Below are 226,141 nucleotides of genomic sequence, written 5' to 3' on the forward strand. Positions count from 1 at the left end.
CGTCGGCATCGTCGTGATCGCCGCCCTGCTCGTCGGCGCCATCGTCGCCGCCATCAACCCCGGCGAGATCACCGGCAAGATCCAGGAGAAGATCTCCGAGATCCTCAACGCCGGCTGACACCAGCCCATCGGGACGGGGAGAGCGCGGCAGCTGCCGGCTCTCCCCTCCTGACGTCCCTCTCGCCACGACCACGACCCTGCGGGGTCGCCCTCTTCCTAGGAGCCACCATGCGACCGATGATCGTCCTCGGCACTGCCTTGACGGCCGGTGTCCTGACCATGGTCGCCGCGGTCATCGCAGGTGTGGTCGCCGTCGACCAGGCCTCGGTCACCAGCGGCGTCATCACGCGCAGCTTCCTCGTCATCGCCGCGCTCGCCGTGACAGCCTTCATCTGGTGGACCCGCATGCGCCCCGACGACGCCCCCGAAGGTCTGTTCCTGGGCCTCGTCATCGGCTGGGTCTTCAACTTCTCCAGCTGGGCTGGGGCGTCGTTCGCCGGGCAGCTCGTCAGCGACCTCCCTCTGGCGGCCGCGCTCGTCGACCTCGTCCTGTGGGCCGGTGTCGCCTTCCTCCTCGTGCTCGCGCTGAGCCGCACCAGCGGCAACGCGGTGCGATGAGACGATGAGTCCCATGAACCTCCGACTCGCTGCCGCACTCGTCGCGACCGCCTTCGCCCTGAGCGCCTGCTCGGGCTCCGACTCCGACTCCGAGGGAACCGCCACCGTGCCCGACGACCAGGTCATCCAGCCCGCCGACGGCACGCCGTCCGGTTTCACCGAGACGGACCTGGGCGCCGTCAGCATCGCCGTTCCCTCGGACTGGGACAAGCAGCCCGAGGCCCAGCCCGCCGACAACATCACGTCCACCGTCTGGCGCGGCCAGGTCCAGGACGGCATCGCCACCGGCGGCGTCGACGTCCGGGTCATCACCGACCCGCAGCAGCCGGCCGACAAGGCGGCCCAGGCCCTCGCCATCTCGGCCATGGCCACGCTCGGCGGACGCAACATCGAGCCGCAGGAGATCGTCTGGCCGAAGGCCTCGAGCGCCTACTTCCTCGAGTACGAGGCTCAGGCGCCGATCCCCACCGCCTCTCCGTCGGCCTCCGCCTCGCCCGCCGTGACGCCCGAGCTGGCCACACGCACGCTGGTCCTCGACCTGGCGGACGGCACCCAGGTGCAGGTCACCGCGTTGTCCGCGGACTCCGAGGACGTACCCGCCGAGGTCCTGTCGACCGTCGTCGTCAAGGCCGAGGCCTCCAAGGGCTGACCCGTGTCCGATGCCGCGCTCGCGCCCGTCCTCGCCGCAGGGATCCCGGCACTGCTCGGGACCGTGTTCCTGACGATCGGCATCGTCCGCACCCGGATGATGCGCGGGTGGACACGGACGACGGGGGTGGTCGTCGATCGGCGGACGGGCCGCGCCGACCGCGGCACGACCTCCATCTACCCCACCTTCCAGTGGCAGGACCAGCACGGCGAGGTGCACCAGCACACCTCATCGGTCAAGCAGCCACTCGGGCCCTCGCCCGGGACGGCCGTGCCCGTCCTCTACGACCCCCAGCGACCCTCGCGGGGCGCCATCGACACGTTCGTCCAGGGTGGCCGGATCTTCGTCTACATCGGAGCCGGGCTGCTGGTCGTCGCCCTCGTCGCACTGGTCCTCGTCTCCAGCATCGTCATCTCCCTCTGATCCCCACGGACAGGTCTCACCCATGTTGCTCTCGCCCCGACGCCCCGACCGCGGTCAAGGCTCCCTCGAGATGGTCGGCGTCATCATCCTCGCGTCGATCCTCGTCCTCGCCACCACGGGCGCGATCGTGCAGACCAGCCCACAGCTCAAGTCGGAGGTCTCGTACCGGATCTGCCAGATCCTGAACTTCGCCGGCGGCGGCAGCTGCGAGGCGCCCGGGGAGGCCGAGGTGCCCAGCCCGGAGGACCGGCTGCCCGACGACCCGTGCCTGGCCGGCTCGACGAGCACGGAGGCGAGCGTGGGCGGCTCGTTCACGTTCTTCACCGGCAACGCGGGCAAGAAGTACATGGTCGAGGAGATGTCGGACGGCTCGTTCAAGGTGACCGAGGTCGACTCCGGGGGCCTGGGGGTGACGGCGGGCGTCGGCGCCGAGAACACGGTGACGATCGACGGCGTCGACTACGGCTACGGTGCGTCCGCCGACGCCTCGGCCCTCCTGGCCGGCGAGAAGGGCAACACCTGGTACGCCAAGGACCAGGACGAGCTCGACGACCTGATGAGCACCATGACCAAGGGCAAGGTCGTCGACGCGGTCGCGCCCAAGAAGATCCTCGGGCTCGTGCCCAACCCGATCAACAGCGTCGCGAAGGACCTCGTCGGCGGCGACCTGCCCGATCCGGACGAGCAGTTCATCGAGGGCGGCATCGAGGGCGAGGCCGGGGCCTCCGCCACCGCGATCGTGGCGGGCGCCGGGGCGGACGTCTCGCTGGGCGGCTACCTCGGAGGCAAGAAGACGCCTGACGGCTACACCGCCTACTACCGGACCGAGCTCGAGGGCAGTGCGTTCGGCACCCTCCTCGTCGCCGAGGGCCAGCTCAACGGCAAGGTCGACGGCCTCATCGAGATCAACACGGACTCGAGCGGCAAGCCCACGTCGGTCAAGGTCACCTCCGGCATCGCCGGCAAGGCGGACATCCAGTACACGACCGAGGGCGACGCGGACCAGTACACCGAGGTCACCGTCGAGATCCCGCTCACCGGTGACGTCACGGAGGACGCTCGCGTCCTCGCGATGCTCGGCAACCCGCTGACCGCGGACGACTTCGTCCGGGAGGCGCAGGAACGCGGCACGGTCACGCGCAGCGTCTTCGAGGACGACTCAAACACCTACGGCTACAGCGGCGAGGCCGGTCTGGGCCCCAAGATCGGCATCGACATCTCCGGCGACCTGACCACGCGCGACCTCCAGGAGGCGCAGTACTGGGACGGCACCCGCATGGCCGACCGCCCGGACTGCTGACGGGTGGGTCGCGGGCGCCGATCTGGGTCCACCTAGGGCCCGTACCGGGCCCACGGGCCCGGGTGTGACAGGGCAGGAGGTCCCTATCCTGGCGTTGCTCCTCTCCCCCCAACACCACTCGACAGGTCGTCACCATGTTCCTCAAGCGGCGCTCCGAGCGCGGTCAGGGCTCACTCGAGCTGGTCGGCGTGATCGTCCTGGCCTCGATCCTCGTGCTGGCCACCACCGGCACGATCGTCCAGACCAGCCCTCAGCTCAAGGCCGAGGTGTCCTACCGGATCTGCCAGATCCTCAACATCGCCGGCGGCGGCGACTGCGAGGCCCCGGACGCCCCCCGGTCCCCCGAGGACCGACTGCCGGACGAGCCGTGCGTCGTGGGATCCCAGCAGGGCAGCGTCGAGGTGACGGGTGCGTTCGTCGTCTCCGTGACGGCGGGCAAGCAGCTGCTCATCGAGGAGCTCTCCGACGGGACGTTCCGCGTGACCGAGGTCGACCTCGGCAAGGTGGGCATCGGTGTCGGGCCGGGACTCGACGTGAGCGTGACTCTCGACGGCAAGAAGTACGGCGCCGTGGCCATCGCCACGGCCGACGCGATCCTCGCCGGCCAGACCGGACGCACGTGGAACGCCGACGACCAGGGAGAGGTCGACGACATCCTCAACGGCCTCATCGCCGAGGAGGTGCTCGACACGGTCGCTCCCGACCTGCCCGGCCCGAAGGACATCCCGATCGTCGGCGGTCTTCCCGGCATCCGCGACATCGGCGGTCCGCCGAACCCCACCCGCGCGATCCTCGAGCAGATCATCGGCGACCTGCCCGAGCCCGACGAGGAGTTCGTCGAGGGCGGGCTCGAGGGCAACGCCGGAGCCTCGATCTCGGGCATCACCGCCGGCGCGGGCGGCGAGGTCAACCTCGGCGTGTACCTCGGTGCCAAGAAGACGAAGGACGGCTACACGGCCTACTACAAGGGCAAGGTCGGCGGCAGCGTCTTCGCCACCGCGGGTCTCGACGACGCGTCGGCAGGAGCCTCGGGCGAGGCGCTGTTCGCGGTCAACCTCGACAAGGACGGCAAGCCCGAGAGCGTCACGCTCACCACGGGCTACACGCTGGCCGCCGAGACGGGCGACCTCGGCTCCAACACCGACGACCAGAAGTACGTCGAGACCCAGATGAACGTCCCCCTGACGGGCAACGCGCTCGAGGACGCCCAGATCCTGGCCGAGATGACCAACCCGGCCATGCTGCAGAGCTTCATCGACCGGGCCAAGGAGGACGGCACGATCACCCGGAACACCTACTCCCAGGATCCGAACACCTATGGGCTCACGATCGGAGGGTCCCTCATCGGCGACTACGGCGGATCGGTGAAGGGCGACTTCACGACCCGCGAGCTCGAGGACTCCCAGTACTGGGACGGCAACGCGCTCGTGGACCGCCCCGACTGCTGAGCCTCGAAGCACGGCACCCGCGACGGCGGCGTCCTTCCCGCAGAGGGAGGGGCGCCGTCGTCGCGCCGCGCGGGGCCCTCGTGGGCTGGGCCCTCGATGGGACCCGGCGGGGTCCCAGGGCCCGGGCGCCCGAGTCGCCGGGCTTCCTACGCTCGCGGCACCCCCCCGGATCTCACCTGACAGGCCCTCGACATGTTCCTTCGCACCCGCCGCTCCGAGCGCGGCCAAGGCTCCCTCGAGCTCGTCGGCGTCATCGTGCTCGCCTCGATCCTCGTGCTCGCGACCACGGGCACGATCGTCCAGACCAGCCCGCAGCTCAAGGCCGAGGTGTCCTACCGGATCTGCCAGATCCTGAACATCGCCGGCGGCGGTGACTGCGAGCCGCCGCGCGAGACCCCCACACCCGAGGAGCGCATCCCCGACGCCCCGTGCGTGGTGGGCTCGGACAAGGGCAGCGTCAAGGTCACCGGGTCCTTCATCGTGACCGTCGCCGTCGGCAAGGAGCTGCTCGTCGAGGAGCTGTCCGACGGGACGTACCGCGTCTCCGAGGTCGACCTCGGCAAGGTCGGGATCGGCGTGGGGCCCGGCATCGACGTCAGCGTGACCCTCGACGGCAAGAAGTACGGCGCCGTCGCCTCGGCCACCGCCGAGGCCCTCCTCGCCGGGCGGACCGGTCGGACCTGGTACGCCGACGACGAGGCGGGGGTCGACGACATCCTCAACGGGCTCCTGGCCGACCAGATCAAGGACTCCGTCGCCCCCGAGATCCCCGGTCCGGCCGACGTCCCGGGCATCAACAAGATCCCCATCCTGGGCGACATCGAGGGCCCGCCCAACCCGCTGAACAGCCTGCTCGACCAGTTCGTCGACGGCGTGCCCGACGCCGACGAGGAGTTCGTGGAGGGTGGCATCGAGGGCAACGCGTCGGCCTCGGCGTCGAACATCGTCGTCGGCGCCGGGGTGCGGGTCGAGGCCGGCGCCTACCTCGGCGCGAAGACCACCCCCGACGGCTACGTGGCCTACTACCGCAGCTCCGTCAAGGGTGACGCCTTCGGCACCTTCACCGGGGTCGACGCCTCGGCCACGGCATCGGGCGACGGTCTCTACGCACTCAACATGGACGAGGACGGCAAGCCCGAGAGCGTCACGCTCACCATGGGCGTGTCCTACGGCGCCGACGCCGGCGACATCGCCTCCAACTCCGACGACCAGACCTACAAGGAGTACCAGGCCACCGTGCCGCTGACGGGCGACCCGCTCCAGGACGCCCCGATCCTGGCGGCTCTGACGGGCAACCCGCTGGCGACGAGCAACTTCATCAACGCCGCCCGCGACTTCGGCACGATGACGGAGAACACCTACTCCCAGGACCCGAACACCTACGGCATCAACATCAGCGGCGAGCTGCTGGGCGAGATCGGCGGCTCCGCGGAGGTGGACTTCACCAACCGCGAGCTCACGGACTCGAAGTACTGGGACGGCTCTCAGTTCGTCGACCGCCCGGACTGCTGACCCGGACCGGACCGGTCACCCGCCGACGGGCCGTCCTCCCCGAGACCCGGGAGGACGGCCCCCGGTCAGCCCCAGGCCGTCTCGAGCTCGGCGAGCGACGTCTCGAGGTGGGTGAGCAGACGCTGCAGGTGCGGCACGCTTCGTCGGCACCCGATGATGCCGAAGTCCAGGTAGCGGTCCCGGCTGCACAGCGTCACGTTGATGGCCTGCCCGTCCAGCACGATCGAGACCGGGTACATGCCGTCGAGCTTGGCGCCGTTGTAGTACATCGGGCTCGTCGGCCCGGGCACGTTGGAGATCACGACGTTGAACGGCGGGTGCGTGTACCGGACGAAGCCGGGCACGGGCGTGAGGGCCAACGGCGCCATCTGCAGGGCGGAGAAGGCGAGGATCTGCGTCGGGGACAGGCCACCGAGGATCTTCTTGGCCCGCTTGGACGAGTAGGCGATCTCCTCCAGGCGGGTCGCACCGTTCTCGACGTCGGTGGCCAGGTTCACCACGATCACGCCGACCGAGTTGCCGGTCGCCTCCTCGGTCGACCCGGCCGACTCGGCCCGCAGCGCCAGGGAGACGGGAACCATGGCGGTCATCGGGTCGTCGGGCAGGGCGTTCTGCTCGAGCAGGTACTCCCTGAGCGCACCGGCCACCATCGCCAGCACGACGTCGTTGAGCGTGGTGGCGGAGGACTTGGCGACCCGTTTGATCCGTTCGATCTCCCACGACTGGGCCGCGAACCGACGTGCACCACCCACCGGACCGTTGAGGATGGTCTTGGGCGCTCGCGGCAGGGTGACGTCGCCCTCGCGGACGATCTGGTTGACGATCCGCATCGAGGCCGGCAGGAGCCCGGCCACGTCCTCGGCCACCGCCAGACCGCCCCGGAGCACGCCGAGGGGGTCGGGCAGCCGTCGGGACACCTCCGTGGTCGGCCGCTGCCGGGACGGGAGGGCCCACGGCGGCACGCAGTCGCGCCGCTCCGGGTCCTCGCTGAGGGAGCGCTGCATGAGCCGCAGCGCCGAGACGCCGTCGACCATCGAGTGGTGGACCTTGCTGTACACGGCGAACCGGCCGTCCTGCAGGCCCTCGACCACGTGCGTCTCCCACAGCGGGCGGTGCCGGTCCAGGAGCGACCCGTGCCAGCGTGACGTGAGCTGGAGCAGCTCGCGGATCCGCCCCGGCGGCGGGACCGCCGAGTGACGGACGTGGTACTCCAGGTCGATGACGTCGTCCTGCGCCCACCACGTCTGGCCCACGAGGCCGACGGGCTCGGCAGGCCTCTTGCGGAACGTCGGCGAGATGTGGTCGACCGAGCGGAACCCCTCGACGAGGTCGCGCACGAACTCCGGGCCGGCGCCCTCCGGGGGCTGGAACAGCTGCAGCCCACCGACGTGCATGGGGTGCTCACGGGACTCCGCCAGCAGGAACATCGAGTCCGTGGGGGGCATGAAGGGCATGCGATCAATCTCCTGCGGCAGAGGAAGGGCTGCCGCTAAGGTAACGACCTCGTGTGGCGCAGGTCACCGGGTGTGACATATTCGTGAACACTGCATGACGACGGGAGAGTCACATGGGGAGCACCACGGATCGCCGATCCGCTCGAGCCGGGGCCGTGGGCCACCTGTCGTTGGCGGCCGAGGCTCGGTTCGTCGAGGGCGCGAGCCTGCAGTCCCAGGTCCTCGGTCTGGGCCTGCGGCACACGGTCCGCCCGCTCCTCGACCTGTGGACGCGCCTGCCGTTCGACCTCTTCCCGCCCAACCTGCTGGAGCACGCCGCTCGGCTCCTGCCGGTGCAGGAGGGGACGAGCTGGCGCACGGTCGACCTCGCGCGCTGCGGCAGCGAGCTGGTGCTCGCGCGGGACGTGCGCGACATCCACGGCGGCAACCCCAAGGTGATCCTGTACTTCCACGGCGGCGCGTTCCTCACCTGCGGGCTGAACACGCACCGCCGACTCGTCTCGCGCATCTCAGACGCGTCCGGCCAGCCGGTGCTCAACGTCGGCTACCGCCAGATGCCCTACGAGCCGATCGCCGAGTCGGTCGCCGACGGCGTCGACGCGTTCCGCTGGCTGCTCGACCAGGGCTACCGTGCCGAGGACGTCACCATCACCGGCGACTCCGCCGGCGGCTACCTGGCCTTCAGCGTGGCTCGCGCCGTGCTCGACGCCGGTCTGGGCCGCCCCGCGGGCGTGGTGGCCATCTCGCCCCTGCTCGACGTCGACGCCACCCGCAAGCGCCAGCACCGCAACGCCGACCGCTGCCAGACCTTCCCGCTGCGTGCCCTCGAGAAGTTCACCGAGGTCTCGCTGCGCATGGACACGCGCCGCGGCATCCACGGACAGCGGACCTGCCCGGTCGACATGCCCCTCGAGGACATGCCACCGGCCCTCATCCAGATCGGGTCCCGCGAGATCCTGCTCGCCGACGCCGAGCACATGGCCGCACGGCTGGTGCAGGCCGGCGTTCCCGTCGACCTGCAGGTCTGGGACCGCCAGGTGCACGTCTTCCAGGCTGCCGCGTCGTGGGTGCCGGAGGCACGGGCGGCGATCGAGGAGATCGGCGACTTCGTCACCGGCCTCAGCGCGCAGCAGGCTCAGGCCCCGGAGCAGGACACCGTCGCCGCGCCTCGGCGACGCAGCAGCCGGCGCACCGGCGTCGCCGCCGTCTGAGCGGCGCCCTCCCCACACGCGAGGCGGCTCCGACCCCGAGCGGGTACGGTCGAAGGTGACCGCCGCCACGCATCGGGAGGACCACCGTGAGCACTTCTTCGTCCACGCCGCACGCACCCGGAGCAGGTGACGCGCAGGTCGTCGCGGGCTTCGGCGTCCAGGACGAGAGCGGCCTGGAGGTCCACGCCCCCAAGGACGCCGCCGCCGGCGTCACGGCCGTCCGGGTCTCGATGGAGCGCGCCCTGTCCCACATGGGGCCGAAGCGCACCGGGCAGACCCTGCTCAAGCTCAACCAGGCCGACGGCTTCGACTGCATGTCGTGCGCCTGGCCCGACCCCGACCCCGACGAGCGCCACGCCGCGGAGTTCTGCGAGAACGGCGCCAAGGCCGTCGCCGAGGAGGCCACCCGGGCCCGGGCCACGCCGGAGTTCTTCGCCCGGCACTCCATCGCCGACCTCGACGCCCACGACGAGTACTGGCTCGGCCAGCAGGGCCGGATCACCCACCCCATGGTCAAGCGACCGGGCGGCACGCACTACGAGCAGATCGGGTGGGACGACGCGTTCGCGCTCGTCGCGCAGCACCTGACGGGACTCGACTCCCCCGACGAGGCGATCTTCTACACGTCCGGTCGCGCGTCGAACGAGTCCGCCTTCGTGTACCAGCTGTTCATCCGTGCCTTCGGCACGAACAACCTGCCCGACTGCTCGAACATGTGCCACGAGTCGACCAGCGTGGCGCTCGCCGAGTCCATCGGCATCGGCAAGGGCAGCGTCAGCCTGCGCGACATCTACGACGCCGAGCTCATCGTCATCGCCGGCCAGAACCCGGGCACGAACCACCCGCGCATGCTGTCGGCGCTGGAGATCGCCAAGCGACGTGGCGCCAAGATCATCTCGATCAACCCGCTCCGCGAGGCCGGCCTGGTCAACTTCCGCAACCCGCAGAAGCCGCGCGGCGTCGTGGGTCGCGGCACGCCGATCGCCGACCTGCACCTGCCGATCCGCATCAACGGCGACCTCGCCCTCTTCCAGGCCATCGGCCACCTGCTCGAGCAGTGGGGGGCGGTCGACAGCGCCTTCGTCGAGCAGTACACCGCCGGCTACGACGCCTGGGCCGAGCACGTCCGCGCGCTGGACTGGGACGTCGTCGCCGCCGCGACCGGTCTGTCGCGGGAGCAGATCGAGGAGGCGGCGCGCATGATCGCCGACTCCGACGCCACCATCTACTGCTGGGCCATGGGTCTCACGCAGCACCGCAACGCCGTGGCGACCATCAAGGAGGTCGTCAACCTCGCGCTGGTGCGCGGCGACATCGGCAAGCGAGGTGCGGGCGTCTGCCCCGTGCGAGGTCACTCCAACGTGCAGGGCGACCGCACGATGGGCATCTGGGAGAAGGCACCCGACCACTTCCTCGACGCGCTCCAGGCCGAGTTCGGCTTCGACCCGCCCCGCGAGCACGGCTACGACACCGTCGACGCCGTCCGCGCGCTGCGTGACGGCAAGGCGAGGGTGTTCATGGGCCTCGGGGGCAACTTCGTCCACGCGGTCTCCGACACCGACGTCGCCGCCGAGGCGCTGCGCAAGGCCGAGCTGACCGTGCACGTGTCGACGAAGATCAACCGGTCCCACCTCACGCACGGCGAGACCGCCCTCATCCTGCCGACCCTGGGGCGCACGGAGATCGACGTGCGTGCGTCGGGTCCTCAGTTCGTGACCGTCGAGGACTCCATGTCGTCGGTGCACGCCTCGCGCGGCCCCCTCGAGCCGGCGAGCCCCGAGCTGCGCTCGGAGACCGCGATCGTCTGCGGCATCGCCCGGGCCACGCTGCGCCAGGACGACGGGAGCGACGTGCACGGCATCGACTGGGACGCGATGGCCGAGGACTACGGCATCATCCGCGGACACATCTCACGCGTCGTGCCGGGCTGCGAGGACTACGAGCGCAAGGTGGACCGGCCGGGCGGCTTCGTGCTCCCCCACCCGCCCCGGGACTCGCGCACGTTCCGCACCACGAGCGGCAAGGGCGAGATCGCGGTGTCGCCGATCGAGGTGCTCCACGTGCCCGACGGCCACCTGCTGCTGCAGACCCTGCGCAGCCACGACCAGTTCAACACCACGATCTACGGGCTCAGCGACCGTTACCGCGGCATCGAGGACGCGCGCCGCGTGGTCATGGTGCACCCCGACGACGTGGCCGCGCTCGGGTGGAACGAGGGCGACGTCGTCGACCTCGTCACTCACTGGGAGGACGACGACGTCGACCGCGTGGCGCCCGGGTTCCGCATCGTCTCCTACGACACCCCGCGCGGCACGGCGGCGGCCTACTACCCGGAGACCAACCCGTTGGTGCCGCTCGACTCGGTGGCCGAGCACAGCAACACCCCGACCTCGAAGTCCGTGGTCATCCGGCTCGTCCCTCCCTCGGCGACACGTGACGGCGAGGGCGCGGACGGCACGCAGGACGCGACCGAGAGCGACACCGAGCACCGGTCCCGTCCCAACCCGGAGCCCTTGCACCTCTCGTGACGGGCGCACCGAGGTCCGCCGTCGGGGCGGTCGTGCTGGCCGGTGGCACCAGTCGGCGGTGGGACGGGACCGATAAGACGCGCGCCGTGGTCGACGGACGGGCCCTGCTGGACCACGCGCTCGCCGCCCTGCCGACGGAGGCGGCCGTGGTGGTCGTCGGCCCGGAGCGGCCCACGCCGCGACCCGTGCGGTGGACCCGCGAGGAGCCGGCCGGCGCCGGTCCTGCGGCCGGCCTCCAGGCCGGGCTGCGGGCTCTTCCCGACGACCTCCCCGTGGTGGTGCTGGCGGCCGACCTGCCCCGCGCGGCCGCGCTCGTCGACACCTTGCTCTCTGCCCCGCTCGGCGGGGGCGCGCGTGTCCTCGCCGACGAGAGCGGCCGGGCGCACTGGACGTCGGCCCTGCTCTCCCCCGACGCCGCACGCACCGTGAGGGACCTTCCTGACCTCGCGGACGCGTCGCTGCACAGCGTGTTCGCACACCTCGACGTGACCCTTGCGCCCGCACCGGCGGGAGCGACCCACGACCTCGACACCCCCGACGACCTCAGGACCCTCCAGGAGGACCGACCGTGAGCGACCGCGACGAGACGATGCAGACCTGGTGGCACGCCCTGTGCGCCGAGCTGGGCGTGGACGACCCCGGGACCGACGTGACGCAGGTGCTGGACCTGGCGGCTGTCGCCGCGCACGCCGTCGTGCGTCCCGCCGCGCCCCTGACGACCTTCCTCGTCGGGTACGCCGCTGGCCTGGCCGGTGGTGGCACCGACGCGGTGCAGCGTGCGACGGATCGGGCCGCGGCCCTCGCGGAGGTCTCGGCGACGACCGAGGACCCGGCATGACCAAGCCCGTGCAGCGCCGCCGGATCCTGCGGGTGGAGGTGGGCGTGGGCGCCACGCCCCGCCACGACTCCCTCGCGGCCGAGGAGCCGCTCGAGATCCGCGTGGGTGGCACGTCGTTCGCCGTCACCATGCGCACGCCCGGCCACGACTTCGACCTCGTCGCCGGCTTCCTCGTCTCCGAGGGTGTCGTCACGAGCCCGGCCGACCTGCGCACGATGATCTACTGCGCGCCGGACCTCGACGAGAACACCTACAACGTCATCGATGTGGGCGTCACCGGTGCCGGCGGGGTCGTGGCGGCCAGCCGCGAGCGGAACGTCTACACGTCCAGCTCGTGCGGGGTGTGCGGGCTCGCCTCCATCGACGCCGTGGCCACGACCTCCGCCTTCGACGTGTCGGCCGACGCCGTGCGGGTCGAGGCGAAGGTGCTCGGCGCCCTTCCCGACCTGCTGCGCGACCAGCAGGCGGTGTTCGAGCGCACGGGTGGGCTGCACGCGGCCGGACTCTTCTCGTCCACCGGCGAGGCCCTCGCGGTGCGCGAGGACGTGGGGCGCCACAACGCCGTCGACAAGGTGGTCGGCCAGGCGCTCCGCGAGGATCGCCTGCCCCTGACCGGCTCGGTGCTGCAGGTGTCGGGCCGGGCGTCGTTCGAGCTCGTGCAGAAGGCCGCGATGGCCGGCGTCCCCGTGCTGGCCGCGGTGAGTGCACCCTCCTCGCTCGCCGTCGACCTCGCGGACCGGCTCGGCGTGACCCTCGTCGGCTTCTCCCGTGGCACGACGTTCAACGTGTACACCCACCCCGAGCGCGTCGTCGTCGACTGACACGCTCGGTGCGGGTGCACCGGGTCAGAACAGCGCCGCTGCCTTGACCACCGTCTCGTACACGCCGTAGGCCAGCGGCACCCCGACCACGAGCCAGGCCACGACGGCCAGCGGCGTGACGCCCTCGGCCGTCGTGTCGTCAGCGGCCGGGGCCGTCGCCACGGCCGGGTCGGTCGGCTCCGTGCGGCTGCCCTCGTCCTTGGGCTCGTGGAACCGCGAGGCGACCGGGCGCACGAGCAGGTTGGCCACGAAGCCCACCACCAGCACGCCGACCATGGTGAGCAGCGCCGGGCGGTAGTCGGCCGCAGTCAAGGCGCCCGGCTCGCCCCGCGCGTCGAGGAACCCGTTGATGATGAGCGGGCCTGCCACGCCGGCCGCCGACCACGCGGTGAGCAGGCGCCCATGGATGGCACCCACCTGGAACGTGCCGAAGAGGTCGCGCAGGTAGGCCGGGATCGTGGCGAACCCGCCGCCGTAGAAGCTGAGGATGCCGCCGGCCAGGACGACGAACAGCACCGTCGAGGTCGACCCACCGAGTGCCAGCGTCGCGTAGAGCACGATGCCTAGACCGAGGTAGAGCATGTAGATGTTCTTGCGCCCCACGATGTCGGACGTGGACGACCAGATGAACCGACCGGCCATGTTGCACAGCGAGAGGAAGCCGACGAAGCCCGCGGCCGCAGCAGCAGCCACGCTCGACTCCTCGCCCTCGCGGAAGAAGTCCTGGATCATCGGCGCGGCCTGCTCGAGGATGCCGATGCCCGCGGTGACGTTGCAGAACAGGACGATCCACAGCAGCCAGAACTGCGGCGTGCGGACCGCGTTGTTCGCCGACACGCTCTCGGTGGTGACGAGGGCCTTCTTCTTCACGGTGGACGGGTCGAAGCCCCGCGGGACCCACCCGTCGGCCGGGACCTTCACCAGCCAGGCCCCGAAGAGCATGACGACCAGGTAGCCCAGGCCGAGCGTCACGAACAGCAGGGCCACCGCCCGCCCCGACGCGATGCCGGACGCGGTGTCGTAGGCCGAGTCGTACCAGCCGAGGAGCGTGCTGGACACAGGGCTCGCGATCATCGCGCCGCCACCGAAGCCCATGATCGCCATTCCGGTGGCCAGGCCCGGGCGGTCCGGGAACCACTTGATGAGCGTGGAGACCGGCGAGATGTAGCCGATGCCCAGGCCGATGCCGCCGAGCACGCCGTACCCGAGGTAGAGCAGCCACAGCTGGCTGGTCGCGATGCCGAGCGCCCCCACCAGGAATCCCGCCGACCAGCAGGTCGCGGCGGCGACCATGGCGCGACGGGGACCGCCGGAGTCGACCCAGGTGCCGAACACGGCCGCCGAGACACCGAGCATGACGATCGCGATCGAGAAGACGATGCCGATCGCGGTGAGGCTGGTGTCGAAGTGCTGCACGAGCGAGGCCTTGTAGACGCTCGTCGCGTAGACCTGCCCGATGCACAGGTGCACCGCCAGGGCAGCCGGTGGGATCAGCCACCGGTTGAATCCGGGTCCGGCGACGGTGCGCTCGCGGTCGAGGAAGTGCGTGGACATGGTCCCCCTAGGTCGATCTCACGGGCGCGGCGGCGACCCGTGTGACGTGCGTCTCGCAGGATACGAGACACGGCGACGTCGCGCGCGCCCACCGCCCCACGGGGCCCGACCGTTCCCCGGCTCGCACTAGGCTGGGCGGGTGAGCTCCAGCCCCGGTCGCATCTTCCTGTCCCGCATCGTCGGGCAGGAGGTCTTCGACCCCGCGGGCGACCAGGTCGGCAAGCTGCGCGACGTCGTGGTGGCCGTGCGCTCCGCCCGCCAGCGACCCCGTGTGGTGGGCCTGGTCGTGGAGGTCCTGGGGCGGCGTCGGGTCTTCCTGCCGATCGGGCGGGTCACGTCGCTCGACTCGGGACAGATCATCACGACCGGCGTGCTCAACGTCCGCCGCTTCGAGAAGCGCAGCAGCGAGACCCTCGCCATCCACGAGCTCCTCGACCGCACGGTGTCCCTGCCCGACCAGCGCGGCGGCACGGTCTACGACCTGGCCATGGAGCAGGACACCCGGCGCGACTGGTTCATCGGCACCGTCGCCGTGCAGGAGACGGGCAAGCGCTTCGGTCGGCGCGGTGCCACCCACGTGGTCGACTGGGACGAGGTCACCGGGCTGGTGGGCGAGGAGGCCTCCCAGGGCGCGACCCACCTGCTCGCGACGATGGACGAGATGCGGCCGGCCGACCTCGCGAACGCCCTGCTCGACCTTCCTGCCAAGCGGCGCACCGAGATCGTGGGCGAGCTGGTGGACGAGCGGCTCGCCGACGTCCTCGAGGAGCTTCCCGACACCGTCCAGGTGGAGATCCTGGGGGTGCTCGATCCCGAGCGCGCCGCCGACGTGCTCGAGGAGATGGACCCCGACGACGCCGCCGACCTGCTCGGCGAGCTGCCGACGGCCACGTCGGAGCAGCTGCTGGCCCTCATGGAGCCCGAGGACGCCGACGACGTCCGCCGACTGCTGGTCTACGAGGACCGGACGGCCGGCGGCATGATGACCACCGAACCGGTCATCCTTCCGCCCGACGCCACGATCGCCGAGGCGCTCGCCCGGGTCCGTGAGCCCGAGATCGGTCCGGCCCTGGCCTCGATGGTCTACGTGTGCCGGCCCCCCGTCGAGACGCCCACCGGCCGCTTCCTCGGGATCGTGCACGTGCAGGCGCTGCTGCGCGAACCGCCGTCGACCCTCGTCGGCGGGCTCGCCGACAACGACATCGACTGGCCCCGACCCGACGCGACGCTCGAGCAGGTCGCCAGCCTGCTGGCCTCCTACGACATGCTCGCGCTGCCCGTGGTCGACGAGAACAACCACCTCATCGGGGCCGTCACCATCGACGACGTGCTCGACCACCTGCTTCCCGAGGGCTGGCGCGAGCGTGATCCGAGCCCACGTCCGGCGGAGGTGACCACCCGTGGCTGAGCGCTCCGACGGCCGACGCCGACGCCCCGAGATCGGGCGCTCCCGCGGCGACCGCGACCAGGCCCGCCAGGAGCGGGCGCGGCTCGACCAGCCCCGCGACCGTCGTCGCTCCCTGCGCCCGAGGTCGGGCGACACCGACCGGTTCGGCCGCTTCGCGGAGACCTTCGCCCGGTTCATGGGCACGGCCAAGTTCCTCATCTGGATGACGCTGCTCATCATCATCTGGGTGGTCTGGAACGTCCCGTGGGGTCCGGACCGTCCACGCTGGGACGAGTACCCGTTCATCTTCCTGACCCTCATGCTGTCGCTGCAGGCGTCCTACGCCGCGCCGCTGATCCTGCTGGCGCAGAACCGCCAGGAGGCCCGCGACCGCGTGCAGCAGGAGCAGGACCGGCACGCCACCGCGCAGTCCCACGCCGACATGGAGTTCCTGGCCCGCGAGGTCGCGAGCCTGCGTCTCGGCCTCGGTGAGGTCGCCACCCGCGACTTCCTGCGATCGGAGCTGCGCGACCTCCTGGAGTCGCTGCAGACCCCGCCCGACGACGAGGACGGCGAGCCGACCGAGCAGTGAGGCTCGCCTGCGGGACCGGGACGCAGGTCCCGCCCGTACGATGGGGCCCATGGCATCCGTCACCGACGAGTCCGTCACCGAGGAGCGGGTCCGCGAGGCCCTCGGCAGCGTGATCGACCCCGAGATCAAGCGTCCCGTCACCGAGCTCGGCATGGTCGACACGATCACGATCGACGACACGTCGATCACCGTGCGCATCCTGCTGACCGTCTCGGGCTGCCCCCTCAAGGAGACGCTCACCCGTGACACCACGGAGGCCGTCCAGAAGGTGGCCCCCCAGCACACCGTGCACGTGGACCTCGGCGTCATGACCGACGAGCAGCGCAAGAGCATGCGCGAGATGCTGCGCGGCGGCCAGGCCGAGCGCGAGATCCCCTTCGCCCAGGCCGGCTCGCTCACCAAGGTCTACGCGATCGCGTCGGGCAAGGGCGGCGTCGGCAAGTCCTCCGTCACCGTCAACCTGGCCGTGGCGATGGCGCAGCGCGGACTGAAGGTCGGCATCGTCGACGCCGACATCTACGGCCACTCGATCCCCGACATGATGGGCGTCGGCGACCGTCGCCCCACCCAGGTCGACGACATGATCCTCCCGGTGCCGGTCGCGGTCCCCGGCTCCCCGGACGCGCCCGACGTCAAGGTCATGAGCATCGGCATGCTCAAGCCCAAGCGTGACCAGGTGGTCGCGTGGCGCGGACCCATGCTCGACCGTGCGCTCGTGCAGATGCTGAGCGACGTGTTCTGGGGCGACCTCGACGCCCTGCTGCTCGACCTGCCCCCGGGCACCGGTGACATGGCCATCAGCCTCGGCCAGCACCTCTCCAACGCCGAGGTCGTCGTGGTCACCACGCCGCAGCAGGCGGCCGCCCAGGTCGCTGAGCGGGCCGGGACGATGGCCTCGATGATGCACCAGCGCGTGGTCGGCGTCATCGAGAACATGTCGTACCTGCTCACGCCCGCGGGCGAGCGGCTCGAGGTCTTCGGCAGCGGCGGCGCCGAGACCGTCGCACGCACCCTCGGCCAGCGGCTCGGCCACGACGTGCCCGTGCTCGGCAAGGTGCCGCTCGAGGAGCAGCTGCGCATCGGCGGCGACGACGGCCTGCCGATCGTCGCCACCCACCCCGACAGCGAGTCCGCGAAGATCCTGCTGCAGGTGGCCGACTCCCTCACCGGCCGTTCGCGCGGCCTGGCCGGGATGCAGCTCGGTCTCGCGCCCGTCGGTCGACTCTGAGGAACCGGCCGTGTTCGGGATGGGCTGGCCGGAGATCGGCCTGATCCTCGTGGTCGGCCTGCTGCTGTTCGGACCCGACAAGCTCCCGGGCATGGCCAAGCAGGCGGCTCAGATGGTGCGCACCGTGCGGCGGATGGCCGACAACGCCAAGAACGACCTCGGGCGCGAGCTGGGCCAGGACTTCTCCGACGTCGACCTGCGCAGCCTCGACCCCCGCGACGTGGTGCGGCGCCACCTCCTCGAGGAGTCCGAGACGCCCACCCGCGACCGGATCCTGCGTCCCGGCGAGCGGCCGCCGCACGACGACGAGGCGACCTGAGGGCCCTCACCGGTCGTCGTGGGAGCCGTCAGGCGGAGATCCAGGTCGTGACGCGGCTGAGGCCGTCGCCCAGGCGCTGACGCAGCCCGGGCTCGCCGAGCGGAGCGGGCAGGTCGCGCAGGGCCGGCGCCAGCCGGTCGTCACCCACGTCGGTCACGATCGTGTAGACCACGCCGTCCGCGTCCCACGTGACGATGCGCTCGCGGGGCGTCTCCCGCACCCACACCGGCCGGTCGGCGAGCCGACGAGGCTCGAAGCCCTGCAGGCCGTCGGTGTCGAGCGCGCCGTTCTGCTCGTGCAGGACCAGGCGGTGCAGGCCGTCGGTGTAGGTCAGCGAGACCGCTCCCTCGTCCTGCAGACGTCCCTCGACGCGCTCGAGGTCGTCACCCAGCTGACCGTGGCACGGCCAGCCGTTGGCGGTCAGGTCCTCCATGACCGCGGCGGTCATGACGTCGTTCCCGGCCATCGGGTCCGCACCGTGGAAGTCGGCTGCGTAGGTCTCGACGGGCGGCACCACCTCGTCGCCGATGCCACGGGCGCTCCCACCGGCGAGGTAGGCCGCCAGCGCCACGGCGAGGGAGGCGCCCACGAGCACGCCCGCCGCCCCGAGGGTGCTCGACCGCACGATCCGGGCCCAGGCGCTGGGCGCCGGAGGAGGCGGGGACGCCGGCACGGAGCTGAGCGAGGCGAGCAGCGACGCCGGAGGTCGCACGTCGGCGGACACCTGCATGCGTCGCTTGAGCTGGCGCTGCTGCGCCACCGCCTCGCGGCACCGCTCGCAGGACTGGACGTGACGCGCCGCGACCTCCGTGGCATCGGGCGAGAGCTGCCCGTCCACGAAGGCGGCGACGTCGGCGTCCAGATGGGCCATCAGGCTCCCACGGCTCCGAGGAAGCGGGTCCGGCCGGCGGTCGGGGCGCGGTGGGCGAGGGCGTGCCGCAGCTGCGTACGACCCCGGTGGATGCGCGAGCGGACCGTGCCGATCTTGACGCCCAGCACGTCGGCGATCTCCTCGTAGGACAGTCCCTCCACGTCGCACAGCACCACGGCGACGCGGAACTCCTCGGTGAGCGACGAGAGCGCGGCCTCGATGTCGGGGTCGAAGGCGGCGTCGTGCACGACCGACTCGGGTCGCTGCTCGCGCCCCTCCAGCCGCTCCTCGGCACCCTCGCTGAAGCCGTCCATGCGCAGCTTGCTCGTCCGACGCACCCGGTCGAGGAACAGGTTGGTCGTGATGCGGTGGATCCAGCCGTTGAAGTTGCCCGGCTCGTACCGGTCCAGCGAGCGGAACACACGGATGAAGACGTCCTGGGTGAGGTCCTCGGCGTCGTGGCGGTTGCCGGTGAGTCGGTACGCCAGGCGGTACACGCGGGCGGAGTGCTCCTCGACGATGGTCTCCCACGCGGTGTCGGCGTCCGTCGAGCCCTCGCCCGTCCGGGCGTCGCGCTCAGCGGTCATGACCTGCGTGCTCACGTCTTCTTCCTTCATGCATCGATCGTCGTGCCGTCTCCTGAGAGAACGCCCAGAGGACGCTGACGGTTCCCTCTCGATCATGGCGCATCCTGGGCCCCGGCACGACACGGCGAGCCCCGGGGCACGCAACGCCGCCAACCGTGACGACCTCACTATGCTGGCCCCACAGCCGCCGGACCCCCGGCACGCGCCACCGAGGAGTCATCATCACCAGCGAAGCCAGCCTCAGCTACGTCGAGGGCTACCTGAGCGAGGACGACCACCTCGCCGACGCGCGCCGCCGAGCCGACGAGGTGGGCGTGAGCCCGATCGGGGCGGCCGGTGGGGCGACGCTGCGCTTCCTGGCGTCCGTGCTGGATGCGCGTGCCGTGGCCGAGGTCGGCACGGGCACCGGCGTGTCCGGACTCTGGCTCCTGCGCGGCATGGCCGACGACGGTGTGCTCACCTCGGTGGACCTCGAGGCGGAGCACCAGCGTCACGCCCGGCAGGTCTTCACCCAGGCCGGCGTCGCGCCGCAGCGCTTCCGGCTGATCGCCGGGTCGGCGCTCGACGTCATGCCCCGCCTCACCGACGAGGGCTACGACCTGGTCTTCGTCGACGGCGACAAGGTCGAGTACGGCGAGTACCTGGAGCAGTCACTGCGCCTCGTGCGCGTGGGCGGCGTCGTGGTCTTCGACAACGCGCTCTGGCACGACCGCGTGGCCGACCCCGAGCGCCGCGACGCCGAGACCGTCGCGATCCGCGAGCTGCTCACGCAGGCCGCGGTCGACGAGCGACTCGTGCCGGCCCTGCTCCCGGTGGGCGACGGCCTGCTGGCCGTGCGCCGCGTGGCCTGAGCGCCCGGCTCAGCGCTCGAAGGCCGGGGCCGAACGGAAGCCGGCGGGCCCCCGCACCACCGCGACGATCTCGCACGCCTCGATGAGCTCGGGCGGGCTGCCGATGATGCGGCTGCCCGGGAGGTCGGCGGCACCGGACTCCATGTCGGCCTGGAACGCGGCACGTGCCTCGGCGTTCACGAATACGTACGTGCCCTCGAACCACTCGCCCTCGCGGGCGCGCCAGGACTTGAACCGCAGGCCGTCGAGCCCCGCGAAGCGGGCGAAGCTGACGTCCTCGATGTACGCGCGCAGCTGCGCGAGGGTGTCCTCGGGTGCGCCGGTCAAGGACCAGCGCATCGTCAGACCGAACAAGCTCAGACGGCCTTGAGCGCGTCGCCGAGCGTCTCGGCTTCCTCGTTGTTCAGCTCGACCACGAGACGTCCACCGCCCTCGAGCGGGACCCGCATGACGATGCAGCGGCCCTCCTTGGTGACTTCCATCGGTCCGTCACCAGTACGAGGCTTCATGGCCGCCATGGGTTCCCCTTCCATTCGGTGACCGCCTTCCGGTCGCCTCAGGTTCCTATTATCTCTCATGCCCCCTCATCACTTCCAACCGGTGCGAAGGACGACGTGAGCACTCCAGGTCAGGACCACGACAGCACGGCGCAGCACCCCTCCGCTCCGGGCGTGACGAGGGTCGACCTGCGCACCCGGTCCGCCCCGGAGGCGGGCGCGATCGGGTCCGGATCGGCCGCTCGACGTGTACGTGACGCGCTCACCACGCCCGGTGTCCGCTGCCTGCTGCTCGTGCTCGACGAGTCCTCCGGCGGGCTGGACGACGACGCGGTCCTGGCCGTGGCCGATGCCTCGGTGCCGGTGGTGGCGGCCCTCCTGGGGACGATCGACGGGCACGCGTCGGCCCTGGCGCTGGCCGCCGACCTGCGCGTGGCCGCGGCCGACGCCACCATGCGGGTGGAGCCACTCGTGGGCGGCACGAGCGTCACCCTCCCGGGCGCCGTGGGCGACGCGACGGCACGCCTGCTCCTGCTCGCACCGCGAGCCGTCACCGCGGTCGACGCTCGACGGATCGGCTTGGTGCACGAGGTCCACGAGCGCGACCGGGTGCCGGCTGCGGCCGCGACGCTGGCCGCGGCAGTGGCCGACCGCGCGGGCCGCGGCGCTGCGGTGCTGCGGGCCTTGTCGCCCGAGGGAGCGGGCGCGCGCGTGGCACGGGCCGTCGAGAACGAGGCTCGCCTGCGTGGCGTGGTGGCCCTTCACCCTCAGGACTGAGCCGAACGGGCCCGACCAGTCGAACCGGGGCCGGCTGCTGCCGCCGCGGGGCCGGTCTGGGAACCGAGGGGTCAGGCGAGCCTGCGCTGCTCCTCGGCCTGCTGCTGCCAGGCCAGCAGCTCGGTGCGGGCCTCGAGCTCCGCGCTTTGGCTCGCCGCCAGCTCGTCGCGCAGGCGGCGCACCTCGGCGCGGGTGCCGAGCAGCGAGTCGCGCGTCTGCTGGAGCTCACCGTCGAGCGCGTCGGCGCGCCGTGCGGCGGCGACGTGCTCGGCCTCGGCCCGGGCGAGGGCCGCCTCTGCCTCGGCGATCTGCGCGGCCAGGTCCTCGATGCGGGTGTCGCGCACCTGCACCTTCTCGGCCATGGTGTCGGCGAAGGAGACCTGCTCGCGCTTGCGACGGGCGGCCTCGCGGCTCTGCTCGTGGGCGGTGACCGCGCGGTCACGGGCCCAGTCGCGACGCACCTGCGCGGTCTCGTTGGTCAGGAGCCGGGCGGCGACGGAGCAGACCGTCACGGCATAGGCGACCGCGACCGCGAGAGCGGCGACGGTCGCGACCACGATCGCCGCCGTGCCGGCGACGAGGGCGGACACGATGAGGACGACGGCAGCGAGGGTGCGCACGGAACGGCGACTGCGTCGAGCGGCGGAGCGGGGGGTGGTCATGGCGAAAGGCTAGATCTCCCAGCCCCGTCGGTGCGGGAGCCACACCGTGACGCAGGAGACGGATGTGACAGGAGTGGTAAGCGTCAGGACCGTCGTGCGACGCACCCGACGAGGTGGTCGTCGACCATGCCGGTGGCCTGCATGAGGGCGTAGGCGGTGGTGGGGCCGACGAACTTGAAGCCGCGCTGCTTCAGCGCCTTCGCGAGGGCGGTGGACTCCGCCGAGGTGGCGGGCACGTCGTCGACCGTCCGGGGTGCCGGGTGGGAGTCCGGGGCGAAGGACCACACCAGGTCGCTGAGGCTCTCGCCCAGCTCGAGCGTCGCCCGGGCGTTGGAGATGGTCGACTCGATCTTGGCGCGGTTGCGGACGATGCCGGCGTCGGTCATGAGCCGTTCGACGTCGGACTCGTCGAACCGCGACACGAGCGCGGGCACGAACCCGACGAACGCGGCACGGAACGCCTCGCGCTTGCGCAGGATGAGCGACCACGACAACCCGGACTGGAACGCCTCGAGGCTGAGCCGCTCGAACATGGCCCGGTCGCCGCGCAGCTCGCGGCCCCACTCCTCGTCGTGGTAGCGCGCCAGGCCCGGGTCGCTGCCCCAGGGACAGCGCTCGAGCCCGTCGTGACCGGTGACCGTCATGGCCCGATCCTGCCAGGGACCGGGGACCTCCCGGCTACGCTGGCGCCGGCACCGCCCGACTTCCTCGACGTCCTCGCCCCGCCTTCACCTGCCGGAGACCGCCCGTGACCCCCGCCCGCGCCCGCGTGCTCACCCTCGTCGAGTCGTCCCGCTTCCAGTGGTTCATCATCGCCGTCATCGTCGTGAACGCGGCGGTGCTCGGCCTCGAGACGTCGCCGCAGCTGCTGCGCGACGCCGGTTGGCTCGTGCCGCTGGGGTGGACGACCGTGGGGATCTTCGTCGTGGAGATCGCGCTGCGGATCTACGCGCACGGCGGAGCGTTCTTCCGCGACGGCTGGAGCCTGTTCGACCTGTTCGTCGTCGCGGTGGCCCTGATCCCGGCCTCCGGCGCGCTCGGGGTCCTGCGGGTGCTGCGGGTGCTGCGCGTCCTGCGACTACTCTCGGCCGTGCGGTCGATGCGTCGGGTGGTCTCGGCCCTCGCCGCCACGATCCCGGGCATGGTCTCGATCGGTGCGCTGCTCCTCATGCTGGTCTACGTGTCCGGCGTGGTGTCGACGCAGCTGTTCAGCGGCACCGACCCCGAGCACTTCGGCGACCTGCCGACGTCGCTGCTGAGCCTGTTCCAGGTGATGACGGGCGACGACTGGGCGAACGTGATCCGTCCCGTCACGGACGCCCACCCTGCCTCGTGGGTCTTCTTCATCGCCTACATCCTCATCTCGACCTACATCGTGCTGAACCTGTTCATCGCCGTGGCCGTGGAGGCGCTGGAGATGCAGAACGAGGACGACAAGCGCGAGATCGTGGACGAGGTCGAGGAGAGCGAGCGCCTGGTGCTGGACGCGGTCACCGAGCTGCGCGCCGAGGTGGCCGCTCTCCGCGAGGAGCTCGGCCGCAGTAGGTGAGAGCACTGCTCTTGATCTTCGGGTCCCCGTGCTGCACGATGGGCCGAGAGAGCACTGCTCACAGTTCGTGACGTGGAGGACCCATGCGCACCCCGACCGACCCACTCGACGACCGTCGTCTCCGTGCGGCTGCCCTGCTCGTGGCGGGCGCCGCTCTACTGGTCTATCCCCTGCTCCGTGGCCACGCGGTCGAGGACGGCCGGGCCGCGGCCGAGCTCTACGCACGTCCGGCCTGGCTCTGGGCCCACGTGCTCGCCATGGTCGGCTTCGTGCTCGTCGCCTGGGCCCTCGCGGCGGTCGACCGCACGGCTCACCGGGCCGCGGTGGCCGGCACGACGCTACTGCTCCCCTACTACGGGGCCGAGGCGTACGGCCTGCACGCGGTGGGCCGGCGCGTGCTCGAGACCGGCGACGAGACCGTTCTCTCGGCCACGACGGGCGCGGCCGACCTGTTCCGCTACGAGCCGGTGGCGATGACGCTGTTCGCTCTGGGCTGGGGCGCGCTGCTCGTCGCGGCCGTGCGGCTCGGGATCCTCGCGACCCGCGCGAGCGGGCTCACCCGTGCGGGCCTCGCCCTCGCGGCCGTCGCGCTCGCCACCTACCTCCCCCAGTTCTTCCTCCCGGGTGGTGGCCGCGTCGCGCACGGCACCGTCGCCGCGGCGGGGCTCGTCCTCCTCGCCGTGTCGCTCACGCGCGACGGCGGGGACGTGGGCTCGGCGGACGGCGGCGGACGACCGACGTCAGCGTCGCCGACGCTGGCGTGAGGCCTCGTAGAGCACGACGGAGGTGGCGTTGGCGGCGTTGAGCGACGAGGCGGTCCCGGTCATCGGGATGTGCACGACCAGGTCGCACGCCTCCCGCCACGCACTCGACAGGCCGCGGGTCTCGTTGCCCGTCACGACCACGGTCGGGCCGGTCAGGTCGGCGTCGGCCAGCTCGACCTCACCGTGCTCGTCGGTGCCCACGACCGCGACGTGGCCCAGGTCGCGACGCGCCGCCTCGACCCACGCGAGCACCTCGCGGGGGGACCCGAGGCGCACCGTCGGAACCGTCAACGCCGACCCGGTGGACGCCCGCACCGCTCTCGGCTCGTACGGGTCGCACGCATGACCACACACCACGAGACCGGTGCCGCCGAACGCGTCGACCGACCGGGCGATGCTGCCGACGTTGCCCGGGCTCGACGGTCGGTCGAGCACCACCGTGAGCAGGTCCGCCGGGACCGGGAGCCGCGCGACGTCGTCGGCGGGCTGGACGACCACCAGCACGACCTCGGGTCGGTCCTGCTCCTGCTCGGCGAGCTCGGCCAGCAGCTCCGCCGACAGCTCGTAGGCCGTGGCGCCGGACGCGACGGCGCGGGAGACCACGTCCTGGGCCCACTGCGACGGGCTCGGCCGGTCGTCGTGGAGCACGGCGTCGACGACCAGGCCACGGCGGTCCACCGCGTCCAGCGCCACCGTCACCGGGCGCACGCCCTGCACGAGCATCCGACCGAGCTGGTGACGCTTGCGCCGGTTGCCCAGCAGCGCCTCCCACTGCTGGAAGGCCGCGTTGCGCGAGGTGACCCTCACGTCGCCGCTACTCGGAGGCGACGGCGTCGAAGTGGGCGACCGCCTCGTCGACGTCGTCGGTGAGCAGCACGAGGTCGAGGTCGGCCTCGTTGATCTTGCCGTCGGGCAGCATCGTGTCGCGGAGCCAGTCGATCAGGCCCTGCCAGTACGCGGTGCCGAAGAGCACGATCGGGAACGTCGTGATCTTGCCCGTCTGCGAGAGCGTCAGCGCCTCGAACAGCTCGTCGAGCGTGCCGAACCCGCCTGGCATGACGATGTAGCCCTGGGCGTACTTGACGAACATCGTCTTGCGCACGAAGAAGTAGCGGAAGTTGATGCCCAGGTCGACCCACTCGTTGAGACCCTGCTCGTGCGGGAGCTCGATGCCGAGGCCCACAGACACGCCGCCGCAGTCGCTGGCCCCGCGGTTGGCGGCCTCCATGGCGCCGGGTCCACCACCGGTGATGACGGCGTAGCCGCGACTGCAGAGCTTCTCGGCGACCTCGCGGGCCTTCTCGTACATCGGGTCGTCGGGCTTGGTGCGGGCCGAGCCGAACACGGCGACGGCCGGACCCAGCTCGGAGAGGGCGCCGAAGCCCTCCACGAACTCGGCCTGGATGCGCAGCACGCGCCACGGATCGGTGTGCACCCAGTCCGTGGGTCCGCGCGAGTCGAGCAGACGCTGGTCGGTGGTGCTGGTGGGGATGCGGTCGCGGCGCAGACGCACCGGACCCTTCTGGTAGCTCATGCGGTCAGCCATCTCGTGAGGGCGTCCTCGACGGTGCGCAGGTGCGCGACGGGGACGTGTTCGTCCTGCTTGTGGGCGTAGATCGGGTCGCCGGGGCCGAAGTTGACCGCGGGGATCCCGAGCTGCGTGAACTGGGCGACGTCGGTCCAGCCGAACTTGGGACGGGGCTCCGCGCCGACCGCCGCGACGAACGCGGCTGCCGCCGGGTGGTCGAGCCCGGGCATCGCGCCGGGGGCGGAGTCGGTGACCGTGAGCTCGAAGCCCTCGAACACCTCCGCGAGGTGGGCCAGCGCGTCGGCCTCGCTGCGGTCGGGGGCGAAGCGGTAGTTGACCGTGACGGTGGCCAGGTCGGGCACCACGTTGCCGGAGACGCCCCCACTGATCGCCACGGCGTTGAGGCCCTCGCGGTACTCGAGCCCGTCGATGACCACGCGGCGGGGCTCGTAGTCGCGCAGCCGGACGAGCAGCTCGGCGGCGTCGTGGATGGCGTTGTGCCCCATCCAGGAGCGCGCCGAGTGGGAGCGCTCGCCGCGGGTGACGACGTCGACGCGGATCGTGCCCTGGCAGCCGGCCTCGACCGAGGCGACCGACGGCTCCATGAGGATCGCGAAGTCACCCTCGAGCAGCTCGGGGCGCTCCCGGGCGACGCGGCCGAGACCGTTGTACTTCGCGGCGATCTCCTCGGCGTCGTAGAACACGTAGGTCACGTCGCGGTTCGGGTCGGGCAACCCGGCGGCGAGCCGCAGCGCGACCGCCACGCCGCCCTTCATGTCGCAGGTGCCGAGACCCCAGAGGGTGTCGCCGTCGAGCCGGGTCGGGAAGTTGCCGTTCGCCGGCACGGTGTCGAGGTGCCCCGCGATGACGACCCGCTCGTCCCGGCCGAGGTCGGTGCGCGCCACGAGCGTGTGGCCGTCGCGCACGACGGTGAGGTGCGAGGCCGCGTCGAGCACGGCGGCGACGGCGTCGGCGATCTCCGCCTCCTGGAGGCTCTCCGAGGCGATGTCGCAGAGGTCGGCCGTCAGCTGGACGACGTCGCGCGAGGGGTCGAGGACGGCCATGTCGACCACTCTAGGTCTCACTCCCCCGGGTGCCCGTCACCCGGCCCGGGCGATGCGAATGTGTCGTCAGGTGCGGCGGGCGTGGCCGATCTCGTGGGTGCTGCTGCGTCGCTGCGGTGGGGCTTCGCGTGGTGCTGCGTCGCTGCGGTGGGGCTTCGCGTGTGCTGCGTCGCTCGGCTGGACGTTCGCTCGCTGCTGCGTCGCTGTGGCTACGAGTGGGCGTGGTCTCCGAAAGGCCTCGACCGGAGCAGGGGGTCTCGGGTCGGCTGGGTCTGCGGGGCGCGGCCACGATTCTCCCTCTGCGCGGGATCCACGCACGATTCTTCCTTCCCGTGGACCGTGCCACGCGAAGGAAGCACCGTGGCGACAAAAAAGACCCCCGTACGGGCAGTGATTCTCCCGTCTCGTGGACCGTCCCACGCAAAGGAAGAACCCCTGCCCACCCGACGCACGAGAGGCCCCCGGCGGACGCGGGATTCTGCCTTCGCGCACAACAACCCGAACGATGCTGCGTTTGCTACGGGATCCCGTGGCAAACGCTGCATCCTTCGACCCCTCACGCACGAACGCAGAATCCTGCGTCACCCCCTGCCACGCTCCGGGAGCCCGACCGACCCCGGACCCGCCCGCCGGTCGAGGCCCTTTCGGGGAGCAGGTCGACTCGCAGCCACAGCAACGCAGCCGCACGAGAAGACCCCGCCGGAGCAGCGCAGCCGCAGGACAAGACTCAGCCGCAGTGGCGCAGCAGCAAGAACAGACCCAGCCACCTGAAGCACCACGACTCACGTTGCGGCTCCCCCGGGCGTGGGTAGCGTCCCGAGCATGGAGCTCACCGACGTCCGTGCCCTCGTCGTCGGTGCCACCGGCGCCCTCGGCGGCGGCATCGCCCGCGCCCTGCACGAGGCCGGCGCCTCCCTGGCGGTCACGGGGCGTGACGCCGACCGGCTCGCGGCGATCGGCGAGGAGCTCGACGCTCCCACGTTCGTGCTCGACGTCGTCGACGTCGAGCGCGCGGCGACGACGGTGCGGCAGGCCGTCGACGCACTCGGCGGGCTCGACGTCCTGGTCGTGGCCACCGGCGTCCCGGCGTTCGGTCCGGCAGTGGATGCCGACCCCGTCGTGGTCGAGGAGCTGTTCGCCGTGAACACGCTCGGCGCCACCGGCGTCGTGCGCGCCGCGCTCCCCCACCTCGACGGTGGCGTCGCCGTCGTGCTGTCCGCGATCCTGGCCGACGCCCCCACCGCGGGCATGGCCGACTACTCGGCGGCCAAGGCGGCGTTGTCGGCCTGGCTCACCGTCGCGCGCCGCGAGCACCGGCGGAGCACGCGCATCGTCGACGTCCGTCCGCCGCACCTCGACACCGACCTCGCGTCCCACGCACTCGCCGGGGAGCCGCCGCGCCTGCCGGAGCCACTGCCGGCCACCGACGTGGTCGACGCCGTGCTGCGGGCGATCGGCGACGACAAGGCCACCGAGGTCGCGTGGGACCGGCGCGACGGGCTGGTCGTGCGCTGACGCAGTAGCGTCGTGGACATGAGCCTCGACCCCGTCACGACCGACCTCCTGGACGACGCCTTCGGACGCGTCCGCGAGCTCGTGGAGCAGCAGTGCTCCGACCTCGACGAGTCCACGGCGACGTTCCAGGTCGACGACGGCGCCAACACGCCCGTCTGGCTGCTCTGGCACCTCGCCCGCGTGCAGGACGACCACGTGGCCGCCCTGGCCGACGTGCCGCAGGCGTGGGACACGTGGGCCGAGCGGTTCGCTCCCCACCTCGGCGACGGCATCGAGCACGGGGACATCGGGTACGGCCACGACCTCGACCAGGTGCTCTCGGTCCGACCTCCCGCCGAGCTGGTCGACGCGTACCACGCGGACGTCCACGCGCTCACGCGTCGCTACCTCCGGACGCTGGACGCCACCGAGCTGGCGCGCGTGGTCGACGAGCGCTGGGACCCGCCCGTCACCGCGTCGGCGCGCCTCGTGAGCGTGCTGGGCGACACCCTGCAGCACCTGGGCCAGGTCGCGTTCGTGGTCGGCGTGGCGCAACGACGCTCCAGCTGACCGGTCTCCCCCGATCGTGGACCTAGGCTGACGGCATGCCCTGCGCCCTGGTGACCGGAGCAGCCCGACCGAACAGCCTCGCCGCCGCGATCGTGCCGCGACTGCGCGACGACGGCTGGGACGTGGCCACCTCCGACCTGACCGGCACCGACTTCGACGTGGACCTGTCCACGCCGCACGGGCCGACCGACCTGCTGGACGCCGTCACCCGTGACCGAGGCCCGGTCGGCGCCCTGGTGCTGAGCCACGCCCATGACGTCGAGACCGGGGTCCTCGACACGACCGCCGAGAGCTTCGACACCCACGTGGCCGTGAACGCGCGCGCCAGCCTGCTCCTCATCGCCGGCTTCGCCCGTCAGGTGCCCGACGGCGGGGGCGCGGTGGTCGCTCTGACGAGCGACGCCACCACCGGGAACCTCCCCTACGGCGCGTCCAAGGGGGCGCTCGACCGCATCGTGATCTCCGCGGCACGCGAGCTGGGCCCGCTCGGGATCAGCGCCAACGTGCTGAACCCCGGCCCCGTCGACACCGGGTGGATGGACGACCAGCTCAGGGAGGGGCTGCTGCCGCACCAGCCCCTCGGTCGTCTCGGGGAGCCACGCGACGTCGCCGGAGTGGTCGCCTTCCTCCTGTCGCCCGAAGGACGCTGGATCTCCGGACAGCTGCTGCACGCCGACGGCGGGTTCTCGGCCCGCTACTGAGCCCGACGGTCCGGACCTGGGCTCAGACGTCGTGCGGCGTGAAGCGGTGGAACAGCACGTGGTCCTGCCACTGCCCGCCGATCTTGAGGTAGCGCGGCGCGCGTCCGAACGACTCGAACCCGGCACGCCGGAGCACGGCCTGGGAGCGCTCGTTGTGGGCCAGCGTGGCGGCCTGCAGCCGGTGCAGCCGCAGGACGTCGAACGCGTGGGTGGTGATCTCCTCGACGGCGCGGGTCATCAGCCCGCGCCCTTGCACGTCGGCGGCCAGCCAGTAGCCGACGTGAGCGTTCTGGAAGGCCCCGCGCACCAGGTCGTTGAGGTTGATCTCACCGACCACCCGGTCGTCGTCGAGCACGACGAAGTAGGCACCCCGGCCCTGGACCATGGCCTCGAGACGCCGCTCGAGCAGGTCGAGCTGCCCCTCGACGGTGTAGAAGTCGGCATTGCGCTCGGGGCTCCAGGGGTCGAGGTGCTCGCGGTTGGTCGCCCACAGGTCGGCGAGGACCTCGGCGTCCGCGGGGTCGGGGACCCGCAGCACGCTCACCACGTGGTCCCCCGCTCGGCGAGCGCAGCGGCCAGGGCCGCCACCGCGCGTGGGCCGATGCCGTGCAGCGCGGCCACCTCGTCGCGATCGCGGGCAGCCAGCTCGTCGAGCGAGCCGATGCCGGCACCGTGGAGCGCGCGCCGCGCCGGGGCACCGATCGCACCGAGGTCGTCGTCGCCCTCGGCGGCAGCCCTCGCCGCGTGCGCGGACGCTTCGACGACACCGGCCGGTGCGCAGTGCCGCCACGCCTCGTGGACCCAGTGGTTGAGCGCCATCCCGTCGATCACGTCGAGGTCGACCAGGACGCCCGACGACGTGGTCTGCACGCCGGGCAGCTCGCCGGCCATGCGGCTGCGCGGCTCGATCCCGAGCGAGAGCGCCGCGCGCCCGTCGTCGGTGAGGGCGGCGAACACCGTGCCCGCGACCGCCCAGCCTCGCGTGGGTCCGACCTCGACCTGCTCGGCGCCCTCCTGTGCGAGGGCCGCCCTGCGCAGCTGCGCCCGCGACGTCACGCGGCGTCCTCGTCGAACACGCAGAACTCGTTGCCGTCGGGGTCGGCCATGACCGTCCAGACCACCTCGTCGTCGGGTCGGCGCAGCACGGTGGCGCCGAGGGCCTCGAGATCGGCGACGCCGGATCCGGCGGTGAGCGCGACGTCCCAGTGGAGCCGGTTCTTGACCGTCTTGGGCTCCGGCACGTCGCAGAACACGATGCCCTCGAACGGCATGCCGGGGACGTCCTCCAGCCAGCTGAACCGCTGCTCCTCCTCGCTGCCGATCGTGCCACCCCACACGCCCTGCCACCAGGCCGCCGCGGCGCGGTGGTCGGCGACGTCGACGCACAGCTCGTAGAGCCGGTAGTCGGGAACGTCGTCGCGCACGAAAGTGCAGATCTCGTCGCCCTCCGGGCCGGCCACGACCGTCCACCGGAACTCGCCCTCAGCGCTGAGACGTGTGGTCCCGGGCAGCACCGACGCTGCGGCGTGGACGTCGAGGTGGACCCGGTCCTTGACCGACTTGGGCTCCGGCACGACGCAGGGCCACACGGTGTACCGAGGGGTGGGTCCCTCGAGGTGCACCTCACCCTGCTCCCCCGCCACACCCTCGTCGGGCACCACGCGAAGACCCAGCGTCTCGGCCCAGAAGGCCGCGGACGCGTGCAGGTCGTTCACGTCGATGCAGAGGTCCTTGTAGGTCACCAGCGCCATGCGGTCCACGCTAGGTCCACTCACCGACGGGCGCCATCGACGGATCGGTAGGTTGAGGGCCATGAGCGAGCAGAGCGCGTACGGCTACGGCCTGGCCACCCTCACCGAGGACGCCGACGTCCTCGACGTCTGGTTCCCCGAGCCCCGGCTCGGCACCCCCGGGCACGACCCGGAGCCCGAGGAGCTCACGGCACTCACCGGCGAGGACGCGGTGCGCCAGGTCCGCAAGGCCGTGGTGCACGTCGTCGCGCCGGACCTCTCGGCACCGCCCGCCGACGTCTACGACGTGTGGCTGCGGCTGCACCTGCTCTCGCACCGTCTCGTCCAGCCGCACGGGGTCAACCTCGACGGCCAGTTCGGGCTGCTCACGAACGTCGTCTGGACGACGATCGGTCCGTGCGCGGTCGCCGGGTTCGAGCACACCCGCGCCCGCGCCCGCGCCGCCGGCCTCACGGTCAACGTGACCAGCATCGACAAGTTCCCCCGGATGACCGACTACGTGATCCCGTCCGGCGTGCGCATCGGCGACGCCGACCGCGTGCGCCTCGGCGCGCACCTGGCCGAGGGCACCACCGTCATGCACGAGGGCTTCGTGAACTTCAACGCCGGCACGCTGGGCCACGCCATGGTCGAGGGCCGCATCTCGGCCGGTGTCGTCGTGGGCGACGGCACCGACATCGGAGGCGGCGCGAGCATCATGGGCACGCTCTCGGGCGGTGGTACCGAGGTGATCTCGATCGGTCGCAACAGCCTGCTCGGCGCCAACTCCGGCATCGGGATCTCGCTCGGCGACGACTGCGTGGTCGCCGCCGGCTGCTACGTCACCGCGGGCACCAAGGTGCGCACGCCGGACGGCTCCGTGGTGAAGGCGGCGGAGCTGAGCGGGCAGGACAGCCTGCTGTTCCTCACCAACAGCGAGACCGGCCAGATCGAGGCGCGCCCTCGCGGCGAACGGCGCGGCATCGAGCTGAACTCCGACCTGCACGCCAACTGACCCCGGCCCGGACCCGGCACCAGGTGCCCGGCCGGATTGACGTCGTCTGCCTAGGCTGACCGGGTGAAGCTGCGCTGGGTCCTGCTGGGCGCCGTCCTCGTGGCCGGCGTCCTGGTGGCGGTCGTGGTGACCGACCGCACGCCGCTGCGCACCGAGTACTGCGTGGCCCGGGTGGGCGAGACGCGTGCGCAGGTGGACGTGGAGCAGGCGCGCTGGTCGGCCCTCATGGCCGCGACGGCGCAGAACCGCGGACTTCCCCCGCGCGCCACCACGATCGCGATCGCGACCGCCTTCCAGGAGTCCAAGGTCCGCAACATCGACTTCGGTGACCGGGACTCCGTGGGTCTGTTCCAGCAACGTCCGTCGCAGGGCTGGGGCACGGTCGAGGAGATCCTGGACCCGCACTACGCGATCGGGAAGTTCTACGACGGCCTCGAGAAGGTCGACGACTACACGTCGCTCGAGATCACGGTCGCGGCGCAGGAGGTGCAGCGCTCGGCGTTCCCTGGCGCCTATGCCCAGCACGAGGACTACGCCCGCGCGCTGGCCTCCGCCCTCCGGGGCTACAGCCCCGCCGCGTTCACCTGCCAGATCAACCCGGTCGGTGGCGGTTCGGTGCGGACCGTGGCGGCCGACGTCGACAAGGCCTTCGGGGAGATCCCCCGCAGCACCGACGACGCCGAGGACGCGCTCACGTACCGCCTCGACGGCGCGGCCGCCGACGTGCGGGCGCGCGGGTGGGCCCTGGCGCACTACCTGGTGGCCAACGCGGCCGACCTGCAGGTCGCGTCGGTCAGCTTCGACGGCCTGCGCTGGACGGCGGAGTCCTCGCCGGACGGCTGGGTCGCCGACGAGGCCGCCCGCGACGACCGTGTGGTCATGTCCGTCCGCTGACCCGGCGGGGGTGCCGGGCCCCGGGCGGCGAACGACAACGGCGGGGGTGCCGGGCCCCGGGCGGCGAACGACACCGGCGGGGGTGCCGGGCCCCGGGCGGCTGGACGCACTGTGAGACCCGCCCTACTCACGGGTCACGAGTCCCGGCCATACTGTCGGGCAGTCCCGACGTCTGCAGGAAGAGACCCGCGTGCGCAACCCCCGTGCATTCCTCCGTCCGCTCGCCGTCGGAGCTCCCGCTCCGCTCGCCGAGGTGCCGTTCCGTCCGAGCCGGATGATCCACTTCTTCGACCCGAGCAACGAGAAGATGGCGGCGAAGGTCCCCGACATCGCCTCGAAGGTCGACATCATCCTCGGCAACCTCGAGGACGCGATCAAGACCGAGAAGAAGGAGGCCGCGCGCCAGGGTCTCGTCGACATCGCGAAGGCCACCGACTTCGGCGACACGCAGCTGTGGGTGCGCGTCAACAGCCTGGACTCCCCCTGGGTCCTCGACGACCTGACGACGCTGGTCACCGAGATCGGCGACAAGCTCGACGTCATCATGGTGCCCAAGGTCGAGGGCGCCCAGGACATCCACTACGTCGACCGTCTGCTCGCCCAGCTCGAGGCCAAGGGGAAGGTGCATAAGCCGCTGCTCGTGCACGCGATCCTCGAGACCGCGCTCGGCGTGACGAACGTCGAGGAGATCGCCGCCGCCAGCCCGCGCATGCAGGGCATCAGCCTCGGCCCGGCCGACCTCGCGGCGAGCCGCCGCATGAAGACCACGCGCGTCGGCGGCGGCCACCCGGGCTACCTGGTGCGCCAGGACCCGACGGGCGAGGACCTCACCGAGGGCCGCACGACGTACCAGCAGGACCTGTGGCACTACACGATCGCGCGCATGGTCGACGCCTGCGCGGCGAACGACATCCTCCCGTTCTACGGGCCGTTCGGTGACATCAAGGACGTCGTGGCCTGCGAGGACCAGTTCCGCAACGCGTTCCTGCTGGGCTGCGTCGGCGCGTGGAGCCTGCACCCGGTGCAGATCGACATCGCCAAGTCGGTCTTCTCGCCCAGCGCCGAGGACGTGGCGCACGCCAAGCAGGTCGTCGAGGCCATGGGCGACGGCTCGGGCGCGGTGATGATCAACGGCAAGATGGAGGACGACGCGTCCTGCAAGCAGTGCCTGGTGATGCTCGACCTCGCCCGCGAGCTGGCCGAGCGCGATCCCGAGCTGAAGGAGCTGTACGACCTGTGAGCACTCCCGTCATCCGCCCCCGCCGCTCCGTGCTGTACATGCCGGGTGCGAACGAGCGCGCCCTGGAGAAGGCCAAGACGATCGACGCCGACGCGCTGATCCTCGACCTCGAGGACTCCGTCGCCCCCGATGCCAAGGCGCAGGGCCGCGAGAACGTGTGCGCGGCCGTCCGGTCCGGCGCGTACGGTCACCGTGAGCTGGCGATCCGGGTCAACTCCATCGGTACCGAGTGGCACGACGACGACGTGCGCGCCGCCGCGGCCGCCGGTCCCGACGCGATCCTCGTCCCGAAGGTGGAGTCGGCCGAGCAGGTGCGTGCCCTCGTGGCCGCCCTCGAGCAGCACGGCGCCCCGGAGCACACCCAGCTGTGGGCCATGATCGAGACCCCGCGGGCCCTCCTGCACGCCGAGGAGATCGCGGCCGCCCACGAGCGCCTCACCGTCGTCGTCATGGGCACGAACGACATCGTCAACGAGACCTACGGCCTGCACGTGCCGGGCCGCAACGCCACCGTGCTCACGTCGCTGTCGTGGACCCTCCTGGCGGTGCGCGCCGCCGGCAAGGTGATCATCGACGGCGTCTACAACGCGGTCAAGGATCCCGAGGGCTTCGAGGCCGAGGCCCGCCAGGGGCGCGAGATGGGCTTCGACGGCAAGACCCTCATCCACCCCTCGCAGGTGGACCCCGCCAACACGATCTTCGCGCCGTCGGACGACGACGTCGAGCGGGCGACCGGCCTCATCGAGACGTTCGAGGAGGCCAAGGCCGCGGGCCAGGGCGTCGTGACGTTCAACGGGAAGATGGTCGAGGAGCTGCACGTGCGCGACGCGCGACGCATCCTCGCCTTCCACGAGGCGCTCGCGGGTCGCTGACCCACCGAGACCTCCGCCGGACGGACCCCGGACATCAGCCTCGCGGCCGATGTGCCGGGGTCCTGTCGTCGACCAGGGTGGGGGCATGAGCTTCGAGGAGACCGTCCGTGACGACGCCCTGCACCGCTGGGCCGCCGACGCTCTCGGCGGCGGCTCCTGGGCCGTGGCCACCATCGAGCCGGGAGCCACCCGCGTGGCGGTCCAGGGCATCGACCCCGGGGACGACCTGGAGATCGGCTCGATCTCCAAGGGTCTGACCGCGTTGCTCCTGGCGGACGCCGTCGAGCGCGGCGAGATGCTGCTGACCGACCGGCTCGACACCTTCCTGCCGCTCGACGGGTCACCGGCCGGCCTGGTGACGCTGAATGCGTTGTCACGGCATCGTTCGGGGCTGCCGAGCCTGCCGGCGCAGGCGCACATGGGCCGCCGGACGGCGTCCTGGCTGCTGCTCGCCACCAATCCGTACGGCGACACCCTCGCGGAGCTGCTGGAGCAGACCCGGGCGACGAAGGTCGGCCGACCCCGCCCCGTGTACTCCAACCTCGGCTTCCAGCTGCTGGGCCACGCCGTCGCGGCCGCAGCGGGTCGTCCGTATCGCGACCTGCTGGCCGAGCGGCTGCTCGGTCCGCTCGGTCTGACCAGCGCCTCGGTACCGGCCACCCCCGACGAGCTGGGTCAGCGCGCCGTGGTCGGCCACACACGATGGGGCCGCCGAGCCGAGCCGTGGACGGGCGAGGCGCTCGGTCCCGCGGGCGGGGTGCGGATGTCGGTGCGCGACGCGGCGACGCTGGCACGAGCCCTGCTCGAGGGCAGCGCGCCGGGCACCGCGGCGCTCGAGCCGGTCGACGACTTCGTGCCCGGCGCCCGGATCGGCGCCGCGTGGATCACGTCGGTGCACGACGGCGTCGACGTCACGTGGCACAACGGCGGCACGGGCGGCTTCCGCACCTGGCTCGGCCTCGACCGGGCGGCCGGCACGGCCGCCGTCGTGCTGAACGCACGGGTCCGTTCGGTCGACGCCATCGGTCGACGCCTGCTCGCGACCCTGCGCACCTGATCCCCGGCGGGAGCCGAGCCGGACTCAGGTGAGCAGCGCCGCGACGACCGCGACCGCGGGGACCGAGAGCACCGTGGTGGCGAACACGGCGTCGCGGGCGAGGACGGTCGAACGGTCGTAGCGCACCGCGATGACGAAGATGTTCTGCGCCGCCGGCAGCGCGGCCAGGACGGTCACGGCCAGGAGCGGGTCCCCGTCCATCCCCAGCGCGAACCGTCCCACGGTGTAGGCGGCGACCGGCTGGACGACGAGCTTCAGCACCACGATGAGCGCCAGCACGGGCGCGCTGCCGCCACTGCCCGGACGCGGGCCGAGTCGCAGCGAGACGCCATAGGCGATGAGCATGGCCGGGACCGCCATGGCCCCGACCAGGCCGAGTGGCTCGTCGACGAGGCGAGGGATCCGGGCATCGGTGATCGACAGCGCGAGGCCCAGCAGCGACGCCACGGTCAGGGGCGTACGGAGCGGACGCGTGAGGAAGCGGTGCCACGGCACCCGCTCCTGCGCCACCGCGGCGTCGAGCACGGCGAGGGCGAGTGGCTGCAGCACCAGCATCTGCAGCAGCAGCGTGGGAGCGACGAGTGCGGCGTCGCCGAGGACGTAGGCCGCGATGGGCAGCCCCAGGTTCCCGGCGTTGACGTAGGCCGAGGAGAGCGCGCCGACGACGGTGTCGGCGAGGTCCTGGCGCAGCACGAGCCGCGCGACGAGCAGGTAGAGCGCGACGACGACCGCGACCGCGGCCGACGTGGCGGCGAGGTTCCGCGACAGGACGGCCGAGACGTCGGCGTCCTGCAGGACGGTGATCATCAGGGCGGGACTGGCCACGTAGAAGGCGAGGCGCGAGAGCACGACCTGGGCGTTCAGGTCGAAGATCCGCAGGTGTGCCAGGAGGGCACCGAGGGCGATGAGCGCACCGATGGTGCTGAAACCCTCCAGGACCCCGGTCATCACCCCGATCGTCCCAGACCCTCGACCGCCTCCCTCAGCCGGTCCGTTCCGCTGGTCGCGGCGCGCAGGTCCGCAGACGCACGTGGCCCCCGGTCGAGGACCGGGGGCCACGCGGTGGGGCGTCGTTCAGCGGTAGGACCGCTGGCTCAGCACCTGCAGCTGGTGCGCGTCCTTCATGGCCTGCGCCTCGCGGCGCTGCCGGACGGTCTCCAGCAGGACCTGTCGGTCGGTCTCCGACATCTCGTCCCAGGCGCGCTTGCGGCGAGCACCGGAGCGAAGGGGGTTCCGTGCCATCGCGTTCACCCCCTCTCCCCTTGTCCAGGTGGTGCGGTGTCCGTCGCGGTCGGTCCTGGTCTGGGCCGTGGCGATCTGGTCGGTCGTCGGGGTGTCTGCGGGCAAGGTGTCGGTGTTCTGGTGCTGGTTCATTGCGCGCCTCCTTTCTGCGAGGTGGTCGGGTGTGGTCGAAGGGATGGGATCGTGGGTGGGCAGACGAGAAGAGCCGCCCTGGACGTGGTGTCCTGAGCGGCTCGAAGCCAGGGTGTCGGTCAGCGGTGCTGACGTGACGGATCTGGCTAGACGGAGACTGCGCCGAGGACGGGGGAGCCGGCGAACGCGGCACCACGGGACGTGTGATCGAAGGCGATCGGTGTCGTGGTCTGGTTCATTGCGGCTCACCTCCTCAGGCGGTCTGGTGTCGTCACCGTAGCGCACCCGGGCCGCCGCGCGCCACCGTCCGTGGGTGCGTGTCCCGCCGACCTCGGCGGGGCGTCACTCGAAGTCGAGTGCGGCGTCGATCTCGTCGCGGCTCGCGCCGCAGACGAACATCAGGTCGGCGGCGATGGACCGCACCTGTGCCGTGATGGCCGCCGTGTTCAGCGTCATCGTGTCCGGCAGCGCCGCGACGGCGATGCGGGCGGCCTCGACGAGCTGGTCGCGGGCGCCGGCGAAGTCGTCGAGCGAGGACAGGTCGTCGGCGATGACGTCGACGGCCTCGGCCAGGGCCTCCACGGACTGCTCGAGGGCGTCCGGTCCCACCTCGTCGTGGCGCAGCATCGCGCTGACCCGCCGTGCGAGCACCCGGGAGTCACGGATGGCGTTGTCGAAGTCGCGGACGGCTCCCACGTAGAGCGCCAGGTGCTCGCGCTGCCGCCAGCGCATGGGCGACATGCGGGCGATCTCGCTGACGTTGCGCGCCGTCGCGTCGAGGGAGTCGATGCTGCCCTGCATGCCGCGGGCCCGCTCGAGCGCCTCGTCGGCCACGCCGGGGTCACGCTCACGCAGGGACCGTGCGGTTCCCCTCAGCACCGACGCCAGCTGGCGCAGCAGACGCTGCACCTCCGCGTCGATGTCGCGCACCGGGTTGCGGGGCAGCAGCAGGACCATGGCCATGCCGCACAGGCCACCGATCAGCGCGTCCAGGAAGCGGGTCAGGGCCGGGTTGCCCGCCCCGGCCGCGGGCACCACGGCCGCCAGCAGCACGGCGGAGTTGGCGGCCTGGGTCAGGGCCAGGCCCCGGATGCCGGTGAGCGTGGCTGCGACGACCGTGAGCAGGACGACGAGCGCCATCTGCGCCGGCCCGCGTCCGATCGTCAGGATGATGAGCTCGCCCACGAGCACCCCGAGCGCCACACCGACGACGACCTCGACGAGCGTGCGACCACGGAGGCCACCGCCCGCGGTGATCACGACGACCGCGGCGATGGGGGCGAAGAACGCCTGCTGGTGCCCGAACACCTGGGTGGCGATGAGGAACGCGGCCGCGGTCGCGATCCCCAGGCGGAGCATCAGGCGCCAGCGACGGCGCAGGAGCAGGAGGCGGTCGAGGAAGGTCTCCTCGCTGCGGCGCAGACGGATGCGGCGCAGGGGGACGTCACGACCCGTGCCGCTCATCGCTCCTCCGCTCCCCCACGTCCGGCCCCACCTACGACACCGCTCGTCCCCACCGTGCCCGCGCCGATCACAGGTACAGGCCGGTCTGGCCCTCCTCGATGCGCTCCGACGCGACCGCGTGCAGGTCGCGCTCGCGCAGCAGCACGAAGCTCTCGCCCCGCACCTCGACCTCGGCGCGCTCCTCGGGATCGAAGAGCACGCGGTCGCCGACCTCGACGGCCCGCACGTGCGCGCCGACCGCCTCGACCTTGGCCCAGGCCAGCCGCTTGCCCATCGCCGCGGTGGCCGGGATCAGGATGCCGCCCCCCGAGCGCCGCTCCCCCGCCTCCTCGTCGATCGACACGAGCAGGCGGTCGTGCAGCATCCGGATGGCGAGCTTTCCGCCGTCGTCCCGTGCTCCCTCGGTACCGGGCATGGTCAGCCGAGCACCCGGCGCAGCACGACGATCGCTGCCACGGAGCCGACGACGCCGAGCACCACGGGCACCACGGTCTCGTAGCGGACCGATCCGTCCGGGCCGACGAACTTCGCCTTCACGTCGGCCAGGCTGCGCCGCGCGATGTTCTTGGGGTTCGTGCGGTCGACCAGGGCGTCGACGGTGTCGGCGAGCCGCTCGCGGATCTGCTCGATCTCGTCGACCAGCTCATCGGTCTGTGACGTGCCCACGTGGCGCCTCTCGTCGGTGCGGACTGGTCTTGCAAGGATAGGACCCATGACGACGCGACTGCAGCCCGGTGACACCGCACCCGACTTCACCCTCCCCGACGACACCGGCCAGGAGGTCACGCTGTCGAGCCTGCGGGGCGGCAAGGTGATCGTGTACTTCTACCCCGCGGCCATGACGCCGGGGTGCACGAAGCAGGCCACGGACTTCTCCGGGGCGCTCGACGACCTGCAGGCCGAGGGCTACACCGTCGTCGGCATCAGTCCGGACAAGCCCGAGAAGCTGGCGAAGTTCCGCGAGCGCGACGGGCTCACCATCACGCTGCTCTCCGACGTCGACCGCTCGGTGATGACCGCATGGGGCGCCTTCGGCGAGAAGAAGCTCTACGGCAAGGTCGTCGAGGGCGTCATCCGCTCGACGGTCGTGATCGGCGAGGACGGCACCGTCGAGGTGGCGCAGTACAACGTGAAGGCCACCGGACACGTGGCCAAGCTGCGCCGCGACCTCGGGCTCGACGCCGCCTGACCCGGATCCCCCTGGCCTAGGCTGGGGGCGCACCCGCCGGTGTGGTGGAACTGGTAGACACGCGGCACTTAGGATGCCGTGCCCCAGGGCGTGCAGGTTCGAGTCCTGTCACCGGCACCCGGTCCCCACGGCCACGCCGTGCGGCGGACCCGGGTCACGGCAGACTGTGGCCATGGTCCTGGTCATCGGTGAAGCCCTCGTCGACATCGTCGAACGACCCGACGGGTCGCGCACCGAGCATCCTGGTGGCAGCCCCGCCAACGTGGCCGTCGGCCTCGGACGCCTCGGCGTCACCCCGGTGCTCGCCACGAGCCTGGCCACCGACGACCTGGGGGCGCTCGTGCGCATGCACCTCGCGGAGTCGGGCGTGCGCCTCATGCCCGGGCTCAAGGAGCTGGAGCGCACCTCCACCGCCGTGGCCACCCTGGCCGAGGACGGCAGCGCGAGCTACGACTTCGACATCTGCTGGGACCCGGGCCGCATCTGGGCCGAGGAGATCCCCGACATCGTCCACACCGGGTCGATCGCGGCGTTCCTGGAGCCGGGCGCCGACGACGTCGAGGACGCCCTGCGCCGGCTCGCCCCCATGTGCACGGTCACCTTCGACCCCAACGTCCGTCCGTCGCTCCTGCCGAGCCGCGCGGAGGCGCTGGACCGGATGGAGTCCCTGCTGCCGCTGTGCGACGTGGTCAAGGTCAGCGACGAGGACCTGGCCTGGCTCGAGCCGCACAGCGACCCCGCCGACACCGCCCGCAGCTGGCTGGCGGCCGGGCCGGCGGCCGTCGTCATGACGATGGGCGCCCGCGGTGCGCGCACGTACACGCACCGCGGCTCCATCGCCTCGAGGGCGCAGGCGTCCCACGTGGTCGACACCGTCGGCGCCGGCGACGCGTTCATGTCGGGACTCATCGCGGGCCTCAAGGACGACGGGCTCGACGGTGCGGCCGGCAGCACGCGGCTGCACGCCTCCGACCTCACGCTGTGGCGCAGCGTCACCGACCTCGCGTCACGCTGCTCCGCGTTCGTGGTCGGCCGCGCCGGCGCCCAGCCGCCGTGGGAGCACGAGCTCTGAGGTCGGCGCCGAGGCTCAGGGGACGAGCTTCGGCAGGTTCGCGTTGATCTTCTGGGTCAGCACCTTCGCGACGGCGGTGGCCACGCCGGGCACCGGGGCGTCGAAGTGGATCGTGTAGTCCAGGTGGGTGCCGCCGTCGGCGGTGGGCGTCAGCACCTGGATGCCGCGGTGGCCCTTCAGCGGGCTGCCCTGGGTGATCTCGTACTCGATGCGCTCGTCGGGCTCGGAGACCACGACGGTCTCGACGAAGCCGGGCAGGGGGCCGAGCTTGAGCGTGCGGGCCGAGCCCACGCCGTTGCGCGACGTGTGGCCGTCCCGCAGGCGCGTGATGCTCGCCCCGAACAGCGGACCGAGGTTCTCGTGCTCGCCGAGCGCGGCGAACACGTCGGCGGGGGCGGAGCGGAAGGTGTGGGTCACGTGGACACGGGGCTGGCCGAGGGAGGAGGGCTGTCCGGGGGCGGGGGTGTCAGGCATGGCCGACATCCTAGGGTGAGTCCGTCATGTTCCGTGTCCTGTTCCACGAGCCGCGCATCCCGGGCAACACCGGGAACACGATCCGGCTCGCCGCCGCCACCGGGGCGGAGCTGCACCTGGTGGAGCCGCTCGGCTTCGACCTGTCCGAGCCGAAGCTGAAGCGCGCCGGGCTGGACTACCACGACCTGGCGACCCTCCACGTGCACGCCGACCTCGACACGGCGCTGGCCGCACTCGGCGACGCGCGGGTGTTCGCGTTCACGACCGGGGCCACTCGCTCCTACGCCGACGTGTCGTACGAGCCGGGCGACGTGCTGCTGTTCGGCGCCGAGCCGTCAGGTCTGCCCGACGAGGTGCTCGCACACCCTCGCGTGACCGACCGGCTGCGGCTGCCCATGCTGCCGGCGCGGCGGTCCATGAACCTCGCCAACTGCGCGGCGATCGTGGTCTACGAGGCCTGGCGCCAGCACGGCTTCGCCGGCGGTTCCTGACACCGACCCCGTGCCGATGACGTTTCGGTGACTTCTCCGCATCCATCGGTTCCTGGCCGTCCGCGGACGTAGGCTGGTGCTCTTCTCGGGGAGGACAGCAGGGGACCATGGCACGACACGGACACGGACGACGCGTGCTGGTCACCGTCGCCCTGGCCCTGCTCATCAGCCTCGGCGTCACCGCAGGGCGGCAGGGTGCCATCGGCACCGAGCCCGGCACCGGACCCTTCCCCCAGGGCGTGGTCGTGGTGGGCGACTCCATCACCGCGCGCTACGACGACGACCCCGGCAGCCCCGAGCAGGGCTGGTGGAGCTTCGTCGGACGTCACTTCGACACCGAGGTGCGCACCTTCGCGCAGTCCGGCTCGGGCTACCAGCGCCCCGGCCACCGGTGCGGAGGGAACCGGTTCATCGACCGGCCCGAGGCCTTCGAGGGACCCGCACCGTCGGTCTTCATCGTCGAGGGCGGGCGCAACGACTGGGCCACCTGCCGCCAGGGCGGCCTGGTCGAGTCCACCGACGCCGCCGTCCAGCAGGCCGTCGACCGCTACTTCGACGTGGTCGAGCGGAGCCTGCCGCGCACGACCCGCATCGTGGTGCTCGGCCCACCGTGGGGCCCGCTGGACCCGTGGCAGCAGCGCCGGATCACGTCCATCGTGCACACCGCCGCGAAGCGTCACGGTCTCGAGTACGTGGCCACCAAGGGAAGCCTGGACCGGCCGGGCCGCACCGTCGACGGCGTGCACCCCACGCTCGCGGGCAGCAGGGCGCTGGGCGACGTCGTGATCGACGCCCTCTCGAACCGCCCGCCGCGCTGAGGCCCGTCAGGCCGAGAGCACCGCGGCGACCAGCGGCGCGACCTGCGCGAGCGCCCGTCCGCGGTGGCTGATCGCATCCTTGTCGGACGGGCTCAGCTCGGCGGTCGACACGTCGAACCCGTCGGCGGCGAAGAGCGGGTCGTAGCCGAATCCGCCCTCGCCCTGCTCCCCCGCCAGGATGCGGCCGGGCATCTCGCCCCGGACGACGTGCTCCTGCCCGTCGGGCGCGCAGAACGCGACGGCGGCGACGAAGGTGGCGCTGCGTCGCTCGGGCGGGACGTCGGAGATCTGCGACAGCAGGAGCCGGTTGTTCGCCGCGTCGCCCCCCTGGTCCTTCGGCACGCCCGACCAGCGCGCGGAGAGCACGCCCGGCATCCCGTTGAGCGCGTCGACGCAGAGGCCCGAGTCGTCGGCGAGCGACGGCAGCCCCGTGGCCTCGAGGCACGCCCGCGCCTTGATCAGGGCGTTGCCCTCGAACGTCGGCTCGGTCTCGGCCGGCTCCGGGTAGTCCGCGACGTCGGCGAGCCCGAGCACCTCGACCCCCGGCACGAGGGGCGCGAGGATGCGCTGCAGCTCCGCCAGCTTCTTCGCGTTGTTCGAGGCGAGCACGACGGTGCTGGTCTGCCGCCCACGGCCCGGCACCCCCGCCGTGTCGTCGGTCATCGGGCGAGCGCCTCCTGCTGGAGGCGGGTGAGGTCGGTGCAGCCCTTCTCGGCCAGGGCCAGGAGGGCGTCGAGCTCGGAGCGGACGAAGGGCGCGCCCTCGGCGGTGCCCTGCACCTCGATGAACGCGCCGCTGCCCGTCATGACCACGTTCATGTCCGTCTCGGCGCGCACGTCCTCGACGTAGGGCAGGTCCAGCATGGGGGTGCCGTCGATGATGCCGACGCTGACCGCGGCCACCGACTGCACCAGGGGCTCCCCCGCCAGCGCACCCTTGTCGCGCAGGTGCGCCACGGCGTCGGCCAGGGCCACGTAGGCGCCGGTGATGGCCGCCGTGCGCGTGCCACCGTCGGCCTGCAGGACGTCGCAGTCGATCGTGATCGTGTTCTCACCGAGCGCCGTGTAGTCCACCGCAGCGCGCAGCGAACGGCCCACGAGCCGCGAGATCTCGTGCGTCCGGCCACCGATGCGACCCTTGACGGACTCGCGCGCGGAACGGTCGTGCGTGGCCTGCGGCAGCATCGCGTACTCGGCCGTGACCCAGCCCAGTCCCGAGCCCTTGCGCCAGCGCGGCACGCCCTCCGTGGCCGACGCGGCGCACAGCACCTTCGTCTTGCCGAACTCCACCAGGCAGGACCCCTGCGCGTGGTCGAGCCAGTGGCGGGTGATCGTGATCGGGCGGAGCTCGTCGACGGCGCGGCCGTCCTCGCGGGAGGTCATGTCCGCGACCCTACCGACGGGCGCTCAGACGTCGTAGACCTGCCCGGCCTCGACCAGGACGAAGTCCCCCGCGAAGGTGGAGCGGGTGTCGGCGGCGACCTCGTCGCGGTCGGTCCACGACGGCACGTGGGTCACGAGGAGGCGGCCGACGCCGGCGCGGGTGGCGTAGTCACCGGCCTCCGCACCGGTCAGGTGCAGGTTCGGCGGATTGGTCGCGGACTCCACGAACGAGGCCTCGCAGAGGAAGACGTCGGCGCCGAGCGCCACGTCGTCGAGCGCCTCCGTGGGTGCCGTGTCGCCGGAGTACGCCAGCACGCGTCCGTCGGCCTCGATCCGCATCCCGTAGGCCTCGACGGGATGGTCCATGAGCGACGGGGTCACCAGGAACGGACCGATCTGCACCGCCTCGCCGTGCACCCAGGAGCGGAAGTCGAACTGGTCGGCCATCTGCAGTCCCTCGGACCGCCCGTAGCTGCTCGCGAGGAACGGACCGGCGCCCTGAGGGGCGTACACGGGAATGGTCGGCAGCGCGCCCGTCGGGTGGTACTTGCTGACCACGTAGAAGCCCGACAGGTCGAAGCAGTGGTCGGCGTGCAGGTGCGAGAGCAGGACCGCGTCGACGTCGCGCAGGTCGAGGTGGCGCTGCAGGGGGCCGAGGGCTCCGCTGCCGAGGTCGACGAGCAGGCGGAAGTCGTCGTGCTCGACGAGGTAGCAGCTCGACGCCGAGTCCGGCCCGGGGAACGATCCGGCGCAGCCGACGATCGTGAGCCTCATGCCACCACCTGCGCGAACTGTCCGACCGTCTCGACCTCGGGCCCGAGGAAGCGACGGCCGAGCACACCGAACTCGTCGGGCCGGCCGGTGGTGAGGAACCGGTGCTCCGGTGCGGGCGCCTCGACGTCGCGCAGCAGCCCGCCCTGCACGAGCCGCGCGTAGACGTCCTTCGCCGTCTCCTCCGCACTCGAGACCAAGGTGACCTCCTCGCCCATGGCCAGGGCGATCGCCCCGGTCAGGAGAGGGTAGTGCGTGCAGCCGAGCACCAGGGTGTCGACACCCGCGTCGCGCAGCGGGGCCAGGTACTCCTCGGCCGCCGCGTCGACCTCGGGGCCGGTCGTGACGCCCCGTTCGACGAGGTCGACGAAGTCGGGGCAGGCCTGCGTGACGAGCTCGATGCCGGGGTTCGCGGCGAAGGCGTCGTCGTAGGCGCGCGACGCGGCCGTGGCGCGGGTGCAGATGACGCCCACCCGACCGTTGCGAGTAGCGCGGGCCGCCCGACGGGTGGCGGGGACGATGACCTCGACGACGGGGACGTCGTAGCGTTCGCGCGCGTCACGCAGCACGGCGGCGCTCGCGGAGTTGCAGGCGATGACCAGCATCTTCACGCCCTGGGCGACCAGGTGGTCGAGGCACTCGAGCGCGAACTCCCGCACCGCGGGGATCGGCTGCGGGCCGTAGGGCTGGCGGGCGGTGTCGCCGAGGTAGAGCACCGGCTCGTGCGGCAGCTGGTCGATCACGGCTCTGGCGACGGTCAGTCCGCCGAAGCCAGAGTCGAAGATCCCGATCGGTGCGTCCGCCACGAGGTGAAAGCCTACGGACGCGGCGGGGGCACGGCCACCCCTGGCCGCCGACGACGGGCTCACCCGGGGTGCAGGATGCGATCGAGGAAGCGCTGCGTCCGTTCCTCGCGCGGCGCGTCGACGACCTCGCGCCCCGGCCCCTGCTCGACCACGTGGCCGCCGTCGACGAAGACCACGGTGTCGGCGACGTCGGCCGCGAAGCGGATCTCGTGCGTCACCACGACCATGGTCCAGCCCTGGGAGGCGAGGTCGCGGACGACCGCGAGGACCTCGCCCACGAGCTCGGGGTCGAGCGCCGACGTCGGCTCGTCGAGCAGCACCACGCGCGGCCGCAGGGCGAGGGCGCGCGCGATGCCCACGCGCTGCTGCTGACCCCCGGAGAGCTGCGAGGGGTAGGCGTCCTCACGGCCCGACAGTCCCACCTGCTCCAGGAGCGCCCGGGCGCGGGCGGCGGCCTCGTCGGGGTCCTCCCCCTGCACCTGCACCGGGCCCTCGACGAGGTTGCCCAGCACGGTGCGGTGCGGGAAGAGCTCATGGGACTGGAAGACCATCCCGCTCTGACGGCGCAGCAGCTCGGCCCGCCGCCGGCCCTCCCTCCCCCTCGGCAGCGACCCGAAGTCGACCGACACGTCGCCGATCGTCACGACCCCGGCGTCGGGCACGGTCAGTGCGTTGAGCGAGCGCAGGAGCGTGGTCTTGCCCGACCCCGAGGGGCCGATGACCGCGGTCGTCGTGCCCTCGGGGACGTCGAGGTCGATGCCGTCGAGCACCGCGGTGCCGTCGAAGGCCTTGCGCAGGCCGCGGGCCTGGAGGAGCGGGGTCCGGCCGGTGGGTGCACTCATGTGGTCACGTACCTGTTCAGTCGCGTCTCGAGCCGGTTCTGCACCGCGGTGAGCAGCGTGCAGATGACCCAGTAGAAGAAGCCCAGCATCACGTACAGGGGCAGGTAGTCGAACGTGGTCGATGCGGCCTGCGTGACCACCCGGAAGGGGTCGGTCAGCAGGACGACCGAGACGAGCGAGGTGTCCTTCACGAGCGAGATCAGGGTGTTCGAGAGCGGCGGCACCGCGATCCTTCCTGCCTGCGGGAGGACCACCCGACGCAACGTGAGGCTCCGGGACATGCCGATCGTGGCCGCCGCCTCGTGCTGACCCGCCGGAACGGCGAGCAGCGCGCCGCGCACGGTCTCCGCGGCGTAGCCGGCCACGTTGACGCTCAGCGCCAGCGTGGCCGCCAGGAACGACGGCAGCTCGACGCCGAGCTGCGGCAGGGCGAAGAACACCACGAAGAGCTGCAGCAGCAGTGGGGTGCCGCGCACCGCCGAGATGAAGAAGCGCGCCGGCCACGAGAGCAGCCGGGACGAGGAGATCCGGGCCAGCGCGATGAGCACGGCCGCGACGAGTCCGATGGCGAAGCTGAGCGCGGTGAGCGGGATCGTGATCTTCAGGAGAGCGACGAGGGTCGGCCACGCGTTGTCACGGACGGAGTCCCACCAGGAGGTGCCGGAGCGGCCGCCCACCTCGGCGGCGCCCCCGTCCTCGACGGAGACGTCGGCCTTGAAGTACTTCTCGCTGATCTCGGTCAAGGTCCCGTCGGCACGCAGGGAGTCCAGGGCCTGATCGGCCTCACGGGTCAGGGCCTCGTCGTCCTGACGGAAGGCCAGCGCCTGCGCGCCGACCTCCTCGCCGGCGTCGCCGACCACCTCGATCTGGTCGTCACCGGTGGTGGCGAGGTAGTCGAGCACGGCGATGTTGTCGTTGACGATCGCGTCGACCCGGCCGCGGGCCACGAGGTCGGCAGCCTGGGCGAACTGCTCGACGTTCTCGACGCGGGCGCCGGCGTCCTTCGCGACCTGCGACCAGTTGCTGGTGGCCGATTGCGCCGTGACCTTGCCCTCGAGGTCGGCGAGGGTTCGGATGTCCGAGCCCTTCTTCGCGACGATGACGCCACGCGAGTACGTGTACGGCGTGGAGAACGCGTAGCTCTCCTCGCGCTCGGGGTTGACGGTGATCTGGTTGGCGATCACGTCGATGCGCCCGGAGTCGAGCGCCCCGAACAACGCGTCGAACTGCGACTGCACGAACCGCAGCTGCCAGCCGGCTTCGTCGGCGACGGCCTCGATGACCTCGATGTCGTAGCCGGTCAGCTCACCGCCCTCGTTGAACGAGAACGGCGGGTAGGTGCCCTCCGTGCCGACGACGACCTCGCGGCCCCCACCCTCGCCGGCACTGCCGTCGCCAGAACCGCCGTCGGCGGCCTGCGCCGGACCTGCCAGCAGCAGGGGCGCCAGCACCGCGAGCACGAGCCCGGCCAGCACCCCCATGAATCGTCGCCTCACGCGCGACCCCCTTCGTCGTCGCTCGACCCTAGTCCGGTCCCGGGACGTCGGCACGCCCGTCCCGGTGCGTGAGAGGCGACCCGCTCACCACGGACCTTCGTCGGGCGGCCATCGCCACCCCGGGGCTGGACTGCCGGAGCGTCTAGAGCGGGAGCTTGGGCTGCGGTGGCGCGTGGGTGGGGTCGACGCCGTCGAAGAGGCTGCTGACCGACTCGCCGGCGTGGATGCGGGCGATGGCCTGGGCGAACAGGGGCGCGACCGAGCGGACCCGCAGCTCGGGCCAGTCAGCGGGCGGCGGCACGGTGTCGGTCGTGACCACCTCGGCGATCCCCGGGTGGTCGCGCAGCCGCTCGACCGCCTTGCCGGTGAACAGCCCGTGAGTGCAGGCCACCGAGATCTCGGTGACGCCCTGGGTCTCCAGCATCGACACGAGCTCGACGATGGAGCCGCCGGTAGCGATCTCGTCGTCGAGCACGATCGCGCGCTTGCCCGAGACGTCGCCGACGATGGCGTCGATGACGACCTTGTCGTCGGCCTTGCGCTGCTTGCTGCCCGCAGCGACCGGCAGGCCGAGCAGCCGCGCGAACTGCGAGGCCGTCTTGGCGTTGCCGAAGTCGGGCGAGACGACCACCGCGTTGCTCAGGTCGGACCCGCGGTAGTGGTCGGCCAGCTCACCGATGGCGGTCAGGTGGTCGAGCGGCATCGAGAAGAACCCGTGCACCTGGGGCGCGTGCAGGGTCATGGTGACCACGCGGCTCACGCCGGCCGTGGCCATCATGTCGGCCACCAGCTTGCCGCCGATGGAGATGCGCGACGCGTCCTTCTTGTCCGACCGCGCGTAGGCGTAGTGCGGCACCACGACGGTGATCGAGGCCGCCGACGCACCGCGCGCCGCGTCGACCATGAGCAGCAGCTCCATGAGGTGGTCCTGCGTCGGCGGCACCAGCGGCTGGACGATGTAGACGTCGCGCTGGCGGCAGTTGGCGTGCAGCTGCGACTGCAGGCAGTCGTTGCTGAAGCGCACGGTCTCCGACGGGGAGAGGGTGGTGCCGAGCTCGTTGCAGATGGCCTCGGCGAGGGAGCGGTGGGCGCTTCCGGAGAAGACCACGATGTCGCGCACACCGTGAGGCTAGCGGAGGGAGCGGCGACCCGGAACCGTCACCGGCACCGACCCCGCCGACCAGCCCCGTCGACCAGCTGGGGGGCTCAGGCCCAGAGCTGGCCGTCGAGGGCGTCCTCGGCCTCGTCGAGCGTACCCTCGTAGGCGCCGGTCGACAGGTACTTCCAGCCGCCGTCGCAGACGATGAAGACGATGTCGGCTCGCTCGCCGGCCTTCTGGCTCTTGGCCGCCTGGGCCAGTGCGGCATGCAGGATCGCGCCGGTGGAGATGCCGGCGAAGATGCCCTCCGCCTCGAGGAGCTCGCGCACGCGGCGCACCGCGTCACGCGGGCCGACGCTGAACCGGGCGTCGATCAACGACGCGTCGTAGAGCTCGGGCACGAAGCCCTCGTCGAGGTTGCGCAGTCCGTAGACGAGCTCGCCGTAGCGCGGCTCGGCGGCGACGATGCGCACGTCGGGCTTGGCCTCGCGGAAGTACCGTCCGGTGCCCATGAGCGTGCCGGTGGTGCCCAGCCCGGCCACGAAGTGGGTGACCTCGGGCAGGTCGGCGAGGATCTCCGGGCCCGTGCCGCGGTAGTGCGCCTCCGCGTTGGCGGGGTTGCCGTACTGGTAGAGCATCACCCAGTCCGGGTGCTCCTCGGAGATGCCCTTCGCGACGCGCACGGCCTCGTTGGAGCCGCCGGCGGCGGGCGACGGGATGATCTCGGCGCCCCACATGCGCAGCAGCTGACGGCGCTCCTCCGAGGTGTTCTCGGGCATGACGCAGACCATCCGGTAGCCGCGCAGCTTGGCGACCATGGCCATGGAGATGCCCGTGTTGCCGCTGGTGGGCTCGAGGATCGTGCAGCCGGGCGTGAGCCGACCGTCGGCCTCGGCGGCCTCGATCATGGCCAGCGCAGCACGGTCCTTGATCGAGCCGGTCGGGTTCTGGTCCTCCAGCTTGGCCCAGAGGCGCACGTCGTCGCTCGGCGACAGCGCGGGCAGGCCGACGAGCGGGGTGCCGCCGACGGTGTCGGCGAGCGAGTCGAAACGCGCCACGAGGTTCAGCTACCGCCCGCGACGGCGGGCAGGATCACGACGGTGTCGCCGTCGGAGAGAGCCGTCTCGAGACCCCCGGTGAACCGGATGTCCTCGTCGTTGACGTACACGTTCACGAAGCGCCGGACGGCCACGCCCTGGTCGCCCTCCTCGACGAGGCGGTCCTTGATGCCGGCGTGGGCCGACTCCAGGTTCTCGACGAGCTCGGCCACGGTGGCGCCCTTGCTCTCGACGGCGCGCTCGCCGTCGGTGTACGTGCGCAGGATGGTCGGGATGCGGACCTCGATGGCCATCGGTGCCGTCACTCTCTTCCGGTTCTCGGGGGATGTGGTCGGGGGTTCACTCGTCGTAACGCTCGACGACGCGGACTTCTTCCTCCGTGACCTCGCCGTCGACGATCCGGTAGGAGCGGAAGTCGACCGCCGTCCCCTCGACGTCGGCGCCGTCACGAGTGGAGACGAGCACGTAGTGGGCGCCGGGCTCGGAGGCCAGGTTCACGTCGGTGCGTGACGGGTAGGCCTCGGTGGCGGTGTGCGAGTGGTAGATCACGACGGGCTCCTCGTCGCGGTCGTCCATGTCGCGGTAGAGGCGCAGCAGGTCGGTCGAGTCGAACTCGTAGAACGTGGGCGACATCGCCGCGTTCACCATGGGCACGAGCCGGGCGGGACGGTCGGAGTCGATCGGCCCCGCCACGACCCCGCACGCCTCGTCGGGGTGGTCCCGGCGGGCGTGGGCGATGATCGCGTCGCGGGTCGCGCGGTCGATGGTGAGCACGGCCGCGAGTCTATCGACGCCTGCCGCGGACGCAGGGCGACGCCTGAGCGCTGAGACGAACGTGCATCCGTCCGGTACGATTTTGGTATGCCAAAGTCTCGCGCCCAGGGGGCTCTCGCCGTCGACGACGCCACCGACCGGCTGCGCGCCCTGGTCGTCTCCGGCGAGATCGCTCCGGGCGAGCGTCTCGTGGAGCGTCACCTCGCCGAGCGTCTCGGGCTGTCGCGCATCCCGGTGCGCGAGGCGTTGCAGACCCTGGTCGCCGAGGGCTTCGCCGTCGAGCGGCGCACCGGCGGAGTGGCCGTGCGCGAGCACCGGGCCGACGACGTCGCCGAGCTGCTCGAGATCGCGCACGCGCTCGACGCCGTCGCCTGCCGACGGATGCTGGTCGCGCGCACGGACGTCACGGAGCTGCGCGAGGTGCTGCACCGCGGGGCACGGGCCCTGGCCGAGGACCGGCACGACGACGCCGTCGAGCTCAACGCCCGGTTCCACGCCGTGCTGACGGACCTGGCACCGGCGCCGATGGTGCGCGAGACGACGCGTCCCCTCCGCCAGGTGCTGGGGTGGCTCCTGCGCAGGCACGCCGACCCCGGGCTCATCCACGCCCAGCACGTCTCGCTCGTCGACGCCCTCGAGTCCGGTGACGGCGCACGGCTGGAGCAGGTGCTCGGCGCCCATGCCCGCACGAGCCTCGAGGCCCTGGAGCAGACCCGATGACCTCGCTCGGACCTTCCCCGGTGCTCGCTCTCGCCCTCACGACCGTGCTCGTGCTGGCGGCCTGCACCGCCGGCGACGCTCGCGAGCCCGGGCGGACGACGGGTGCCGACACCCCCGGCCCGAGCGCGACCTCGACGCCTACGACGCCGCCCACCCGGGCCGAGCAGGAGCGCCTCGACGAGCGGCTCCTCGATGCCGCTGCACGTGGTGACGCCCGCGAGACCGCGACGGCCCTGGCGCGCGGAGCACGGATCGAGGCCCGTGACGGGCGCGACCGCACGCCGCTGCTGCTCGCCGCCGCGGCGGACCACCTCGACGTCGCGCGCCTGCTCGTGCGCTTCGGCGCCGACCCGAACGCCGTGGACGACCGGTCCGACACGCCCTGGCTCGTCACCGGCGTCACCGGGAGCGTCCCGATGGGCCGCCTCCTGCTCGCCGCCGGTGCCGACCTGACGCTGCGCAACCGGTTCGGTGGCCTCTCGCCCATCCCCGCGAGCGAGCGCGGCCACCTGGAGTACGTGCGCTGGGTCGTGTCGACCGACGTCGACCTCGACCACGTCAACGACCTGGGGTGGACGGCACTGCTGGAGGCCGTGGTGCTCGGCGACGGCGGCCGACGGCACCGCGACCTGGTGCAGGCGCTGCTCGACGCCGGGGCGGACCCGACGATCACCGACCAGCAGGGACGGACGGCGCTGCAGCTGGCCCGCCAGCGCGGGCACGCGGCGATGGCCGCGGTGCTCGAGGGCGCCGACCGCTGACCCTCCGGGGGCCTACCCGGTGGGGCTCGAGGTGATGGGGCGCGAGGTGACGCGACGGGCGCGCAGCAGGAGCGCGAGCAGGACGAGCGCGGCCAGGACCGAGGCTGCCACGGCACCGAGCGACGCGAGGTAGGCGATGTCGGTGTCGAAGGCGATCCCCTGGCGGACGCGCGGCACCGCACTGGTGCGGATCCCGTACGACGTCGCGAGCTCCTGCAGCAGCCACAGACCGAGCGCGCTCAGCACCAGCGGGACGACGGCGAGCGCGAGGTCGGCGCCGCCGGGTCTGCGCGCGGGTCGGGCCCAGGCCCGGCTCAGCCAGACGAGGTAGCCGACGGCCAGCACCTGCGCGACGAGCGTCGCCAGGAACGGCTCGGGCGTGCGCCACGTGCTCGCCACGCCCCACACCACGGTGGCGACCGGGCACACCAGGAAGAGCGACAGCCCGAGGACCTGGTGCGCCCGGCCGTCCGTGGCACCGAGGCGGCGCGGCCCTTCCGGGTACACGGTCCCGGAACCGGTCACGTGAGGGCCCCGACGAGCGTCTCCTGGACGTAGCCGAGCCAGTCGTACACGTCGGACATCGCCTGGACCGCCGGGTCGTCGCTCTCGGCGACCGAGAGGGCGTCGTCGTCGGAGTCGATGCCGAGCCGCACGGCGATCGAGAGCCTGATGTCGGTGAGCGTCCGCAGCCAGGCCTGGACCTCGGCGTCGTCGAGCTCGACCTCGACGACGACCTCGGGGCCGTCGTCCTCGTCCAGCCCCATGCCACCGGAGACGAGGGACGCGATGAGTCGCTCGGCGTTCTCGACCTTGGCGCTCGTGAGGGACCGCTCGGTGAAGCGGCGGAACTCGGCGGAGTCCTCGGCGTCGTCGCCGTAGGCGTCGGGCAGGAGGCGGCGCAGCACCGGGTCCTCCGGCGGCAGGGAGGGACCGCCCATCCCCAGCTGCGCCGCGAGCGGGTCGGGGTCGGACTCCGGCGTGCCGTTGCGGTCACGGAGCAGCTCGACGACCTGACCGGCCAGGTTGGCCAGGACGTGCGCCTCCTCGGGCTCGAACGCCGCGACGACCCCGCCGCGTCGGCGGCGCTTGAACGGGCGCATCAGATCGTGTCCGACGTCTGCAGCGTGGCCCACAGGCCGTACTCGTGCATGGCCTGCACGTGGCGCTCCATCTGCTCGCGGCTCCCGCTCGACACGACCGCGCGACCCTCGTGGTGCACGGCCAGCATGAGCTCGGTCGCCTTCTCGTCGGAGTAGCCGAAGTAGGCGCGGAACACGTAGGCCACGTACGACATGAGGTTCACGGGGTCGTTCCACACGATCGTGACCCACGGGTCCTCCAGCGCGAGGCGGAGGTCGGAGGCGGGCTCGTCGAGCTCGACCGGGGCCGGAGTGGTCACCTCGCCATTGTGACGCAGCGCCGCGCGCGGGCGAAACCCGACGGGGTCACCGGGGCTGCTCCAGCGCCGCGACCAACGACGGCTCCAGGTACGGCGCCAGGGTGCGTGAGTAGGTCGCCGAGATGTGCGAGGAGTCGAAGTAGGCCAAGACCCCTCCGATGACGGGGTAGCAGGTGTCGTCGCAGAAGAAGTCGGTCAGGTCGGCGACCGACGCGGCCGGGGTGTCGAGGTCGCGCACGGCGTCGGCCAGCGGGTCGGGGATCTCCCAGTCCTCGCGTGGCGCGGAGCACGCGGCCAGGTCGTCGGTGTGCTCGGCCACGCAGTCGGGGATGTTGGGGACGGTGCTCTGGGGGAACGGGTTGTCGCGGATGACCAGCAGGCGCGCCCCGGAGTCCAGCCACCGCTTCGCGTAGGACCGGTACCCGTCGTACCAGCCGTCGTAGGACTCGGCCCGTCCGTCGACGCCGACCACCGGCAGCCCGGTGCGCGTCGACTCCACCACGAGGTCGAACGCGTCGCCGGAGGTCGCCTTCTGGACCTTCTCGCCCCATCCCACGCAGTTGCGGCGGAACTCCTCGGTCTCCAGCTGGATCATCGCGTCCGTCGGGAAGCACTGCGAGGCCAGGAAGGTGGTGATCCGCCAGCCCCGCTCCTCGGCGATCGACTGGAGCGCCGGCAACCAGTGCCCGGCGTGGGAGTTGCCGACGAGGGCGATGCTCACGTCGGCGTCACGGTCGCCGTACGTGCACGTGGTGAGGTCGTCGAACGGGCGGTAGACCCAGCAGTCGTCGGCGTAGGCGTCGGACTTATCCTCGGCCGCCTGCGTGGGGTCGGGGATGATCGTGTCGCCCTGCACCGGCCCGCAGTCGAGCTCGGGGTCGAGGGCCCCGGCACCGAAGCAGGGGTCGTTCCCGGACAGGGCCGCCCGGACCTGCTCGCGGGCGTCGTCCTGCCGACGGTCGACCTCTGCGCCCTGGGCCACCCCCATGCCCACGACCACGGACATCGCCACCGCGGCCGCCGCGAACGGCCGCCACAGCGGCAGGCCGCGCGGGTGGCTGCGGAAGCGGTCCTCGACGAAGCGCTTGGTCAGCCCGGCGAGCACGAGGGTCGCGGCCACCGCCGCCAGCGAGTCGAGGACGCCGCGCTCCCCCGCGACGTGGCCGAGGAGCACGATGATCGGCCAGTGCCAGAGGTACACCGAGTAGGACACGTCGCCCAGCCACTGCACCGGACGCGAGGACAGCAGCTGGGTCGGCGACCCCGCACCGGAGGCGGCAGCACCGATGACGAACGCCGTGCCGAGCACCGGGACGAGGGCGGCGGACCCGGGGAACGGGGTGGCGTCGGTGTAGGTCCACGCCGCCCACCCGATGGCGGCGAAGCCGACCCACGCGAGGACCGACCGCACGACGGGCGGCAGACCGGCGACCCCGCCGTCGCCACCGTGCTGCGCGCCCACGACGCCCGGCTCCGCGGACGCCCGGCTGCGCAGGGCCACGAGGATCGCGACCAGACCGCCGACACCCAGCTCCCAGACCCGCGTCGGGGTGACGAAGTAGGCCGAGGACGGGTCGGCCGCGGTGGCGTGGATCGAGTACGCCAACGAGCCGACCACGACGACCACGAGGGCGACACCGAGCACGTGGACCAGCCGCAGCCCGAGACGGCGTGCCACGAGCACGCACAGCAGCACGAGGATCGGCCAGACGGCGTAGAACTGCTCCTCCACGGACAGGGACCAGTAGTGCTGCACGGGCGTCGGGGCGTTCTCGGCCGCGAGGTAGTCGACCGCTTGACCGGCCAGGCGCCAGTTCTCCACGTAGAGCGAGGCGGCCACGGCCCCCAGCGCCGTGTCCTTCCAGAGCGTGGCCGGCGCCAGCAGCCGGGAGAGCACGAGGGTGACGGCCAGGACCAGCAGCGCCGCGGGCAGCAGCCGTCGCACCCGCCGCATCCAGAACGTGACGAGGTCGCGCCCGCGCGACGGCGCGGCGGTGATCAGGTGGGAGGTGATCAGGAACCCGGAGATGACGAAGAAGACGTCGACGCCGGTGTAGCCACCGGTGATGCTGCTCGGCCACACGTGGTAGACGACGACCAGGCTGACCGCGACGGCGCGCAGCCCCTGGATGTCGAGACGGTGCCCCCGGGCAGGGGTCGATCGGGTTCCGGACACTCGCTCGAGGGTAATAGGTGCGCCCACGTCGAGCACCATCGTGAAGTGCCGACCCGGCTCGACCGCCTAGGGTGGCGGGTGTGACGACGGCACTGCTGACCGACCACTACGAGCTGACGATGCTGCAGGCGGCCCTCGCCGACGGGACCGCGCACCGCAGGTCCGTCTTCGAGCTCTTCGCCCGGCGACTCCCCACCGGACGCCGCTACGGCGTGGTCGCCGGCACGGGTCGCCTGCTCGACGCCCTCGAGTCGTTCCGCTTCGACGCCGACGCGGTCGCCTGGCTGCGGGAGCGTCGGGTCGTCGACGAGGCGACGTGCGACTGGCTGGCCGACTACCGCTTCACCGGTGACGTCTGGGGCTACGCCGAGGGCGACCTGTACTTCCCCGCCTCGCCCGTCCTCGTCGTGGAGGGCACCTTCGCCGAGGCCGTGGTCCTGGAGACGCTGTTCCTGTCGATCCTCAACCACGACTCGGCGATCGCGTCGGCCGCGGCACGCATGGTCGGCGCCGCGGGCGGTCGCCCGTGCATCGAGATGGGCTCGCGCCGGACCCACGAGTGGTCGGCGGTCGCGGCGGCGCGTGCCGCCTACGTGGCGGGATTCGCCACCACCTCGAACCTGGAGGCGGGCCGGACGCACGGCATCCCCACGGCCGGCACGAGCGCGCACTCGTTCACCCTGCTCCACGACAGCGAGCGCGACGCGTTCACCGCGCAGGTGGAGTCGCTCGGCTCCACGACCACCCTGCTGGTCGACACCTACGACATCGCCGAGGCGGTCCGCACCGGCGTCGAGGTGGCGGGACCGTCGCTCGGTGCCGTCCGGATCGACTCCGGCGACCTGCCCTCGCTCGCCCACCAGGTCCGCGAGCAGCTCGACTCGCTCGGGGCCACCGAGACGCGGATCGTGGTCACGAGCGACCTCGACGAGCACGCGATCGCCACCCTGGCGGCCGCCCCCGTCGACGGCTACGGCGTCGGCACGTCGCTGGTCACGGGGTCCGGCGCGCCCACGTCGGGGTTCGTCTACAAGCTCGTCGCGCGCGAGGACGACGCCGGGACGATGCAGCCGGTGGCCAAGAAGAGCGTCGACAAGGCCAGCGTCGGCGGACGCAAGTGGGCGCTGCGCAGGCTCTCGTCATCCGGGACCGCCCAGGCCGAGGTCGTGGGCATCGGCACTCCCCCGGTCGACGACGGCGACGACCGCGCGCTCCTCGTGCCGTTCGTCGAAGGGGGTCTGCGCGTGCACCACGACACCTTGGACGACGCCCGCGCACGTCACGCGTCGGCGATCGCCGAGCTGCCCGCCGCGGCGCGCAAGCTCTCGCGGGGTGAGCCCGTGATCGAGACCGTCCTCGAGCACTGAGTCCTGCGGCACCACGGGCCGTCGCACGACGACCGGGACCACCGCCCGACGTCGTGCGCCTGCAGCTCGTCCCGCCTGCGACCTACCCTGGACCGAAGCCGAACCGAGGAGGACCCGTGCCCGACCAGACGACCGCACTCGTGGTGGTGGACGTGCAGAACGACTTCTGCGAGGGCGGGTCGCTCGCGGTGGCCGGCGGTGCCGACGTCGCCCGTCGGGTCGCCGACCTGGTCGCCGAGGGACGGTACGCGACGGTCGTCGCCACGCGCGACCACCACGTCGATCCGGGGCCGCACTTCTCCGACACCCCGGACTTCGTGGACTCCTGGCCACGGCACTGCGTGGTCGGGACGTCCGGCGCGGAGCTGCACGCGCCGCTGACGACCGACCTGTTCGACGCCGTCTTCCTCAAGGGCGAGTACGAGGCGGCCTACTCCGGCTTCGAGGGCGCCACGAAGGCGGGTGACTCCATGACCGCGTGGCTGCGCGAGCGCGGCATCACGACGCTCGACGTCGTGGGCATCGCGACCGACCACTGCGTGCGCGCGACGGCGCTCGACGGCGTGCGCGAGGGCTTCACGGTGCGCGTCGTCGAGGGACTGACCGCAGCGGTGAGCCCGGCCGGCCTCCCGGCGCTGCGTCAGGAGCTGGCGGCGGCGGGCGTCCGGGTCACGGAGCGCTGACCGCGGAGGCGGTCGACGCGTTCTGCGGCTGGTCGGGGGCGGGCGGCAGCACGAACAGCAGCGCGCCCAGGGCGACCACCGGGATCGAGGCGAGGACGTCGCGACGGGTCGGTGTGTGCTTCATGGCGCCAGCCTGACCGGCGCACCTGAACGCGCGGCGTCAGCGCGGTGAACGCGCGCCGCACACCCTCAGAGCAGCTCCTTGGCGAGCAGCTCGAGGGTCTCGTCACGCGCCGGCGAGGTGCGCGGGTCGGTGCCCAGGCGGGCCGACCCGACCGGGTGCAGCATGACCTCGTCGACGTCGAACCGCTCGGCCAGCTCGCGCACCTGCGCGGCGGCACCGGCCGGGTCGCCGACGACCGAGCGGGCGGACCCCGCGTCGACCATGGCCTGCTGCTGCGGCGGCAGGTCGGTCGCCAGCGCGGTCTCGACGAGGTCGAGTGCCGTCAGGGGCTGGCCGGTGCGCAGCCGTGCCATGTTCTGCAGATTCGGCAGGGCCTGGGCGTGGGCCTCGGCCTCGGTGGCGGCGACCGAGGCGTTGACCGTGAGGAAGGTGGTGGGCCGGTCCGCCAGGTCCGAGGGACGGAAGTTCGCGCGGTAGTGGGCGAGCGCCTCCTCCGTGCCGTGACCGGAGAAGTGGTGGGCGAACACGTAGGGCAGACCCTTGGCAGCCGCGAGCTGCGCCGAGTACATGGACGAGCCCAGCAGCCACAGGCGCGCCGTGGAGGCGGCGACGGGCGTGGCCTTGAGGATGTACTCGCGCTGCGGGATCGGCACGCGGACACCGCGACCGTCCATCAGCGCGGTGACGTCGTCGAGGTACTGCGGGAAGTTCTCGACGTCGGTGTCGTCGCGCCCGGCGGCACCCCGCAGGGCCCACGACGTGACGGGGTCGGACCCCGGGGCGCGACCGATCCCCAGGTCGATGCGGCCCGGGTAGGCGGCCTCGAGCAGCGCGAACTGCTCGGCCACGGCGAGCGGCGCGTGGTTCGGCAGCATCACCCCGCCGGATCCGACCCGGATCCGGTCGGTGGCCGACGCGAGGATGCCGATCAGCACCGGAGGACTGGTGGCGGCGACCGCGGCCATGTTGTGGTGCTCGGCCACCCAGTAGCGCTCGAACCCGAGCCGGTCGGCGGTCTGGGCGAGCTGCACGGAGGCCGCGACGGCGTCGGACGTCGTCTGGTCGGTGCGGACGGGGACGAGGTCGAGGACGGACAAGCGCATACGGGGGTCAACGCCGGAGGGCGCCGAAGACTTCCCTCGCCGGCCGGGCGCCCCCGAGACGGGGCCCGGACGGGTCCAGCACGACGGGCCTCAGACCACCTTCTTCAGCGTGCCGCTCGGGGTGAAGGTGGCGGTGCGCTTCTTGGTGGCACCCGCCGAGGTCTTCGTGCAGTAGCCGAAGCTGGTCCCGAGCCGGCTGTGCGGCTGACCCACCTTCCTGAGGACGCTCTCGACGGACGAGCCCGTCCTCAGCCGCGTGACGACTGCGTCGCTCGGGCGGGCCGCGCGGTCGCGACAGCCGTCGTTGGCGACGCCCTCGGCGCGCTCCCACGTCTGCAGGTACGCCTCGGCGCCTCGGGCCATGTCGTCGACGATGGCCTGCCCGCCCTGCTTGCGCAGGTCCTCGATCCAGTCGGGGTACAGCCCGTAGTGGGCCACGCCGTCGGTGTTGATGTCGTACACGCGGGTGCCGCTCACGTTCTTGTCGATCGTCACCCCGCCCAGCCCCTTGAACGGGTAGGTGACCTTGTCGGGGACGTCGGCGCCACGCGGGTCTCCCTGGGCGCCGAGGCCGTTGATGTCGGCGCCGAACCCGAACCCGAAGTAGTACCGCGGGTCGGCCCAGGCGAGGTGCTGGCGCCACTTCTCGACGAAGCCGTCGCTGTCGCCGGCGTAGGGGGTGATGACGCCACCGGCCCGGTAGATGCGGGGGTAGGCGTCGGGGGTCGACCACGAGTGGCTCGACAGGACGCCCGGGTAGTCGATCCGCTCGACCAGGTCGAGGGAGGACTTCCGTGCCGCGACGCTCATGTGGTCCGGGTCGAACAGCATCTTCTTCTCGGCCATCCGCAGGATCGTGTGGTCACCGAGCGACGTGAGGCCGCGCGCGTTGCAGTGCGGACCCGAGGCGTACAGCGGGAGCTTGACCGGGATGTAGAGCTTCGCGATCGCGCCGAACAACGCGTCCTGCTCGGGCACCAGCGTGGGCGCCGTGAGCTGGCTGCGGTCCTCGACCCCCTCTTGGCCGTTCTCGCACGTCCTCATGTCCCAGAAGGACCCGGTCTCCAGGAAGTTGGCGCCGTTGATGAGCGGCGCGATGCCACCGGTGTCGCCGGCCACGCCGGACAGGGCGTTGTCGAACTTGTTGACCAGCTCCATCTGGCGGACACCGAGGTCGTGCACCTCGTCGAGCTGACGGTCGATCTCCGCCTTCGTGCACTGCGGCTGGTCGAGCTTGGTGGAGCAGCCGAACAGCACGCTGGTCTCGATGCCCATGACGACGGCGAGCTTGCCGTCGTTGATGACCTTCCGCGCCTCGAACGGGTCGGTGACGATCCGGTACCAGCCCTTGCCGGGGCCGCCGTACTGGGCGTCGACGTACCGCTCCAGGTTGCGCATCTGCTTGGCCTGCAGACGGATGCTGTCCATGTCGTCGCAGGAGTTGCGCTTGAGCGGGTAGACGGTGCACAGCTGGTTGTTCTCGACCAGGAGGTTCACGAACAGGCGTTGCCCGCCGCGCCACGACCGCTCCATCCACTTGTAGTAGGTCCCCTCGTGGGTCAGGGAGTCCGGCGCCGGCCAGTCCTTGAACGTCGGCCAGCCGACGGGGTCGTGGAAGCCGACGGGCGTGCCGCCCTTGCTCATGAGGTTCTCCAGCAGGGCACCCGCACCGTTGGCCAGCTGGTGGTCGAGGCAGTCGACGAGCGCGGCCTTGACGCCGTACGGGCTCCACGGGCGACCGCAGTGCACCTGCCCGCCGAGGAACTCGAAGGCCATGCCGTGGGTGTGGGCGTCGAGGTAGCCGCGCACCTCCTGGAAGGGCGAGGCACCGCGGTGCGGCTCCCCCTTCACGTTCGTGGTGATCTCCGGCCAGGCCGCGCAGCCGGTCGTGAGCCTGAGGGCGAACGGCGTCGAGTCCCGCTCGGTGAGCCGTCCACGGGCATCGGCGCCGAGCACCTTCGCACCACGCGCGAACGTGAAGCCCTTCGCGGTGCGATCGACCGTCCAGGTGGTCCTCGCCGACGCGGTGGAGGTGCGGCCCACCACGCCGAGCAGCCCGACCGAGAGGAAGCTCTCGTCCTTCGCGAACAGCAGGTAGCTGCCGAGGTCGGTGGCCTGGAAGTGGAACGGCTCCGCGTCGGTGACGCTCGTCGCCGAGGTGCTCCAGCCGACGCCGGAGCGGCGGACCCACCGGCCGTCGGGGCCCTGGAGCGCGTAGCAGCCGCCCGCCATGGCGTAGCGGTCCGCGGGGACCGACGCCCTCTTCGCCGGTGCCAATCCGGGAAGCAAGGTCGGGTCCTTCTCGGCCCGTTGCGCCTCCACGGCCGAACGACCGGCGGCGGCCTGCGTGGCGCTCGTGCGATCGGCGGTCCCTGCGGAGTCCGGTGTCCGTGACACGGCGTTCTTCGTCGCGGGATCGTTGTGCACGTGGTCGTGGCCGTCGTTCCCTGCGCCGCCCTGGAGGACGGAGACCGCGGCGGCGTCGGCCCCGTCGAGGCTCGTGCCGTCGACGGCGGCGTCGGGCGTCGCGTCACCGTGGAACTGCTCGGTCCAGGTGACGTAGGCGGGCAGCATCGCCGCGGTCAGCGTCATGGTCATGACCACGACCGCGATGCCCCAGCCGTGCCGACGCCTGCGTGTCATGCCGGGTCCAACGACGAACCTACCCATGAGTCACCCCTCGATCCGGTACGACCGTACCGGTTCTTCGGCGGTGCGACCAGACCCCGCCGGACGCGCCGTCAGGCCACGTCGGCCGGCATCGACGACGGGAACGTGCCGAGCCGCTCGACCATGAACCCGCCGGGATAGCTGCGGATGCGGTGCGACCGGCGCGGGTCGTAGGGCCGGCGACGCGGTGGCAGCAGGCGCACGACCCTCCCCCGCAGACGCAGGGACCGCCGAGCGAGACCTTGCACCCAGCGCGGGGGGTCGGGGTAGCCGAACGCGCGCCTCAGCGGCGCGTCGAGGAGCGCCACGGCGAAGACCCGCATGACGCGCCTCAGCGGCCGGGGGTAGAAGTCGGCGAAGAGCGCCAACGTCGAGTCGGCGACGGCCCGGCCCCCCGGGTCGAAGGCGAAGTGCCTGGACTCGTACTCGTCCATGTGCCGCTCGAAGCCGGCGAGGTCCTCGGGCATCCCGGTGATCCCCATGAGGCGTCCCAGCCGGCGGTAGTACTGCACGGCCGCGACCTTCTCGGTCTCGGTCAGGGGACGCCAGCCGAACTCCTCGATCCAGCGCACGGGAGCGACGACGAAGGTGCAGAGCACGTACAGCATGTCGTCGTTGGCGATGTCGTAGCTGCCATGCATCTGGTTCATCCGACGGATCGCCGCACGCCCCTGCGGATTCTCCAGACCGTCCTCGAGCACGGTCTCGAGCACGATCACCGTGTCGTCGTGGCGCTTCTGGGTGCGCTCGGTGAACTCCTCCGTGGCGCCGAGGAGTCGGCCGATGCTGGGGACGGCGTACGTGCGGAACAGCGCGAAGCTGAGCGCCTGCTGGATGTCCCACGGGAACTCGTGGTGTCCCGTGATGCGCGAGATGTCCTCGTAGTCGGTCGTCGGGTCGAGCGACTCGATGCGCTCGACCCAGTGGTCGCGGGGCAGCAGGCCTGGGATCCGCATCGCTCGATCTCCGTCCGGCGGTGGGGTGGGTCGCGTCACTCTTGTTGGCGCGGCGCCAACAATGCCACCGCTCGGGCGCGCCGTCAACGCCCGAGCACTCCGGCGGCCCGTCGTGGCAGGCTTCGTCGCGTGACGACGACTCCCGAGGGACCACGCTGGCAACGGCTCGGCGCCGACCAGCGACGGTCGGAGATCCTCGCCGCGGCCACCACCGCCTTCGCGGCACGGCCCTACCCCGACGTGTCCCTGGCGGGCATCGCCCGCGACGCGGGCGTGGCGCGGGGACTCATCAACCACTACTTCGGCACCAAGCGCGACCTCTACCTCGAGGTGGTGCGCGAGGCCGCCACCGTGCCGTCGGTGGCCGTGGAGTCCCTGCCCGAGGGCACCGTGCACGAGCGGATCGACGCCGCGGTGACCTGGTACGTCGACTCCCTCGAGGCGGCCGGCACCACTTGGATCGCCGCGGCCGACGCCCACGGCCTGGGCCGCGACCCCGCCCTGGAGCAGATCCTCGACGAGGCGGAGGGGGCCACCGTCGACCGCGTGCTCGAGGCGGTCGGACTCACCCCGGGCGGCGCGCCCCAGGAGCTCCTGCGGGCCCTCGTCCGCACCTACGGGAACCTGGCGCGCTCGGCTGCGCGCGAGTGGCTCCTCCAGGGCACGCTCGACCGCGCACAGGTGCACGTGCTGCTCCGCGCCACGCTGGTGACGATCGTCGACGAGGTCGTGCCCACCGTGCTCGACGCCTGAGCGGCCGCGCGCCGTCGGAGGTAGGGGACGCACCGATCCCGGCCCTGATGAGGTGCGAGACCTACCTGGGGTCCGTCGGTTCGGTGCCCTACCTACCTCTGACGTGTCGAGCCCGTCCCGACGCGGGCGCGCTCAGAGCACGTCGCGCAGGAACGCCGACGTCGCCTGCACCGCGTCGGCGGCCGACGGACTCACGCCCGGCAGGCTGATGAAGCCGTGCAGCGCCTCGGGGAACTCCTGGAGCACCACGTGCACGCCCTGCTCCCCCAGCTGGGCCGCGTAGCGGCGACCGTTGTCGGCCAGCGGGTCGTGCCCGGCCACCAGCACCAGCGTCGACGGCAGCCCTGCGTGCGACGCGGCGCGGATGGGTGACACGCGCCAGTCCAGCGTGCCGTACTGGTCGCCGAGGTAGCGCCGCACGAAGCCACGCATGTTCGACGAGGTGAGGACGGGCGCGTCGGCGAACTCGTCCTCGCTCGGCCACCGGTCGTACGCCTCCACCCCGGGGTAGACCAGCACCTCGGCGCGCAGACGCGGCGCGCCGGCGTCCCGGGCCATCAGCGCGACCGTCGCCGCGAGGCCACCACCGGCGCTGTCGCCCATCACGGCCACCCGCTCGGGATCGACGTCGAGCTCCTCGGCGTGCTCGACGACCCACTGCAGCGCCGCCCACGCGTCGTCGACGCCGGCGGGGAACGGGTGCTCCGGTGCCAGCCGGTAGTCGAACGACAGCACCACGGCGCCCGTCCGTGCCGCCACGCGGCTCGCGAACCACGCCGACTGCTCGGGGTTGCCCTGCACCCAGCCGCCGCCGTGGAGGTTGAGCACCACCGGCGGCGCGGTCGTGGCGGCCGGACCCCCGACGAGCCGGTGCTGCAGGAACCGGCGCGGACGGCCGTCGACGTCGACCAGGTGCTCGGTCGTGCGCACCGCGGGGTCGGCGGTGCCGAAGAGCCAGCGCCCGACGGGCGAGCGCTGGAGCCTTAGCCGCTGCTCACGCCGCTGCGCGAAGTCGTCGACCTCCTCGATCGGGGTCGACGACAGACGTTCGAGGACGCCGAACACGCGGGTCACCAGAGGCAGGGTCATGGGGCCACGCTACGGCGCGCTCAGCCCGACGCCCGGAGAGCCCAGCTGCGCAGCAGGTCGACGCGCTGCTGCAGCTGCTCGACGGTGGCCAGCGCGGCGGCCGGTCCGCCGGCCTGCGACCTGAGCTGCGCGTGGGTGACGCCGTGGGGCTGCCCGGTGCGCCGGTGCCAGGCACCGACCAGGCCGTTCAGCTCGCGCCGCAGCTCGCTGCGCTTCTCGTGGGCGACGTCGGCGGCGGTGCGCGACGCCGCTGCCCGCGGAGCCGACGCGTGCTTGGACCGCTTCGCGCGCAGCAGCTCGGCGACCTGGTCGGCCTCCAGCAGACCGGGGATGCCGAGGAAGTCGAGGTCGTCGTCGTCCAGGGAGTCCGAGACAGCACCGGCGTACTCGCCGCCGTCGAAGAGCACGCGGTCGAAGTCGGCCTCGCTGCCGAGCGCCTGGTAGGTCCCCTGCTCCAGCTCGGCCGACGCCGACTCCCCTGCCTGGGCGCGGGCCAGCATCTCGGCCTCGGCGGCGAAGAGGTCACCCTCGTCCTTGACCGGACGGCCGACCACGTGGTCGCGCTCGGCCTCGAGGTCGGCGGCCAGACCGAGCAGGCCGGCGACGCTCGGCAGGAAGATCGACGCCGTCTCGCCCCGGCGGCGTGCTCGCACGAAGCGTCCGACGGCCTGGGCGAAGTACAGGGGCGTGGCGACCGTGGTGGCGTACACGCCGACGGCCAGACGAGGGATGTCGACACCCTCGCTGACCATGCGCACCGCGACCAGCCACGGCGACATCGACGCCGAGAACTCGGCGATCCGGGCGCTGGCGCCCGCCTCGTCCGAGAGCACCACGGTGGGGACCTCGCCGGTGATGTCGGCCAGGAGCCTGGCGTACGCACGGGCCGAGTCCTGGTCCGTCGCGATCACGAGCCCGCCGGCGTCGGCGATGTCGCGCCGGACCTCCATCAGCCGCCGGTGCGCGGCACGCAGCACCGTGGGCATCCAGGAGCCCTCCGGATCGAGGGCGGTGCGCAGGGCCTGCGCGGTCGCGTCCTTCGTGAGCGGCTCGCCCAGCCGTGCGGCGACCTCGTCGCCGGCGCGCGTGCGCCAGTGCATCTGCCCCGAGTAGGCCATGAACAGCACCGGCCTGACCACGCCGTCGCGGAGCGCGCGACCGTAGCCGTAGGCGTAGTCGGCCACGCTCTGCTTCGTGCCGTCGCGCTGCGGGGCGTAGGTGACGAACGGGATGGGGTTGTCGTCGGAGCGGAACGGGGTCCCGGTGAGCGAGAGGCGCCGGGTGGCTCCCTCACAGGCCTCCTGCACCGCGTCGCCCCACGAGAGGGCGTCGGCGGCGTGGTGGACCTCGTCGAGGATGACGAGCGTCTTGCGCGCGTCGATGCGCACGCGGTGGCCGTTGGGGTTGACCGCGAGCCCGGCGTAGGTGACGCAGTACCCGTCGAACCCCGGCGGCATGGCACCGGCGAGCGCCGGCTCGAGCCGGATGCCGAGTCCCGACGCCGCCAGCGCCCACTGGGTCTTCAGGTGGTCGGTCGGGGTGACGACGACGATGCGCTCGACGACACCGCGGTGCATGAGGTCCGCCGCGATCGTGAGGGCGAACGTGGTCTTGCCGGCGCCCGGCGTGGCGACCGTGAGGAAGTCGCGCGGTTGCGTGCGCGTGTAGAGGTCGAACGCGTCACGCTGCCAGGCCCGGAGACGCTGGCTAGGCATCGGAGCCGGAGTCGCCTTCGCCGCCGGGCTGCATGCCGTCCCAGATCTCCTTGCACTCCGGGCACACCGGGAAGCGCTGCGGGTCCCGGCTGGGGGTCCAGACCTTGCCGCACAGGGCGATGCAGGGGGTCCCCATGACCATGGCCTCGGTCAGCGTGTCCTTCGGGACGTAGTGGCTGAAGCGCTCGTGGTCACCGTCCTCGAGGCGCTCGTCGCCACGCTGGTCGGTGCGCTCGTCTTGGACCGTCTGGGTGCCGCTGCCGAAGAATCCCACGTCGCACATCGTAACGGCTCCGCCACGACGTCGAGGCCCCCCACGCGCCAGCGGTGGCCCCTGCACCCGACCCCGCAGGTCAGTTGCTGGAGGGGTCGTCCGGGAACGTGGCCCAGAAGCGGACGTCGTCGTCCTGACGACGCAGCACCTCGCGCCAGAGCGTCTCGGGCACCGGCGAGAGCACGTCGTCGTCGCGCGCCTCGACCACGAGCCAGGAACCCTCGGCCGTCTCGTCCTCGAGCTGGCCCGGCCCCCATCCCGCGTACCCGGCGAAGACCCGCAGCCCTCGCAGGCTGCCCTCCCGGGGCAGCGGGCCGTCGAGGTCGACCAGTCCGACCCGACCCGCCATGGGTCGCCACCCCTGCGGAGGCGTCGGCCCGACGTCGGCCACGGCTCGCACGCCGACCGCCAACGCCGAGTCGGTGGCCACGGGGCCACCCTCGAAGAGACAGTCCGGGGCGTTCACGGCCCGCCCCCAGGCGGGGAGCACGTCCTCGACGTCGGCGTCGAGCGGATGGTTGAGGATCACGCCCAGCGCGCCGCCGTCGTCGTGGTCCAGCAGCAGCACGACGCTGCGCAGGAACGGACCCGACTCGATGGCCGGGGTGGCCACCAGCAGCTGACCGCGCAGCGACTCCATGCCTCTATGATGCCCGCATGCCTGCGCCGGAGGACGGAACCGGGCCCGCCGACGCCGACGGGTCGCCGCTGACGGCCGTCTCCGAGACGCCCGGACCCGACGAGGAGTTCACGGTCGACGAGCTCGCGGCCCGCGCGAACATGACGGTCCGCAACGTGCGTGCCTACGCCGCTCGCGGTCTCATCGACCCGCCGCGCCTGGAGGGCCGCACCGGCTACTACCACCGCGGGCACCTGCAGCGCCTCCAGCTGGTGCGTGACCTGCTCGACCGTGGCTACACGCTGGCGGCCGTCGAGAAGGCGGTGCTCTCGAGCCCCGCGACGGCCACCGCCACCGCGCTCGACCTGCTGCACCTGCTCGACGAGCCGTGGAGCGACGTCGAGCCCGAGCTCATGAGCCGCGACGCCCTCGCCGCGCTGGCCCACGTCGACCGCGACGACGCACTCATCGACGCGCTCGTGGAGTTCGGCCTCGCCGCGTGGGTCGAGGACGACCACGAGTCGGTGCGCCTGATCCAGCCGGCCATCGTGCGCAACGGCGCCGCCGCCGTGGCCCTGGGGCTGCCCGCCAACGACATCATCGCGCTGTTCCCCCTGATGCAGAAGAACCTGCGCGCGATCGCCGACGCGTTCGTCTCCAACGCGGTCGCGGCGATCGCCCAGCCCTTCATCGACCACGGACTTCCGGCCGACGAGGCGCCGGAGGTGCTGGGCGCCATCGAGAAGCTGCTGCCGGTCGCGAGCCAGGTGACCTACGCGATGTTCCGCCACGCGCTGGCGGAGGCGATCGACGCGGAGATCGGCACCCAGCTCGACGAGGTCGGCCTGCGCGGCCGCGAGCGACGCACGCGTCACTGACGTCGTCCACGACGGCGCCGCGCCGGGGAAATCACCCCGCCCGCGCTGGAGGGAGGGAACGCGCGGGCGAGGTGACGTGCGGGGACCTGCTCAGGCCGCGAGGGCGTTGCGCAGGCGGGTGATGAAGGCGCTGGTGCGGTTCTCCGAGCCCCCGTGCAGCGGAGGCATCGACTCCACGCTGGGGTACTCGACCTGCTCACGGGCCCGCGAGACGAGGTGCTCGCCCTGGCCGACCAGGTCGGGGTGCCAGCTGGAGATGCCGGCCGAGACCGCGAGCAGCGCGCGCTCCTTGGCGAAGGCCTTGGCCAGCTCCGGCCGGTCACGGTGGGCGTCGAGCAGCGCACGCGCGCCGGGCATCTCGGCGGCGCAGGCCACCCAGGCCTCCACGGCCACGGTCGCCGGCGAGTCGCCCTCGAGGACCGTGCGGTCGAGCTCGCCGCTGAGGCGCTGGTACCAGGCCATCTGGACGTCGAAGAGCAGGGAGAGGTCGTCACCGAACGCGACGCGCGCGTCGGGGACCGCGTCGAGCAGCTGGTCGGCGGTGTCGTGGCGCCGGCGATCGGCCAGGGCCAGGACCTCGCGGAGGGCGGACTTGCGACGGTTGTAGGCATCCCAGGTCATGGAGGTGCTCCTTTCGGGGGACCGTCGTGCGAGGGAACATACCCTCGGTACGTACTTTGAGTATGTTGTATCGGCGCAGGTCAGGCAATCCCAGCGGTTGTGAGGCTCACCACCCCCCGTGCGTAGGATGGATCGCATGAGCAGCCCCGCGAAGGTGCAGAAGAAGGTGCTCCGCGCCGCCCGGAGCACGACCCGCCGCACCGGCTACTCCTCGAGCACGAAGCGTGCGCTCCTCGACAACGCCACGCAGCTGTTCGCCGCCCACGGGTACGCCGGCACGTCGCTCGACGAGGTCGTCGCCGCGGCCCGCGTCACCAAGGGCGCGCTCTACCACCACTTCCCCAGCAAGCTCGCGCTCTTCGAGAGCGTCTTCGACCGCCTCCAGGAGTCGGCCACGCGCGCCATCGAGAAGCGCATCGACACCGTCGACGACCCGTGGGAGCGCGCCCAGATCGGGCTCGAGGGCTTCCTCGAGGTCTGCCGCGAGCCGCAGTTCCGCCGGATCTGCCTTCAGGAGGGCCCGGTCGCCCTGGGCCACGAGCGCTGGGTGGTCGCCGAGCGTGCCGCGTCGTTCGGCATCGTCAAGCGCACCGTCGACGCCCTCCTCGACGACCTCGGAGGCGCCGGCGAGCTGAGCGAGGCCTACGCCGCGATCTTCTTCGGCGCGATCCGGTCGAGCTCGGAGTACGTGGCCGACGCCGAGGACGCCGACCAGGCCGCGGCCGAGGTGCAGGCCTCCATCAGCGGGATCCTCGCGGGCATGCGGCTGCTGCCCTCGCTCGCCGATCCCCCGGCCTGACCAGCCCGAGCCTTCTCCCCCGGCCCGTCGACGGGCGCGGTGTCGGGCTCAGCCGACGTCGAGCGCGCCGTCGCCCTCGGGGACGAGCTCGATCCACGTCTTGCCGGGCGTGACCCGCACGGGCGTGCCGTCCTTCGCCTCGAACGTGATCGTGGAGTCGTTGGACTTCTTCGTCCACGTGGTCTCGAGGGCACCGTCGGCCGTGAGCAGCACGGCGCGGCCCGAGCCCTTCATCTTCGTCTCGGGCACGGGGTTGCCGGCCGGGTCGGTGTAGCCGGCGTCGCCGACGTCGGCGAACATCACGACGAGCGTGTCGGCCTTGAACTCCTTGGCGGCGTGCCCGTTGGTGCGCACCCAGGTGTCACCGTCGCGCTTCCACTGCGTGGTCGAGAAGGGCGAGAAGCGCACCGACGCGGTGGAGGCGGGCGTGGGCTTCGGCGCTGCGGAGGCGGACGACTCGGGCGCGGCGGACTCCTCGGCTGCCTCGGACCCCTTCACCGGGGTCCAGGGGAGGTAGGGGCCGGGGATCGGGGCGACCTTGGCCGCCTTGTCGAGACGCTGCAGGTCGATCAGTCGGTTGTACGGCCGCACCTTGGCCGGGTCGCTGCTGAAGCCGGCAGCGCCCTCGTCCTCGGAGAAGACGGTGATGCCGGCCTTCTTGACCTTGCGGATCGTCCCGGAGGCACCACCGGAGGCCACGATCTGGCCGGCCACGGGAGCGGCGATGCCGATGTCGGTGGCGCGCATGGAGCGCACGTGCCCGACCTGGTCGGGCAGCTCGGAGTAGTAGAGGGCCGCGAGCCGCGTGAGTCCCCCCTCCACGAGCTCCTCGACGACCAGGTCGGCCTTGTCCAGCGCCACCTGGGGTGCGCCGTTGGCGGTGTTCTCGATCTTCACGACGAAGACCGGGTTGTCCGGCGGCCCGTCCGGCAGGGCCTCGCCGGTGACCGGCGAGACCTGGACGAGCTTCGCCCCGGCACCCTTGGAGGCCTCGGGCTCCGCCTTGGGCTCGGAGTCGGACGAGCAGGCGGCGAGCACGAGGCTCGCGGCGACGGCAGGGACCAGCACGGCGACACGACGCGACAGCATGCCGCCAGCATGCCGCACGCCGGACGCCCTCCGCGGGACCGGGGCCGCACGACGCGCAGGTGTCGGCGGTGGCTGCCACGATGGACCGGTGTCCGACCCGTCGAGCGCCCCTGCACCGGGGAGCGATCCACTCAGCACGGTCGCGCCTGCCACGCGGGAGTGGTTCGAGGGTGCGTTCTCCGCCCCCACGCCGGCGCAGGCCGAGGCCTGGGCGGGCATCGCCGAGCGCAAGAACGTCCTCGTCGTGGCGCCCACGGGCTCGGGCAAGACCCTCGCGGCGTTCCTGTCCGCGATCGACCGGCTGCTGCACGAGCCGACGCCCGAGAAGGAGCGTCGGACCCGCGTCCTGTACATCTCGCCGCTCAAGGCGCTCGCGGTCGACGTCGAGCGCAACCTGCGCTCGCCCCTCGTCGGCATCACGCAGGTGGCGGCGCGCCGCGGCGACACGTTCTCCGACGTCCGCGTCGGCGTGCGCTCGGGCGACACGTCGGCACGTGACCGCCGCTCGCTGGTCACCAGTCCCCCCGACATCCTCATCACCACCCCCGAGTCGCTCTTCCTCATGCTCACGTCGGCGGCGCGCGAGACCCTGCACGGCGTCGACACGGTGATCATCGACGAGATCCACGCCGTGGCGGGCACCAAGCGCGGCGCCCACCTGGCCCTGTCGCTGGAGCGGCTCGACGACCTGCTCGACGAGCCGGCCCGGCGGGTCGGGCTCAGCGCCACGGTCCGCCCGCACGACGAGGTCGCCCGGTTCCTCGGCGGACGGGCGCCGGTGCACGTCGTGGCGCCACCGTCACCGTCGCGCCTCGAGCTCGACGTCGTGGTGCCGCTCGACGACATGACCGAGCTGTCCCGGCCCCCGTCGACCGACGCCGACGAGGTCGTGCGCGACGAGGGTTCCGGGGCACGCTCGATCAGCGACCCTCTGCAGGACGACAACGGCGGCAGCATCTGGCCGTTCATCGAGCACGACGTGGTCGAGCGCATCCTGTCGGTCCGCTCGACGATCGTGTTCTGCAACTCGCGTGGTCAGGCCGAGCGGCTCACCGCCCATCTCAACGAGCTGTGGTCCGACCGCGAGGCCAGGTCCGAGACCTCCGGCGGCAGCCGACTCCCGCCCGCCTCGGTCGGCGGGGTCAGCGGCACCACCTCGGGCCGCGGCAGCGTCGACTCCCGCGACCCCGACGACGTCGGCGCCCTGGCCCGCGCGCACCACGGCTCGGTCAGCAAGGAGCAGCGAGCGCTCATCGAGGACGACCTCAAGTCCGGTCGGCTGCGGTGCGTCGTGGCCACGTCGAGCCTCGAGCTGGGCATCGACATGGGCGCCGTCGACCTCGTCGTGCAGATGTCCACGCCGCCGTCGGTGGCCAGCGGGCTGCAGCGGGTCGGCCGCGCCGGCCACCAGGTGGGCGAGGTCTCCCGTGGCCTCGTCTACCCCACCACCCGACACGACCTCGTGGGCGCGGCCGTCACGGCCGAGCGGATGCGCGAGGGTGCCATCGAACGGTTGTCGGTGCCCGCCAACCCGCTCGACGTGCTGGCCCAGCAGACGGTGGCCGCCTGCGCGCTGGAGCCGCTCGAGGTCGAGGCCTGGTTCGACGTCGTCCGTCGCTCGGCCCCGTTCGCCGCGCTCCCCCGCTCGGCCTACGAGGCCACGCTCGACCTGCTCGCCGGTCGCTACCCCTCCGACCGCTTCGCCGAGCTGAGGCCCCGCGTCGTGTGGGACCGCGACGCCGGCACCATCACCGGCCGTCCCGGCGCCCAGCGCCTCGCCGTCACGAGCGGCGGGACCATCCCCGACCGCGGCCTGTTCGCCGTGGTGCTGGCCGACGGCGTCGACGAGGGGCCGTCGAAGCGGGTCGGCGAGCTCGACGAGGAGATGGTCTACGAGTCGCGGGTCGGCGACGTGTTCGCGCTCGGCGCCACGAGCTGGCGCATCCAGGAGATCACCCACGACCGGGTGATCGTCACCCCGGCGTTCGGCGAGCCGGCTCGGCTCCCCTTCTGGCGTGGCGACGCCGCCGGGAGGCCGGCCGAGCTGGGCGAGGCCATCGGCGCCTTCGTGCGTCGGGTCAGCGAGGGCACGGCTCCCGAGCACCTCGACGAGCGGGCCCGGTTCAACCTGATGGCCTTCCTCGACGAGCAGCGCGAGGCCATGCCCACGCTGCCCACCGACCGCACGCTCGTGGTCGAGCGCTTCCACGACGAGCTCGGCGACTGGCGCGTCGTGCTGCACTCCCCCTACGGACGACGCGTGCACGCGCCCTGGGCGCTCGTCGTCGCGGCCCGGGTGCTCGAGCGGTACGGCGTCGACGGGTCCGTGGTCGCCACCGACGACGGCATCGTGGCCCGCATCCCCGACACCTCCTCGCCCTGGGCGCCCGACGACGCCACGTCCGGCCCCGGCGGGGGTTCCGGGCCGTGGGCGGAGAACGGCACCGACGTGCCCGGGGCCGACCTCTTCGTCCTCGACGTCGACGACCTCGAGCGCGTGGTCACGGCCGAGGTGGGCGGGTCCGCGCTGTTCGCGTCGCGGTTCCGCGAGTGCGCGGCGCGCGCCCTGCTGCTGCCTCGACGCAACCCCGGCGCACGCGCCCCGCTCTGGCAGCAGCGCCAGCGCGCGGCCCAGCTGCTCGACGTCGCGCGTGAGCACCCGGACTTCCCGATCCTGCTCGAGACGGCGCGGGAGTGCCTGCAGGACGTCTACGACCTGCCTGCCCTGACCACGCTCGCCGATCGGGTGGCGCAGCAGGAGGTGCGGATCGTGGAGGTCGAGACCTCGACCGCCTCCCCGTTCGCCCGCACGCTGCTGTTCGGCTACGTGGCCACGTTCCTGTACGAGGGCGACACGCCTCTCGCGGAGCGGCGAGCAGCCGCGCTCTCCCTCGACCCCACGCTCCTGTCGGAGCTGCTGGGCCGGGCCGAGCTCCGCGAGCTGCTCGACCCCGAGGTGCTCGAGCGCACCGAGGCCGAGCTGCAGCGGCTCGCCGACGACCGCCGCCTCAAGGGCACCGAGGGTGCCGCCGACCTGCTGCGCCTGCTGGGCCCGCTCACCACTGCGGAGGTCGACGCCCGCCTGGTCGACGACGCCGTCCCCGCGCTCAAGGAGCTCCAGGACGCGCGGCGCGTGGTCGAGCTGCCGGTGGCGGGCGAGCCGCGCTGGGTGGTGGTCGAGGACGCCGGCCGTCTGCGCGACGCGCTGGGCGTGGTGGTGCCGCTGGGCATCCCCGACGCCCTCCTGCAGCAGGTGGCCGACCCGCTGGGTGACCTCGTCTCTCGGTACGCCCGCACCCACGGTCCGTTCACGGCCGAGGAGGTGGCCACACGGTTCGGGCTCGGCCGTGCCGTGGTCCTCGACGTCCTCTCCCGCCTCACCCGCGACGACCGGCTCGTCGAGGGCGAGTTCCGCCCCGGCGCGTCGGGCACCGAGCACGTCGACGTCGAGGTGCTGCGTCGCCTGCGCAGCCGCTCGCTCGCCGCTGCCCGCCAGCAGATCGAGCCGGTCGACCCGCGCACGTTCGCCCGCTTCCTCCCGTCGTGGCAGGAGGTCGGTGGGTCGTTGCGCGGACTCGACGGCGTGCTCACCGTCGTCGACCAGCTCGCCGGCGTGCCGCTGCCCGCGTCGGCCTGGGAGTCGCTCGTGCTCCCCAGCCGGGTGCGCGACTACTCCCCCGCCCAGCTCGACGAGCTGCTCGGGGCGGGCGAGGTCGTGTGGACCGGCGCCGGCACGCTCGCCGGGAGCGACGGCTGGGTGCAGCTGCACCCTGCCGACCTCGTGCTGCCGGCCCGCCGCGACCCGGTCGAGCCCGACGCGCTCGGCCTGCGTCTGCTGGAGCTCCTCGACGACGGCGGCGCGTACCTCTTCCGCCAGCTCACGCAGGCGCTGGCGGCCGACGAGAAGCCCCCGGGCGACGACGCCGTCGTCGAGGCGCTGTGGCAGCTCGTCTGGTCCGGTCGCGTCGCGGGCGACTCCTACGCGCCGGTGCGTGCGCGCCTCGGCGGCCGCGGCGCGCACCGCTCGCGTGGCGGCTCCACCCCGCGCGCTCGGGTGAGGGCGCGACGCGGCATGGCGGCCTCGCCCCGGGCCGCACGCCTCGGCCCGCCGATCGCCTCGGGCCGATGGTTCGCCGTCGAGCGGCCGGGCGACGACCCCCAGCAGCAGGCGGCGCTGCAGGTCGCGCGCACCGAGGCGCTCGTGGCTCGGCACGGCGTGGTCACGCGCGGTGCCGTCGTGGCGGAGCAGACGCCCGGTGGGTTCGCCGGGGCCTACCGCGTGCTGCGCGAGCTGGAGCAGAACGGCTCGGTGCTGCGCGGCTACTACATCGACTCCCTCGGCGCGGCGCAGTTCGCGTCGGTGGCGACCGTCGACCGGATGCGCACGTTCGAGCGTCCCGACGACGAGCGTGCCGACGTCGACGCGGTGGTGCTGGCCGCCACCGACCCGGCCCAGCCGTTCGGGGCCGCCCTGCCGTGGCCCGCCATCATCGACCCCGCCGACGACCTGAAGCACCGCCCCGCCCGCAAGGCCGGCGCGCTGGTCGCGCTGCACGACGGCCGTGCGGTGCTGTACGTCGAGCGCGGCGGGCGCTCGTGCCTCGCGTTCACCGACGACGCCGACGTGCTCGCCCGCGCCGCCCACGCCCTCGCGGCTCTCGGCCGCTCCGGCCGCATCCCCCGCCTCACCGTGGAGTCGGTCAACGGCCGCCCGTCCGGCTCCAGCCCCACCGGCGAGGCGCTGCTGGCCGCGGGCTTCGAGCGCCACCCGAAGGGCCTGCGACTCGACCTGCGACGCGGCAGCGACACCGCCCGCCGGTCGCCGTCGGCCGGACGGTCCAGCCATGCCTGAAGGGGATACCGGGCGAGGCGTGACACCCCCGCCAGACCACCTCGATCGACGACAGGAGGTCGCCGATGCCCGAAGGTGACACCGTCTGGCGCACCGCGCACCACCTGCGCGAGGTGCTGGAGGGTCGCGAGCTGGTGCGCTCCGACGTGCGGGTGCCGCAGTGGGCCACGCTCGACCTGTCGGGTCGCACGGTCGACGAGGTGCTGAGCCGTGGCAAGCACCTGCTGATCCGCGTGGGTGACGCGTCGCTCCACTCCCACCTGAAGATGGAGGGCGCCTGGCACGTGCTGCGGCGGGGCAGCCGGTGGCGGCGTCCGGCGCACACGGCGCGGATCGTGCTCGAGACCGAGCAGCACCAGGCCATCGGCTTCTCCCTCGGGCTGCTCGAGGTCCTCCGGCGCGAGCACGACGACGACGCGCTCGCCTACCTCGGCCCCGACCTGCTCGGTCCCGACTGGGACCTCGCCGAGGCCACGCGCCGGGTGTCGGCCGATCCCGAGCGCCCGATCTTCGTGGCGCTGCTCGACCAGCGGAACCTGGCCGGCCTGGGCAACGAGTACGTCAACGAGCTGCTCTTCCTGTCCGGACTCCTGCCCACGCGACCGGTGGGCGAGGTCCCCGACGTCGCGCGGGTGATCGACCGCGGGCACCGGCTGCTCGACGTCAACAAGGCGCGGGTGGAGCGCACGTTCACCGGGAGCACCCGGCACGGCGAGGATCGCTGGGTCTACCGCCGCGAGCACGCCCGGTGCCGCCGGTGCGGCACGCCGCTGCACCACGGCGAGCTGGGCGACGAGCCCGGCCGTGAGCGGATCACGTTCTGGTGCCCGCACTGCCAGACGTGAGCCGACCGGCCAGTCCCAGCAGGAGCACGGCCAGCCACACCCACGCGGTCGCGAAGGCCAGTCGCTGCCACAGGCCTGCGGCACCCAGGGTGCCGTCCTCGGTGAGCGAGAAGGCGAAGTGCGCCCACAGCGACGCCACCACCGCGACGAACGCCGTCGTGGCGAGCCGTCGGGTCTCGTCGTCGCGTCGCCAGCGCACCGCCTGCACGATCATCACGGCCGGCAGCAGGGTCGAGGCGAGCAGCAGGGCCAGCGTGTTGACCGCGGCCGAGGTCGACGGCTCGGCGGCCACGAGCGGCGCGCCGGCCGCCGCCGCGACGTCGGGGTCGGGCGTGCTGGCAGCGAAGACCACGAGTGCGGCACCGAACCCCGCGAGCAGCACCGGCACGGCGCGCCGACGCCGTTCGGGGTCGAGCGCCCGCCCCACGGTGCCGGCCGACAGCACCACGAGCACCCCGGTCGCGCCCGCCACGATCCGCACGAGCAGCGCCAGGTCACCGAGCAGCAGCTGGTCGACGGGGACGTCGACCACGTCGCCGGGCGAGGCCAGCACGACCACGGCCACGAGCAGGAGCAGGGCGGAGGCGGCGGACCGCAGGATCAGCTGGTCGAGGCGCACGCGCCCACCCTAGTGGCGGTCGTCGTCAGGAGGCCTGGGCCGACTGCCGCGAGGTCTCGTCGAGCCTCGTCCAGACCATCGCCTCGTCGAGGTCGGTGCGACGGTTGTCCCAGGCGTCGAGGAACCAGTTCTGGCGCACGGTCCAGGGCTTCTCGCGACCCTGCTGCGGGAGCACGCCCGCAGCCCGCTGGACGTAGCCGGACTGCAGGTCCAGGGCCGGAGCGGTCTCCCCCTTCGCGCCCTGCGGGTCGGGCGTGCCCGCCGCGTAGCCGTGGCTGCGCATGTGCTCGACCAGCCGTGCCACGTACTGCCACGACAGGTCGGCGCGCAGGGTCCAGGAGGCGTTCGTGTAGCCGATGCACCAGGCGAGGTTCGGGACGCCGCTGATCATCAGTCCCTTGTAGACGAACCGCTCGTTCGGGTCGACCTTCTCGCCGTCGACGTCGATCGCGACCTTGCCGAGCGCCACGACCTTGAGCCCGGTGGCGGTCACCACGACGTCGGCGTCCAGGTGATCGCCCGACGTGAGCCGGATGCCGGTCTCGTCGAACCCGTCGATGTGGTCGGTGACGATCGAGGCCTTCCCGCGCCGCAGCGTGCGCCAGAGGTCGCCGTTCGGCACCACGCAGAGCCGCTGGTCCCACGGGTCGTAGCGCGGGGTCAGGTGCTTGGGATCGAAGCCGTCGGGCGCGGACCGTCCGGCACGCGTGAGCAGGATCTTCTTGGCCGCGCTCGGGAAGCGGCGGCAGAACTCGTAGAAGCCGATGGCCACCGTGGCGTTCTTGACGCGGGTGACCCGGTGGGCCAGGCCTGCCGGCAGGACCTTCCGCAGCCCGGCCGAGACGGCGTCCTCGCCGGGCAGGGACGTGATGTAGGTGGGCGAGCGCTGCAGCATCGTCACGTGCTCGGCCTCCTCGGCCATCGACGGCAGCAGCGTGATGGCCGTGGCGCCGGAGCCGATGACGACGACCTTCTTGCCCCGGTAGTCGAGGTCCTCGGGCCAGAACTGCGGGTGCACGACCGTCCCGGTGAAGTCCTCGAGACCGGGGAAGTCCGGCGTGTAGGCCTCGTCGTAGTCGTAGTAGCCGCTGCACATGAACAGGAACGAGCAGGTCTGCTCGACCAGCGTGCCGTCGACCTCGCTGGTGAGCGTCCACCGGGCGTCCGCGGACGACCAGCTGGCTGCGACGACGCGGTGGCCGTAGCGGATCCGCCGGGCGATGCCGTGCTCGTCGGCGGTGCTGCGGATGTAGGTGCGGATGTCGCCGCCGTCGGCGATGGACTTGCGGTCCGTCCACGGCCGGAACGGGTAGCTCAGCGTGTACATGTCGGAGTCCGACCGCACGCCCGGGTAGCGGAACAGGTCCCACGTGCCGCCCATGGCGTCGCGGGCCTCGAGGATCGTGAAGCTGCTGCCCGGGCTCATGGTGCTCAGGCGGTGGGCGGCGCCGATGCCGGACAGCCCCGCACCCACGATGACGACGTCGACGTGCTCCATGTCCACACCTCTCAGATACTGACGGTATCCGAAACCGTACGGCGAGTATGCCGCCGCGTCAAGGAGTCACGACGACGTCACCCGCCCCGCGACCATCGGTCGCCTACGATCGAGGCGTGAGCGACGTGCTGGAGACCGAACGCGACGAGGACCTCGACGCCCTCGAGGTCCGCGACCCCCGATGGATGATGCTGGTCGGCGGTGCCGTGGGCCTCGCTGCCGCGATCATCCTGACCATCGACAAGGTGAAGTTCCTGACCGCCGAGGCGGCCGGCGAGAGCACGGCGCTGAACTGCGACCTCAACGCCTTCGTCAGCTGCGGTGGCGTCATCAACACCGACCAGGCCTCGGCGTTCGGGTTCCCGAACCCGATCATCGGCATCGTCGGGTTCACCGTGGTGCTGACCCTCGGGGTGCTGCTCGCGTCCGGCGTGCGTCTGCCCGGCTGGATCTGGGGAGGCCTGCAGGTCGGCGTCCTGTTCGGCATCGGGTTCGTGACGTGGCTGCAGTACCAGAGCATCTACGAGATCGAGAAGCTGTGCCCCTGGTGCATGGTCGTCTGGACGATGATGATCCCGCTGTTCGTGCTGGTCACCGCCCGCAACCTTCGCGCGTTCGCGCCCGGCTCGGCCGTGACCCGGTTCCTCAGCAACTGGACGCTGCTCGTGGTCGTGCTCTGGTACGTCGCCGTCGTCGCGGCCATCTGGTTCCAGTTCGGCGAGAACCTCTGGGCCTGAGGCCCGCTGCCTGGGTCTCGGGCGACCTACCGTGCGGCGTCGCCGGCCAGCTCGTCGAGCACCTCGGCCAGGCGGACGTCACGACCACTGACACCACTGACGTCGTGGCTGCTGAGTCGCACCTCGACGCGGTCGTACACGTTGGTCCACTCGGGGTGGTGGTCCATCTCGTCGATGCGCGGTGCAGCAGCGGCCATGAAGGCGATCGCGGCCGCGAAGCCGTCGAAGGTGTAGGTGCGTGTCAGCCCCGACACGTCGCCGGACCAGCCGGGCAGGTGCTCGAGGGCCTGGGTCACGCGCGCGGGGTCGAACGGCTCGTCCATGCCCCGACCGTACGCGTCAGGCCGCGACGGCGCGAGCCCGTCGAGTGATCGCGTCCACCAGCACCTGCGGCTCGTGGTCGGGGATCCAGTGGCTGACCCCCTCCAGGACGACGAGCTCGTACGGCGCGTCCACGTGCTGGGGCGTGAGGTCGACCCCCTTGCGACCGAGGGCCACGTCGCCCGTGCTCCAGACCATGGTCGTGGGCACCCGCACCCTCCCCTGCACCGAGCTCATCGAGAACGGGAGGCCGCGGTAGTAGCCGAGGCCACCGGCCAGGGCACCGCCGTCGATCATCTCGGCCTGGAACCGCTCACGGAGCCCACGGTCCATGCCCGCGTGGGCGAGGGCGCGCTCCCGGACCCCCTTCGCCCGCGTGAGCACCAGCTCGGGCACGACCGGCAGCTGGAAGAAGCCCATGTACCAGGACTTCAGCAGCTGCGTGCTGCGCAGCATCGACGTCATGAAGGCGGCCGGGTGCGGGACCGAGACCGCTGTCCAGGACTGCAGGAGCTCGGGTCGGGAGGCAGCGACGTACCAGCCGATGGCCGAACCCCAGTCGTGGCCCACGAGGTGCACGGGCCTGCCGACGATCTCGAGGAGCGCGGCCACGTCGGCGGCGATGAGGTCACCGGCATAGGCCTTGCGGCCACGGGGGCGGGCCCCCGGGGAGTAGCCGCGCAGGTCGGGGGCGATGGTGCGGTACCCCTCCGCGTGCAGCAGCTCGCTCACCCGCTCCCACGAGGTCGCCTTCTGCGGGAACCCGTGCAGCAGCACCACCGGGTCTCCCCCGATCGGCCCGGTGTCGGTGACGTCGAACGTCAGACCGTCGTGGGAGTACGTGTGGATGCGTCGCGCAGGAGACATGCCGCGAGCATACCGACGGTACGCGTCAGCGCCAGCGCCTCGCGCTCCACGAGCGTGGACGCCCAGCCTCCGCAGACCCCGACCACAGGTTCACCACAGGGTGGACAGCCACCGTGGACGAGGTCCGCACCACCGAGGAGAGAGACACCATGAACAGCTCGACCGCAGCACGCATCGGCATCGCCGGCATCGTCGCCGGAGCCGGACTGGCCGCCGGCGGCATCGCCGTCGCGTCCGCCGAGGACACCGCCGGGAGCACCGCGAGCTCCAGCGCCCACCCGGGCGGTCATCGCGGCGGACCCGGCGTCCTCGCCGAGACGCTCGCCGAGGAGCTCGACCTGGAGCAGTCCGACGTCGAGGCCGCGCTCGCCGCCGTCCGGGAGGACCTGCGCCCCGACGCGCCCGCCGAGGGCGAGAAGCCGACCCCGCCCTCCGACGAGGAGCGAGCCGACCGCCAGGCCGCCCTCGCCAAGGCTCTCGCGAAGGAGCTCGACGTCTCCGAGGCGAAGGTGACGGCCGCGCTGGCGGCCGCCGAGAAGCAGGCCGAGAGCGACCGCGAGGAGCGTCAGGCCGAGAGCCGCACCGCCCTCGTCGAGCGCCTCGACGCCGCTGTGGAGGACGGCACGCTCACGAAGGCCGACAAGACGTCGGTGCTCAAGGCGTACGACGCCGAGCTGCTCGGCGGGCCGGGGCTGGGTGGCCCGGGTGGGCGTGGTGCGGGTGGGCCGGGCGGGCCGAAGGCCGACGCCGCGTCCTGACGGTCGCTGTCCGTCGCTGGCCGTCGCTGGCCGTCGCGCGATGGTCTTCCGAGTCGGGACGGTCACGCTGTGCGCGGCCTGGCATGGACGGGTGGGGAGCTGCCGGGATCCCTCCGCAGGGCGCCTTCGGCGCGAGGGGGTGGGGCCCACTCGATTCACGGTGCCTGATTCACGCAACGCGAAGACCCCCACAGACCACGAAGACCCCCACTCGAGCGTGTCGAGTGGGGGTCTTCGCGTTGCGTGGAGCTGCCGGGAATCGAACCCGGGTCCTTTGGCGCTGAGTCAGGTCTTCTCCGGGTGCAGTGCGTCATGTCGCTTTTCTCAGCCCTGGTGCTCGGACGAACACGTCACCAACAGGCTCAGTCACGAAAAAGTCCCGATCGCGTCACGTGACGCTACGCGATCAGCAAGTCCCCTAGATGAGACAGACGATCCGGGACGGGGACGCTCCCGGGTCTGCCCTTCACCAGTCGCTGTCAGGCAGCGAGGGCGAAGTCAGTGCGCTTGGAATCGGCACTTGTGGTTTGCGACGAACGTTAAAGAGATGACGTCGCGTTCTCTACCCGCTTCTCCTGAGTCGAACGACCAAAGTCGAAACCGATCAGCCCCTCTTGAGTTGTCAACCGACACCCACCTTCACAGGCACGGTGTCTCCATCACTGTACAACCGCGCGACGACACCGCGCATTCCTCGCGCCACCGGACCCCACCATCGGTGGATGCGCAACGTCAGCAGGACTCCTGCGGTTGCGCATCCACCGATGCGGGCGGTGGCGGGCCCTACGGCCGGATCGGCTCTAGCCGAAGACGGACTGCGCCCACTCCGGGTGGTCGATGAACGGGTTGCGGTTGCCCTGGTAGCGGGTGTCGATGAGGTCGTTGCGGCGCTGCTCCGCCGCCGACGGCGGGTCCTGCGCGTGCCACTGCAGCAGCACCGAGATCCGGCCGAGGTAGGGCGTCGTGCCGTTGACCTGGTTGTTGGCCTCCAGGTCGGCGAAGCCGTCGCCGCCCTCGTAGCGCACCGCCATGTACATGACCATGCGCGCCACGTCGCCCTTCACCGCGGCCGGCGGCTCGAACGAGTCACCGTCGGTCAGGCACGACGAGCAGCCGCTCACCGACGACCCGCCCGCGTCGAAGTCCTTGTTGCCGCGGGTGCCGTTCACCTGCACGTCCTCCGGACGCAGGTGGTGCAGGTCGGTGCCGGGGCCGGTCGACGTCCCGAAGTCCCCGTGCGACTGCGGCCAGACGTGCTCGCGGTTCCAGTCGCCGACGTTGCCGCCGTTCGCCGACTTCGAGCGCGAGACCTGCGAGTAGAAGAGCTTCACGTTGTTGCTGTTGGCGGGGTCCTGGTCGGTGACCTTCAGGGCCTCCCAGACGGCCGAGTACGAGATCCGCGTCTGCACCGAGATGATGTCGTGCAGCTCGTCCTTCAGCGCCGCGCCGCTGAGGCCCTGAGCACTGTCGTAGTAGCCGGGCTCCGGTGCGGCGTCGGCTGCCCGCGGCAGCACGGCCAGGACGAGCGTGATGATGATGGCCAGGCCGGCGTGTCGGGGCGTGCGCCGGCTCGTGGCCGCGCACCCCCGCCCGGCTCCCCCGAGTCGAGTCATGGGCACCACCCCACACCATCGGGTCGTCCGTGACCAGACCTGCGACCGGACGTTCACCCGATCGTCACGCTCGGCGGGCGGCTACGCGGAGGTCGGGGCGCGGTCCGGGTCGGCCGAGCGTCCGTGCACCAGGGCAGCGGCGCAGCCTGCAGCCACCACGAGCAGCCCGACGCAGATCCAGGTGCCGACGCGGAAGCCCGGCCCGAAGACGTCGGGCGAGGCGAAGTCCGGCCCCGCGATGCCCGCGAGCGGCGGGATCGCGGCCACCGCGAGGAGGCCTGCCGTCCGCGAGACCGCGTTGTTGATGCCCGAGGCGATGCCGGCCTGGTCGTCCGGTGCGGCAGCGAGCACCGCCGTGGTGAGCGGCGCCACCAGCAGGGTGAGGCCGAGCCCCATGAGCACCGCTCCGGGGAGCACGTCGAGCCAGAAGCTCGCATCGGCACCGATGCGCAGGTACAGCAGCAGGCCCGCCGCCGACAGCAGCGGCCCCACGGTCATCGGGACACGGGGTCCGATGCGCTGGCCCAGGGCACCCGCCCGCGAGGAGAACAGCAGCATGAGCACGGTCAGGGGCAGCGTCGCCAGGCCGGCCTCGAGCGGGGAGTACCCGGCCACGTACTGCAGCTGCAGCACCAGCAGGAACATGGACCCGCTGAGCGCGCCGTAGATGGCGAAGGTGCAGATGTTCGCCGCCGTGAACACGCGGTCGGCGAACAACGACAGCGGCACGAGCGCGTGCGGAGCGCGCCACTGGTGCACCACGAAGGCGACCAGCAGGGCCAGGCCGACGAGGCTCGGCACCCACTCCTGCTGGACCAGTCCGTAGGTCAGGAAGGCCAGGGTGCCGACCGTCAGCAGCGAGCCCTCGACGTCGAGCCGCTCCTGTGCACCCGTCGACTCCGGGACGTGCCGCCACGTGACCCAGACGACCACAGCGGCCAGGGGCAGGTTGATCCAGAAGACCGATCGCCAGCCCACGGCGTCGACGAGCGTGCCGCCGACGAGCGGGCCGAGCGCCGTCGTGACGCCGGCCAGGCCCGACCAGAGGCCGATGGCGCGGCCCCGGTCGTCGGGGTGGATCGAGGCCGAGATGATCGCGAGGCTCCCCGGCGTCAGCAGGGCCCCGCCGACCCCCTGCAGCCCCCGAGCCGCCACGAGCACCTCGATCGTCGGCGCGAGCGCGCAGGCCAAGGACGCCACGGCGAACCACACGACGCCGACGAGGAAGACCCGACGTCGGCCCCACCGGTCGCCGAGCGAGCCACCGACGAGGATGAGGGCGGCCAGGGTGAGCGTGTAGGCGTTGACCGTCCACTGCAGACCCGCCACGCCCGCGTCGAGGTCCCCGTCGATCGCGGGCAGGGCCAGGTTGACGATGGAGCCGTCGAGGAACGCCATCCCCGTGCCGAGGACCATCGCAGCGACGAGCCACCGTCCCGCGGCGGAGTCGAGCCTCACGAGGTGTACCCGAACAGCTCGGCGCCGTTGCGCCAGAGCACCCGCCGCAACCAGTCCTCGCCGAGGTCGAGCCGCTGGAGCACCTCGACCTGGTGGGCGTAGGGGTACGGGATGTTCGGGAAGTCGGTGCCCAGCAGGATCCGGTCACCCAGGTCCGCGAGCCTGGGCGCGACGTCGACCGGTGGCGGGCCGTCCCAGAAGTCCACGAGCGCCATCGTCACGTCGAGGCGGACGTCGGGGTGGGCGTCGGCGAGGTCGAGGAACGCCGCGTACTCGGGCATGCCGAGGTGCGCCACGATGATCCGCAGGCTCGGGAAGCGGTCCAGCACCCGGGCCAGTCCGTCGGGCCCGGTGTGGGTGCCCGGGGCGGGCCCGGAACCGGCGTGCAGCACCACGGGGGTGCCGCTCTCGGCGAGCGTGCCCCACACGGGGTCGAGGAGCGGGTCGTCGGCGGCGAAGTCGCCGACCTGCAGGTGGGCCTTGAAGACCTCGACCCCACCCTCGACGAGCCCCGGCACGTAGGACGCCGCCTCGACCTCGGGGTAGAAGGTGGCCGAGCGCAACGCCTCGGGCACACGGTCGGCGAAGCCCAGCGTCCACTCGTTCATGAAGGTCGCGACACCGGGCCGGTGCGCGTACGACAGGGCGGAGAAGTGCTTGACGCCCATCGCACGCAGCTGCTCGACGCGTTCCTCGTCGCTCCCCCGGTACGCGATCGGCCACGCACGACCGAGCAGGGGGCCCGCGGCGTCGAAGTAGGCCCACACCTTGGCGAGCACCTTCGGGTGCATGAAGTGCACGTGCACGTCGAACAGGCCCGGCAGCCCGAGGTCGTCGGCCAACCCCGGGAGGTCGGCGTCGGACAGCGTCACTACCGGATGCCCTTGATCTTGCGTCCGATCTCGCGCTGGGCGTCGGCCTTGGCCTGCCGCTCGGCGATCGCGTGCCGCTTGTCGTACTGCTTCTTGCCTCGGGCCAGCGCGATCTCGACCTTCGCGCGACCGTCGAGGAAGTACAGGGCGAGCGGCACGATCGTCAGGCCCTTGGCCTGGATGCGCTGCTCGATCTTGTCGATCTCCTGGCGGTTCAGCAGCATCTTGCGGCGACGCCGGGTCTCGTGGTTGGTCCACGTGCCCTGGCTGTACTCCGGGATGTGGACCTGGATCAGCCAGGCCTCGCCGTTCGCGATCTCGCCGAAGCCGTCGACCAGGGACGCGCGACCGGCACGCAACGACTTCACCTCGGTCCCCGTGAGGACCAGTCCGGCCTCGTAGGTGTCTTCGATGTGGTAGTCGTGGCGCGCCTTCTTGTTCTGCGCGATGAGCTTGCGCCCGGTCTCCTTGGCCACCGACCCATCCTAGGGGGTCGGACCCGACGTCCTCGTCAGAGCCAGCTCATCGGGTTGGTCGTGCCGCCGTTCGCCAGCACCATGAAGTGCAGGTGGCACCCCGTGGAGTAGCCGGTGCTGCCGACGTAGCCGATGACCTCGCCACGCGAGACCTTCGCACCGCTGCCGCGGGCGAACCGCGACAGGTGGTTGTAGGTCGTCACGATGCTCTTGCCGCGCTTGACGCCGTTGGCGAGGATCACGCGGTTGCCGTACCCGGCGTTGTAGTACTGCTGGATGATCGTGCCGCTCGCGGCCGCACGGATCGGCGTGCCACAACCGACGCCGAAGTCCGTGCCGTCGTGCAGCTTGTACACGCCCGTGACGGGGTGCACGCGCATGCCGTAGGGCGAGGTGACCGGCCCGCTCACGGGGTAGGAGAGCGCACCGCCCTTGTCGCCCCCGGAGACGCCACCACTGGTGCCGCCGCCCTTGCCGCCCTTGTTGGCCTTCTCGAGCTCGCGCCGGGCGAGCTCCTCCAGCTGGGACTGCAGACGGTTGCGCTCGGCCTCGTACGCGGCCAGGAGCTTGGCGTCCTCGGCCCGTGCGGCCTTCGCGGCGGTGCTGGCACTCGCGCGGGCGTCGACGAGCTCGCCGACCTCGGCGGCCTGCGCCTCGGCGGCCGCCTCGAGCTCGGTCATCTTCTGCAGGTTGGCGGCGGCGGCCTTGCGGGCCACGGCCACCTGGTCGCGCAGCTCCTCGACCTTGTCGCGGTTGAGTCGCAGCATCACCTTGGCGGCCGCGAGCTTCTGCATGCGCGAGACCTGCGCGTCGCCCACGGAGGCGTTGAGGCTCATCCGGTCGGTGAACGTGGTGGGGCTCTCGCCGCCCAGCAGCTCGCCGAAGGCGCGCATGCCGCGGTCGCCGTCCTGCACGGTCTCCACGGTGAAGGCGGCGACGGACTCCTCGGACTTCTTGAGCCGCTTCTCGCCCTTCTTCAGGGCGGCGACGGCCTTGTCGAGCGCCGCCTCGCTGCGGTCGAGCTCGGCCTGCATCCGCGTGTCCTCGGCCTGGGAGACCGCCAGCTGACCGCGGGTCTCACCGAGCGTGGCGCGTGCCGAGGTCAGCTTCGACTGCGCCGCCTCGAGAGCGGCGGCGGCCTTGTTGTAGGCCGCGCTGGAGGAGTCGAGGGCCTTCTGGGCGCCGTCGATCTTGCCGCTGACGCCCTTCTTCTGCCGCTCGAGGTCGTCCTTCTTGTCGGCCAGGACGGGGTTCGTGAAGCCGACGACGATCAGGCTCGCCGCGAGGGCCGCGACCACGGCCCTGACCACATGACGCCCGAGCAGGTGGCGGCGGGGGGCATGACGACGGGCCGCGGGTCGAGGATCGCGGGACGTGGGCACAGACATGGGACCTCGGCGTTGGGGAAGGAATCGTGCGAGGCAGGCCGCCGGCCATCACTCGATGAGGCGGATGGTGCGGGTGTTACTGGTGTGACTCTAAGCCATGGTGCTCAGACGTCAAGGTACTTCCGCGTCATCACGAGGGTCGGGACCAGCGCGAGCAGCAGGGCCAGGACCGTCGTGTAGCCCATGACGGCGGCGGCCTCCTGCCATCGGATCCAGGTCGTCAGCTCGCCCAGCGTGGTGCGCAGGTAGCCGTAGACGACGAACCACATGAAGGCCGCCAACCCGGCGGCCGCCAGGGCCGCCGACAGCACCGCGGCCAGCATCGACTCCAGCACGAACGGCAGCTGGATGTGCCAGCTGGACGCTCCGACCAGGCGCATGATGCCGATCTCGCGGCGTCGCGCGTAGGCGGTCATGCGGATGGTGTTGGAGACCTGGAGGATGGCCGCGACGATGAGCAGGAGCGACGTGGCGAGGGCGGCCCAGCGCATCTTGTCGAGGATCTCGAACAGCGGCCCGAGCAGCTTCTTGAGCGACTGCACGTTGCCGACGCCGTCCATGCCCGAGACCTGGCTGACGAGGCCGTCGAACTCCTGCGGGTCGTTGAGCGTGACGAAGTAGGACTCCGGGAAGTCGGCCGGCTCGACCGTCTCGAGCTGGGCCTTGCCGCTGTCGGTCTGGCCGAGCAGCTCACGTGCCTTGTCGTAGTTCTCCTGCGGGGAGCGCACGTCGTAGGACTTGACCTCGGGGTTCGTGGAGAGCGCCTCCTGGACCGCCGCGGTCTGCTCGTCGGTGGCCGCCCCGCCCACGCACGTCGGCGCGGTGGAGTTGTCGGTGCACAGGTTGACCTGCACCTGCAGCTTGTCGCCGTAGAACTGCTCGGTGCGGTCGGCCTGGCTCTGCAGCAGCAGGCCGAGGGCGGCCAGCAGCAGCGAGACGGTCATGGTGACGATCAAGGAGATCGTCATGGACGTGTTGCGGGACAGGCTCGCGCGGAGCTCGCTCATGATGGTGCGCACGGTGATCGCCTCAGGACTGGTAGCCGTAGATGCCGCGGGCCTCGTCGCGCACGACGCGCCCCTCGTCGAGCTCGATGACGCGCTTGCGCATCTGGTCGACGATCGAGGAGTCGTGGGTGGCCATGACGACAGTGGTGTCGGTGCGGTTGATGCGGTCGAGCAGCTTCATGATGCCGACGCTGGTGGTGGGGTCGAGGTTGCCGGTGGGCTCGTCGGCGATGAGGATCATCGGTCGGTTCACGAACGCCCGGGCGATGGCCACGCGCTGCTGCTCACCACCGGAGAGCTCGTCGGGCATGCGGTGCCCCTTGCCCTCCAGGCCGACCATCTCGAGGGTCTCGGGCACGAGCGCGTCGATCTCGGAGCGGTGCTTGCCGATGACCTGCAGCGCGAAGGCCACGTTCTCGTGGACCGTCTTGTTCGGCAGGAGGCGGAAGTCCTGGAACACGGTGCCGACCTGGCGGCGCAGCTTGGGCACCTTCCAGCTGGAGAGCTTGTTGATCTCCTTGCCCGCCACGTGCACCCGGCCGGTGGTGGGCCGGGCCTCGCGGAGGACGAGCCGCAGGAAGGTGGACTTGCCCGACCCCGAGGACCCGACGAGGAAGACGAACTCCCCCTTCTCGATCTCCAGGTCGACGGCGTCCAGGGCAGGACGCTTCTGGCCCGGGTAGGTCTTGGTGACCTTGTCGAAGCGAATCACCCGTCGAGTCTAGGCAGGTCGCTCCACGTCACCGTGCAGACTCGCCCGCCGTGGGTACGGTGACCAGATGCTGCCTCGTCTGCCCGATCCTCGCCGCCTGCCCGAGCTCGTCGACGCGGCGACGTCGGCGCTGCCACGCGCGCTCGGCCTGCTCGACGCGGCCGAGGACCTGGTGCGGCGGGCGCATCGCCTGGTCGACGACATCGACGCCACCCGGGTCGCGGCGGACGCCGTGGTGGTGCGGACCGCCGGCACGGTGGCCAGCGTGCAGCCGACGCTGGACCGCGCCCAGGCCATGGTCGAGACGTTCGGGCCGGTGCTCGACGACCTCGCGCCGATCGCGAAGAACTTGATGCCCACGCTGCAGCGGATCTCCGAGACGACGTCGCCCGAGGAGATCGAGGCGCTGGTCGGGCTCATCGACCACCTGCCGATGCTCGTCGACAAGCTCGAGGCCGACATCGTGCCGATCCTCGAGGACATGCGGAACGTGGGACCCGACATCCACGCCCTGCTGGACACCGCCACCGACCTGGCGGCGATGCTCGAGAAGGTGCCGGGGCTCAACCGTCGTCGCCGCGACGACGACTAGGCAGGGCGCGCGGCGAGGACGGCCGAGGGTCCCGACGGGATCGCTCAGGCCGTGCGCTGGGACGCGCCCTGCGCGACGTAGGCGTCGACGGCGGCCGGCGACAGCACCTCGTCGATCACCATGGCGCCGGCACCGATGACGCCCCCGAGGCTGCCGACGGTGGTGGCGACGATGCGCAGGTGGTTGGTGGCGAGCGGGAGCGACCGCTCGTAGACGACCTCGCGGACGCCGGCGAGCAGGTACTCCCCCGCCTCCGACAGCTTGCCGCCGATGACGATCACCGACGGGTTGAGCAGGTTGACGCAGGTGGCCAGCACCTCGCCGAGGCTGCGGCCGGCGTCGCGCACGGCGTTGAGCGCCACCACGTCGCCGCGGTTGACCGCGTCGACGATGTCCTGGGACGTCTCGACGGACAGACCCTGCTCCCGCAGGCGTGCCGCCACGGCGGGCCCGGCGGCCACGGCCTCGAGGCAGCCGGTGTTGCCGCAGCGGCAGTGAGCGTCGGCCGCGTCGGAGACCCGCACGTGCCCGAGGTCACCCGCCGACCCGAGGGCGCCGCGCAGCAGCTGGCCGTCGGACACGATGCCCGCTCCGATGCCGGTGGCGACCTTGACGAGCAGCAGGTGCTCGCCGCGGTGGCCGCGCACGTGCTCGCCCAGCGCCATCAGGTTCACGTCGTTGTCCACGAGGACCGGACCGGAGAACGTGCGACCGAGGTGCCCGGGGACGTCGAAGTCGTGCCAGCCGGGCATGATCGGCGGACTCACCGGTCGACCGACGGCGTGCTCGACCGGACCGGGCAGACCGATCCCGACGCCGGCGACGTCGGACACCGGGCGACCGCGGTCGGCGAGCAGCTCGAGCCCGATCGAGGTGACCCGGTCCAGCACGACGGTGGGGCCGTCCGCGATGTCACACGGAACCGTCCGCTCGACGAGGACCTCGCCGGCGAGGTCGAGCAGGGCGACGCTCGCGTGCGAGGCACCGAGGTCGACCGCCAGGACGACGCGCGCCTCGCCGTGGAAGCGGAACCGGGTGGGCGGCCGACCGCCGGTCGAGACGGTCTCGCCGGTCGGGCGCAGGAGGCCGACGGCCAGCATCGCGTCGACCCGCGCCGTGACGGGAGCCCGCCCCAGCGCCGACCGCTGGCTGAGCTCGGCCCGCGTCCAGGCCTGCCCGTCGCGCAGGTGCTGGAAGAGATCGCCGACGCCGACCAGCGTGGTCGGCAGCGACGACGACGTCATGACCATGAGTCTCCCACACCCCTTCTGTCGGCCCTGCTCAGCAGATAAGTCGAACACAATCAGACTTTTGCTTGACGAGCAACAAAAGAGGTGACTAGGGTCACAGCCATGCCCACCCCCCAGGCACCGCCCCTGCTCGAGATGCGCGGGATCGTCAAGGAGTTCCCCGGAGTCCGGGCGCTCGACGGCGTCGACCTCGTCGTGCGCGCCGGCGAGGTGCACTGCCTCCTGGGCCAGAACGGTGCGGGCAAGTCGACGCTCATCAAGGTGCTCGCCGGCGCGCACGGCGTGGACGCCGGCACCATCACCTGGCGCGGCGAGGACGTGACGTTCGCGGGCCCACAGGCCGCGCTCGACACCGGCATCGCCACCATCTACCAGGAGCTCGACCTCGTCGACGGCCTGAGCGTCGCGGACAACATCTTCCTCGGCCACGAGATGTCCCGCGGCGGCGTCACCCGCACCGTCGAGGCGAACCGGGCCGCCCGCGCCCTTCTCGAGCGCCTCGGCCACGCGGAGATCCGACCCGGTCGCGAGGTGGGCAGCCTCTCGGCCGCCGGCAAGCAGATCGTCTCCATGGCCCGTGCGCTCTCTCGCGACGCCCAGGTCATCGTCATGGACGAGCCGTCCGCCGTGCTCGACCCCGACGAGGTCGACGGCCTCTTCCGCGTCGTCGAGGACCTGCGCGCGGCCGGGACGGCCATCATCTACATCTCCCACCGCCTCGAGGAGATCCGGCGCATCGGCGACCGGCTCACCGTCCTCAAGGACGGGCGCACCGTGGCCGGCGACCTGTCGGCGAAGGACACGCCCACGTCCGAGCTCATCACCCTCATGACCGGCCGCGAGGTCTCCTCCGTCTTCCCCGAGCGTCCCGTCGTCACCGGCACCGACCCGTTGCTGCGCGTCGAGGGGCTCACCCGCACGGGCGAGTTCGAGGACGTCAGCTTCGACGTGCGGCCCGGCGAGGTCGTCGGGATCGCCGGCCTGGTCGGCGCGGGTCGCAGCGAGATCCTCGAGACCGTCTTCGGCGCCCGACGCGCCCACCGCGGCACCGTGACCGTCGACGGCTCCGACCTGCGGAACGGCTCCGTGCCGGCGGCGGTCCGCGCCGGCATCGGCCTGTGCCCCGAGGAGCGCAAGTCCCAGGGTCTGGTGCTCGACGACCTCGTCTACCGCAACGTCTCCCTCGCGAGCCTCGGTCGCTTCGCGCGGCTCGGCGTCAGCACCGAGGGCGAGGAGCTCGCCGCCGCCCACGCCGCCACGCGCTCGGTCGACGTCCGCCCCGACGCCCCCACCCGCGTCGTGCGCACGCTGTCGGGCGGGAACCAGCAGAAGGTCGTCCTGGCCCGCTGGCTGCTGCGCGGCTGCAAGGTGCTGCTGCTCGACGAGCCCACCCGCGGCGTCGACGTCGGCGCGCGGGCCGAGATCTACGCGCTCGTGCGCACGCTCGCCGACGAGGGTGTCGCCGTCGTCGTGGTCTCGAGCGACCTCGACGAGGTGATCGGTCTGTCGCACCGCGTGCTCGTCCTGGCCGACGGCCGCGTCGTCCACCACTCCCCCGCCGACGCGATCGACGCGTCCGGCGTCCTCGAACGCATCCTCGCCGTGCACGAGCACGGTGCGGACCATCCGACCACGACCGACCAGAGAGGCGACGTCGCGTGACCGTCACCCCCGATCCCTCAGGCAGCACCGCCCACGACAGCGGGAAGGACCCGGCCCTCTCGGTCCCGGCCCCCTCCCGCCGGTCGATGTCCGGGGGCTCCGGCCTCGGCCGCAACCTCGGCCTCGTCGTCGCGCTCCTGCTGCTGTGCATCATCGGCGTCGCGACGTCGGGCGAGCGCTTCGCGAGCGTCGACAACATGCTCACCGTGCTGCGCGCCGCGTCCGTCATCGGCGTCGTCTCCATCGGGATGACGTTCGTCATCACCGGCGGCGGCATCGACCTCTCCGTGGGCGCGATCGTGGCGCTCTCCTCGGTGTGGGCCACCACCACCGGCACGCAGGCCATGGCCGACGACATCGGCTGGGTCGCGATGGTCTTCGCCGCCGTGGTGGTGGGAGCCGCCTGCGGCGCGGTCAACGGGCTGCTGGTCGCGTACGGCCGCATCGTGCCCTTCATCGCCACCCTGGCGATGCTCGCCGCGGCCCGGGGCCTCGCGGAGATCATCTCCGACCGCAAGACCCAGATCATCCGGAACCAGGGCTTCACCGACCTCTTCGGCTCCGAGCCGCTCGGCATCCCCTTCATCGTCGTGATCTTCGTCGTGGTGGCGGCCGGCGGGTGGTTCCTGCTGAACCGCACGACCTTCGGCCGACGGACCTTCGCGGTCGGCGGCAACCCCGAGGCCGCGCGCCTGGCCGGCATCAAGGTCCAGCGCCACACCGTCTACCTCTACGCCCTGCTCGGCACCACGTGCGGCATCGCCGCCGTGATGCTCATGTCGCGCACCACCACCGGCACGTCGACGCACGGCCAGCTCTACGAGCTCGACGCCATCGCCGCCGTCGTGATCGGCGGCACGCTGCTCAGCGGCGGCCGCGGGACCGTGACCGGGACGCTCTTCGGCGTCCTGATCTTCACCGTCCTCACCAATGTCTTCACGCTCAACAACCTGTCGATCTCGGCCCAGGCCGTCGCCAAGGGCGTGATCATCGTGATCGCTGTGCTCCTGCAGCAGCGGATCGCGAACCGCACCACCACATAACCCCCACCCAGGAGTGTCATGACCACGATCCGCCCCCGCCGCCGCACGGTCGCCGCCTTCGGCGCCCTCGCTGCCGCCACGCTCGTCCTCGGCGCCTGCACCAACAGCTCCGACGACTCCGGCTCCACCGGAGCCAGCAAGAGCAACACCGACAACGACAAGTCCGGTGACACCGTCACCATCGGCTTCTCCGCCCCTGCGGCCGACCACGGCTGGATGGGTGCGATCACGAGCTCGGCGAAGGCCCAGGCCGAGCAGTACGACGACGTCGACCTGAAGGTCGCCGAGGGCACGAACGAGGTCGGCCTGCAGATCTCGCAGGTGGAGACCTTCATCAACGACAAGGTCGACGCGATCGTGCTGCTGCCGTTCGACGGTGCCGCCATGACGCCGGTCGCGCTCAAGGCGATGGAGGCCGGCATCCCGGTCATCAACGTCGACCGCGAGTTCGACTCCCCCTTCGCCGCCCGCACCACGGTGCTCGGCGACAACTACGGCATGGGCGTCTCGGCCGGCACCTACGTGTGCGAGCAGGCCGCGGGCGACGAGGACAAGGTCGTCGCGGAGATCGCGGGCATCGACTCCCTGCCCCTGACGCAGGAGCGCTCGAAGGGCTTCTCCGACGCCCTGAAGAAGTGCGGCCTCGAGGTCGAGAACCGCGTCGCCGCCGAGTTCACGGTCGAGTCCGGCGAGCGCGTGGCCTCGAACCTGCTCCAGGCCGCCCCGAAGATCGACTACCTCTGGAACCACGACGACGACCAGGGTGTCGGCGTGCTCGCCGCGATCAAGAACGCCAACCGCGACGAGTTCGTCATGATCGGTGGCGCCGGCTCGGCCAACGTCATGCGCGACATCAAGGCTGACAACACGGTGCTCAAGGCGACGGTCATCTACCCGTCGACGCAGGCCGCCGACGGCATCAAGCTGGCGCGTCTGATCGCGCAGGGGAAGTCGATGTCCGACCTCGCCGAGGTGCAGGTTCCGCGCAAGGTGCAGCTGGCCGCTCCGGTCGTCACGAAGGACAACGTGGACGAGTACATGGACTCCGCCTTCGAGTCCTGAGCCCCACCACCCGGGCCCGCCCGCGCCGACTCCGTGCGGTGCGGGCGGGCCTCCCTTCACGACGAGGACACACATGAGCGAGACGACGAACGGGCCCACGAAGGAGCCCACGAACGAGCCCAAGGATGAGCTCGGTGTCGCGATGGTGGGGTACGCCTTCATGGGCGCCGCGCACTCGCAGGCCTGGCGCACCGCCCCCGCCTTCTTCGACCTCCCCCGACGACCCCGCCTGGCCGCGATCTGCGGACGTGACGCCGACGCCGCGGGCGCCGTGGCCGACCGTTTCGGCTGGGAGTCCGTGGAGACCGACTGGCGTCGGCTCCTGGAGCGCGACGACGTCGACGTCATCGACATCTGCACGCCGGGCGACACGCACGCGGAGATCGCGATCGCCGCCCTCGAGGCCGGCAAGCACGTCCTGTGCGAGAAGCCGCTGGCCAACACCGTCGAGGAGGCCGAGGCGATGGCCGAGGCCGCAGCGGCCGCGTCGGCCCGGGGCGTGCGCGCCATGGTGGGCTTCACCTACCGGAGGGTCCCCGCCGTCTCGCTGGCGCAGCGCATCGTGGCGTCGGGACGCCTCGGCACGATCCGGCACGTCCGTGGTCAGTACCTCCAGGACTGGCTGGTCGACGAGGACGCCCCGATGAGCTGGCGGCTGGACAAGAGCAAGGCCGGCTCGGGCGCGCTGGGCGACATCGGCGCCCACGTCATCGACATGGCCCAGTTCGTGACCGGCAGCGCCATCACGACCGTCAGCGGCCTGATGGAGACCTTCGTGACGAGCCGTCCGGTCGCGGGCGAGCGCGCGACGCTCGGCGGCACCGGCGGCTCGGGCGAGCGGGCCGACGTGACCGTCGACGACGCCGCCGCGTTCACCGCCCGCTTCGACGACGGCGCCCTCGGCGTGTTCGAGGCGACCCGGTTCGCCACGGGTCGCAAGAACGCCCTGCGCCTGGAGGTCAACGGCTCGCTCGGGTCGATCGCCTTCGACTTCGAGGACATGAACGTCCTCGAGCTGCACGACGCGACGCTGCCCGCCGAGGAGGCCGGGTTCCGCCGCATCCTCGTCACCGAGGCCGACCACCCCTACGTCGCCGCCTGGTGGCCCCCGGGCCACGGGCTCGGCTACGAGCACGGCTTCACCCACCAGGTCGTCGACCTGGTGCACCACATCGCCGAGGGCACCGACCCGGCCCCGTCGTTCGCCGACGGGCTCGCCGTGCAGCGGGTGCTCGCGGCCGTCGAGGCCAGCAGCGACGCAGCCGGCACCATCCAGAAGACGGGAGCATGACGATGGCACGACCGATCACGCTGTTCACCGGCCAGTGGGCCGACCTGCCCTTCGAGCAGGTGGCCGAGCTGGCCGCCGGCTGGGGCTACGACGGTCTGGAGATCGCCTGCTGGGGCGATCACCTCGACCCCTGGGCCGCCGTGGAGGACCCGGACTACATCGCGACGCGCAAGGAGATCCTCGACCGCCACGGTCTCCAGGTCTTCGCGATCTCCAACCACCTCAAGGGCCAGGCGGTCTGCGACGACCCGATCGACCAGCGCCACCAGGACATCGTCGGCTCGCGCGTGTGGGGCGACGGCGACCCCGAGGGCGTGCGTCAGCGCGCCGCGGAGGAGATGAAGAACACCGCCCGTGCGGCCCGGATGCTCGGCGTCGACACGGTGGTCGGCTTCACCGGCTCGTCGATCTGGAAGTACGTGGCCATGTTCCCGCCGGCCACGCAGGCCATGGTCGACGCGGGTTACCAGGACTTCGCGGACCGCTGGAACCCCATCCTCGACGTGTTCGACGAGGAGGGCGTGCGCTTCGCCCACGAGGTGCACCCCAGCGAGATCGCCTACGACTACTGGACCACGCAGCGGGCGCTGGAGGCCGTGGACCACAGGCCGGCGTTCGGGCTCAACTGGGACCCGTCGCACTTCGTGTGGCAGGAGCTCGACCCGCTCGGCTTCCTGTGGGACTTCCGCGAGCGGATCTACCACGTGGACTGCAAGGACGCGAAGAAGCAGGTGGGCAACGGACGCAACGGCATCCTCGGCTCCCACCTGCCGTGGGCCGACCCGCGACGCGGCTGGGACTTCGTGTCCACCGGTCGCGGTGACGTGCCGTGGGAGGCGTGCTTCCGCATGCTGAACACCATCGGCTACGACGGTCCGGTGTCGGTGGAGTGGGAGGACGCCGGCATGGACCGTCTGCTCGGGGCACCGGAGGCGCTGGAGTACGTGCGCCGCAACCTGTTCGACGCGCCGGACGCGGCGTTCGACGCGGCCTTCAGCTCCGGCGACTGACGGCACGGATCACCTGCCCACCGATCTCGGGGGACTCGACCCTGTCACCGCACGGTGGCAGGGTCGAGTCATGCCCGACCCCATCGGAAGCGACCCCGTCAAGAGCGACACCCTCAGGACCGACACCGTCAAGGACGACCTGCACCGCTACCTCCACGGGGCGCGCGACGCCCTGCGCTTCAAGATCGACGGGCTGGGTGAGCTCGACGCCCGCCGCAGCCTCACCCCCACCGGGCTCAGCCTGCTCGGTCTCGTGCACCACACGGCGGTCTGTGCGGCCGAGTACTTCGGCGTGGTCTTCGACCGGCCCTTCCCCGAGCCGACGCCCGACGTCGACGCCGACCCGCACGCCGACTTCGTGGTCCCGTGCGAGGTCTCGCTGGAGGACGCACTGGCCTACGTCGACCGTGCGTGGGCGCATGCCGACGCCACGATCGAGGCGCTCGCGATCGACGCCGAGGGCACCGTGCCCTGGTGGAGCGGTCCGCGAGCCCGGGTCACGCTGCACCAGGCCCTGGTGCACATGATCGCCGAGGCCCACCGCCACGCCGGTCACGCCGACGTCCTGCGCGAGGGTCTCGACGGCACCGCGGGCCTGCGCCCGGACTCCACCAACCTGCCCGACGGCATGGACTGGCCCGATCACGTGGCGCGGGTCGACCGCGTGGCCCACGAGGCAGCGGCGCGGGCCGTCGGACCCACGGCCTGAGGCGTCCGCTCAGGCCCAGGCGCCGAGCTTCTCGGGGTTGACCGTGATCCACACGTCGTGGATCACCTCGCGCACGTCGAAGGCGACCACACCGGCAACCTCGGACCCGCGTCGGACCAGCACGCCGGTGCGGCCCTCGACACCCACCGGCTCGAAGGTGAGGTCGGCGTCCTTCGCCGCCAGGCCGAGCAGGAAGCGGGCCACGTGGTCGGGGCCGCGCACCACGTTGCGGGCGGCCCGGACGATGCCGCCTCCGTCCGACGCGAGCGAGACGTCGGGGTCGAGCAACGGCAGCAGCTGGGCGATGTCACCGGTGGCGCAGGCCGCGAGAAAGGACCGCACCACCGCGTCGTGATCCCGCGCGGCGGCCTCACGCCGGCGCCGCTCGCGCAGGTCGGCACGAGCCGCCGAGGCGAGCTTGCGGCAGGCCTGCGGTGAGCGGCCCACCACCGCCGCGACCTCGTCGAACGGCAGACCGAAGACGTCGTGCAGCACGAACGAGACCCGCTCGGCCGGGGTCAACGACTCCAGCAGCACCATGACCGCCGACGTCACCTGGTCGTCCAGCGTCACCCGGTCGGCGGGGTCGCTCAGCGCATCGGGGTCGGGCAGCGGCTCGGGCAGCCACGGACCGACGTACCGCTCCCGACGAGCCCTCGCGGAGCCGAGCTGGTCCAGGCAGACACGGCTCACCACCGTGGTGAGCCACGCGCCCGGACGTCGGACGGCGGCGCGCTCGGCGTCGTCGAGCCGGTACCAGCGTGCATAGGCCTCCTGCACGGCGTCCTCGGCGTCCGCCCGCGTGCCCAGCAGTCGGAAGGCGGTGGCCAGGAGCCGCTCACGCTCCGCGAGCGCCGGACCCAGCAACGGTTCACTCATCGGGTCATCATCGCTGGTCATCGGACGGCGTCCGGAGTGACGCTCGACAGCCAGGTCTCGAAGCTGGTCGTGCCGTGGTCGGCTCCGTCGCGCGTGAGCAGCGCTCCGTTGCGCATGCCACGACCGAGCGGGCCGGGCAGCGGCAGGGCGAGGACGGGCCGTCGGTCACCAGCCCGTCGCGCGTACGCCCGCACCATGTCGACCATGCGGCGGACGTCGGGGCCGCCCAGGTCGGTGGCCCGTCCGACCGGCTCGCCGGCGGCGAGCGTGACGAGACGCTCGGCCACCTCGCGAGCCGCGACGGGCTCGCTGCGCATGACCGGGACGAGCACCAGGGGTCCGACGGTGACCTGCCCGTGCAGCTGCTGGGCGAACTCGTGGAACTGGGTCGCGCGCAGGATCGTCCAGGGCACGGCACCGGACTCGACGAGCTGCTCCTGGTGCACCTTGCCGGCGTAGTAGCCGCCGGTCGCGCGGTCGCTGCCGACGATGCCGAGCGCCACGTGGTGACCCACCCCGGCACGCTCCTCCGCCGCGAGCAGGTGGCGGGTCACCGCGTCGAAGAACCGTCGTGACTCCTGCGCGTCCTGTGTCGCGGTCGAGGTGACGTCGACGACGACGTCGACCCCGGCGAGGGCGACGTCGAGGCCCTCGCCTCCGGTGAGGTCCACCCCCGCCGCACGCGACAGCACGACGACCTCGTGGCCCTCGGCGCGGGCGACGTCGACGACGTGCCTCCCGACCATGCCGGTTCCTCCGGCGACGGCGATCTTCATGGCGTCTTCCTTCCTGTGGGACGTTCGGTGCTTCTCGCCCGGGCAGGGGCGACCAGCGGTACCGCGAGCACCACCGTGGCGCTCAGCGCGACGACCTGACCGATGACGTCCCGGACAGTGAAGCCCTCCAGGTGCGCCAGGTGGTAGGTCAGGTGGGGAACCGAGAACACCAGCCATGCCACGCCGACCGCACGACCGCCCTCGACGCGGTGGCTCGCTGCTGCGACCACGCTCGCAGCGGCGAGGCCGAGGTAGAGCGCCCCGACGTCGCGCACCAGGTGCTCGTTGTACGGGCCGTCCACCGCGACCCACACCGAGCCGAGGCCGGGGAACGTGTCGTAGAAGGAGCGCGGCGCAGCGGCCGCCCACAGCCCGACGTAGAGCCCGATGACCGCGGTCACCAGCAGGATCGATCGTCGTGTCGTCGTGTTCACACCTCTACGACGACGCAGCCCGCCCAGGTGTGAGGTCGGGCCCGACGTCCAGGCGGGGCGTAGGTATGCCTTACCTTTGTCGCGTGCTCCACCGTTCGACCCTTCAGCTCCGCGGCACCGGCATCGTGGCCGGCTACCGACGCGCGACGGTCGTCCACGACGTCGACGTCGCACTGCACGCGGGCCGGGTCACGGCGCTGATCGGACCGAACGGCTCGGGCAAGTCGACCCTGCTGCGGTCGCTGGCCCACCTGCACGAGCCGGAGTCCGGCCGGGTGGAGCTGGGCGACGGCATCGCCGTCGGCGACCTGCCCGGCCGTGACCTGGCCACGCGGCTCACCCTGCTCTCGCAGTCGCGGAGCGTGCCCGGCGGCGTGTCGGTCCGGGAGGTCGTGGAGTACGGCCGCCACCCGCACCGCGGCCGCTGGGGCGGTGGCGACCCCGACGGCGCCGTCGTCGTCGACCGCGTGATGGGGATGTGCGGCGTCACCGAGCTCGCCGACCGTCCCGTCGACACCCTGTCGGGCGGGCAGCTGCAGCGCGTCTGGCTGGCCAGCTGCCTGGCGCAGGACACGGCCGTGCTGCTGCTCGACGAACCCACCACGTTCCTGGACCTGCGCTACCAGGTGGAGCTGCTCGACACGGTCCGCGACCTCGCCGACCACCACGACATCGCGATCGGCATCGTCCTGCACGACCTCGACCAGGCCGCCGCGATCGCCGACGACGTCGTGCTGCTCGTCGACGGCCGCGTCGACGCGGCCGGCCCTCCCGCCGACGTCCTCACCTCGGCGCGCTTGAGCGCCGCCTACGGCATCCAGGTCGACGTCCACGTCGACCCCTCCACCGGCCACGTCCGCACCCGCGCCGTGGCCCGTCACCACACCCGTCCGACCCCCCTTCAGGAGAACCCGTGACGTCCATCCGCCTGCCGCTCGTGGCAGCCACCGCCCTGCTCGCCACCGTGCTCGCCGCCTGCGGCACCACCGAGGACGCCTCCGACGGCTCCTCGGAGTCCAGCGGGGAGAAGATCACCCTCACCGACTCGCGCGGCAAGGAGATCACCCTCGACGGTCCCGCCACCCGCGTGGCCGCAACTGAGTGGAACGCGGCCGAGTACCTCGTGTCGCTCGGCGTCCAGCCGGTCGGCGTGTCCGACGTCAAGGGCTTCGCCACCTGGGACAGCGCGGTGGAGCTCGGCGACGACGTGACCGACCTCGGCACGCGTGGCGAGCCGAGCCTGGACACGCTGGCCTCGCTCGACCTCGACGCGCTCGTCGTCACCGACACCCTCGCCGGCGATGCCGTGGAGCAGATCGAGAAGACCATCCCGGTGATCGTGCTGCCCGGCGGCAAGGCCGGCGAGCAGATCGACCAGATGTTCGCCAACCTCGACCTGGTGGCCAAGGCCACCGGCACCGAGGACGAGGCGAAGGACCTGAAGGCCGAGTTCGACGAGAAGCTCGCCGACACCAAGAAGGCCGTCGCCGACTCCGACGCCGCCGGCGCCACCGTGGCGTTCAGCGACGCCTACGACACCGGCGACGCCGTCTCGGTCCGGCCCTACACGGCCACGTCGCAGCTCGGCACGATCCTGGGCGAGCTCGGCTTCGAGAACGCCTGGGACGCCATCGACGGCCTCGAGCCCGACCCGGCCTACGGCCTGGCCCAGACCGACGTGGAGGGCCTGACCAAGCTGCCCGACGACACGCAGTACTGGTACATCGCCAACGACGCCGAGACCGACCCGTACGCGGACACGCTGAAGGACAACACCGTCTGGACGTCGCTGCCGTTCGTGGAGAGCGGCGACGTGGTCCGCTTCCCCGACAAGATCTGGATGTTCGGTGGTCCGAAGTCGATGATCCAGTTCCTGGACGCCGTCGCGGACCAGGTCTCCTGAGCGACTGACGACCTGGACCCCGAGGCCACGACCGCATGACCCTCACGGCCCCATGACCCTGACGGCAGAGCGCCCCGGCGTCGAGGAGCACACCTCCCCGACGCCGGTCGGCGCGCCCACCTCCGTGTGGAGGGTCGCGGTCGTGGCCCTCGGGCTGTTGATCGCCATCGCCGTGGTGGCGGCCGTGCACGTGGTGCAGGGCACCGCCGACGTCGGCGTTCCGGAGCTGTGGGGCTGGCTCACCGGGACCGGGTCGGGGCAGGCGACCGCGGTCGTCGTCGAGTCACGTCTGCCGCGCCTGGCCGCGGGCGTGGTCGTGGGCCTGTCCCTCGGCGTCGCCGGCGCCGTGATGCAGTCGGTGGCGCGCAACATGCTGGCCTCCCCCGACACGCTCGCGGTGAACTCCGGAGCGTTCCTCGCTGTCACCGTCGGCGCGACGGTCGGCGTGCCGTCGGTGATCGCGGGCGACCTCGTGCTCGCCTTCGGTGGCGGCCTCCTCGCGGCTCTCGTCGTCTTCGCGCTGGCGGGCACCGAGTACGGCACCGTCCGGCTGGTGCTCGCGGGCACCGTGATCTCGCTGGGCTTCATGGCGATCTCGACGATGCTGATCATCCTCGACCCGCAGGGCGCCATCGGCCTGCAGGCGTGGCAGGCGGGGACGCTCAGCCAGAACGGCTTCGGCACGCTGCGCCTGATGGCCCCGCTCATGGTCGCGGTGGTGGCCGTGACGCTGCTGCACGCGCGACGCCTCGACCTGCTCACCCTCGGCGACGACGAGGCCCGGTCGCTGGGCGTGCCGGTGCGCCGGACCCAGCTGACGGTGATCGTCCTGGCCGTCCTGCTCTCGGCGGTCTCCGTGACCGTGGCCGGGCCCATCGGCTTCATCGGTCTCGTCGCCCCCGCCCTCGTGCGGCTGGGCACGTCGCGGGTCAAGGGCCTGCACCGTCACCGTGCGCTCGTGCCGCTGTCGGGCCTGGCCGGCGTGGCGGTGGTGCTGCTCGCCGACGTGACGGTGCGGGCGGTCATGGGCTCCCAACGGGCGGTGCAGGTGCCCACCGGGGTGGCCACCACGATCCTCGGCGCGGTGGTGCTGGTCGGCTTCGCGATGCGGCTGCGCGCATCACGGCTGGACGAGGCGGGCAACGCGCTCGACGTGCGCGGACTGGGGGTGCGTCGCCCCGGTCTGCTGATCGGCGTGCTGGTGGTCCTGCTGGTGGTCGTCGCGGGCGCGTCGATGCTGGTGGGCGACCGGATGTTCCTGGTCGGCGACCTGCTCAACTGGCTCGCCGGCCGCGGTGGCCCGATCACGTCGAGCGTCATGGACGCCCGGGCGCCGCGGATCGTCGCGGCCGTGCTCGCCGGGGTCGCGCTGGCCGTGTCAGGTGCACTCATCCAGGGCGTGACCCGCAACCCCCTCGCGGACCCGACCCTGCTCGGCGTGTCCGGAGGCGCCTCGGTCGGGGCCGTCGTCGTGGTCACTGCGGTGCCGGCCGCGAGCTTCTGGGCGATCTCGGGGGCGAGCGTGGCCGGGGCGCTGCTGGCCGCGACGCTCGTGTTCGGCCTCGCCGCGCGCAGCGGCTTCGCCACCGACCGGCTCGTGCTGCTGGGCGTGGGCGTGGCCTACGGCGCCACGGCCACCGTGACCGTGCTGATCGTGGCCACCGACCCGTTCAACGCGGCCAAGGCACTCACCTGGCTGTCGGGGTCGACCTACGGCCGCGCCTACGAGCACCTGACGCCGCTCGTGGTCGCGTGCGTCGTCCTGCTGCCGATCGCCTTCGCGGCGTCACGTCGTCTCGACCTGCTGTCGGTCGACGAGGACACGCCGCGCGTGGTCGGGGTGGACCCCGCCCGTTCGCGTCTGCTGCTGCTCGGCAGCGGCACGCTGCTCACGGCGGCGGCGGTCTCGGTCATCGGCGTCGTCGGCTTCGTGGGGCTCGTGGCGCCCCACGCCGCACGTGCTCTGGTGGGGCGGCGTCACCGTCTCGTGATCCCGGTGGCGGCACTGCTGGGCGCGATCGTGCTGAGCCTGTCGGACCTGCTCGGTCGCACGGTCGTGGCGCCGACGCAGCTGTCGGCCAGCCTGCTGACCGCGGCCATCGGCACGCCGTACTTCCTGTACCTGCTGCACCGGTCGCGGCGCACCTAGGGCGTCAGGCGTTCGCCGTCTCCTGGTTCTTGCGCCAGCGGATGCCGGCCTCGATGAAGTCGTCGATCTCGCCGTCGAGGACGGCTTGGGTCTGGCCGGTCTCGTGATCGGTGCGCAGGTCCTTGACCATCTGGTACGGGTTGAGCACGTAGTTGCGCATCTGGTCGCCCCACGACGCCTGCACGTCGCCGCGCAGCTCATCGAGGTGGGCACGCTCCTCGGCCTTCTTGAGCGCGAGCAGCTTGGCCTTGAGGATCACCATGGCGCTGGCCTTGTTCTGCAGCTGGCTCTTCTCGTTCTGGCAGCTGACGACCACGCCGGTGGGGATGTGGGTGAGCCGTACCGCGGAGTCGGTTGTGTTGACGGACTGACCGCCCGGACCGGACGAGCGGTACACGTCGACGCGGATCTCCTCCTCCGGGACGTCGATCTCGTCGGTCTGCTCGAGCACGGGCACGACCTCGATGGCCGCGAACGAAGTCTGGCGTCGGCCCTGGTTGTCGAAGGGCGAGATGCGCACGAGCCGGTGCGTGCCGGACTCCACGGACAGGGTGCCGTAGGCGTACGGGGCCTTGACCGCGAAGGTGGTCGACTTGATGCCGGCCTCCTCGGCGTAGGAGGTGTCGTAGATCTGGACGGGGTATCCGTGCCGCTCGGCCCAGCGGATGTACATGCGCTGCAGCATCAGCGCGAAGTCGGCCGCGTCCACACCGCCGGCGCCGGAGCGGATCGAGACGAGGGCCTCGCGCTCGTCGTACTCACCCGAGAGCAGCGTGCGGACCTCCAGCGACTCGACGAGGGCTTTCAGGCGGGTCAGCTCGGTCTCGGCCTCGGCGAGGGAGTCGGCGTCGCCCTCCTCCTGGGAGAGCTCGACCAGCACCTCGAGGTCGTCGAGACGGCTGCGCAGCTCGACGATGCGCTCCATCTGCGACTGCAGCACGGAGAGGCGACCGGTGACGCGCTGGGCGTTCGCCTGGTCGTCCCAGAGGTCGGGTGCGCCGACCTCCTCCTGCAGCTCGTCGATCTCGGTCTGCATCGCGTCGAGGTCGAGGACCTTCTCGATGGAGGTCAGGGTCGCACTGAGCTCCTTGATCTGCTCTGCGAAGTCGGTGGCCACCTGTCGAGGCTACCGCCAGGGCCCCGGGCGCGGCCGCTCGGCCGGGCGGTTCAGCGGTCGCCGAGACGGTCGAGCACCAGACGGCCCAGGGCCGCGCCCAGGTCGAGGGTCTCCTGCGCGGAGTAGTCCGCGTGCCGCTCGATCGAGGCGTCGGGACCGGCGTCACAGACCGCGTCACCCTCGTGGCACAGCGCGAGGGTGCGTGCGGCGACGTCGTCGGGCAGGTCGGTCGTCGCGGCCCGCGCGAACGAGGACATCGGGACGACGCCACCGACCTTCGGGACGGACCGGGTGGTCCACGAGGTCGACCAGATCATCTCCCTCGCGTCCGGGACGGTGCTGGGGTCGGCGAGGAGGCCGACGGCGGCGACGGCGTCGCGACCCGCCCCGTCGGCCTGGACCAGTCCGGCTCGCACGGCGGCAGCACCCTGGGAGGCACCCACGAGGACCACCAGGCTGTCGGGGCAGCGACGCGCGACGTCGGCGATGAGCGCCGCGACGGCGTCGGCGCCACCACGCAGGCTCGCCGAGAACGTGGGCCAGTCGACCGAGTCGTCGGCCGGCGGGTACCCGGCCGCCGCGTACCGGACGGGCACCACCGTGAACGAGGTGGCCGGACGGGCCTCCTGCACCGTCGAGTAGGCACCGTGCAGCACGCCGAACGTCGGGACTCCCGTCCCGCCGAAGGCCGCGTCCTCGTAGGCGTCCGAGCCCTGCGGCGCCTCGCCCGAGCCACGTGCCCCGACCAGGACCACGTCGACGCAGGGCACCTGCGGTGCGTCCTCGGCGAGCCACGTGCTGCCCGTGCCCGGCGTGAAGCCCTGCCACGGAACCACCAGCGCGCCGTACCCCCGCACGGCGGCGCCGGTGCCGAAGGCCGCGGGCCCCGTCGGGCTCCCCCAGTCGACGTGGCGGGCGTCGGCGAACCCGTCGGAGTCGAGGCCGGCGGCGGAGGCCGCGACCGATCCACGCCACTGGGCGGACCCGCCCCGGACGACTCGCAGTGCGGTGTCGGCACCGGACACGTGCGACCGCCCGAGGTCGGCGTGCCCGCGCCGAGCGACCCGGATGCCCGGCCAGTCGCCCGCTCGGGGGGCCGTCGACGTGGACGTGAAGGTGGTGGTGCCCGAGCGACCGGCCCGCAGGGTCCCGTGGACGGTGAGGGCGTGGCCGGCGGAGCGCACCACCACGCCGTCCTCCACCGTGAGGGTGGCGCCCGCCGCGACGTCGACCGGACCGGTGAGCACGACGGTGCTTCCCGCCGCCCAGGTGACCTGGCCCGTGATCGTGCCGGAGACCGTGCGCGACGGCTCGGCCGCAGGCTGCGCCGGCGGAGTGGGAGTCGCGCTCGAGCCGGTCGCCGGAGGCGGCGCCACCGTGACGGTGACAGTGGGACTGACGGCCGCGGCACGGTATGCGTCGCGCGGCGCGACGACGCGCACGGAGGAGGTGCCGACCGGCAGCTCGAGACCGACGTCGTAGCGGCTGCCGGCGCCCACCCTGCCGTCGGCGGCCCGCCGCCAGGCGCCCGCGACCCGGCGCTCGAGACGGACCGGCGCGCCCGTCCGCGCGTTCCTCACGAGACCCCTCACCTGCACGAACGTCCACGCCGCGGACCGGCGCTCGACGGACAGGCTCACGCTGCTGCCCCGGAGCACGTCCACGCGCCGGACACCACTGGTCACCGCCTTCCGCTTGCCTGCGGCCGGCACCCGGACGCGATAGGACCAGCGACCGGGTGACGCCGCGGCGGTGCGTGCCGTGAATCGCCCGCGCGTCCCCGTGCGCACGGTGGAGAGGCTCAGCCAGCGACGGCCGCTCCAACGCTGCAGCACGACCTTGGTGCGACGAGGCGTGGACGTCACGGTCCCCGAGACGCTCACGCTCGCCCCGACCAGAGGAGTCGTGGGGGCGACCGTCAGCGACACGCGACGCGACGCCGCGTCGGCGGGCCCCAGCCCCGCGAGGACGAGTGCCACCACCAGGCCCGCCAGCAGCGCCGGCCGGCGCGCGGCGCGTGCGGTCGTGTGCTGGGATCGAGCCATGGCGTGCCTGTTCTGCGACGTGGTCAGTAGGAGCGAACCTGCCGAGGTGGTGCTCGACGAGCCGGCGGTCGTGGGGTTCTTGGACAATCGTCCCGTCTTCAGGGGTCACACGCTACTCGTCCCCCGCGTCCACGTGGACACGTTGCTCGAGCTCCCGGACGAGCTGACGGTCCCGCTGTTCTCCGCGGCCCGTCGCACTGCTGCGGCGATGACGTCGGCCCTGGGCGCCCAGGGCACGTTCGTGGCGATGAACAACGTGGTGTCGCAGAGCGTCCCCCACCTGCACGTGCACGTGGTCCCCCGCACCAAGGGCGACGGTCTGCGCGGCTTCTTCTGGCCCCGCACGACGTACGAGGAAGGCGAGGCGGCGGCCTACGCCGAGCGGCTGCGTCAGGTTCTCGTCGCCTGAGCGTCACCCGGAGGGGGTTGCGCCACGCCGGTTCCTCGGGTTGGCATGGAGGGCATGAACACATCGGGGAACAGCACCAGACCGTCCGTCCTCCGCCGCCTCGCGGTGCTCCTGACCGGCACGATGCTCGGTCTCGGCGCCGTGGTCGGCCTCTCCACGTCGGCCTCGGCGGTGACGCAGGCCCAGGCCGAGTCGGCGTTCAGAGCGGCCGGCATCACGTGGTCGTCGTCGGGCGGATGCACCGACCGGACCAACCCCACGTGCACGTCGTTCGACGGGCTGCGCCAGACCAGCGTGGACGGCGCTCGCACGTTGAGGTCCGCCAGCGGCTGCGCACTCAACATCACGGGCGGAACCGAGACCGGTCACGCGGGTGGCACCTACAGCCACGCGAACGGCTACAAGCTGGACTTCAGCCTCTCCAGCTGCCTGACGTCGTACGTGACGAACACGTTCACGTACGTCGGCACCCGCAGCGACGGAGCGCGGCTCTACCGGTCGGGAGCCGGCAACGAGTACGCCCAGGAGGGCAGCCACTGGGACGTCACCTTCCACACCTGCGGCGGCTGCTGACCCGGAGCCGCCCACGACCTGCTCGAACGGAGACGGCGCCCCACCCGGTGAGGGTGGGGCGCCGTCGTGCTGCGGAGGGAGTCAGGACAGCTTCTTCTGGCGGTAGAAGTCGTACTGGTCCGAGCCGATGCCGTACGACAGCTTGCGGTAGGTGGTGCCGTAGGTGCCGCGCTGCTCGACGGCCCAGTACTGGGTCTTGGCCGAGTTGGCCCACTTCTCGAACAGGACCACGTGGCGCGAGGTGCTCGTGCCGTTGGGGTCGATGATCGTGTCGCCCTTCCTGAGGTTGTTCTTGCTGGTGAACCTCGTGCTGACGCTGGAGTCGGCCAGACCGACCGTGTTGAGGCCGGGCTTGCCGTACGCGTAGGCCATGCTCACGAAGCCGGAGCAGTCCTGGCGGTAGCCGTCCTTCCAGTTCGAGACCTGGCTGTACGGGACGGGCTTGCCGTTGTTGGCCGTCAGCCACTTCTTGGCGCGCGTGATGACCGTGGCGCCGCTGATCGTCGCCTTGGTCTGGACGGTGTCGTCGCTGACGGCGGTGACGTTGCTGCCGCTCGTCTCGCCCTGGGTCGGCGCGAGCGAGGCGCCGGCGACCGACGTCCCGGCGAGCGGGGCGACGAGTGCGGCTCCGGCGACGGTGAGGGCGAGCTTCCTGCTGATGCGGTTCATGAATCCCCCCGAGGGATCTCGCCGGGCCTGTCCCGGCTCTCGTCGACGACGCTACGAGCGGGTGCTGCGAATTCGCTGCGAAGCCCCTGGGGGTCTCCGGGGTCGCTCAGTCGGCCTCGGGGTCGAACCCGGCGACGGCCACGCGGGTGGCGTCGGCGATGAGGTCGTTGTCGTACTCGGCGTCCTGCTCGGTCTTCGACGACATGATGACGAGCACGATCGGGTCGCCGTCGGCGCGGCGCAGCACGGCGATGTCGTTGCGGGTGCCGTAGGCGGCGGCGCCGGTCTTGTCGGCGACCTCCCAGTTGTCGGGGACGCCCGAGCGGATGAGGTCGTCACCGGTGGTGTTGCGGACCATCAGGTCGGTGAGCATGGCGCGCGCGTAGCCGTTGTTCACGGCGTCACCGTCGGCCGGGAGCAGCGTGAACGCGCGCAGGGTGGTGGCGAGCGCCTCGGGCGTGGTGGTGTCGCGGTCGTCGCCGGGGACGGCCTCGTTCAGCTCGGGCTCGATGCGCGACACGATCGTCGTCTCGTCGCCGATCTCGCGCAGCACGCCCTGCAGCTCCTCGGGCCCACCCAGCAGGTCGAACAGCAGGTTGCCGGCGGTGTTGTCGCTGTACCGCACGGCGGCGTCGGCGAGCTCACGGACCGTCAGGTCGGTCTCGCCCTCCTCGACGGCCTTCTCGAGCTCGGGCGAGTTCTCGACGAGGTCCTCCTCGCCCAGCTCGACCGTCTGGTCCAGCACGGAGCGCGGCTTCTCGTGCAGCAGCGCCCCCACGGCGAGCGCCTTGATGGTCGACGCGTACGCGAACCGCTCGTCGGCCCGGTGCTCGACGACCTGTCCGGTGCCGGTGTCGATGGCGTAGACGCCGAGGCGCGCGTCGTACTCCTCCTCCAGGTCGGCGAAGTCGGCCGAGAAGGTGGGCGACGCGGTGGCCGTCGGCTCCTCGCCGCCGTCCGGGGTGTCGTCCCCGCCGGTGCACCCGGCGAGCACGAGGGCGGCGGCGATCACGGGCAGCAGCAGACGACGCATGCCCCTATTCGACCAGATCGTCCCGAACGACCCTCCCTGACCCACATCCGTTTCGGACAGTTGAGGGGCGGTCAGGTCGGCCGGCACGACCCGGAAGTGTCCGAGACGGGCCCGCCCCGGCGAGTGGTACCGGGTCACGGGCGTCGAAGCTGCGACGACGCCTCCGCCGAGACGCGGGCCTGGTCGGGCCAGCCGGGCGGTGTGAACGGCAGCTCGACGTCACGCTCGAGCCGGACGCTCACCGTGTCACCCCGGACTGCGACGTCGACTCCGGCGACGTCCTCGCCCGCGAGGTAGCCGGCCACCAGCTGTCGCGACGCGGTGGGATCGAGCTCGATCGTCCGCTCGGCGTAGAAGGCGCCCTCGTCGAGACCGTCGGCCGCGGCCAGCGCGGCCCCGTCGGTCAGGTGGGCGAGCTCCTGACGCTGCAGGTACGCCGACGACGCGTTCACCACGACCGCGAGGAGCAGGCCGATCACCACGAGGAAGCCGATCGTCATGACCGTCACGCTGCCCCGCTCGTCGCGCTCCACCCGGCGCGTCATCGGCCCTCCCGGAACGAGCCGAACGGCTCGGTGTGGTCGGAGTCGACGGCGATGCCACCGATCCGCTCCCCCAGCGCCGACGGGGTGAGCGGCAGCGGCTGGAGGGTGCGCACCGACACCCGGACCGAGGACCCGGGCTGCAGGCACGCGTCCGGCGTCGGGAGGCAGGTGACCACCACGTCGGCGTCGACCCGTTGGTCGGCGAGCGCCACCGCTGCGGCCCTGCGCGCCCGTTCGGCGGCCGTGGCGGTGTCGGGCGCCTGCACATAGGCACGGGCCGCGGCCTTGCTGGCCGAGGAGACCCCGTAGGCGGCGCGCTGGGCGTCGAAGACCGCGATCATCACGTAGACGAACGGCACGAGCAGGAGCACCGTCAGCCAGACGAACTCCACCGGAGCCGAGCCGCGCTCGCACCTCACGGCTCCTCCTGCAGGAGCGCGCGACCGCGGACGTCGAGGGAGACGCTCGGCCCGAGGACCCCCAGCGCCGGCACCTCGGCACGCACCCGCACGACGAGCGCCGGGGCGCCGTCGACGGACCCCCGCGATGCCGTCACCGACCTCGCGAACCGCTCGGACAGGCTGCCCGAGATCATCCGACGCGTCCGCGCCACCGCCTCAGCGCTCGAGGCGCCGAGCGGGGCACCTGCTCGCGCGCCGTCGGACGCGGCGGCGGTGAGGGTGTTGCGGACGTGCAGCACGAGGCCCAGCTGCATGATGCCGAGCACGAGCGGGACGAGCACCACCAGAACCAGCACGTAGTCGACGACGGCCGACCCGCGCTCCTGGTGTGCTCGACGCTCGCGGCGGGTCAGACGCTCTTGCGGCGAAACTCCGGCTGGGCGATCGGCTTGTCGGCACCGTGCGACTTCTCGCTGCCGTCGTGCTCGGCGGTCTGGGCCGACGCGTGGTGCTTGCCGGCCTTCTTCTCGAGGGCCTCGCGCATCTTGGCCTTCAGGTCGTCGTTCGCCACGGTGCCTCCTAGGGTTCCGGCCACCGTACCCCCAGGGCACCCCGAACGGTGGCAGCATGCGAGCGCTCGCACTCGCGAGAGGTCGGCTCCGCACCGGACCTCAACGCACCGAGTCGAGCGCGTCCCTGAGCATCGAGCTCAGCTCCGGCCCGGCGATCGCCGCCAGCAGCGCGACGAGGCCGGCGGACATGACCGTGATCATGACCCACCCGGGCACGTCACCCCGTTCGTCGTGCGGGGGGTGCTGCAGTCGTTCGAGGACTCTTCTGTTCAGTCGTGACATGACGCTCCTTCAGCTGGAGAGGCGGAGGCCGACGAGGCCCGGGTAGAAGGCGAAGACGACGGTGACCGGCAGCACGAGGAAGACGACGGGGACCATCATCAGGATCTCCTTGCGGCCGCCGGCCTCCATCAGGTCGCGACGGGCGGTCTCGCGCACGTCGGCAGCCTGGGCGTGCAGCACGTCGACGAGCGGGGTGCCGCGGTCGACCGCGACGGCGAGCCCCTCGGCGAACCGGGCGATGCTCGCCACGCCCGTTCGGGCCGCGAGGGCGTCGAACGCCGCGGGCACGGTCCGCCCGGTCCGTACGTCGGCCAGGACGGTGCCGAGCTCGTCGGCCAGACCACCCCTCAGGACCTGGAGCACCCGCTCCAGCCCGGCCACCGGACTCTCCCCCGCAGCGACCGCCAGGGCGAGGAGGTCGGCCACGACGGGGAACTCCTCGGCCAGCCGGACCTCATGACGCTTGACCTGCGACGAGAGACAGGTGTCCCGCCCGAGGACGCCTGCGACGAAGCCGGTGACGCACACGACCATCAGGACCAGGGGCGACCCGCCGTACGTGGTCCACACGACGGTGCAGATCACCGAAGCCACGCCGAACCCGAGAGCACCCCAGACGAGCTGCTGGATGCGGAGCTCCTCGACGCCGTAGGGCGACCCGAGACGGGTCAGTCGTCGTTCGACGCTCGAGGCGCCACCGGTGACCCGCCCGACCATGTCACCGACCGAGCGCAGGAGCGGCCCGTAGACGGCACCTACGGTGCTGGTCGAGCGCGCCGACGTCGGCAGCACGTCGCCGAGGTAGGGATCGATCCGCATCATCGGGGTGGGGTGCCGAACGCGCCGCCAGGACGTGAGCACCAGGAGCAGACCGCTCGCGAGGACGGCACCGAGGACCGCTCCGACGACGGGACTCATGCGAGGACCCGCCGCTCCTGCGGAAGCCGACCGATCCACAGCATCAGCCGGAAGGCGACCACGCACACGACCGCGCCCACGGTCAGGACCACGGCCCCGGTGGTGGTGGCGTACCTGGCGACTACGTCCGGCTGCAGGCTGAGTGCGGCGAGGACCACCCACGGAGCACCGACGGCTAGCCGTGCGGCGTTCACGGTCCAGGACTGGCGCGCCTCGAGCTCACCGCGGGTCCGGGCCTCCTCGCGCAGGAAACCGGAGAGTGCGCGAAGCATGCGCCCCAGGTCCCCTCCGCCGACGTCGCGCGCAAGTCGCAGCGCCTCGACCACGCGATCGCCGGTCGGGTCGGCGAGGCGCACCTTCAGGCGGTCGAGGGCCGCGTCGAACCGTCCGGTGGACTGGTAGTCGCGCCCGAACCGCACGAAGGGTTCCCGCAGTCCCTCCGGACCCCGCTCCCCCAGCTGCACCACCGCCTCGGGGAGCGAGAGTCCGGCGCGCACCGCGGAGGCGAGGTTGTCGACGGCGTCGGGCCACAGGTCGGCGTGCTCCCGTGCACGCCGACGTGCGCGACCCCGCAACGTCGCCACGGGGAGCAGCGCCGCCAGCGCGCCGAAGACGAGACCGACGACCAGGACCCGCGACACGATCGTCATCACGAGACCGGCCACGAGGAACGACCCGCCGCACAGCCCGAACAGACCGGCCGGCGTCACCTCGGAGAGCCCGGCGGCGTCGAGCAGCTCGCGCAGCGAGCGGGTCGACCGACCCCGAGGTCGCGGGTGCGGGTCGGCCAGCGCCCACAGCACGAGCACGAGGCCCAGCCCCAGGACCAGTCCGATCAGGGCGCCCATCCGGGGTCCTCCTCGGGCACCAGGACGTCGTCGAGATCGATGCCGACGCGCTCGAACGCGTCGCGCCGAGCCGGTCGACCGTGGCCGCGCCTCAGCGTGCCTCCTTCGCGCTTGAAGACCGTCTCGGTCTCGATGAGACCGTTCTCGACCCTCCCGGTGACCGCCGCGACCTCCTGCACGGCTCGCCTGCCCGCGTGGTCGATGGAGGTGTGGACGACGAGGTCGACGGAGGTCGCGACGGTCGGCACCACGAAGTCGCTCGTGATGTTCGCCCCGGCGAGCAGCGGGAGCGTGCAGAGCTTGGTGAGCGCCTGACGGGCCGAGCTCGCGTGCACGCTGGCCATCCCGGGGAGACCGGCGTTGAGGGCGAGCAGCATGTCGAGACACTCGGCGGAGCGGACCTCGCCCACCACGATGCGACTCGGGCGCATGCGAAGCGCCTCCTTGACCAGCATCCGCAGATCCACCTCGCCGGTCCCCTCGAGGCCGGCCTGGCGGGACTGGAGCGCGACCCAGTCGGGGTGGCGTCCGCACTGCAGCTCGAAGACCTCCTCGACCGTCAGCAGACGTTGCGACCCAGGGATCGCGGCGGCCAGGCAGTTCAACAGGGTCGTCTTCCCTGCCTGCGTCCCCCCGGACACGACGACGTTCAACCCCGCCACGACGCTTGCTCGCAGGAACCGTGCGGCCGTGGCGTCGATGGTCCCGAGGGTCACGAGGTCGTCCAGCGAGTGGGCCCGCGCGACGAACTTGCGAATGTTGACCGCACTGAACCCGCGCGAGATGCCCTCCAGGACCACGTGCAGGCGGTGACCTCCGGGCAGCATCGCGTCCACGAACGGCTGCGACACGTCGAGCCTGCGGCCGGACGACGACAGCATCCGCTCGACCAGCTCGCGCACCTGCGCAGCCGTGAGGATCACCGACGTCAGCTCGTGCTTGCCGTCGCGCGCGACGAACACCCGGTCCGGCTCGTTGATCCACACCTCCTCGACCGTCGGGTCGTCGAGGAACGCCTGCAACGGCCCGAACCCGGCCACGTCGGCGACGATGCCGCCCACGATCCGGTCCGGTTCGTCGAGGGAGCGCACCGCACCCGTCAGCGACCGCTTCTCGTGCTCGGCCACCACGTCGATCGCGAGCTGGCGCACCGCGTCGGCCTCGACCTGGGGATCGATGCGACGGCGGCGCACCTGCTCGCGGACCTCGTCCGCGAGCGTCGCCTGAACTGGATCCACCTCGCCCTTCCCCCGAAAAGTCCTGCAGTGCCGGAGAGTCTCCCAAAGAAGACCCCATCCGTGAAGGCCCTCGTACGCAGGGTGTGGACGGACGTCCGGACTCAGGTCGGTGGACGTCGGCGGCAGGCGTCCCGCTGTGGCGGGGAGGCGACCCAGAAGTCGCGCCCACCTTCGCGTGAGCCTCGAGCCACGCCGAGGCACCCTGAGAGCAAGAGGTCCTTCCAAGGACTAGCGGCGAAAGACCCGGGTCGCCTACCCTGTGTGGTGTCGGCCACGCGGAAATGGTCCTGAAGAACTAGGGACCATCGCCTCGTGACCTGCCAGCATCTTCATGGGAGTGGGGAGAAGTGGTTTCAACATGACGATCACACATGTGGCCGAGCGCCCGTCGAGCGACGACGCGTTCTCCCGTCATGCCTGCGTGCTCGAGCTGGTCGTCGGCGCCGCGCTCATCCCCGCGCGCGAGGGGCTGAGCCCCGTGCTCGAGCTCGTCGCCACCGCGGCCCGCGAGGACAGCCTCACCCCCGAGACCGCCTTCGACCTCGGTCAGCAGCTGCGCCTCGTCACCGGTGACGAACCGACCGACGACGACCTGGAGGGCCACCTGCTGCTGCGCGCCCTGCTGTCGGAGCTCATCGAGTACGCGAGCCTCGTCGAGGGCGTGCACGTCGACGACCTCGAGCCGCTCGTCGACCACCTCATCGCCGTCGGCGACCTCGCCGAGGCGCGCCGCACCATGCACCTCGCCGAGATCGCGCGTGCTCGCGTGCGCGCCCTCGAAGCCCCCGTGGCCGCCGACCTCGGCGCCGCCTGAGAGCAGCACGGACCCACCAGCACCCTCCGCCCACACCCAGGGCCGGAGGGTGTCTCCGTCTCGGCACGCCGAGCACTCGCCTCGCGGACCCGGCCGCACCAGCGCTCACAGGAACGTCACAGGTGACTCACGGACAGCCGACGGACAGCCCCTCCACACTGGAGACATGAACGCCGCCCTCACGCGCGCCGACGGCAGCCGGCTGCGGGTCCTCGTGGTCGACGACGAGCCCAACATCGCCGAGCTGCTCATGATGGCCCTGCGCTACGAGGGCTGGGAGGTGCGCACCGCTGGCACGGGCCGCACGGCCGTGAACGCCGCACGCGAGTTCGGACCCGACGTGGTCGTCCTCGACTGGATGCTCCCCGACTTCGACGGCCTCGAGGTGCTGCGCCGCATCCGCCAGCGCGACGAGCACGTGCCCGTCCTCTTCCTCACCGCGCGCGACGCCGTGGAGGACCGCGTGGCCGGGCTGACCGCCGGCGGCGACGACTACGTGACCAAGCCGTTCAGCCTCGAGGAAGTCGTGGCCCGCGTGCGCGCTCTCGTGCGGCGCACCGGCGCCCGGGAGGCCCGTGCCGAGCACGTGGTGGTCGTCGGCGACCTGGTCCTCGACGAGGACAGCCGCGACGTGACCCGGGCCGGCACCGCGATCGAGCTCACCGCCACCGAGTTCGAGCTGCTGCGCTTCCTCATGCGCAACCCGCGCCGCGTGCTCAGCAAGGCGCAGATCCTCGACCGGGTGTGGAACTACGACTTCGGTGGGCAGGCCAACGTCGTTGAGCTCTACATCTCCTACCTGCGCAAGAAGATCGACGCCGGTCGCGAGCCCATGATCCACACCAAGCGTGGAGCCGGGTACGTGCTCAAGCCGGTCGAGCCCGCGTGAGCGAGACCGTGCGAGCGTCGCGATGAGCCTGACCCGACGACTCGTCCTCACCGTCGTGGCGCTCGTCGTCGCCGTCAGCCTGCTCGTCGCCGGTGCGGCGACCCTCGTCATGCGCGCCTACCTGACCGACCGCCTCGACGCCGAGCTCGCGCAGTCCACCGAACGCGCCCGGGTCCAGGCCGGCGGGAACCCGGTCGGCGACGGACCCGGTGGTCCGTTCGGCTCGCGCCCCCGGCCCAGCGCCCTGTGCGGCGAGCCCCCGCGGCCGTCCCTCGGCCAGTCCGCCCGCAGCCTCACCGCCGTCTACACCGACGACTGCCGAGCCGGTGTGCAGATCACCGAGAGCGCGGGGCTGCGTCCGCTCTCCAGCTCCGCCCTCGACGCGCTGGCCGACGTCGACCCCGACGACGAGCCCCTCACCGTCGACCTCCCCGGCCTCGGCTCCGTGCGCGTGGCCGCCACGACCACCGCCGACGGCACCGTCGTCGTCCAGGGCCTGCCGACCAGCGACCTCGACGAGACGCTCACCCGCCTGCTCTGGTGGGAGGCGCTGCTGACCGTGCTCGGCGCGGCGGCCGCCGGGCTCGTGGGCGTCGTCCTCGTGCGCCGCCAGCTCCGTCCCCTGCGCGAGGTCGCGGCCACCGCCCACGAGGTGACCACCCTCCCGCTCGACAGCGGCGTGGTGGGCCGCACCGTCCGCGTGCCCGAGAAGCTGACCGACCCCGGCAACGAGGTGGGCCAGGTGGGCGAGGCCCTCAACCGGCTGCTCACGCACGTGGAGCAGGCCCTCGACGCCCGGCACGAGAGCGAGCAGCAGGTCCGCCAGTTCCTCGCCGACGCCTCCCACGAGCTGAGGACGCCCCTGTCGACGATCCGCGGCTACGCCGAGCTGGGTCGGCGCACCGGGACCGACCAGCTGACCAAGGTGGAGTCCGAGGCCGCGCGCATGTCGACCCTCGTCGACGACATGCTGCTGCTTGCTCGGCTCGACTCCGGCCGCCCGCTGGAGCGCGAGCCCGTCGACCTGAGCCTCCTGCTCGCCGAGTCCGTGAGCGACGCCCGCGTGGTCGACGGTGGGCACACCTGGCGCCTCGAGCTCCCCGACGAGCCGATCGAGGTGCCCGGCGACGCACTCCGCCTGCACCAGGCCGTCACCAACCTGCTCGGCAACGCCTCCCGGCACACCCCACCCGGCACCGTGGTCACGGCACGGCTCCGCCTCCCCGACGCGGACCACGCCGTCGTCGAGGTGCACGACGACGGGCCCGGCATCGGACCCGACCTGCTGCCCGTGGTGTTCGAGCGCTTCACCCGCGGCGACTCGTCGCGCACCCGCGAGTCCGGCGGCGCCGGCCTGGGCACGTCCCTCGTCGCGGCCATCGCCGAGGCCCACGGCGGCACGGTCGCCGTCACCAGCGAGCCCGGCAGCACCACCTTCGGCATCACGCTCCCCCGGACCTGACGGCCCGCCGACACCTCACAGCAGCGGCACAGTCCGCCGAGGGCGCCACCCCAGGAGCGCCGTCGAGCATCGGCGACATGGACCAGACCGCCACGATGCCCGACACCCACCAGACCCGCAGCACCCCCGACGCCGGCTCCTTCGACGGGCCCACGTCGAGGACGCCGGGGGTCCTCGCCCGAGCGTGGCGGGGCGACTCCGCCGACCACCCGGCGGCCCGACCGGCGCTGGTGCTGCTGCTCGTCGGCACCGCGGCGCTCTACCTCTGGGGCCTCGGCTCGTCCGGTTGGGCCAACTCCTTCTACTCGGCCGCCGCGCAGGCCGGGTCGGACTCGTGGAAGGCGATGTTCTTCGGCGCGTCCGACGCCGCCGGGTCCATCACCGTCGACAAGACCCCCCTGTCCATCTGGGTGATGGCTCTCTCGGTCCGGCTGTTCGGACTGTCCTCCTGGAGCATCCTGGTGCCGCAGGCCCTCATGGGGGTGGCCACCGTCGCGCTGCTGCACACGACGGTGCGCCGCACGACGGGCAACGCGTGGGCCGGGCTCGGTGCCGGGCTCGTGCTCGCCCTCACCCCGGTCGCCGTCCTGATGTTCCGGTTCAACAACCCCGACGCCCTGCTGGTGCTGCTCCTCGTCGGCGCGACGGCGGCGACCCTCCGTGCGCTCGAGGACCCCCGGCGTGCCGCGCGATGGCTGGCTCTCGGCGGGGCGCTCGTGGGCCTCGGCTTCCTGACCAAGATGCTCCAGGCGTTCCTCGTCCTCCCGGCGCTGGCCGGTGTCTACCTGCTGACCGCCTCCGTCCCCCTGGCCCGCCGTCTGGTCCACCTGGTCGTCGCCTTCGCGGCCATGGTCGTGGCCGGCGGCTGGTGGGTCCTGGCGGTCGAGCTCTGGCCCGCCTCGAGCCGCCCCTGGATCGGCGGCTCGCAGGACAACTCGATCCTCGAGCTGACCCTCGGCTACAACGGTCTCGGTCGGTTGAACGGCAACGAGGTGGGGTCCGTCGGCGGCGGCGGGATGCCCGGTGGCGGCGGAGGCGGCTGGGGCGAGACCGGGCTGCTGCGCCTGTTCTCGAGCGAGATCGGCGGTCAGGTCGCGTGGCTGCTGCCGGCGGCGCTGCTCCTGCTGGTCGCGGCGCTCTGGCTCACCCTCCGCGCCGGTGAGGACCGTCGCACCCGTCCGGTCACGGCCGGGCTCGTCGTGTGGGGTCTCTGGCTCCTGGTCACGGGCCTGACGTTCAGCCTGATGGCCGGCATCTTCCATGCGTACTACACGGTGGCGCTCGCCCCGGCGATCGCCGCGATCCTGGGGATCGGCGGCCACGTGCTCTGGCAGCACCGGCACACCGTGACCGCGGCCGTCACCGCCGTGGCCGTGCTGCTGTCCACCGCGGCGATGGCGACGGTCCTGCTCGGACGCTCCGACGGCTTCCTGCCCTGGCTCGCGCCGCTCGTGGTCACGCTGGCCGGCGTCAGCGCGATCATGGTCGTGCTGCTGAAGTTCGTCCTCGCACGACTGCGTCGACGTGCCGGGCTCGCCGTCGCTCTCGCGAGCCTCGTCGCCCTGCTGGCCGGGCCCACGGCCTACGCCGTCGACACCGCGGGCAGCGCCCACACCGGGTCGATCCCGTCCGCCGGCCCCAGCACGGGCCGCGGCGGACTCGGCGCCGGCCCGGGAGGTGGACGCGGCCCCGGCGGTGGTCAGCCGCCGCAGCTGCAGGACGGCCGGACCGGCCAGGGACAGCCGCCCCAGGGCGCGGGACCGCAGGGGGCTCCGGGTGGGACCGGCACGGCCCCGGGCGGCGGAAACCAGGGCGGACCAGGAACCGGTGGACTGCTCGACGGCTCCACGTCGTCGGAGGCCATCGACGCCCTCCTCACCCAGGACGCGGGGTCGTACACCTGGGTGGCCGCGGCGATCGGCTCGAACAGCGCCTCGGGCTACCAGCTCTCCACCGAGGAGCCGGTCATGGCGATCGGCGGTTTCAACGGCTCGGACCCCTCCCCCACCCTGGCGCAGTTCCAGCAGCTCGTCGCCGACGGCGAGGTCCACTGGTTCATCGGCGGAGGCGGAGCAGGTGGACGCGGGGCAGGTGGACGCGGCGGTCCCGGCGCGAGCGGCGGCACGAGCACCCAGATCCAGGCGTGGGTCGAGGAGACGTTCACCGCGACCACGGTCGACGGCACCACGCTCTACGACCTGTCGGACGGGATCGCATGAGCGCGGCGCACCTCGCGGCCACGGCCGACACTTCGGGCTCGACCGTCCGCCGCACCGGGACCATCGACGTCGTCGTTCCCGTCCACAACGAGGAGCGAGCCCTGGTCGCGTCGGTCCTGACCGTCCTCGACCACCTGGCCACCCTGCCGTTCCCGTCTCGCGTCACGATCGCCGACAACGCCAGCACCGACCGCACCGCCGAGCTCGCCGACGCGCTCGCCGCGAAGCACGCGAGCGTCCGGGTGGTGAGGCTGGGCGAGAAGGGACGGGGCCGCGCGCTCAAGGCAGCCTGGTCGACGTCCGACGCCGACGTCCTCGTGTACATGGACGTCGACCTCTCGACCGACCTCAACGCCCTCCTGCCGCTCGTCGCACCCCTGCTGACCGGACACTCCGACCTCGCGATCGGGTCGCGGCTGGCCCGCAGCGCCAGGACGACCCGCGGCCCGCGGCGCGAGATCATCTCGCGCGGATACAACTACCTCCTGCGCGGCACCATGCGCGCCCGCTTCAGCGACGCCCAGTGCGGCTTCAAGGCGATCCGACGCGACGTGGCCGAGCGCCTGCTGCCCCTCGTCCACGACGACGCCTGGTTCTTCGACACCGAGCTGCTCGTCGTGGCCGAGCGGGCCGGGCTGCGCATCCACGAGGTGCCGGTCGACTGGGTCGACGACCCCGACAGCAGCGTCGACGTGGTCCGCACCGCGCTCGACGACCTGCGTGGGATGGCTCGCCTGGGCCTGGCGCTGGTGCGGGGGCAGGTGCCGGTGGCTCGGCTCGGCGAGGAGCTCGGTCGCGCCACGCGGCGCAGCGCCGGCGGTGGGGTGTCGGCGCAGCTGGTCGTGTTCGCCCTCGTGGGGGTGCTCTCGACGCTCGCGTACGCCGCGCTGTACCTCCTGCTCAGGTCGTCCCTCGGCGCCCAGGGGGCGAACATGGCGGCGCTGCTGGTCACCGCCGTCGCGAACACGGCCGCCAACCGACGCTTCACGTTCGGGGTTCGTGGTCGCGACCGGGCCGCCGTCCACCACCTGCAGGGGCTGGCGGTGCTCGCAGCTGGGGTCCTCGCGACGAGCGGCGCCCTCTGGACGCTCCACGACCTGGCCGGGACCGAGCACCGGGTGCTGGAGGTCGGGGTGCTCACCGCAGCCAACCTCGCGGTCACCGTCGCCCGGTTCGTCCTGATGCGGACCTGGATCTTCCGCACCGACGACCGGCAACCGGGTTGAGGCGGGCGCGCCGGGCCCGGCTGTTGTCCCGCGACCGCCCATCGGCCAAGATCGACACGTGATGTCACCCTCCGTCAGACGTGCCCTGGCCGTGACCGCGACGCTGCTCGCCCTGGCGATGGTGGGTGCGGGGCCGGCGGCAGCCGAGGACCCGATCGACGTCACGGGGAACATCACTGACCGCGCCGACGCCCTCGGCGGCGACACGGCCGAGGTCCAGACGGCGCTCGACGCCTACTACGAGCAGACCAACCGCCAGCTCTTCGTCGTCTACGTCAGCGACTTCGGCGGCCTCACCGGCTCGGAGTGGGCCGCGCAGACCGCCGAACGCTCGGGCCTCGGACGCGCCGACGTCCTCCTGGCGATCGCGCTCGACCAGCGCTCCTACGGCTACGACGCCGACGCCGAGGACTTCTCCGACGCCGACCTCGAGAAGGTCGACCGCGACTTCATCCTTCCCGCGCTGCGCCAGGACGACTGGGCGGGTGCGGCCGTCGGGGCGGCCGAGGGGCTCACCGAGGTGAGCCAGGACTCGGGCATCCCCTGGGGCTGGATCGTCGGCGGTGTGGGCCTCGCCGCTGCCGGCGGTGGCTACGCCATCCACCGCTCCCGTCGCCGCTACGACCACACCCACCCGGTGGTGGACGAGCACGGCCGACCGGTCGACCCCGCCAGCATCCTCACCGACGAGGAGCTCGAGGCGGCGGCGGCCAAGGCGCTCGTCGACGTCGACGACGCCCTCCAGTCCTCGGCCCAGGAGCTCGGCTTCGCCGAGGCGCAGTTCGGCACGACCGCCACCGCGGAGTTCCGCGCAGTGATCGAGGATGGTCGCTCCCGCGTCCGCGAGGCCTTCACCCTGCGTCAACGACTCGACGACGCCGAGCCCGAGACGGACGCCGAGCGCCGCACGCTCCACTCCCGGATCCTGCAGATCTGCGACGAGGTCGACGACGCCCTCGACGCCCAGGTGGAGCGCTTCGACGCCGTCCGCGACCTGCAGACGCGCGCTCCGGAGGCGGTGGTGGCGCTCCAGCCGGTCCTCGCCGCCACCGTCGAGCGGCTGCCCGCCTCCCGCGCCACGCTCGAGTCCCTGCAGTCCACGCACTCCGGCAGCGCGCTGGCCGCCGTGGCCGACAACGTCGTGCGGGCCGAGTCCCTGACGACCAAGGCCGCCGAGCAGGTCACCCTCGCCCAGGGCGCCCTCACGAGCGGTGACGCCGCGACCGCCGCCCTGCACCTGCGCACGGCCGAGGACGCCACCGCCCAGGCCACCGCCCTGCTCGACGCCATCGACACGGCCCGGACCGACCTCGAGACCATCCGCGACGACGCCGACGACCTGCTGGGACAGGTCGTGGCCACCGTCTCGGCGGTCACCACCTACGTCGAGACGCACCGCGGCGCGGTCGGCAGCACCGCCCGCACCCGGCTCTCCGAGGCTGCGCGCCTGCTCGACGAGGGACGGCTCGCCCTGACGGGTGACCCTGCCGGCGCCACCCGCACCCTCGAGCGCGCCGCGGCCCTCGTCAAGGAGGCCCAGTCGACGGCCGAGGCCGACGTGGCGGCGTGGCGATCGACCTCCGACCGCGACGACCTCTCCCTCGGCGGCATCCTCGGAGGGGGCGGCGGTGGCGGCGGTGGCCTGCCCCGACTGCCCGGTGGGTTCGGCGGCAGCTCCGGCCGGAGCCGCCGCCCCTCCCGCAGCAGCAGCTCCCGACGGAGCAGCTCCCGGAGCAGCAGCTCACGGCGCAGCAGCAGCCGACGCAGCGGCGGCGGACGTTCGCGGCGCAGCGGCGGCGGACGCTTCTGACATCCTGACCACCCACCCCGACACCAGCACCTCCCGACCCAGCACCCAGCACGCCGACCGGAAGAGAGAGCACCATGGCACAGAAGCAGTCCATCCTCGGACGCATCGCCCAGCTGACCCGCGCGAACGTCAACTCGATGCTGGACAAGGCCGAGGACCCCGAGAAGATGCTCGACCAGCTGGTCCGCGACTTCACCAACAGCATCGCCGAGGCCGAGGAGGCCGTGGCGCAGACCATCGGCAACCTCCGACTCGCCGAGGCCGACCACCGCGAGGACGTCGCGGCCGCCAAGGAGTGGGGCGGGAAGGCGATCGCCGCCTCCCAGAAGGCCGACGCCCTGCGCACGGCGGGCCAGACGGGCGAGGCCGACCGCTTCGACCAGCTCGCCAAGGTGGCGCTAGGCAAGCAGATCGGCTTCGAGAACGAGGCGAAGGCCGCCGCGCCCTCCATCGCGTCGCAGAACGAGACCGTCGAGAAGCTCAAGACCGGGCTCATCACCATGCGCACGCGTCTGGACGACCTGAAGACCCGCCGCGACCAGCTCGTGGCCCGCCAGAAGACGGCCGATGCGCAGTCGCAGGTGCAGCAGGCCGTCTCGTCCATCAACGTGCTCGACCCCACGAGCGAGCTCTCGCGCTTCGAGGAGAAGGTGCGCCGCGAGGAGGCACGGGTCGCCGGCCAGGCCGAGCTGGCCTCCTCCAGCCTGGACTCGCAGTTCGAGGAGCTCGAGGCCGACTCGACCGCCCTCGAGATCGAGGCGCGGCTGTCCGAGCTCAAGGGCCAGCTCGGGGCTGCCCCGGCCGGTCAGGTCGAGGCCGGCCAGGACGCCCCCGAACAGACCACGCCCTGATCCGAGACCTGCAAGGATGACGCCATGAAGTTCAACGAGACCTACTCCTACGGCGATGCCGACGTCGAGGCCGTGTTCGGCCTCATCTCCAGCCAGGAGTTCCGCACCGAGTCCGGTGAGGAGTCCGGCGCGAGCGACATCGACGTCGACGTCGACGAGTCCGGTGACGGCGTCACGATCACGATCGTGCGCACCCAGCCGGCCGAGATGCCCGACTTCGTCAAGAAGCTCACCGGCGACACCGTCAAGGTCAAGCAGACCGAGAAGTGGAGCGCTCCCGCCGCCGACGGCAGCCGCCGCGCCGACGTGAAGGTCAGCATCATCGGCCAGCCCGCGGAGATGCTCGGCACCGCGGTGCTCGAGTCCACGGGCGGCGGCACCGAGTTCACGGTCAACGGTGACGTCACGGTCAAGATCCCGTTCATCGGCAAGAAGATCGAGCCCGAGGTGGCCAAGGCCATCCGCGGCTCGCTGAAGAACGAGGTCGAGCTGGGCATGACCCGCCTCTGATCCAGCACCACGCGAAGGGCCCCGACCGGTCGGTCGGGGCCCTTCGTCGTGCCGCGCCGTGTCGTCCTGGTGCGGGGGCGTGCGGCGTGGTCAGCCGAGCAGGGAGAGCACGGCCTCGATCTCCTGCGGCGCGTACCAGGCGAGCTGACCGCTGCCGTCGGCGTCCACGTGGAGCGCCTCGACGTCCGACGCGGTGACGTCGGCCAGGGCCGTCGCGCCATCGATGTCCGTCGTCTCGACGTCGGCGACGACCACGACGGGGCCGTCCTCGGCCGCTGCGACGAGCGCCTCGTACTCGTGCTGCTCGTCCTCGGACTCCGCGGCCACCACCTCGCCGCCGAGCGCGCCACCGTCGCGCAGCCGGCGCAGGCCGTCGGCGTCGACGCCCACCCAGACCCGCACGTCAGACCCGTCGCGGCTTCTGGCGGCCGCGCGGGGCCCGCCCGCGCCGGGGTCCGACGGTCTCGACGAGCTCCTCCAGCGCCTCGCTGATGCACTGCCCCAGCACGTCGACGTCGGGCACGGCCTCACGGTCGGCGACGATGCCGAAGAACACGCGACCGTGGTACGACGTGACCGCGATCGACACGGCTCGATGGTCGATGAGCGGGATCGCCTGGTAGACCTCGGCCAGCTGCTCGCCCGCCATGTAGACGGGTTCCTGGGGGCCGGGGACGTTCGTGATCGTGATCTGGTGCCCGCGGGACGTCTCGGCGGCCGCGACGCGCGCGCCCACGGCGTGGAACGTCGACGTCGCGAACCCGGGCAGGCTCGCCAGCTGGTTGGCCGCCACGGCCGAGCCCGTCTCGCGGTGGTCCTTGAGGGCGTACGACACCTGGTGCAGGCGGACCACCGGGTTGGACTCGCCGACCGGCAGCGAGAGCAGGTGCCCGCGGACCTTGGACCCGAGCGACGTCGGCAGGCCGTCGTCGGCCACCACCGACATCGGCACCATGGCCCGGAAGCTGGTCTTGGCGGTGACCGGCTCGGCGCGGGTGAGCATCCACCCACGGATGCCACCCGTGATGGCCGCGAGGATGACGTCGTTCACGGTGCCGCCGTGCTGGTCGCGGACCCGGCGGTAGTCGTCCAGACAGGTGGAGAGCGTGGTGAACCGGCGGTGGCGGGACAGCTGCGCCGACAGCACGCCGCGCGTGGCGACCGGTCCGCCGCCCACGACCGGGAGGTGTCGCGCCACGCGACCGACGTTGAGCTCCGCGATCCGCAGCGCCTCGCCCGGATGACGCACGTTCCGCTCCAGCGTGGCCGAGACGGCGCCGAGCGGCCCGGGCGCGGAGCGCGGGTTCCAGTCCTCGTGAGGGATCTCGCGCACCCGGTCGGTCTCCTCGAGCAGCACCTGGGCGAGGTCGATCGTCTCCGACCCGTCGACGAGCGCCTGGTGGGCCTTGAACAGCAGCGCCACGCTGCCGTCCTCGAGGCCCTCGATGAGGTAGAGCTCCCACAGCGGACGGTCGAGGTCCAGCCTGCGGGCCACGAGCCGGCCGACCAGCTCGTGCAGCGCGTCGCGGGTCCCCGGACGTGGCAGGGCCGACCGCCGCACGTGAAGAGAGATGTCGAAGCCCTCGTCGTCGACCCACAGCGGGGTCCCCAGCGCCCCCGGAACCTTGCGCGGCACCTGGCGGTACCGCGGCACGATGTCGAGCCGCTCGTTGATGACACCGATCAGCCGGTCGTACGTCAACGCCCCGCCGGGCTCGAGGATCGCGAGCGACGCCACCTGGCGCGGGACGTCGGGACTGTCCTGGTTCAGGAACATCGCGTCCAGCGGACTCAGTCGCTGCATCTCACTCCTCACGGATCGCGACGAACCTACCACCGCCGTCACGGCGACACAGCGGCGTGCGTCACCCCCAGCACGTGCTGCGCGAGGTCGGAGACCGCGGCCACGAACGGCGAGCCGGAGGCCACCTCCCGCGCGGTGGCACCCCGGAGCGCGGCGGTGTCGAGGGTGGGGCCGTCCTGCGGCAGCAGGGCGACGGGCCGGGCGCCGGCCAGCCGGTGCACGGTGGAGGCCAGCTCCTCGGCACCCCAGCCGATGCCGGCGCGCACCTGGTTGAGCACGACGAGCGGGCGCACGACCCCGAGGTCGTCGAGGTCGTGCAGTCCCCTCACCAGACGCGTCAGGCCCACCGGGTCGGCCCGACCCACGGCGACGACGACGTCGGCGAGCTCGAGCAGGGCCGCCGTGGCCTGGTTGCGGCCCGCCCCGGCGACCCCCTCACCCGGCTCGAGGCAGAAGCCCACGTCGGCCACCACGACGTCGGTGGTGTCACGCAGCCGTTCGACCACGCGCTCGAGGGCGGCGCGTCGGACGTGGATCCACATGTCGGGCCTCGGGAGACCGGTGAGGACCGAGAGCGAGGGACGCAGGGCCTGGAGGTGCTCGCCCAGGTCCACGTCCCGGCCCTGGTTGGCCACGCGGCACGCGGCCATGAGGCCGGAGACCTCGTCGAGCAGTCCCAGCTGCTGCGCCTGGGCACCGCCGTAGGTGTCGGCGTCGACGAGCACGCACCGGGCGTCGTCGCGGCCCAGCTCGTCGGCGAGCGCCAGGGCGACCGCGCTGCGCCCCGGCGCGCCCGCGGGGCCCCACACCACCACCAGCGTGCCGCGTCGCCGCGAGGTGCTGCCGTCCGCGACGTCCGAAGGCCCGCCGGGCTCGACCGACGCAGGACCGGGTGCGAGGTCCTTGCCCGTGGCGGTCGCGGACACCTCGACGGCACGGACGGCGTCGAGGACGGCCGAGCCCGGGCCCACCACGTCGATGCCCAGGGCCTCGGCGCGATCCGTCGGTCCGAGCCCGACCAGGGTGACCCCCGCCGCCCGCACCGCTCGGACCGCCTCGAGGTCGAGGCCGGGGACGGACAGGTCGACCGCGGCCACCGAGACCCCACCCGCCTGAGCCACCGCGATCAGCTCCGCGACGTCGACGCACCGTCGCACGAGCACGAGGTCACGGGCCGACTCCAGCTCCCGCACGGCGTCGACCTCCCACCCCGCACCGGCGGCCGCGAGGACGACCCGACGGTGGGGCCTGCCGCTCATGCGCGACGCACGATCGTCACGTGGCGAGCGGTGAGGGCCGCGACGATCTCGCCGTCGAGGTCGAGCCCGGCCACGTCGACCAGCACGGTGCGCGTGCCACCGGCGCCGACGACGGCACCGTTCCTGACCACGGGAACGTCGGTGAGTGCGAGCGCGGCCTCGCCCGCCTCGGCACCGTCCTCGGGCGACGGTCCGACCCACACGTCGACCCGGTCGCCGATGCGCAGGTCGTCGGGCGCTGCGCCGAGCCGCACGGAGAGCGGCAGCTCGGTCGCACCTCCGGCGCCGTCGCGGGCCATCGCGGACCGCTCCACGAGCGCGCCGCCGCGTCCAGCGCGCGCCCACCTGAGGGACGCGAGGTCGGCAGGCAGCTCCTGGTCGGTGCGCAGGAAGGCGCCGGCGGCGCGCTCACCGAGACGCGCGCGCGACTCGACGAGGTCGGACCGCTCCACCGGGTCTCCCGCGGCGACGTCGCGACTCAACGCCCAGTAGGGCTCCGTGTCGTCGCCCGCTGCCACGACGTAGGCACCCAGCACGGTCGCGCCGAGCACGAGCAGCACGCCCAGCACCAGCCGAGGATCGCTCCACGGCTGCTGACGCACGCGCGCCGCTGCGCCCGTCCGTCCGGTCGTCCCGCCGCTCGATCGTGGCCCCCGCCAGTTCGCCATGGGCATGTTTGTACTGGGCGACGGCGTGGGCGTCCAGCCCTCGCTGTGGAGAACGGTCCCCCGTCCGGTCGTCCACAGGTCGGACGGCCGCGACTCGACGTGACACCGCAGCGTGGAAAACTGGGACCCATGTCCGATGGGTCTCCCCGCTTCCTCACCCTGGCCGACGTCGGCGAGGTGCTGAACGTGACGGTTCGACAGGTCTACGCCCTCGTGCGATCCGGGGAGCTCAAGGGGATCCAGATCGGTGGCCGCAACCAGTGGCGGGTCGAGAAGGACCAGCTGGAGGACTACATCCAGCGCCAGTACGCCCGCGCCGAGCAGGCCGTCGCCGACCTCGGCGAGGGCGATCTGGCCGACGCCGACCTGGCGAGCGACGACGACGCGACGGTCTGATCCCCGCCTTCCGGTCCCCGCCTTCCGGTCCCCGCCTTCCGATCCTCGCCCGTCGCCGGGCCGATCCGGTCTCAGCGCGGGACCGTGACGACCGCGAGCGCCTGCAGCGGCACCAGCAGGGTCCGTTCCGCGCTGCGGACCAGCACGCCCCCGTCGACCACCTGCTCCACTCGCGCACGCAGGCTGGAGCCGTCGACACGCACGAGCAGCACCTCGTCACCGTCGTCACGCATGCGGCGGAGCACGTGGCCCCACCCCAGTCGCGCGTCCACCGACGTGAGCGCCGGCGCGCGTCCGTCCGTGCGGACGCCCAGCACCGCAACCAGCGCGACCACGTGCTCCAGCCCCCCGGCGTCGAGACGAAGGAGCTGCTCGTTGACCAGCCCGACGGTCCCGCCGAGCCGACCTGCCCCGGCGACCTCGACCTCCACCTGACCGCCGAGCAGCTCGCGCCACGGCGTCCGTGACCACTCCTCGTCGCGCAGCTCGGCCACCATCGCGTCGCGCTCGACCAACGCGTCGTCGTCCGCGGCGGCCTCGAGGTCGGCGAAGAGTCGGTCCCAGCGCATGGCAGCACCGTAGCGCGGGCACGGGCGTCCGACCCCTGTGCAAGAACCCTTGACGACAGGACACGAACGACCTTCACTGTCATCAAACGTCGTCAAACGCAAGGAAACGACCGATGCGCCTGTCACGGACCGGCTTCGCCACCTGGAGCCTCGCCCTCACCTCGCTCGTCCTGCGCCTGCCGCACGTCCCCACCACCGTCGACCAACTCTCCTCGCCGTCGTTCCCCGTGGCCCTGGGCGCGCTCGTCGAGCTGGCCCTGCTCGCCGTCGCGACGTGGACGTCGCTGGCCCTGGGCGCGTGCGTCCTGGGCGGCGGTGCGGCCCGAGCCGCCGGACGTCTGGTCCCCCGCGCCCTGCGCGGCATCCTGCTCGCCGGGGTCGTCACCGGGTTCGGGATCGGCACCGCCCACGCCGGCGTCGACCATCCTCGTCCGGATCGGCAGACGACCGACCAGGGTGCCCTGCACCGGTCCGACACCGGGCACCGCACCACCGGTGTCGGACTCGACGGACTGTCGCTGCCCGACCGGCCGGTGCTCGTGGCCCCGGTCGAACCGTCGGCACCTCCGCCACAGGGACGCGAGATCGTGCTCGTCGCCCCCGGCGACACCCTCTGGTCCATCGCGGCACGCTCGCTCGGGCCCTCGGCCCACGACGGCGAGATCGCCGACGCGGCGAGGCGGTGGTACCTCGCGAACCTCGAGGTCATCGGCTCCGACCCCGACCTCATCCGTCCCGGCCAGCATCTGGTGGCCCCCGGAGGAGCAGCATGAGGGCCGCGACCGAGCTCCGGACCCCGGCGCGCTTCATCACCGACGAGGACGCGCTCCCCACCCAGCTGCCCCTGCCACTGCCCGGTTCACCCTCGTCCGTGGTCCCCGTCCCACGGACCCGCGACGGCGAGGAGCTCGCACGGCAGCTGCGCGCGCCGATCGCCCGCTTCATGCAGGGGCTCACCGAGGTGCTCTGCGGGGGCCGACCGGCCCGTCAGCTGTCGGCCTGGATGACGCCCGACGCCCACGCGGCCCTCGTCACGGCGCTGGCGGGCGAGCGCTCCGGACGACCCCGACGTCGCGACGAGCGCGCCGTCGGCGGACGCCTGGCGTCCGTCCACCTCAGCGTCGTGCACGCGGGCGCGGTCGAGGTCACCGGACGCATGGTGCACCGCGGGCGATCGCGGGCCGTCGCCCTGCGGCTGGAGCTCGTCACCTCGCCCCGCGGACGCCAGGTGTGGACCTGCACCGCCCTCGTCTGGGCCTAGGACCCGTCCTCGGGCCCTCGAGCCCGCGACCGGAGGAAGTCCTTGCTCGCCGGGCCCTCGGACCCGGCGAGCCCGGCTCAGCGGTTGCGCTTGCGGGACTGGCGCTGCGCCTTGGTCTTCTGGCGTGCCTTGGACTTCTGCTTGGCCTGACGCTGCTTGTCGGCAGCGGGGTCCTCGTCGTCGGCGCGGACCTCGACGTCCCCGTCCTCGGACGGCGCCGAGTAGGAGAGCTTCTGCTCCGCCTTCGGCTCCAGACCCTTGGCCTGGACGTGCGGGTGGTCGTGCGTCTCGTCGACGGCGCTCTCCTCCACCTGGACGTCGAGGTTGAACAGGAAGCCCACCGACTCCTCGGCGATGCTGTCCATCATGGCGCTGAACAGGTCGAAGCCCTCGCGCTGGTACTCCACGAGCGGGTCACGCTGCGAGTAGGCCCGCAGACCGATGCCCTCGCGCAGGTAGTCCATCTCGTACAGGTGCTCACGCCACTTGCGATCGAGCACGCTCAGCACCACACGGCGCTCCAGCTCACGGGTGACCGGAGCCCCGAGCTCCTCCTCGCGGCGCGCGTAGGCGGCGAGTGCGTCCTCGGTCATGGTCTCGACCAGGCCCTCGCGGGAGAGGTGCTCGCGTCCGCCGGCCTCCTCCTCGACCTCCTCCACGGTGCGGGAGACCGGGTAGAGCGTGCCGAGGGCGGTCCACAGCTGCTCGAGGTCCCACTGCTCGGGGAAGCCCTCGGTGGCGCCGTTGACGTAGCCGGTGACGGTGTCGGTGATCATCGTCGTGACCTGGTCCTGCAGGTCGGCGCCCTCGAGCACCTTGCGGCGCTCGCCGTAGATGACCTCGCGCTGACGGCTCATGACGTCGTCGTACTTGAGGATGTTCTTGCGGGTCTCGAAGTTCTGCGACTCGACCTGGCTCTGGGCCGAGGCGATCGCACCCGTGACGCGCTTGTTCTCGATGGGCACGTCGTCGGGGATCTTCATCGTCTGGAGCACCCAGTTGACCCAGTCGGCCTTGAACAGGCGCATCAGGTCGTCCTCGAGCGACAGGTAGAAGCGCGTCTCGCCCGGGTCGCCCTGACGGCCAGAACGTCCACGCAGCTGGTTGTCGATGCGGCGCGACTCGTGGCGCTCGGTGCCGATGACAGCAAGGCCGCCGGCGTCCGTGACGGCCTGCTTCTCCTCGGCGACCTGGGCCTCGATGCGCTCGAGCGTGGCCGGCCAGGCGGCGCTGTACTCCTCGGCGTTCTCGAGCGGGTCGAGACCCTGCTTGCGCAGGGCCGCGTCGGCCAGGAACTCGACGCTGCCGCCGAGCATGATGTCGGTACCTCGACCGGCCATGTTGGTGGCGACGGTGACCGCACCGCGGTGACCTGCGACGGCGACGATGGCCGCCTCACGCTCGTGCTGCTTGGCGTTCAGGACCTCGTGCGGGATGCCGCGCTTGCGCAGCAGCTTGGAGAGTCGCTCGCTCTTCTCGACGCTCGTGGTGCCGACGAGGATCGGCTGGCCGGTCGCGTGCCGCTCCGCGATGTCCTCCACGACGGCGTCGAACTTGGCCGCCTCCGTGCGGTAGACGAGGTCGGGCTGGTCGGCACGGGCCACGGGCTTGTTGGTGGGGATGGGCACCACGCCGAGCGAGTAGGTCTTGTCGAACTCGCTCGCCTCGGTCATGGCCGTACCGGTCATGCCGCCGAGCTTGTCGTACAGACGGAAGTAGTTCTGCAGCGTGATGGTCGCCAGGGTCTGGTACTCCTCGCGGATCCGCACACCCTCCTTGGCCTCGATGGCCTGGTGCAGACCCTCGTTGTAGCGACGTCCGTCGAGGATGCGGCCGGTGTGCTCGTCCACGATGATCACGTTGCCGTCGAGGACCACGTAGTCCTTGTCGAGCCGGAACAGCTCCTTGGCCTTGATGGCGTTGTTGAGGAAGCTGATGAGCGGGGTGTTCACCGCGTCGTAGAGGTTGTCGATTCCGAGCTGGTCCTCGACGCGGTCGATGCCCTCCTCGGTGACCGAGACGGTGCGCTTCTTCTCGTCGACCTCGTAGTGCACGTCGATGGTCATCGCGCCCACGATGCGCGCGAACTCGCCGTACCACTTCACCTCGTCCTCGGTGGGGCCGGAGATGATGAGCGGCGTGCGGGCCTCGTCGATGAGGATCGAGTCGACCTCGTCGACGATGGCGAAGTTGTGTCCGCGCTGGACGCAGGCCGCGATGTCGTCGGCCATGTTGTCGCGCAGGTAGTCGAAGCCGAACTCGTTGTTGGTGCCGTAGGTGATGTCGCACGCGTAGGCGTCGCGGCGCTCCGGCGGGGTCATGCTCGGCAGGATCATGCCGACGCTGAGCCCGAGGTAGGTGTAGACCCGCCCCATCCACTCGGCGTGGTACCGCGCGAGGTAGTCGTTGACCGTGATGACGTGCACGCCCTTGCCCGTGAGGGCGTTGAGGTAGCTGGGGAGCGTCGCGACGAGGGTCTTGCCCTCACCGGTCTTCATCTCCGCGATGTTGCCGAGGTGCAGCGCGGCGCCGCCCTGGACCTGCACGTCGAAGTGCCGCTGCCCGAGCACCCGGCTCGCGGCCTCGCGCACCGTGGCGAACGCCTCGGGCATCAGGTCGTCGAGGGTCTCGCCGTTGTCGAGGCGCTCACGGAACTCGGCGGTCATGCCGCGCAGCTCGTCCTCGCTCATCTCGCGGAACTCGTCCTCGAGCGCGTTGACCTGCTTGGAGATCGCGGCGAGCTGTCGCAGGATCTTGCCTTCGCCTGCGCGGAGGATCTTGTCGATGACCTTGGGCACGGTGGACGCACTCCTGAGTTGGTAAGTCGGGCTTCTCGCAGTCTATGCCGAGCGGCCTGACGTCCGGGGTCGGGTCGTGGACCCCGTCTCCGAACCACTACACCCGGTCGCGCAGCCCCTCGACGAGGTCGCCGCGGTGGCCGATCTCGATCGCGGTGAGACCGAGCCAGGCCGCCATGGTGCGCAGCTCCTCGGCGAGCTCGGCCGTGGTGTCGCCCGGCGCGCCGGCCTCGGCCCAGGCGCCGTGCACGACGAGCGTGCCGCGCGACCGGTCCGCCTTGAGGTCGACCCGGGCGACCAGGTCGTCGCCGAGCAGGAAGGGCAGCACGTAGTACCCGAACTCGCGCTGGGCCTCGGGCACGTAGATCTCGATGCGGTAGCGGAAGCCGAAGAGCCGCTCCGCACGCTCGCGCTCGAAGACGACCGGGTCGAACGGGCTGAGCAGGGCGCGTGCACGCACTGCGCGCGGCCGGACGGCCTCGTGGTGCAGCCAGGCCGGCCGGTCCCACCCCCGGACCTGGACCGGCAGCAGGACGCCGGCGTCGGCCAGGTCCTCGATGGCGGCCCGCGTGGGTTCGGGGGCGGAGCGGAAGTAGTCGCGCAGGCACGGGGCGGTGGCGACCCCGTGGGCCCGCGCCGCGTGCTCGACCATGACCCGGTGCGCCTCGGCCTCGTCGAGCGCGGGTCGCGCCAGCACCGCCGCGGGGATCACCCGCTCGGGCAGGTCGTACTGGCGCTCGAACTGCGCGGTGCGTCGCGCCGACGTGAGCTGCCCGGTGTGGAAGAGGTACTCGAGCGCGTTCTTCGTGGCCGACCAGTTCCAGCCCCAGTGGGACCGGTCCCGATCGGCCTCCTCGCCGACGGCGGCGTCGACCTGGCGAGCGGTGCGCGGGCCGTGCGCGGCCACGTGCTCCAGCACGGCGTCGACGAGGTCGGGCTGCTCCTGCGCCACGCGCTCGGGTCCGCCCCACAGACCGCGCCGGCCCGCCATGCGGTGCTGCATGGCCGGCCACAGGTCGACGTCGACGAAGGTCGCGACGTGCGCCCAGTACTCGAACATCGCGCGCGGTGCGCGCCCTGCCGCGCGATGGAAGACCTCGAGGTCGTACGGCCCGACGCGTGAGTACAGCGGCAGGTAGTGCGCCCGTTGCAGCACGTTCACCGAGTCGATCTGGAAGAAGCCCAGACGGCGCAGCGTCGAGACCAGGTGGCGCCGCTCGACCGCGTCGGGGCGGGGCCGCGTGAAGCCCTGCGCCGCGAGGGCGATCCGGCGGGCCTGCAGGGTCGAGAGTCGTTCGGTCACACCGTCGATCCTGCCCTGCCGCACGGACGGATCCTGCAGGAGCCGTCACCGCGGATCGACCACGACCCCGGGAACGCTCAGACCGAGTCGTCGAGCAGGTTGCTGCGCACCGCGTACATGGCTGCCTCCATGCGCGACTTCATCTGCAGCTTCTCGAGCATGTTGCGGATGTGGTTCTTGACCGTGTTCTCGCTGATGTAGAGCTCCTCGGCGATCTCGCGGTTGCTCAGCCCCTTCGCGACCAGCCGCAGCACCTGCAGCTCGCGCTGGGTCAGCTGCGCCGTGGCCGGCGCCGGGCTGCGCGACATCTGCACGAACTCGTCGAGCAGCTTGGTGGCCATGCTGGGGCTGATCAGCGACTGGCCCGCCGCCACGAGCCGGACGGCCTCGGCGACCTGGTCGTAGGTCGATCCGTCCTTGAGCAGGTACCCGGAGGCGCCGCTGCGGATCGACTCGTAGAGGTCGGACTCCTCGTCGCTGGCGGTCAGCATGATGATGCCGGTCGAGGGCGAGATGGCCTTGATCGCCTTGCAGACCTCGACCCCGGAGCGACCCGGCATGCGGACGTCGAGCAGGACCACGTCGGCCGGGGTCTCCTCCACCGCTGCGATGGCCTGGTCGCCGTCGCCGACCTCGACGAGCTCGAGGTCGGCGTCGGCGCTCAGCACCATCGACACGCCACGACGGAACAGCTCTTGGTCGTCGACGAGCAGCACGCGGATACGAGGTGCCCGAGAAGTCACTCCCGCATCATGCCACGCAGCGCGCGTTCGCGTCAGGGGGCGATCCCGCCCTCGATCGAGCCCGACTCGTCGACGTCGAGGTGGATGACGCCGTAGTCGTAGCCCTTGCGCAGGTACACGACGCTCGGACGCATCGAGTCCTTCTCGAGGAACAGGTAGAAGTCGTGACCGACCAGCTCCATCTCGTAGAGCGCCTGCTCGAGGGTCATGGGGACGCCGCTGTGCGTCTTCTCGCGCACCACGAGCGGGCAGTCGCCCTGGACCTCCACGCCGGCGATCGTGGTGGTCTCCACGTCGGGGTCGTCCTGGCTGCCGTCGAGCAGGTCGGTCGAGAGGTCGGCCGGCATCTCCGCGATCGAGGTGGGTCGACGCTTGCCGTGGCTGATCCGGCGGCGATCGGTCGCGCGACGCAGCTGCGCCTCCAGCTTGTCGATCGCCGAGTCGAGCGCCGAGTGCTGGTCGGTGGAGCTCGCCTCGGCCCGGACCGCCGGCCCTCTGGAGCGCAGGGTCATCTCGACGCGGGCGGCATGCTCGTGCTGACGAGGGTTCTTCTCGTGGGTGACCTCGACCTCGACGCGGTGGATCTTCTGGCGCTGGTCGTACTTCTCGATCCGGTGCAGCTTGTCCTGGACGTGCTCGCGGAATCGTTCGGAGATCTCGCTGTTCCGGCCGTTGACGACGATTTCCATGGAGGGCCTCCCTGCGCTCGGTCGTGCGTTTCACATATCAGTGACCGTAGACCGCCGGGGGCCCATATTCCAGAGGACGGCCGAGTTCGTCCCGAACGGCGGGTGTCCCCGCCCACGACCCCGGCCCTCGCGGACGTCGCTCGTGGTCGATCCGGGCGCCGGACGTGCTGTCACGACGGCGGCACCGAGCACACCGACGCCGTCGGAGACGAGCACGCGGACGGCCTCGGCCAGCGTGGCCCCCGTGGTGACGACGTCGTCGACGACCACCACGTCCGCACCACCGGTGAGGCGACGACGCGACCGTCGCAGCGCGCCGTCGAGATTCCCACGACGCTCCCGTGCAGCCAGGCCCACCTGGTCCCTCGGCTCCCGCTCGAAGGTCAGGGCGGGCACCACCGTCGACCGCAGCCCCACCGCCTCCAGGCGCCGCGAGGCCTCCTGCACCGCGCTCGTCAGCAGGTCACCACCGCGCCGACGTCGGCCGCGTCTGGTGGTCGGCACCGGCACCAGGCAGACGGCGGGACCCGGCTCCAGCGCGCACACGGACGCCGCGACGAGCGCACCGATCGTCGGGCCCAGCCGCGTGTGTCCGCCCCGCTTCCAGGCCAGCATCACGTCACGCAGCACACCCTCGTGCTCCCCGACCGCCACGACGGGGACCGGTCGGTCCGCGACCAGGCGCGGTCGCGGTGCGATCCTGCGCCGGCACGGTCCGCACAGGTCCACGGCCGGGCACCCGCAGCCCGCGCAGGCAGCGCCGAGCAGCAGGTCGGCCGCGGCGAGCAGAAGATCCACCCCACGAGCGTGGGCCGGCCAAGGACCTCGCACCAGGGGTGCCCCGCAAGGTGTGGACGAGGGGGACCACGACCCGTCGGCGGGGTCAGACCCCTGGGGACAGCGTGCTCACCGCTCCGACGCCGAGCCGCGTCCAGGTGGCTCCGGGCCCGAGGTACCAGAGCCTGTCGCGCCGGTCGACGGCCCAGCGCTGCTCCCCCGCGACCACGAGGGTCCGAGCACCGACGTCGGGCAGCACCGGCGCTCCGCCGGCCCCGCCACCCTCCAGCTCCGTGCCGTCGGCCATGCCCTCGAAGACCTGCCGCCCCAGGTCGGTGTCACCGAGGAACGCCAGGCGCGCTCCGTCGACCCAGGCCACCGAGGCCGGCCGGCCGACGTCCCATCGCAGCGCGACGGACGCACCGAGTCCCACCACGCGGTCGTCGGCGGACCGCTCCACCGCCCCGATGCGGACCAGGCCGCCCCCGCCGGTGCCGTCCTCCGCCCCCGGCCCGGAACCCCCGCCCGCTCCGTCTTCCGCCCCCGGCCCGGAACCCCCGCCCGCGGTCGTGATGGCGTACCGCGACCCGTCGGGCGAGAGGGCGAACGACGTGACGTCCAGCGACGCGAGCGCCGCCGACGGGATCGACCGCGTGGCGTCGGGCTCGACGACCCGCACCCGCGACCCGCCGCCGGGGCGGTCGACGACGACGAGGACGTCGTCGGGGAGCCACCGGGCCGAGACGAGGTCCGTCACCGCGACCTCCACACGGTCCTCGCCCGTGGTCCTGCGGACCACGAGCACGTCGCCCGAGCGGGACAGCGTGGCCACCCGCGACGGCCCCACGTCGATGGCGGCGGTCTCGTCCGGCTCGACGGCCCACGCCTCGGGCACCGGGCGGATCGTGGCACCCACGATCTCGACGACGCCGGCGTCCTCCCCGTCGAGCACGGCGAAGGGCCCCGACTCCACGGCGCGGGGCACGTACCGCCGCCACGACCCGACCGGCTGGACCCGCTGTCCCCGCGGTGTCAGCACGGTGGCGCCCGCCGAGACCCGCACACCGGTCACGTCGCGGACCTGGCTCAGCGTCCAGACCAGCTGTGCCGCCAGACGCCCCTGGTCGGCGACCGACAGCTGCGCGGCATCAGGCCCCAGGTCGACCTCGGCGACGCCCTCGGCGTCCACCGGGACCGACGGGCGCAGGTCGCCCAGGCCGGGCACGTAGGTCCGGAGCTGGGCGGTGGGGTCGGACGGACCCCGCGCCAGCGACGTCACGAGCGACGTCGCGAGCTGTTCACCCGCCGGCAGGTGCACCACCGAGGGCGCCAGACGCTCACCGGAGCGGTCGAAGAAGAACACCGGGAACGCCCGGTAGTAGTCGGTGTAGAACTTCTCGGTGACCAGCAGGCCCTCCGGTGGTGCCGAGATCCGCCACTCCCCGTCCACCTGCTGCAGGCCGAACGAGCGTCGTTCCCGAGTGGCGGCGGGCTCGACGCGACCGCGCGCGTCGAGGTCGAGCACCCCCCGTGCGGTCAGCTCCACCTGCATGCCGTCGTCGCGACGGTCCGCACGCACGGCGGACACCAGCGGGTCGCGGTAGACGTGCGTGGCGGCGGCCGGGTTCCAGCGCTCCGCCGCGCCCTGCGTGAGGTACTGCTCGGCCACACCGGTCGACGGCGGGAACGCGAGCATCGCGTCGAGGTAGCCGGAGACCACCTGCTGTGGCGTGGCGCCCGGGCTCGGCGGGGCCGGGGCGTAGCGCACCGTGCTCTGGCCGAGGTCGTCGTCCTCGCGGACCTGCTGCACGGTCCCGCCGGTCGGGATGCCCGAGCAGCCGGCCACGACCACCAGGACGGTCGCCGCGGCGACCAGCCGCAGGCCTCTCACGCGAAGACCCTGCGGACCACGGGCAGCGGCGCGACGGAACGTCTGGCCGGGTCGACGACGCGAGGGAGGGTCAGCACGAACTCGCTGCCCTCGCCCGCCCTGCCCCATGCCTGGAGGGTGCCACCGTGCAGCACGGCGTCCTCGCGCGAGATCGCCAGGCCAAGGCCGGTGCCGCCCTGGGTGCGCGCCGGATCGGCGCGCCAGAACCGGTCGAAGACCCGCAGGTTCTCGTCACCCTGCAGGCCCACGCCGAAGTCGCGGACCGCGAGCGAGACCGCGAACGCGTCCTGGGCGACCTCGATCTCGACGACGTCGGACCCGCTGTACTTCGCCGCGTTGGCGACGAGGTTGCGCACGATCCGGTCGATGCGGCGGATGTCGGCCTGCACCACCGCCGGACGATCTGCACCCACCGCACGGCCAACGATGCCGCCGCGCGCCAGGATCGGGTCCTCGGCCGCGGCGCGGGCCACCCGCGCGAGGTCGACGTCGGCGAGCTCGAGCTGCGCCGCTCCCGCGTCGAACCGGCTGAGGTCGAGCAGGTTCGACAGCAGCTCCTCGAACCGGTCCAGCTCCCGCTTGAGGAGCTCGGTCGAGCGAGCCGTCTGGGGGTCGAAGCGACGCCTTGCGTCGAACAGCACCTCGCTCGCCATCTGCACCGTCGTGAGCGGGGTGCGCAGCTCGTGGGAGACGTCGGAGACGAACCGCTGCTGCAGACGCGAGAGGTCCTCGAGACGTCGGATCTGGCTCTGCAGGCTGGCGGCCATCTGGTTGAACGACGTGGACAGCCGGGCGATGTCGTCCTCGCCACTCACGTGCATGCGCTGCTCGAGGCTGCCGGCGGCGTACCGCTCCGCGATGCGTCGGGCCAGCCGGACGGGCGTGAGGACCTGGCGCGACACGATGAAGGCGACCCCGCCGACCATGAGCACCATGGCCAGGCCGCCGAGCAGCAGCGCGTTGCGCACGAGCGACAGCGTCTGCTGCTGCTCGGAGAGGGAGAACAGGTAGAAGAGGGCGTAGGTGTCGCCCGTCCCCGGCGACCGCAGCTGGCTGCCGACCACCACGGCCGGGCTGGCGTCGGCACCCACGAGCGACAGCTCGGAGTAGCGCCAGAACACGCCCGGACCGTCCAGGACCTCCGCTCGCAGGTCCGTCGGCAGGGACCCCGGGGCGAGCTCGGCCGACGAGCGGACCGGCGGTGCCCCGCTGCCGGAGCCGAGCGGCCCCTCGAGCACGAGCTCGTAGGCACGGTTCTCGCTGTCGGTGTCGGTGACGGAGTCGACCAGCTGGGTCAGGGTGGGAGCCTGCGCCTGGGGCTGCGTCTCCACCGCCGCGTCGAGCTCGGCCTGGGCCTTCTCGAAACCCGTCCGGGCCTCGGCCACCGCGGTGTCGCTGCGGCTCTCGGTGAGACCGTCGGCGACCTGCTGCAGCAGCGCCCACCCCACGAGACCCACCACCAGCGCCACGAGCAGGACGGTGCTGGTCACCACCCGCGTCTGCAGCGAGCGACGCCAGAGCGAGGCGACCCGCCGGATCACGTGGCCCGCCGACGCCGGGTGGCCGGAGCCGGCGTCGTCGTCATGGCGCGATGGCCTGGTAGCCCACGCCGCGCACGGTGCGGATCACCTCGGGCGACTCGGCGTCGTCCTCGATCTTGGACCGCAGCCGGGTCATGTGGACGTTCACGAGCTTGGTGTCGCCCGGGTGGTGGTACCCCCACACGCGCTCGAGGAGCACCTCGCGGGTGAACACCTGCTCGGGGTTGCCCAGCAGGCACGCCAGCAGGTCGAACTCCAGCGGTGTCAGGTCGAGCGGACGTCCCTTGCGGCTCACGGTGTGGGCCGCCGGGTCGAGCACGATGTCGCCGAACTCGAGCACCTCGCCCACCGCATCGGTGCGACGCAGGCGCGCCCGCACCCGCGCCACCAGCTCGGTGTTCTTGAACGGCTTGGTGATGTAGTCGTCCGCCCCGGCCTCGAGACCGCGCACCACGTCGGGGGTGTCGGACTTGGCCGTGAGCATGATGATCGGCACGGCCGAGCCGGCACGGATCTGCCGACACACCTTCATGCCGTCCATGCCCGGCAGCATGAGGTCGAGCAGCACCACGTCGGGCTTGAACGCCCCGAAGGCCGTCATCACCTCGTCGCCGGACCGGCAGACGAGGGTCGTGAGCCCCTCGGCCTCGAGCACGATGGTCAGCATCTCGGCGAGCGACGCGTCGTCGTCGACGACGAGCACCCGGTCGCGCTTGCTGCGCCGGTAGCTCATCGACGCTCGACCGCCGTGTGCCGGACCATCGTGCTCGCTCTCACCACCCTCAGTAGCGGTAGAGGTCCGACTTGTACGGCCCCGCCACGTCGACGCCGAGGTACGCGGCCTGCTCCTTCGTGAGCTCGGTGAGCTCGACACCCAGGGCGTCGAGGTGCAGACGGGCGACCTCCTCGTCGAGGTGCTTGGGCAGCACGTGCACGCCCAGCTCGTACTGGTCGGCCTTCGTGAACAGCTCGACCTGCGCGAGCACCTGGTTGGTGAAGGAGTTGCTCATCACGAACGACGGGTGGCCGGTGGCGTTGCCGAGGTTGAGCAGGCGACCCTCCGAGAGCACGATGATCTTCTTGCCGTCGGGGAAGATCCACTGGTGGACCTGCGGCTTGATCTCGTCCTTGACGATGCCGGGGATCTTGGCCAGGCCCGCCATGTTGATCTCGTTGTCGAAGTGGCCGATGTTGCCGACGATGGCCTGGTTCTTCATCTTCTCGAAGTGCTCGACGGTGATGATGTCGAAGTTGCCCGTCGTGGTGATGAAGATGTCGGCCGTCTCGACGACGGACTCGAGACGCTTGACCTCGTAGCCGTCCATCGCGGCCTGGAGGGCGCAGATGGGGTCGATCTCGGTGACGATGACGCGCGCACCCTGGCCGCGCAGCGACTCCGCCGAGCCCTTGCCGACGTCGCCGTAGCCGCACACGACCGCGACCTTGCCGCCGATCATCACGTCGGTGGCGCGGTTGATGCCGTCGATGAGCGAGTGGCGGCAGCCGTACTTGTTGTCGAACTTGCTCTTGGTGACCGAGTCGTTGACGTTGATCGCCGGGAAGAGCAGCGTGCCCTCGCGGAAGCGGTCGTAGAGGCGCAGCACGCCGGTGGTGGTCTCCTCCGAGACGCCCTTCACGAGCGGCGCGCGGTTCGTCCAGCGCTTGGGGTCGTTCTCGAGCGAGCGGGCCAGGACGCGCAGCACCTCCTTGAACTCCTCGTTGTCGGTGGAGTCCTGCGGCGGCACGGCGCCGACCTTCTCGTACTCGACGCCGAGGTGCAGCAGCATCGTGATGTCGCCACCGTCGTCGAGGAGCATGTTCGGTCCGCCCACCTCGCCGTCAACACCGGGGAAGTCGAAGACCTTCTCGGCCTCGTCCCAGTACTCGGCGAGGCTCTCGCCCTTCCAGGCGAAGACCGGGACGCCCTGCGGGTCGTCCGGCGTGCCGTGGGGGCCGACGACGACCGCAGCGGCCGCGTGGTCCTGGGTGGAGAAGATGTTGCAGGTGGCCCAGCGGATGTCGGCACCCAGGTCGGCCAGGGTCTCGATCAGCACGGCGGTCTGGACCGTCATGTGCAGGGAACCGGCGATGCGGGCGCCCGCGAGGGGCTTCTTGTCCCCGAAGCGCTCGCGCATGGCCATCAGGCCCGGCATCTCGTGCTCGGCGAGCTCGATCTCCTTGCGTCCGAACTCGGCGAGCGACAGGTCTGCGACGTTGAAATCCATGTCGCCCAGGATACCCGGCCCGCCCCTGGTCCGTGGGGGGAGTCAGGAGAGAGCGCGCGCTTCCTCGACCAGCATCACCGGGATGTCGTCACGGACGGGGTAGGCGAGGCTGCAGGCCTGACACACCAGCTCCGACGCGTCGTGGTCGACGAACAGCGACGACCGGCACTGCGGGCAGACCAGGATCTCCAGGAGTGCGGGGTCGAGGATCATGCGTCCACTCTAGAGGGCTCAGGACCGGATCGCGGCGAGCACCTCGTCGCGCACCCGTCCCATGGTGGCCTCGTCGGCACCCTCGACGTTGAGCCGCAGCAGCGGCTCGGTGTTGGAGGCCCGCACGTTGAACCACCAGTCGGCGGCGGTGACCGTCAGGCCGTCGAGTCGGTCCTGATCGTGGTCGGCGTACGCGCGGACGAGTCGTTCGATCACGGCGTCCGCGTCGTCGACCCGACTGTTGATCTCGCCCGACGCGCTGTAGCGGGAGTACTCCGCCATGAGGGCGCTGACCGTGGAGTCGGTCTCGGCCAGGGCGGCCAGGACGTGCAGCGCCGCCAGCATCCCGGAGTCGGCGAGGTAGAACTCGCGGAAGTAGAAGTGCCCGGAGTGCTCGCCGCCGAAGACCGCGCCGGTGCGGGCCATCTCCGCCTTGATCAGCGAGTGCCCGACGGGCGTCCGGACGGGCACTCCCCCGCGCTCGGTGACGATCTCGGGGACGGCCCGCGAGCAGATGACGTTGTGCAGGATGGTGGCGCCGGGCTCGAGGAGCAGGTGGCGCGAGGCCACGAGCGCCGTGATGGCGGACGGCGCGACGACGTCGCCGTGCTCGTCGATCACGAAGCAGCGGTCGGCGTCCCCGTCGAACGCCAGGCCGAGGTCGGCCCCGTGCTCACGGACCGCGGCCTGCAGGTCCACCAGGGTGGTGTGGTCGAGCGGGTTGGCCTCGTGGTTCGGGAAGGTGCCGTCGAGCTCGAGGTACAGACCGATCACCTCGAGGTCGAGGCGGCCCAGCACGGCGGGGACCGTGTGCCCGGCCATGCCGTTGCCGGCATCCACCACGACCTTCAGCCGACGGCCCTCGACCGGCGCCAGGCGCAGCAGGGTGTCGGCGTAGGTGGTCAGGAACTCCAGCGTCTCGACCGTGCCGACCGGTGCCGGCACGGCGGACTTCTCGCGCTCGAGCAGCGGACCGGCCGCCTCGGCCATGGCCGCCAGGCCGGTGGACAGACCGATCGGTCGCGCGCCCGCACGGCACAGCTTGAGACCGTTGTCGGCCGCAGGGTTGTGGCTGGCGGTGACCATGATGCCCGGGACGTCGAGCACGCCGGACGCGCAGTACAGCATGTCGGTGGAGGCGAGCCCGATGTCGACGACGTCAGCCCCGCGCGACCGGATCCCGTCGGCGACCGCCCGGACGACGTCGGGCGAGGAGGCCCGCATGTCGCGGCCGACCACGGCGCGTCCCCCGCCGTCCGCGATGCCGACCTCGTCGGCGAAGGCCTCGCCCAGCGCCCGCGCGATCGTGGTGTCGAGCTGGTCGGGGACCCGACCACGGACGTCGTAGGCCTTGACGACAGGGCGCAGCCGTGCGTGCATTCAGTCCTCGTTCGGTGGGGGGACCAGGGTCAGTCCCGGTGGTCCCGGTGCAGGGCGCGGACGTCGGCGGCCCACCTCGCGCACCGCGTCGGCGAGCGCCAGGAGGTCGTCGTGGCTCGGGCGCACCGTGGACGGGTCGGGTGCGAGCCGCAGCACGCTCCAGCCGTTGGGCGCGGACAACCGGGCTGAGTGGGCCTCGCACAGGTCGTAGGTGTGCGGCTCCGCCGCCGTGGCCAGCGGGCCGAGCACCGCGGTCTGGTCGGCGTAGACATAGGTCAGCGTCGCCACAGCCGGCTGGGAGCACGCGGACCGCGTGCAGCGTCGAACAGCACCCACCCGCCGAGCGTAGCCGTGTGATCGGCCTCCGGGCCGTTAGGCTCTCGGTGTGGCGGGACGTCTGCAGCACCTCGGCGGGGCGGTGAGCGGACCCCGGCCCGGTCGGATGCGGGCGCGCCGACGCGCTGCACGCGGGCCACTCGCCCTGCCCGGCCCGTTGTCACCGGCGAGCGTCCCGGCCCATCGGACGCCCCGCGAGGAGTTCGACCACCTGGTCGCCGGTGTGCTCGCGCCGCTCGAGAAGCACTTCGACGCCGAGCCCGACGAGGTCGAGGTCGTCGTCGAGGACGTCCCCCTGCTGCCGGCCGACTGGACCGACGAGGTGCCGCTGAGCAACCTGTCGCGACGCGGCGACGTGGCCCTCGTGGTGCTCTACCGCCGACCGCTCACCGACCGCTGCACGAGCCGGGTCGAGCTCGAGGACCGGGTCTGGGACGTCGTCCTGCACCGTCTCGCCGAGGTCTGGCAGGTCTCCCCCGACGACCTCGATCCTCGCTGACCACGACGACCGGCACGGCCGGGTCGTGGGCGGGGCTCAGGGCGCCGGTCGGACCCGTGGTGCGAGGACGTCCGTCGGGGCAGCGGTCAGCGCCAGGCTCGCTCTCCGGTCGCCGTCGCTGAACTGCGCCGCGCCCACCACGCCCCCGGTCGAGCGGACCACGAGCGACGTCACGCCGTCGAGGTCGAGCTCGTCGTCGGGGTCCACCCCGATCGTCGTGCCCGCGGGGACCGCGACCTCGGCACGCGACACCACCTCGAGGTCGGCGTCGCGGGCCTCGAGGACGACTCGTCGGTCCACGTCGGCGCCAGGGGCGCTGAGCACGAGCTCGGGCACGCCGAGGCCTCCCTTGACCGGCACGACCGCCGGGCCGGTCCACGGTCCGACCGCCTCAGTCGTCGCCGTGTCGTCACCGGTCGGGGACACCGAGGCCGTCGCGACGACCGGGGTGTCGGCGACCAGGCGGAGGGCGACGCGTCCCGACCCCGCGCTGCGCGGGACCTCGACCGACACGACCCGCCCGGCCCCGACCTTCACCTCGCCCAGGCCCTCGGGGACGAACGCACCGTCCGATCCCAGCACCTCGACCGCGACACGGGCCGTCGACCCCGACGGGTTGAGCACGTGGAGCGTGCGGCCGCGTTCCCCGGGCGGGAGCCCGGCCACCACGAGACGGCGCGCGGGCTCGGGTGCCGGGCTCACGAGCTCCGAGCCCTGCGAGGCGCCCGTGGAGGTGTCGAGCACGGAGACCGCGACGGCGCCTCGACGACGGGAGACGTGCACCCCGAGGTCGGGCTCGCCCGCCGCGAGGTCGGCCAGGGGCACCGTCCGGGTGTCGCCCGGCTCGACGACGAGACCGTCTCCGCCCACCGCGTCGACGGGGCCGTCCGCCGACCACAGCGACACGTCGACGACGGCCGGGGTGTCGGCGAGGTTCGTCAGCACGAGGTCGCTCAGGTGGCGCTGACCCGACCCGAGCCCGGCGTACCAGGCGTCGGCGACGACGCCCTGGCACCGGCCGACGACGAGACCCTCGCCCTGGTCCTCGTCGAGGGTCCCGGAGACGAAGCCGACCGCGCCGGACCCCGTGCCGCGCTGCGTGACGACGAGCGCGGCGGCGTCGTCGCCCAGCACGTCGTCGAGCTCCGAGCGGACCCAGCTCCGCGGGTCGGCGGCACCGTCGACGGCGGCGCCACCGGGCAGCGCTCGAGCCGAGGTCGAGGATCCGGCGTCGACCTGGCCCGTCGCGAGGTCGGGCGCACCGGTGCAGGCGTAGGTGGTCTCGCTCGCGGGCACCGGGCGCGGCGCCTCGGTGGACCCGGGCGCGGCGGGCGCGAGCCCTGCCGCGACGACCAGGCCCACCGCGATCACCGGCAGCAGGGCGAGGGCGAGCCAGCGACCACCGCCGGGTGCGGGTCGAGATCGCGATCCACCGCGCACGCGTGTTCCGTCACTCATGCCCGGACCTCCTCGGCGTCGTCCTCGAGCGTGCTCTCGCGGCGCCGGACCGGTGCGGTGAGCACGATGGCGAGGAGCCACAGCACGAGCTGACCGCCGGCGACCCACGGCCGCCACGGCACCCCGTCGACGGCGGGCGGAGCGGCCGGCTCCACCATCGTCCAGACGCGCGACGTCGGCGCGTCGCTGCCCGAGGGCTCCAGCAGGGGTGCGGCGTCGAGGGCTCGGGCCACGTCGGCGTCCACGTCGGGGGCGTACACCGCGTCGATGCCCAGGGCGCCCAGCCGCCGGATCCCGTCGGCACCCGGCGCCGACAGCACCGACTCCACCGCTGCCGTGAGGTCCGCCGTGGAGCGCTCGGACGGTCGCAGGCCCTCCTCGCCGATCACGGGCCCCTCGCCGCGGACGACCGAGACCAGGACCCCCTCGGCCGTCGAGCCGGAGACGACCAGCGTGTCACCGGGACGCTCCGTGAGGAAGGCCGGGACGCTGTCGGGACGCGCCCGGTCGATCGGGTCGGCGACACCGCGGGCCACCCACCAGACCCCCGTGCCGACGGGCAGGACCAGCGCGACGACCAGGACCGCGACCCCTGCGCTCCGGCTCCGGTCGGCCATCAGGGTCGGCACGCCGACCAGTGCGGCCGTGCCGAGCGCCAGGACGACGGCCCCGACCGGGACGCCGACCCACGGCTGCACCGGGACCGGGCTTCCCGGGACGGCACCGTCCACGACGACGCCGACGACCGCGACCGCCAGGGCCAGCAGTCCGAGCACCCAGCACACCCCGGCGACCGAGCGCGTGGCCCGCGGCAGGAGCGCGAGGACCGCCAGGACGACGAGCCCCGCCCCGAGCCAGAGGGGCGCCTGCTCCGGCGAGCCCGCCCGGCCGACGACGAGTCCGAGCGCGGTCCGCCACCCGGGCCCGGCGCCGGGAAGGAGCTCGCCGCTCTCCCACCACCACAGCATCGGGTGCAGCACCCGGGTGAGCAGCCACGGGCCCACCAGGACCACGGCGACCGCCATGCCGATCAGCGCCGGTCGGGCGAGCCTGCGGTCGACCAGCAGCAGGACCCCGAGACCGAGGACGGCCAGCAGGAGCACCACGGGGGCGAAGGCCGTGCCCACGGCCACCCAGATCCCCCACCGCAGGGCCGTGCGACGCGGTGCCTCCCCGTGATCGGCCAGCTGCAGCGTCGTGGTGACCACGACGGGCAGCACCACGAGGGCGACGACCGTGCCGAGCCGACCCTCGGAGACCGCTCCGGTGGCGACGACCGTCAGCGCGTAGCCGACCGCCCAGACGATCCGCAGCCTGCGGTGGTCGGTGAGGCGCCGTCCCAGACGGTGGGCCGTGAGCCCGGCCAGGGGGACGGCCAGCAGCAGGAGCGGTCCGACGACGAGCCCCGGCGCGAACCACACGGGCGTGGAGGCGAGGGCCAGCAGCAGCACCGTCGTGGGCACCGGGTCGGTGCTGCCCAGGCCGACGTCGTGGCTGCGCTCGAACCAGATCCGCCACCACTCCCCCGCCGAGCCGGGGGTGGCACCGAGCGCCCCACCGGTGAGCGAGCTCCCCGCCGGCCCGACGAAGAGCCCCCGGGCGGCCAGGAGCGAGAGGAGCACGAGCACCGACACCGTGACGAGCCAGGGCCTCCGCCTCCACAGCGACGGTCCGTCGTCGAGGGGCGCGTCGCCGACGCCCTCGTCGGCCGTGGACCGGCGTCCCGTCGTCTCGACGGACTCGGGTCGCACGAGCGCCACGACCGCGTCGCGCGCGGCGTCGTACCCGTGCCGGTAGGGCAGCCAGAACGGCGCGAACAGGTGTCGGACCTCCCGGTCGTCGCGGCGGGCGGTGCCGATCCGGCTCCGCCGGGCGTCGCGCAGCCGGCCGGGGTGTGCGTAGACGGAGACCAGCGCCTGCAGCTCGTCGCCGGCCGCCTCGGGGTCGCGGGCGACGAGGAGACCCAGCGTGCGCAGGAGGGTCCCGGCCAGCAGCCGGAGGTACTGCCACCAGAACCGGCGACCGGACACGTTCGCGAGCTGCACGTGGAGCGCTGCCCGTCGCTGCTCCCAGGGCTCGACGTCGCCCGCCACCCGGCGCCGGGTCCCGCGACGCGAGGCCTCAGCGTGGAAGAGGACGGCCCGCGGGGCGATCCGGGTGCGGTACCCGGCCCGTGCCACGCGCCAGCCGAGGTCGACGTCGTCGAAGTACAGAGGGAGCTCGGCGTCGAGCCCGCCCAGCTCGTCCCACACGTCGCGACGCACGAGCATGCCGGCGGTGTTGACCGCGAGCACGTCGCGCGGCCAGTCGTGCTGGCCGGCGTCGGGCTCACCCGTCTCCAGCCCGGTCTCCCTGGCACCGGTGGACGTGACGGTCAGACCCACCTCGACGAGGCGCCGCAGGGACGGCCACTCGCGGATCTTGGGACCGACCACGGCGATGTCGTCGGCCGTGGTGGCCTCGTCGAGGAGGGCGGCCAGCGTGTCGGGACGCACCGCCGCGTCGTCGTGCAGGAGCCAGATCCAGTCCGTGCGCGGCATGGCCGAGACCGCCCGGTGGACGGCCTCGCCGAAGCCGGTCCCGGCCGGCGCGTAGGTGATGCGGTCCGCACCGAACGAGGAGCGAACCAGGTCGGCCCCGTCGTCGGTGGAGCTGACGTCGACGACCCGCCACAGGGTCGGGTCGTGCTCGAGGGCGGCGAAGGAGGCCAGCACCTGCGGGAGCCACCGGGCTCCGTTGTGGGTGACGAGGACCGCCCCCACCGTCGGAGGCGACGATCGCCAGGCGGGGACGACAGGTGCCTCGTCGTCGGTACCGGGCTCGTCCATGCCCGCCAACCTAGCGGGGGGCGAAAGTGCGGCCGGGTGCGCCCGGACGCCGCCTCAGGCGCGCTTCTTGAGCTTGCGCCGCTCCCGCTCGGAGAGCCCGCCCCAGATGCCGAACCGCTCGTCGTGGGCCAGGGCGTACTCGAGGCACTCGCCCCGGACGTCGCAGGTGAGGCAGACCCGCTTGGCCTCCCGGGTCGAGCCGCCCTTCTCGGGGAAGAACGCCTCCGGGTCGGTCTGGGCACAGAGCGCACGCTCCTGCCACATGAGCTCCTCTTCGGGCGACAGTGGCAGACCCAGATCGAATGACATGTCCGTAATTACACGCCTGGCGCTGCCATACGTCAAGCGGAATTGCACGATCCGCGGAACCTCCGGCGTGTCGCGCCGCCTTCCAGGGGCCGCGCCGTGCCCACCGGCCCCACCCGACCGCGCTCGCGCCACGGCGGGAGGATGGACCCATGCCCACCCTCGCCGACCTCCTCCCCGCCGTCCGCGAACCCGGGCGACCGCTGCTCACCTGGGACGACCGCACGACCGGCGAACGGGTGGAGCTGAGTGCCACGACCACCGCCAACTGGGTCGCGAAGACGGCGTCCCTGCTCGTCGACGAGCTCGACGCCGAGATCGGGACCCGCGTCCGGATCGGCCTGCCGAGCCACTGGCTGCGCTTCGTGTGGCTGCTCTCCTCCTGGACCGTGGGGGCGGTCGTCGTCGACCGCGACGCCGACATCGGGGTCAGCGGCCCCGACCTCGTGGGCGACGAGCCGGTGCGTCTGGCCGCGTCGCTGCGTCCGCTCGGTGGCCCCTTCGTCAGCCCGCCGGAGGGATTCGTCGACCTCGCCACCGTCGTCCCGGGGCAGCCGGACGCGTTCACGCCCCTCGACGTCCCGCACGCCGGGTCGGCCGCGCTCGACCTGGCCGGCGCGGACCCGCTCGACCACGTCGGGCTCGTCGAGCTCGGCGCTCCCGATCCGCGGCGGGTGCTCGTGGAGCCCGGCGACCTCCGCCGGGACGCGCTGCTCCTGGTGAGCGCCCTGCGTGGTGGCGGATCGCTCGTGGTCGTGGCTGGTGCCGACGCCGACCAGCTGGAGCGCGTGGCGCAGCAGGAGCGGGCCCATGTCCAGCCCTGACCCATCCACTACACTTTCGACGGCTGCATCCCCTTCCCCGCCCGCCGCCGCGACGACAGAAAGGCCCTCCGCCAGGATGAGTCGTCACCGCGCGATCGCCAGCAAGACGGGCGGGACCCACGGGCTCACGAAGGTGGGTGGACGGCCGCCGCTGCTCCGCTACCTCGCCGAGGTCCTCCGGCGCCGCGAGTTCATCTACTCGCTGGCGCGCTACCGGCTCGAGGCCGAGAACGGGCGCAACCGGCTCGGCATGGGCTGGGTCGTGCTCAAGCCCCTGCTCAACGCCGCGGTCTACGGACTCGTGTTCGGCTTCCTGCTGCAGACCAGCCGCGGCGTTGAGTCGTTCGTGGCGTTCCTCGTCATCGGGGTCCTGATGTTCGAGTACTTCTCCACGTGCTTCACCACCGGCGCGAAGTCGATCACCTCCAACGCCGCGCTCGTCCAGAGCCTCAGCTTCCCGCGCATGTCCCTCCCGCTCGCCCTCGTGGCGCAGCGGTTCATGCAGTTCGTGCCGATGGTGGTCATCATGGCCGCCGTGGCGCTGGCCTACGGCAGCGTGCCGGACGTCGAGTGGCTCCTGCTGGTGCCGCTCGTCCTGCTCTTCACGGTGTTCAACACCGGGCTCACGCTCATCACGGCGCGTCTCACGGTGCACTTCCGCGACCTGACGCAGCTGCTGCCGTTCGTCTCGCGGTTCTTCTTCTACACGTCGGGCATCTTCTACAGCATCGACCAGCGCTTCGACGCGAACTCGATCTTCCGGACCGTCGCCGACGCCCAGCCGATCCACGAGTTCCTGTCGCTGGGTCGGGCCATCCTGCTGGACGGGCCCTCGTACACGATGCCCTGGCACTTCTGGGCGTACGCCTCCGCCTGGTCGGTGGCCGTGCTGGTGTTCGGCACCATCTACTTCTGGGCGGCGGAGGAGCGTTATGGCCGAACCGACTGACGACACGGGCCTCGACGGCACGGGCCTCGACAGCGCCGGGCCGACGGAGGAGCTCACCCGACGTCCCGTCGTGGAGGTCGTCGACGTGCACGTGGAGTACAAGGTGCTGGCCACCGGCAAGCGTGCGACCGCGGCCGACGCGGGCCGCAAGCTCATGCAGCGGTCCCGCAGCACCCGCACCGTGCACGCCCTCAAGGGGGTCTCGTTCACGGCCTACGAGAACGACAGCATCGGCGTCATCGGCTCCAACGGCTCGGGCAAGTCGACGCTCATGCGCGCGATCGTCGGCCTGACCCCCACCTCCAAGGGCGCCATCTACGCGTCGTCACGGCCGAGCATGCTGGGGGTCGGCGCCGCGCTCATCAAGGACCTCTCGGGCGAGCGGAACGTGATCCTGGGCGGACTGGCGCTCGGTCTGTCCCGCGACGAGATCGAGGCGAAGTACGACGAGATCGTCGAGTTCTCCGGCATCCGCGACTTCATCGACCTGCCGATGCGCACCTACTCCTCCGGCATGACCGCGCGCCTGAAGTTCGCGATCGCCACGGCGCGCGACCACGAGATCCTCATCGTCGACGAGGCGCTCGCCGTCGGCGACAAGGGCTTCCGCGACCGCAGCGAGGCCCGCATCCGCGAGATCCGCGACAACGCCGGCACCGTGTTCCTGGTCAGCCACTCGATGCGCTCGATCCGCGACACCTGCAACCGGGTGATCTGGATCAACAAGGGCGTCCTGATGATGGACGGACCGCCCGACGAGGTCATCCCCGCCTACGAGAAGTCCAAGTAGCCGCGCCCTCCGGTCACGACATCGCCTCGATGGCGGCGACCGCCCGGGCCGCGCTTCCCTGGTCGCCGGCATGGGCGAAGAAGCGGTGCACCGCGGCGTCGGCGGCGGGGTCACGACGCCCGGCGTCCAGCCGCTCCACCACCGCTGCGACGGCGGCGTCGACGTCGCGCACGACGGTGGCGATGCCGATCTCGTCGACCTCGAACGCGTGCGGGCGCCCGGCCTGCTCGAACGCGGGGTCGACGTGGGCCGCCACCACCGGCAGGCCGAGGAGGGCCGCGTCGAACAACGTCGAGGAGTAGTCGGTGAGGAAGACGGAGGCGCGGCGCAGCACCGCACCGAACTCCTCACGCTCCTGGTCGACCAGTCGCACGTCCGACCGGGCGTCCACCAGGTCGGCGAGCAGCCCCCGCGCCTCGTAGTGGGGCAGGACCTCCAGCACGGCGCCGTGACGCTCGAGCGCAGCAGCCAGCGCGGGGTGCTCGACGACCCCACGGACGAGCTGCGCGTACCCGGACTCCTCCACGCCACGGACGGGGCCACCGCCGCCCTCCCGGTAGGAGGGCACGACCAGGTCGGCCCGCCACGTCGGCGCGAAGAGGACCCGAGGCCCCCCGGCGGCAGGCTCACGGAGGAGCAGGTCGTGGCGAGGCAGCCCGGTGAGCACCGCACGGTCCCCGTACCCGAGCCGTCCGGCGATCCAGTCACGCTCGGCCGCTGCGGACGTGAGCACGAGGTCGTACCCGGCGACCAGCCGCCCGATGACCGGCGCCAGGTCGCGGTAGACGACGCCGTGCTGGAGGAACACCCGGCGTGTGCCGACCCGGGGCCGGACGTGGCGCACGTAGTCGTCGCGTCCCCACGCCTCCGGGATGCCGTAGACGTCGGGGTCGAAGGCGTTGACGAGGTGGCTGGCGTGCCACAGCAGCAACCGGTGCCGCCACGACCCGTGGGCCACCACGCGACCGAGCGGACGCATCCGGGCCCAGCCCGGGGTGCCCCGCTCGACGACGTAGTACGCCCGCAGGTCGCGCCGGTGCCGGCGCAGGTGCGCGAAGAGCGCAGCGCCGTTGTCCTGCGCGGTGTCACGTCGCTCCCCCACCAGCCAGAGCGGGCGGCGGTGCATCCACGCGGTCAGGGCACGGACGACCCGCCAGCCCCAGAGCGGCTCACGCCGGCGCACCGCACGCAGGTCGGAGCGGCGCCTCAGCCGCGCCGCCGCACGCTCCCCACCGTCGAGCAGCTCGACCACGACCGCGTCGCCGTCGGCTCGCACGTCGAGGGCGACGTCGCCGTGGGCCCCGAGGGTGGCGTTCCTGAACAGGGCCCGTGTCGGGCGGAGCCGCAGCACCCGGCCCTCGACGGCCATCTCGGGGCGGACGACGCCCCGCGGCCACGCGGCGAGGGGCACCTCGACGACCAGTGCGGACCAGGGGCCGTACCGAACCCGGCGGTCCGGTCGTTCCACCCATCGCGCCCCGACCCGGACGTCCCCGAGCCGCAGCTCTGCGTCCAGGCCCGGCCGCTCGTCGACGCGGGTGTCCGGCACCCGCAGGTGGGCGTGCAGCGTGACCGTGCCTGCGTCGGCGTCCACGTCGATCGCGTCGACGAAGCCCTTCGAGCCCTCCAGGTCGGCGGCACTCAGCACGCGGCGTCCAGGTCCTCGACGTTGTTCGCCGCGGCCTGGCTCGGGTCCTCCGAGGGATCGGTGGAGGGCGTCTGCGTCGGGTCGCTCGGGTCCGGCGTCGCCGACGACTCGGGCTCGGCCGACGTCTCGCCCTTGTTGGCGTCGCCACCGTGCGTCTCGATGATGGCCTGCTTGATCATGTCCTGGATGAGCGGGTAGTCCGGGGTCACCGTGGAGACGACCGGCGGGACGAGCGAGACCGTGCGGATCTTCGTGTTGCGGGCCTTCAGGGCCATGTCGGCGAACTCGCCGAGCGCCTCCGAGGGCATGTTCGTCGACAGGAGCTCCGCGCCCGACTTGGCGATGTCGGTGGCGTTGAGCAGCACCGTCTGCGGACTCATCTGGTCGAGCATCGCGACCATGAGGCACTTCTGGCGTCCCATGCGCGTGTAGTCGTCGGACTGGATCCGGCTGCGGGCGTACCAGAGCGCCTGGTTGCCGTCGAGGTTCTGGCGTCCGGGCTCGATGTACGTCTGCTTGTAGGCGTCCTCCTTGCCGAACATCGCGAGCCGTGTCTTGACGTCCATCTCGACGCCGCCGACCGCGTCGACCAGGGAGCGGAAGCCCTTGAGGTTGATCATCACGTAGTAGTTGATGGAGAGGTCGGTGACGCCCTCGACGGCGTCGATGGTCGCCTCGAGCCCGGGGTCGGCGGCACCGGGGTAGAGGTCGCTGCGGTTCTCGGCGGCCGTGTGCACGGCGTTGAGCAGGCACTCGGAGCCGCAGTTGTAGCCGAACGGGTACAGCTGGTGCATCGGCGACGACTCGCGGAACGGCACGTTCTGCAGGTTGCGCGGCAGCGAGACCAGGACCGTCTTGCCGCTCGAGGCGTCGATGCTGGCCACCGTCATGGAGTCGGGCCGGATGCCGGTGCGGTCCTTGCCGGAGTCCGAGCCGATGAGCAGGATGTTGTAGCGACCGGCCAGCGGAGGGCTCGTGGTCTCGGCCGAGAACACCTCCTGCACGGCGTCACGGCTCGCCGTGCTCACGCGCGAGGCGTAGACCGCCGAGCCCAGCACACCGACGACCAGGGCGGTGTTGAGCACCACCACGACGCCGGCCCGCGCGGGCGTCAGGCGCAGCGGACGCGCGAGGCGCCAGGCGTCGATGAAGAGGGCGGCCCAGGCCACCGCGAGCACGCCGACGCCGATGCGGAAGACCTGGAGCACGTCGGGGTCGGTGACCAGCCCGATGATGCCGGCGCGGTCACCTCGGTAGGTCCACACGAGGTAGCCCAGCCCGGCGAGCAGCAGCACGTACACCGTGAGAGCGATGCGACCGACCCAGCGGTTGCCGACGGCCAGCTGCGCCGATCCCGGTGCCACGGCCGACATGAGGCACAGGCGGAGGGCGCGACGGAACCGCAACCGGGGTGTCAGGTCGTCGACGTCGGGTCCACGGCTGAGCACCTTCGCGCGACGACGTGTCATGGTTCCTCGGTCTCGAAGTGCTGGCGACGCACCATTATCGCTCACCGCGCCAAGCCCTCTCGTCCACGACCCGTGAGCACGGCGTGATCAGCAGGACGAGTCGAGGTCGTCGCTCTGGTTCGCCTTGGTCGGGTCCTTCGCGTCACCCGCCGACGAGGGCACCGACAGGGACGCGGCGAGGATGCCGTCCTTCGCCTGCTTCTTGCCCTCGGCCTTGTCGATCGCCTTGGAGATGAGCGAGCGCACCTTGTCGTAGTCGGGGTTGCCGGTGAAGATCACCGGAGGCACGAGCGAGACCGACGAGATGGGCTGCGCCTTGGCCTTCAGCGCGAGGTCCATGAACACGTTGAGGTCACGGGCCGGGATGTCGGTGTCGAGCAGCGTCTTGCTCGAGTCGGCGATCTTCTCCACGTTCATGAGGACCTTCTTGGGGCTGAGCTCGCGCAGCATCGCCGTCATGACGCACTTCTGGCGGCCCATGCGCGAGAAGTCGTTGTTGAGCACGCGGCTGCGGGAGTACCAGAGCGCCTGGTCGCCCGTGAGCTTCTGGCGTCCGGGCTCGATGTACCCACGGATCGGCGAGCCGATGCCGCCGATCGCCGTGCGCTCCTGGACGTCGATGCTGACACCGCCCACGGCGTCGATCAGGTCGGAGAAGCCCGCCATGTTCACGAGGGCGTAGTAGTTGAGGTCGAGCCCGGTGATGGCCTCGACGGCGTCGATCGTCGCCTGGATGCCGGGAGTGCGGTGCCCGACCTTCTTCACGCCCATCTGGGCCGCGTTGTCGTCGGCCCACGTGTTGACCGCGTTGAGGTAGCAACCGTCGCAGTCGAACGTGGACGGGAACTCCTTCTTCATGAACGAGTCGGAGGGGAACGGCACGTCCTCGAGGTTGCGCGGCAGGCCGATGAGCACCGTGCGGCCGGTCTCGGCGTCGATGCTGGCGACGTTGAGCGAGTCGGGGCGCATGCCCGAGCGGTCCTTGCCGGAGTCGGTGCCCATGAGCAGGACGTTGTAGCGGCCGTCGACGGGCTTGGAGGTCGTGGAGGCAGCGAACACGGTGTCGAGCACGCCGGTCTGGACGCCCACGAGGTGCGCGCCGAAGAACATGGCGCCGGCGGTGACGAAGCACAGCGCGCCGTTCAGCCCGGCGACCCAGAACCGGTGCCGACGGGCGAGGCGCAGCGGCTGGCCGAGGCGCCAGGCGTCGACGATGAGGACCATCCAGAACAGGGCGCCGCCGATGAGGGCGTACCGGACGGGCGTCAGGATCCGCCCGTCGGTGAGGAGCATGAACAGGCCGGACCGTGAGGTCAGGGCGAGCACGAGCACGAGGGCACCGACCGCGAGGCAGCCGAGCCAGATGCGCAGGGCGATGCGGCCGATGCGCTTGTTGCCGGTGACGATCTGGGCCGAGCCGGGCATGACCAGCGTCATGACGGTCAGCGTGAGGGCGCGGCGCAGCTGGATGCGCTCGGAGGCCGCGTGGGCCGCCGCCGGGCCCGTCGAGGGCGAGTGGGGCGAGGTACGGGTGTTCTCGTGCATGTCGTCCTCAGAGGTCGCTGCCGGGGGAAGAGCAGTGCGAGCAGGTCGCGTCGATCGTCACACAAACTCTGTACCCGAGGTCGAGGGCGCGCCGGGACGAGCAGGTTTCTGCGTGGCGCCACCGCGCAGAAGCACCGCCGACGGGTACCGCTCGGATAGGTTCGGACCCATGCCAGAGCAACGCCCCGAGGACAGCTACGGATGGTTGTACGGCTCGGGCGACGACCGCGACGCCGATCGCGACCGCACCCGGCAGCAGCCGCAGCAGACCGTGCGCCGAGACGAGCTGCCGCCCCCCAACCTGCCCCCGCCCGGGTCGAGCCGCCGACCCGCGGCGGAGCCGCCGCGCAGGAAGCGCGGCCGACGCGGGCCCGGGCGCGTCGTGGCTCTGCTGCTGCTGGCCTGGCTCGCCTTCCTGGTCGGCACGCCTCTCTACGCCTACTCGACCGCCTCGAAGATCCCGTTCCAGCCCGAGGCCGAGGGTCCGGGCGACCAGCCCGGGACCACCTTCCTCATCGTCGGCTCGGACAGCCGGGCCGGACTCAGCAAGGAGGAGCAGTCCGAGCTGAGCACGGGCGGGGACGGCGGAGGTCGCGGACGCACCGACACGATCATGCTGCTGCACACCGGCGCCGGTCCGTCGATGCTCATGTCGATCCCCCGTGACTCGATCGTCGACGTGCCGGGCTACGGCTCGACCAAGATCAACGCGGCCTACGCCTACGGAGGCGCTCAGCTGCTGACCCAGACCGTGGAGCAGAACACCGGCATCACGGTCGACGACTACGTGGAGATCGGCTTCGGCGGGCTCGTGAAGGTGGTCGACGCCCTGGGTGGCGTCGAGATCTGCCCGAAGGAGGACATCAAGGACAAGGACTCCGGGCTCGACGTGAAGGCCGGGTGCCAGGAGGCCGACGGTGCGACGGCGCTGGCGTACTCGCGCAACCGCCACAGCTACGCCACGCAGGACATCCAGCGCGTGCAGAGCCAGCGCGAGGTGATCAGCGGCATCGCGAAGAAGGCGGCGTCGCCGTGGACGATCGTGAACCCGGTCCGGTACTGGGGCGTCAACACCGGCGCGGCCAGCGCGGTGCAGATCGGCGAGGGCACCAACCCCTACGACCTGGTCAAGTTCGCCCTGGGTCTGCGCTCGGCCATGGGGTCGGACGGTCTGAGCTGCACCGTCCCCCTGGCCGACTTCTCGGTCCGCTGGGACGCCGAGCGCAGCCAGCAGATGTTCGACCTCGTCAAGGCCGACCGCACCGGGAGCATCGGCGACCTGTGCACGGCCGACGGCCTGCCCAAGGACTGAGCGGCCGAGCCGCCGGCCACCGGGCTGGTCGGCGCGGGTCCCAGCAGGTCAGCGTGGGGCGTTGAACTGCAGGTCCTGGTAGTCCGGGTGGCGCCCGATCCAGGCGAGCACGAACGGGCACGTGACGAGCGCCTTCGCCCCCCGGGCCCGCGTGTCGTCGAGGATGCCGCGTGCCAGGAGGGAGCCGATGCCACGGCCCTCGTTCTCGCGCGGCACCTCGGTGTGGGTGATGACGACCAGCTCGTCGGTGCGCTGGTACTCCACGAAGCCGAGGAGCTCGTCGCCGAGGCGCGCCTCGAACCGGTTCTTGCCAGGCTGGTCCTCGACGGTCAGCTCTGCCATGGGACATCCTCTCGGTCGTGCGCCGCACCAGTTCCGTACGAGTGCCGCACCAGGATCCTGTCACGTCACGGAAGGGCCTCAGTCGGTCCGGGTGTTGCGGGTGGGTCCGCGGGGCGGGGGTCGACTTCCGCTCGCTGCTGCGTCGCTGTGGCCGCGAGTCGGGGTGGTCTCCCAGGGCCTCGACCGGAACGGTGGGTCTCGAATCGGCTGCGTCTGCGGGGCGCGACTGGGCCTTCTCCTGTTGCTGCGTCGCTGTGGCTGCGAGGCCGGTCGGTCTCCGAAAGGGCCTCGACCGCAGCCGGGGGTCTGGGCTCGGTTGGGTCTGCGGGGCCTGGCCACGATTCTCCATCTGCGCGTGATCCACGCACGGTTCTTCCTTCGCGTGGACCGTGCCACGCAGAGGAAGAATCTCTGCCCACCCCACACGCACCGGGGCCCCGGCGGACGCAGGATGCTGCCTTCGCGTGCAGAAGCCCTAACGATGCTGCGTTCACGACGGGATCCGACCGCGAACGCAGCATCCTCGGCCCCCTCACGCACGAACGCAGAATCTTGCGTCACCGGGAGCCGCGCTCCGAGTGCTCGACCGAGCCCGGACCCCGCCGCCGGCCGAGGCCCTTTCGGAGAGCAGGTCGACGACGGGCCACAGCAACGCAGCCGCAAGGCACGACCCAGCCGGAGCAGCGCAGCAGCAACCGAAGGCCCACCTCGAGCAACGCACCCGCAGGAGAACACGGAGACCACCCGACCGCGACGCGGCGGCCGAGTGGAACCGCCTCGTCAGCGGTCGCTGATCGCGCCCACCGTCCGGTACGTCCGGTCGTGGTAGACCAAGGGCTCGCCCACGGGACCGAGCTGCACGTCACGGACCTCGGCGACCACGACGACGGACTCCCCCACCGGCACCCGCGCGAGGGGCACGCACCGCAGCGACGCGACCGCCTCGGGAAGCGTGGTGCCGACGTCGTCGGACGCCCAGCCCTGCTCGGGGACGAAGCGCGCGCCGGCCGACCGGCCGTAGGCGTCGGCCAGGTCGGCGAGCCCCGAGGGGAGCAGGTGGACGTCGAGCTCCGCCGCCTCGGCGATCGCGCTGCCGGACGTGCTGGACGTCAGGACCGAGAACGAGAGCGCCGGCGGGTGGGTGGACACCGAGGCCACGCTGGAGGCGGTGAGTCCGACCGGACCGTCCGGACCCGTCGCCGTGATGATCGCGACGCCGCTGGCGTGGCGTCGGAACGCCGCCTTCAACAGCTCGGCCACACCGGCGGAGCCGTGGGTCGAGATCGCGTCGGCCCCGGTCTCCACGTCCGTGCGCGTGCCCATGCCGTCTCCCTTCCTCGTCCTCACGACCCTAGAACCTCAAGTCCACTCGAGGTCAAGCGCTCCGTTCAGAGGTCCGACTGGATCCCCGCGAGCAGCTGACGAGCCATGACGATCCGCTGGACCTGGTTCGTGCCCTCGTAGATCTGGGTGATCTTGGCGTCGCGCATCATCCGCTCCACCGGGTAGTCGCGGGTGTACCCGTACCCACCCAGGAGCTGCACGGCATCGAGGGTGACCTGCATGGCGGTGTCGGAGGCGAAGGCCTTCGCCGCGGCGCCGAAGAACGTGAGGTCCTTGTCGCCGCGCTCGGACCGACCCGCAGCGGCATAGGTGAGCTGGCGCGCGGCCTCGATCTTCATGCCCATGTCGGCGATCATGAACTGCAGTCCCTGGAAGTCGCTGATCGGCTTGCCGAACTGCTGGCGCTCCTGGACGTAGCCGAGCGCGTAGTCGAGGGCGCCCTGCGCGACGCCGACCGCCTGCGCGGCGATCGTCACACGGGTGTGGTCGAGCGTCTGCATGGCGAGGGCGAAGCCCTGGCCGACGTCGCCGATGATGCGGTCCTCGGGGATGCGGACGTCGTCGAGGTAGACCTCCCGCGTGGGCGAGCCCTTGATGCCCAGCTTCTTCTCGGGCGCTCCGAACGAGACGCCCTCGTCGGACTTCTCCACCACGAAGGCCGTGATGCCCTTGCTGCGCTTCTCGGGGTCGGCCTGCGCGAGGACGGTGTAGAACTCCGACTCCCCCGCGTTGCTGATCCAGCGCTTGGTGCCGTTGAGCACCCAGTGGTCGCCGTCGCGCACCGCGCGGGTCTTCTGGTTCGCGGCGTCGGACCCGGCGTCGGGCTCGGAGAGGCAGTAGCTGAAGCCCTCGCCGGCCGCGAGGCGCGAGAGGTAGTCCTTCTTGATCCGCTCGTCGCCTCCGAGGATGACCGGGAGCGACCCGAGCTTGTTCACGGCCGGGATGAGCGACGCCGAGACGTCGACGCGAGCGATCTCCTCGATGACCAGCACCGTGGCCAGCGCGTCGGCACCGGCTCCGCCGTACTCCTCCGGGACGTGGGGGGCGTGGAAGTCGGCCGCCACGAGTGCCTCGTGGGCCTCGCGGGGGTAGCGAGCCTCCTCGTCGACCTCGGCGGCGAAGGGCGCGACCTTGGCCTCGGCCACGGCCCGGACCGCCTCGCGGATGGCCTGGTGCTCCTCGGACAACACGAACATGTCGGACACGGTGCGGCTCCAGATGCTTGACGAAGATCGAAATACTAGGACGACCTAGCAATAGTACGTCGCCCGCCCTCCGCTCACACTGCCGGGACGCGTGGGATCGCCCACACTGTGAGGCGTGATCCAACGATTCGACGGCCACATCGTCGGGCTCGGCACCACCAGCGGCACCCGGGTCGTCGTGGGCATGTGGGATCGGAGCCCGTACGGCCGCTTCGCCGATGCGATGGTCGAGCGCCCCGACGGGCACCGCGTGCTGCTCGCCCCCGACGAGCGCATCGCCGACCTGGTCTCGACCACCTACACCTTCGACGACGTCCGGATCGTCCCCGTGGCGCTCGCCGGATGGGGCATCGACGCCGGCCCACTGAGCGCCCGCTGGACTCCCGGGACGCGTGCGCCGATCGGCTGGCTGCTGCAGGCCGTCCCGACTCCCCTCGCGCACCGCGAGGCCTGGGCGCGCTTCTGCGACCCGATCGCACGACGCGTGATGCCGGGCGTGCGCACCCACGGCAGCGCCGGTCGGGGACGCACGGAGTGGTACGCCGCCTCCGACGCGTGGGGGGTGGAGTCCGCGTCCGTCGCGTGGGACGGCCAGGACCTCGGCCCGCTGGCGCCCGTGGACCCGCCCGTCCGATTCGGCTTCGGCTCGGCGCCGCGGACCCCGACGCTCACCCGCGTCACGTCGTTCATCCGCGACCACTGACCCGAGGCGCGACCGCCGACCCGCGGCGGAGCGCCTCGGCTGCGCACCGGTCGGGGGCTAGCGTGTCGCCATGGCCGAGATCCACGACGTCGACGAGCTCCGCGAGGTGCTCGGCACCCCCCTGCCCCGCACCGTCGCGAAGGACCGGGACCGCCTGCACCCGCTCCACGTCGCGTGGCTCGATGCCTCCCCGCTCTGCCTGCTGTCGACGTCGGCAGCTGACGGCTCGTGCGACGTGTCACCCAAGGGCGACCCGGCCGGGTCGCTCGTGCACGTGGTCGACGAGCACACCATCGCCCTGGCCGAGCGGCCGGGCAACCGTCGGGCCGACGGCTACCTCAACGTGCTCACCAACCCCCACGTCGGACTGCTGTTCGTCGTCCCGGGTCGCGGCGACACGCTGCGCGTCAACGGGCGGGCCCGGCTGCTGCGCACCGACCACGCGCCGCCGCCCTACCTCGAGCACCTCGAGGTCAAGGGACACCGACCGGTGCTGGTCTGCGAGGTCGCGGTCGAGCAGGTCTTCTTCCACTGCGCCAAGGCGTTCCTGAGGTCCGAGCTGTGGGAGCCGAGCACGTGGCGGCCGGACTCCGTGCCGTCACGGCCCGAGATCGCCCACGCCCTCGAGCGGCCCGACGAGACGCTCGAGGAGATCGCCGCCTACTACGGCGAGTCCTACCGCGCCGCCCTGTACTGACGGGCCGCAGGGCCCGGCGGCCCCGACGCGAGGAACATCACACACCTCCTGAGCAAGATCACACCGTTTCGAGTCGCGCTCACCGTGCCTCACGCGGGAGATTTGACGGTGCTGCAGACGTCGACCACGTCGTTGCCCCGGTGAGATCCAGGAGAGTCCGCGTTGAACACGCCCGCATCCCCCGTACGTCAGTCCGCCACACCCACGCGCATCACGACCGACGTGCTGCTCGTCGGCGCCGGCGTCATGAGCGCCACGCTCGGCTCGCTGCTGAAGACCCTGCAGCCCGACTGGTCCGTCACGGTCCTGGAGCGCCTCGAGGCCCCGGCGCTGGAGAGCAGCGACCCCTGGAACAACGCCGGCACCGGCCACTCCGCGCTCTGCGAGCTCAACTACACGCCGCAGCAGCCCGACGGCAGCGTCGACGTGTCGAAGGCGATCACCGTCAACGAGCAGTTCCAGCTGTCGCGCCAGTTCTGGGCGCACGGTGTGGACAACGGCTTGCTCAAGGACCCGTCGACGTTCATCAACCCCGTGCCGCACGTGAGCTTCGTGCGCGGTGCGGAGAACGTGGAGTACCTGCGCAAGCGCCACGACACCCTCGCCGGCCACCCGCTCTTCGCCGGACTCGACTTCATCCACGACCGTGACGAGTTCGCCCGGCGCCTGCCCCTCATGGCCGAGGGGCGCGACGAGCGCGAGGACGTGGCCATCAGCTGGACCGACCACGGCACCGACGTGGACTTCGGCTCCCTGACCGCCCAGATGCTCGGCACCCTCACCGCCCAGGGCGCCGACGTGCGCTACGGCCACGAGGTCAAGAACCTCGGCCGCGACACCGATGGCACCTGGCGCGTCAAGGTCAAGGACCGGACCGAGGACCGCACGGTCACCATCTCCGCCAAGTTCGTGTTCGTGGGCGCAGGCGGCGGCGCGATCCAGCTGCTCCAGAAGTCCGGCATCGAGGAGATCAAGGGCTTCGCCGGGTTCCCCGTGAGCGGGCAGTTCATCCGCTGCCTCGACGACACGGTCACCGAGAAGCACGAGGCGAAGGTCTACGGCATGGCCGCCGTCGGCGCCCCGCCGATGTCGGTGCCGCACCTCGACACCCGCGTGATCGGCGGCAAGCGGTCGCTGTTGTTCGGCCCCTACGCCGGCTGGACGCCCAAGTTCCTCAAGGAGGGCTCGTTCACCGACCTGCCCCTCTCGATCCGTCCGCACAACCTCATGCCGATGGCCGCCATCGGCGTCACCTCGTGGGGGCTCATCAAGTACCTGGTCCTCGAGCTCGCCAAGACCCGCGGCCGCAAGGTCGAGGACCTGCGTGCCTTCGCCCCGCTCGCCGAGGAGGAGGACTGGGAGCTCATCACGGCCGGCCAGCGCGTTCAGGTGGTGCGCAAGAAGGGCCGCTTCGGCGGGTCCCTCGAGTTCGGCACCACTGTCGTGAACGCCGCCGACGGGTCCATCGCCGGCCTGCTGGGCGCCTCGCCGGGCGCCTCCACCGCGGTCTCCGCGATGCTCGACGTGCTGGAGCGCTGCTTCCCCGGGCAGATCGAGGGGTGGCGGCCGCAGCTCAAGGAGATCGTGCCGTCCTACGGCCTGTCGCTCGGCGAGAACCCGTCGCTGTACTCCGACCTCAAGGACTGGACGGACCGCACGCTCGGGCTCACCGGCTCCACCGTCTGAGCCCTCCTCAGCGGTCGCGGATCGCCTCGCCCTTGGCGCGGGCGGCGTCGGCCAGCTCGGCCTGGAAGTCCAGCATGCGCCCGGTGAGCACGTCGTCGCCGACGGCGAGGATGCGCACGGCGAGGAGTCCGGCGTTGCGGGCGTTGCCGATCGAGACCGTGGCCACGGGGACGCCCGCGGGCATCTGCACGATCGAGAGCAGCGAGTCCATGCCGTCGAGGTACTTCAGCGGCACCGGCACCCCGATGACGGGCAGGGGCGTGACCGCGGCCAGCATCCCGGGCAGGTGCGCCGCGCCGCCGGCACCGGCGATGATCACCTCGATGCCGCGCGTGTGCGCGTCACGCCCGTAGGCGAGCATCTCGTCGGGCATCCGGTGGGCCGAGACGACGTCGGCCTCGTACGCCACCCCCAGCTCGGCGCACGCCTGCGCCGCTGCCTCCATGACCGGCCAGTCCGAGTCCGACCCCATGACGATGCCCACGCGGGGCGTTGCGCTCATGGCCGCGATCCTAGCGAGGTCCGGCGCCGCCCCTCCCCCCGAGCGGTGAGTTCTCCACCGAGAGGTGCCGGGTGCGGTCGAGCGGTGCGGACTCCACCGCCCCAGCGCCGAGACGGTGGAATCCGCACCGCGCACCGGGTCTCCGCACATTCGGTGGAGAAGTCACCGCTCAGGGGGGCGGTGCCGGCGGGTGGTGTCGGGAGGGCGACGTGGAGGACGTCGTCAGCCGTCCTGGAGGAGGGCGGCCGCGCGACGCGCGTCGGCCAGCACCACGTCGAGGTCGTCGCCGACGACGGTCACGTGGCCGACCTTGCGACCGGGCTTCACGGCCTTGCCGTACAGGTGCACCTTGGCGTGCGGCACGGCGGCCAGGACGACGGCCTCCTGCGCCTCGAGGTCCTGCACCGCGCCACCGAGCACGTTGACCATGACCGACCAGGAGGCGTGCGGCGTCGCCGGGCCGAGGGGCAGGTCCAGGACGGCGCGCAGGTGGTTCTCGAACTGGCTCGTGGCGGCGCCGTCGATGCTCCAGTGACCGGTGTTGTGCGGGCGCATCGCCAGCTCGTTGACGAGCACGCGTCCGTCGCTGGTCTCGAACAGCTCGACGGCGAGCATGCCGGTGACCCCCAGCGCGGTGGCGACGCGCACCGCGACGTCGGTGGCCTCCTGCGCGAGGGCGGGGTCGAGGTCGGGAGCCGGCGCCACGACCTCCTTGCAGATGCCGTCGACCTGCGTCGACTGCACGACCGGGTAGGCGACGACCTCGCCGGAGGGGTTGCGGGCCACCTGGGCACTGAGCTCGCGACGGAAGTCCACCAGCTCCTCGGCGACGAGCTCCTGGCCGTCGGCAGCGGCCAGGACCTCGGCCGCCTCGTCCTCGGACCGGACCACCCAGACACCCTTGCCGTCGTAGCCGCCCCGGGTGGTCTTGAGCACCGCGGGGTAGCCGAAGTCCTCGAGCTCGGCGAGGGCCTCCTCCGCCTCACTCGGCAGCAGGAGGAAGAGCGGGCACGGCAGGCCGAGCACGCTGAGGCGCACCCGCATCTCGCCCTTGTCCTGTGCGTACAGCAGGGCGTCGGGCCCGGGCCGAGGCACGTGTCCCTCCGCCTCGAGCGTGCGCAGGTGGGCCGGCGGCACGTGCTCGTGGTCGAACGTCACGACGGGCACGCCGTCGCACACGGCACGCAGGTCGGCGAGGTCGGTGTGGTCGCCCACCAGCTGGTCGGGCACCACCTGTGCGGCCGAGACGTCGGGGCCCTCGGCCAGCAGGCGGATGCGGAGCCCGAGGGCCACGGCGGGCACCTGCATCATGCGGGCGAGCTGGCCGCCACCGACGACGGCCAGGTGCGGGGTCAGCGGCATGGCAGGAGCCTACTGACCCCTCGTCCGCCCTCCGACGTCCCCCGCTACCAGCGCCGCACCGTGCGCGGACGGAACGCCCGCCGGCGGCTGATGGTGATGGGCGAGACGTTGCCGAAGCCGCGCAGCGGCCGCGGGGGCAGCGCGCGCATCTCGAACTCGTCGTCGGTGAGGTGTCCGGCGGTCTCGTCGTCGACGAGCACCCGGTTGCTGCGGGCCACGTGGGAGAGGCGCGCGGCCAGGTTCACGGGCGGGCCGAAGACGTCGCCCAGCCTGCTGATGACCGAGCCGGTGGCCAGGCCGACCCGCACGTCGGGCAGGTCGTCGCGCGAGCCGATGTTGGCCACGAGCTCGAGCGCCGTGAGCGTGGCCTCACGCGGATCGGGGTTCACGAACAGCACGGCGTCGCCGAGGGCCTTGATGACACGGCCGTCACGCGACGTGACGACGTCGGTGCACCGGGTCTCGAAGTTCTCCACGAGCTCGCCGAGGCGGGCGTCGTCGAGCGTGTTGGTCATGGCGGTGAACCGCGACAGGTCGGCGAAGCCGATGCTCATGGTGGTCGACAGCAGCTCGGCGTCGACGGCCCCGAGCGCCTCGAGGCGGCCGGCCGCGGCGGCCAGGTGACGCCGCCAGGCGTACAGCAGGAGCCGTTCGAAGCCCGGCCCCACGTGCTCGGCGATCGCGACGGCGCTCTCCAGGCGGCTCGCGGCCCGGCCCGACTCGACGTCGGACTCCACCTGGTCGACGATCGTCTGGACCTCCCAGTCGGCCAGCCGCGCCAGCGTCTGGCCGAGCGCCCTGGTCATCCGGAAGATGGTGCGTTCCTCGAGGACGCCCTCCTCGAGCGCCAGCGCAGCGAGTCGCGCGGCGGCCACGTCGTGCTCGCCGTAGGCCGGATCGTCGCCGCTGTCGGCGAAGCCCAGCGAGCGCCAGAGCCGCTCGGCGCGGTCGAGGTCGAGCCCGGCCTTCCCGGCGACCTGCTCACCCGTGAGCTCCATGCCCTCCTGCAGGATCAGGCGGGCGAGCTCGTCACGCAGCTCAGACCGATTCATCGCTCTGGCGGTGCGAGTCGAACACGAGGTTGCTGACGGTGCGGTGGAAGCCCTCGATGCGCGGGATGTCGCGCAGCTCCAGGCCGGCCTCGTCGCTCGCGTTGTGGATGATGAGGGTCCCGCAGCCGAGGATGCGGTCGTTGAGGTTCTTCTCGAACGAGACGTCGTTGATGCGGCTGAGCGGGATGACCCGCCCCTCGCGCGTCAGGATGCCCTTCTGCTCGACGATGCGCTTGTTGGTCAGCGTGTAGGTCCAGAGGAACCAGCGCACGAACGGCAGCACGCTGCCCCACAGGACGAGCACGACGGCGATGCCGATGATCACCCAGCGCACGTACCCGTCCCCGCTGTTGCCGACCTGGGCGGCGAGGAAGCCTCCGGCGAAGGCGACCGCCAACAGGATGACCAGCGGCACGAACAGCACCTTGACGTGCGTCCGGGTCGTCGCGACGGTCTGTTCACCGTCCATCATCAGCTTGCGTGAGAGGGCCATGGGCTGATCCTCCCACGTGGCGCACGGGCCGCGGGCGACGTCTGGGCAAAGGCCTCCGTCGTCGAGCCTCCCGACGACGTGGGTGACCTGGGGACCCGCTGGTCGCACGGGCGGCGGAAGGCTCAGCCGACGGCACGGACGTGGGTCACGTCGCCCGCGCTGATCGCCCGCCCGTCCACGACGAGCCGGCCGAGCGGGTCGATGTCGTGGGCGACGCCGGTCAGCGTGGACCCGTCGGGCAGCTCGACCCGCACGCGCGACCCGAGGGTCACGCTCTGCTCGAGGTAGTCGCGCCGCAGGAGCGCCGGGTCACCGGCGCTCGCCAACCACGGCCGGTAGAGCCGCTCGAGGTGGCCCAGCAGGAGCTGGAGGACGACCCCCCGGTCGACGGTGGTGGCCCCCTCGATCGCGAGGGAGGTCGCCGTGGGCACCGGCAGCTCGTCCGGCGTCGTCGACACGTTGAGGCCGATCCCCACCACGGCGGCAGGACCGGCGGGCCCGTCGGCACGCTCGAGCAGGATCCCGCTGATCTTGCGGCCCTCGACGAGCACGTCGTTGGGCCACTTCAGCCCGGAGGTCACACCGCAGTCCCGCGCCGTCAGGTCGACCGCGAGGCCCGTCAGCAGCGGCAGCCAGGTCCACTGCGGCAGGGCGACGCCGTCGGGGCGCAGAAGCACCGAGACCATGAGCCCCGCCCCCGGCGGCGTCTCCCACCGCCGGTCGAGCCGCCCCCGGCCGGCGGTCTGGTGCTCGGTCGCGACCACGAGGCCCTCGGGAGCGCCGGCACCCACCGCGGCGACGACGTCGGCGTTGGTGCTCGTGGTGGACGCGGAGACCTCGAGGCCCGTCCACACGCTCCCCTCGAGCAGCAGCACGCGACGCAGCTCGTCGACGTCGAGGGGATCGCGCCCCCCGGGCCCCGGCGTGTCGCGACGGTCGCTGCTCATGCGTCAAGCCTCACACACCACGGCGCGTCGAGGATCGTTACTCTGACCCACGTGAGCGAAGCAGAGGCAGAGATCGAAGAGCGTCCGGAGCTGCACACGACCGCCGGGAAGCTGGACGACTTCCGGCGCCGGCACCACGAGGCGACCGTCGAGGTCGCCGAGCGGGCGGCCGAGAAGCAGCACGCGAAGGGCCGCCAGAGCGCCCGCGAGCGCATCGACCAGCTGTTCGACGAGGGCTCCTTCGTCGAGCTCGACGCACTGGCCCGGCACCGCTCCACCAAGTTCGGGCTCGAGAACAACCGGCCGCTCGGCGACGGCGTCATCACCGGATACGGCACGATCGACGGCCGCCAGGTGTGCGTCTTCAGCCAGGACTTCAGCGTCTTCGGCGGCAGCCTCGGCGAGGTGTACGGCGAGAAGATCACCAAGGTCATGGACCTCGCCATCAAGTCGGGCTGCCCCATCATCGGCATCAACGAGGGCGCCGGCGCCCGCATCCAGGAGGGTGTGGTCTCGCTCGGCCTGTACGGCGAGATCTTCCGCCGCAACGTGCACGCGTCGGGCGTCATCCCCCAGATCTCGCTCATCATGGGCTCGTGCGCCGGCGGCCACGTCTACTCCCCCGCGGTCACCGACTTCACCGTCATGGTCGACGAGAAGTCGAACATGTTCATCACCGGGCCCGACATCATCAAGACGGTCACCGGCGAGGACGTGACCATGGAGGAGCTGGGCGGTGCCCGCACGCACAACACGCGCAGCGGCAACGCCCACTACCTGGCCTCCGACGAGGAGGACGCCCTCGAGTACGTGAAGGCGCTCATCTCGTTCCTGCCGCAGAACAACATGGAGGAGGCGCCGGTCTACGACGAGGGCGTCGACCTGGAGCGCAACGAGACCGACCTGGCGCTCGACACGCTGATCCCGGACTCGGCCAACCAGCCCTACGACATCCGCACCGTGATGGAGTCCGTGCTCGACGACGGCGACTTCCTCGAGGTCCAGCCGCTGTTCGCGCCGAACCTCGTGATCGGCTTCGGCCGGGTCGAGGGTCGCAGTGTCGGCGTGGTGGGCAACCAGCCCATGCAGCTGGCCGGCTGCCTCGACATCGACGCCTCCGAGAAGGCCGCCCGCTTCGTGCGCACCTGCGACGCGTTCAACATCCCCGTGCTCACGTTCGTGGACGTGCCGGGCTTCCTGCCGGGCACCGAGCAGGAGTGGAACGGCATCATCCGCCGCGGCGCCAAGCTCATCTACGCCTACGCCGAGGCCACGGTCCCGCTCGTCACGATCATCACGCGCAAGGCCTACGGCGGCGCGTACGACGTCATGGGCTCCAAGCACCTCGGCGCCGACGTGAACCTGTCGTGGCCCACCGGCCAGATCGCCGTCGTGGGCGCCTCCGGTGCCGTCAACATCCTGTACCGCCGCGAGGTGGCTGCGGCCGACGACCCCGAGGCCAAGCGTGCCGAGCTGATGACCGAGTACGAGGACACGCTCTGCAACCCGTACGTGGCGGCCGAGCGCGGCTACATCGACGGCGTGATCGAGCCGTCGCAGACCCGCGCCGAGGTCACCAAGGCCCTGCGCCTGCTGCGCACCAAGCGCGAGACGCTCCCGCCCAAGAAGCACGGGAACATCCCGCTCTGATGAGCGACGAGACGACGCCTGTGGCCGACGCCGCCGAGCAGACGCCCGCAGCACCGGTCACGCCGGTGCTGCGGGTGGTCCGCGGCGACCTGTCGCCCGAGGAGCTGGCGGCGCTCGTGGCCGTCGTGGCCGCACGCAACGCAGCTGCCGCGAACGCCGCAGCGGGCGCGAAGCCGGCACCGCGCAGCGAGTGGGGACACCCGGTGCGCGCGCACCGCACGCCGCACCGTGTGGGCCCCGACGCCTGGCGTCGCTCCGCCTGGGCCTGAGTCCTGCATGACCCTGCGCCACGAGCCCGACGTGTCGGCGGCGGACTGGATCGTGCGGGCCGACGCGGACTGGGGTGTCATCGCCGGCCAGGGACCGCCGGGCTTCGAGGCGTACGCGCAGGTCCCGTTCGACAGGGACGACTCACCGGAACGAACTGACGACGTCGTCCACGCCGACGTCGTCCACCTGGCGACCGCCCACACCTCGACGCCCGACGACGCGGTCTTCGCCCTCTGGGAGGGGTGGGGCGACATCGAGGGTGGCGATGCCGTCTCGATGCTCTACCAGAGCCCGGCGCTCACCGGCTTCGGCCGGGTCTTCCGCCGCCCCAGGCCACCGCGGATCCCGCCGGCGTTCGACGACGCCGTGATGAAGGCGCCGCGGGCCGACCTGGACGGGTTCCGGGCCTACCTGCTCTTCCGCGGCCCGCTGTCCGACGTCGGTCGCTGGGGCGCCCGCCCCGAGGCGCCGGACTGGCCACGTCGGCTGGCTCCCGCCTCGTTCGTCTGGCCGCAGGACCGGTCGTGGTGCATCGCCCAGGACGTGGACGACGACAGCCTGACGATCGGCGGCTCGCAGGCGCTCGTCGACGCCGTCCTAGCCCACCCGGACCTCCGCGCCGAGCCCGCGACGTACGGGTCCCCACCGCGGTTGCCCGACTGACGCCGCGCCGCCCTCGTCATCGGTGGATCCTCAACCGCAGGGACGGCGCTGAGGTTGCCGATCCACCGATGGCCGCCCCGAAGCACCCCTGATGTTGCGGATCCACCGATGGGGGTCGAGAGCGGTCCTGCCACGATGGGCCCATGGTGCGCATGGTCCTGGCCTCACAGTCCCCCGCCCGGCTCGCGACGCTGCGAGCGGCCGGCATCGAGCCGGAGGTGGTCGTCTCCGGGGTCGACGAGTCGCAGGTGCAGTCACGCGACGCCGCGAACCTGGCCGCGGCCTTGGCGCAGCTGAAGTGCCGCGCGGTCGCGGCGACGGTCGACGACCCGGACGCGCTCGTCGTCGGCTGCGACTCGGTGCTCGCCTTCGAGGGCGAGATCCTGGGGAAGCCCGGCGACGCCGCGACCGCGCGCGCCCGGTGGCGTCGGATGCGTGGTCGCTCGGGCGTGCTGCACACCGGGCACTGCGTCCGCCGTGCCGGCCGGGAGGTCGTCGACGCGGCCTCCACCGTCGTGCACTTCGCCGACGTCAGCGACGCCGAGATCGACGCGTACGTCGCCACCGGGGAGCCGCTGCACGTGGCCGGAGCCTTCACGATCGACGGCCTGGGCGGCGCGTTCGTCCGCGGGATCGAGGGCGATCCCCACACCGTGGTGGGCATCAGCCTGCCGCTCCTGCGCGACCTCGTGGCCGATCTCGACGTCGTCTGGACCGACCTCTGGAATCGTCCCGGCGCGGTGTGACGAGCTCGGCGAGCGAGCGTGTGACGAGAACTCGGTACCGGAACGTGCAGGAAGATGAGAGAATGGGGACATGGCCCCTCGTCGCAAGTTCCACGCGTCCAGCCCCTTCCAGCCCCAGGCGGTGGAGCCGGACGCGGTCTACGAGGTGGCTTCGCGCGTCAGCCACGACACCTACGGTCTCGGCCGGATCGTGAGCCTGCAGGGCACCCGGTCGGCCCAGGTCGACTTCGGCGACCAGGTGCGCCACGTGCCGCTTCCCTGCCGCGCGCTCGTCAGCCTCTGACGGAGTCCGGGGCCTGGTCGTCGCCTGGGAACGGCCGGCAGCGGCACGCCCGGTGACGGTCGCGCACGGATCTGTGCGACGGCACCGCAGGCCTGACCTGCCCGTGAGTCACTCGACGGGCAGACCCAGCCCGCGGGCGATCAGCATGCGCTGCACCTCGCTGGTCCCCTCGCCGATCTCCAGGATCTTGGCGTCGCGGTAGAACCGGGCCACGGGGTACTCCTCCATGAAGCCGTACCCGCCGAAGACCTGCGTCGCGATGCGGGTGCCGGTCACGGCCGACTCCGTCGCGTGCAGCTTGGCCACCGACGCGGCCTGCTTGACCACGGCGTACGGGGCTCCGGCGTCCTTCAGGGCTGCGGCCCGGTAGGTCAGGGCCCGCGCCCCCTCGAGCAGCACGGCGAGGTCGGCGATCTGGAAGGCCACACCCTGCTTCGCACCGATCGGCACCCCGAACGTCTGCCGCTCCCCCGCGTACTGCACGCACAGGTCGAGGCAGGCCTGCAGGCAGCCGACCGAGAGCGCCGAGATCGCGATGCGGCCGTCGTCGAGCGTGGCGAGGAACTGGGCGTAGCCACGGCCGCGCTCGCCGAGCAGGTGGTCGGCGGGGACCCGCGCCCCCGTGAAGGCCAGCGGGTGGGTGTCGGAGATGTGCCACCCGAGCTTGTCGTAGGCGGGCTCGGCCACGAACCCGGGCGTTCCCGCGGGCACCATGATCGCCGAGATCTCAGGACGCCCGTCGGCGCGCTCCCCGGTACGTGCGGTGACGGTGACGACCGACGTCAGGTCGTTGCCGGAGTTGGTGATGAACTGCTTGGCGCCGTCGACCACCCAGGTGTCGCCGTCGAGCACGGCGCGGGTGCGCGTGGCACCCGCGTCGGAGCCGGCTCCGGGCTCGGTGAGGCCGAAGCCCGCCAGGGCGCGACCGGCGACCAGGTCGGGCAGCCAGCGCTCCTTCTGCTCCGCGGTGCCGAACGCGACGATCGGGTTGATCCCGAGACCGACCCCGGCCTGGAGCGTGATGCCCATCGACTGGTCGACGCGACCGAGCTCCTCGATCGCGACGCACAGGCTGGTGAAGTCCGCGCCTGCGCCGCCGTACTCCTCCGGCGCCGTGAGGCCGAACAGACCGAGGTCGCCCATCTCGCGCACGACGTCGACCGGGAAGTGGTGCTCGCGGTCCCACTGCGCGACGTGCGGCGCGATCCTCGACTCGGCGAACTCCCGCACCGTGCGGCGGAAGTCCTCGTGCTCGCGGGAGAGACCGGACAGCTGTGCGACGTCGACCATGCCCCCAGGTTAACACTCGTTAACCCGACGGTCGGACGTCCGCGTGACGTACCTCATCCACCCTCGGGCCGTCCTGCCCCCTACACTCGGCAGGCAGTGCCCGCCCCCGCCCAGCCTGTCCATCCCGAGGAGAGCCGTCCGTGAGCAAGCCCCTGCAGAAGGTCCTGATCGCCAACCGTGGAGAGATCGCGGTCCGCGTGGTCCGAGCCTGCAAGGACGCCGGCATCGGCAGCGTCGCCGTCTACGCCGAGCCCGACCGCGACGCCTTGTTCGTCCGGCTCGCCGACGAGGCCTACTCCCTGGAGGGCTCGACCCCGGGCGACTCCTACCTCTCGATCGAGAAGATCGTGGCCGTCGCCCAGCGCTCGGGCGCCGACAGCGTGCACCCGGGCTACGGCTTCCTCGCCGAGAACGCCGAGTTCGCCCAGGCCGTCATCGACGCCGGACTCGTCTGGATCGGCCCACCGCCCGCGGCGATCGAGGCCCTCGGCGACAAGGCCAAGGCCAAGCAGATCGCCCAGACGGCGAACGCCCCGCTCGCTCCCGGCACCAAGGACCCCGTCAAAGACGCCGACGAGGTGGTGGCCTTCGCCCAGGAGAACGGTCTGCCGGTCGCCATCAAGGCCGTCTTCGGTGGTGGCGGTCGTGGCCTCAAGGTCGCCAAGACCCTCGAGGAGATCCCCGACGCCTACGAGTCCGCCGTCCGCGAGGCCGTCAGCGCCTTCGGTCGCGGCGAGTGCCTCGTGGAGAAGTTCCTCGACAAGCCCCGCCACGTCGAGACGCAGTGCCTGGCCGACAGCCACGGCAACGTCGTCGTGGTCTCCACGCGCGACTGCTCGCTGCAGCGCCGCCACCAGAAGCTGGTGGAGGAGGCCCCCGCGCCGTTCCTGTCCGACGACCAGCTGGCGCGCCTCTACGATTCGTCGAAGGCCATCCTCAAGGAGGCCGGCTACGTGGGCGCCGGCACGTGCGAGTTCCTCGTCGCCGCCGACGGCACCATCAGCTTCCTCGAGGTCAACACGCGCCTGCAGGTCGAGCACTGCGTCTCCGAGGAGGTCACGGGCATCGACCTCGTGCGCGAGATGTTCCGCATCGCCGCCGGCGAGGAGCTCGGCTACGGCGACCCGGAGATCATCGGCCACTCGATCGAGTTCCGCATCAACGCCGAGGACGGTGGCCGCGGCTTCCTCCCGGCTCCGGGCACGCTCACGAAGTGGGCTCCCCCGAGCGGCCCGGGCGTCCGCCTCGACGGCGGCTACGAGGAGGGCGAGACCGTGCCGGGCGCGTTCGACTCGCTCATCGCCAAGCTCATCGTCACCGGGCGCACCCGCGAGCAGGCCATCGAGCGCTCCCGCCGTGCCCTCGACGAGTTCGTCGTCGACGGCATGCCGACGGTCATCCCCTTCCACCGCGACGTGCTGGACGACCCGGCCTACAACGCGTCCGACGGATCGTTCGACGTCTACACGACGTGGATCGAGACCGACTACGACAACCAGCTCGAGCCGTACGCGGGCGCCTCCGAGACCGACGAGCCCGCCGAGCGCGAGCGGGTCGTCGTCGAGGTGGCCGGCAAGCGCGTGGAGGTCGTCCTCCCCGGCGGGCTCGGAGCCGTGGCCGGCGCCGCGAGCGGTGGCGCCAAGAAGCAGAAGCGCAAGGGCGGCAAGGCCGCGGGCGCCGCTGCGTCCGGTGACTCCCTCACCTCGCCCATGCAGGGCACCGTGGTCAAGGTCGCCGTCGAGGAGGGCCAGGAGGTCGCCGCCGGCGACACCGTGCTCGTCATCGAGGCCATGAAGATGGAGCAGCCCATCACCGCGCACAAGGCGGGCACCGTCACCGGGCTCTCGGCCGAGATCGGCGCCACGATCGGTGCCGGCGAGGTCGTCGCGACGATCGCCGACGCCCCCGCTGCGGAGTAGCGGCCCTCAGGCCTCGACGGGCGGCACGTCCGCCGGGGCCTGGGTGTCGACCTCGCCGTAGGCCACCCCTGCGGCCCAGACGACCAGGATCACGATCGCCCAGGTCCACGGCCCCTCCAGGTCGAACCCACGGCGGGGCACCAATGCGTCCGTCAGCACGAGGGCCGCTGCCGTGACCACGAGGCCGCCGATCACGGCCGACGGTCGAGCGAGCCGCGGCGCCAGGGTGGTGGTCGCGCGACGCAGTCCGACCGCGAGCACCGTGAACAGGACGACCGCTGCGACGAAGCCGCCGAGGCGGATGTCGAACCCGTCGAGCAACCAGGCGGTGAGACCGAAGGAACCGATGTTCGCGAGGGCCGCGATGGCCAGGGACCGCCCGATCGACTGCATGGTGCGAGTATCCACGACGCTGCGCGCCGCCGCGCTCACCGGTACGCGACCTCCGCAGGGCTGCCGTCACGCTGCGTGATGATGCCGCCGTCGAACCGCGCTCGGGACAGGCCCGGCTTGCGGTAGACCCGCGTCTCGGGAGCGCCGAGGCGTCCCTCGGACTCCCCCAGCTCGCGGTACAGGTCCTCGATGCCGCCGTGGATGCCGAGCGCGATCGTGCCCGAGCCGCGGACCACCCGGTAGACGCTGCCGCGCTCGAAGCGCTGCACGCTCACGGCCGGATCCGCGGTGCGGACGTGCAGGGCCGTGGGGAACCCCATCACTCCGGCGTGGGCGCCGAGGTGGTTGTACTCGCCACGCACCAGGCCGCCGACCCAGAACACGCCGACGCCCTGCTTCCAGTACAGCTCCATGGCCTGGAAGAAGGTCTTGCGCTGGGTCGCGTTCCCGTACTCGCTGGCGTACGGGTAGCCCGTCAGGTCGCGGCCGAGCTTCGCGGCGTACCGCTTGATCTCGGAGTCGTAGTCGGCGATGTACGACGCGACGCTGTTGCGCAGCGTCGGCAGGTAGGCGTAGCCGTTGCGTCCGGGGCACGCCGTCCCCAGGACGTCGCGGTGCCCGTGGATCACCTGGTAGGTCTTGCCGTCAGCCGACCAGGTGCCCTTGGCGCCCCGGTAGAACGTGCCCAGGCGCCAGCCGATGACCTTCACCAGGGCGGAGCGCGTGGCCGTGCCGACGTTGGCGGTGTCGTAGTTGCCCATCATCGACACCCCCATGGAGTAGGTGTTGACCTTCGCGTTCCCTGCGTGGGCGCCGCGGACCGTGCGATCGAGTCCGCCCTTGCGGCCCTCGAAGATCTGCCCGTACTTGTCGACGAGCACGTTGTACCCGATGTCGCACCAGTCGCGGCTCTTCACGTGGTACGACTGGATGCCCCGCACGATCGAGCGCGACTGCGCCTTCGTGTAGGAGTTCGAGCCGGCCGTGTGGTGCAGCGTCACGCCGAACGTCGTCATGCCGACGCGGGGGCTGTCGCACGAGCCACCCGCCGAGGCCCCCCAGGAGGAACGGCTGATGACGGCCGGCTTGGGCGTGAACGTGGGCGAGGCGTCGGCGGCTTGGGCCAGGCTGTTCACAGGTGCACTCGCCGAGGTCGCGGAGCCTGCGCCGTCGGACCCGAGGTCGAGGGTCTCGAGCCTGAGCCCGCGAGGCACCGATCCCGAGCTGGAGGCGACCTGCAGCGCCACGGCATCGGACTCCCCCACGTACATGGGCTCGGTGCCGGGCCGCCCGGCCTCCACCGTCTCCTCGTCCTGCGGGATCTCCTGCCAGGCACCCCACCCGTCGGCGGTGCGCGTGCGCACCTGCACCACCACGTCCCCCAGTCCGGGGGTCGGCGACCAGGTGGCGCCGACCATCGAGAACGACGGGACGGTCCGGGGAGCGATCTCCGAGACCACGGGTGCGCTCGGGACGGCGGTGCGCGCCGTGGTCCGTGCCAGACGGCGTTCACCGCGGCTCCGCGCCGCCTCCACCGCGCGGTGCTTCGGGCGCTCGAACCGTTCCAGCGAGACGTCCTGTCCGGACGACGCCGCGCGCGCCGGCGCAGCACCGGTCGCCGGGGTTGCGGCCGCCGCTGGGGCGACCAACCCGCCCCCGGCCAGGACGAGCGTGGTCAGAGCGACGGACAGGTGCCTCATCAGGTCGATTCCCCCTCGGATCGAGCCGGTGGACCGAGGTTCAGCCCAACCGGAAGTAGTGCGAGCGTAGCCCGAGCGCGAACCGGAGCTGAGGCCCCGTGACCGTCGTCGACCCCTTCGTGCCCGTGAGCGTGATCGACTCGACGCGGCCTGCCCAGTCGCCCATCAGGTCGCGCTTGGTGACCTTGAGGCTGCGCAGGGTCCCGACCTGCGGGTAGGCCTTCTCGATCGTGGCGGCCGGGACGGACGCGGTCCAGTCGTGGTTGGCGTTGCCCGACCAGTCGTCCCAGGCGTCGAGGCGTCCCTTCAGGTACGGCTGGCTGCCCGGCGCCGAGGCGCCGCCCGAGGACGACGAGTACTGCGTGAACGCCGGCGCGCCCTGGTAGGTGAGGATCGCGCCGAGGGTCGCCAGCACGGCCTTGTCGGTGGTCGCGGTCTGGCCGGCCACGCCCTTGTAGACCTGGCAGGAGGTCGTGTCGCACACGTCGTAGTAGCGCGACGGGGTGAGCGAGCGGACGCCGTAGGTGCGCGCAGCGACCGACTGCGCCTTGAGCGCCTCCGGCTCCCAGCTCGACGGCATCTCGGCCGCCACGACGCCGAGGGTGTAGTTGTCGATCGACGTCACGTTCACCGTCTTGCGCGTGGTGGCGCCCTTCGACGGCACGGCCGAGCGCACGCTCGTGCGGTACTCCCGCACGCTCCCACCCGGCATCACGAGTGCCACCTTCGTGGCCTCGAACTGCGCGTCGCCCGTCCAGAAGTTCCGGTCGTAGGCGGTCCAGGTGGATCCGGTCCGGTACTGCAGCACGGACTTCTTCGGGTCCGCGGTGAGCGGGATGATCCGCCACTGCGAGACGGTCTTGCCGTTGCGGGTGGCGGGCAGGACGATCCGCTTGCCCGACACCATGTTGCGGTAGGCCAGACCCGAGCGAGCCGTCACCGTCACCGTCGACGAGGTCGCCGCGCCGAGCAGCACGCGGATGCTCCCGGTGCGCTCGGACAGGGTCGTGCCGGGGTAGTAGGCGGCCAGGATCTCCTTGAACGTCTTGCCGGAGCGGGCCGCACCCTGCGCGCCGTACTGGCTCATGCCGATGCCGTGACCGAAGCCGTGGCCTCGGAAGGTCACGGTGCGACTGCTCGGCACGGTGAGCCCGTCGGGACCGATGCCGCCCGCGTACCAGGTGCTGACGTCGCCCGAGGCCTCGGACAGCTCCAGGTAGCCCTTGGTCAGCTTGAGGCGCTGGTAGCCCGTGCGTGCGCGATAGACGGTCGACCGCGGCACGCCGAGCTTTCCGGCGGACTCCTTCTGGGCCTGGTACTCCTTGTACAGCGGTCCGTAGAGCGCGTAGCCGGCGGTGCTCGACCCGCTGGTGACCAGGTAGACCGCTCCCTTCTGGAAGCGCTGGACCTTCGTGCCCGTGACCGAGGTCGCCACCGGATCTCCGGTCGGGAAGCCGAGCGAGCCGTTGTGCTCACCGGTGCGGTAGAACTCGGTCTTCGCCGGACCCGAGACGGCGTAGGCGCCTGCGGCCTTGGTCCAGAGCAGGTCCATGTTGGCGTAGATCGCGCGACGCTGGGTGGAGTTGCCCCACTCGGCCCGCACGACCTTGCCGAGCTTGGTGCTGCCGATCTTGGCCGCGAGCTTCTGGATCTCGGTGCCGGGGGCCGGCGTGCTCGGGGTCGGGGTGCTCGTCGACGTGCGGGCGAGGCGCTTGGCCACCTCGCTGCGCAGGCCGCCCGACTGCGTCAGCCACGCGTACCCGTAGCGCCCGGGGCACGCCGTGCTCTTGACGTCGCGGTGACCCATGATCCGGTTCACCGTCTTGCCCCCGAGGGAGTACGTGCCGGTGGCCTTCAGGCCGGCGAGCGAGTGGCGCCACGCGATGAGGTCCGCGACCGCGGTCTTCATGGCTGCGGGGACCTGCGCGACGTCGTAGTTGCCCATCATCGAGACGCCGACCGTGCGCTCGTTGGCGGCGTTGACGCCGGCGTGGGCACCGCGCACCATCTTCGTGATGCCGCCCTTGCGACCCTCGAAGATCTGGCCGTACTTGTCGACGAGGAAGTTGTAGCCGATGTCGCACCAGCCCTGGCTTCCCGTGTGGTACGCCTGCGTGGATCGCACGATGCCGGCGGACTGGGCCTTGGTGTAGCTGTTCGAGCCGGCGGTGTGGTGCAGCGTCGTGCCGAGCATGGAGGCCCCGTACACCGGCGCGCTGCAGGAGGATCCGCTCCTGGCGCCCCACGAGGCGCGGCTGATGATCTTGGGCTGGCCGACAGCGGCCGCCGTCGGCACGGTCGCACTGCCGTTCTCGCCGTCGGTGACCGTGGACACCCGCACACCGCTCGGCGAGCGCCCGGACGGGGTGCTGACGCGGACGTCGACGCCGTCGGACTCCCCGACCCAGAGCGGGTCGGTGCCGGGACGCACGTCGGTGGACGCGGGATCGGTCGGTGAGGTCTCCAGGGTGGTCCAGTCGCTCCAGCCGTCGGCCAGCGAGCGCCAGCGCACCTCGACCGTCGGGTCCTCGTCGGTCGACCCGGCGTCCCAGGTCACGCCCAGGAGCGAGAAGGTCTCGGTCGACCGGGTCAGCTCCGCGGCCGGCTGGGGCTCCTCGGCCTCGGGGGTGCTCGGCGCCGTCCTCTGGTCGGGGCGAGCCTCGTCCTCGGCCGGGTCGACCGGGGGCACCACGGTCTCGGTCACCTCGGCCGGCTTCGCCTCGGCGGTGACGACGGCCGGCGGCGCGGCATCGGACGTGGAGACGAGGGAGGCCACCGCGACGGCGGAGACGACGGCGAACGGGACAGTTCGCCGGACCAAGGTCCAGGGGCGCATGGGGAAGACCGATCCTGTGACAGATGTGACGGATGTGACGAGCGAGCCAGGCCAACGGAACCACACATCGGCGGCGACTTCCACCGGTGTGAGTGAACTACACGCCTGTCATTTCCGCAGGTCAGCGGGGGTGCAGACTGCGAGCCGCCTCCGCCACCGAACCCGACAGCGAGGGGTACACCGTGAACGCGTCGGCCACCTGGTCGACCGTCAGGGAGGCGGACACGGCGAGCGAGACGGCGTGGATCAGCTCGCTCGCTCGCGGGCCCACCACCACTCCCCCCACCACGACGCCCATGCCGCGGCGCGAGAAGAGCTTGACGAAGCCGTGACGGACGCCCTGCATCTTGGCGCGCGCGTTCGTGGCCAGCGGCAGCATCACGACGTCGACGTGCAGGCCGGCCTCGTCGATCTTGCGCTGCGACAGGCCGACGGTCGCGATCTCCGGCGACGTGAAGATGTTGCTCGAGACCTTCTGCAGGTCGAGCGGGTGCACGGCGTCACCGAGCAGGTGCGCCATGGCGATGCGGCCCTGCTGGGCCGCGACGGAGGCGAGCATGAGCACCCCGGTGCAGTCGCCGGCCGCGTAGATGCCGGGCACGCTCGTGCGCGAGACGCGGTCCACGCGGACGAAGCCGTTCTCGTCGAGCACGACGCCGGCCTCCTCCAGCCCGAGGTCCGCGGTGTTCGGGATGGAGCCGAGGGCGAGCAGGCAGTGCGACCCGACGACCTCGCGACCGTCGGTGAGCGTGACCACGACCTGGTCGCCGTCGCGCCGCACGGAGGCCATGCGGGACTGGCCCATGACGGTCATGCCACGCTCGGTGAAGACGTCCTCGATGAGCTCGGCGGCGTCCTCGTCCTCACCGGGCAGCACCCGGTCGCGGCTCGAGACGAGCGTGACGCGGGCGTCGAGCCCGTTGTAGGCACTCGCGAACTCCGCGCCGGTGACGCCGGACCCCACGACGATCATGTGGTCCGGGATCTCGCGCAGCGCGTAGACCTGCTCCCACGTGAGGATCCGCTCGCCGTCGGGGAGCGCGTCGGGGCTGACCCGAGGGTGCGCTCCGGTGGCGACCAGCACGGCGTCGGCCTGGATCGTACGACCGTCGACCTCGACGGAGCCGGCGGAGACCAGCCGGGCGGATCCCTTGACGAACTCGATGCCCTCGCGCTCGAGGCGCCCGGCGATGTCGGCGGACTGGGCCAGTGCCAGCTTCATGACCCGGTCGTTCACCGCGGCGAGGTCGGCGCGGACGTCACGCGGGACCTCGACCCCCAGCTCGGCCGAGGACTCGACCTCGGTCAGCAGGTCCGACGTCGCGATGAGCGTCTTGCTGGGCACGCAGTCCGTGAGGACGGTCGAGCCGCCCAGGCCGTCGCGTTCGACCACGGTGACCTGAGCCCCCAGACGCGCCGCCACGAGCGCGGCCTCGTAGCCGCCTGGTCCCCCGCCGATGATCACCACATGAGTCACGGCGCCATTCTCGCACCGTGCGACGCCCTGCCCCGCCGGGGGCGGGCCTGCTCAGGCGACGAGCGTCTGCACCACGGTGTCGACCCACTCGAGGAGCTCGCGCCCCCGCAGCGGACGGCCGCCCACGGGCGCCGTGCGCGGCGCCGGGACGAGGGCCACGTCGGTGGCCGGCTTGTAGATGCTCTTCGGGTACACCCGACGCAGACGCATCTGCGCCGACTCCGGGAGGGAGAGCCCACCGAAGCGGATCTGCGACCCGGCGGAGGTGACCTCGGTGAGGCCGGCAGCACGCACCGCGACCCGCAGCCGCGCGACGTCGAGCAGCACCTCGGCGACCTCCGGCGGCTCGCCGTAGCGGTCCACCAGCTCGGCACGCAGCTCGGCGACGTCGTCGAGGGAACGGACGTCGGCCAGACGCTTGTACATCTCCAGACGCAGCCGCTCGCTCGGCACGTAGTCGTGCGGGAGGTGGGCCTCGACCGGGAGCTCGAGCTTGACCTCGCGCGCACCCTGCGGTCCGGCCTCGCCCTCGCCGCGGAACTCCGCGACCGCCTCGCCGACGAGCCGGACGTAGAGGTCGAACCCGACGTCGGCGATGTGCCCTGACTGCTCCCCGCCGAGCAGGTTGCCGGCGCCGCGGATCTCGAGGTCCTTCATGGCCACCTGCATGCCGCCGCCGAGCTCGGAGTGCTGGGCGATGGTGGCCAGGCGGTCGTGCGCGGTCTCGGTGAGCGGCTTGTCGGGCGGGTACAGGAAGTAGGCGTAGGCGCGCTCGCGCCCTCGGCCCACGCGGCCGCGGAGCTGGTGCAGCTGCGACAGGCCGAGGGTGTCGGACCGCTCGATGATCATGGTGTTGGCGTTGGAGACGTCGAGGCCGGACTCCACGATGGTCGTGCAGACGAGCACGTCGTAGCGCTTCTCCCAGAAGTCGACCATCACCTTCTCGAGCTGGTGCTCACCCATCTGGCCGTGCGCGGCCGCGATGCGTGCCTCGGGCACGAGCTCGCCGAGCCGTCGGACGACCTTGTCGATCGACTGCACCCGGTTGTGGATGAAGAACGCCTGGCCCTCGCGCAGCAGCTCGCGCCGGATCGCCGCGGCGACCTGCTTGTCGTCGTAGGCGCCGACGAAGGACAGCACCGGGTGCCGCTCCTCCGGAGGCGTGGCGATGGTGGACATCTCGCGGATCCCCGTGACCGCCATCTCGAGGGTGCGCGGGATCGGGGTGGCCGACATGGCCAGCACGTCGACGGCCGCCCGCAGGTGCTTGAGGGCCTCCTTGTGCTCGACGCCGAACCGCTGCTCCTCGTCGACGATGACGAGTCCGAGGTCCTTGATGCGGACACCGGGCTGGAGCAGGCGGTGGGTGCCGACCACGAGGTCGACGCTGCCGTCGGCCAGGCCGTCGAGCGTGGCCTGCGACTCCTTCTCGGTCTGGAACCGCGACAGCGGCTTGATCGTGACCGGGAACTGGCCGAAGCGCTCGGCGAAGGTGGCGTAGTGCTGCTGCACGAGCAGGGTGGTCGGGACCAGCAGGATCACCTGCTTGCCGTCCTGGATGGCCTTGAACGCCGCGCGCACCGCGATCTCGGTCTTGCCGTAGCCGACGTCGCCGCAGACGAGCCGGTCCATGGGGACCTGCCGCTCCATGTCGCGCTTGACCTCGTCGATCGTGATGAGCTGGTCGGGCGTCTCGACGAAGGCGAAGGCGTCCTCGAGCTCGGCCTGCCACGGCGTGTCGGGGCCGAAGGCGTGACCCTTCGTGGACTGCCGTGCCGCGTAGAGCTTGATCAGCTCGCCGGCGATCTGTCGGACGGCCTTGCGCGCCTTGTTCTTGCGCGCCGTCCAGTCCGCGCCGCCCAGCTTGTCCAGGCTGGGGCTCTCGCCGCCGACGTAGCGGCTGACGAGGTCCAGCTGGTCCATGGGCACGAACAACCGGTCACCGGGCTGTCCGCGCTTGCTGGGGGCGTACTCGATCACGAGGTACTCGCGGGCCGCGCCCTGGATCGTGCGGTTGACCAGCTCGACGTACCGACCCACACCGTGCTGCTCGTGCACGACGTGGTCGCCCGCCTTGAGCTCGAGCGGGTCGACCTGCTTGCGGCGGCGCACGGGCATGCTCGAGCGGTCGGGGCGCTCGGCGGCCCGCTGGGCCACGAGGTCGTCGTGGGTGAGTAGGACGGCCTTCGCGGCGACGAGCCCGTGGTCCACGTCGGCGACGAGTACCGCCACGACACCGCTCCCCGCCTCCGGCGCCGGGGTGTCCCCGTCCACGAGTGCGGCGGGCACGTCGTGCTCGGCCAGCCACTCGACCGTGCGCTGGGCCTGCCCGGCGGCCGGCGCGGCCACGACGACGAACCGGCCGTCGGCCAACCAGCCCCGGACGTCGGCGACGGCCTGCTCGGTGTCGCCGCGGTACAGCGGCGCCGCCTCGGCGGGCACGACCACGGTGTCCTCGTCGTCCAGACCGAACGGGGACAGGTTCCACCACGCCAGGCCACGCGCCAGGGCGACGGCGCGAACCTCCTCCAGCTCCTTGAACGCGGCCGCGCCGAGGTCGATGGGAGCGGCGGCGCCGGTGGCCGCGGCCGCCCACGACGCCTGCAGGAACTCCTCGTTCGTCGCATTCAGGTCGGCCGCACGCGCCCGCACCTTCTCGGGGTCGTTGACGACGACCACGGCATCGGAGGGGAGCACCTCGACGAGGAGCTCCAGCTCGTCCACGAGCACCGGGGCCAGCGACTCCATGCCCTCGACGGCGTGCCCCTCCGCCACCTTGCCGAACAGCTCGGCGAGCGCCGGGTGCTCCGTCGCCAGGGCCGCCGCGCGGCCGCGCACCTCGTCGGTCAGCAGCAGCTCACGGCACGGCGGCGCCCAGAGGCGCTCCACCGCGTCGGTGGTGCGCTGGTCCGCGACGGAGAACCACCGGATCTCCTCGACCTCGTCGCCCCAGAAGTCGATGCGGAGCGGGTGGTCCTCGGTGGGCGGGAAGACGTCGACGATGCCGCCGCGCACCGCGAACTCGCCGCGACGCTCCACGAGGTCGACCCGCACGTAGGCGGCGGCAGCCAGGTCGCGCACCACGTCGTCGAGCGGGGCCTGCTGACCGACCACCAGCTCGACCGGGGTGAGGTCGGCCAGGCCGGCCACCTGCGGCTGGAGGATCGACCGCACCGGCGCCACCACCACGCGCACGGGCGGCGCGCCGGCGCCGGGGTGGGCCAGCCGCCGCAGGACGGCGAGCCGTCGGCCCACGGTGTCGGAGCGCGGCGACAGCCGTTCGTGCGGAAGGGTCTCCCACGCCGGGTACACCACCACGGCGTCGTCACCGAGCAGCACCGAGAGGTCAGCGGCGAGCGCGTCGGCCTCGCGGGCCGTGGGGGTGACGGCGAGGACGGTGGAGGCGTCGGCCGCGGCACGTGCCACGAAGGGGCGCAGCGCGGCCGGTCCCTGCAGGGTGACGGTGCGCGGGCGCTGCGACACGACGTCGGCGAGCGACCCGGCCAGGTGGGGCGAGAGCAGTGCGTGGAGGTCCATCTACCGGTTGAACGCGCTCTGCGTCTCGGATAGTCCTCGCGTGAGGAGGCTCTCGACGGCGTCGGCCGCCTCCTCCAGCAGCACCGGGAGCTCCTTGCGCTCGGTGGACGAGTACGGCTTCAGCACGAAGTCGTGCACGCTCTGGCGACCGGGCGGACGACCGATGCCCACGCGGACCCGGTGGAAGTCGCCGGTGCCGATCGACTGACGGATCGACTTCAGCCCGTTGTGGCCGTTGTCGCCTCCGCCGAGCTTCAGACGGAGAGCACCGAAGTCGATGTCGAGCTCGTCGTGGACCACCACGAGGTGCTCGGGCTCGACGTCGAAGTACGACGTCAGGGTCTTGACCGGTCCGCCGCTCTCGTTCATGTACGAGCGGGCCCGACCGAGCACGGCGCGCTCGCCGGCGAGCCGGCCCTCGACCACCTCGGCGCGGCCGGACGTGTGGGCCTTGAACCGACCGCCCATGCGGTCGGCGAGCACGTCGGCCACGAGGTAGCCCACGTTGTGCCGGGTGGCGGCGTACGTGGGGCCCGGGTTCCCGAGCCCCACGACCAGCCAGGTCACGACTCGGAGTCGGCGTCCTCGGCAGGCGCCTCGGCGTCGTCACCCTCGGCGGCCGCGGCGGCCTCCTCGTCGGACTCGTCACGCTCGATGCCGGCCTCGGCCTCGGCCTCCTCCAGCTCGGCCTCGACCTCCTCGGCGGTGGGCGCAGCGGTCACGTTGACGATGAGCAGCTCGTCGTCGACGACGAGGGTCGAGCCCTCGGGCAGCGTGAGGTCGGAGGCGAGCACCTGGGCGCCGACCTCGAGGCCCTCGACGGACACCTCGACCGACTCCGGGATGGCCGTGGCTTCGGCCTCGAGGGAGACGCTCGCGTTCTCGAGCACCACGAGGGTGCCGGGCGCGGCCTCGCCCTCGACGTGCACGGGGACGTCGACGGTGACCTTCTCGCCCTTCTTGACGATGAGCAGGTCGGCGTGCTCGATGAAGCCCTTGAGCGGGTCGCGCTGGACCTGCTTGGGGATCGCGAGGTGGGTGGTCGAGCCCAGCGCGATGGAGAGCAGTGCGTTGCTGTTCTTCAACGCGAGCATGAGCGCGTGGCCCGGCAGGGTGACGTGCACCGGGTCGCTGCCGTGCCCGTACAGCACGGCGGGCACCTGGTCGGCGCGACGGATGCGACGGGCAGCGCCCTTGCCGAACTCGGTGCGGGTCTCTGCGGGGATCTTGATCTCGGCCACGGGAAGCTCCTGGGGGTGGTGGTGCGGGAAGACGTGTGGGGCGGCCGCGTCGACGGCCGGGACGTCGCGACAGGCGCTCGAACACGACACTCCGTGGAGCGCCCTGTCGATCACGGTCGGACGGGCCGACCCTCGCCGAGGCAACTGCCGCAGCCTACCGCAGCCGGTCCTCGCCGGTGAAATCGGCCACCGCCCGCACCAGGTCGACCTCGGCCGAAGCGCCCTCGCGCCCGGCCTGGAATTGCTAGGGTTTCCCCATGCTGATGCCGACCTTCCCGGGACGTTCGGGACGGGTCACGTCGGGCGACGACGCCCCACCCCACGAGGCACCGCTCCACGAGGCACAGCCCCAGGTCGCGCCCAGCGAGGTCTTCGCTGCGCAGTTCCTCTTCCTCACGGCCCTCGCCTTCCCGGTCGTCGCCGCGATCGCCACGTCGCTGCCCGCGCACCCCGCGGTCTTCACCGTCGGTGCCGTCCTGGCCGGGTTCACGGCGATCCTGTCGGCCCTGCTCGGCTCGCTCGGCATCGAGCGTCGCGGCGCCACCGTGGTCGCGGCGACCCTGATCTGCCTGCTCGACGTCGTGGTGTGCAGCCTGCTGTTCTTCGCCGCACCGGGGTCGGGCTTCTTCGTCCTCGCCGTCCTCCCGGTGGCCTGGGTCGCCGTCCAGCTGCCGACGCCTCCGCGTGTCATCGTGCTCTCGGCGAGCCTCGTCGGACTGCTCACGGCCCAGGCCGTCAAGGACCTGAACGGCGACCAGCCCTGGCGGGCCGGCGTGGCGACGGTGCTCAACCTCGGCCTGCTCCTGTGCATGTCGTCGTGGGCGGGAAGCCGCTGGACCCGGCGGAACGTCGCGCAGCGTCGCCTCCTGGAGGCCCAGACCCGGCTCGTCGGGTCGGCGCTGGACTCGGCGCGCACCCAGGAGCGGGTGCTCGCGGAGGTGCTCGACGTGGTCGACTTCGTGGTGGTGACGTTCAACGCCGACGGCACCACGTCGGCCAACCGTGCCGCCGAGGACCTGGCCCGTCGCATCGGCGCGGTCGACGCCGCGTCGGTCGTGCGCGACGGGCCGTTCTACCTCGCGGACGGCACCACCCCCCTGGACTCCCGGTCCCACCCGCTCACGCTCTCGCGGGCGGGCGAGGAGGTCGAGCGCGCCCTGGTGCGCCTCGGCCATCCCGGGCCTTCGCAGGTACCGCTCCACGTGAGCGTGCGTCGGGTGGCCAGCCACCGGTCGGAGCGGTACGTCGTGGTCGCCCGTGACGTGAGCCGCGAGCTGGCCGACGAGCAGGCGCGCGACGACGCCGTGGCGGCCGTGTCCCACGAGATCAAGACGCCTCTCACGTCGGCCCTCGGCTACCTGGAGCTCGCCCTCGCCGAGCCCGACCTCGGCGACGAGGCGCGCGAGCTGATGGAGGTCGCGCTCGAGAACACCGAGCGCATGCTGGCGCTCTCGCGAGACTTCCTGACCGCCCGCAGCCGCACCCCGGGCGTCCCCCTCAGGATCGTGCGCGAGTCCTGCACCCCCAGCGCGGTGGTCCGGCAGGCGGTCGAGGGCGTCCGTCCCGTGGCCACCGAACGTCTGGTCACGGTCCGCGTCGACGCCGCCACCGAGATCGACATCGCTGCCGATCCGCTGCGTCTGCGCCAGGTCGTGGACAACCTGCTCACCAACGCCGTGAAGTACAACCGGTACGACGGCACCATCGAGGTGTCGGTCCGCGAGGTGACGCGGCCTCGACCGGTCGAGGCCGACGGCGGCGCCGGGTCGCCCCACGGAGCCCCCGCGGTCCCGGGGGTGGAGATCGTCGTCGCCGACACCGGCCACGGCATGACCGAGGACGAGCTGCAGGCGCTCTTCACGCGCTTCTACCGCACGCGGGGCGCACGTGACTCCGGCGTGCAGGGCACCGGCCTCGGGCTGAGCATCGCGCAGCAGATCGTCGAGGCGCACGGCGGGATCATCGACATCCGCAGCCGCCCCGACCAGGGCACCACGGTCTCGGTGTGGCTGCCCGCCTCCGCCGACGTCTCGGCGGCGGAGCAGGACGTGGCCTGATGACCTCGTCCGAGCTGTTCCTCGCCGGGACCCTCACCGCCTTCCTCGCCGTCGCGGTGCCCTTCGCCCTGACCACGGCGCTGCGGCACAACGACCCGGCCAACCGGCTGTGGTGCGGGAGCCTCATGGCGGCCCTCGGTGCCGGTCTCGCCCCACTGATCGACCAGGTGTTCGTGCCGACGGTCGACGTCGAGGCCGCTGGGGCGGCGTGCGCCGTGATGACCTTCGGGCTGATGTGGTCGGGAGTGCGTTGGTTCCGCGGGGCCACGCCCCTGCCGGCGGCACCCCTCCTGGTCGCCACGGCCGTGCTGGTCGCCTGGTTCGCCCTCTCCGCCGCCGGGTCGGCCGTCATCCCGTCGGGCTACCTCGCCGCCTCGGGCTTCGCGGTCGCCACCATCGTGGAGCTGCACCGCGGGCCCATGCGCCTCAACGTCAACGTCAGCCTCCTCCAGGTCGTCCTCGGTCTCTTCGCCGCCGCCGCGACGATCAACTCCCTCCTGCGCCGCGGCGACGACGGCTCCACCGTGCTCCCGGCGACGTTCCTGGTGGTCGCGACCACGGTCGGCCTGCAGCTGCTGGTGTCGATGCGCGCCGAGCGGGACGGCGCGTGGTGGTCCGAGGACCACGGCACGGGACGCGTGTTCGGCGTGCACTCCCGGGAGCAGTTCCTCGAGGCCGCTGCCGACCGGCTCGGCCGTCTGGAGCTGCGTGGCGGACATGCCGCACTCCTGGTGGCCGAGGTCACCGATCTCGTGGAGCTCAACGAGGCCTTCGGTCGACGCGGTGGCGACCTCGCTCTCTCCACCCTCGCCGACACCCTGCGCCGTCACGTGCCCGCCTGGTCGGTGCTGGGCTACCTGGGCGTCGGCCGGTTCGCCGTCCTCGCCCCGGCGGACGCGCCCGAGCGCGCTGCGGAGATCGCCGCTGCCGTCGAGCACGCTCTCTACACCCGGTCCACGGAGCCCGGCCAGCCGCAAGAGGTCCCGGTCCCGGTGCTGCTCGGCACCGCCGACACCTACACGTCGCGCGCCGACCTGACCGCGCTGATGACGGAGGCGGAGACCGCACGCCACGCTTGAGGCAATCTTGAGCAGACCTTGATGACGTACCGAGGCGAAACCTGAGCGAGGGGCACCAGGCTGGTCGGACCGACCGATCCCTGCAGGAGCCCTCAGTGTCGTACGACCCCAGCGGACCCATGGACCGCCACCCCACCGCCTTCGACGCGTCGCCCGAGGCGCTGCACCGCGCGCTCGGCACCGCCGTCGAGGAGGTGGCCGGGAGCATCAAGCCCCGCGCCACCGTGGCCTGCGTCGTCCCCTCCTACAACGAGGCCGAGACGATCGCGTCGGTCCTGGACGCCCTGCTCGTGCAGACCCGGCTGCCGGACGTGATCCACGTCGTCGTGAACAACACGACCGACGAGACCGTGGAGATCGCCGGCCACTACGCCGGGCAGCACGTGCTGGACCGTCCGGAGGGCACCCAGCTGGTCGAGATCTTCGTGCACGACATCGGCGAGAACCCCGACAAGAAGGTCGGCGCGCTCAACTACGGCTTCTTCCTGGCGGAGGGCTGCGACTACATCATCGGCGTCGACGGTGACACCACGCCCGAGCCGACCGCGATCAAGGACCTCGTCGACGAGATCATGAGCGACGACCGCATCGGCGGCATCTCCGCGATCTACAGCATCGACGACAGCGCCCTGCCGACCGCCATGGCCAAGTTCCTCACCGCCGGGCAGCGCGCCCAGTTCGCCGCCTTCAACATGCAGAACCTGTTGCGCGGCCGGAACATGGCCGTCCTCGGCGGGCAGTTCTCCATCTTCTCCACGCAGGCGCTGCGCGACGTCATGACGCTCACCCACCAGCGCGCGCCCTGGGTCAAGGACAGCGAGGTCGAGGACTCGCTGCTGTCGCTGCAGATCAAGAGCGCCGGCTACCTGACGAAGATCAGCGCCACCGCCCGCGCCCACGTGGGTGGCATGAACACGCTGCGCGCCCTCGACGCCCAGCAGGTGAAGTGGAACTTCGGCGCGATCGAGCTGATGTGGCCGGGCCAGCGCGGCGACACGAAGGGACAGCCCTTCCACCCCAACCTGCGGCTGCGCTGGTTCGAGCACCTCTCGATGGTGCTCAACATCATCACGCGCGCCATGTTCTTCTCCCTGCTCCTCGCCAGCCTGTCGATCGACGCCTTCGTCTTCAGCCCGTGGTGGCTGATCCCACCGGTCGTCGCGATCCTGCTCAACTACCGGGTCGCCCGCTCCATGCACTACGGCCACCGGCGGGACATCCTGTTCGCCGTGCTGCTGCTGCCCGCCGAGATCTACATGTGGATCCGGATCGGGCACTTCGTGCGAGCGTGGACGAAGTTCGCGAGCCGCAAGCAGACCGACAACTGGGCGGCGCAGGCGAAGGCCGAGCGCGGCTCGGGCAACAGCTACCTGTACCCCTTCGCCATCGCGCTGCTCGTGTTCGCGGCCGCCGCCGCCGCGTGGATGCAGCTGCCCATCGGGCTGAGGTCCGACGTGCTCGCCGTCGGCTGGCCGATCCTCGGCGTCATCACCGTGTCCCAGACCTTCTGGATGGGCATCAAGATCCTGCGCAACTACCGTGGCTACACGGTGTGAGCGCCCGACCGACCACTCCCCCGCACCCCTGCTTCCCCGAAGGAACTCTCTCGTGACCAGCGCTCAGCCCCGCCCGTCCCGTCGCGCCCGCCGACCCCTCGCCGCCGTCGTGACCGCCGTCGCCCTCGCCCTCGTGCTCTCCTCGTGCGGCGTCCTGAAGGAGGACGCGCCACAGGCCAGCGATCCTGCGCCGACGGCCTCGGCCACCACGGCCTTCGACTCGCAGTTCACCCGTGACGGCACGTTCCAGTCGCACGTCAAGGTCGGGTCGATGGACTTCGTCTACACGATCTGGCCGACCAAGTCGACGCCGCGCACCAACGAGTGGTACCCCGGCGGCGACAAGTACTTCTCCTTCACGCTCCAGTCCTACGACCTGTCCCGCAAGCTCCGCGACAAGTTCAGCAAGAAGCGCAAGGTCTACCTCGACCGCATCGAGGTGACGTCGGCGACCACCACGCCCTCCGGTGCCGTCGAGAACCCCTACGAGCTCGACAAGGAGGCGAAGAAGATCACCTTCGACCCGCAGCCGGTCTCCACGAAGTACGGCATGCTCATCACCTCGCCCAAGGGCGCCTTCGAGCTGCGCAACCAGAAGATCGGCCCGCTGGCCGCCGACACCCAGGGCGTCACGCTCACCTTCAGCGCGACGGTCTGGATCCAGAAGTCACGCGGCAGCGACGAGTACGAGCCGGAGCTGGTGACCCAGGAGGTCCCCATCGCGATCTTCGCCTCGAAGAAGCCGACCGAGGCCCAGAAGATCCCGATCAACGCGAACTGACGGCGGCACCCCGGGCGGTGCGGGCACCGGCTCCTTCGGGGGCTCGCGCCCTGCCTCCGGCTCAGCCGTCCTCGGCCATGCGGTACCCGACGCCCCGCACGGTCTCGATCCAGCGCGGCGTGGTGCTGGAGTCGCCGAGCTTGCGACGGATGTTGGCCATGTGCACCTCGACGGCGCGCTTGTCGGCCTCGTTCACGAAGTAGGTCGTGACGTAGTTCTGGCCGCGCAGCGTGAGGACGAGGTCGGCCTTGCTCCGCACACGGCGTCCGGTCGTCAGCAGCGAGGCGACGAGGTCGAACTCGGTCCGGGTCAGGTCGACGTTGCGTCCGTCGACCACGACCGTCCGCGTGTCCACGTTGACGGCGAGTCCGTTGGAGCGGAGCCACGCGTCCGCACCGGTGGCGGGGGCCGCAGCGGCACCCGCGCTCACGGAGGGGGCGTGGGCGACGCCCACGTGACCCGCGGAGGACCAGCCACTCGCGGAGGGCGCCGCCGCCGGCACCGAGTGCACCGGGTGCGCGGACGAGTGAGCAGGGTGGGTCTCAGCTGCTGCGCGCTGGGCGGCGTGCTGGGCTGCCACGTGCTGGGCGGCGTCATGCTGAGCAGCGGGCGGCGGCGCGACCTCGCGCTGGGGCAGGTGCTGCAGCTCCGCGTCGGACCGCGTGGGCTCGGCCGCGGGCTGGGCCCACTGCTGGGGCTGCGCCGGACTGGTCCGGTCGGTCGCGGCGGCTGCGGCAGTGGTGGTCACGTGCTGACGCGGGCGGCGCATCACGGACTCGATCCGGGCGCGGAGCTCGCGGGGCCGGAACGGCTTCACGAGATAGTCGTCGGCTCCGGAGTCGAGACCCTGCACGACGTCGATCTCGTCGTCCAGACCGGTGAGCATGATGATGTAGGTGGAGCTGAACTCGCGGATCAGCTTGGCGGCCGCGAAGCCGTCCATGCCGGGCATGTTGACGTCGAGGGTGGTGAGCTCGGGATCGTGGGCGCGAACCGCCTCGACGCCCTCGGCGCCGTCCTTGGTCAGGATGACCTCGAAACCGCTCCGGACGAGGATCGTGCGCAGGAGGTGCCGGACGTCGGCGTCATCCTCGATGACGACCGCAAGGCGTGCAGAACTCTCTCCCATGGGTCGAGCGTAGCAACGACGGCGTCCATCGCCCCTGAAACCGCAGGAATGCGCTGCGGGTCACGATCACCAGCCAGCAGCGCGAGCGAGCTCGAGGGCCCGCTCGGTCCACCACGCGCCGGCCGCCGGACCACCTCCGCAGGAGCCGTCGCTCTCACCCGGCGGCTTGATCCAGAGATGGGCGTCCAGGCGCCCGTCGCCGACCGAGGGCGCGCGGCCGAGGGCCCGGCCCGGAGGGTTGCACCACTGTCCGTCGGACCCGTTCCCGTTGCGCCCGGTGTCGATCACGTAGTGCCCACCACCGAGGGCGTCGGCCACCGCGTCGGCGTACGCGCGTTCCGTGGCGTCGTCGGCGTAGAACGAGACGTTCGTGGAGAAGCCGCGGGCGTCCTCCACCCCGGCCTGCTGGAGACGACCGGCCATCTCCTCCGGTGCGACCCACCCCGAGTGGCCGGCGTCGAGGTAGGTCGTGACGTCCGCGTCGACGAAGCGGGTGACGGCGTCCTCGAGCAGCGCGATCCGTTCGTCGGGGTCCGCGCACTCCCCCGCGTCGGCCAGCGCGTCCGGCTCGACCACCACGGCGGAGGTCCCGATGCCGTCGGCGCCGTCGGCCGCCGCCTGCACCCAGTCGCGGTACTGGTCGGGTGGGAGACCACCGGCCGACTCCTGGCCGCTGCAGTCACGGTCGGCGATGCCGTAGAGGACGAAGAGCGCGACCGAGTCCTCGTCGCGCGCCTGCACGGCGATGCGCCGCACGTGCTCCTCGACCACGTCGGTCGGCGTCGCCTCGGGGGTCAGCCAGACAGCGGTGGGGGTGGCAGCGAGCCGGCCCAGGATCCTGGCGTCGTCCCCGGCGGCGGAGGCAGCGGCGCGCGCCGCCTGCGACTGCGGGTCGACGTGCACGGCGGCCGCGTCGAACGGGTTCGACCCCTGGGCCCCACCCGGCCAGAAGGGAGGCCGGACGGGCACGCCCACCAGGTTCAGGGCGACGACGAGGGCGACGACGGCGGCGACGGCCGTACCGACGATCTCCAGGCGTCGCGTACGCCGGCTCTGCACTCGCGCTCCTCCCTCAGGCTTCGCTCAAGATTACCTTCAGATCGTGCAAGGCCGGGGTCGATCCGACGTTCCCGGACCTAGACTCCCGGACGGGAGACAGGCGCTGGGACGCGCCACCGGAGAGGGAGTCATGAACACCGACGCACGTCGTCGTGGCGCGCGCGCCGCCATCGTCCTGGCGGTCGCCGGCCTGCTGCTGGGGCTCGTGTCGCCCGTGGCCGCCGCCGAGCCGACCGGATGGGTCGCAGGCGACATCAAGGAGCGCGTCGGCAAGAGCACCCGCTACCTGTCCGGCATCAAGGTGCGCGTGTTCACCTCCGGGTGGGGCTACCTCCGCGAGGTCCGCACCAAGGGGACCGCGTACTCCCTCGACCTGCCCGCCGGCGACTACATCCTGCAGTTCACCGACACCAGGCCGCGCTACGACGTGAAGGCGCACGTGGACGTCGACGTCCGTGTCTCGGTCGAGGCCGGCGAGGGGACGCAGCGCGACGTGACGCTGCGCCGCGGCGGGGCCTTCACCGGTACCGTCCGCGCCGGCGGGAAGGTGGCAGGTGGAGCCCGGGTCCTCGCGGTCGAGAACGTGCCCGCCGGGTCCAACGGCCGCACCTACGAGGTGAAGGCCAACAGCCGCGGCCAGTACGCCATCGGCGGCCTGCCGAACGCGCGCTTCTCCCTCTTCACCTTCGACCGCGCCAAGCGCTGGACCGGGCCGGCACGCGCTGCGGGCGCAGCCAACCTCGGTGTCGTCCGGTCGGTCGACATCGCGCTCAGGAGCCGGGCCGGCTCGATGGTCGGTCGCGTCTACCGCGGCGACAACACCTTGATCTCCACGAGCCCGTGGGTGACCCTCGTCCACCGCACGACCGGCCAGTTCTGGGTCGTCAAGGTCACCCAGGGCCGGTTCAGCGTCCAGGGCCTCCACCCGGGGTCCTACCGCGTCCAGGTGCCCGGGACCGACGGGTACCTCGGCCGCACCGTGAACCTGTCGGGATCGGTGAGGTCAGGACGCACCCTGAACACGTCGGTCAAGCTCGGCCAGAAGGGTGGCAGCCTCAGCGGACGTGTCCTCGACGCGAGGACCGGCATGCCCGCGAAGGGCGTGAAGGTCTCGGCCTACGACGGCAACGGAGTGCAGCACGGCAAGGTCGAGACCGACGCGACCGGCGCGTTCACGGTCGGCGGCACCCTCCCCACCGCCACGTGCGACGTCAGCATCGTGATCGAGGACGAGGTCGACAAGAAGTGGCAGCCGGTGCGGCTCAACGGGCTGAGTGCCCGGCAGGGCATGGCGGTCGCGGCCAACCAGCCCCTGCTGCCCGACAGCACGTGCCGCCAGGTGCTCGCGGTCGAGGACGGTCAGCCCTTCATGCTGGTGCGCTCGCCCGCGTTCCCGTGGCCGTCCGCCACGCCCACGCCCACACCGAGCGCGACGTCCACTCCCAGCGCGACGCCGACGGCCACCCCGACCCCGAGCGCGACCCCGACGGCGACCGCCGCAGCGGGCGTCAGCTGACCCGACGGCTCAGCTGAACAGGCTGGTGACCGAGCCGTCCTCGAAGACGGCGGCGGTGGCCTGGGCCAGCAGCGGGGCGATCGACAGCACGGTCAGCTTGTCGAAGCGCTGGTCGTCGTTCAGCGGCAGCGTGTTGGTGACGACCACCTCGGTGGCCACCGAGTTCTTGAGCCGGTCGACCGCCGGACCGGAGAACACCGGGTGCGTGGCCGCGATGACCACGTCGGCGGCGCCGTCGGCCTTCAGCGCCTCGGCGGCCTGCACGATCGTGCCGCCGGTGTCGATGAGGTCGTCGACCAGGATGCAGCACCGTCCCTCGACCTCGCCGACGACGCGGTTGGCCTTCGACTCGTTCGGCTTGCGCGGGTCGCGGGTCTTGTGGATGAACGCGAGCGGGGCGCCGCCCAGGGCGTTGGCCCACGACTCGGCGACCTTGATGCGACCGGCGTCGGGCGAGACGACCGCGAGCGGCTGCTTGCCGTACTTCTTCTTCACGTAGCGCGTGAGGATCGGCATGGCCAGCAGGTGGTCGACGGGACCGTCGAAGTAGCCCTGGATCTGCGCCGTGTGCAGGTCGACCGTCATGAGACGGTCGGCGCCGGCGGCCGTGAACAGGTCCGCCATGAGACGGGCCGAGATCGGCTCGCGGCCGAGGTGCTTCTTGTCCTGACGGGCGTAGCCGTAGAACGGCAGGATCACGGTGATGCGCTTCGCGGAGGCCCGCTTCAGCGCGTCGATCATGATGAGCTGCTCCATGATCGCCTCGTTGATCGGGGCCGCGTGGCTCTGGATCACGAACGCGTCGCTGCCGCGGACCGACTCGTCGAAGCGGACGTAGATCTCACCGTTCGCGAAGTCGTACGCCGTGGTCGGCACGAGCGGGACCTCGAGCAGGTTCGCGACCTCCTCGGCGAGCACGGGGTGCGCCCGGCCCGAGAAGAGCATGATCTTCTTCGTCGGCGTCTTCTTGAGCAGGTCACTCACCAGCGGGCTCCTCGGCGGCGGCGGCAGCAGCAGCGGACGGGGTGCCCGGCCGCTTGCGCTGCACCCACCCGTCCATGGTCCTCTGTGTCCCAGCACTCACCGCAAGCGCCCCCGACGGGACGTCCTCCCGCACGATCGTCCCGGCGCCGGTGAAGGCGCCGTCGCCGATCGTCACGGGGGCGACGAACACGTTGTCCGAACCGGTGCGGGCGTGCTTGCCCACCACCGTGCGGTGCTTGTTCACCCCGTCGTAGTTGGCGACGATCGTGCCGGCACCGATGTTGGTCCCCTCGCCGACGTCGGCGTCGCCGACGTAGCTGAGGTGAGGCACCTTGGCGCCCTCGCCGAGGGTCGAGTTCTTGACCTCCACGAAGGTGCCGATCTTGCCGTGGTCGCCCAGCACCGCACCGGGACGCAGGTACGCGAACGGGCCCACGCTCGCGCCGGCTCCGACGACCGCGTCGGAGCCGTGGGTGCGCACGACGGTGGCGTCGTCGCCGACCTCGACGTTGCGCAGCGTGGTGTCGGGCCCGACCGTGGCACCGTCGCCGATGGTCGTCGCGCCGAGCAGCTGGGTGCCGGGCAGCAGCGTGACGTCGGTGCCGAGGCTGACGTCGGAGTCGATCCACGTGGTGTCGGGGTCGACGATCGTGACACCCTGGCGCATCCAGTGGTCGGTCGTGCGCCGGTTGAGCTCCTTGCCGAGGCGGGCCAGCTGGGCCCGGTCGTTGACGCCCTCCGTCTGCCACACGTCCTCGAGGACGTGGGCCCCGACCGGGCGGCCCTCGCGCACGGCCGTGCCGACGATGTCGGTGAGGTACAGCTCGCCCTGCGCGTTGTCGGTGTCGAGCTTGCGCGTGGCGTGGTCCAGGAAGGCGGCCTCGACGGCGAGGATGCCGCTGTTGACCTCGCGCACGGCCCGCTCGTCGTCCGTCGCGTCCTTGTGCTCGCGGATCGCGACCACGGCGCCCTGCTCGTCGCGCAGGATGCGGCCGTAGCCGCTGGGGTCGTCCAGCTCGGCAGTGAGGATCGTGACGGCGCGACCCGCGTGGGTGTGGTCGAGCAGCAGCTCCGACAGCGTCTGGGCCGTGAGGAGGGGGACGTCGCCGTAGGTGATGAGCACGGTCCCCTCGGGGACCTCGTCGAGGGCGTCGAGCGCGACGCGGACGGCGTGCCCCGTGCCGTTCTGCTGCTCCTGCACGGCCTGCACGACGCCGGCGTCCAGCTCGGTGACGGCGGCGGAGACCTGCTCACGGTCGTGGCCCACGACCGCGACGACCTGCGAGGCGCCGACCTCGCGGACCGCCGTGAGCGCGTGGGCGACCATGCTGCGCCCGCCCAGGGGGTGCAGCACCTTGGCCGAGCGGGACCTCATGCGCGTCCCGGCGCCGGCGGCGAGGACGATCGCGGTCACGGTCGGCGTGGTGGAGTCAGGCACGCCCGCCAGTGTACGGAGCGTCCGGACCCGATCGCTCGACTCGGTCTGCGGACCGCGTCGGTCCGGGAGACCATGAGGGATGACCGATCCCGTCGAGGAGACCACCGACGCCCGGACGCAGGACGCCCTCCGTTCGCTCGAGAAGGCCCTGCAGGACCCGGAGGTCGCCGAGACCTTCCGCGGGGTGCAGCGCCACCTCGGCTCCTTCACCTTCGACCCCGTCGGCACGCTCGACGAGGACTGACGGACCGGCCTGCTTGGCACGGTCACGGAGCATCGACGCATGGACCAGCGCCGCCGGCGGACGGGACCCGTGCTCGCGGGCGTCGTCGCGCTGCTCGGAGGATGCTCGGTCCACGCCTGGTCCTTCGACACCGAGGTCGAGGACCCGTCGCGCGCCATCACGCTCGCCTTCGCCGGCGACGTCCACTTCGAGGGCGACCTCTCGGACGTGCCGGGTGACGGCGACGCGACGCTCGGCGAGATGTCGCAGCTGCTCGCCGCGGCCGACCTCGCGGTCGTCAACCTCGAGACGGCGCTCACCACCCGGGGCGAGCCGGCCGCCAAGGAGCTCGAGTCAGCCGAGGCGCGCTACTGGTTCCGGGCACCGGCATCGGCGCTCGACGTCCTCGAGCGCTCGGGCGTCGACGTGGCGTCCATGGCCAACAACCACGGCGCCGACTACGGCGTGCGCGGAGTGCGCGACAGCGTGGCGGCGGCCGAGGACGGCCCCGTCGCGGTGGTGGGGATCGGTCTCGACGACGAGGCCGCCTACGCGCCCCACCGCCGGACCATCCGCGGGACGTCGGTGGCCGTCCACGCCGCCGACGCCTCCCCGCTGGAGAGCGAGGCGGCCGTCTGGACGGCGGAGCCGGGCAGCGGGCCCGGACTCGCGACCGCCAGGGGCGCCGGTACCACGCGCCTCCTCTCCTCCGTCCGCACCTCCGTCGAGCGCGACGACGTGGTGGTGGTCTATCTGCACTGGGGCGCCGAGGGCCTCGCCGAGCCGACCGCGGCGCAGCAGGAGCTGGCCGAAGCGCTCGCCGACGCCGGTGCCGACGTGGTCGTGGGCGCCCACACGCACATCCCCATGGGAGCGGGCACGCTCGACTCGACCTACGTTGCCTACGGGCTCGGGAACTTCCACTGGTACCACGGCGACACGGCCGAGTCCGGCGTCCTGCAGGTCACGCTGACCGACGGCCAGGTCACCGACGACCAGTGGCTCCCCGGCCTGATCCCGCCCGAGGGCGGCGGACCGACCCCCTTGTCCGGCCAGGCCGCCGACGCCGCGGTGATGTCGTGGCGCGCCCTGCGGGACACCACCGGGCTCACTGCACCACCCGGCGAGGCGGGAGCACCGACGCCGCCCGACCTGCCGGCCTTCGAGGCCTCCGTGGACGGGATCGACGCGGCCACCCGGCAGCGGATGACCAGCCACGATCCCGACACCTGCCCGGTGCCGCTCACGGACCTGCGGCTGGTCACGCTCCCGTACGTCGGGTTCGACGGCCTGGCGCACCAGGGCGAGATCGTGGTGCACGCCGACGTCGCCGCCGACGTCGTTCGGGTCTTCGGCACCCTCTACCGCGAGCGGTTCCCGCTGCAGTCGATGCGCATCATCGACGAGTTCGACGGTGACGACGACCGGTCGATGGCCGCCAACAACAGCTCGGGCTACAACTGCCGCACGGTCGCGGGCACCGACACGTGGTCGGCCCACGCCTACGGGCGCGCGGTCGACATCAACCCGGTGCAGAACCCCTACGTGGTCGACGGGACCGCACGACCGCCCGCCGCCCAGGCGTTCGTCGGCGTCGACCGCTCCCCCGGGACCGAGGCAGCGCCCGGCGTCATCGTCGACGGCGACGTCGTCGACCGGGCGTTCACGGGGATCGGCTGGGAGCGGGGCGCCGACTTCCCGGAGCCGGACTACCAGCACTACGCAGCACCCTGACGGGACGAGGGGCGGACGAACGTGGCACGTCGCGCGACCGGGCCCCAAGACTGCGGCCCCACACGAGTCACCTCACGTGCAGGACCGCAGGTCCCACGATCCACTCCGCGGCTTCCGAGATTCCCACACCTGGCCGGGGTCACCCGTCGGCGCGTGCCGACCTGCTCTCGACACTACGCGCCTGGACCCGAGGGGACCATGGTCACGTCGAGCCCCCCAGGCGCAAGGATCGTTGGCCGGTGGGACCGCGCCCGAGCGGCCGGCGCTCCCCGGGCAGGAGTCGAACCTGCGTCGCTTGTCCTGATTCAAAGTCAGGCGGGCCCTGCCGGCAGACCAACCGGGGAACGTCGCGGCGTGGGCCGCGACGGCGGGACCAGGCTACCCGAGCGGGCGGGTGGCGACGGCGAACGTGCGCCGGAACGGCAGAACCGTGCCGAAGGGGCGACGCGGGTAGGCGGTGCGCAGCTCGGCCTTGTACTCCTCGACGAACTCCTCGCGGAGCCCGTCCGGCAGCGCCGCGAGCACCGGGCGGGCGCCCGTGCCCTTCACCCACTCGAACACCGGGTCCTCGCCCGGGAGGACGTGCAGGTAGGTGGTCTCCCACGCGTCGCAGTCCCAGCCGAGGCCGGCGAAGAGCTCGAGGTAGACCTCGGGCGCGGTTCCACGGACCCCCAGCACGCCCCGCGTGTGGTCGGCGTACCGAGGCCGGTCGGCGACCTCGCGCATGAGCGAGTGGCTCGGGGCGTCGGCGTTGTTGGGCACCTGCACCGCGATGGAGCCGCCCGGGAGCACGGCGTCGGCCAGTCGCCTCAGCACCGCCTCCTGCTCGGGCACCCACTGGAACATCGCGTTCGAGGTGATGACGTCGACCGGCTCGGCGGGCGCCCACGTCTCGACGTCGGCCAGCTCGTACCGCGCGCCGGGGTCGTCGTCGGCCGCCTTCGCCCGCTCGATCATCTCCGGCGACGCGTCGACGCCCAGCACCTGCGCGTCCGGCCACCGGCCACGCAGCACCGACGTGAGGTTGCCGGCGCCGCAGCCGAGGTCGACCACCGTCGCGGCGTCGCCCCGGACCCGGGCGACGAGGTCGACGAACGGGCGCCCGCGGTCGTCGGCGAAGCGCAGGTACTGCGTCGGGTCCCAGCGCATCACTCGGCCCTCAGCAGCGACTCGACCTGCGAGGCCACCGACATCAGCAGCGGGTCCTGGTCGCGACGGGCCACCAGCTGCACCGCGAGCGGCAGGTCCTTCTTGCGTGATCGCCCCACGGGCAGCGACACGGCCGGCACGCCCGCATGGTTCCACTGGGCGGTGTAGGGGTAGAAGGCGTTCATGCCGAGCACGGTGCGCAGGCCACCCTTGCCGGCGAAGCGGCCCACCGGCAGCGCCGGGCCGCTCATCACGGGGGTGAGCAGCAGGTCGACGCCGAGCCGGTCGTGGACCGTCGCCCCGAACCGCAGGCCGGCGCGCTGCGCCCAGGCCACCGACGAGGGACCGAACGCTCGGCCGAGACGAGCGATCTGCTGCGTGCGCGGCTCCAGCAGGGTCGGGTCGTCGACACCACGTGCGGCGTCGGCGATCCCGGCGAGGTAGCGGACGGTCAGCGCCTTGGCGTCGAGGCCGTACGGCACCTTGACCTGGACCACCTCGTGCCCCGCGTCGCTCAGCAGGCCGGCGACGTGGTCGAGGGCCGCCTTCACGTCGCGGTGCAGGGGCTCGGCCCGGGTGGCCGCCGCGGTGCTGGTGCTCACCCCGATGCGCAGGGAGCGCGGTGTCGTGGACGCGGCGTGCGCCAGTGCACCGGCACCGCCGAGGCCCACGGCGTCGAGGTAGACCGCCGTGTCGCGCACCGTCGGCGTGACGCATCCCTGGGTGGACAGGCCGTGCCAGCCACCGGCCCCCGGCAGGTAGCCGTGCGTGGTCTTGAAGCCCACGAGCCCGCAGCTGGCTGCCGGGATCCGGATCGAGCCGGCGCCGTCCGACGCCGTGGCCACGCCGATTGCCCCGGACGCGACCAGCGCTGCCGACCCGCCCGACGAGCCGCCGCTGGAGCGGTCGAGGTGGTGCGGGTTGCGGGTGATGCCGCGCGCTGCGGACTCGGTGAAGCCGTAGATCGCCAGCTCGGGGAGCGTGGTGGTGGCCACCGGCACCGCCCCGGCCGCCAGCAGGGCCTGCACGAGGTCGCCGTCCTGGGCCGCCACCCGCGACACCGCTCGACTGCCGAGGGCCGTGACCCGTCCAGCCAGGTCGAGGTCGTTCTTGATCGCCACCGGGACGCCGAGCAGCGGCCCGCGCTCCCCCCGCGCGATGCGGGCGTCGGCCTCGGTCGAGGCGTCGAACGCCTCGTCGGCGAGCAGCTCGACCACGGCGTTCACCCGGGCGTCCTCCCGCTCGATCGCGTCGAGGGTGGCGATGGTCAGCTCCCGCGAGGAGACCGACCCCTCACGCAGCAGCGGCACGAGGGTGGCCGGGCCCTTGCCCACCAGGTCGACGACGTCCATGGTCGAAACGGTAGAGGTAGTCCGCGGCCAGAACAATCTCGACATCAAGATTCTTGACGCAGTAGGATGGCGGCATGGGTGTCGAGGAGCGTGACGAGGTCGACGACATCGTCGCGGCCTGGCAGCGCGAACGTCCCGACCTCGACACCACGCCCATGCAGGTGCTGAGCCGGGTGACTCGCCTCGCGCGCCACCTGGACCGCGCCCGCCGCGCCGCCTTCGCGGCCCACTCGCTCGAGCCGTGGGAGTTCGACGTGCTCTCGGCACTCCGCCGCTCCGGCCCGCCGTACCAGCTCTCCCCGGGGCGCCTGGTCACCGAGACCCTCGTGACCAGCGGGACGATGACCAACCGCGTCGATCGGCTCACCGAGCGGGGACTCGTCTCGCGCGAGGCGGACCCGGCCGACCGCCGAGGCGTCCAGGTGACGCTCACGGCCGCCGGACGCAGCGCCGTCGACGCCGCGCTCGACGAGCTGCTGGAGCAGGAGCGGTCCCTGCTCTCGAGCCTCCCGCCCCGCGACGCCGAGGCGCTCGCTGCGTCCCTGCGCACGCTCGCCCGCCACGTCTGAGCGTCCCCGCCCGGGCGACGCCGCTCTCACAGGGCCGAGGGCCGCAGGTCGCGGTCCGTCAGTCCGCGAGCTCGAGCCACCGCTCCTCGAGCCGGTCGCGGTCGGCCACCACCTCGGCGTGCTCGCTCGACAGGGCGAGCAGCCGGTCGGGCTCGGCCGCGGCCTCCACCATCTGACGCTCCAGGTCGGCCTCGCGCGCGGTGAGCCGCTCGATCTGGCGCTCCAGCCGGGCGACCTCCTTGCGGTCCTGACGGTCCTGCGCCGATCCCGCCGAACGGCTCGGTCCGGATCCGGTCGTGGACGAGGCGACGCCGCCCGGGGTCCCGCCGGCCGTGGCCGTGGCGACGGCGTCGGGACCGCCGGACGCCTCGGCCGCCTCCCGCCGGCGCAGCCGCAGGTACTCGTCGACCCCGCCCGGCAGGTGACGCAGGCGGCCGTCGAGCACGGCGTACTGGTGGTCCGTGACCCGCTCCAGGAGGTAGCGGTCGTGGCTGACCACGAGCAGGGTCCCGGGCCACGTGTCGAGGAGGTCCTCGATCGCGGCCAGCATGTCGGTGTCCATGTCGTTCGTCGGCTCGTCGAGGATCAGCACGTTGGGCTCGTCGAGCAGCACCAGCAGCAGCTGGAGCCGTCGCCGCTGGCCACCGGAGAGGTCCTTGACCCGGTTCGACAGCTGGACGCTGGAGAAGCCGAGCCGCTCCAGCATCTGCGACGGCGTGATCTCGGCGCCCTCGGCCTGGTAGCTGGCGCGGCGCCCGGCCACGACGTCGCGGACCCGGTCGTCGGCGATCTCGTCCAGCTCGGCCAGCGACTGCGACAGCGTGGCCACCTGCACGGTCTTGCCCCGCTTGACGTGGCCGCTCGAGGGCTGCACCGTCCCGGCGACCAGGCCGAGCAGGGTGCTCTTGCCGGCGCCGTTCGCACCCAGGATGCCCACCCGCTCACCGGGGGCGATCCGCCACTCGACCCGCTGCAGGACCTCGTGGCTGCCGTAGGCCACGGACACGTCGAGCAGGTCGACGACGTCCTTGCCCAGACGCGCGGTGGCCACGCGCTTGAGCGCCACCTCGTCGCGCACCGGCGGCTCGCGCTCGATCAGCTCGTTGGCCGCGTCGATGCGGAACTTCGGCTTCGACGTCCGCGCGGGCGCGCCGCGCCTCAGCCACGCCAGCTCCTTGCGCAGCAGGTTCTGGCGACGCGACTCCGAGGCCGCGGCCTGCCGGTCGCGCTCGACCCGTTGCAGCACGTACGCGGCGTAGCCGCCCTCGAACGGCTCGACGACCGCGTCGTGCACCTCCCACGTGTCGGTGCACACCTCGTCGAGGAACCACCGGTCGTGGGTGACCACCACGAACGCCCCCTGCCCCGAGGCGAAGCGGGCGTTGAGGTGCGCCGCGAGCCAGGTGACGCCCTCCACGTCGAGGTGGTTGGTGGGCTCGTCGAGGAACAGGACGTCGTGGTCGCCCACCAGCACCGCCGCGAGCGAGACCCGTCGACGCTGACCACCGCTCAGGTCCCCCACCCGCGCGTCCCACGGGACGTCGGACAGCAGACCGTTCACGACGTCGCGCACCTTCGCGTCGCCGGCCCACTCGTGCTCGGCCGTGTCGCCCACCACCGCGTCGGACACGACCACGGCGGGGTCGAGCACGTCGGCCTGGTCCACGAAGCCGACCTGCAGGTCGCGGCGCCAGGTGATGCGTCCCTCGTCGGGCTCGAGCCGTCGCGCGAGGACCCGCATGAGGGTGGACTTGCCGTCGCCGTTGCGGCCGACGACGCCCACGCGCTGGCCCTCGGCCAGGCCCAGGGTGACGTCGTCGAGCACGTCCTTGGTCGGGAACGAGAGCTGCAAGCCCTCACCACCGATGAGGGGGCGGGTGGTGCCCCCGCCGCGAGTGTTGCCGCTCATCCGATGAAGCGGACGCCCGGGACCGGGCCGGTGGACTGCACGACGTCGGCGCAGCCACCGGCACCGGCGAGGGCGATCGCGATGTCGAGGCTGTGCTGCTCGTCGGAGGCGAGGAACAGGCAGGTGGGGCCGGACCCGGAGATGATCGCCCCGAGAGCCTCGGCCTGGCGCCCGACGTCGAGCGTGGCCGCGAGCTCCGGCCGCAGCGACAGCGATGCCTCGGTCAGGTCGTTGGACAGGGCCGCACCGAGCGCCTGGGCATCGCCTGAGCGGAGCGCGGCGAGGAGGGCGTCGGGCACCTCGGGCTCCGGCACGTCGCGTCCCTCGTTGAGCCGGTCGAACTCGGCGTAGACGGCCGCCGTCGACAGGCCTTCGGCCGCCACGGCGAAGACCCAGTGGTACGACCCGCGGGCGAGGACGGGGCTGACCGTCTCGCCGCGGCCACCGCCGATCGCGTTGCCACCGTGCAGCAGGAACGGGACGTCGCTGCCGAGCGACGCGGCCACCGGCTCGAGGTCGTGCCGGGAGTAGCCCAGCCCCCACGCGTCGTTGCAGGCCACCAGCGCCGCCGCCGCGTCGGCCGAGCCGCCCGCCATGCCGCCGGCCACCGGGATGACCTTGCGGATGGCCAGGTCGATGCCGGCCTCGATGCCGGCGTGCTCACGCAGCGCGGCAGCCGCACGGACCGCGATGTTGTCCCATCCCTCGGGCACCAGCGCGGCCTCGGCCTCGGCCTCCTCGACGTCGACCGTCGTGGTCACGGTGATCTCGTCGGAGTCGACCACGGTGGCGCGCAGCTCGTCGTGCAGGTCGACGGCCTGGTACACCGTCGCGAGCGGGTGGAAGCCGTCCTCGCGCACGGGCCCGACGCCGAGACACAGGTTGATCTTGGCGGGCACGCGCACGCTGACGGAAGTCACCGCCCCAACCTACAGACGGGCCGAGCGCGGCGCCGTGGCAACGGGCCCACCGGTCGAGGGCTCAGCCGAGGACCGTCGCGATGCGGGCGAAGTCGGCGACGTCGAGCTGCTCCCCGCGTGCCTGCGGGTCGACGCCTGCGGCCCGCAGCGCCTCCTCCGCCGCCGCGCCCGAGCCGACCAGTCCCGAGAGGGCCGCGCGGAGCGTCTTGCGGCGCTGGGCGAACGCGGCGTCGACGACCCGGAAGGTCGCGCGGCGGAGGGTCTCGTCGCCGGGCGTGGGCCTGCGACGCAGGGACACGAGGGCCGAGTCGACGTTCGGGACGGGCCAGAACACCTGGCGCCCGATGGTGCCGGCCAGGGCGACGTCGCAGTACCAGGACGCCTTGACGCTCGGCACCCCGTACGTGCGGGACCCGGGGCCGGCGGCGAGTCGGTGCGCCACCTCCGCCTGCACCATCACCAGCACGGACTCGATCGAGTCGAAGCGCTCGAGCAGGTGCAGCAGCACCGGCACCGACACGTTGTACGGCAGGTTGGCCACGAGCGCCGTTGGCGCCGGGCCCGGCAGCTCCTCCACGCGCATGGCGTCGGCCTGCACGAGGTGGAGCCGGTCGGCGTGGTCGGGCGCGTGCTCGGCCACGGTGATCGGCAGTCGTCCTGCGAGGACCGGGTCGATCTCGACGGCCACCACCTGGCTGGCCACGCCCAGCAGCTCGAGCGTCAACGAACCCAGTCCGGGGCCGACCTCGACGACGACGTCGTCGGGACCGACCCCGGAGGTGCGGACGATGCGCCGGACGGTGTTGGCGTCGACCACGAAGTTCTGGCCACGTTGCTTCGTGGGGCGCAGGCCGATCGCGTCAGCGATCCGACGCACCTCGGTCGCGCCCAGCAACGAGGGCGGGCGCGACGACGACGGCGGGAGCGCCGGGCCGCTCAGCCGACACCGACCTTCGCGGCGCAGGACCACTGGCCCCAGCCGGACCGCTGCTGCAGGATCTTGGCGTACTTGATCTGCACCTCGCGGCTGTGCTCGTGCGGCAGGCCGGGCCCGCCGACGCTGCGCCAGGTGGCCGCCGAGAACTGCAGACCGCCGTAGTAGCCGTTGCCGGTGTTGATGCTCCAGTTGCCGCCGGACTCGCACTTCGCGATGCGGTCCCACACGCTGCCGTCCTCGACGGACGGGGCCTCGGCGGTGCCACGCGCCACGACGCGCGGCGCGCCCTTCTCGAGCGTCCTCGAGGTGAGCACCAGGCGGTGGCGGACCTTGCCGTCGGCCTTCGTGAGCAGCACCTGCTGCTGGACCTCGCTGGGGCTCCCCTCCTCCAGGACCTTCTCGGTGCCCTTCTCGAGGGAGTCGTCGTCGCGGTACTCGACCTTCAGGTCGCGCTCGAGCTTCTCGGTGGTGTCGACCATCTCGATGCGCACGACCTCGACGTCGTCGCCCGGCTTCACCAGGGCGGCGCGACCGATCGCGTCGCCGGCCGTGACCTCGTCGTTCTGGTCGAGCCGCACGCCGGCCTCCTCGAGCACGCCCTCGGCCGTCGGGGCTGCGCTGGTGACCGAGCGGTCGTCACCGTCCACGGAGACCGTGAGCTTCTTGGGGTTGGACACGACGACCTGCGAGCCCGTGTCGTCGAGCCGGGTGTCGCGGTCGGCGCTGACGTCGGCTCCCGGGGCGGGGTCCACGTCGAGCTCGTCGAGGACGTCGCCGACGGTGGCGGCGTGCACGGTCTCGCGCTTCACCGTGCCGTCGACGGCCAGCACGACGTCCTTGGCGTAGCGGACCTTGATCGTGTCGCCGTCGGAGACCGAGGCGGTCGGCTCGGCGTTGACCGCGGCGTCGGTGGTCCGGACGTCCTGGCTCTTCAGCAGCGACCCGACGGAGGCGCCGAACGTGCGGACGGTGTCCTTGCGGCCGTCGACGTCGAGCGTGACGGTCTTGCCGAGCGTGCCGTAGGCGGCGACACCGGCGCCGATGACGAGCAGCACGGCCAGGTTGAGCGCGATGACGACACGCTTCTTCGTCTGGCGGTGGCGACTGCGGGAGGGCGTCGCCGCGGGGGTGGCCGAGGAGCCGGTCTGGGGGGTCTGGGGGGACTTCGAGAAGGGGTGACGCACTGCTTTCCTCTGGTCGGGGACAGGGACGGCTGGAGATGGGCAGCCTCACCACCCTGCGACAGGAGGCCCGTGCCGTCAAACAGCGGAGCCGTGCTGCTGCCAGGATCCTCCGAACGCGCGGTCGGTGTTCTCGTCGATGGCCCGGCAGAGGTCGTCGACGGATCGGCCCAGGAACTCAGCCATGAAACGCACCGTCAACGGGACGAGGAACGAGGCGTTCGGGCGCCCGCGGTGCGGCATCGGTGTGAGGAACGGCGCATCGGTCTCGACGAGGATCCGATCCGTCGGCGTGATCGCGAGCGCCTCGCGCAGGGGCTCGGCGTTCTTGAACGTGACCGTGCCGGAGAACGACAGGTACGCGCCACGGTCGAGGCACCGACGGGCGACGTCGGCGTCACCGGAGAAGCAGTGCATGACCGTGCGCTCGGGCACGCCCTCGTCGTCCAGGAGCGCGAGCACGTCGTCGTGGGCGTCGCGGTCGTGGATGACGAGCGTGCGGTCGTGGCGCTTCGCCATGGCCACGTGCGCACGGAACGAGCGGTGCTGCGCGTCGCGACCGTCGGGCCCGGTGCGGAAGTAGTCGAGCCCGGTCTCCCCCACCGCCCGCACCTGCGGGTCCTGCGCGAGCGCGTCGATCTCGGCCAGGGCCGCGTCGAGCGTGCCGTCGGCGTCGAGCAGTGGCGCCTCGTTGGGGTGCAGGGCCACGGCGGCGACGACGGCCGGGTGGGCCCGGGCCGTCTCGACCGCCCACCGGGACCCCTCGAGGTCGCAGCCGACCTGCACGATGCGGTTCACGTTGACCGCGGCAGCACGGTCGAGAGCGTCGTCGACGTCGATGACGAGGCCACCCTTGATCCGGTGGTCGAGGTGGCAGTGGTTGTCGACCACCGGCGACGGCAGCGGCTCCGGTGCGTCCGGCCAGGGCCAGCGGGCCGAGCCCGCGTCGGTCACTCGGCGTCCTCGATGCGTGGGAACAGGCTCGGGACCTTCGTGATCACCGAGCCCTCGGGCAGCCGGCCCCAGGCCGCCGCCGCGGAGATGCGCTGGTCGGCCAGCGCCCCCAGCGCCGGCTCGGCGCCCAGGGACTCCCACAGCGACGCCGACGCCTTCGGCATGACGGGGTTGAGCAGCACGGCCAGCACGCGCAGGCCCTCGGCCGCGGTGACCAGGATGGTCGCGAGCCGCTTCTTCTGCGACTCGTCCTTGGCCACCTGCCACGGCGCCTGATCGGTGAGGTAGCCGTTGAGCGCCTCGACGATCCGCCACACCTGGGCGAGGGCGTCCTGCGGGGCGATCCGGTCGATCGCGCGGTCGGCCTCGAGCACGGACTCCTCGACCAGCGCGACGAGGGCGTCCTCGGCCGGGCCGTGCGGGCCGGCGGCGGGCAGCGCGCCGTCGAAGTACTTGCCGATCATGGCGGCCACCCGCGAGGCCAGGTTGCCGAAGCCGTTGGCCAGCTCGGCGTGGTACCGGGCCCGCATGTCCTCCCAGGAGATCGAGCCGTCGGCGCCGAACGTGAGCGCCCGCGCGAAGTAGTAGCGGTAGGCGTCGGACCCGAACACGTCGACCAGCTCGTCGGGACGGATGCCGTTGGCCTTGCTCTTGCTCATCTTCTGCCCGCCGACCAGCAGCCAGCCGTGGGCGAACACGCGGTGCGGCACCGGGCGGCCTGCGGCCATGAGCATGGCCGGCCAGATGACGGCGTGGAACCGGGCGATGTCCTTGCCGACGAGGTGCACGTCGGCCGGCCAGAGCTCGCCGAAGCGCTCGTCGTCGACGCCGTAGCCCGCCGCCGTCACGTAGTTGAGGAGCGCCTCGATCCACACGTACATGACGTGCGAGTGGTCCCACGGGACCTTGATGCCCCAGTCGAACGTGGACCGGCTGATGGAGAGGTCCTTGAGCCCGCGGCGCACGAACGAGACGACCTCGTTGCGCGCCGACTCGGGCTGGATGAAGTCGGGGTTGCTCTCGTAGAGCTCGAGCAGGCGGTCGGCGTACTTGCTGAGCGGGAAGAAGTAGTTCTCCTCGGTCATGTGCTCCACCCGGGAGCCGTCGAGCGCGGAGACCTTGTGGCCCTCGTCGTCGCCCTCGCCGTCGGCGACGTCGTCCTCGGCCACGAACTCCTCCGACCCCACGGAGTACCAGCCGGTGAACTCGCCCTTGTAGACCTCGCCGCGGTCGTAGAGGTCCTGCCAAAACGCCTGCGACCCCGCCTCGTGGCGCGCCTCGCTGGTGCGGATGAAGTCGTCGTTGGCGATGTCGAGCGTCTCGAGCAGCGGCTTCCACTCCGTCTCGACCAGCCGGTCGGTCCACTCCTGCGGCGTGACGCCGTTCTGCTCGGCCTTGCGGAGCACCTTGAGGCCGTGCTCGTCGGTGCCCGTCAGGTACCAGACGTCCTCGCCACGCTGCCGGTGCCAGCGGGTGAGGATGTCGCCGATGACCGTCGTGTAGCCGTGGCCGATGTGCGGCGCGTCGTTGACGTAGTAGATCGGCGTGGTGACGTAGTAGGACACGCCACGATCCTAGTGACCGCGGCCCGGACGTCCGGCGCTGCGTCGAGCAGGCGGGGGTCGTGGGGCGTCGGTCGTGGCTGGGCCGGTCGGCCGCTTGTCAGCGTGCGTGGGCGGCGTCGTAGACCACGCGCTTGCGCACGCCGGTGTCGGCGACCACCTGGGCGACGGCGTCCTTGCGGCTGAGCCCGGTGGACTCGGCGGCGGCGACCAGGGACCGGAGGGCGTCGTCGTCGAGGTCGGCGGCGACGGCCACGTGGCCGGCCACCACGAGCGTGACCTCGCCGCGGACGCCGTGCTCCTGCTCGTCGACCCAGGCCACCAGCTCGGCGAGCGTGCCGCGCGCGACCTCCTCGTAGGTCTTGGTCAGCTCGCGGCACACGGCGGCGGGACGGTCGTCGCCGAGGGCCGAGGCCAGGGCGGCGAGCGTGGCACGGGTGCGGTGCGGCGACTCGAAGAACACCATGGTGCGGGGCTCGGTGGAGAGTGCGGCGAAGGCACGGTCGCGCTCGCCGGCCTTGCGCGGTGGGAACCCCTCGAAGCAGAACCGGTCGACCGGCAGCCCGCTGACCGCGAGGGCCGTGAGCACCGCCGAGGGGCCGGGGATGGCGTGCACGTCGACGTCGGCCTCGAGCGCCGCGACCACCAGTCGGTACCCCGGGTCGGAGACGCTCGGCATGCCGGCGTCGGTCACGAGCAGCACGTCGAGCCCGTCCTGGAGGTGCTCCACCAGCTCGGGGGTGCGCTCGCGCTCGTTGCCCTCGAAGTAGGAGACGATCCGCCCACCGACCGTCGCACCGAGGTCGGCCGCGAGCCTGCGCAGACGTCGGGTGTCCTCCGCCGCCACGACGTCGGCCGACCCGAGCGCAGCGACGAGCCTCGGCGACGCGTCGTCCGCCCGCCCGATGGGAGTCGCCGCGAGGATCAGCATCCCCCTATCCTCCCACCCCCGAGCGGTGACTTCTCCACCGAATGGGGCATGCCTGCCGCGGCGGGTGCGGATTCCACCGTCTCAGCGCTGAGACGGTGGAATCCGCACCGCTCGAGCGTGTCCACAGGGGCAACGAGGACGACGACTGACGTTCTCCACAGGCTCGCCGGGACCCCTCGCCTCCTGCCCTCCAGCCGAGTCGGATGGAGGAATGCGCCGCCCCATCCCCCTTCCGGACACCCTCGTCGGACGTGCTTTCCACCGCGACGAAGCCATGGCCGTCGGCGTCACCGCTCGCATGCTCGAGCACAGGCGCTTCGTCGAGGAGTTCCCGCGGGTCTACCGGCACCGCGACACGGTCCTCGACGCCACCGCTCTCATCGCTGCGGCTCGTCTGGCTCTTCCCGACGACGCCTGTCTCAGCCACCTGACCCGGCTGGTGCCGCTCGGACTGGAGTTCGACGACCTCGTGCCACTCCGCTTCACGCTGGCCCGCGACCACCACCTCCGGTACCAGCGGATCTTCGTCCACCGCACCTCCCGCATGCCACCCCACCGGGAGGGATCGGTCGACGTCGAGGGCGCCTTCCTGATGGCCGCGGCCGAGCTCACCCCGCTGGAGATCGTCCAGGTGGCCGACTGGCTCCTCCATCGGGGTCACCTGCGGCTCGACCTGCTCCGTGAGCTCCTGCGAGACCAGCACTGGCGCGCCGCGAGCGGTCGCGTCGAGGAGTGGCTGCCGATGGTCGACGGACGAGCAGCGAGTCTCCCGGAGAGCCACCTGCGGTGCCTCCTGGTCGCTGCCGGGCTGCCCGTCCCCGAGGTGAACGCCGACGTCCACGACCGCTGCGGTCGATTCCTCGCCCGCGGCGACCTGGTCTACCGGTCGATCCGGCTGGTCGTCGAGTTCGAAGGTCGGCAGCACGCCCTGAGCACGCAGCAGTTCCAGCGAGACATCCACCGCTACGGCGGCCTGCGCGACGGTTCCTGGCACTACGTGCAGGTGACGACGAGGATGCTGACCCAGCCGCGGACCACCGTTCTCGAGGTCCACCGCGCGATGGTGCGGGCCGGCTACGAGGGTCCCCCGCCCGTGTTCGGCGACCTGTGGGAGGCACTGACCGCCGAGCCACTGGTCCGCCTGAAGGGTTTCGACGGCATCGAGCCCGCCGAGCGGTGAGGATTCCACCGTGTCAGCGCTGAGACGGTGGAATTCTCACCGCTCGCCATCCGAACACGCCATTCGGTGGAGAAGTCACCGCTCGTGGGGGCTGGCAGGATGGGCGGGTGCGAGGGTGGGAGCGGGAGCGCGTCGTGGGGTGGGTGGGCCCGCTGTCCGTGGCGGTGCTCGCGCTGGTGCTGCGGCTGTGGCACCTCGGACGGCCCAACCTGCTGGTCTTCGACGAGACCTACTACGCCAAGGACGCGTACTCGCTGCTGCAGCACGGCTACGTGCAGGACTTCGTCGAGGACGCCAACGACAAGATCGTGGCGGGCGACCTCGCGGACCTGATGACCGGCCAACCCGCCTACATCGCCCATCCCGACGGTGGGAAGTGGCTCATCGCGCTCGGTGAGCAGCTGTTCGGCATGGACTCCTTCGGGTGGCGCGTCTCGGCCGCCGTCGTCGGTGCCCTCACCGTCCTGGTGCTGGCCCGGCTCGTGCGCCGGCTCACCGGGTCGACGTGGGTGGGCTGCCTGGCCGGGCTGCTCCTGTGCCTCGACGGCATGCACCTCGTGATGTCGCGCACCGCCCTGCTCGACGTGTTCCTCGCCTTCTGGGTGGTCGCCGCCGTGGCCTGCCTCGTCGCCGACCGCGACGCCGTCCGCGCACGGCTCGACCGCCACCGGCCCTGGCGACCCTGGCAGCTCGCCGCCGGACTGTGCTTCGGCATGGCGACGGCCACGAAGTGGAGCGGTCTCTACGCACTCGCCGCGTTCGGCCTCGTCGTCGTGGTGTGGGAGGTGCTGGCCCGACGCAGCCACGCACGTGAGACCGGGTCGTCGGGACCACGCTTCGGCTGGATCCGCACGACCCTGGTCACCGGGCTGCCGGCCTTCGTGACGATCGTCGGCGTGACCCTCGTGGTCTACCTCGTGTCGTGGACCGGGTTCCTGCTGCACCACGAGCTGTACGCCGAGCGCTACGGCCTGGGCGATCCGTCGTGGGGCACCTACGTCGCATCGCCCACCCCCGGCGCGCTCGGTGCGGTCACCGACGCCTTCCGGTCGCTCTGGCACTTCCACGTGATGCTGTTCGACTTCCACACCGGCGACTACCTCGCGGGCAAGACGCACCCCTACGCCTCGAACCCGCTCGGTTGGCTCGTTCTCGAGCGGCCGGTGGCCTTCGACGCGCAGAACGACCTGCCCGCCGCCACCTGCGGCGCTCCGGCCGACTCGTCGTGCATGCGCGTGGTGACCGCCCTCGGGAACCCCGCCGTGTGGTGGACCGGGTCCCTCGCGGTGATCGCCTCGGTCGTCGCGTGGTTCCGGACCCGCGACGGTCGCTGGGCGGTGCCGGTGGTCGGCGTCGCCGCAGGATGGCTGCCCTGGTTCCTCAGCACCGACCGACCGATCTTCAGCTTCTACGCCGTGGTCGTGCTCCCGTTCATGATCGTCGCCGTCTGCCTGCTGGTCGACGAGGCGCGGCGAGCGGCCGCCACGGCGCGTCAGCGCTACGCCGTGGGGCTGGTGGTGGGCCTGCTCGTGGTGGCCACCGTGGCCCTCTTCTGGTTCTTCCAGCCGATCTGGACCGACGCGCTGATCTCCTACGACGCCTGGTACCGCCGGATGTGGTTCAGCCGCTGGATCTAGGCCCCGGAGCCAGGAGCAGCCACCGCGGAGCCCGACGCCTCGCGCCCGGCGATGGCCAGACCCAGCATCCAGGCCACCTCGTCGGCCGCCTCGCGGGCCGGCTTCGACGGTCGCGTGATCGACGAGAGCACGAGCCGCACCACCACCTCGACGGCCACGTCGAGCTCGGCGTCGGCGAACGGCAGCGGCGAGAACTGGTCGACCAGCTCGGCCTTGACCACGGCCGACGCCGCCTCCACGATCTCGCCGGACTCGGTGGTGAGGATCGCCAGCAGGTCGCCGTCCTGCTCCGAGGGGACCGACGTGACGATCGTGCGGACGAGGACGCTGCGCTCCCCGAGCTCGAGGGCGCCCCGGCAGGCCGCCCGGACGCCGGACACGATGTCGTCGGCCTCCCGCAGGCGGTCGCGCACGACGGCGAGGAAGCGGTCGAGCTCACGCAGCGCCAGCGCCTGCGCCAGGGCGTGCTTGGTGCCGAGCTCGTTGTGCACGGTCTGACGACTCACCCCGGCCAGCCGGGCGATCCGCGACATCGTGATCGCGCTCCACCCCTCGGACTCGACGACCTGCTGGGCCGCGTCGAGGAGGCGTTCGCGCATGGAGGGCACGACGGCACCGTACGTCGCTGCGCCAAGGTCGGCGGCGACGGTCACGCCGGTACCTCGGTGAGTGCCTCCGCGAGATCGTCGGACTCGACGAGCAGCCCGGGCTCGGGCCGCGCGCCCTCGGCGATCCACCGGCGCGCGAGCCGCACGTCGGCCGGGCGGCCGAGCGCCACGGCACCGCGCAGCACGCCGCCGTCGAGGTAGAACGCGGTGAAGTCGCGGGCCTCGAGCGAGCCGCGCAGGGCGACGTCGTGGCCAGCAGCCGGCCAGCCCGTCACCTGCAGCGTGTGCCCGTACTGGTCGGACCAGCACCACGGGACCTCGTCGAAGGCCAGGTCCTGGCCGGCCACGACCTTGCCGACCGCAGCGCCGTGGTTCTGCGCTCCCTGCCAGTGCTCCACGCGGTGCATCCCGCCGAGCACCCCGCTCGGGAGCAGGGCGACGTCGCCGGCGGCGTACACGTCGGGGGCGTTCGTGCGGCCGTGGTCGTCGACGACGATCGCACCGCCCTCGACCTCGATGCCGGCCTCGACGGCGAGCCGGCTGTTCGGCGCCATGCCGACGGCGACCACCACGACGGGCGCGGACCACGCACGACCGTCGGCGGCGGTCACGACGGTGTGCCCGGCGGCGTCCCCGGTGCCGGCGTCGATGGAGGTGACCTCCACCCCGCAGTGCAGGTGGGTCCCCTGCTCGGCGTGGAGCGCGGCGTAGAAGTCGCCGAGCGCCGGCGGCAGGAGGTGCGGCAGCGGCGACGCAGCGGCCTCGAGAAGGGTCACCTCCGCACCTCGCTCCCGTGCGCTGGCGGCGATCTCGGACCCGATCAGCCCGGCACCGACGACCACGACGGGCCGGCCGGGCCCGAGGGCGGAGACGATGCCGTCGACGTCGGCGAGGGACCGCAGCGTCCGCACGCCGGCGGCGCCCGCCTCGGTGGTGACGGCGTCGAGCGTGCGCGCCGAGCCGCCGGTGGCGAGCAGGAGGCTCCCGTAGCCGATCACCTCGCCCGAGGCCAGCGTGACCTCGTGGTCCTCCACGGAGACGGACGCGACCGCCTGGTCCGTGCGGAGGTCGATGCGCTGCTGCTCGTACCACTCCGCCTTGCGGATGCGGATGTCGTCAGCACCCTTCTCGCCCCGCACGACCTCCTTCGAGACCGGGGGCCGACGGTAGGGCAGCTCCGGCTCGTCGCCGATCAGGACGATCTCGCCCTCGAAGCCGGCCAGGCGCGCTGCGCCGGCCGCGCTGACGCCCGCGATGCCGGCGCCGACGATCACGAAGCGGTCCGTGGTCACGGTCATCGACTCAGCCGACCTGCGTCATCGTGAAGTCGGCCTTGGCCGCGCCGCAGTCCGGGCAGGTCCAGTCGTCGGGGATGTCCTCCCACTTCGTGCCCGGCGGGAAGCCCTCCTCCTCCCAGCCCTGGGCCTCGTCGTAGATGAATCCGCACTGCTGGCACTCCCACACCTTCACTGCTGCGCTCCTCGCTGTGCTTGTCCCATCCGGTCTTGCTCCGCCTGCTCGCGGGCCCGTGCGGCCCGCGTCTCGGCACTGATGATGTCGCCGTCCTGGTCGTTGCCGGTGAACTCGGCCTCGGGCACGAAGTCGACCTGCTCGCGCACGCCGCAGTCGGGGCACGTCCAGTCGGCGTCGACGTCGTCGAACGCCGTGCCGGGCGGCCACCCCTCACGGGGGTCGCCGACGGTCTCGTCGTACACGTACTCGCAGTTCGGGCAGATGAAGCGGGCCATGTCAGGCGGCTCCCTCGAGATCGGTGGCGGTCGCGGAACCGTAGCGCGCCCGGTACCGGTCCGCCATGCGCGGATGCAGGTTCGCCTGGTTCACGTCGCCGTCGTAGTGCGACAGCACGCGCTCGTCCATGACCCGGCGCCACACGGCCGGGATCCACGTCGCGACGATCATGCCGGCGTACCCGGTGGGCAGCACGGGAGCCTGCTTGAAGTCGCGCAGGGCCTGGTAGCGACGCGTCGGGTTGGCGTGGTGGTCGCTGTGCCGCTGCAGGTGGTAGAGCAGCACGTTGGTGCCGATGTTGTTGCTGTTCCAGCTGTGCGACGGGTTGACCCGCTCGTAGCGGCCGGACTCCAGCTTCCGACGCTTCATACCGTAGTGCTCGAGGAAGTTGACCGACTCGAGCAGCCAGATGCCCAGGATGGCCTGGAGCACGAGGTAGGGCAGGATCTCGGGGCCGAAGGCGACGGTCAGCGCGCCCCACAGCACCACGCTGAACGCCCAGGCGTTGATGACGTCGTTCCTCAGGCTGAACGGGCTCTTGCCGAGCCGGGCGAAGCGCTTCTTCTCCAGCGACCAGGCGCTCTTCAGGCTGCCCAGGACGGTGCGCGGCATGAACTCCCAGACCGTCTCGCCCAGCCGGCTGCTGGCGGGGTCCTCGGGGGTGGCGACCCGCACGTGGTGGCCCCGGTTGTGCTCGATGTAGAAGTGGCCGTAGAAGGTCTGCGCGAGGGCGATGCGGGCGAACCAGCGCTCGTGCTCCTCCTTCTTGTGGCCCAGCTCGTGGGCGGTGTTGATCCCGATGCCGGCGACCATGCCGAGGCCCGTGGCCAGCCCGATCCTCTCGAGGACGCTCAGCGGGTCGGGGATGCCGGGCAGCGTGCCGCCGCCGAGCAGGTAGGCGCCCCAGATGAAGCCGACGAGCTGGAGCGGGATGAACGCGTAGGTGACCCAGCGGTAGTAGCGGTCCTCCTCCAGCGCCTCGATGAGCTCGTCCGGCGGGTTGTTCGGGTCGAGCCCGGCCATCAGGTCGAAGAGCGGGATGAGGACGAACACGAAGAACGGTCCGAAGAACCACACGCCGCTCCACCCGGTGGCGGCGTACATGCCCCACATGGTGAGCGGGATGAGCGGGATGATCGCGCCCATGATCCACAGATGGCGCTTCCTGTCGTTCCACTCGACGGTGCGGCCGTCGACGGTGGCCGAGATCGTCATGATGTACCTCCTGCTGCCGGTCGCGACGCTGCGGGGTGCGGCGCGGATCACTTGACAGAAAGGTACTAACTGTCAAGCCGCTTGACAACCCCTTAGCTCCTGTCAAGTGGTGGGCGTCACATCTCGCCGGTGGACGCGCCCCGACGACAAGCGGGGAGATCAGAGCGAGCCGCCCCCGACGGGAGTCGGGGACGGCCCGCTGAGGCCCCGGACCGGGGCAACAGGGAAACCGCGGTCCGGGGAGCTTGTGGGCCGGCGGGAGCCGGCGTGTTCAGTTGTGGTCCGAGTGGTCAGTTGACGGCGTAGGCGTAGACGATGGCCGGGCCCAGCACGATCGCGAACAGCACCGGCAGGATGCAGGTCATGAGCGGGATCAGGATCTTGACCGGGACCTGCTGCGCCTTGGCCTCCGCCCGACGGCGCCTGCTCAGCCGCATCTCCTTGGCCTGGCTGCGCACGACGCTCGCGATCGAGACGCCGAACTCCTCGGCCTGCACCACGGCCTTGCAGAAGGCGCGCAGCTCGTCGACCGACGTCCGGTCGGCGAGCGACAGGTAGGCCTCCTTGCGCGACATGCCCAGGCTCATGTCCTGCATCAGCCGCACGAGCTCGTCGTTGAGCGGACCACTGCCGCGCTCGCCGGCCTTGGCCAGCGCCGCCTCGAAGCCGACGCCGGCCTCGAGCGAGATGACGATCTGGTCGAGCAGGTCGGGCAGGGCCTTCTGGATGTCCTCCTGGCGCTTGACCGCGTAGTTGTACACGAGCAGGTCCGGGACGAAGTAGCACAGGACCACGGACCCGGCCGCCGCCAGCGGCATCAGCGGGTGGTCGAACCGGCTCAGGAGCATCGACCCGAAGAGCAGCCCGAAGAGCGCGCCGGCGGGCTTCATGAGCACCACCCGCTCACGCGTCCACCCCTCGGGGTGGCCGGCCAGCACCATGTTGCGCTCGAGCCGCTTGAGCAGGGTGCTCGGCGTGAAGCGCTCCCACAGGTCGGCGCGCGTCTCGTCGACCTTCTGCACGCCGCTGTCGGCCACGCTGTCGGGGACGCGGGTCATGGTCTTGACCCGCTTGCGGACGGCTCCGCCTCCGGGCGCGGCCACCACGCCGGCGCCGACGAGGGCCAGCCCGAGGGCCATGAGCAGGAGCAGTGCTGCGAGCAGGACCATGTCAGAACTCGATCCGCACGATGGACCGCATCCAGAAGCCACCCAGCACGTACATGACGCCGCAGCCGAGCATGATGAGCTTGCCGATGCCCGAGTCGATGAAGACCCCCATGCGGTCGGCCGCGACCATCGAGTAGTAGATCCCGATGCCGATGGGCAGGGCCATCAGCACGTAGGCCGAGATCCGGCCCTCGGCCGACAGCGCCATCACCTGCTCGCGGATGTGGTGCCGCTCGCGGATGGTCTCGGCCACCTGGTCGAGGATCTCGTTCAGGTTGCCGCCGGTCTCGCGCTGGGCCTCGATGGCCTGGGCGATCCAGCGGAAGTCGTCGGACTCCATCCGGTCGGCGACCTGCTCCATCGCGTCCACCAGGTCACGGCCGATGCGGTACTCGTTGACGACCCGCGTCAGCTCCTCGGCCATCGGCGAGTCCGCGTCGCGCGACGCCGCGTCCATGGCCGTGGGCAGGCTCTGGCCGGCCCGCAGCGAGGACGCCATCATCTGCAGCAGCGAGCCGAGCTGTCCGGCGAACCGCTTGCGTCGCCGACCCACCTTGGCGCGCACCACCACCTTGGCCACGACGGGCACCAGCAGCGAGGCCACGAAGGAGAGCAGCACCGGCTGCTGCAGGGCCACCAGCCCGAAGAAGGTCCCTCCACCGAGGGCGAGGACGAGCACGACGAGCGCGGCGACCGACGACCTCATGCCGGCCAGCTCGAGCTCGTCGGAGGTGAACGGCCGCCAGCCTCGACGGCTCAGCACCCCTTCCACCGTCGAGACGGCACCGTCGTTCATCCGCCTGAGCAGCGGCTTGCGCTCGAGCACGGCGTACTGGGCCACCCGGCCACGCGTGCCTCGCGTCTCCGGCATCCCGACCACGGCCAGGTAGCCGCAGAAGACCGCGGCGAGCACGAGGACCGCTCCGATGATCAGCATCGGGTCACCCCACCCTCGCCTGACGCACCAGGTTCTCCAGGTCGAACGCGATGCCGTGGTCCTCGAAGCGCTCGCTGAACCGTGGCCGGATCCCGGTCGGGATGGCGTGGCCTCGGAACTTCCCGTGCTCGTCGACCCCGGCGGCGAAGTCGAACGTGAACACGTCCTGCAGCACGACGGTGTCACCCTCCATGCCGAGCACCTCGGTCACGTTCACGACGCGGCGCGTCCCGTCGCGCAGTCGTTGGATCTGCACGATGAGGTCGACCGCGCTGGCGGCCTGCTCGCGGATCGCCCGCAGGGGCAGGTCCATGCCCGCCATGAGCACCAGCGTCTCGAGCCGCGACATGGCGTCGCGGGGCGAGTTGGCGTGCAGCGTGGAGAGGGAGCCGTCGTGGCCCGTGTTCATGGCCTGGAGCATGTCGAGCGCCTCGCCGCCACGACACTCGCCGACGACGATGCGGTCCGGACGCATGCGCAGCGAGTTGCGCACCAGGTCACGGATCGTCACCTCGCCGCTGCCCTCGATGTTGGCCGGCCGCGCCTCCATGCGCACCACGTGCGGCTGCTGGAGGTTGAGCTCGACGGCGTCCTCGATCGTGACGATCCGCTCCCCCGCCGGGATGAACCGGCTGAGGACGTTCAGCAGCGTCGTCTTGCCGGTGCCGGTGCCGCCGCTGACCAGGATGTTGAGCTTGGCCTGCACGCAGGCGTGCAGGAGCTGGGCCATCTGCTCGGTCATGCTGCCGAAGCCGATGAGGTCGCTGACCGTGAACGGGTCCTTGCTGAACTTGCGGATCGTCAGCGACGAGCCGTCGACGGCCAGCGGCGGGATGACGGCGTTCACGCGGGACCCGTCCGAGAGCCGCGCGTCCACGAGCGGCGACGACTCGTCGATGCGCCGACCGACCTTGCTGACGATGCGCTCGATCACGCGACGCAGGTGCTCCTCGGAGGCGAAGCGGGTGGCGACCTGGGTCAGCCGGCCGCGACGCTCCACGTACACCTGGTCGAAGCGGTTGACCATGATCTCGGTGATGGACTCGTCCTCGAGCATGCGCTCCAGCGGTCCGAGCCCGATCGCGTCGTCCTCGACGTCGCGGACCAGCCGACGTCGCTCGTCGGAGCTCAGCAGCAGCTGCTGGTCACCCTCGATGACGGCGGTGAGCTCCTCGCGCACGAAGGTGTGCAGCTGCTCCTCGGTCAGGCTCGGGTCGTTGATGCGCGCCCCGATCCGGTCGAGCAGCGCCTCGGACGCGCGGGCCTTCATGGTCGCGTAGGCGTCACCGAGAGCACCGGTGGCCTCGACCTCCTCCAGCTCCTCCTCGACCACGGACGAGGAGAAGGTGCTGGTCTCGCGCGCACTCGCGAGGCGGTCGCTCAGCCGCATGGTCACGCCACCTCCAGCCGCTTGTGGCCCTGCTTGCCCTCGGTGGCGCGCGCACGGTCGTAGATCTTCTTCGACAGCGACTTGACCGCCTTGGCGAACGGGTTCGACTTGCTGGTGACGACGAGCGGCACGCCCTTGTTCGACGCGACCGGCACCTCCTTGGCGCGCGGCAGCACCAGGTCGACCGGCACACCGAGCAGCGCCTCCACGTCCTTGACCTTCAGACCCGACTGCTTGTCGGCGAAGTTGAGCACGACGTGGCGCGACGGCGGCATCAGCGACAGCTCGCCCAGCAGCTCGATCTCCTTGCGGACGCTGCGCAGACAGGCGATGTCCATCGTCGAGACGAGGATCGCGTCGTCGCTCGCCTCGAGGGCTCCGAGGGTCGCCTCCTCGAGTCCGGCGGCCGTGTCCAGGACCACGTAGCGGAACTGCTCTTGCAGCTGTCGCACGAGCGCGCTCACCTGCTCCGCCGTGACGTGGTCGTTCGCGGCCGGGCTCTCGGCACCGCAGAGGACGAAGAAGCCGGCGTCGTGCACCGTCAGGTACGTCTTGAGCAGCAGGCTGTCGTGCGCTCCGGGACCGAAGGCGTCCTCGAGCGTGTGCGACGGGCGAAGGTCCAGCACCGTCGAGACGTCGCCGAACTGCAGGTCCAGGTCGACCAGCACGACCTCCATCGGCGACTGCTGCGCGAGCGACACCGCGAGGTTCGTCGAGATGCTGGTCTTGCCCACCCCGCCCTTCGGCGACAGCACCGTCATGGTGCGGGACCGGAAGTCGACGGGCATGGTCTTGGGGGCCAGCTTGAGCGGGTCTCCCGACGACGTCGGCGCGCGCGCGTCGAGCCGCGCCCGCAGTCCGGCCAGCAGGCTCGGGTCGTCGATGCTCGGAGCCACGTCGCGGATGCCCGACCGCATCGCCTCGAGCATGATCTCCTTCTCGGTCGCCGCGACCAGCACCAGGTCGACGTCGGGCCGGACGGCCGCGACCTCGCGCGCCAGGGCCATCGACGCAGCGAGCGGCACCGCGGACGTGAGGACCATGGCGTCGGGGATGACGGTGGGGTCGAGGCCGCGCAGGAAGCTCGTGGAGTCCCCCTGCAACGCGTCGGCACCGAGCGTCACGCACTGGTGGCCGATGGTGGCCTCCACCCGGGCGGCGAGCTCGTCGTCGCCGCCGACGATCAGGACGAGGCTCATCGGTCCAGCACCTCGTCGGACGTGACGACGCCACCGCCACCGGTGTCGGTGTCCTCGTTCTGCTTGGTGATCCAGACCTTGCCGAACTCCATGGCGTTGACGATCTTCGTGACGTCGGCGGTCTTGACCGCGACCGTCACGGTGGCGCCGGCCGTGCTCTGGCCGTCGCCTACCCCGGCGTCGACCTTGAGCACCGGCACGCCGTCGACCGCCATGGCGCTGCTCCCGCTGTAGCTGGCGACCACGCCGACCGTGTCGCCGGCCGCCAGGGCCCCACCGACGATCCGCTGGCCCTCGAGCAGGATCGACAGCTCCTGCATGCCCTTGGGCACGGCGGCGTCACCCTTGACGTCGCCGGCCTCGGCGAACTTGGCGGGGGTCAGCTGGTCCCCGGGCACGAGCACGCCACGCGTGACCAGACCCTCGAGCTCGGACAGGTCGGTGACGGCACCGGGCACGACGGCTGCCTTGGGCAGCTCGACGGACTCGACGCTCGCACTCAGCTCGGAGGACGGCGTCTTGGTCGCCACCTCCTGGGTGACCCGCAGCACCGTGGTGCGCTCGGTCCCCTCGAAGGCCCGGTCGTCGGCACCCTTCGCGTAGGCGAAGAGGGCAGCGAACCCGAGCACGGCCAGCAGCACGGCTGCACCGATGGCCAGAAGTTGCTTGTTCACGAAGATCTCCCTGTTCTCGTGAAGCGCACGGTCCATGACCCCGGACCGCGAGGGGTGGTGGGGACGCCAGACAGGACGCCCCGAGATGCCTGTGCACCCCGTCGCGGGACCGTCCCTCACCCTGTTGCTTGCTGTGCCGCCCTCCGGGCTCCCTCTCCGGTGGGTGGCGAGAGTCGACGCTGAGGCCTCAGTTCCTCAGGGCCGCTCGTGACGATCGAGCAGACGGTGCCGCGAGCCCGAGCTCGCGGCACCGTCCCAGGTTCTCGATCAGCCGCCGGCCTGGCCGTCGATGGCCGTCTCGACACCGGTGAAGGCGTCACGGACGTCGCCGCCCAGGAACCCGATCACGACGATCAGGACGGCGGCGATGAGTGCCACGAGCAGGCCGTACTCGACGGCGGTGGCGCCCTTCTCGTCGCGGCGGTCCTTGAGGCCGGCGACGAAGGCGAGGACGGTGCTGAATGCGTGCATGGTGTTCTCCCTCAGAATGGTGAGCCGCCGGTGACCGGCTGCTCCGCCACCCCTGTTGGTGGCGCTCCCTGAGAAGAAGGTAAGGCCTAAAGTCCCGGGCCGTCCTGGAAGTTACGGGCCATCTTTTCCTGGTCACAACGAACTATGGACGAAACCGTGTGAAGCACTCCGGTTCGATGGGGCACCACCGCACCACACGCACGACATGGCGTGGTCCGAGCCGGTGCGTTTCCTCATTTTCCAGTGTTTTTCGACGGCGCGCCGGACCCCTCGCCGAACGACGGCGGCGCGACACCTTCTGCGCCCGCCCGCCATCACCCACGGCCGGTCGACCCTCGGCGACTCGAAGGACTAGTCCGGTCGGTCCGCCGATCCGACCCTGTCGGGACCGCGGAAGGGTCCGCCAGGGACCTTCGCCATGTCCGCACCCCCCCCCGATCTCGACGGTGAGACGATGTGGCGTCCATCGACACGTACCGGTTGTGACCACCCGCCAGGAGGCCCCCGTGAGCAGGCCCCGCACGTCCGAGACCGGCGACGACGCCGACACGGACGGCGGCCTGCTCCAGCGGGCGAGCACCGGTGACCGCGACGCGTTCGGCGAGCTCTACGACCGGCATGTCCGGGCCGTCTACTGGCAGGCCTTCCGCGTCCTGCGCGACGCCGACGCGGCCGAGGACGCCACCCAGGAGACCTTCGTGGTCGCGTGGCGTCGCTCGCGCACGATCCGGCTGGTGGACGGTTCCGTGCTGCCGTGGCTGCTCGTGACCGCCCGGCAGGTGGCCCTGAACGCGGCCCGCAAGGCGGCGCGACGCCGCACTGCGGAGCTCGACGAGGACCTCCCCGCCGGGGACGACGTCGAGTCGACGGTGGAGGCCGAGCTGGCTCGGGTCGAGATCGACGCCGCGGTCGCGGCCCTCGGCGAGCTGGACCAGCGGCTGTACGCCCTGTGCATCGACGGTGACCACAGCTACGAGCAGGCGGCGCGTGAGCTCGGCGTGACCCACGCCGTGGTCCGCAACCGCCTGCACCGACTGCGCGGCCGGCTCCGCGCCGACCTGCGCGCGATGAGGGAGACGTCATGACCGGACGTGGGAACGAGGAGCTGGACGGCCTCGGCGACGAGCGGATCAGCCGGATGCGCCAGGGCGTGATGCACCAGGTGGACGCCGACGTGACGCGTCGCGGCCGTCGCGCCCGGCGCGTGGTGGGGGGCGCGGCCGCCGCGTGCGTGGTCGTCGTCATCGGCGGCCTCGGGACCAGCCTCCTCGTCGCACCCGACGACGGGGGTGAAGCGGCCGGCGCCGACAGCAGCGCCGACGTCGCCGCTGCACCCCAGCAGCCCGAGGACGCCGCGGGAGGCCTCCGCACCGAGGTGGACACCGACGAAGCCACGGCACAGGAGCTGCCCGACGTCGAGCAGTCCGAGCGCCAGGTCATCACGACCGGCAGCGCCACCGTGCGTGTCTCGGCGCCGGCGGAGGTGGCGGACGCCCTGGCTGCCTGGGTCGATCGAGCCGGAGGACGCATCGACCAGCGGGCCGAGTACACGAGCGACGAGTCCGGCACGCGCGGGCGGGTGACGTCGGCGTCCCTCGTGGTGCGGGTCCCGGCCGACGCCGTCGACCGCACGGTGGCGCAGCTGCGCACCTACGGCACCGTCACCGGGCTCGACGTCGCGCGCGAGGACGTGACCGACCGCGTGGCCGATCTCGACGCCCGCATCCGCAGCCTCACCACGTCGGTCGATCGTCTGCTCGAGATCCTCACCGACGCGGACGACGCAGAGGCGCTGCTGGCCGTCGAACGGGCGCTGTCGGAGCGCCAGGCGGACCTGGAGTCGCTCCAGGCCCAGCGGCGCGCGGTGCGCGACCAGGTCGACCTCTCGACCCTGTCGGTCGAGCTCGTCACCCGCGACGGCGCCGAGTCGGTCGACCCCGGCGGCTTCGTCGGCGGCCTGCAGTCGGGCTGGAACGCGTTGGTCGCCGTCGTCAACGCCGGCGTCGAGGCGCTCGGGGCCGTGCTCCCCTGGCTCGGCGTCGCGCTGCTGGGGTGGCTGCTCTGGCGCCTGGTCGGCTGGCTGCGCCGCAGGCGTTGACCGCTGTCAGGCCCGTTCGAACCAGGTGACCAGAGCCCCGTCGTCGAACGCGACCGAGTCAGTGGGGCGGAACGCCGCCGGCCGGAAGGGGCCGTCGACCACGGGCCGCCCGGACCCGGCCACGACCGGGTACCGCTTGAGCACGATCTCGTCGATCTCCGGCAGCAGGCTCCCGGCGAGCCGCCCGCCCCCGCACAGCCAGATGTCCTGCCCGTCCTGCGACTTCAGCGCCCGGACCCGCTCGACG

226 protein-coding genes, 2 tRNA genes and 1 other RNA gene (1 of these 229 cut by a window edge) are annotated in these 226,141 nt (G+C 72.0%); 92 read left to right on the plus strand and 137 right to left on the minus strand.

Annotation, left to right across the window (positions count from 1 at the left end):
* The first annotated feature begins 228 nt into the window (after positions 1-228).
* The 6 genes from ASF35_RS13690 (at position 229) to ASF35_RS13715 (ending at position 5,950) form a co-directional block, all read left to right on the plus strand.
* Positions 229-618, plus strand: coding sequence for a hypothetical protein (locus ASF35_RS13690; RefSeq protein WP_055968638.1), 390 nt, complete (start codon positions 229-231; stop codon positions 616-618).
* 13 nt (positions 619-631) lie between these two features.
* Positions 632-1,267: a hypothetical protein gene (locus tag ASF35_RS13695; RefSeq protein WP_055968640.1), complete on the plus strand. Its 636-nt coding sequence runs from the start codon at positions 632-634 to the stop codon at positions 1,265-1,267.
* 3 nt (positions 1,268-1,270) lie between these two features.
* A complete protein-coding gene (locus ASF35_RS13700; protein WP_055968642.1) occupies positions 1,271-1,690 on the plus strand; it encodes a DUF3592 domain-containing protein in 420 nt (139 codons plus the stop codon).
* A gap of 22 nt (positions 1,691-1,712) precedes the next feature.
* The gene (locus tag ASF35_RS13705; protein ID WP_055968644.1) at positions 1,713-2,990 is read left to right on the plus strand and encodes a hypothetical protein; all 1,278 of its coding nucleotides are present in this window, start codon (positions 1,713-1,715) and stop codon (positions 2,988-2,990) included.
* A gap of 134 nt (positions 2,991-3,124) precedes the next feature.
* On the plus strand, positions 3,125-4,438 hold the full coding sequence (locus tag ASF35_RS13710; protein ID WP_055968646.1) for a hypothetical protein: 1,314 nt from the start codon (positions 3,125-3,127) through the stop codon (positions 4,436-4,438).
* Between the two features lie 192 nt (positions 4,439-4,630).
* A complete protein-coding gene (locus tag ASF35_RS13715) occupies positions 4,631-5,950 on the plus strand; it encodes a hypothetical protein (RefSeq protein WP_055968649.1) in 1,320 nt (439 codons plus the stop codon).
* A 65-nt stretch (positions 5,951-6,015) separates the two neighbouring features.
* Here the strand turns inward: ASF35_RS13715 and ASF35_RS13720 are convergent, their stop codons facing one another.
* Entirely contained in the window at positions 6,016-7,404 is a 1,389-nt protein-coding gene (locus tag ASF35_RS13720; protein WP_082495527.1) for a wax ester/triacylglycerol synthase family O-acyltransferase, read from the minus strand.
* Positions 7,405-7,517: 113 nt separating this feature from the next.
* Between ASF35_RS13720 and ASF35_RS13725 the strand changes: the two genes are divergently transcribed.
* The 5 genes from ASF35_RS13725 (at position 7,518) to fdhD (ending at position 12,802) form a co-directional block, all read left to right on the plus strand.
* A complete protein-coding gene (locus ASF35_RS13725) occupies positions 7,518-8,615 on the plus strand; it encodes an alpha/beta hydrolase (RefSeq protein ID WP_156364641.1) in 1,098 nt (365 codons plus the stop codon).
* Positions 8,616-8,701: 86 nt separating this feature from the next.
* Positions 8,702-11,143, plus strand: a complete 2,442-nt coding sequence (locus ASF35_RS13730) for an FdhF/YdeP family oxidoreductase (RefSeq protein WP_369797018.1) — start codon at positions 8,702-8,704, stop codon at positions 11,141-11,143.
* 32 nt (positions 11,144-11,175) lie between these two features.
* Entirely contained in the window at positions 11,176-11,715 is a 540-nt protein-coding gene (locus tag ASF35_RS13735) for a molybdenum cofactor guanylyltransferase (protein ID WP_255353960.1), read from the plus strand.
* Complete coding sequence (locus ASF35_RS13740; protein ID WP_082480458.1) at positions 11,712-11,981, plus strand: DUF6457 domain-containing protein; 270 nt, start codon at positions 11,712-11,714, stop codon at positions 11,979-11,981. The genes ASF35_RS13735 and ASF35_RS13740 overlap by 4 nt, the downstream gene beginning before the upstream one ends.
* Positions 11,978-12,802, plus strand: a complete 825-nt coding sequence (gene fdhD, locus ASF35_RS13745) for a formate dehydrogenase accessory sulfurtransferase FdhD (protein ID WP_055968656.1) — start codon at positions 11,978-11,980, stop codon at positions 12,800-12,802. The genes ASF35_RS13740 and fdhD overlap by 4 nt, the downstream gene beginning before the upstream one ends.
* Positions 12,803-12,826: 24 nt before the next feature.
* Here the strand turns inward: fdhD and ASF35_RS13750 are convergent, their stop codons facing one another.
* Complete coding sequence (locus ASF35_RS13750; RefSeq protein WP_055968658.1) at positions 12,827-14,356, minus strand: OFA family MFS transporter; 1,530 nt, start codon at positions 14,354-14,356, stop codon at positions 12,827-12,829.
* Positions 14,357-14,495: 139 nt separating this feature from the next.
* Between ASF35_RS13750 and ASF35_RS13755 the strand changes: the two genes are divergently transcribed.
* The 4 genes from ASF35_RS13755 to ASF35_RS13770 are packed head-to-tail and all read left to right on the plus strand — an operon-like array spanning position 14,496 to position 17,882.
* Positions 14,496-15,764 carry a magnesium transporter MgtE N-terminal domain-containing protein gene (locus tag ASF35_RS13755; RefSeq protein WP_055968661.1) on the plus strand — a complete coding sequence of 423 codons (1,269 nt, stop codon included), beginning with the start codon at positions 14,496-14,498 and terminating at the stop codon, positions 15,762-15,764.
* Between the two features lie 31 nt (positions 15,765-15,795).
* Positions 15,796-16,335, plus strand: coding sequence for a DUF1003 domain-containing protein (locus ASF35_RS13760; RefSeq protein ID WP_055970175.1), 540 nt, complete (start codon positions 15,796-15,798; stop codon positions 16,333-16,335).
* Between the two features lie 40 nt (positions 16,336-16,375).
* Complete coding sequence (locus ASF35_RS13765) at positions 16,376-17,563, plus strand: Mrp/NBP35 family ATP-binding protein (RefSeq protein WP_369797019.1); 1,188 nt, start codon at positions 16,376-16,378, stop codon at positions 17,561-17,563.
* 19 nt (positions 17,564-17,582) lie between these two features.
* Positions 17,583-17,882: a sec-independent translocase gene (locus ASF35_RS13770; RefSeq protein WP_235492879.1), complete on the plus strand. Its 300-nt coding sequence runs from the start codon at positions 17,583-17,585 to the stop codon at positions 17,880-17,882.
* Positions 17,883-17,910: 28 nt separating this feature from the next.
* On the opposite strand, the gene ASF35_RS13775 is transcribed toward ASF35_RS13770, so the two are convergent.
* Positions 17,911-18,753 carry an anti-sigma factor gene (locus tag ASF35_RS13775; RefSeq protein ID WP_055968666.1) on the minus strand — a complete coding sequence of 281 codons (843 nt, stop codon included), beginning with the start codon at positions 18,751-18,753 and terminating at the stop codon, positions 17,911-17,913.
* Positions 18,753-19,340, minus strand: a complete 588-nt coding sequence (gene sigE / locus ASF35_RS13780; protein WP_055970178.1) for an RNA polymerase sigma factor SigE — start codon at positions 19,338-19,340, stop codon at positions 18,753-18,755. The genes ASF35_RS13775 and sigE overlap by 1 nt, the downstream gene beginning before the upstream one ends.
* A gap of 221 nt (positions 19,341-19,561) precedes the next feature.
* Here sigE and ASF35_RS13785 point away from each other — a divergent pair, with 221 nt between their 5' ends.
* Positions 19,562-20,191, plus strand: a complete 630-nt coding sequence (locus ASF35_RS13785) for an O-methyltransferase (RefSeq protein WP_055970181.1) — start codon at positions 19,562-19,564, stop codon at positions 20,189-20,191.
* A 9-nt stretch (positions 20,192-20,200) separates the two neighbouring features.
* Here the strand turns inward: ASF35_RS13785 and ASF35_RS13790 are convergent, their stop codons facing one another.
* Both ASF35_RS13790 and ASF35_RS17770 read right to left on the minus strand, forming a co-directional pair.
* The gene (locus tag ASF35_RS13790) at positions 20,201-20,530 is read right to left on the minus strand and encodes a hypothetical protein (protein ID WP_235492850.1); all 330 of its coding nucleotides are present in this window, start codon (positions 20,528-20,530) and stop codon (positions 20,201-20,203) included.
* A 17-nt stretch (positions 20,531-20,547) separates the two neighbouring features.
* The gene (locus tag ASF35_RS17770; protein ID WP_162237311.1) at positions 20,548-20,709 is read right to left on the minus strand and encodes a DUF3117 domain-containing protein; all 162 of its coding nucleotides are present in this window, start codon (positions 20,707-20,709) and stop codon (positions 20,548-20,550) included.
* A 153-nt stretch (positions 20,710-20,862) separates the two neighbouring features.
* Between ASF35_RS17770 and ASF35_RS13795 the strand changes: the two genes are divergently transcribed.
* Positions 20,863-21,465, plus strand: coding sequence for an enoyl-CoA hydratase-related protein (locus ASF35_RS13795; RefSeq protein WP_055968670.1), 603 nt, complete (start codon positions 20,863-20,865; stop codon positions 21,463-21,465).
* 71 nt (positions 21,466-21,536) lie between these two features.
* On the opposite strand, the gene ASF35_RS13800 is transcribed toward ASF35_RS13795, so the two are convergent.
* Positions 21,537-22,127 (minus strand): hypothetical protein, encoded by a 591-nt coding sequence (locus ASF35_RS13800; RefSeq protein WP_156364643.1) that lies wholly within the window; start codon positions 22,125-22,127, stop codon positions 21,537-21,539.
* Positions 22,128-22,210: 83 nt separating this feature from the next.
* A complete protein-coding gene (locus ASF35_RS13805; protein ID WP_055968675.1) occupies positions 22,211-22,771 on the minus strand; it encodes a DNA-3-methyladenine glycosylase I in 561 nt (186 codons plus the stop codon).
* 104 nt (positions 22,772-22,875) lie between these two features.
* On the opposite strand from ASF35_RS13805, the gene ASF35_RS13810 reads away from it, so the two are divergent.
* Together ASF35_RS13810 and ASF35_RS13815 are read left to right on the plus strand one after the other, a co-directional pair.
* A complete protein-coding gene (locus ASF35_RS13810; protein ID WP_055968677.1) occupies positions 22,876-23,676 on the plus strand; it encodes an ion transporter in 801 nt (266 codons plus the stop codon).
* An 83-nt stretch (positions 23,677-23,759) separates the two neighbouring features.
* Positions 23,760-24,440 (plus strand): hypothetical protein, encoded by a 681-nt coding sequence (locus ASF35_RS13815; RefSeq protein WP_055968681.1) that lies wholly within the window; start codon positions 23,760-23,762, stop codon positions 24,438-24,440.
* Here the strand turns inward: ASF35_RS13815 and ASF35_RS13820 are convergent.
* From ASF35_RS13820 to dapE, 3 genes are read right to left on the minus strand one after another with little or no spacing between them, the layout of a single operon-like run.
* Positions 24,417-25,247 (minus strand): TrmH family RNA methyltransferase, encoded by an 831-nt coding sequence (locus tag ASF35_RS13820; RefSeq protein WP_055968683.1) that lies wholly within the window; start codon positions 25,245-25,247, stop codon positions 24,417-24,419. The genes ASF35_RS13815 and ASF35_RS13820 overlap by 24 nt on opposite strands.
* Positions 25,248-25,254: 7 nt before the next feature.
* Positions 25,255-25,974: a TIGR00730 family Rossman fold protein gene (locus ASF35_RS13825; RefSeq protein ID WP_235492851.1), complete on the minus strand. Its 720-nt coding sequence runs from the start codon at positions 25,972-25,974 to the stop codon at positions 25,255-25,257.
* Positions 25,971-27,032 (minus strand): succinyl-diaminopimelate desuccinylase, encoded by a 1,062-nt coding sequence (gene dapE / locus ASF35_RS13830; RefSeq protein WP_055970185.1) that lies wholly within the window; start codon positions 27,030-27,032, stop codon positions 25,971-25,973. The genes ASF35_RS13825 and dapE overlap by 4 nt, the downstream gene beginning before the upstream one ends.
* 822 nt (positions 27,033-27,854) lie before the next feature.
* On the opposite strand from dapE, the gene ASF35_RS13835 reads away from it, so the two are divergent.
* The 3 genes from ASF35_RS13835 to ASF35_RS13845 are packed head-to-tail and all read left to right on the plus strand — an operon-like array spanning position 27,855 to position 29,797.
* Positions 27,855-28,547, plus strand: coding sequence for an SDR family oxidoreductase (locus ASF35_RS13835; protein WP_055968687.1), 693 nt, complete (start codon positions 27,855-27,857; stop codon positions 28,545-28,547).
* Positions 28,548-28,565: 18 nt separating this feature from the next.
* Entirely contained in the window at positions 28,566-29,096 is a 531-nt protein-coding gene (locus ASF35_RS13840; protein WP_055968689.1) for a DinB family protein, read from the plus strand.
* A 35-nt stretch (positions 29,097-29,131) separates the two neighbouring features.
* The gene (locus ASF35_RS13845; protein WP_055968691.1) at positions 29,132-29,797 is read left to right on the plus strand and encodes an SDR family oxidoreductase; all 666 of its coding nucleotides are present in this window, start codon (positions 29,132-29,134) and stop codon (positions 29,795-29,797) included.
* Between the two features lie 22 nt (positions 29,798-29,819).
* Here ASF35_RS13845 and ASF35_RS13850 read toward each other — a convergent pair whose 3' ends face one another.
* Genes ASF35_RS13850 through ASF35_RS13860 form a run of 3 tightly spaced genes read right to left on the minus strand, consistent with a single transcriptional unit; the run spans position 29,820 to position 31,548 of the window.
* A complete protein-coding gene (locus ASF35_RS13850) occupies positions 29,820-30,341 on the minus strand; it encodes a GNAT family N-acetyltransferase (protein WP_082495571.1) in 522 nt (173 codons plus the stop codon).
* Positions 30,338-30,853 (minus strand): helix-hairpin-helix domain-containing protein, encoded by a 516-nt coding sequence (locus ASF35_RS13855; RefSeq protein ID WP_055968698.1) that lies wholly within the window; start codon positions 30,851-30,853, stop codon positions 30,338-30,340. Before ASF35_RS13855 ends, ASF35_RS13850 begins: the two co-directional genes overlap by 4 nt.
* The gene (locus tag ASF35_RS13860) at positions 30,850-31,548 is read right to left on the minus strand and encodes a VOC family protein (RefSeq protein ID WP_055970188.1); all 699 of its coding nucleotides are present in this window, start codon (positions 31,546-31,548) and stop codon (positions 30,850-30,852) included. The genes ASF35_RS13855 and ASF35_RS13860 overlap by 4 nt, the downstream gene beginning before the upstream one ends.
* A gap of 61 nt (positions 31,549-31,609) precedes the next feature.
* Between ASF35_RS13860 and dapD the strand changes: the two genes are divergently transcribed.
* The 5 genes from dapD to ASF35_RS13885 all read left to right on the plus strand — a co-directional run bounded on the left by dapD (position 31,610) and on the right by ASF35_RS13885 (position 36,605).
* The gene (gene dapD, locus ASF35_RS13865; RefSeq protein WP_055968700.1) at positions 31,610-32,542 is read left to right on the plus strand and encodes a 2,3,4,5-tetrahydropyridine-2,6-dicarboxylate N-succinyltransferase; all 933 of its coding nucleotides are present in this window, start codon (positions 31,610-31,612) and stop codon (positions 32,540-32,542) included.
* A 63-nt stretch (positions 32,543-32,605) separates the two neighbouring features.
* Positions 32,606-33,436: a hypothetical protein gene (locus ASF35_RS13870; RefSeq protein WP_055968702.1), complete on the plus strand. Its 831-nt coding sequence runs from the start codon at positions 32,606-32,608 to the stop codon at positions 33,434-33,436.
* 190 nt (positions 33,437-33,626) lie between these two features.
* Positions 33,627-34,676, plus strand: coding sequence for a CoA ester lyase (locus ASF35_RS13875; RefSeq protein WP_055968704.1), 1,050 nt, complete (start codon positions 33,627-33,629; stop codon positions 34,674-34,676).
* Positions 34,673-35,548, plus strand: a complete 876-nt coding sequence (locus tag ASF35_RS13880; RefSeq protein ID WP_255353938.1) for a CoA ester lyase — start codon at positions 34,673-34,675, stop codon at positions 35,546-35,548. The genes ASF35_RS13875 and ASF35_RS13880 overlap by 4 nt, the downstream gene beginning before the upstream one ends.
* 85 nt (positions 35,549-35,633) lie before the next feature.
* Positions 35,634-36,605 carry a serine hydrolase gene (locus ASF35_RS13885; protein ID WP_055968706.1) on the plus strand — a complete coding sequence of 324 codons (972 nt, stop codon included), beginning with the start codon at positions 35,634-35,636 and terminating at the stop codon, positions 36,603-36,605.
* A gap of 24 nt (positions 36,606-36,629) precedes the next feature.
* Here the strand turns inward: ASF35_RS13885 and ASF35_RS13890 are convergent, their stop codons facing one another.
* The 5 genes from ASF35_RS13890 to ASF35_RS13910 form a co-directional block, all read right to left on the minus strand.
* Positions 36,630-37,553 carry an AEC family transporter gene (locus tag ASF35_RS13890; RefSeq protein WP_055968708.1) on the minus strand — a complete coding sequence of 308 codons (924 nt, stop codon included), beginning with the start codon at positions 37,551-37,553 and terminating at the stop codon, positions 36,630-36,632.
* Positions 37,554-37,679: 126 nt separating this feature from the next.
* On the minus strand, positions 37,680-37,979 hold the full coding sequence (locus ASF35_RS13895) for a hypothetical protein (RefSeq protein ID WP_055968710.1): 300 nt from the start codon (positions 37,977-37,979) through the stop codon (positions 37,680-37,682).
* Positions 37,980-38,321: 342 nt separating this feature from the next.
* Positions 38,322-39,443: an aromatic acid exporter family protein gene (locus tag ASF35_RS13900; RefSeq protein ID WP_055968712.1), complete on the minus strand. Its 1,122-nt coding sequence runs from the start codon at positions 39,441-39,443 to the stop codon at positions 38,322-38,324.
* A 67-nt stretch (positions 39,444-39,510) separates the two neighbouring features.
* Entirely contained in the window at positions 39,511-39,858 is a 348-nt protein-coding gene (locus tag ASF35_RS13905; RefSeq protein WP_055968713.1) for a co-chaperone GroES, read from the minus strand.
* A gap of 2 nt (positions 39,859-39,860) precedes the next feature.
* Positions 39,861-40,109 carry a DUF3618 domain-containing protein gene (locus ASF35_RS13910; RefSeq protein ID WP_055968715.1) on the minus strand — a complete coding sequence of 83 codons (249 nt, stop codon included), beginning with the start codon at positions 40,107-40,109 and terminating at the stop codon, positions 39,861-39,863.
* A gap of 46 nt (positions 40,110-40,155) precedes the next feature.
* Between ASF35_RS13910 and bcp the strand changes: the two genes are divergently transcribed.
* From bcp to ASF35_RS13925, 3 genes are all read left to right on the plus strand, one after another.
* Positions 40,156-40,632 (plus strand): thioredoxin-dependent thiol peroxidase, encoded by a 477-nt coding sequence (gene bcp / locus ASF35_RS13915; RefSeq protein ID WP_055968717.1) that lies wholly within the window; start codon positions 40,156-40,158, stop codon positions 40,630-40,632.
* 35 nt (positions 40,633-40,667) lie between these two features.
* A tRNA-Leu gene (locus tag ASF35_RS13920) sits at positions 40,668-40,749 on the plus strand.
* A 55-nt stretch (positions 40,750-40,804) separates the two neighbouring features.
* A complete protein-coding gene (locus ASF35_RS13925) occupies positions 40,805-41,704 on the plus strand; it encodes a carbohydrate kinase (protein ID WP_055968719.1) in 900 nt (299 codons plus the stop codon).
* A 15-nt stretch (positions 41,705-41,719) separates the two neighbouring features.
* Here the strand turns inward: ASF35_RS13925 and ASF35_RS13930 are convergent, their stop codons facing one another.
* On the minus strand, positions 41,720-42,178 hold the full coding sequence (locus tag ASF35_RS13930) for an SRPBCC family protein (RefSeq protein ID WP_055970195.1): 459 nt from the start codon (positions 42,176-42,178) through the stop codon (positions 41,720-41,722).
* 26 nt (positions 42,179-42,204) lie between these two features.
* Here ASF35_RS13930 and ASF35_RS13935 point away from each other — a divergent pair, with 26 nt between their 5' ends.
* Both ASF35_RS13935 and ASF35_RS13940 read left to right on the plus strand, forming a co-directional pair.
* Positions 42,205-42,669, plus strand: coding sequence for a tRNA (cytidine(34)-2'-O)-methyltransferase (locus tag ASF35_RS13935; protein ID WP_055968721.1), 465 nt, complete (start codon positions 42,205-42,207; stop codon positions 42,667-42,669).
* 107 nt (positions 42,670-42,776) lie between these two features.
* Positions 42,777-43,487: an SGNH/GDSL hydrolase family protein gene (locus ASF35_RS13940; RefSeq protein WP_082480466.1), complete on the plus strand. Its 711-nt coding sequence runs from the start codon at positions 42,777-42,779 to the stop codon at positions 43,485-43,487.
* Positions 43,488-43,493: 6 nt separating this feature from the next.
* Here the strand turns inward: ASF35_RS13940 and rdgB are convergent, their stop codons facing one another.
* From rdgB to ASF35_RS13990, 10 genes are all read right to left on the minus strand, one after another.
* The gene (rdgB, locus tag ASF35_RS13945; RefSeq protein ID WP_055968724.1) at positions 43,494-44,150 is read right to left on the minus strand and encodes an RdgB/HAM1 family non-canonical purine NTP pyrophosphatase; all 657 of its coding nucleotides are present in this window, start codon (positions 44,148-44,150) and stop codon (positions 43,494-43,496) included.
* The gene (gene rph, locus ASF35_RS13950; protein ID WP_055968726.1) at positions 44,147-44,869 is read right to left on the minus strand and encodes a ribonuclease PH; all 723 of its coding nucleotides are present in this window, start codon (positions 44,867-44,869) and stop codon (positions 44,147-44,149) included. The genes rdgB and rph overlap by 4 nt, the downstream gene beginning before the upstream one ends.
* Before the next feature lie 24 nt (positions 44,870-44,893).
* Positions 44,894-45,643, minus strand: coding sequence for an MBL fold metallo-hydrolase (locus ASF35_RS13955; protein ID WP_055968727.1), 750 nt, complete (start codon positions 45,641-45,643; stop codon positions 44,894-44,896).
* Positions 45,640-46,446, minus strand: a complete 807-nt coding sequence (gene murI / locus ASF35_RS13960; protein WP_055968730.1) for a glutamate racemase — start codon at positions 46,444-46,446, stop codon at positions 45,640-45,642. Before murI ends, ASF35_RS13955 begins: the two co-directional genes overlap by 4 nt.
* A gap of 59 nt (positions 46,447-46,505) precedes the next feature.
* Positions 46,506-47,288 (minus strand): amino acid ABC transporter ATP-binding protein, encoded by a 783-nt coding sequence (locus ASF35_RS13965; RefSeq protein WP_055968732.1) that lies wholly within the window; start codon positions 47,286-47,288, stop codon positions 46,506-46,508.
* Entirely contained in the window at positions 47,285-48,784 is a 1,500-nt protein-coding gene (locus ASF35_RS17775; RefSeq protein WP_235492852.1) for an ABC transporter substrate-binding protein/permease, read from the minus strand. The genes ASF35_RS13965 and ASF35_RS17775 overlap by 4 nt, the downstream gene beginning before the upstream one ends.
* A gap of 142 nt (positions 48,785-48,926) precedes the next feature.
* Positions 48,927-49,904: a ribose-phosphate pyrophosphokinase gene (locus tag ASF35_RS13975; RefSeq protein ID WP_055968733.1), complete on the minus strand. Its 978-nt coding sequence runs from the start codon at positions 49,902-49,904 to the stop codon at positions 48,927-48,929.
* A gap of 86 nt (positions 49,905-49,990) precedes the next feature.
* Entirely contained in the window at positions 49,991-50,941 is a 951-nt protein-coding gene (locus ASF35_RS13980) for a PLP-dependent cysteine synthase family protein (protein ID WP_055968735.1), read from the minus strand.
* Positions 50,942-50,946: 5 nt separating this feature from the next.
* Positions 50,947-51,234 (minus strand): MoaD/ThiS family protein, encoded by a 288-nt coding sequence (locus ASF35_RS13985; protein ID WP_055968738.1) that lies wholly within the window; start codon positions 51,232-51,234, stop codon positions 50,947-50,949.
* Positions 51,235-51,280: 46 nt separating this feature from the next.
* A complete protein-coding gene (locus ASF35_RS13990) occupies positions 51,281-51,715 on the minus strand; it encodes a Mov34/MPN/PAD-1 family protein (RefSeq protein WP_055968741.1) in 435 nt (144 codons plus the stop codon).
* A gap of 87 nt (positions 51,716-51,802) precedes the next feature.
* On the opposite strand from ASF35_RS13990, the gene ASF35_RS13995 reads away from it, so the two are divergent.
* Both ASF35_RS13995 and ASF35_RS14000 read left to right on the plus strand, forming a co-directional pair.
* Positions 51,803-52,435: a GntR family transcriptional regulator gene (locus ASF35_RS13995; protein ID WP_055968743.1), complete on the plus strand. Its 633-nt coding sequence runs from the start codon at positions 51,803-51,805 to the stop codon at positions 52,433-52,435.
* Positions 52,432-53,196 carry an ankyrin repeat domain-containing protein gene (locus ASF35_RS14000; protein WP_055968745.1) on the plus strand — a complete coding sequence of 255 codons (765 nt, stop codon included), beginning with the start codon at positions 52,432-52,434 and terminating at the stop codon, positions 53,194-53,196. The genes ASF35_RS13995 and ASF35_RS14000 overlap by 4 nt, the downstream gene beginning before the upstream one ends.
* A 12-nt stretch (positions 53,197-53,208) precedes the next feature.
* On the opposite strand, the gene ASF35_RS14005 is transcribed toward ASF35_RS14000, so the two are convergent.
* Genes ASF35_RS14005 through ASF35_RS14020 form a run of 4 tightly spaced genes read right to left on the minus strand, consistent with a single transcriptional unit; the run spans position 53,209 to position 56,774 of the window.
* Positions 53,209-53,721 carry a hypothetical protein gene (locus ASF35_RS14005; protein WP_055968746.1) on the minus strand — a complete coding sequence of 171 codons (513 nt, stop codon included), beginning with the start codon at positions 53,719-53,721 and terminating at the stop codon, positions 53,209-53,211.
* Complete coding sequence (locus tag ASF35_RS14010; protein WP_055968748.1) at positions 53,718-54,299, minus strand: DUF2017 domain-containing protein; 582 nt, start codon at positions 54,297-54,299, stop codon at positions 53,718-53,720. Before ASF35_RS14010 ends, ASF35_RS14005 begins: the two co-directional genes overlap by 4 nt.
* Positions 54,299-54,598: an ATP-dependent Clp protease adapter ClpS gene (gene clpS / locus ASF35_RS14015; RefSeq protein ID WP_200914431.1), complete on the minus strand. Its 300-nt coding sequence runs from the start codon at positions 54,596-54,598 to the stop codon at positions 54,299-54,301. The genes ASF35_RS14010 and clpS overlap by 1 nt, the downstream gene beginning before the upstream one ends.
* 46 nt (positions 54,599-54,644) lie before the next feature.
* Positions 54,645-56,774, minus strand: a complete 2,130-nt coding sequence (locus ASF35_RS14020; protein WP_055968752.1) for an acyltransferase family protein — start codon at positions 56,772-56,774, stop codon at positions 54,645-54,647.
* An 80-nt stretch (positions 56,775-56,854) separates the two neighbouring features.
* On the opposite strand from ASF35_RS14020, the gene ASF35_RS14025 reads away from it, so the two are divergent.
* Together ASF35_RS14025 and ASF35_RS14030 are read left to right on the plus strand one after the other, a co-directional pair.
* Complete coding sequence (locus ASF35_RS14025; protein ID WP_055968753.1) at positions 56,855-58,141, plus strand: nicotinate phosphoribosyltransferase; 1,287 nt, start codon at positions 56,855-56,857, stop codon at positions 58,139-58,141.
* 116 nt (positions 58,142-58,257) lie between these two features.
* On the plus strand, positions 58,258-58,824 hold the full coding sequence (locus tag ASF35_RS14030) for an isochorismatase family protein (protein WP_055968755.1): 567 nt from the start codon (positions 58,258-58,260) through the stop codon (positions 58,822-58,824).
* Here ASF35_RS14030 and ASF35_RS18105 read toward each other — a convergent pair.
* From ASF35_RS18105 to ASF35_RS14045, 4 genes are all read right to left on the minus strand, one after another.
* Positions 58,811-58,948: a hypothetical protein gene (locus tag ASF35_RS18105; RefSeq protein ID WP_156364645.1), complete on the minus strand. Its 138-nt coding sequence runs from the start codon at positions 58,946-58,948 to the stop codon at positions 58,811-58,813. The two genes, ASF35_RS14030 and ASF35_RS18105, sit on opposite strands and share 14 nt — an antisense overlap.
* Positions 58,949-59,013: 65 nt before the next feature.
* On the minus strand, positions 59,014-60,051 hold the full coding sequence (locus tag ASF35_RS14035; RefSeq protein WP_055968757.1) for an LLM class flavin-dependent oxidoreductase: 1,038 nt from the start codon (positions 60,049-60,051) through the stop codon (positions 59,014-59,016).
* A gap of 90 nt (positions 60,052-60,141) precedes the next feature.
* Positions 60,142-62,694, minus strand: a complete 2,553-nt coding sequence (locus ASF35_RS14040; protein ID WP_055968758.1) for a hypothetical protein — start codon at positions 62,692-62,694, stop codon at positions 60,142-60,144.
* A 98-nt stretch (positions 62,695-62,792) separates the two neighbouring features.
* Positions 62,793-63,677 carry an oxygenase MpaB family protein gene (locus ASF35_RS14045; RefSeq protein ID WP_055968760.1) on the minus strand — a complete coding sequence of 295 codons (885 nt, stop codon included), beginning with the start codon at positions 63,675-63,677 and terminating at the stop codon, positions 62,793-62,795.
* Between the two features lie 129 nt (positions 63,678-63,806).
* Here ASF35_RS14045 and ASF35_RS14050 point away from each other — a divergent pair, with 129 nt between their 5' ends.
* Positions 63,807-64,430: a TetR/AcrR family transcriptional regulator gene (locus ASF35_RS14050; protein WP_055968762.1), complete on the plus strand. Its 624-nt coding sequence runs from the start codon at positions 63,807-63,809 to the stop codon at positions 64,428-64,430.
* A 132-nt stretch (positions 64,431-64,562) separates the two neighbouring features.
* Here the strand turns inward: ASF35_RS14050 and ASF35_RS14055 are convergent, their stop codons facing one another.
* The 4 genes from ASF35_RS14055 to ASF35_RS14070 all read right to left on the minus strand — a co-directional run bounded on the left by ASF35_RS14055 (position 64,563) and on the right by ASF35_RS14070 (position 68,148).
* A complete protein-coding gene (locus tag ASF35_RS14055; RefSeq protein WP_055968763.1) occupies positions 64,563-65,519 on the minus strand; it encodes an alpha/beta hydrolase in 957 nt (318 codons plus the stop codon).
* Between the two features lie 20 nt (positions 65,520-65,539).
* Positions 65,540-67,234 carry a DEAD/DEAH box helicase gene (locus ASF35_RS14060; RefSeq protein ID WP_055968767.1) on the minus strand — a complete coding sequence of 565 codons (1,695 nt, stop codon included), beginning with the start codon at positions 67,232-67,234 and terminating at the stop codon, positions 65,540-65,542.
* Positions 67,227-67,508, minus strand: coding sequence for a DUF3039 domain-containing protein (locus ASF35_RS14065; RefSeq protein ID WP_235492853.1), 282 nt, complete (start codon positions 67,506-67,508; stop codon positions 67,227-67,229). The genes ASF35_RS14060 and ASF35_RS14065 overlap by 8 nt, the downstream gene beginning before the upstream one ends.
* A gap of 79 nt (positions 67,509-67,587) precedes the next feature.
* The gene (locus ASF35_RS14070; protein ID WP_055968771.1) at positions 67,588-68,148 is read right to left on the minus strand and encodes a YqgE/AlgH family protein; all 561 of its coding nucleotides are present in this window, start codon (positions 68,146-68,148) and stop codon (positions 67,588-67,590) included.
* A gap of 17 nt (positions 68,149-68,165) precedes the next feature.
* On the opposite strand from ASF35_RS14070, the gene ASF35_RS18375 reads away from it, so the two are divergent.
* Positions 68,166-69,005: a MerR family transcriptional regulator gene (locus ASF35_RS18375; RefSeq protein WP_055968774.1), complete on the plus strand. Its 840-nt coding sequence runs from the start codon at positions 68,166-68,168 to the stop codon at positions 69,003-69,005.
* Positions 69,006-69,095: 90 nt separating this feature from the next.
* Here ASF35_RS18375 and ASF35_RS14080 read toward each other — a convergent pair whose 3' ends face one another.
* A complete protein-coding gene (locus ASF35_RS14080) occupies positions 69,096-69,626 on the minus strand; it encodes a hypothetical protein (RefSeq protein WP_055968776.1) in 531 nt (176 codons plus the stop codon).
* A gap of 136 nt (positions 69,627-69,762) precedes the next feature.
* Between ASF35_RS14080 and ASF35_RS14085 the strand changes: the two genes are divergently transcribed.
* Positions 69,763-70,425: a TetR/AcrR family transcriptional regulator gene (locus tag ASF35_RS14085; RefSeq protein WP_055968778.1), complete on the plus strand. Its 663-nt coding sequence runs from the start codon at positions 69,763-69,765 to the stop codon at positions 70,423-70,425.
* Between the two features lie 48 nt (positions 70,426-70,473).
* On the opposite strand, the gene ASF35_RS14090 is transcribed toward ASF35_RS14085, so the two are convergent.
* Positions 70,474-71,514 carry a DUF3048 domain-containing protein gene (locus ASF35_RS14090; protein ID WP_055968780.1) on the minus strand — a complete coding sequence of 347 codons (1,041 nt, stop codon included), beginning with the start codon at positions 71,512-71,514 and terminating at the stop codon, positions 70,474-70,476.
* 88 nt (positions 71,515-71,602) lie between these two features.
* Here ASF35_RS14090 and ASF35_RS14095 point away from each other — a divergent pair, with 88 nt between their 5' ends.
* Positions 71,603-76,366, plus strand: a complete 4,764-nt coding sequence (locus ASF35_RS14095; RefSeq protein ID WP_235499161.1) for an ATP-dependent helicase — start codon at positions 71,603-71,605, stop codon at positions 76,364-76,366.
* A gap of 65 nt (positions 76,367-76,431) precedes the next feature.
* Positions 76,432-77,211, plus strand: a complete 780-nt coding sequence (locus ASF35_RS14100; protein ID WP_055968782.1) for a DNA-formamidopyrimidine glycosylase family protein — start codon at positions 76,432-76,434, stop codon at positions 77,209-77,211.
* Here the strand turns inward: ASF35_RS14100 and ASF35_RS14105 are convergent.
* Positions 77,180-77,830, minus strand: a complete 651-nt coding sequence (locus ASF35_RS14105) for a DUF998 domain-containing protein (protein ID WP_055968784.1) — start codon at positions 77,828-77,830, stop codon at positions 77,180-77,182. The genes ASF35_RS14100 and ASF35_RS14105 overlap by 32 nt on opposite strands.
* Positions 77,831-77,855: 25 nt before the next feature.
* Complete coding sequence (locus tag ASF35_RS14110; RefSeq protein ID WP_200931778.1) at positions 77,856-79,328, minus strand: NAD(P)/FAD-dependent oxidoreductase; 1,473 nt, start codon at positions 79,326-79,328, stop codon at positions 77,856-77,858.
* A 116-nt stretch (positions 79,329-79,444) separates the two neighbouring features.
* Between ASF35_RS14110 and ASF35_RS14115 the strand changes: the two genes are divergently transcribed.
* Positions 79,445-80,065, plus strand: a complete 621-nt coding sequence (locus ASF35_RS14115; protein WP_200931779.1) for a vitamin K epoxide reductase family protein — start codon at positions 79,445-79,447, stop codon at positions 80,063-80,065.
* A gap of 26 nt (positions 80,066-80,091) precedes the next feature.
* Here ASF35_RS14115 and ASF35_RS14120 read toward each other — a convergent pair whose 3' ends face one another.
* Positions 80,092-80,388, minus strand: a complete 297-nt coding sequence (locus ASF35_RS14120; RefSeq protein ID WP_055968788.1) for a 4a-hydroxytetrahydrobiopterin dehydratase — start codon at positions 80,386-80,388, stop codon at positions 80,092-80,094.
* A gap of 16 nt (positions 80,389-80,404) precedes the next feature.
* On the minus strand, positions 80,405-81,253 hold the full coding sequence (locus ASF35_RS14125) for an alpha/beta fold hydrolase (protein WP_055968789.1): 849 nt from the start codon (positions 81,251-81,253) through the stop codon (positions 80,405-80,407).
* A gap of 149 nt (positions 81,254-81,402) precedes the next feature.
* On the opposite strand from ASF35_RS14125, the gene ASF35_RS14130 reads away from it, so the two are divergent.
* Positions 81,403-82,011, plus strand: a complete 609-nt coding sequence (locus ASF35_RS14130) for a hypothetical protein (RefSeq protein WP_200931780.1) — start codon at positions 81,403-81,405, stop codon at positions 82,009-82,011.
* A gap of 241 nt (positions 82,012-82,252) precedes the next feature.
* Here ASF35_RS14130 and ssrA read toward each other — a convergent pair.
* The 8 genes from ssrA to ftsE all read right to left on the minus strand — a co-directional run bounded on the left by ssrA (position 82,253) and on the right by ftsE (position 89,537).
* Positions 82,253-82,623, minus strand: a transfer-messenger RNA (tmRNA) gene (gene ssrA / locus ASF35_RS17780).
* Between the two features lie 188 nt (positions 82,624-82,811).
* A complete protein-coding gene (locus ASF35_RS14135) occupies positions 82,812-83,624 on the minus strand; it encodes an endonuclease I family protein (protein WP_082481188.1) in 813 nt (270 codons plus the stop codon).
* Positions 83,625-83,705: 81 nt separating this feature from the next.
* Positions 83,706-85,082: an MFS transporter gene (locus ASF35_RS14140; protein ID WP_055968793.1), complete on the minus strand. Its 1,377-nt coding sequence runs from the start codon at positions 85,080-85,082 to the stop codon at positions 83,706-83,708.
* Positions 85,079-85,954 carry an amidohydrolase family protein gene (locus ASF35_RS14145; RefSeq protein WP_055968795.1) on the minus strand — a complete coding sequence of 292 codons (876 nt, stop codon included), beginning with the start codon at positions 85,952-85,954 and terminating at the stop codon, positions 85,079-85,081. Before ASF35_RS14145 ends, ASF35_RS14140 begins: the two co-directional genes overlap by 4 nt.
* A complete protein-coding gene (gene smpB, locus ASF35_RS14150; RefSeq protein ID WP_055968797.1) occupies positions 85,954-86,430 on the minus strand; it encodes an SsrA-binding protein SmpB in 477 nt (158 codons plus the stop codon). Before smpB ends, ASF35_RS14145 begins: the two co-directional genes overlap by 1 nt.
* A gap of 35 nt (positions 86,431-86,465) precedes the next feature.
* Complete coding sequence (locus ASF35_RS18380) at positions 86,466-87,728, minus strand: M23 family metallopeptidase (RefSeq protein WP_055968798.1); 1,263 nt, start codon at positions 87,726-87,728, stop codon at positions 86,466-86,468.
* Between the two features lie 194 nt (positions 87,729-87,922).
* The gene (gene ftsX / locus ASF35_RS14160; RefSeq protein ID WP_055968800.1) at positions 87,923-88,837 is read right to left on the minus strand and encodes a permease-like cell division protein FtsX; all 915 of its coding nucleotides are present in this window, start codon (positions 88,835-88,837) and stop codon (positions 87,923-87,925) included.
* A gap of 10 nt (positions 88,838-88,847) precedes the next feature.
* On the minus strand, positions 88,848-89,537 hold the full coding sequence (gene ftsE / locus ASF35_RS14165; protein WP_055968801.1) for a cell division ATP-binding protein FtsE: 690 nt from the start codon (positions 89,535-89,537) through the stop codon (positions 88,848-88,850).
* Between the two features lie 67 nt (positions 89,538-89,604).
* Here ftsE and ASF35_RS14170 point away from each other — a divergent pair, with 67 nt between their 5' ends.
* The gene (locus tag ASF35_RS14170; RefSeq protein ID WP_055968803.1) at positions 89,605-90,129 is read left to right on the plus strand and encodes a hypothetical protein; all 525 of its coding nucleotides are present in this window, start codon (positions 89,605-89,607) and stop codon (positions 90,127-90,129) included.
* Between the two features lie 44 nt (positions 90,130-90,173).
* On the opposite strand, the gene ASF35_RS14175 is transcribed toward ASF35_RS14170, so the two are convergent.
* Complete coding sequence (locus ASF35_RS14175; protein ID WP_055970206.1) at positions 90,174-91,373, minus strand: ROK family protein; 1,200 nt, start codon at positions 91,371-91,373, stop codon at positions 90,174-90,176.
* Positions 91,374-91,481: 108 nt separating this feature from the next.
* Here ASF35_RS14175 and ASF35_RS14180 point away from each other — a divergent pair, with 108 nt between their 5' ends.
* The 6 genes from ASF35_RS14180 (at position 91,482) to ASF35_RS14205 (ending at position 98,156) form a co-directional block, all read left to right on the plus strand.
* Positions 91,482-93,041, plus strand: a complete 1,560-nt coding sequence (locus ASF35_RS14180) for a sugar ABC transporter ATP-binding protein (protein WP_055968805.1) — start codon at positions 91,482-91,484, stop codon at positions 93,039-93,041.
* On the plus strand, positions 93,038-94,084 hold the full coding sequence (locus ASF35_RS14185) for an ABC transporter permease (RefSeq protein ID WP_055968807.1): 1,047 nt from the start codon (positions 93,038-93,040) through the stop codon (positions 94,082-94,084). The genes ASF35_RS14180 and ASF35_RS14185 overlap by 4 nt, the downstream gene beginning before the upstream one ends.
* Before the next feature lie 18 nt (positions 94,085-94,102).
* Entirely contained in the window at positions 94,103-95,146 is a 1,044-nt protein-coding gene (locus ASF35_RS14190) for a substrate-binding domain-containing protein (RefSeq protein WP_055968809.1), read from the plus strand.
* 73 nt (positions 95,147-95,219) lie between these two features.
* The gene (locus tag ASF35_RS14195) at positions 95,220-96,437 is read left to right on the plus strand and encodes a Gfo/Idh/MocA family protein (RefSeq protein ID WP_055968811.1); all 1,218 of its coding nucleotides are present in this window, start codon (positions 95,220-95,222) and stop codon (positions 96,435-96,437) included.
* Between the two features lie 2 nt (positions 96,438-96,439).
* Complete coding sequence (locus ASF35_RS14200; protein WP_055968812.1) at positions 96,440-97,447, plus strand: sugar phosphate isomerase/epimerase; 1,008 nt, start codon at positions 96,440-96,442, stop codon at positions 97,445-97,447.
* Positions 97,448-97,517: 70 nt separating this feature from the next.
* A complete protein-coding gene (locus tag ASF35_RS14205; protein WP_082495532.1) occupies positions 97,518-98,156 on the plus strand; it encodes a DinB family protein in 639 nt (212 codons plus the stop codon).
* 9 nt (positions 98,157-98,165) lie between these two features.
* Here the strand turns inward: ASF35_RS14205 and sigJ are convergent, their stop codons facing one another.
* The 3 genes from sigJ to ASF35_RS14220 are packed head-to-tail and all read right to left on the minus strand — an operon-like array spanning position 98,166 to position 100,212.
* The gene (sigJ, locus tag ASF35_RS14210) at positions 98,166-99,035 is read right to left on the minus strand and encodes an RNA polymerase sigma factor SigJ (protein WP_156368049.1); all 870 of its coding nucleotides are present in this window, start codon (positions 99,033-99,035) and stop codon (positions 98,166-98,168) included.
* Between the two features lie 17 nt (positions 99,036-99,052).
* Positions 99,053-99,811, minus strand: coding sequence for an SDR family oxidoreductase (locus ASF35_RS14215; RefSeq protein ID WP_055968815.1), 759 nt, complete (start codon positions 99,809-99,811; stop codon positions 99,053-99,055).
* Positions 99,808-100,212 carry a hypothetical protein gene (locus ASF35_RS14220; RefSeq protein ID WP_200931225.1) on the minus strand — a complete coding sequence of 135 codons (405 nt, stop codon included), beginning with the start codon at positions 100,210-100,212 and terminating at the stop codon, positions 99,808-99,810. The genes ASF35_RS14215 and ASF35_RS14220 overlap by 4 nt, the downstream gene beginning before the upstream one ends.
* A gap of 116 nt (positions 100,213-100,328) precedes the next feature.
* On the opposite strand from ASF35_RS14220, the gene ASF35_RS14225 reads away from it, so the two are divergent.
* Genes ASF35_RS14225 through ASF35_RS14235 form a run of 3 tightly spaced genes read left to right on the plus strand, consistent with a single transcriptional unit; the run spans position 100,329 to position 104,297 of the window.
* Positions 100,329-101,162 carry an ABC transporter ATP-binding protein gene (locus ASF35_RS14225; RefSeq protein ID WP_304438772.1) on the plus strand — a complete coding sequence of 278 codons (834 nt, stop codon included), beginning with the start codon at positions 100,329-100,331 and terminating at the stop codon, positions 101,160-101,162.
* A complete protein-coding gene (locus ASF35_RS14230; protein WP_235497449.1) occupies positions 101,159-102,148 on the plus strand; it encodes an iron-siderophore ABC transporter substrate-binding protein in 990 nt (329 codons plus the stop codon). The genes ASF35_RS14225 and ASF35_RS14230 overlap by 4 nt, the downstream gene beginning before the upstream one ends.
* Positions 102,149-102,200: 52 nt before the next feature.
* Complete coding sequence (locus ASF35_RS14235) at positions 102,201-104,297, plus strand: iron ABC transporter permease (protein WP_055968818.1); 2,097 nt, start codon at positions 102,201-102,203, stop codon at positions 104,295-104,297.
* 4 nt (positions 104,298-104,301) lie between these two features.
* Here the strand turns inward: ASF35_RS14235 and prfB are convergent, their stop codons facing one another.
* Together prfB and ASF35_RS14245 are read right to left on the minus strand one after the other, a co-directional pair.
* Positions 104,302-105,414, minus strand: a complete 1,113-nt coding sequence (prfB, locus tag ASF35_RS14240) for a peptide chain release factor 2 (RefSeq protein ID WP_055968820.1) — start codon at positions 105,412-105,414, stop codon at positions 104,302-104,304.
* 50 nt (positions 105,415-105,464) lie between these two features.
* Complete coding sequence (locus tag ASF35_RS14245; RefSeq protein WP_055968821.1) at positions 105,465-107,459, minus strand: cutinase family protein; 1,995 nt, start codon at positions 107,457-107,459, stop codon at positions 105,465-105,467.
* On the opposite strand from ASF35_RS14245, the gene ASF35_RS14250 reads away from it, so the two are divergent.
* Positions 107,458-107,868, plus strand: a complete 411-nt coding sequence (locus ASF35_RS14250; RefSeq protein WP_055968822.1) for an HIT family protein — start codon at positions 107,458-107,460, stop codon at positions 107,866-107,868. The genes ASF35_RS14245 and ASF35_RS14250 overlap by 2 nt on opposite strands.
* A gap of 54 nt (positions 107,869-107,922) precedes the next feature.
* The gene (locus ASF35_RS14255; protein WP_055968824.1) at positions 107,923-108,441 is read left to right on the plus strand and encodes a hypothetical protein; all 519 of its coding nucleotides are present in this window, start codon (positions 107,923-107,925) and stop codon (positions 108,439-108,441) included.
* An 81-nt stretch (positions 108,442-108,522) separates the two neighbouring features.
* Here ASF35_RS14255 and ASF35_RS14260 read toward each other — a convergent pair whose 3' ends face one another.
* The 10 genes from ASF35_RS14260 to ASF35_RS14300 all read right to left on the minus strand — a co-directional run bounded on the left by ASF35_RS14260 (position 108,523) and on the right by ASF35_RS14300 (position 114,947).
* Positions 108,523-109,110, minus strand: a complete 588-nt coding sequence (locus ASF35_RS14260) for a hypothetical protein (RefSeq protein WP_055968825.1) — start codon at positions 109,108-109,110, stop codon at positions 108,523-108,525.
* Positions 109,111-109,216: 106 nt separating this feature from the next.
* A complete protein-coding gene (gene bla / locus ASF35_RS14265; RefSeq protein ID WP_055968826.1) occupies positions 109,217-110,143 on the minus strand; it encodes a class A beta-lactamase in 927 nt (308 codons plus the stop codon).
* A 134-nt stretch (positions 110,144-110,277) separates the two neighbouring features.
* Complete coding sequence (locus tag ASF35_RS14270; protein WP_082495533.1) at positions 110,278-110,688, minus strand: pilus assembly protein TadG-related protein; 411 nt, start codon at positions 110,686-110,688, stop codon at positions 110,278-110,280.
* Positions 110,685-111,107: a hypothetical protein gene (locus ASF35_RS14275; RefSeq protein ID WP_055968829.1), complete on the minus strand. Its 423-nt coding sequence runs from the start codon at positions 111,105-111,107 to the stop codon at positions 110,685-110,687. Before ASF35_RS14275 ends, ASF35_RS14270 begins: the two co-directional genes overlap by 4 nt.
* Positions 111,104-111,502, minus strand: a complete 399-nt coding sequence (locus ASF35_RS14280) for a TadE family protein (RefSeq protein ID WP_055970213.1) — start codon at positions 111,500-111,502, stop codon at positions 111,104-111,106. The genes ASF35_RS14275 and ASF35_RS14280 overlap by 4 nt, the downstream gene beginning before the upstream one ends.
* A complete protein-coding gene (locus tag ASF35_RS18120) occupies positions 111,499-111,660 on the minus strand; it encodes a DUF5302 domain-containing protein (RefSeq protein WP_156364647.1) in 162 nt (53 codons plus the stop codon). The genes ASF35_RS14280 and ASF35_RS18120 overlap by 4 nt, the downstream gene beginning before the upstream one ends.
* Positions 111,661-111,760: 100 nt before the next feature.
* Entirely contained in the window at positions 111,761-111,943 is a 183-nt protein-coding gene (locus ASF35_RS14285) for a hypothetical protein (RefSeq protein WP_055968831.1), read from the minus strand.
* Between the two features lie 9 nt (positions 111,944-111,952).
* Positions 111,953-112,861, minus strand: a complete 909-nt coding sequence (locus ASF35_RS14290) for a type II secretion system F family protein (protein WP_055968833.1) — start codon at positions 112,859-112,861, stop codon at positions 111,953-111,955.
* Positions 112,858-113,709, minus strand: coding sequence for a type II secretion system F family protein (locus tag ASF35_RS14295; protein ID WP_055968835.1), 852 nt, complete (start codon positions 113,707-113,709; stop codon positions 112,858-112,860). Before ASF35_RS14295 ends, ASF35_RS14290 begins: the two co-directional genes overlap by 4 nt.
* Complete coding sequence (locus tag ASF35_RS14300; RefSeq protein WP_055968837.1) at positions 113,697-114,947, minus strand: CpaF family protein; 1,251 nt, start codon at positions 114,945-114,947, stop codon at positions 113,697-113,699. Before ASF35_RS14300 ends, ASF35_RS14295 begins: the two co-directional genes overlap by 13 nt.
* Positions 114,948-115,305: 358 nt before the next feature.
* On the opposite strand from ASF35_RS14300, the gene ASF35_RS14305 reads away from it, so the two are divergent.
* The 8 genes from ASF35_RS14305 (at position 115,306) to ASF35_RS14340 (ending at position 124,728) form a co-directional block, all read left to right on the plus strand.
* Positions 115,306-115,761, plus strand: a complete 456-nt coding sequence (locus tag ASF35_RS14305) for a hypothetical protein (protein WP_156364653.1) — start codon at positions 115,306-115,308, stop codon at positions 115,759-115,761.
* A gap of 166 nt (positions 115,762-115,927) precedes the next feature.
* Positions 115,928-116,650 (plus strand): response regulator transcription factor, encoded by a 723-nt coding sequence (locus ASF35_RS14310; protein WP_055968841.1) that lies wholly within the window; start codon positions 115,928-115,930, stop codon positions 116,648-116,650.
* 22 nt (positions 116,651-116,672) lie between these two features.
* Complete coding sequence (locus ASF35_RS14315; protein WP_055968843.1) at positions 116,673-118,112, plus strand: cell wall metabolism sensor histidine kinase WalK; 1,440 nt, start codon at positions 116,673-116,675, stop codon at positions 118,110-118,112.
* Between the two features lie 77 nt (positions 118,113-118,189).
* Complete coding sequence (locus tag ASF35_RS14320; RefSeq protein ID WP_200931781.1) at positions 118,190-120,331, plus strand: glycosyltransferase family 39 protein; 2,142 nt, start codon at positions 118,190-118,192, stop codon at positions 120,329-120,331.
* Complete coding sequence (locus ASF35_RS14325; RefSeq protein WP_055968845.1) at positions 120,328-121,557, plus strand: bifunctional glycosyltransferase family 2/GtrA family protein; 1,230 nt, start codon at positions 120,328-120,330, stop codon at positions 121,555-121,557. The genes ASF35_RS14320 and ASF35_RS14325 overlap by 4 nt, the downstream gene beginning before the upstream one ends.
* A gap of 61 nt (positions 121,558-121,618) precedes the next feature.
* The gene (locus tag ASF35_RS14330; protein WP_055968846.1) at positions 121,619-123,367 is read left to right on the plus strand and encodes a TPM domain-containing protein; all 1,749 of its coding nucleotides are present in this window, start codon (positions 121,619-121,621) and stop codon (positions 123,365-123,367) included.
* Positions 123,368-123,441: 74 nt separating this feature from the next.
* Positions 123,442-124,218: a PspA/IM30 family protein gene (locus tag ASF35_RS14335; protein ID WP_055968848.1), complete on the plus strand. Its 777-nt coding sequence runs from the start codon at positions 123,442-123,444 to the stop codon at positions 124,216-124,218.
* A gap of 24 nt (positions 124,219-124,242) precedes the next feature.
* Positions 124,243-124,728, plus strand: a complete 486-nt coding sequence (locus tag ASF35_RS14340) for a DUF2505 domain-containing protein (protein WP_055968850.1) — start codon at positions 124,243-124,245, stop codon at positions 124,726-124,728.
* Between the two features lie 90 nt (positions 124,729-124,818).
* Here the strand turns inward: ASF35_RS14340 and ASF35_RS14345 are convergent, their stop codons facing one another.
* The 4 genes from ASF35_RS14345 to ASF35_RS14360 are packed head-to-tail and all read right to left on the minus strand — an operon-like array spanning position 124,819 to position 128,459.
* A complete protein-coding gene (locus ASF35_RS14345; RefSeq protein ID WP_055968853.1) occupies positions 124,819-125,130 on the minus strand; it encodes a hypothetical protein in 312 nt (103 codons plus the stop codon).
* Between the two features lies 1 nt (position 125,131).
* Positions 125,132-126,532 (minus strand): wax ester/triacylglycerol synthase family O-acyltransferase, encoded by a 1,401-nt coding sequence (locus ASF35_RS14350; protein WP_055968855.1) that lies wholly within the window; start codon positions 126,530-126,532, stop codon positions 125,132-125,134.
* Between the two features lie 38 nt (positions 126,533-126,570).
* Entirely contained in the window at positions 126,571-127,791 is a 1,221-nt protein-coding gene (locus tag ASF35_RS14355) for a hypothetical protein (RefSeq protein ID WP_055968857.1), read from the minus strand.
* Positions 127,788-128,459, minus strand: coding sequence for a hypothetical protein (locus tag ASF35_RS14360; RefSeq protein ID WP_156368051.1), 672 nt, complete (start codon positions 128,457-128,459; stop codon positions 127,788-127,790). The genes ASF35_RS14355 and ASF35_RS14360 overlap by 4 nt, the downstream gene beginning before the upstream one ends.
* A 129-nt stretch (positions 128,460-128,588) precedes the next feature.
* Here ASF35_RS14360 and ASF35_RS14365 point away from each other — a divergent pair, with 129 nt between their 5' ends.
* Positions 128,589-128,855, plus strand: a complete 267-nt coding sequence (locus tag ASF35_RS14365) for a helix-turn-helix domain-containing protein (RefSeq protein WP_055968861.1) — start codon at positions 128,589-128,591, stop codon at positions 128,853-128,855.
* A 71-nt stretch (positions 128,856-128,926) separates the two neighbouring features.
* Here ASF35_RS14365 and ASF35_RS14370 read toward each other — a convergent pair whose 3' ends face one another.
* Entirely contained in the window at positions 128,927-129,424 is a 498-nt protein-coding gene (locus ASF35_RS14370) for a hypothetical protein (protein ID WP_055968863.1), read from the minus strand.
* Positions 129,425-129,537: 113 nt separating this feature from the next.
* Between ASF35_RS14370 and ASF35_RS14375 the strand changes: the two genes are divergently transcribed.
* Together ASF35_RS14375 and ASF35_RS14380 are read left to right on the plus strand one after the other, a co-directional pair.
* Positions 129,538-130,197, plus strand: coding sequence for a LysM peptidoglycan-binding domain-containing protein (locus ASF35_RS14375; protein WP_055968865.1), 660 nt, complete (start codon positions 129,538-129,540; stop codon positions 130,195-130,197).
* A complete protein-coding gene (locus tag ASF35_RS14380) occupies positions 130,194-130,685 on the plus strand; it encodes an Rv3235 family protein (protein ID WP_055968867.1) in 492 nt (163 codons plus the stop codon). Before ASF35_RS14375 ends, ASF35_RS14380 begins: the two co-directional genes overlap by 4 nt.
* Before the next feature lie 77 nt (positions 130,686-130,762).
* Here the strand turns inward: ASF35_RS14380 and secA are convergent, their stop codons facing one another.
* From secA to ASF35_RS14435, 12 genes are all read right to left on the minus strand, one after another.
* On the minus strand, positions 130,763-133,471 hold the full coding sequence (secA, locus tag ASF35_RS14385) for a preprotein translocase subunit SecA (RefSeq protein WP_200931791.1): 2,709 nt from the start codon (positions 133,469-133,471) through the stop codon (positions 130,763-130,765).
* A 109-nt stretch (positions 133,472-133,580) separates the two neighbouring features.
* On the minus strand, positions 133,581-134,786 hold the full coding sequence (locus ASF35_RS14390) for a winged helix-turn-helix domain-containing protein (protein WP_235492859.1): 1,206 nt from the start codon (positions 134,784-134,786) through the stop codon (positions 133,581-133,583).
* Between the two features lie 77 nt (positions 134,787-134,863).
* Positions 134,864-135,529 (minus strand): response regulator transcription factor, encoded by a 666-nt coding sequence (locus ASF35_RS14395; RefSeq protein WP_235492860.1) that lies wholly within the window; start codon positions 135,527-135,529, stop codon positions 134,864-134,866.
* 32 nt (positions 135,530-135,561) lie between these two features.
* Positions 135,562-136,218, minus strand: a complete 657-nt coding sequence (gene hpf, locus ASF35_RS14400; protein WP_055968873.1) for a ribosome hibernation-promoting factor, HPF/YfiA family — start codon at positions 136,216-136,218, stop codon at positions 135,562-135,564.
* Between the two features lie 30 nt (positions 136,219-136,248).
* Positions 136,249-137,016 carry a ComF family protein gene (locus ASF35_RS14405; RefSeq protein ID WP_055968875.1) on the minus strand — a complete coding sequence of 256 codons (768 nt, stop codon included), beginning with the start codon at positions 137,014-137,016 and terminating at the stop codon, positions 136,249-136,251.
* An 85-nt stretch (positions 137,017-137,101) separates the two neighbouring features.
* Entirely contained in the window at positions 137,102-138,886 is a 1,785-nt protein-coding gene (locus ASF35_RS14410) for a GerMN domain-containing protein (RefSeq protein WP_055968877.1), read from the minus strand.
* The gene (gene mtrB / locus ASF35_RS14415) at positions 138,883-140,376 is read right to left on the minus strand and encodes an MtrAB system histidine kinase MtrB (protein ID WP_156366811.1); all 1,494 of its coding nucleotides are present in this window, start codon (positions 140,374-140,376) and stop codon (positions 138,883-138,885) included. Before mtrB ends, ASF35_RS14410 begins: the two co-directional genes overlap by 4 nt.
* A 91-nt stretch (positions 140,377-140,467) precedes the next feature.
* Complete coding sequence (mtrA, locus tag ASF35_RS14420; RefSeq protein ID WP_055968881.1) at positions 140,468-141,160, minus strand: MtrAB system response regulator MtrA; 693 nt, start codon at positions 141,158-141,160, stop codon at positions 140,468-140,470.
* A 49-nt stretch (positions 141,161-141,209) separates the two neighbouring features.
* Positions 141,210-142,652, minus strand: coding sequence for an adenosylhomocysteinase (gene ahcY, locus ASF35_RS14425; protein ID WP_055968883.1), 1,443 nt, complete (start codon positions 142,650-142,652; stop codon positions 141,210-141,212).
* 42 nt (positions 142,653-142,694) lie between these two features.
* On the minus strand, positions 142,695-142,865 hold the full coding sequence (locus ASF35_RS17785) for a Trm112 family protein (protein WP_082480477.1): 171 nt from the start codon (positions 142,863-142,865) through the stop codon (positions 142,695-142,697).
* Positions 142,866-142,883: 18 nt separating this feature from the next.
* Complete coding sequence (locus ASF35_RS14430; protein ID WP_055968886.1) at positions 142,884-144,245, minus strand: phosphomannomutase/phosphoglucomutase; 1,362 nt, start codon at positions 144,243-144,245, stop codon at positions 142,884-142,886.
* Positions 144,246-144,581 carry a DUF3499 domain-containing protein gene (locus ASF35_RS14435; RefSeq protein WP_055968889.1) on the minus strand — a complete coding sequence of 112 codons (336 nt, stop codon included), beginning with the start codon at positions 144,579-144,581 and terminating at the stop codon, positions 144,246-144,248.
* A gap of 49 nt (positions 144,582-144,630) precedes the next feature.
* On the opposite strand from ASF35_RS14435, the gene ASF35_RS18125 reads away from it, so the two are divergent.
* Positions 144,631-145,080, plus strand: coding sequence for a metallopeptidase family protein (locus ASF35_RS18125; RefSeq protein ID WP_156364657.1), 450 nt, complete (start codon positions 144,631-144,633; stop codon positions 145,078-145,080).
* A 36-nt stretch (positions 145,081-145,116) separates the two neighbouring features.
* Here ASF35_RS18125 and ASF35_RS14445 read toward each other — a convergent pair whose 3' ends face one another.
* Genes ASF35_RS14445 through ASF35_RS14455 form a run of 3 tightly spaced genes read right to left on the minus strand, consistent with a single transcriptional unit; the run spans position 145,117 to position 149,675 of the window.
* Positions 145,117-146,538 carry a DUF5719 family protein gene (locus ASF35_RS14445; RefSeq protein ID WP_156368052.1) on the minus strand — a complete coding sequence of 474 codons (1,422 nt, stop codon included), beginning with the start codon at positions 146,536-146,538 and terminating at the stop codon, positions 145,117-145,119.
* Complete coding sequence (locus ASF35_RS14450) at positions 146,535-149,366, minus strand: glycosyltransferase family 2 protein (protein WP_055968901.1); 2,832 nt, start codon at positions 149,364-149,366, stop codon at positions 146,535-146,537. The genes ASF35_RS14445 and ASF35_RS14450 overlap by 4 nt, the downstream gene beginning before the upstream one ends.
* 54 nt (positions 149,367-149,420) lie before the next feature.
* Positions 149,421-149,675, minus strand: coding sequence for a WhiB family transcriptional regulator (locus tag ASF35_RS14455; protein WP_055970219.1), 255 nt, complete (start codon positions 149,673-149,675; stop codon positions 149,421-149,423).
* Between the two features lie 149 nt (positions 149,676-149,824).
* Between ASF35_RS14455 and ASF35_RS14460 the strand changes: the two genes are divergently transcribed.
* The 3 genes from ASF35_RS14460 (at position 149,825) to ASF35_RS14470 (ending at position 152,235) form a co-directional block, all read left to right on the plus strand.
* Positions 149,825-150,496 (plus strand): TIGR03089 family protein, encoded by a 672-nt coding sequence (locus ASF35_RS14460; protein ID WP_055968904.1) that lies wholly within the window; start codon positions 149,825-149,827, stop codon positions 150,494-150,496.
* A gap of 76 nt (positions 150,497-150,572) precedes the next feature.
* The gene (locus ASF35_RS14465) at positions 150,573-151,445 is read left to right on the plus strand and encodes an ABC transporter permease (RefSeq protein ID WP_055968907.1); all 873 of its coding nucleotides are present in this window, start codon (positions 150,573-150,575) and stop codon (positions 151,443-151,445) included.
* The gene (locus tag ASF35_RS14470; RefSeq protein WP_082495534.1) at positions 151,429-152,235 is read left to right on the plus strand and encodes an ABC transporter ATP-binding protein; all 807 of its coding nucleotides are present in this window, start codon (positions 151,429-151,431) and stop codon (positions 152,233-152,235) included. The genes ASF35_RS14465 and ASF35_RS14470 overlap by 17 nt, the downstream gene beginning before the upstream one ends.
* A 13-nt stretch (positions 152,236-152,248) precedes the next feature.
* On the opposite strand, the gene ASF35_RS14475 is transcribed toward ASF35_RS14470, so the two are convergent.
* The 3 genes from ASF35_RS14475 to ASF35_RS14485 all read right to left on the minus strand — a co-directional run bounded on the left by ASF35_RS14475 (position 152,249) and on the right by ASF35_RS14485 (position 156,897).
* Positions 152,249-153,883 carry a CDP-glycerol glycerophosphotransferase family protein gene (locus tag ASF35_RS14475; RefSeq protein ID WP_055968908.1) on the minus strand — a complete coding sequence of 545 codons (1,635 nt, stop codon included), beginning with the start codon at positions 153,881-153,883 and terminating at the stop codon, positions 152,249-152,251.
* A complete protein-coding gene (locus ASF35_RS14480; RefSeq protein WP_055968911.1) occupies positions 153,877-155,352 on the minus strand; it encodes an LCP family protein in 1,476 nt (491 codons plus the stop codon). Before ASF35_RS14480 ends, ASF35_RS14475 begins: the two co-directional genes overlap by 7 nt.
* A gap of 87 nt (positions 155,353-155,439) precedes the next feature.
* Positions 155,440-156,897 carry an LCP family protein gene (locus ASF35_RS14485; RefSeq protein ID WP_055968914.1) on the minus strand — a complete coding sequence of 486 codons (1,458 nt, stop codon included), beginning with the start codon at positions 156,895-156,897 and terminating at the stop codon, positions 155,440-155,442.
* Between the two features lie 169 nt (positions 156,898-157,066).
* On the opposite strand from ASF35_RS14485, the gene ASF35_RS14490 reads away from it, so the two are divergent.
* On the plus strand, positions 157,067-158,209 hold the full coding sequence (locus ASF35_RS14490) for an LCP family protein (RefSeq protein ID WP_055968916.1): 1,143 nt from the start codon (positions 157,067-157,069) through the stop codon (positions 158,207-158,209).
* A gap of 48 nt (positions 158,210-158,257) precedes the next feature.
* On the opposite strand, the gene ASF35_RS14495 is transcribed toward ASF35_RS14490, so the two are convergent.
* From ASF35_RS14495 to ASF35_RS14505, 3 genes are all read right to left on the minus strand, one after another.
* The gene (locus ASF35_RS14495) at positions 158,258-158,551 is read right to left on the minus strand and encodes a GNAT family N-acetyltransferase (protein WP_055968919.1); all 294 of its coding nucleotides are present in this window, start codon (positions 158,549-158,551) and stop codon (positions 158,258-158,260) included.
* Positions 158,552-159,331: 780 nt separating this feature from the next.
* Positions 159,332-159,874 carry a flavin reductase family protein gene (locus ASF35_RS14500; protein WP_082481208.1) on the minus strand — a complete coding sequence of 181 codons (543 nt, stop codon included), beginning with the start codon at positions 159,872-159,874 and terminating at the stop codon, positions 159,332-159,334.
* A 65-nt stretch (positions 159,875-159,939) separates the two neighbouring features.
* A complete protein-coding gene (locus ASF35_RS14505) occupies positions 159,940-161,091 on the minus strand; it encodes an acyl-CoA dehydrogenase family protein (RefSeq protein WP_055970226.1) in 1,152 nt (383 codons plus the stop codon).
* Positions 161,092-161,215: 124 nt separating this feature from the next.
* On the opposite strand from ASF35_RS14505, the gene ASF35_RS14510 reads away from it, so the two are divergent.
* The 3 genes from ASF35_RS14510 (at position 161,216) to mqo (ending at position 164,186) form a co-directional block, all read left to right on the plus strand.
* Entirely contained in the window at positions 161,216-161,803 is a 588-nt protein-coding gene (locus ASF35_RS14510; RefSeq protein ID WP_055968922.1) for a hypothetical protein, read from the plus strand.
* A 70-nt stretch (positions 161,804-161,873) separates the two neighbouring features.
* Entirely contained in the window at positions 161,874-162,500 is a 627-nt protein-coding gene (locus tag ASF35_RS14515; RefSeq protein WP_055968925.1) for an MSMEG_1061 family FMN-dependent PPOX-type flavoprotein, read from the plus strand.
* Between the two features lie 162 nt (positions 162,501-162,662).
* On the plus strand, positions 162,663-164,186 hold the full coding sequence (gene mqo / locus ASF35_RS14520) for a malate dehydrogenase (quinone) (RefSeq protein ID WP_235499163.1): 1,524 nt from the start codon (positions 162,663-162,665) through the stop codon (positions 164,184-164,186).
* 7 nt (positions 164,187-164,193) lie between these two features.
* Here the strand turns inward: mqo and purE are convergent, their stop codons facing one another.
* From purE to ASF35_RS14545, 5 genes are all read right to left on the minus strand, one after another.
* Complete coding sequence (gene purE, locus ASF35_RS14525) at positions 164,194-164,688, minus strand: 5-(carboxyamino)imidazole ribonucleotide mutase (RefSeq protein ID WP_055968927.1); 495 nt, start codon at positions 164,686-164,688, stop codon at positions 164,194-164,196.
* Between the two features lie 222 nt (positions 164,689-164,910).
* Positions 164,911-166,050, minus strand: a complete 1,140-nt coding sequence (locus ASF35_RS14530; protein ID WP_200931227.1) for a 5-(carboxyamino)imidazole ribonucleotide synthase — start codon at positions 166,048-166,050, stop codon at positions 164,911-164,913.
* Positions 166,051-166,094: 44 nt separating this feature from the next.
* The gene (locus tag ASF35_RS14535; protein WP_055968930.1) at positions 166,095-167,102 is read right to left on the minus strand and encodes an adenylate/guanylate cyclase domain-containing protein; all 1,008 of its coding nucleotides are present in this window, start codon (positions 167,100-167,102) and stop codon (positions 166,095-166,097) included.
* A complete protein-coding gene (locus ASF35_RS14540) occupies positions 167,089-167,595 on the minus strand; it encodes a PH domain-containing protein (RefSeq protein WP_055968933.1) in 507 nt (168 codons plus the stop codon). Before ASF35_RS14540 ends, ASF35_RS14535 begins: the two co-directional genes overlap by 14 nt.
* A 122-nt stretch (positions 167,596-167,717) precedes the next feature.
* Positions 167,718-168,542, minus strand: a complete 825-nt coding sequence (locus ASF35_RS14545; protein WP_055968936.1) for a biotin--[acetyl-CoA-carboxylase] ligase — start codon at positions 168,540-168,542, stop codon at positions 167,718-167,720.
* Between the two features lie 51 nt (positions 168,543-168,593).
* On the opposite strand from ASF35_RS14545, the gene ASF35_RS14550 reads away from it, so the two are divergent.
* The 5 genes from ASF35_RS14550 to ASF35_RS14570 all read left to right on the plus strand — a co-directional run bounded on the left by ASF35_RS14550 (position 168,594) and on the right by ASF35_RS14570 (position 172,154).
* Positions 168,594-170,192, plus strand: coding sequence for an acyl-CoA carboxylase subunit beta (locus tag ASF35_RS14550; RefSeq protein WP_055968939.1), 1,599 nt, complete (start codon positions 168,594-168,596; stop codon positions 170,190-170,192).
* Positions 170,192-170,461, plus strand: a complete 270-nt coding sequence (locus ASF35_RS14555; RefSeq protein WP_082480479.1) for an acyl-CoA carboxylase epsilon subunit — start codon at positions 170,192-170,194, stop codon at positions 170,459-170,461. Before ASF35_RS14550 ends, ASF35_RS14555 begins: the two co-directional genes overlap by 1 nt.
* A 7-nt stretch (positions 170,462-170,468) precedes the next feature.
* Entirely contained in the window at positions 170,469-171,125 is a 657-nt protein-coding gene (locus ASF35_RS17795) for a hypothetical protein (RefSeq protein WP_082495537.1), read from the plus strand.
* 143 nt (positions 171,126-171,268) lie between these two features.
* Entirely contained in the window at positions 171,269-171,871 is a 603-nt protein-coding gene (locus ASF35_RS14565) for a nucleoside triphosphate pyrophosphatase (protein ID WP_055968942.1), read from the plus strand.
* A gap of 70 nt (positions 171,872-171,941) precedes the next feature.
* On the plus strand, positions 171,942-172,154 hold the full coding sequence (locus ASF35_RS14570) for a hypothetical protein (RefSeq protein ID WP_055968944.1): 213 nt from the start codon (positions 171,942-171,944) through the stop codon (positions 172,152-172,154).
* Between the two features lie 108 nt (positions 172,155-172,262).
* On the opposite strand, the gene ASF35_RS14575 is transcribed toward ASF35_RS14570, so the two are convergent.
* Complete coding sequence (locus ASF35_RS14575; RefSeq protein ID WP_055968947.1) at positions 172,263-173,444, minus strand: acyl-CoA dehydrogenase family protein; 1,182 nt, start codon at positions 173,442-173,444, stop codon at positions 172,263-172,265.
* Between the two features lie 140 nt (positions 173,445-173,584).
* Here ASF35_RS14575 and ASF35_RS14580 point away from each other — a divergent pair, with 140 nt between their 5' ends.
* Entirely contained in the window at positions 173,585-175,363 is a 1,779-nt protein-coding gene (locus tag ASF35_RS14580; RefSeq protein WP_156364659.1) for a biotin carboxylase N-terminal domain-containing protein, read from the plus strand.
* Positions 175,364-175,369: 6 nt separating this feature from the next.
* Here ASF35_RS14580 and ASF35_RS14585 read toward each other — a convergent pair whose 3' ends face one another.
* From ASF35_RS14585 to ASF35_RS14615, 7 genes are all read right to left on the minus strand, one after another.
* Positions 175,370-175,756 carry a phage holin family protein gene (locus tag ASF35_RS14585; protein WP_055968950.1) on the minus strand — a complete coding sequence of 129 codons (387 nt, stop codon included), beginning with the start codon at positions 175,754-175,756 and terminating at the stop codon, positions 175,370-175,372.
* Positions 175,757-175,791: 35 nt separating this feature from the next.
* A complete protein-coding gene (locus ASF35_RS14590; RefSeq protein WP_055968952.1) occupies positions 175,792-177,456 on the minus strand; it encodes an N-acetylmuramoyl-L-alanine amidase in 1,665 nt (554 codons plus the stop codon).
* Between the two features lie 40 nt (positions 177,457-177,496).
* On the minus strand, positions 177,497-180,292 hold the full coding sequence (locus ASF35_RS14595) for a SpoIID/LytB domain-containing protein (RefSeq protein WP_055968955.1): 2,796 nt from the start codon (positions 180,290-180,292) through the stop codon (positions 177,497-177,499).
* A gap of 121 nt (positions 180,293-180,413) precedes the next feature.
* Positions 180,414-181,769, minus strand: a complete 1,356-nt coding sequence (locus ASF35_RS14600) for an NAD(P)H-quinone dehydrogenase (protein ID WP_055968960.1) — start codon at positions 181,767-181,769, stop codon at positions 180,414-180,416.
* A gap of 51 nt (positions 181,770-181,820) precedes the next feature.
* Positions 181,821-185,306, minus strand: a complete 3,486-nt coding sequence (gene mfd / locus ASF35_RS14605) for a transcription-repair coupling factor (protein ID WP_055968965.1) — start codon at positions 185,304-185,306, stop codon at positions 181,821-181,823.
* Complete coding sequence (gene pth / locus ASF35_RS14610) at positions 185,307-185,873, minus strand: aminoacyl-tRNA hydrolase (protein ID WP_055968966.1); 567 nt, start codon at positions 185,871-185,873, stop codon at positions 185,307-185,309.
* A complete protein-coding gene (locus ASF35_RS14615; RefSeq protein ID WP_055968969.1) occupies positions 185,870-186,547 on the minus strand; it encodes a 50S ribosomal protein L25/general stress protein Ctc in 678 nt (225 codons plus the stop codon). The genes pth and ASF35_RS14615 overlap by 4 nt, the downstream gene beginning before the upstream one ends.
* A 257-nt stretch (positions 186,548-186,804) precedes the next feature.
* Here ASF35_RS14615 and ASF35_RS14620 point away from each other — a divergent pair, with 257 nt between their 5' ends.
* From ASF35_RS14620 to ASF35_RS14635, 4 genes are all read left to right on the plus strand, one after another.
* On the plus strand, positions 186,805-188,604 hold the full coding sequence (locus tag ASF35_RS14620) for a cell wall metabolism sensor histidine kinase WalK (RefSeq protein WP_055968973.1): 1,800 nt from the start codon (positions 186,805-186,807) through the stop codon (positions 188,602-188,604).
* Positions 188,604-189,683, plus strand: coding sequence for a diguanylate cyclase domain-containing protein (locus ASF35_RS14625; protein WP_055968976.1), 1,080 nt, complete (start codon positions 188,604-188,606; stop codon positions 189,681-189,683). Before ASF35_RS14620 ends, ASF35_RS14625 begins: the two co-directional genes overlap by 1 nt.
* Positions 189,684-189,778: 95 nt before the next feature.
* Complete coding sequence (locus ASF35_RS14630; RefSeq protein ID WP_235497452.1) at positions 189,779-191,239, plus strand: glycosyltransferase; 1,461 nt, start codon at positions 189,779-189,781, stop codon at positions 191,237-191,239.
* Between the two features lie 52 nt (positions 191,240-191,291).
* Positions 191,292-192,020 (plus strand): hypothetical protein, encoded by a 729-nt coding sequence (locus ASF35_RS14635; protein WP_055968979.1) that lies wholly within the window; start codon positions 191,292-191,294, stop codon positions 192,018-192,020.
* Positions 192,021-192,081: 61 nt separating this feature from the next.
* Here ASF35_RS14635 and ASF35_RS14640 read toward each other — a convergent pair whose 3' ends face one another.
* Complete coding sequence (locus ASF35_RS14640) at positions 192,082-193,149, minus strand: response regulator transcription factor (RefSeq protein ID WP_055968982.1); 1,068 nt, start codon at positions 193,147-193,149, stop codon at positions 192,082-192,084.
* A 66-nt stretch (positions 193,150-193,215) separates the two neighbouring features.
* Positions 193,216-194,208 carry a glycoside hydrolase family 6 protein gene (locus ASF35_RS14645; RefSeq protein ID WP_055968985.1) on the minus strand — a complete coding sequence of 331 codons (993 nt, stop codon included), beginning with the start codon at positions 194,206-194,208 and terminating at the stop codon, positions 193,216-193,218.
* Positions 194,209-194,338: 130 nt separating this feature from the next.
* Here ASF35_RS14645 and ASF35_RS14650 point away from each other — a divergent pair, with 130 nt between their 5' ends.
* Entirely contained in the window at positions 194,339-195,724 is a 1,386-nt protein-coding gene (locus ASF35_RS14650) for a collagen binding domain-containing protein (RefSeq protein WP_055968988.1), read from the plus strand.
* 9 nt (positions 195,725-195,733) lie between these two features.
* Here ASF35_RS14650 and ASF35_RS14655 read toward each other — a convergent pair whose 3' ends face one another.
* Positions 195,734-196,699: a ribose-phosphate diphosphokinase gene (locus ASF35_RS14655; protein ID WP_082481700.1), complete on the minus strand. Its 966-nt coding sequence runs from the start codon at positions 196,697-196,699 to the stop codon at positions 195,734-195,736.
* A gap of 1 nt (position 196,700) precedes the next feature.
* A complete protein-coding gene (glmU, locus tag ASF35_RS14660) occupies positions 196,701-198,146 on the minus strand; it encodes a bifunctional UDP-N-acetylglucosamine diphosphorylase/glucosamine-1-phosphate N-acetyltransferase GlmU (protein WP_255353959.1) in 1,446 nt (481 codons plus the stop codon).
* A gap of 79 nt (positions 198,147-198,225) precedes the next feature.
* Here glmU and ASF35_RS18460 point away from each other — a divergent pair, with 79 nt between their 5' ends.
* Both ASF35_RS18460 and ASF35_RS14665 read left to right on the plus strand, forming a co-directional pair.
* Positions 198,226-198,390, plus strand: coding sequence for a hypothetical protein (locus ASF35_RS18460; RefSeq protein ID WP_235492862.1), 165 nt, complete (start codon positions 198,226-198,228; stop codon positions 198,388-198,390).
* Positions 198,391-198,429: 39 nt separating this feature from the next.
* The gene (locus ASF35_RS14665; RefSeq protein ID WP_055968991.1) at positions 198,430-200,103 is read left to right on the plus strand and encodes a CapA family protein; all 1,674 of its coding nucleotides are present in this window, start codon (positions 198,430-198,432) and stop codon (positions 200,101-200,103) included.
* A gap of 265 nt (positions 200,104-200,368) precedes the next feature.
* Here ASF35_RS14665 and ASF35_RS14670 read toward each other — a convergent pair.
* The 3 genes from ASF35_RS14670 to ASF35_RS14680 all read right to left on the minus strand — a co-directional run bounded on the left by ASF35_RS14670 (position 200,369) and on the right by ASF35_RS14680 (position 202,604).
* Positions 200,369-200,447: transfer RNA gene (locus ASF35_RS14670), tRNA-Gln, on the minus strand.
* 34 nt (positions 200,448-200,481) lie between these two features.
* Positions 200,482-201,252 (minus strand): methyltransferase domain-containing protein, encoded by a 771-nt coding sequence (locus tag ASF35_RS14675; protein WP_055968995.1) that lies wholly within the window; start codon positions 201,250-201,252, stop codon positions 200,482-200,484.
* Positions 201,252-202,604: an amidase gene (locus tag ASF35_RS14680; RefSeq protein ID WP_055968998.1), complete on the minus strand. Its 1,353-nt coding sequence runs from the start codon at positions 202,602-202,604 to the stop codon at positions 201,252-201,254. Before ASF35_RS14680 ends, ASF35_RS14675 begins: the two co-directional genes overlap by 1 nt.
* Before the next feature lie 74 nt (positions 202,605-202,678).
* On the opposite strand from ASF35_RS14680, the gene ASF35_RS14685 reads away from it, so the two are divergent.
* Entirely contained in the window at positions 202,679-203,173 is a 495-nt protein-coding gene (locus ASF35_RS14685) for a MarR family winged helix-turn-helix transcriptional regulator (RefSeq protein WP_055969001.1), read from the plus strand.
* A 58-nt stretch (positions 203,174-203,231) separates the two neighbouring features.
* Here the strand turns inward: ASF35_RS14685 and ASF35_RS14690 are convergent, their stop codons facing one another.
* The 7 genes from ASF35_RS14690 to rsmI form a co-directional block, all read right to left on the minus strand.
* Positions 203,232-205,082: an ABC-F family ATP-binding cassette domain-containing protein gene (locus ASF35_RS14690; RefSeq protein WP_055969004.1), complete on the minus strand. Its 1,851-nt coding sequence runs from the start codon at positions 205,080-205,082 to the stop codon at positions 203,232-203,234.
* Positions 205,079-206,002 carry a 4-(cytidine 5'-diphospho)-2-C-methyl-D-erythritol kinase gene (locus tag ASF35_RS14695; RefSeq protein WP_055969007.1) on the minus strand — a complete coding sequence of 308 codons (924 nt, stop codon included), beginning with the start codon at positions 206,000-206,002 and terminating at the stop codon, positions 205,079-205,081. The genes ASF35_RS14690 and ASF35_RS14695 overlap by 4 nt, the downstream gene beginning before the upstream one ends.
* A gap of 61 nt (positions 206,003-206,063) precedes the next feature.
* Positions 206,064-206,879, minus strand: a complete 816-nt coding sequence (gene rsmA, locus ASF35_RS14700; protein WP_369797020.1) for a 16S rRNA (adenine(1518)-N(6)/adenine(1519)-N(6))-dimethyltransferase RsmA — start codon at positions 206,877-206,879, stop codon at positions 206,064-206,066.
* A 59-nt stretch (positions 206,880-206,938) separates the two neighbouring features.
* Positions 206,939-208,123: a resuscitation-promoting factor gene (locus ASF35_RS18470; protein WP_055969010.1), complete on the minus strand. Its 1,185-nt coding sequence runs from the start codon at positions 208,121-208,123 to the stop codon at positions 206,939-206,941.
* 75 nt (positions 208,124-208,198) lie between these two features.
* Entirely contained in the window at positions 208,199-209,074 is an 876-nt protein-coding gene (locus tag ASF35_RS14710) for a TatD family hydrolase (RefSeq protein WP_055969013.1), read from the minus strand.
* Positions 209,071-210,639 (minus strand): methionine--tRNA ligase, encoded by a 1,569-nt coding sequence (gene metG / locus ASF35_RS14715; RefSeq protein WP_055969015.1) that lies wholly within the window; start codon positions 210,637-210,639, stop codon positions 209,071-209,073. The genes ASF35_RS14710 and metG overlap by 4 nt, the downstream gene beginning before the upstream one ends.
* 97 nt (positions 210,640-210,736) lie before the next feature.
* Complete coding sequence (gene rsmI / locus ASF35_RS14720; RefSeq protein ID WP_055969018.1) at positions 210,737-211,567, minus strand: 16S rRNA (cytidine(1402)-2'-O)-methyltransferase; 831 nt, start codon at positions 211,565-211,567, stop codon at positions 210,737-210,739.
* Positions 211,568-211,778: 211 nt separating this feature from the next.
* Here rsmI and ASF35_RS14725 point away from each other — a divergent pair, with 211 nt between their 5' ends.
* Both ASF35_RS14725 and ASF35_RS14730 read left to right on the plus strand, forming a co-directional pair.
* Complete coding sequence (locus ASF35_RS14725; protein WP_156368054.1) at positions 211,779-212,747, plus strand: hypothetical protein; 969 nt, start codon at positions 211,779-211,781, stop codon at positions 212,745-212,747.
* A 107-nt stretch (positions 212,748-212,854) separates the two neighbouring features.
* Positions 212,855-214,384: a dolichyl-phosphate-mannose--protein mannosyltransferase gene (locus ASF35_RS14730; RefSeq protein ID WP_055969025.1), complete on the plus strand. Its 1,530-nt coding sequence runs from the start codon at positions 212,855-212,857 to the stop codon at positions 214,382-214,384.
* Here the strand turns inward: ASF35_RS14730 and ASF35_RS14735 are convergent.
* From ASF35_RS14735 to ASF35_RS14785, 11 genes are all read right to left on the minus strand, one after another.
* A complete protein-coding gene (locus ASF35_RS14735) occupies positions 214,381-214,983 on the minus strand; it encodes a TetR/AcrR family transcriptional regulator (RefSeq protein WP_235497463.1) in 603 nt (200 codons plus the stop codon). The two genes, ASF35_RS14730 and ASF35_RS14735, sit on opposite strands and share 4 nt — an antisense overlap.
* A gap of 50 nt (positions 214,984-215,033) precedes the next feature.
* Entirely contained in the window at positions 215,034-216,290 is a 1,257-nt protein-coding gene (locus ASF35_RS14740; protein ID WP_055969031.1) for an NAD(P)/FAD-dependent oxidoreductase, read from the minus strand.
* Between the two features lie 4 nt (positions 216,291-216,294).
* Positions 216,295-216,462 (minus strand): rubredoxin, encoded by a 168-nt coding sequence (locus tag ASF35_RS14745; RefSeq protein ID WP_055969034.1) that lies wholly within the window; start codon positions 216,460-216,462, stop codon positions 216,295-216,297.
* Positions 216,459-216,740, minus strand: a complete 282-nt coding sequence (locus ASF35_RS18635) for a rubredoxin (RefSeq protein ID WP_082480484.1) — start codon at positions 216,738-216,740, stop codon at positions 216,459-216,461. Before ASF35_RS18635 ends, ASF35_RS14745 begins: the two co-directional genes overlap by 4 nt.
* A 1-nt stretch (position 216,741) precedes the next feature.
* Positions 216,742-217,956 (minus strand): alkane 1-monooxygenase, encoded by a 1,215-nt coding sequence (locus ASF35_RS14755; RefSeq protein ID WP_055969037.1) that lies wholly within the window; start codon positions 217,954-217,956, stop codon positions 216,742-216,744.
* 290 nt (positions 217,957-218,246) lie between these two features.
* On the minus strand, positions 218,247-219,125 hold the full coding sequence (locus ASF35_RS14760; RefSeq protein ID WP_055969040.1) for a type II secretion system F family protein: 879 nt from the start codon (positions 219,123-219,125) through the stop codon (positions 218,247-218,249).
* A 1-nt stretch (position 219,126) separates the two neighbouring features.
* Positions 219,127-220,062 carry a type II secretion system F family protein gene (locus tag ASF35_RS14765; protein WP_055969042.1) on the minus strand — a complete coding sequence of 312 codons (936 nt, stop codon included), beginning with the start codon at positions 220,060-220,062 and terminating at the stop codon, positions 219,127-219,129.
* A 4-nt stretch (positions 220,063-220,066) separates the two neighbouring features.
* Complete coding sequence (locus ASF35_RS14770; RefSeq protein WP_055970252.1) at positions 220,067-221,452, minus strand: CpaF family protein; 1,386 nt, start codon at positions 221,450-221,452, stop codon at positions 220,067-220,069.
* 2 nt (positions 221,453-221,454) lie between these two features.
* A complete protein-coding gene (locus tag ASF35_RS14775) occupies positions 221,455-222,651 on the minus strand; it encodes a P-loop NTPase (protein WP_055969046.1) in 1,197 nt (398 codons plus the stop codon).
* Positions 222,648-223,325, minus strand: coding sequence for a Flp pilus assembly protein CpaB (locus tag ASF35_RS14780; RefSeq protein WP_156368055.1), 678 nt, complete (start codon positions 223,323-223,325; stop codon positions 222,648-222,650). Before ASF35_RS14780 ends, ASF35_RS14775 begins: the two co-directional genes overlap by 4 nt.
* A 267-nt stretch (positions 223,326-223,592) precedes the next feature.
* Positions 223,593-223,796 (minus strand): Flp family type IVb pilin, encoded by a 204-nt coding sequence (locus tag ASF35_RS14785; protein WP_055969052.1) that lies wholly within the window; start codon positions 223,794-223,796, stop codon positions 223,593-223,595.
* A 506-nt stretch (positions 223,797-224,302) separates the two neighbouring features.
* Between ASF35_RS14785 and ASF35_RS18480 the strand changes: the two genes are divergently transcribed.
* The gene (locus ASF35_RS18480; RefSeq protein WP_055970254.1) at positions 224,303-224,881 is read left to right on the plus strand and encodes an RNA polymerase sigma factor; all 579 of its coding nucleotides are present in this window, start codon (positions 224,303-224,305) and stop codon (positions 224,879-224,881) included.
* Positions 224,878-225,894 (plus strand): DUF4349 domain-containing protein, encoded by a 1,017-nt coding sequence (locus tag ASF35_RS14795; protein ID WP_055969056.1) that lies wholly within the window; start codon positions 224,878-224,880, stop codon positions 225,892-225,894. The genes ASF35_RS18480 and ASF35_RS14795 overlap by 4 nt, the downstream gene beginning before the upstream one ends.
* A gap of 6 nt (positions 225,895-225,900) precedes the next feature.
* Here ASF35_RS14795 and ASF35_RS14800 read toward each other — a convergent pair whose 3' ends face one another.
* Positions 225,901-226,141: the final stretch of a dihydrofolate reductase family protein gene (locus ASF35_RS14800; RefSeq protein ID WP_055969059.1), read on the minus strand. Its footprint extends 329 nt past the window's final position; 241 of the gene's 570 nt are visible here — the last part of the coding sequence; its start codon lies off the right edge, out of view — the gene reads right to left on this strand; the stop codon is at positions 225,901-225,903.

Origin of the sequence: Aeromicrobium sp. Leaf291 (assembly GCF_001423365.1) — a bacterium.
Taxonomy (GTDB): domain Bacteria; phylum Actinomycetota; class Actinomycetes; order Propionibacteriales; family Nocardioidaceae; genus Aeromicrobium.

Coding starts and splice junctions, on each gene's coding strand:
- ASF35_RS13690 (WP_055968638.1), top strand. CDS start 229: ATGCGACCGATGATCGTCCTCGGCACTGCCTTGACGGCCGGTGTCCTG.
- ASF35_RS13695 (WP_055968640.1), top strand. CDS start 632: ATGAACCTCCGACTCGCTGCCGCACTCGTCGCGACCGCCTTCGCCCTG.
- ASF35_RS13705 (WP_055968644.1), top strand. CDS start 1,713: ATGTTGCTCTCGCCCCGACGCCCCGACCGCGGTCAAGGCTCCCTCGAG.
- ASF35_RS13710 (WP_055968646.1), top strand. CDS start 3,125: ATGTTCCTCAAGCGGCGCTCCGAGCGCGGTCAGGGCTCACTCGAGCTG.
- ASF35_RS13715 (WP_055968649.1), top strand. CDS start 4,631: ATGTTCCTTCGCACCCGCCGCTCCGAGCGCGGCCAAGGCTCCCTCGAG.
- ASF35_RS13720 (WP_082495527.1), bottom strand. CDS start 7,404: ATGCCCTTCATGCCCCCCACGGACTCGATGTTCCTGCTGGCGGAGTCC.
- ASF35_RS13725 (WP_156364641.1), top strand. CDS start 7,518: ATGGGGAGCACCACGGATCGCCGATCCGCTCGAGCCGGGGCCGTGGGC.
- fdhD (WP_055968656.1), top strand. CDS start 11,978: ATGACCAAGCCCGTGCAGCGCCGCCGGATCCTGCGGGTGGAGGTGGGC.
- ASF35_RS13750 (WP_055968658.1), bottom strand. CDS start 14,356: ATGTCCACGCACTTCCTCGACCGCGAGCGCACCGTCGCCGGACCCGGA.
- ASF35_RS13765 (WP_369797019.1), top strand. CDS start 16,376: ATGGGGCCCATGGCATCCGTCACCGACGAGTCCGTCACCGAGGAGCGG.
- ASF35_RS13770 (WP_235492879.1), top strand. CDS start 17,583: ATGGGCTGGCCGGAGATCGGCCTGATCCTCGTGGTCGGCCTGCTGCTG.
- ASF35_RS13775 (WP_055968666.1), bottom strand. CDS start 18,753: ATGGCCCATCTGGACGCCGACGTCGCCGCCTTCGTGGACGGGCAGCTC.
- sigE (WP_055970178.1), bottom strand. CDS start 19,340: ATGACCGCTGAGCGCGACGCCCGGACGGGCGAGGGCTCGACGGACGCC.
- ASF35_RS13790 (WP_235492850.1), bottom strand. CDS start 20,530: ATGCGCTGGTCCTTGACCGGCGCACCCGAGGACACCCTCGCGCAGCTG.
- ASF35_RS17770 (WP_162237311.1), bottom strand. CDS start 20,709: ATGGCGGCCATGAAGCCTCGTACTGGTGACGGACCGATGGAAGTCACC.
- ASF35_RS13800 (WP_156364643.1), bottom strand. CDS start 22,127: ATGACCACCCCCCGCTCCGCCGCTCGACGCAGTCGCCGTTCCGTGCGC.
- ASF35_RS13805 (WP_055968675.1), bottom strand. CDS start 22,771: ATGACGGTCACCGGTCACGACGGGCTCGAGCGCTGTCCCTGGGGCAGC.
- ASF35_RS13815 (WP_055968681.1), top strand. CDS start 23,760: ATGCGCACCCCGACCGACCCACTCGACGACCGTCGTCTCCGTGCGGCT.
- ASF35_RS13825 (WP_235492851.1), bottom strand. CDS start 25,974: ATGAGCTACCAGAAGGGTCCGGTGCGTCTGCGCCGCGACCGCATCCCC.
- dapE (WP_055970185.1), bottom strand. CDS start 27,032: ATGGCCGTCCTCGACCCCTCGCGCGACGTCGTCCAGCTGACGGCCGAC.
- ASF35_RS13835 (WP_055968687.1), top strand. CDS start 27,855: ATGGAGCTCACCGACGTCCGTGCCCTCGTCGTCGGTGCCACCGGCGCC.
- ASF35_RS13840 (WP_055968689.1), top strand. CDS start 28,566: ATGAGCCTCGACCCCGTCACGACCGACCTCCTGGACGACGCCTTCGGA.
- ASF35_RS13845 (WP_055968691.1), top strand. CDS start 29,132: ATGCCCTGCGCCCTGGTGACCGGAGCAGCCCGACCGAACAGCCTCGCC.
- ASF35_RS13860 (WP_055970188.1), bottom strand. CDS start 31,548: ATGGCGCTGGTGACCTACAAGGACCTCTGCATCGACGTGAACGACCTG.
- dapD (WP_055968700.1), top strand. CDS start 31,610: ATGAGCGAGCAGAGCGCGTACGGCTACGGCCTGGCCACCCTCACCGAG.
- ASF35_RS13885 (WP_055968706.1), top strand. CDS start 35,634: ATGAGCTTCGAGGAGACCGTCCGTGACGACGCCCTGCACCGCTGGGCC.
- ASF35_RS13890 (WP_055968708.1), bottom strand. CDS start 37,553: ATGACCGGGGTCCTGGAGGGTTTCAGCACCATCGGTGCGCTCATCGCC.
- ASF35_RS13895 (WP_055968710.1), bottom strand. CDS start 37,979: ATGAACCAGCACCAGAACACCGACACCTTGCCCGCAGACACCCCGACG.
- ASF35_RS13900 (WP_055968712.1), bottom strand. CDS start 39,443: ATGAGCGGCACGGGTCGTGACGTCCCCCTGCGCCGCATCCGTCTGCGC.
- ASF35_RS13905 (WP_055968713.1), bottom strand. CDS start 39,858: ATGCCCGGTACCGAGGGAGCACGGGACGACGGCGGAAAGCTCGCCATC.
- bcp (WP_055968717.1), top strand. CDS start 40,156: ATGACGACGCGACTGCAGCCCGGTGACACCGCACCCGACTTCACCCTC.
- ASF35_RS13925 (WP_055968719.1), top strand. CDS start 40,805: ATGGTCCTGGTCATCGGTGAAGCCCTCGTCGACATCGTCGAACGACCC.
- ASF35_RS13930 (WP_055970195.1), bottom strand. CDS start 42,178: ATGCCTGACACCCCCGCCCCCGGACAGCCCTCCTCCCTCGGCCAGCCC.
- ASF35_RS13935 (WP_055968721.1), top strand. CDS start 42,205: ATGTTCCGTGTCCTGTTCCACGAGCCGCGCATCCCGGGCAACACCGGG.
- ASF35_RS13940 (WP_082480466.1), top strand. CDS start 42,777: ATGGCACGACACGGACACGGACGACGCGTGCTGGTCACCGTCGCCCTG.
- rdgB (WP_055968724.1), bottom strand. CDS start 44,150: ATGACCGACGACACGGCGGGGGTGCCGGGCCGTGGGCGGCAGACCAGC.
- rph (WP_055968726.1), bottom strand. CDS start 44,869: ATGACCTCCCGCGAGGACGGCCGCGCCGTCGACGAGCTCCGCCCGATC.
- ASF35_RS13955 (WP_055968727.1), bottom strand. CDS start 45,643: ATGAGGCTCACGATCGTCGGCTGCGCCGGATCGTTCCCCGGGCCGGAC.
- ASF35_RS13965 (WP_055968732.1), bottom strand. CDS start 47,288: ATGAGTGCACCCACCGGCCGGACCCCGCTCCTCCAGGCCCGCGGCCTG.
- ASF35_RS13985 (WP_055968738.1), bottom strand. CDS start 51,234: ATGGCCATCGAGGTCCGCATCCCGACCATCCTGCGCACGTACACCGAC.
- ASF35_RS13995 (WP_055968743.1), top strand. CDS start 51,803: ATGCCAAAGTCTCGCGCCCAGGGGGCTCTCGCCGTCGACGACGCCACC.
- ASF35_RS14000 (WP_055968745.1), top strand. CDS start 52,432: ATGACCTCGCTCGGACCTTCCCCGGTGCTCGCTCTCGCCCTCACGACC.
- ASF35_RS14010 (WP_055968748.1), bottom strand. CDS start 54,299: ATGCGCCCGTTCAAGCGCCGCCGACGCGGCGGGGTCGTCGCGGCGTTC.
- ASF35_RS18105 (WP_156364645.1), bottom strand. CDS start 58,948: ATGAAGCACACACCGACCCGTCGCGACGTCCTCGCCTCGATCCCGGTG.
- ASF35_RS14035 (WP_055968757.1), bottom strand. CDS start 60,051: ATGCGCTTGTCCGTCCTCGACCTCGTCCCCGTCCGCACCGACCAGACG.
- ASF35_RS14040 (WP_055968758.1), bottom strand. CDS start 62,694: ATGACACGCAGGCGTCGGCACGGCTGGGGCATCGCGGTCGTGGTCATG.
- ASF35_RS14045 (WP_055968760.1), bottom strand. CDS start 63,677: ATGCGGATCCCAGGCCTGCTGCCCCGCGACCACTGGGTCGAGCGCATC.
- ASF35_RS14055 (WP_055968763.1), bottom strand. CDS start 65,519: ATGACCCTGCCTCTGGTGACCCGCGTGTTCGGCGTCCTCGAACGTCTG.
- ASF35_RS14060 (WP_055968767.1), bottom strand. CDS start 67,234: ATGCCTAGCCAGCGTCTCCGGGCCTGGCAGCGTGACGCGTTCGACCTC.
- ASF35_RS14070 (WP_055968771.1), bottom strand. CDS start 68,148: ATGGAGTCGCTGCGCGGTCAGCTGCTGGTGGCCACCCCGGCCATCGAG.
- ASF35_RS18375 (WP_055968774.1), top strand. CDS start 68,166: ATGCCTGCGCCGGAGGACGGAACCGGGCCCGCCGACGCCGACGGGTCG.
- ASF35_RS14080 (WP_055968776.1), bottom strand. CDS start 69,626: ATGACCTGGGATGCCTACAACCGTCGCAAGTCCGCCCTCCGCGAGGTC.
- ASF35_RS14085 (WP_055968778.1), top strand. CDS start 69,763: ATGAGCAGCCCCGCGAAGGTGCAGAAGAAGGTGCTCCGCGCCGCCCGG.
- ASF35_RS14090 (WP_055968780.1), bottom strand. CDS start 71,514: ATGCTGTCGCGTCGTGTCGCCGTGCTGGTCCCTGCCGTCGCCGCGAGC.
- ASF35_RS14100 (WP_055968782.1), top strand. CDS start 76,432: ATGCCCGAAGGTGACACCGTCTGGCGCACCGCGCACCACCTGCGCGAG.
- ASF35_RS14110 (WP_200931778.1), bottom strand. CDS start 79,328: ATGGAGCACGTCGACGTCGTCATCGTGGGTGCGGGGCTGTCCGGCATC.
- ASF35_RS14120 (WP_055968788.1), bottom strand. CDS start 80,388: ATGGACGAGCCGTTCGACCCCGCGCGCGTGACCCAGGCCCTCGAGCAC.
- ASF35_RS14125 (WP_055968789.1), bottom strand. CDS start 81,253: ATGTCTCCTGCGCGACGCATCCACACGTACTCCCACGACGGTCTGACG.
- ASF35_RS14130 (WP_200931780.1), top strand. CDS start 81,403: ATGAACAGCTCGACCGCAGCACGCATCGGCATCGCCGGCATCGTCGCC.
- ASF35_RS14135 (WP_082481188.1), bottom strand. CDS start 83,624: ATGACTCGACTCGGGGGAGCCGGGCGGGGGTGCGCGGCCACGAGCCGG.
- ASF35_RS14170 (WP_055968803.1), top strand. CDS start 89,605: ATGCTGCCTCGTCTGCCCGATCCTCGCCGCCTGCCCGAGCTCGTCGAC.
- ASF35_RS14175 (WP_055970206.1), bottom strand. CDS start 91,373: ATGACGTCGTCGTCGCTGCCGACCACGCTGGTCGGCGTCGGCGATCTC.
- ASF35_RS14180 (WP_055968805.1), top strand. CDS start 91,482: ATGCCCACCCCCCAGGCACCGCCCCTGCTCGAGATGCGCGGGATCGTC.
- ASF35_RS14190 (WP_055968809.1), top strand. CDS start 94,103: ATGACCACGATCCGCCCCCGCCGCCGCACGGTCGCCGCCTTCGGCGCC.
- ASF35_RS14195 (WP_055968811.1), top strand. CDS start 95,220: ATGAGCGAGACGACGAACGGGCCCACGAAGGAGCCCACGAACGAGCCC.
- ASF35_RS14200 (WP_055968812.1), top strand. CDS start 96,440: ATGGCACGACCGATCACGCTGTTCACCGGCCAGTGGGCCGACCTGCCC.
- ASF35_RS14205 (WP_082495532.1), top strand. CDS start 97,518: ATGCCCGACCCCATCGGAAGCGACCCCGTCAAGAGCGACACCCTCAGG.
- sigJ (WP_156368049.1), bottom strand. CDS start 99,035: ATGAGTGAACCGTTGCTGGGTCCGGCGCTCGCGGAGCGTGAGCGGCTC.
- ASF35_RS14215 (WP_055968815.1), bottom strand. CDS start 99,811: ATGAAGATCGCCGTCGCCGGAGGAACCGGCATGGTCGGGAGGCACGTC.
- ASF35_RS14235 (WP_055968818.1), top strand. CDS start 102,201: ATGACCCTGACGGCAGAGCGCCCCGGCGTCGAGGAGCACACCTCCCCG.
- ASF35_RS14250 (WP_055968822.1), top strand. CDS start 107,458: ATGGCGTGCCTGTTCTGCGACGTGGTCAGTAGGAGCGAACCTGCCGAG.
- ASF35_RS14245 (WP_055968821.1), bottom strand. CDS start 107,459: ATGGCTCGATCCCAGCACACGACCGCACGCGCCGCGCGCCGGCCGGCG.
- ASF35_RS14255 (WP_055968824.1), top strand. CDS start 107,923: ATGAACACATCGGGGAACAGCACCAGACCGTCCGTCCTCCGCCGCCTC.
- ASF35_RS14260 (WP_055968825.1), bottom strand. CDS start 109,110: ATGAACCGCATCAGCAGGAAGCTCGCCCTCACCGTCGCCGGAGCCGCA.
- bla (WP_055968826.1), bottom strand. CDS start 110,143: ATGCGTCGTCTGCTGCTGCCCGTGATCGCCGCCGCCCTCGTGCTCGCC.
- ASF35_RS14270 (WP_082495533.1), bottom strand. CDS start 110,688: ATGACGCGCCGGGTGGAGCGCGACGAGCGGGGCAGCGTGACGGTCATG.
- ASF35_RS14285 (WP_055968831.1), bottom strand. CDS start 111,943: ATGTCACGACTGAACAGAAGAGTCCTCGAACGACTGCAGCACCCCCCG.
- ASF35_RS14290 (WP_055968833.1), bottom strand. CDS start 112,861: ATGAGTCCCGTCGTCGGAGCGGTCCTCGGTGCCGTCCTCGCGAGCGGT.
- ASF35_RS14295 (WP_055968835.1), bottom strand. CDS start 113,709: ATGGGCGCCCTGATCGGACTGGTCCTGGGGCTGGGCCTCGTGCTCGTG.
- ASF35_RS14305 (WP_156364653.1), top strand. CDS start 115,306: ATGACGATCACACATGTGGCCGAGCGCCCGTCGAGCGACGACGCGTTC.
- ASF35_RS14310 (WP_055968841.1), top strand. CDS start 115,928: ATGAACGCCGCCCTCACGCGCGCCGACGGCAGCCGGCTGCGGGTCCTC.
- ASF35_RS14315 (WP_055968843.1), top strand. CDS start 116,673: ATGAGCCTGACCCGACGACTCGTCCTCACCGTCGTGGCGCTCGTCGTC.
- ASF35_RS14320 (WP_200931781.1), top strand. CDS start 118,190: ATGGACCAGACCGCCACGATGCCCGACACCCACCAGACCCGCAGCACC.
- ASF35_RS14325 (WP_055968845.1), top strand. CDS start 120,328: ATGAGCGCGGCGCACCTCGCGGCCACGGCCGACACTTCGGGCTCGACC.
- ASF35_RS14330 (WP_055968846.1), top strand. CDS start 121,619: ATGTCACCCTCCGTCAGACGTGCCCTGGCCGTGACCGCGACGCTGCTC.
- ASF35_RS14335 (WP_055968848.1), top strand. CDS start 123,442: ATGGCACAGAAGCAGTCCATCCTCGGACGCATCGCCCAGCTGACCCGC.
- ASF35_RS14340 (WP_055968850.1), top strand. CDS start 124,243: ATGAAGTTCAACGAGACCTACTCCTACGGCGATGCCGACGTCGAGGCC.
- ASF35_RS14350 (WP_055968855.1), bottom strand. CDS start 126,532: ATGCAGCGACTGAGTCCGCTGGACGCGATGTTCCTGAACCAGGACAGT.
- ASF35_RS14355 (WP_055968857.1), bottom strand. CDS start 127,791: ATGAGCGGCAGGCCCCACCGTCGGGTCGTCCTCGCGGCCGCCGGTGCG.
- ASF35_RS14360 (WP_156368051.1), bottom strand. CDS start 128,459: ATGGCGAACTGGCGGGGGCCACGATCGAGCGGCGGGACGACCGGACGG.
- ASF35_RS14365 (WP_055968861.1), top strand. CDS start 128,589: ATGTCCGATGGGTCTCCCCGCTTCCTCACCCTGGCCGACGTCGGCGAG.
- ASF35_RS14370 (WP_055968863.1), bottom strand. CDS start 129,424: ATGCGCTGGGACCGACTCTTCGCCGACCTCGAGGCCGCCGCGGACGAC.
- ASF35_RS14375 (WP_055968865.1), top strand. CDS start 129,538: ATGCGCCTGTCACGGACCGGCTTCGCCACCTGGAGCCTCGCCCTCACC.
- ASF35_RS14380 (WP_055968867.1), top strand. CDS start 130,194: ATGAGGGCCGCGACCGAGCTCCGGACCCCGGCGCGCTTCATCACCGAC.
- hpf (WP_055968873.1), bottom strand. CDS start 136,218: ATGGAAATCGTCGTCAACGGCCGGAACAGCGAGATCTCCGAACGATTC.
- mtrA (WP_055968881.1), bottom strand. CDS start 141,160: ATGAGCTACCGGCGCAGCAAGCGCGACCGGGTGCTCGTCGTCGACGAC.
- ahcY (WP_055968883.1), bottom strand. CDS start 142,652: ATGGATTTCAACGTCGCAGACCTGTCGCTCGCCGAGTTCGGACGCAAG.
- ASF35_RS17785 (WP_082480477.1), bottom strand. CDS start 142,865: ATGATCCTCGACCCCGCACTCCTGGAGATCCTGGTCTGCCCGCAGTGC.
- ASF35_RS14430 (WP_055968886.1), bottom strand. CDS start 144,245: ATGCACGCACGGCTGCGCCCTGTCGTCAAGGCCTACGACGTCCGTGGT.
- ASF35_RS14445 (WP_156368052.1), bottom strand. CDS start 146,538: ATGAGTGACGGAACACGCGTGCGCGGTGGATCGCGATCTCGACCCGCA.
- ASF35_RS14450 (WP_055968901.1), bottom strand. CDS start 149,366: ATGGACGAGCCCGGTACCGACGACGAGGCACCTGTCGTCCCCGCCTGG.
- ASF35_RS14455 (WP_055970219.1), bottom strand. CDS start 149,675: ATGTCATTCGATCTGGGTCTGCCACTGTCGCCCGAAGAGGAGCTCATG.
- ASF35_RS14460 (WP_055968904.1), top strand. CDS start 149,825: ATGCCCACCCTCGCCGACCTCCTCCCCGCCGTCCGCGAACCCGGGCGA.
- ASF35_RS14465 (WP_055968907.1), top strand. CDS start 150,573: ATGAGTCGTCACCGCGCGATCGCCAGCAAGACGGGCGGGACCCACGGG.
- ASF35_RS14470 (WP_082495534.1), top strand. CDS start 151,429: ATGGCCGAACCGACTGACGACACGGGCCTCGACGGCACGGGCCTCGAC.
- ASF35_RS14480 (WP_055968911.1), bottom strand. CDS start 155,352: ATGACACGTCGTCGCGCGAAGGTGCTCAGCCGTGGACCCGACGTCGAC.
- ASF35_RS14485 (WP_055968914.1), bottom strand. CDS start 156,897: ATGCACGAGAACACCCGTACCTCGCCCCACTCGCCCTCGACGGGCCCG.
- ASF35_RS14490 (WP_055968916.1), top strand. CDS start 157,067: ATGCCAGAGCAACGCCCCGAGGACAGCTACGGATGGTTGTACGGCTCG.
- ASF35_RS14495 (WP_055968919.1), bottom strand. CDS start 158,551: ATGGCAGAGCTGACCGTCGAGGACCAGCCTGGCAAGAACCGGTTCGAG.
- ASF35_RS14500 (WP_082481208.1), bottom strand. CDS start 159,874: ATGGGCACGCGCACGGACGTGGAGACCGGGGCCGACGCGATCTCGACC.
- ASF35_RS14505 (WP_055970226.1), bottom strand. CDS start 161,091: ATGTTCGTGTTGTCCGAGGAGCACCAGGCCATCCGCGAGGCGGTCCGG.
- ASF35_RS14515 (WP_055968925.1), top strand. CDS start 161,874: ATGGCCGAGATCCACGACGTCGACGAGCTCCGCGAGGTGCTCGGCACC.
- purE (WP_055968927.1), bottom strand. CDS start 164,688: ATGAGCGCAACGCCCCGCGTGGGCATCGTCATGGGGTCGGACTCGGAC.
- ASF35_RS14530 (WP_200931227.1), bottom strand. CDS start 166,050: ATGCCGCTGACCCCGCACCTGGCCGTCGTCGGTGGCGGCCAGCTCGCC.
- ASF35_RS14535 (WP_055968930.1), bottom strand. CDS start 167,102: ATGAATCGGTCTGAGCTGCGTGACGAGCTCGCCCGCCTGATCCTGCAG.
- ASF35_RS14540 (WP_055968933.1), bottom strand. CDS start 167,595: ATGGCCCTCTCACGCAAGCTGATGATGGACGGTGAACAGACCGTCGCG.
- ASF35_RS14545 (WP_055968936.1), bottom strand. CDS start 168,542: ATGAGCAGCGACCGTCGCGACACGCCGGGGCCCGGGGGGCGCGATCCC.
- ASF35_RS14555 (WP_082480479.1), top strand. CDS start 170,192: ATGAGCGACGAGACGACGCCTGTGGCCGACGCCGCCGAGCAGACGCCC.
- ASF35_RS17795 (WP_082495537.1), top strand. CDS start 170,469: ATGACCCTGCGCCACGAGCCCGACGTGTCGGCGGCGGACTGGATCGTG.
- ASF35_RS14565 (WP_055968942.1), top strand. CDS start 171,269: ATGGTGCGCATGGTCCTGGCCTCACAGTCCCCCGCCCGGCTCGCGACG.
- ASF35_RS14570 (WP_055968944.1), top strand. CDS start 171,942: ATGGCCCCTCGTCGCAAGTTCCACGCGTCCAGCCCCTTCCAGCCCCAG.
- ASF35_RS14575 (WP_055968947.1), bottom strand. CDS start 173,444: ATGGTCGACGTCGCACAGCTGTCCGGTCTCTCCCGCGAGCACGAGGAC.
- ASF35_RS14585 (WP_055968950.1), bottom strand. CDS start 175,756: ATGCAGTCGATCGGGCGGTCCCTGGCCATCGCGGCCCTCGCGAACATC.
- ASF35_RS14590 (WP_055968952.1), bottom strand. CDS start 177,456: ATGAGGCACCTGTCCGTCGCTCTGACCACGCTCGTCCTGGCCGGGGGC.
- ASF35_RS14595 (WP_055968955.1), bottom strand. CDS start 180,292: ATGCGCCCCTGGACCTTGGTCCGGCGAACTGTCCCGTTCGCCGTCGTC.
- mfd (WP_055968965.1), bottom strand. CDS start 185,306: ATGGACCTCCACGCACTGCTCTCGCCCCACCTGGCCGGGTCGCTCGCC.
- ASF35_RS14620 (WP_055968973.1), top strand. CDS start 186,805: ATGCTGATGCCGACCTTCCCGGGACGTTCGGGACGGGTCACGTCGGGC.
- ASF35_RS14625 (WP_055968976.1), top strand. CDS start 188,604: ATGACCTCGTCCGAGCTGTTCCTCGCCGGGACCCTCACCGCCTTCCTC.
- ASF35_RS14640 (WP_055968982.1), bottom strand. CDS start 193,149: ATGGGAGAGAGTTCTGCACGCCTTGCGGTCGTCATCGAGGATGACGCC.
- ASF35_RS14650 (WP_055968988.1), top strand. CDS start 194,339: ATGAACACCGACGCACGTCGTCGTGGCGCGCGCGCCGCCATCGTCCTG.
- ASF35_RS18460 (WP_235492862.1), top strand. CDS start 198,226: ATGACCGATCCCGTCGAGGAGACCACCGACGCCCGGACGCAGGACGCC.
- ASF35_RS14665 (WP_055968991.1), top strand. CDS start 198,430: ATGGACCAGCGCCGCCGGCGGACGGGACCCGTGCTCGCGGGCGTCGTC.
- ASF35_RS14675 (WP_055968995.1), bottom strand. CDS start 201,252: ATGCGCTGGGACCCGACGCAGTACCTGCGCTTCGCCGACGACCGCGGG.
- ASF35_RS14680 (WP_055968998.1), bottom strand. CDS start 202,604: ATGGACGTCGTCGACCTGGTGGGCAAGGGCCCGGCCACCCTCGTGCCG.
- ASF35_RS14685 (WP_055969001.1), top strand. CDS start 202,679: ATGGGTGTCGAGGAGCGTGACGAGGTCGACGACATCGTCGCGGCCTGG.
- ASF35_RS14690 (WP_055969004.1), bottom strand. CDS start 205,082: ATGAGCGGCAACACTCGCGGCGGGGGCACCACCCGCCCCCTCATCGGT.
- rsmI (WP_055969018.1), bottom strand. CDS start 211,567: ATGCTGATCCTCGCGGCGACTCCCATCGGGCGGGCGGACGACGCGTCG.
- ASF35_RS14725 (WP_156368054.1), top strand. CDS start 211,779: ATGCGCCGCCCCATCCCCCTTCCGGACACCCTCGTCGGACGTGCTTTC.
- ASF35_RS14735 (WP_235497463.1), bottom strand. CDS start 214,983: ATGCGCGAACGCCTCCTCGACGCGGCCCAGCAGGTCGTCGAGTCCGAG.
- ASF35_RS14740 (WP_055969031.1), bottom strand. CDS start 216,290: ATGACCGTGACCACGGACCGCTTCGTGATCGTCGGCGCCGGCATCGCG.
- ASF35_RS18635 (WP_082480484.1), bottom strand. CDS start 216,740: ATGGCCCGCTTCATCTGCCCGAACTGCGAGTACGTGTACGACGAGACC.
- ASF35_RS14755 (WP_055969037.1), bottom strand. CDS start 217,956: ATGACGATCTCGGCCACCGTCGACGGCCGCACCGTCGAGTGGAACGAC.
- ASF35_RS14760 (WP_055969040.1), bottom strand. CDS start 219,125: ATGGTCCTGCTCGCAGCACTGCTCCTGCTCATGGCCCTCGGGCTGGCC.
- ASF35_RS14765 (WP_055969042.1), bottom strand. CDS start 220,062: ATGCTGATCATCGGAGCGGTCCTCGTGCTCGCCGCGGTCTTCTGCGGC.
- ASF35_RS14770 (WP_055970252.1), bottom strand. CDS start 221,452: ATGCGGCTGAGCGACCGCCTCGCGAGTGCGCGCGAGACCAGCACCTTC.
- ASF35_RS14775 (WP_055969046.1), bottom strand. CDS start 222,651: ATGAGCCTCGTCCTGATCGTCGGCGGCGACGACGAGCTCGCCGCCCGG.
- ASF35_RS14785 (WP_055969052.1), bottom strand. CDS start 223,796: ATGCACGCATTCAGCACCGTCCTCGCCTTCGTCGCCGGCCTCAAGGAC.
- ASF35_RS14795 (WP_055969056.1), top strand. CDS start 224,878: ATGACCGGACGTGGGAACGAGGAGCTGGACGGCCTCGGCGACGAGCGG.